225 protein-coding genes, 3 tRNA genes and 2 pseudogenes (2 of these 230 only partly in view) are annotated in these 230,686 nt (G+C 64.1%); 116 read left to right on the top strand and 114 right to left on the bottom strand.

All coding sequences use genetic code 11. The annotated features are described in order from the left end of the window. Positions 1-579, bottom strand: partial view of an acetoacetate--CoA ligase gene (locus tag BKG76_RS11435; RefSeq protein WP_070937746.1) — the 5' portion only. It extends 1,395 nt beyond the left edge of the window; the window shows 579 of its 1,974 coding nt (coding positions 1-579); its start codon is at positions 577-579; its stop codon lies beyond the left edge, outside the window. Between the two features lie 92 nt (positions 580-671). Next, positions 672-1,292 carry a TetR/AcrR family transcriptional regulator gene (locus BKG76_RS11430; protein WP_070937745.1) on the bottom strand — a complete coding sequence of 207 codons (621 nt, stop codon included), beginning with the start codon at positions 1,290-1,292 and terminating at the stop codon, positions 672-674. Positions 1,293-1,400: 108 nt separating this feature from the next. Between BKG76_RS11430 and BKG76_RS11425 the strand changes: the two genes are divergently transcribed. From BKG76_RS11425 to BKG76_RS11415, 3 genes are all read left to right on the top strand, one after another. Further along, entirely contained in the window at positions 1,401-2,771 is a 1,371-nt protein-coding gene (locus BKG76_RS11425) for an amidohydrolase family protein (protein ID WP_070937744.1), read from the top strand. A gap of 31 nt (positions 2,772-2,802) precedes the next feature. Further along, positions 2,803-3,537, top strand: coding sequence for an SDR family NAD(P)-dependent oxidoreductase (locus BKG76_RS11420; protein ID WP_070937743.1), 735 nt, complete (start codon positions 2,803-2,805; stop codon positions 3,535-3,537). A 116-nt stretch (positions 3,538-3,653) separates the two neighbouring features. Then, positions 3,654-4,727: an alpha/beta fold hydrolase gene (locus BKG76_RS11415; protein ID WP_070937742.1), complete on the top strand. Its 1,074-nt coding sequence runs from the start codon at positions 3,654-3,656 to the stop codon at positions 4,725-4,727. 67 nt (positions 4,728-4,794) lie between these two features. Here the strand turns inward: BKG76_RS11415 and BKG76_RS11410 are convergent, their stop codons facing one another. Continuing rightward, positions 4,795-5,253 carry a MarR family winged helix-turn-helix transcriptional regulator gene (locus BKG76_RS11410; RefSeq protein ID WP_070937741.1) on the bottom strand — a complete coding sequence of 153 codons (459 nt, stop codon included), beginning with the start codon at positions 5,251-5,253 and terminating at the stop codon, positions 4,795-4,797. Between the two features lie 126 nt (positions 5,254-5,379). Here BKG76_RS11410 and BKG76_RS11405 point away from each other — a divergent pair, with 126 nt between their 5' ends. Beyond that, positions 5,380-6,372: an aldo/keto reductase gene (locus tag BKG76_RS11405; protein ID WP_070937740.1), complete on the top strand. Its 993-nt coding sequence runs from the start codon at positions 5,380-5,382 to the stop codon at positions 6,370-6,372. Positions 6,373-6,384: 12 nt separating this feature from the next. Here the strand turns inward: BKG76_RS11405 and BKG76_RS11400 are convergent, their stop codons facing one another. After that, entirely contained in the window at positions 6,385-7,371 is a 987-nt protein-coding gene (locus BKG76_RS11400) for a cyclase family protein (RefSeq protein ID WP_070937739.1), read from the bottom strand. Between the two features lie 36 nt (positions 7,372-7,407). Then, positions 7,408-7,929 (bottom strand): carboxymuconolactone decarboxylase family protein, encoded by a 522-nt coding sequence (locus BKG76_RS11395; RefSeq protein ID WP_070937738.1) that lies wholly within the window; start codon positions 7,927-7,929, stop codon positions 7,408-7,410. A 251-nt stretch (positions 7,930-8,180) separates the two neighbouring features. Between BKG76_RS11395 and BKG76_RS11390 the strand changes: the two genes are divergently transcribed. The 3 genes from BKG76_RS11390 (at position 8,181) to BKG76_RS11380 (ending at position 11,466) form a co-directional block, all read left to right on the top strand. After that, on the top strand, positions 8,181-9,653 hold the full coding sequence (locus BKG76_RS11390) for a serine hydrolase domain-containing protein (RefSeq protein ID WP_070939141.1): 1,473 nt from the start codon (positions 8,181-8,183) through the stop codon (positions 9,651-9,653). Between the two features lie 128 nt (positions 9,654-9,781). After that, a complete protein-coding gene (locus tag BKG76_RS11385; protein WP_070937737.1) occupies positions 9,782-10,594 on the top strand; it encodes a DUF1906 domain-containing protein in 813 nt (270 codons plus the stop codon). A gap of 77 nt (positions 10,595-10,671) precedes the next feature. After that, positions 10,672-11,466 carry an alpha/beta fold hydrolase gene (locus BKG76_RS11380; protein ID WP_070937736.1) on the top strand — a complete coding sequence of 265 codons (795 nt, stop codon included), beginning with the start codon at positions 10,672-10,674 and terminating at the stop codon, positions 11,464-11,466. Between the two features lie 246 nt (positions 11,467-11,712). Here BKG76_RS11380 and mug read toward each other — a convergent pair whose 3' ends face one another. Further along, positions 11,713-12,219 (bottom strand): G/U mismatch-specific DNA glycosylase, encoded by a 507-nt coding sequence (gene mug / locus BKG76_RS11375; RefSeq protein WP_070937735.1) that lies wholly within the window; start codon positions 12,217-12,219, stop codon positions 11,713-11,715. Positions 12,220-12,551: 332 nt separating this feature from the next. Between mug and BKG76_RS11370 the strand changes: the two genes are divergently transcribed. After that, positions 12,552-13,694 (top strand): glycoside hydrolase 5 family protein, encoded by a 1,143-nt coding sequence (locus BKG76_RS11370; protein ID WP_070937734.1) that lies wholly within the window; start codon positions 12,552-12,554, stop codon positions 13,692-13,694. Positions 13,695-14,214: 520 nt separating this feature from the next. On the opposite strand, the gene BKG76_RS11365 is transcribed toward BKG76_RS11370, so the two are convergent. Continuing rightward, the gene (locus BKG76_RS11365) at positions 14,215-14,874 is read right to left on the bottom strand and encodes a TetR/AcrR family transcriptional regulator (protein WP_236737561.1); all 660 of its coding nucleotides are present in this window, start codon (positions 14,872-14,874) and stop codon (positions 14,215-14,217) included. A gap of 230 nt (positions 14,875-15,104) precedes the next feature. Here BKG76_RS11365 and BKG76_RS11360 point away from each other — a divergent pair, with 230 nt between their 5' ends. The 9 genes from BKG76_RS11360 (at position 15,105) to BKG76_RS24410 (ending at position 24,631) form a co-directional block, all read left to right on the top strand. Further along, positions 15,105-15,932 carry an MlaE family ABC transporter permease gene (locus BKG76_RS11360; RefSeq protein ID WP_330220040.1) on the top strand — a complete coding sequence of 276 codons (828 nt, stop codon included), beginning with the start codon at positions 15,105-15,107 and terminating at the stop codon, positions 15,930-15,932. 1 nt (position 15,933) lies between these two features. Further along, on the top strand, positions 15,934-16,791 hold the full coding sequence (locus tag BKG76_RS11355) for an ABC transporter permease (RefSeq protein ID WP_070937731.1): 858 nt from the start codon (positions 15,934-15,936) through the stop codon (positions 16,789-16,791). A gap of 3 nt (positions 16,792-16,794) precedes the next feature. Beyond that, on the top strand, positions 16,795-18,318 hold the full coding sequence (locus BKG76_RS11350; RefSeq protein ID WP_070937730.1) for an MlaD family protein: 1,524 nt from the start codon (positions 16,795-16,797) through the stop codon (positions 18,316-18,318). Then, a complete protein-coding gene (locus BKG76_RS11345; protein ID WP_070937729.1) occupies positions 18,315-19,370 on the top strand; it encodes an MlaD family protein in 1,056 nt (351 codons plus the stop codon). The genes BKG76_RS11350 and BKG76_RS11345 overlap by 4 nt, the downstream gene beginning before the upstream one ends. Next, on the top strand, positions 19,363-20,409 hold the full coding sequence (locus tag BKG76_RS11340; protein WP_070937728.1) for an MCE family protein: 1,047 nt from the start codon (positions 19,363-19,365) through the stop codon (positions 20,407-20,409). The genes BKG76_RS11345 and BKG76_RS11340 overlap by 8 nt, the downstream gene beginning before the upstream one ends. Further along, on the top strand, positions 20,406-21,530 hold the full coding sequence (locus tag BKG76_RS11335; RefSeq protein ID WP_070937727.1) for an MlaD family protein: 1,125 nt from the start codon (positions 20,406-20,408) through the stop codon (positions 21,528-21,530). The genes BKG76_RS11340 and BKG76_RS11335 overlap by 4 nt, the downstream gene beginning before the upstream one ends. Beyond that, on the top strand, positions 21,530-22,747 hold the full coding sequence (locus tag BKG76_RS11330) for an MlaD family protein (protein ID WP_070937726.1): 1,218 nt from the start codon (positions 21,530-21,532) through the stop codon (positions 22,745-22,747). The genes BKG76_RS11335 and BKG76_RS11330 overlap by 1 nt, the downstream gene beginning before the upstream one ends. Positions 22,748-22,815: 68 nt before the next feature. Further along, positions 22,816-24,066, top strand: a complete 1,251-nt coding sequence (locus tag BKG76_RS11325; protein ID WP_109420829.1) for an MlaD family protein — start codon at positions 22,816-22,818, stop codon at positions 24,064-24,066. A gap of 199 nt (positions 24,067-24,265) precedes the next feature. Continuing rightward, positions 24,266-24,631, top strand: coding sequence for a hypothetical protein (locus BKG76_RS24410; protein WP_236737560.1), 366 nt, complete (start codon positions 24,266-24,268; stop codon positions 24,629-24,631). Here the strand turns inward: BKG76_RS24410 and BKG76_RS25530 are convergent. The 5 genes from BKG76_RS25530 to BKG76_RS11295 form a co-directional block, all read right to left on the bottom strand. Then, positions 24,540-25,013, bottom strand: coding sequence for an aldehyde dehydrogenase family protein (locus tag BKG76_RS25530; protein ID WP_070937725.1), 474 nt, complete (start codon positions 25,011-25,013; stop codon positions 24,540-24,542). The genes BKG76_RS24410 and BKG76_RS25530 overlap by 92 nt on opposite strands. Positions 25,014-25,045: 32 nt before the next feature. Continuing rightward, positions 25,046-25,957 carry an oxygenase MpaB family protein gene (locus BKG76_RS11315; protein WP_070937724.1) on the bottom strand — a complete coding sequence of 304 codons (912 nt, stop codon included), beginning with the start codon at positions 25,955-25,957 and terminating at the stop codon, positions 25,046-25,048. Positions 25,958-26,428: 471 nt separating this feature from the next. Next, positions 26,429-26,629 (bottom strand): hypothetical protein, encoded by a 201-nt coding sequence (locus tag BKG76_RS11310; RefSeq protein WP_083338010.1) that lies wholly within the window; start codon positions 26,627-26,629, stop codon positions 26,429-26,431. After that, the gene (locus tag BKG76_RS11305) at positions 26,617-26,841 is read right to left on the bottom strand and encodes a hypothetical protein (protein ID WP_070937723.1); all 225 of its coding nucleotides are present in this window, start codon (positions 26,839-26,841) and stop codon (positions 26,617-26,619) included. The genes BKG76_RS11310 and BKG76_RS11305 overlap by 13 nt, the downstream gene beginning before the upstream one ends. Before the next feature lie 545 nt (positions 26,842-27,386). Then, positions 27,387-28,127 carry a DJ-1/PfpI family protein gene (locus BKG76_RS11295; RefSeq protein ID WP_070937721.1) on the bottom strand — a complete coding sequence of 247 codons (741 nt, stop codon included), beginning with the start codon at positions 28,125-28,127 and terminating at the stop codon, positions 27,387-27,389. Positions 28,128-28,757: 630 nt separating this feature from the next. On the opposite strand from BKG76_RS11295, the gene BKG76_RS11290 reads away from it, so the two are divergent. Together BKG76_RS11290 and BKG76_RS11285 are read left to right on the top strand one after the other, a co-directional pair. Then, positions 28,758-29,516 carry an oxygenase MpaB family protein gene (locus BKG76_RS11290; RefSeq protein WP_236737559.1) on the top strand — a complete coding sequence of 253 codons (759 nt, stop codon included), beginning with the start codon at positions 28,758-28,760 and terminating at the stop codon, positions 29,514-29,516. Between the two features lie 47 nt (positions 29,517-29,563). After that, on the top strand, positions 29,564-30,841 hold the full coding sequence (locus BKG76_RS11285) for a TetR/AcrR family transcriptional regulator (RefSeq protein ID WP_070939137.1): 1,278 nt from the start codon (positions 29,564-29,566) through the stop codon (positions 30,839-30,841). 101 nt (positions 30,842-30,942) lie between these two features. On the opposite strand, the gene BKG76_RS11280 is transcribed toward BKG76_RS11285, so the two are convergent. Further along, positions 30,943-31,452 (bottom strand): hypothetical protein, encoded by a 510-nt coding sequence (locus BKG76_RS11280; RefSeq protein WP_131815812.1) that lies wholly within the window; start codon positions 31,450-31,452, stop codon positions 30,943-30,945. Positions 31,453-32,088: 636 nt separating this feature from the next. Between BKG76_RS11280 and BKG76_RS11275 the strand changes: the two genes are divergently transcribed. Next, positions 32,089-32,514 carry a hypothetical protein gene (locus tag BKG76_RS11275; RefSeq protein ID WP_070937719.1) on the top strand — a complete coding sequence of 142 codons (426 nt, stop codon included), beginning with the start codon at positions 32,089-32,091 and terminating at the stop codon, positions 32,512-32,514. A gap of 88 nt (positions 32,515-32,602) precedes the next feature. Beyond that, entirely contained in the window at positions 32,603-33,148 is a 546-nt protein-coding gene (locus tag BKG76_RS11270; protein ID WP_070937718.1) for a TetR/AcrR family transcriptional regulator, read from the top strand. Positions 33,149-33,387: 239 nt separating this feature from the next. Here BKG76_RS11270 and dnaB read toward each other — a convergent pair whose 3' ends face one another. The 8 genes from dnaB to BKG76_RS11230 form a co-directional block, all read right to left on the bottom strand. Continuing rightward, entirely contained in the window at positions 33,388-34,764 is a 1,377-nt protein-coding gene (gene dnaB, locus BKG76_RS11265; protein ID WP_070937717.1) for a replicative DNA helicase, read from the bottom strand. 450 nt (positions 34,765-35,214) lie between these two features. Further along, positions 35,215-35,670 (bottom strand): 50S ribosomal protein L9, encoded by a 456-nt coding sequence (rplI, locus tag BKG76_RS11260; protein WP_070937716.1) that lies wholly within the window; start codon positions 35,668-35,670, stop codon positions 35,215-35,217. 18 nt (positions 35,671-35,688) lie between these two features. After that, positions 35,689-35,943: a 30S ribosomal protein S18 gene (gene rpsR / locus BKG76_RS11255; RefSeq protein ID WP_005064619.1), complete on the bottom strand. Its 255-nt coding sequence runs from the start codon at positions 35,941-35,943 to the stop codon at positions 35,689-35,691. Between the two features lie 44 nt (positions 35,944-35,987). Then, the gene (locus tag BKG76_RS11250; protein ID WP_070937715.1) at positions 35,988-36,491 is read right to left on the bottom strand and encodes a single-stranded DNA-binding protein; all 504 of its coding nucleotides are present in this window, start codon (positions 36,489-36,491) and stop codon (positions 35,988-35,990) included. Positions 36,492-36,575: 84 nt separating this feature from the next. Beyond that, on the bottom strand, positions 36,576-36,866 hold the full coding sequence (gene rpsF / locus BKG76_RS11245; protein WP_070937714.1) for a 30S ribosomal protein S6: 291 nt from the start codon (positions 36,864-36,866) through the stop codon (positions 36,576-36,578). 242 nt (positions 36,867-37,108) lie between these two features. Then, positions 37,109-38,695: a glycosyltransferase family 87 protein gene (locus tag BKG76_RS11240; protein ID WP_070937713.1), complete on the bottom strand. Its 1,587-nt coding sequence runs from the start codon at positions 38,693-38,695 to the stop codon at positions 37,109-37,111. 85 nt (positions 38,696-38,780) lie between these two features. Beyond that, on the bottom strand, positions 38,781-41,162 hold the full coding sequence (locus tag BKG76_RS11235; protein ID WP_070937712.1) for a transglycosylase domain-containing protein: 2,382 nt from the start codon (positions 41,160-41,162) through the stop codon (positions 38,781-38,783). A gap of 19 nt (positions 41,163-41,181) precedes the next feature. Next, positions 41,182-41,604, bottom strand: coding sequence for a DUF5318 family protein (locus BKG76_RS11230; RefSeq protein ID WP_070937711.1), 423 nt, complete (start codon positions 41,602-41,604; stop codon positions 41,182-41,184). A 130-nt stretch (positions 41,605-41,734) separates the two neighbouring features. Between BKG76_RS11230 and BKG76_RS11225 the strand changes: the two genes are divergently transcribed. From BKG76_RS11225 to BKG76_RS11205, 5 genes are all read left to right on the top strand, one after another. Continuing rightward, a complete protein-coding gene (locus BKG76_RS11225) occupies positions 41,735-42,190 on the top strand; it encodes a hypothetical protein (RefSeq protein WP_070937710.1) in 456 nt (151 codons plus the stop codon). Between the two features lie 25 nt (positions 42,191-42,215). After that, complete coding sequence (locus BKG76_RS11220; protein ID WP_070937709.1) at positions 42,216-43,001, top strand: DUF1707 SHOCT-like domain-containing protein; 786 nt, start codon at positions 42,216-42,218, stop codon at positions 42,999-43,001. Between the two features lie 34 nt (positions 43,002-43,035). Continuing rightward, positions 43,036-43,902 carry a DUF1707 SHOCT-like domain-containing protein gene (locus tag BKG76_RS11215; protein WP_070937708.1) on the top strand — a complete coding sequence of 289 codons (867 nt, stop codon included), beginning with the start codon at positions 43,036-43,038 and terminating at the stop codon, positions 43,900-43,902. A 101-nt stretch (positions 43,903-44,003) separates the two neighbouring features. Next, a complete protein-coding gene (locus tag BKG76_RS11210) occupies positions 44,004-44,549 on the top strand; it encodes a PadR family transcriptional regulator (protein WP_070937707.1) in 546 nt (181 codons plus the stop codon). 29 nt (positions 44,550-44,578) lie between these two features. Beyond that, the gene (locus BKG76_RS11205) at positions 44,579-45,670 is read left to right on the top strand and encodes an inositol-3-phosphate synthase (protein WP_070939136.1); all 1,092 of its coding nucleotides are present in this window, start codon (positions 44,579-44,581) and stop codon (positions 45,668-45,670) included. A gap of 98 nt (positions 45,671-45,768) precedes the next feature. Here BKG76_RS11205 and BKG76_RS11200 read toward each other — a convergent pair whose 3' ends face one another. Then, positions 45,769-46,593 (bottom strand): TIGR03619 family F420-dependent LLM class oxidoreductase, encoded by an 825-nt coding sequence (locus BKG76_RS11200; RefSeq protein WP_070937706.1) that lies wholly within the window; start codon positions 46,591-46,593, stop codon positions 45,769-45,771. 103 nt (positions 46,594-46,696) lie between these two features. On the opposite strand from BKG76_RS11200, the gene BKG76_RS11195 reads away from it, so the two are divergent. After that, positions 46,697-48,085, top strand: a complete 1,389-nt coding sequence (locus BKG76_RS11195; RefSeq protein WP_083338009.1) for an amino acid permease — start codon at positions 46,697-46,699, stop codon at positions 48,083-48,085. On the opposite strand, the gene BKG76_RS11190 is transcribed toward BKG76_RS11195, so the two are convergent. From BKG76_RS11190 to pdhA, 8 genes are all read right to left on the bottom strand, one after another. Next, on the bottom strand, positions 48,075-49,124 hold the full coding sequence (locus tag BKG76_RS11190; protein ID WP_070937705.1) for a phosphotransferase family protein: 1,050 nt from the start codon (positions 49,122-49,124) through the stop codon (positions 48,075-48,077). The genes BKG76_RS11195 and BKG76_RS11190 overlap by 11 nt on opposite strands. Next, positions 49,124-50,413 (bottom strand): acyl-CoA dehydrogenase family protein, encoded by a 1,290-nt coding sequence (locus BKG76_RS11185; protein WP_070937704.1) that lies wholly within the window; start codon positions 50,411-50,413, stop codon positions 49,124-49,126. Before BKG76_RS11185 ends, BKG76_RS11190 begins: the two co-directional genes overlap by 1 nt. Position 50,414: 1 nt before the next feature. Continuing rightward, positions 50,415-51,062, bottom strand: a complete 648-nt coding sequence (locus tag BKG76_RS11180; RefSeq protein ID WP_070937703.1) for a TetR/AcrR family transcriptional regulator — start codon at positions 51,060-51,062, stop codon at positions 50,415-50,417. Further along, entirely contained in the window at positions 51,059-51,796 is a 738-nt protein-coding gene (locus tag BKG76_RS11175; protein WP_070937702.1) for an SDR family NAD(P)-dependent oxidoreductase, read from the bottom strand. The genes BKG76_RS11180 and BKG76_RS11175 overlap by 4 nt, the downstream gene beginning before the upstream one ends. Positions 51,797-51,874: 78 nt before the next feature. Continuing rightward, positions 51,875-52,555, bottom strand: a complete 681-nt coding sequence (locus BKG76_RS11170) for a sensor domain-containing protein (RefSeq protein WP_070937701.1) — start codon at positions 52,553-52,555, stop codon at positions 51,875-51,877. Between the two features lie 132 nt (positions 52,556-52,687). Beyond that, the gene (locus tag BKG76_RS11165) at positions 52,688-53,986 is read right to left on the bottom strand and encodes a dihydrolipoamide acetyltransferase family protein (RefSeq protein ID WP_070937700.1); all 1,299 of its coding nucleotides are present in this window, start codon (positions 53,984-53,986) and stop codon (positions 52,688-52,690) included. Between the two features lie 14 nt (positions 53,987-54,000). Next, positions 54,001-54,960 carry an alpha-ketoacid dehydrogenase subunit beta gene (locus BKG76_RS11160; RefSeq protein ID WP_207543782.1) on the bottom strand — a complete coding sequence of 320 codons (960 nt, stop codon included), beginning with the start codon at positions 54,958-54,960 and terminating at the stop codon, positions 54,001-54,003. An 11-nt stretch (positions 54,961-54,971) separates the two neighbouring features. Further along, on the bottom strand, positions 54,972-56,066 hold the full coding sequence (pdhA, locus tag BKG76_RS11155) for a pyruvate dehydrogenase (acetyl-transferring) E1 component subunit alpha (protein ID WP_070937698.1): 1,095 nt from the start codon (positions 56,064-56,066) through the stop codon (positions 54,972-54,974). Positions 56,067-56,231: 165 nt separating this feature from the next. On the opposite strand from pdhA, the gene BKG76_RS11150 reads away from it, so the two are divergent. Continuing rightward, positions 56,232-56,705 (top strand): Lrp/AsnC family transcriptional regulator, encoded by a 474-nt coding sequence (locus BKG76_RS11150; protein ID WP_070911577.1) that lies wholly within the window; start codon positions 56,232-56,234, stop codon positions 56,703-56,705. Positions 56,706-56,708: 3 nt separating this feature from the next. On the opposite strand, the gene ggh is transcribed toward BKG76_RS11150, so the two are convergent. Continuing rightward, positions 56,709-58,049 carry a glucosylglycerate hydrolase gene (ggh, locus tag BKG76_RS11145; RefSeq protein WP_070937697.1) on the bottom strand — a complete coding sequence of 447 codons (1,341 nt, stop codon included), beginning with the start codon at positions 58,047-58,049 and terminating at the stop codon, positions 56,709-56,711. A 120-nt stretch (positions 58,050-58,169) separates the two neighbouring features. On the opposite strand from ggh, the gene BKG76_RS11140 reads away from it, so the two are divergent. Continuing rightward, positions 58,170-58,835: an SDR family oxidoreductase gene (locus BKG76_RS11140; RefSeq protein WP_070937696.1), complete on the top strand. Its 666-nt coding sequence runs from the start codon at positions 58,170-58,172 to the stop codon at positions 58,833-58,835. Here BKG76_RS11140 and leuS read toward each other — a convergent pair. Then, positions 58,832-61,651 carry a leucine--tRNA ligase gene (leuS, locus tag BKG76_RS11135; protein ID WP_236737591.1) on the bottom strand — a complete coding sequence of 940 codons (2,820 nt, stop codon included), beginning with the start codon at positions 61,649-61,651 and terminating at the stop codon, positions 58,832-58,834. The two genes, BKG76_RS11140 and leuS, sit on opposite strands and share 4 nt — an antisense overlap. Positions 61,652-61,942: 291 nt before the next feature. On the opposite strand from leuS, the gene BKG76_RS11130 reads away from it, so the two are divergent. The 4 genes from BKG76_RS11130 to BKG76_RS11115 all read left to right on the top strand — a co-directional run bounded on the left by BKG76_RS11130 (position 61,943) and on the right by BKG76_RS11115 (position 65,685). Then, positions 61,943-62,908: an LpqN/LpqT family lipoprotein gene (locus BKG76_RS11130; RefSeq protein ID WP_070937694.1), complete on the top strand. Its 966-nt coding sequence runs from the start codon at positions 61,943-61,945 to the stop codon at positions 62,906-62,908. Positions 62,909-62,948: 40 nt separating this feature from the next. Continuing rightward, positions 62,949-63,311: a hypothetical protein gene (locus tag BKG76_RS11125; RefSeq protein ID WP_070937693.1), complete on the top strand. Its 363-nt coding sequence runs from the start codon at positions 62,949-62,951 to the stop codon at positions 63,309-63,311. Between the two features lie 127 nt (positions 63,312-63,438). Further along, complete coding sequence (locus BKG76_RS11120) at positions 63,439-64,815, top strand: hypothetical protein (RefSeq protein WP_070939134.1); 1,377 nt, start codon at positions 63,439-63,441, stop codon at positions 64,813-64,815. 36 nt (positions 64,816-64,851) lie between these two features. After that, positions 64,852-65,685 (top strand): DUF4393 domain-containing protein, encoded by an 834-nt coding sequence (locus BKG76_RS11115; RefSeq protein ID WP_070937692.1) that lies wholly within the window; start codon positions 64,852-64,854, stop codon positions 65,683-65,685. Between the two features lie 2 nt (positions 65,686-65,687). On the opposite strand, the gene BKG76_RS11110 is transcribed toward BKG76_RS11115, so the two are convergent. Then, a complete protein-coding gene (locus BKG76_RS11110; RefSeq protein WP_070937691.1) occupies positions 65,688-66,314 on the bottom strand; it encodes a YqgE/AlgH family protein in 627 nt (208 codons plus the stop codon). A gap of 128 nt (positions 66,315-66,442) precedes the next feature. On the opposite strand from BKG76_RS11110, the gene BKG76_RS11105 reads away from it, so the two are divergent. The 3 genes from BKG76_RS11105 to BKG76_RS11095 are packed head-to-tail and all read left to right on the top strand — an operon-like array spanning position 66,443 to position 69,739. Then, entirely contained in the window at positions 66,443-67,780 is a 1,338-nt protein-coding gene (locus BKG76_RS11105; protein WP_070937690.1) for an MFS transporter, read from the top strand. Then, complete coding sequence (locus BKG76_RS11100) at positions 67,764-68,543, top strand: TIGR03084 family metal-binding protein (RefSeq protein WP_070937689.1); 780 nt, start codon at positions 67,764-67,766, stop codon at positions 68,541-68,543. Before BKG76_RS11105 ends, BKG76_RS11100 begins: the two co-directional genes overlap by 17 nt. Before the next feature lie 41 nt (positions 68,544-68,584). Then, positions 68,585-69,739 carry a phthiocerol/phthiodiolone dimycocerosyl transferase family protein gene (locus tag BKG76_RS11095; protein ID WP_070939133.1) on the top strand — a complete coding sequence of 385 codons (1,155 nt, stop codon included), beginning with the start codon at positions 68,585-68,587 and terminating at the stop codon, positions 69,737-69,739. Here the strand turns inward: BKG76_RS11095 and BKG76_RS11090 are convergent. Continuing rightward, positions 69,707-70,255, bottom strand: coding sequence for a pullulanase (locus BKG76_RS11090; RefSeq protein WP_070937688.1), 549 nt, complete (start codon positions 70,253-70,255; stop codon positions 69,707-69,709). The two genes, BKG76_RS11095 and BKG76_RS11090, sit on opposite strands and share 33 nt — an antisense overlap. Positions 70,256-70,422: 167 nt before the next feature. On the opposite strand from BKG76_RS11090, the gene BKG76_RS11085 reads away from it, so the two are divergent. Beyond that, positions 70,423-71,169, top strand: coding sequence for a TSUP family transporter (locus BKG76_RS11085; RefSeq protein ID WP_070939132.1), 747 nt, complete (start codon positions 70,423-70,425; stop codon positions 71,167-71,169). Positions 71,170-71,254: 85 nt separating this feature from the next. Here BKG76_RS11085 and BKG76_RS25020 read toward each other — a convergent pair whose 3' ends face one another. Next, positions 71,255-72,586, bottom strand: coding sequence for a hypothetical protein (locus BKG76_RS25020; protein WP_131815811.1), 1,332 nt, complete (start codon positions 72,584-72,586; stop codon positions 71,255-71,257). An 84-nt stretch (positions 72,587-72,670) separates the two neighbouring features. Next, the gene (locus tag BKG76_RS11075; RefSeq protein WP_070937686.1) at positions 72,671-74,107 is read right to left on the bottom strand and encodes a CCA tRNA nucleotidyltransferase; all 1,437 of its coding nucleotides are present in this window, start codon (positions 74,105-74,107) and stop codon (positions 72,671-72,673) included. A gap of 62 nt (positions 74,108-74,169) precedes the next feature. Here BKG76_RS11075 and BKG76_RS11070 point away from each other — a divergent pair, with 62 nt between their 5' ends. The 8 genes from BKG76_RS11070 (at position 74,170) to BKG76_RS11035 (ending at position 85,337) form a co-directional block, all read left to right on the top strand. Continuing rightward, positions 74,170-74,976 (top strand): NUDIX hydrolase, encoded by an 807-nt coding sequence (locus tag BKG76_RS11070; RefSeq protein ID WP_109420693.1) that lies wholly within the window; start codon positions 74,170-74,172, stop codon positions 74,974-74,976. Then, a complete protein-coding gene (locus BKG76_RS11065; RefSeq protein ID WP_070937684.1) occupies positions 74,973-77,288 on the top strand; it encodes a DUF6049 family protein in 2,316 nt (771 codons plus the stop codon). The genes BKG76_RS11070 and BKG76_RS11065 overlap by 4 nt, the downstream gene beginning before the upstream one ends. Continuing rightward, positions 77,276-80,710: a murein biosynthesis integral membrane protein MurJ gene (locus tag BKG76_RS11060; RefSeq protein WP_083338007.1), complete on the top strand. Its 3,435-nt coding sequence runs from the start codon at positions 77,276-77,278 to the stop codon at positions 80,708-80,710. Before BKG76_RS11065 ends, BKG76_RS11060 begins: the two co-directional genes overlap by 13 nt. Before the next feature lie 249 nt (positions 80,711-80,959). Then, complete coding sequence (sigM, locus tag BKG76_RS11055) at positions 80,960-81,544, top strand: RNA polymerase sigma factor SigM (RefSeq protein ID WP_070937683.1); 585 nt, start codon at positions 80,960-80,962, stop codon at positions 81,542-81,544. Positions 81,545-81,629: 85 nt separating this feature from the next. Continuing rightward, positions 81,630-82,529, top strand: coding sequence for a hypothetical protein (locus tag BKG76_RS11050; protein ID WP_070937682.1), 900 nt, complete (start codon positions 81,630-81,632; stop codon positions 82,527-82,529). A gap of 137 nt (positions 82,530-82,666) precedes the next feature. Next, a complete protein-coding gene (gene trxB, locus BKG76_RS11045; RefSeq protein ID WP_070937681.1) occupies positions 82,667-83,644 on the top strand; it encodes a thioredoxin-disulfide reductase in 978 nt (325 codons plus the stop codon). 28 nt (positions 83,645-83,672) lie between these two features. Further along, positions 83,673-84,002: a thioredoxin gene (gene trxA / locus BKG76_RS11040; RefSeq protein ID WP_070911559.1), complete on the top strand. Its 330-nt coding sequence runs from the start codon at positions 83,673-83,675 to the stop codon at positions 84,000-84,002. Between the two features lie 147 nt (positions 84,003-84,149). Then, positions 84,150-85,337: an N-acetylmuramoyl-L-alanine amidase gene (locus BKG76_RS11035; RefSeq protein ID WP_070937680.1), complete on the top strand. Its 1,188-nt coding sequence runs from the start codon at positions 84,150-84,152 to the stop codon at positions 85,335-85,337. Between the two features lie 33 nt (positions 85,338-85,370). Here BKG76_RS11035 and BKG76_RS11030 read toward each other — a convergent pair whose 3' ends face one another. The 3 genes from BKG76_RS11030 to BKG76_RS11020 are packed head-to-tail and all read right to left on the bottom strand — an operon-like array spanning position 85,371 to position 88,044. Further along, the gene (locus BKG76_RS11030) at positions 85,371-85,595 is read right to left on the bottom strand and encodes a ferredoxin (RefSeq protein WP_083338006.1); all 225 of its coding nucleotides are present in this window, start codon (positions 85,593-85,595) and stop codon (positions 85,371-85,373) included. Further along, positions 85,592-87,205, bottom strand: a complete 1,614-nt coding sequence (locus BKG76_RS11025; RefSeq protein WP_083338005.1) for a cytochrome P450 — start codon at positions 87,203-87,205, stop codon at positions 85,592-85,594. Before BKG76_RS11025 ends, BKG76_RS11030 begins: the two co-directional genes overlap by 4 nt. After that, entirely contained in the window at positions 87,202-88,044 is an 843-nt protein-coding gene (locus BKG76_RS11020; protein ID WP_070937679.1) for a hypothetical protein, read from the bottom strand. The genes BKG76_RS11025 and BKG76_RS11020 overlap by 4 nt, the downstream gene beginning before the upstream one ends. A 142-nt stretch (positions 88,045-88,186) precedes the next feature. Between BKG76_RS11020 and BKG76_RS11015 the strand changes: the two genes are divergently transcribed. Both BKG76_RS11015 and BKG76_RS11010 read left to right on the top strand, forming a co-directional pair. Continuing rightward, positions 88,187-88,846: a TetR/AcrR family transcriptional regulator gene (locus tag BKG76_RS11015; RefSeq protein ID WP_070937678.1), complete on the top strand. Its 660-nt coding sequence runs from the start codon at positions 88,187-88,189 to the stop codon at positions 88,844-88,846. Beyond that, a complete protein-coding gene (locus BKG76_RS11010) occupies positions 88,807-89,778 on the top strand; it encodes an MBL fold metallo-hydrolase (protein WP_083338004.1) in 972 nt (323 codons plus the stop codon). Before BKG76_RS11015 ends, BKG76_RS11010 begins: the two co-directional genes overlap by 40 nt. Before the next feature lie 25 nt (positions 89,779-89,803). Here the strand turns inward: BKG76_RS11010 and BKG76_RS11005 are convergent, their stop codons facing one another. The 10 genes from BKG76_RS11005 to rpmH form a co-directional block, all read right to left on the bottom strand. Beyond that, on the bottom strand, positions 89,804-90,520 hold the full coding sequence (locus tag BKG76_RS11005) for an acetyltransferase (RefSeq protein WP_070937676.1): 717 nt from the start codon (positions 90,518-90,520) through the stop codon (positions 89,804-89,806). Between the two features lie 254 nt (positions 90,521-90,774). Further along, positions 90,775-91,764 (bottom strand): ParB/RepB/Spo0J family partition protein, encoded by a 990-nt coding sequence (locus tag BKG76_RS11000; RefSeq protein ID WP_070937675.1) that lies wholly within the window; start codon positions 91,762-91,764, stop codon positions 90,775-90,777. Positions 91,765-91,828: 64 nt separating this feature from the next. Beyond that, positions 91,829-92,704, bottom strand: coding sequence for a ParA family protein (locus tag BKG76_RS10995; protein ID WP_272818824.1), 876 nt, complete (start codon positions 92,702-92,704; stop codon positions 91,829-91,831). A 91-nt stretch (positions 92,705-92,795) separates the two neighbouring features. Next, a complete protein-coding gene (rsmG, locus tag BKG76_RS10990; protein WP_070937673.1) occupies positions 92,796-93,509 on the bottom strand; it encodes a 16S rRNA (guanine(527)-N(7))-methyltransferase RsmG in 714 nt (237 codons plus the stop codon). A 48-nt stretch (positions 93,510-93,557) separates the two neighbouring features. After that, a complete protein-coding gene (locus BKG76_RS10985) occupies positions 93,558-94,103 on the bottom strand; it encodes a Jag family protein (protein ID WP_070937672.1) in 546 nt (181 codons plus the stop codon). 42 nt (positions 94,104-94,145) lie between these two features. After that, positions 94,146-95,231 (bottom strand): membrane protein insertase YidC, encoded by a 1,086-nt coding sequence (yidC, locus tag BKG76_RS10980; RefSeq protein ID WP_070937671.1) that lies wholly within the window; start codon positions 95,229-95,231, stop codon positions 94,146-94,148. After that, positions 95,224-95,490, bottom strand: coding sequence for a membrane protein insertion efficiency factor YidD (yidD, locus tag BKG76_RS24400; protein ID WP_236737590.1), 267 nt, complete (start codon positions 95,488-95,490; stop codon positions 95,224-95,226). Before yidD ends, yidC begins: the two co-directional genes overlap by 8 nt. After that, positions 95,420-95,575 (bottom strand): hypothetical protein, encoded by a 156-nt coding sequence (locus tag BKG76_RS25295; RefSeq protein WP_236737612.1) that lies wholly within the window; start codon positions 95,573-95,575, stop codon positions 95,420-95,422. The genes yidD and BKG76_RS25295 overlap by 71 nt, the downstream gene beginning before the upstream one ends. After that, positions 95,520-95,903, bottom strand: coding sequence for a ribonuclease P protein component (rnpA, locus tag BKG76_RS24395; RefSeq protein ID WP_083338002.1), 384 nt, complete (start codon positions 95,901-95,903; stop codon positions 95,520-95,522). The genes BKG76_RS25295 and rnpA overlap by 56 nt, the downstream gene beginning before the upstream one ends. A gap of 23 nt (positions 95,904-95,926) precedes the next feature. After that, positions 95,927-96,070: a 50S ribosomal protein L34 gene (gene rpmH / locus BKG76_RS24390; protein WP_030097696.1), complete on the bottom strand. Its 144-nt coding sequence runs from the start codon at positions 96,068-96,070 to the stop codon at positions 95,927-95,929. A gap of 73 nt (positions 96,071-96,143) precedes the next feature. On the opposite strand from rpmH, the gene BKG76_RS24385 reads away from it, so the two are divergent. From BKG76_RS24385 to BKG76_RS24375, 10 genes and pseudogenes are all read left to right on the top strand, one after another. Further along, positions 96,144-96,548, top strand: a complete 405-nt coding sequence (locus BKG76_RS24385) for a hypothetical protein (protein ID WP_083338001.1) — start codon at positions 96,144-96,146, stop codon at positions 96,546-96,548. Between the two features lie 122 nt (positions 96,549-96,670). Then, positions 96,671-98,146 carry a chromosomal replication initiator protein DnaA gene (gene dnaA / locus BKG76_RS10970; protein ID WP_070937669.1) on the top strand — a complete coding sequence of 492 codons (1,476 nt, stop codon included), beginning with the start codon at positions 96,671-96,673 and terminating at the stop codon, positions 98,144-98,146. Between the two features lie 689 nt (positions 98,147-98,835). Beyond that, the gene (gene dnaN / locus BKG76_RS10965; RefSeq protein WP_070937668.1) at positions 98,836-100,035 is read left to right on the top strand and encodes a DNA polymerase III subunit beta; all 1,200 of its coding nucleotides are present in this window, start codon (positions 98,836-98,838) and stop codon (positions 100,033-100,035) included. A gap of 33 nt (positions 100,036-100,068) precedes the next feature. Next, positions 100,069-100,977 (top strand): annotated as a pseudogene (gene gnd / locus BKG76_RS10960) (phosphogluconate dehydrogenase (NAD(+)-dependent, decarboxylating)); the annotation flags it as partial. A 19-nt stretch (positions 100,978-100,996) separates the two neighbouring features. Then, the gene (gene recF / locus BKG76_RS10955) at positions 100,997-102,145 is read left to right on the top strand and encodes a DNA replication/repair protein RecF (protein WP_070939128.1); all 1,149 of its coding nucleotides are present in this window, start codon (positions 100,997-100,999) and stop codon (positions 102,143-102,145) included. Continuing rightward, on the top strand, positions 102,138-102,689 hold the full coding sequence (locus BKG76_RS10950; protein WP_070937666.1) for a DUF721 family protein: 552 nt from the start codon (positions 102,138-102,140) through the stop codon (positions 102,687-102,689). The genes recF and BKG76_RS10950 overlap by 8 nt, the downstream gene beginning before the upstream one ends. 224 nt (positions 102,690-102,913) lie before the next feature. Further along, positions 102,914-104,941, top strand: coding sequence for a DNA topoisomerase (ATP-hydrolyzing) subunit B (gene gyrB / locus BKG76_RS10945; protein WP_070937665.1), 2,028 nt, complete (start codon positions 102,914-102,916; stop codon positions 104,939-104,941). Positions 104,942-105,070: 129 nt separating this feature from the next. After that, positions 105,071-106,282 (top strand): hypothetical protein, encoded by a 1,212-nt coding sequence (locus tag BKG76_RS10940; protein WP_070937664.1) that lies wholly within the window; start codon positions 105,071-105,073, stop codon positions 106,280-106,282. Beyond that, positions 106,282-106,521 (top strand): hypothetical protein, encoded by a 240-nt coding sequence (locus BKG76_RS10935; RefSeq protein WP_070939127.1) that lies wholly within the window; start codon positions 106,282-106,284, stop codon positions 106,519-106,521. Before BKG76_RS10940 ends, BKG76_RS10935 begins: the two co-directional genes overlap by 1 nt. Before the next feature lie 2 nt (positions 106,522-106,523). Next, positions 106,524-107,114: a DUF3558 family protein gene (locus BKG76_RS24375; RefSeq protein WP_083338000.1), complete on the top strand. Its 591-nt coding sequence runs from the start codon at positions 106,524-106,526 to the stop codon at positions 107,112-107,114. A gap of 48 nt (positions 107,115-107,162) precedes the next feature. On the opposite strand, the gene BKG76_RS10925 is transcribed toward BKG76_RS24375, so the two are convergent. The 7 genes from BKG76_RS10925 to BKG76_RS10895 form a co-directional block, all read right to left on the bottom strand. Continuing rightward, complete coding sequence (locus BKG76_RS10925; RefSeq protein ID WP_070937663.1) at positions 107,163-107,459, bottom strand: hypothetical protein; 297 nt, start codon at positions 107,457-107,459, stop codon at positions 107,163-107,165. Positions 107,460-107,535: 76 nt separating this feature from the next. Further along, positions 107,536-108,465 (bottom strand): lipoprotein LpqH, encoded by a 930-nt coding sequence (locus tag BKG76_RS10920; protein WP_070937662.1) that lies wholly within the window; start codon positions 108,463-108,465, stop codon positions 107,536-107,538. Positions 108,466-108,524: 59 nt separating this feature from the next. Then, positions 108,525-109,304 (bottom strand): RsiV family protein, encoded by a 780-nt coding sequence (locus BKG76_RS10915; RefSeq protein WP_083337999.1) that lies wholly within the window; start codon positions 109,302-109,304, stop codon positions 108,525-108,527. Positions 109,305-109,320: 16 nt separating this feature from the next. After that, complete coding sequence (locus BKG76_RS10910) at positions 109,321-110,718, bottom strand: glycoside hydrolase family 19 protein (RefSeq protein ID WP_070937661.1); 1,398 nt, start codon at positions 110,716-110,718, stop codon at positions 109,321-109,323. Positions 110,719-110,730: 12 nt separating this feature from the next. Beyond that, positions 110,731-111,012 carry a hypothetical protein gene (locus tag BKG76_RS10905; protein WP_070937660.1) on the bottom strand — a complete coding sequence of 94 codons (282 nt, stop codon included), beginning with the start codon at positions 111,010-111,012 and terminating at the stop codon, positions 110,731-110,733. A gap of 217 nt (positions 111,013-111,229) precedes the next feature. After that, entirely contained in the window at positions 111,230-111,934 is a 705-nt protein-coding gene (locus BKG76_RS10900) for a methyltransferase family protein (protein WP_070937659.1), read from the bottom strand. Between the two features lie 9 nt (positions 111,935-111,943). Beyond that, complete coding sequence (locus BKG76_RS10895; RefSeq protein WP_070937658.1) at positions 111,944-112,780, bottom strand: arylamine N-acetyltransferase family protein; 837 nt, start codon at positions 112,778-112,780, stop codon at positions 111,944-111,946. Between the two features lie 208 nt (positions 112,781-112,988). Between BKG76_RS10895 and BKG76_RS24370 the strand changes: the two are divergent. Together BKG76_RS24370 and BKG76_RS10890 are read left to right on the top strand one after the other, a co-directional pair. Next, positions 112,989-113,285: pseudogene (locus BKG76_RS24370) on the top strand (hypothetical protein); the annotation flags it as partial. Between the two features lie 546 nt (positions 113,286-113,831). After that, on the top strand, positions 113,832-114,404 hold the full coding sequence (locus BKG76_RS10890) for a YdeI/OmpD-associated family protein (protein ID WP_070937657.1): 573 nt from the start codon (positions 113,832-113,834) through the stop codon (positions 114,402-114,404). 6 nt (positions 114,405-114,410) lie between these two features. On the opposite strand, the gene BKG76_RS10885 is transcribed toward BKG76_RS10890, so the two are convergent. After that, entirely contained in the window at positions 114,411-115,331 is a 921-nt protein-coding gene (locus BKG76_RS10885; RefSeq protein WP_070937656.1) for an SAM-dependent methyltransferase, read from the bottom strand. A gap of 199 nt (positions 115,332-115,530) precedes the next feature. Here BKG76_RS10885 and gyrA point away from each other — a divergent pair, with 199 nt between their 5' ends. From gyrA to BKG76_RS10865, 4 genes are all read left to right on the top strand, one after another. Then, complete coding sequence (gene gyrA, locus BKG76_RS10880; RefSeq protein WP_070939124.1) at positions 115,531-118,044, top strand: DNA gyrase subunit A; 2,514 nt, start codon at positions 115,531-115,533, stop codon at positions 118,042-118,044. Positions 118,045-118,054: 10 nt separating this feature from the next. Then, on the top strand, positions 118,055-118,990 hold the full coding sequence (locus BKG76_RS10875; protein WP_070937655.1) for a DUF3566 domain-containing protein: 936 nt from the start codon (positions 118,055-118,057) through the stop codon (positions 118,988-118,990). A 48-nt stretch (positions 118,991-119,038) separates the two neighbouring features. Further along, positions 119,039-119,115, top strand: a tRNA-Ile gene (locus BKG76_RS10870). A 126-nt stretch (positions 119,116-119,241) separates the two neighbouring features. After that, positions 119,242-119,314, top strand: a tRNA-Ala gene (locus BKG76_RS10865). Positions 119,315-119,417: 103 nt separating this feature from the next. Here BKG76_RS10865 and BKG76_RS10860 read toward each other — a convergent pair. Then, positions 119,418-119,945 (bottom strand): hypothetical protein, encoded by a 528-nt coding sequence (locus tag BKG76_RS10860; RefSeq protein WP_070937654.1) that lies wholly within the window; start codon positions 119,943-119,945, stop codon positions 119,418-119,420. Between the two features lie 446 nt (positions 119,946-120,391). Next, positions 120,392-120,796, bottom strand: a complete 405-nt coding sequence (gene cwsA, locus BKG76_RS10855; protein ID WP_070937653.1) for a cell wall synthesis protein CwsA — start codon at positions 120,794-120,796, stop codon at positions 120,392-120,394. Positions 120,797-120,900: 104 nt separating this feature from the next. On the opposite strand from cwsA, the gene BKG76_RS10850 reads away from it, so the two are divergent. Both BKG76_RS10850 and BKG76_RS10845 read left to right on the top strand, forming a co-directional pair. Then, positions 120,901-121,485 (top strand): peptidylprolyl isomerase, encoded by a 585-nt coding sequence (locus tag BKG76_RS10850; protein WP_236737557.1) that lies wholly within the window; start codon positions 120,901-120,903, stop codon positions 121,483-121,485. A gap of 6 nt (positions 121,486-121,491) precedes the next feature. Continuing rightward, positions 121,492-122,364 carry a rhomboid family intramembrane serine protease gene (locus BKG76_RS10845; protein WP_109420688.1) on the top strand — a complete coding sequence of 291 codons (873 nt, stop codon included), beginning with the start codon at positions 121,492-121,494 and terminating at the stop codon, positions 122,362-122,364. A 1-nt stretch (position 122,365) separates the two neighbouring features. On the opposite strand, the gene BKG76_RS10840 is transcribed toward BKG76_RS10845, so the two are convergent. The 4 genes from BKG76_RS10840 to crgA form a co-directional block, all read right to left on the bottom strand. Then, on the bottom strand, positions 122,366-123,247 hold the full coding sequence (locus BKG76_RS10840; RefSeq protein WP_070939122.1) for an SAM-dependent methyltransferase: 882 nt from the start codon (positions 123,245-123,247) through the stop codon (positions 122,366-122,368). 198 nt (positions 123,248-123,445) lie between these two features. Beyond that, complete coding sequence (locus tag BKG76_RS10830) at positions 123,446-124,345, bottom strand: class I SAM-dependent methyltransferase (protein ID WP_070937650.1); 900 nt, start codon at positions 124,343-124,345, stop codon at positions 123,446-123,448. A 59-nt stretch (positions 124,346-124,404) separates the two neighbouring features. Beyond that, positions 124,405-124,830, bottom strand: coding sequence for a PH domain-containing protein (locus tag BKG76_RS10825; RefSeq protein WP_070937649.1), 426 nt, complete (start codon positions 124,828-124,830; stop codon positions 124,405-124,407). A 121-nt stretch (positions 124,831-124,951) separates the two neighbouring features. Further along, positions 124,952-125,215 (bottom strand): cell division protein CrgA, encoded by a 264-nt coding sequence (gene crgA, locus BKG76_RS10820; RefSeq protein ID WP_070937648.1) that lies wholly within the window; start codon positions 125,213-125,215, stop codon positions 124,952-124,954. A gap of 178 nt (positions 125,216-125,393) precedes the next feature. On the opposite strand from crgA, the gene BKG76_RS10815 reads away from it, so the two are divergent. Together BKG76_RS10815 and BKG76_RS10810 are read left to right on the top strand one after the other, a co-directional pair. Next, a complete protein-coding gene (locus tag BKG76_RS10815; protein ID WP_070939121.1) occupies positions 125,394-126,110 on the top strand; it encodes a DUF881 domain-containing protein in 717 nt (238 codons plus the stop codon). 56 nt (positions 126,111-126,166) lie between these two features. Continuing rightward, positions 126,167-126,841, top strand: a complete 675-nt coding sequence (locus BKG76_RS10810; protein WP_070937647.1) for an aminodeoxychorismate/anthranilate synthase component II — start codon at positions 126,167-126,169, stop codon at positions 126,839-126,841. An 8-nt stretch (positions 126,842-126,849) separates the two neighbouring features. Here BKG76_RS10810 and pknB read toward each other — a convergent pair whose 3' ends face one another. From pknB to BKG76_RS10775, 7 genes are all read right to left on the bottom strand, one after another. After that, the gene (pknB, locus tag BKG76_RS10805; protein WP_070937646.1) at positions 126,850-128,736 is read right to left on the bottom strand and encodes a Stk1 family PASTA domain-containing Ser/Thr kinase; all 1,887 of its coding nucleotides are present in this window, start codon (positions 128,734-128,736) and stop codon (positions 126,850-126,852) included. Next, the gene (locus tag BKG76_RS10800; RefSeq protein WP_070937645.1) at positions 128,736-129,998 is read right to left on the bottom strand and encodes a serine/threonine-protein kinase; all 1,263 of its coding nucleotides are present in this window, start codon (positions 129,996-129,998) and stop codon (positions 128,736-128,738) included. Before BKG76_RS10800 ends, pknB begins: the two co-directional genes overlap by 1 nt. Next, a complete protein-coding gene (gene pbpA, locus BKG76_RS10795) occupies positions 129,995-131,509 on the bottom strand; it encodes a D,D-transpeptidase PbpA (protein WP_070937644.1) in 1,515 nt (504 codons plus the stop codon). The genes BKG76_RS10800 and pbpA overlap by 4 nt, the downstream gene beginning before the upstream one ends. Beyond that, positions 131,506-132,951, bottom strand: coding sequence for an FtsW/RodA/SpoVE family cell cycle protein (locus BKG76_RS10790; RefSeq protein WP_070937643.1), 1,446 nt, complete (start codon positions 132,949-132,951; stop codon positions 131,506-131,508). Before BKG76_RS10790 ends, pbpA begins: the two co-directional genes overlap by 4 nt. Beyond that, positions 132,948-134,459 carry a PP2C family protein-serine/threonine phosphatase gene (locus BKG76_RS10785; protein ID WP_070937642.1) on the bottom strand — a complete coding sequence of 504 codons (1,512 nt, stop codon included), beginning with the start codon at positions 134,457-134,459 and terminating at the stop codon, positions 132,948-132,950. Before BKG76_RS10785 ends, BKG76_RS10790 begins: the two co-directional genes overlap by 4 nt. Continuing rightward, on the bottom strand, positions 134,456-134,920 hold the full coding sequence (locus tag BKG76_RS10780) for an FHA domain-containing protein FhaB/FipA (RefSeq protein WP_043078240.1): 465 nt from the start codon (positions 134,918-134,920) through the stop codon (positions 134,456-134,458). Before BKG76_RS10780 ends, BKG76_RS10785 begins: the two co-directional genes overlap by 4 nt. A 169-nt stretch (positions 134,921-135,089) precedes the next feature. Beyond that, positions 135,090-136,469, bottom strand: coding sequence for a DUF3662 and FHA domain-containing protein (locus BKG76_RS10775; protein ID WP_070937641.1), 1,380 nt, complete (start codon positions 136,467-136,469; stop codon positions 135,090-135,092). A gap of 256 nt (positions 136,470-136,725) precedes the next feature. Between BKG76_RS10775 and BKG76_RS10770 the strand changes: the two genes are divergently transcribed. From BKG76_RS10770 to BKG76_RS10750, 5 genes are all read left to right on the top strand, one after another. After that, positions 136,726-136,808: transfer RNA gene (locus BKG76_RS10770), tRNA-Leu, on the top strand. A gap of 357 nt (positions 136,809-137,165) precedes the next feature. After that, positions 137,166-140,414: a methyl-accepting chemotaxis protein gene (locus tag BKG76_RS10765; RefSeq protein WP_407937657.1), complete on the top strand. Its 3,249-nt coding sequence runs from the start codon at positions 137,166-137,168 to the stop codon at positions 140,412-140,414. A gap of 850 nt (positions 140,415-141,264) precedes the next feature. Continuing rightward, positions 141,265-141,813: a hypothetical protein gene (locus BKG76_RS10760; RefSeq protein WP_083338105.1), complete on the top strand. Its 549-nt coding sequence runs from the start codon at positions 141,265-141,267 to the stop codon at positions 141,811-141,813. After that, entirely contained in the window at positions 141,813-142,979 is a 1,167-nt protein-coding gene (locus BKG76_RS10755) for a glutathionylspermidine synthase family protein (RefSeq protein ID WP_070937640.1), read from the top strand. Before BKG76_RS10760 ends, BKG76_RS10755 begins: the two co-directional genes overlap by 1 nt. 34 nt (positions 142,980-143,013) lie before the next feature. Then, positions 143,014-143,451, top strand: coding sequence for a DUF350 domain-containing protein (locus BKG76_RS10750; protein WP_070937639.1), 438 nt, complete (start codon positions 143,014-143,016; stop codon positions 143,449-143,451). Positions 143,452-143,470: 19 nt separating this feature from the next. Here BKG76_RS10750 and BKG76_RS10745 read toward each other — a convergent pair whose 3' ends face one another. Both BKG76_RS10745 and BKG76_RS10740 read right to left on the bottom strand, forming a co-directional pair. Further along, on the bottom strand, positions 143,471-144,541 hold the full coding sequence (locus BKG76_RS10745) for a DUF6670 family protein (RefSeq protein WP_070937638.1): 1,071 nt from the start codon (positions 144,539-144,541) through the stop codon (positions 143,471-143,473). Next, entirely contained in the window at positions 144,538-146,031 is a 1,494-nt protein-coding gene (locus BKG76_RS10740) for a flavin-containing monooxygenase (RefSeq protein ID WP_070937637.1), read from the bottom strand. Before BKG76_RS10740 ends, BKG76_RS10745 begins: the two co-directional genes overlap by 4 nt. A gap of 168 nt (positions 146,032-146,199) precedes the next feature. Here BKG76_RS10740 and BKG76_RS10735 point away from each other — a divergent pair, with 168 nt between their 5' ends. The 5 genes from BKG76_RS10735 to BKG76_RS10715 all read left to right on the top strand — a co-directional run bounded on the left by BKG76_RS10735 (position 146,200) and on the right by BKG76_RS10715 (position 149,714). Then, positions 146,200-146,787, top strand: coding sequence for a TetR/AcrR family transcriptional regulator (locus BKG76_RS10735; RefSeq protein WP_070939119.1), 588 nt, complete (start codon positions 146,200-146,202; stop codon positions 146,785-146,787). Between the two features lie 425 nt (positions 146,788-147,212). Next, the gene (locus tag BKG76_RS10730; RefSeq protein ID WP_070936996.1) at positions 147,213-147,521 is read left to right on the top strand and encodes a PE family protein; all 309 of its coding nucleotides are present in this window, start codon (positions 147,213-147,215) and stop codon (positions 147,519-147,521) included. Between the two features lie 5 nt (positions 147,522-147,526). Continuing rightward, positions 147,527-149,044: a PPE family protein gene (locus BKG76_RS10725; RefSeq protein ID WP_070937636.1), complete on the top strand. Its 1,518-nt coding sequence runs from the start codon at positions 147,527-147,529 to the stop codon at positions 149,042-149,044. 61 nt (positions 149,045-149,105) lie between these two features. Then, complete coding sequence (locus BKG76_RS10720) at positions 149,106-149,399, top strand: type VII secretion protein EsxS (RefSeq protein ID WP_070937635.1); 294 nt, start codon at positions 149,106-149,108, stop codon at positions 149,397-149,399. 24 nt (positions 149,400-149,423) lie between these two features. Beyond that, positions 149,424-149,714 carry a WXG100 family type VII secretion target gene (locus tag BKG76_RS10715; protein ID WP_070937634.1) on the top strand — a complete coding sequence of 97 codons (291 nt, stop codon included), beginning with the start codon at positions 149,424-149,426 and terminating at the stop codon, positions 149,712-149,714. 73 nt (positions 149,715-149,787) lie between these two features. Here the strand turns inward: BKG76_RS10715 and BKG76_RS10710 are convergent, their stop codons facing one another. The 4 genes from BKG76_RS10710 to hrpA form a co-directional block, all read right to left on the bottom strand. Next, positions 149,788-150,285, bottom strand: coding sequence for a nucleoside deaminase (locus BKG76_RS10710; protein ID WP_070937633.1), 498 nt, complete (start codon positions 150,283-150,285; stop codon positions 149,788-149,790). Positions 150,286-150,323: 38 nt separating this feature from the next. Beyond that, entirely contained in the window at positions 150,324-150,794 is a 471-nt protein-coding gene (cynS, locus tag BKG76_RS10705) for a cyanase (RefSeq protein ID WP_070937632.1), read from the bottom strand. A 153-nt stretch (positions 150,795-150,947) separates the two neighbouring features. Further along, positions 150,948-151,832: a transcriptional regulator CynR gene (gene cynR, locus BKG76_RS10700; RefSeq protein WP_070937631.1), complete on the bottom strand. Its 885-nt coding sequence runs from the start codon at positions 151,830-151,832 to the stop codon at positions 150,948-150,950. A 138-nt stretch (positions 151,833-151,970) separates the two neighbouring features. Further along, positions 151,971-155,876 (bottom strand): ATP-dependent RNA helicase HrpA, encoded by a 3,906-nt coding sequence (gene hrpA, locus BKG76_RS10695; protein WP_070937630.1) that lies wholly within the window; start codon positions 155,874-155,876, stop codon positions 151,971-151,973. Between the two features lie 36 nt (positions 155,877-155,912). Here hrpA and BKG76_RS10690 point away from each other — a divergent pair, with 36 nt between their 5' ends. Continuing rightward, on the top strand, positions 155,913-156,650 hold the full coding sequence (locus tag BKG76_RS10690; RefSeq protein ID WP_070937629.1) for an SDR family oxidoreductase: 738 nt from the start codon (positions 155,913-155,915) through the stop codon (positions 156,648-156,650). Here BKG76_RS10690 and BKG76_RS10685 read toward each other — a convergent pair. Beyond that, positions 156,647-157,867: a MinD/ParA family ATP-binding protein gene (locus BKG76_RS10685; protein WP_070937628.1), complete on the bottom strand. Its 1,221-nt coding sequence runs from the start codon at positions 157,865-157,867 to the stop codon at positions 156,647-156,649. The genes BKG76_RS10690 and BKG76_RS10685 overlap by 4 nt on opposite strands. A gap of 205 nt (positions 157,868-158,072) precedes the next feature. Further along, entirely contained in the window at positions 158,073-158,387 is a 315-nt protein-coding gene (locus BKG76_RS10680) for a hypothetical protein (protein ID WP_070937627.1), read from the bottom strand. A gap of 172 nt (positions 158,388-158,559) precedes the next feature. On the opposite strand from BKG76_RS10680, the gene BKG76_RS10675 reads away from it, so the two are divergent. Genes BKG76_RS10675 through BKG76_RS10665 form a run of 3 tightly spaced genes read left to right on the top strand, consistent with a single transcriptional unit; the run spans position 158,560 to position 161,853 of the window. Continuing rightward, positions 158,560-159,207, top strand: a complete 648-nt coding sequence (locus BKG76_RS10675; RefSeq protein ID WP_070939118.1) for a response regulator — start codon at positions 158,560-158,562, stop codon at positions 159,205-159,207. 5 nt (positions 159,208-159,212) lie between these two features. Next, the gene (locus BKG76_RS10670) at positions 159,213-160,400 is read left to right on the top strand and encodes a sensor histidine kinase (RefSeq protein ID WP_070937626.1); all 1,188 of its coding nucleotides are present in this window, start codon (positions 159,213-159,215) and stop codon (positions 160,398-160,400) included. Between the two features lie 49 nt (positions 160,401-160,449). Beyond that, positions 160,450-161,853, top strand: coding sequence for a mycothione reductase (locus BKG76_RS10665; protein ID WP_070937625.1), 1,404 nt, complete (start codon positions 160,450-160,452; stop codon positions 161,851-161,853). A 1-nt stretch (position 161,854) separates the two neighbouring features. Here the strand turns inward: BKG76_RS10665 and BKG76_RS10660 are convergent, their stop codons facing one another. The 3 genes from BKG76_RS10660 to BKG76_RS10650 form a co-directional block, all read right to left on the bottom strand. After that, positions 161,855-162,247 (bottom strand): hemophore-related protein, encoded by a 393-nt coding sequence (locus tag BKG76_RS10660; protein WP_070937624.1) that lies wholly within the window; start codon positions 162,245-162,247, stop codon positions 161,855-161,857. A gap of 86 nt (positions 162,248-162,333) precedes the next feature. Beyond that, on the bottom strand, positions 162,334-163,602 hold the full coding sequence (lipE, locus tag BKG76_RS10655) for a lipase LipE (RefSeq protein ID WP_070937623.1): 1,269 nt from the start codon (positions 163,600-163,602) through the stop codon (positions 162,334-162,336). A 33-nt stretch (positions 163,603-163,635) separates the two neighbouring features. Continuing rightward, entirely contained in the window at positions 163,636-164,781 is a 1,146-nt protein-coding gene (locus BKG76_RS10650) for an acyl-CoA dehydrogenase family protein (RefSeq protein ID WP_070937622.1), read from the bottom strand. A gap of 276 nt (positions 164,782-165,057) precedes the next feature. On the opposite strand from BKG76_RS10650, the gene BKG76_RS10645 reads away from it, so the two are divergent. Genes BKG76_RS10645 through BKG76_RS10635 form a run of 3 tightly spaced genes read left to right on the top strand, consistent with a single transcriptional unit; the run spans position 165,058 to position 167,358 of the window. Further along, the gene (locus tag BKG76_RS10645) at positions 165,058-165,696 is read left to right on the top strand and encodes a GntR family transcriptional regulator (RefSeq protein ID WP_070937621.1); all 639 of its coding nucleotides are present in this window, start codon (positions 165,058-165,060) and stop codon (positions 165,694-165,696) included. Then, positions 165,689-166,945, top strand: a complete 1,257-nt coding sequence (locus BKG76_RS10640) for an MFS transporter (protein ID WP_456237968.1) — start codon at positions 165,689-165,691, stop codon at positions 166,943-166,945. Before BKG76_RS10645 ends, BKG76_RS10640 begins: the two co-directional genes overlap by 8 nt. A gap of 26 nt (positions 166,946-166,971) precedes the next feature. Next, the gene (locus tag BKG76_RS10635) at positions 166,972-167,358 is read left to right on the top strand and encodes a DUF1304 domain-containing protein (RefSeq protein ID WP_070937619.1); all 387 of its coding nucleotides are present in this window, start codon (positions 166,972-166,974) and stop codon (positions 167,356-167,358) included. Here the strand turns inward: BKG76_RS10635 and BKG76_RS10630 are convergent. From BKG76_RS10630 to BKG76_RS10615, 4 genes are read right to left on the bottom strand one after another with little or no spacing between them, the layout of a single operon-like run. Continuing rightward, on the bottom strand, positions 167,355-168,191 hold the full coding sequence (locus BKG76_RS10630) for a sulfurtransferase (protein WP_070937618.1): 837 nt from the start codon (positions 168,189-168,191) through the stop codon (positions 167,355-167,357). The genes BKG76_RS10635 and BKG76_RS10630 overlap by 4 nt on opposite strands. A 26-nt stretch (positions 168,192-168,217) precedes the next feature. Continuing rightward, positions 168,218-169,048: a mycofactocin-coupled SDR family oxidoreductase gene (locus BKG76_RS10625; protein WP_070937617.1), complete on the bottom strand. Its 831-nt coding sequence runs from the start codon at positions 169,046-169,048 to the stop codon at positions 168,218-168,220. 34 nt (positions 169,049-169,082) lie between these two features. Further along, the gene (locus tag BKG76_RS10620) at positions 169,083-169,877 is read right to left on the bottom strand and encodes a mycofactocin-coupled SDR family oxidoreductase (protein WP_070937616.1); all 795 of its coding nucleotides are present in this window, start codon (positions 169,875-169,877) and stop codon (positions 169,083-169,085) included. Next, positions 169,874-171,487, bottom strand: coding sequence for a flavin-containing monooxygenase (locus tag BKG76_RS10615; RefSeq protein WP_070937615.1), 1,614 nt, complete (start codon positions 171,485-171,487; stop codon positions 169,874-169,876). The genes BKG76_RS10620 and BKG76_RS10615 overlap by 4 nt, the downstream gene beginning before the upstream one ends. A gap of 131 nt (positions 171,488-171,618) precedes the next feature. Here BKG76_RS10615 and BKG76_RS10610 point away from each other — a divergent pair, with 131 nt between their 5' ends. The 4 genes from BKG76_RS10610 (at position 171,619) to BKG76_RS10595 (ending at position 175,687) form a co-directional block, all read left to right on the top strand. Continuing rightward, positions 171,619-172,800, top strand: a complete 1,182-nt coding sequence (locus BKG76_RS10610; RefSeq protein WP_070937614.1) for an acyl-CoA dehydrogenase family protein — start codon at positions 171,619-171,621, stop codon at positions 172,798-172,800. Then, positions 172,800-173,699 (top strand): biphenyl-2,3-diol 1,2-dioxygenase, encoded by a 900-nt coding sequence (gene bphC, locus BKG76_RS10605; protein ID WP_070937613.1) that lies wholly within the window; start codon positions 172,800-172,802, stop codon positions 173,697-173,699. Before BKG76_RS10610 ends, bphC begins: the two co-directional genes overlap by 1 nt. 183 nt (positions 173,700-173,882) lie before the next feature. Further along, the gene (locus BKG76_RS10600; protein WP_070939117.1) at positions 173,883-174,770 is read left to right on the top strand and encodes an IclR family transcriptional regulator; all 888 of its coding nucleotides are present in this window, start codon (positions 173,883-173,885) and stop codon (positions 174,768-174,770) included. Further along, positions 174,767-175,687 (top strand): alpha/beta hydrolase, encoded by a 921-nt coding sequence (locus BKG76_RS10595; protein ID WP_070937612.1) that lies wholly within the window; start codon positions 174,767-174,769, stop codon positions 175,685-175,687. The genes BKG76_RS10600 and BKG76_RS10595 overlap by 4 nt, the downstream gene beginning before the upstream one ends. On the opposite strand, the gene BKG76_RS10590 is transcribed toward BKG76_RS10595, so the two are convergent. Together BKG76_RS10590 and BKG76_RS10585 are read right to left on the bottom strand one after the other, a co-directional pair. Beyond that, positions 175,684-175,941: a ferredoxin gene (locus tag BKG76_RS10590; protein ID WP_078282129.1), complete on the bottom strand. Its 258-nt coding sequence runs from the start codon at positions 175,939-175,941 to the stop codon at positions 175,684-175,686. The two genes, BKG76_RS10595 and BKG76_RS10590, sit on opposite strands and share 4 nt — an antisense overlap. Further along, complete coding sequence (locus BKG76_RS10585; protein WP_070937611.1) at positions 175,938-177,095, bottom strand: Rieske 2Fe-2S domain-containing protein; 1,158 nt, start codon at positions 177,093-177,095, stop codon at positions 175,938-175,940. The genes BKG76_RS10590 and BKG76_RS10585 overlap by 4 nt, the downstream gene beginning before the upstream one ends. Before the next feature lie 172 nt (positions 177,096-177,267). Between BKG76_RS10585 and BKG76_RS10580 the strand changes: the two genes are divergently transcribed. Beyond that, positions 177,268-178,974, top strand: coding sequence for a 3-ketosteroid-delta-1-dehydrogenase (locus BKG76_RS10580; protein ID WP_070937610.1), 1,707 nt, complete (start codon positions 177,268-177,270; stop codon positions 178,972-178,974). Here BKG76_RS10580 and BKG76_RS10575 read toward each other — a convergent pair whose 3' ends face one another. Then, complete coding sequence (locus BKG76_RS10575) at positions 178,975-179,658, bottom strand: PadR family transcriptional regulator (RefSeq protein ID WP_070937609.1); 684 nt, start codon at positions 179,656-179,658, stop codon at positions 178,975-178,977. Between the two features lie 86 nt (positions 179,659-179,744). On the opposite strand from BKG76_RS10575, the gene BKG76_RS10570 reads away from it, so the two are divergent. Beyond that, positions 179,745-180,179, top strand: coding sequence for a MarR family winged helix-turn-helix transcriptional regulator (locus tag BKG76_RS10570; protein WP_070939115.1), 435 nt, complete (start codon positions 179,745-179,747; stop codon positions 180,177-180,179). Between the two features lie 40 nt (positions 180,180-180,219). Further along, positions 180,220-181,299, top strand: coding sequence for a DUF1254 domain-containing protein (locus tag BKG76_RS10565; RefSeq protein WP_083337997.1), 1,080 nt, complete (start codon positions 180,220-180,222; stop codon positions 181,297-181,299). 6 nt (positions 181,300-181,305) lie between these two features. Here the strand turns inward: BKG76_RS10565 and BKG76_RS10560 are convergent, their stop codons facing one another. Further along, complete coding sequence (locus tag BKG76_RS10560) at positions 181,306-181,866, bottom strand: TetR/AcrR family transcriptional regulator (protein ID WP_070937608.1); 561 nt, start codon at positions 181,864-181,866, stop codon at positions 181,306-181,308. 71 nt (positions 181,867-181,937) lie between these two features. Here BKG76_RS10560 and BKG76_RS10555 point away from each other — a divergent pair, with 71 nt between their 5' ends. Then, a complete protein-coding gene (locus tag BKG76_RS10555) occupies positions 181,938-182,870 on the top strand; it encodes a TauD/TfdA dioxygenase family protein (protein ID WP_070937607.1) in 933 nt (310 codons plus the stop codon). 21 nt (positions 182,871-182,891) lie between these two features. On the opposite strand, the gene phoA is transcribed toward BKG76_RS10555, so the two are convergent. The 5 genes from phoA to BKG76_RS10535 form a co-directional block, all read right to left on the bottom strand. Beyond that, complete coding sequence (gene phoA / locus BKG76_RS10550; RefSeq protein ID WP_070937606.1) at positions 182,892-184,451, bottom strand: alkaline phosphatase; 1,560 nt, start codon at positions 184,449-184,451, stop codon at positions 182,892-182,894. A 72-nt stretch (positions 184,452-184,523) separates the two neighbouring features. After that, positions 184,524-184,655, bottom strand: a complete 132-nt coding sequence (locus tag BKG76_RS25410) for a hypothetical protein (RefSeq protein ID WP_269085935.1) — start codon at positions 184,653-184,655, stop codon at positions 184,524-184,526. Between the two features lie 21 nt (positions 184,656-184,676). Then, positions 184,677-185,816 carry a PDR/VanB family oxidoreductase gene (locus tag BKG76_RS10545; RefSeq protein WP_070937605.1) on the bottom strand — a complete coding sequence of 380 codons (1,140 nt, stop codon included), beginning with the start codon at positions 185,814-185,816 and terminating at the stop codon, positions 184,677-184,679. After that, a complete protein-coding gene (locus BKG76_RS10540) occupies positions 185,816-186,733 on the bottom strand; it encodes a metal-dependent hydrolase (RefSeq protein WP_070937604.1) in 918 nt (305 codons plus the stop codon). Before BKG76_RS10540 ends, BKG76_RS10545 begins: the two co-directional genes overlap by 1 nt. A gap of 9 nt (positions 186,734-186,742) precedes the next feature. Beyond that, positions 186,743-187,579, bottom strand: a complete 837-nt coding sequence (locus BKG76_RS10535; protein ID WP_070937603.1) for an SDR family NAD(P)-dependent oxidoreductase — start codon at positions 187,577-187,579, stop codon at positions 186,743-186,745. Positions 187,580-188,036: 457 nt separating this feature from the next. Here BKG76_RS10535 and gltB point away from each other — a divergent pair, with 457 nt between their 5' ends. From gltB to BKG76_RS25140, 3 genes are all read left to right on the top strand, one after another. Next, complete coding sequence (gltB, locus tag BKG76_RS10530; RefSeq protein WP_070937602.1) at positions 188,037-192,641, top strand: glutamate synthase large subunit; 4,605 nt, start codon at positions 188,037-188,039, stop codon at positions 192,639-192,641. Then, positions 192,634-194,100, top strand: coding sequence for a glutamate synthase subunit beta (locus tag BKG76_RS10525; RefSeq protein WP_070937601.1), 1,467 nt, complete (start codon positions 192,634-192,636; stop codon positions 194,098-194,100). Before gltB ends, BKG76_RS10525 begins: the two co-directional genes overlap by 8 nt. 251 nt (positions 194,101-194,351) lie before the next feature. Next, positions 194,352-194,492 carry a hypothetical protein gene (locus tag BKG76_RS25140; RefSeq protein ID WP_165611514.1) on the top strand — a complete coding sequence of 47 codons (141 nt, stop codon included), beginning with the start codon at positions 194,352-194,354 and terminating at the stop codon, positions 194,490-194,492. Between the two features lie 124 nt (positions 194,493-194,616). On the opposite strand, the gene map is transcribed toward BKG76_RS25140, so the two are convergent. Beyond that, positions 194,617-195,384 carry a type I methionyl aminopeptidase gene (gene map / locus BKG76_RS10520; RefSeq protein ID WP_070937600.1) on the bottom strand — a complete coding sequence of 256 codons (768 nt, stop codon included), beginning with the start codon at positions 195,382-195,384 and terminating at the stop codon, positions 194,617-194,619. 75 nt (positions 195,385-195,459) lie between these two features. On the opposite strand from map, the gene BKG76_RS10515 reads away from it, so the two are divergent. The 10 genes from BKG76_RS10515 (at position 195,460) to BKG76_RS10470 (ending at position 205,933) form a co-directional block, all read left to right on the top strand. Then, positions 195,460-195,726, top strand: a complete 267-nt coding sequence (locus BKG76_RS10515; protein ID WP_070939113.1) for a helix-turn-helix domain-containing protein — start codon at positions 195,460-195,462, stop codon at positions 195,724-195,726. A 25-nt stretch (positions 195,727-195,751) separates the two neighbouring features. Next, positions 195,752-197,083, top strand: coding sequence for a glycosyltransferase 87 family protein (locus tag BKG76_RS10510; protein WP_070937599.1), 1,332 nt, complete (start codon positions 195,752-195,754; stop codon positions 197,081-197,083). Then, the gene (locus BKG76_RS10505) at positions 197,083-198,450 is read left to right on the top strand and encodes a hypothetical protein (protein ID WP_070937598.1); all 1,368 of its coding nucleotides are present in this window, start codon (positions 197,083-197,085) and stop codon (positions 198,448-198,450) included. The genes BKG76_RS10510 and BKG76_RS10505 overlap by 1 nt, the downstream gene beginning before the upstream one ends. 9 nt (positions 198,451-198,459) lie before the next feature. Continuing rightward, a complete protein-coding gene (locus BKG76_RS10500) occupies positions 198,460-199,470 on the top strand; it encodes a PHP domain-containing protein (RefSeq protein ID WP_070937597.1) in 1,011 nt (336 codons plus the stop codon). 44 nt (positions 199,471-199,514) lie between these two features. Then, positions 199,515-200,108 carry a TetR/AcrR family transcriptional regulator gene (locus BKG76_RS10495; RefSeq protein ID WP_070937596.1) on the top strand — a complete coding sequence of 198 codons (594 nt, stop codon included), beginning with the start codon at positions 199,515-199,517 and terminating at the stop codon, positions 200,106-200,108. Then, positions 200,105-201,667 (top strand): flavin-containing monooxygenase, encoded by a 1,563-nt coding sequence (locus BKG76_RS10490; protein WP_070937595.1) that lies wholly within the window; start codon positions 200,105-200,107, stop codon positions 201,665-201,667. Before BKG76_RS10495 ends, BKG76_RS10490 begins: the two co-directional genes overlap by 4 nt. After that, complete coding sequence (locus BKG76_RS10485; protein WP_070937594.1) at positions 201,651-202,481, top strand: mycofactocin-coupled SDR family oxidoreductase; 831 nt, start codon at positions 201,651-201,653, stop codon at positions 202,479-202,481. Before BKG76_RS10490 ends, BKG76_RS10485 begins: the two co-directional genes overlap by 17 nt. Next, positions 202,478-203,713: a cytochrome P450 gene (locus BKG76_RS10480; protein WP_070937593.1), complete on the top strand. Its 1,236-nt coding sequence runs from the start codon at positions 202,478-202,480 to the stop codon at positions 203,711-203,713. Before BKG76_RS10485 ends, BKG76_RS10480 begins: the two co-directional genes overlap by 4 nt. A 7-nt stretch (positions 203,714-203,720) precedes the next feature. Next, the gene (locus BKG76_RS10475) at positions 203,721-204,332 is read left to right on the top strand and encodes a class I SAM-dependent methyltransferase (protein ID WP_070939112.1); all 612 of its coding nucleotides are present in this window, start codon (positions 203,721-203,723) and stop codon (positions 204,330-204,332) included. 110 nt (positions 204,333-204,442) lie between these two features. Beyond that, positions 204,443-205,933: a flavin-containing monooxygenase gene (locus BKG76_RS10470; RefSeq protein WP_070937592.1), complete on the top strand. Its 1,491-nt coding sequence runs from the start codon at positions 204,443-204,445 to the stop codon at positions 205,931-205,933. A gap of 108 nt (positions 205,934-206,041) precedes the next feature. Here BKG76_RS10470 and BKG76_RS10465 read toward each other — a convergent pair whose 3' ends face one another. After that, on the bottom strand, positions 206,042-206,695 hold the full coding sequence (locus tag BKG76_RS10465; RefSeq protein ID WP_165611513.1) for a TetR/AcrR family transcriptional regulator: 654 nt from the start codon (positions 206,693-206,695) through the stop codon (positions 206,042-206,044). Between the two features lie 84 nt (positions 206,696-206,779). Between BKG76_RS10465 and BKG76_RS10460 the strand changes: the two genes are divergently transcribed. Next, positions 206,780-207,562, top strand: coding sequence for an enoyl-CoA hydratase/isomerase family protein (locus BKG76_RS10460; protein ID WP_070939111.1), 783 nt, complete (start codon positions 206,780-206,782; stop codon positions 207,560-207,562). A 102-nt stretch (positions 207,563-207,664) separates the two neighbouring features. Then, a complete protein-coding gene (locus BKG76_RS25135) occupies positions 207,665-207,829 on the top strand; it encodes a hypothetical protein (RefSeq protein WP_165611512.1) in 165 nt (54 codons plus the stop codon). On the opposite strand, the gene BKG76_RS10450 is transcribed toward BKG76_RS25135, so the two are convergent. From BKG76_RS10450 to BKG76_RS10420, 7 genes are all read right to left on the bottom strand, one after another. Next, positions 207,819-209,105 carry a D-arabinono-1,4-lactone oxidase gene (locus BKG76_RS10450; protein ID WP_070937589.1) on the bottom strand — a complete coding sequence of 429 codons (1,287 nt, stop codon included), beginning with the start codon at positions 209,103-209,105 and terminating at the stop codon, positions 207,819-207,821. The two genes, BKG76_RS25135 and BKG76_RS10450, sit on opposite strands and share 11 nt — an antisense overlap. Continuing rightward, a complete protein-coding gene (locus BKG76_RS10445) occupies positions 209,102-210,289 on the bottom strand; it encodes an amino acid deaminase/aldolase (RefSeq protein WP_070937588.1) in 1,188 nt (395 codons plus the stop codon). Before BKG76_RS10445 ends, BKG76_RS10450 begins: the two co-directional genes overlap by 4 nt. Further along, positions 210,289-210,777 carry a ribonuclease E activity regulator RraA gene (gene rraA / locus BKG76_RS10440; protein WP_070937587.1) on the bottom strand — a complete coding sequence of 163 codons (489 nt, stop codon included), beginning with the start codon at positions 210,775-210,777 and terminating at the stop codon, positions 210,289-210,291. Before rraA ends, BKG76_RS10445 begins: the two co-directional genes overlap by 1 nt. Positions 210,778-210,814: 37 nt before the next feature. Next, on the bottom strand, positions 210,815-211,486 hold the full coding sequence (locus BKG76_RS10435) for a hypothetical protein (RefSeq protein WP_070937586.1): 672 nt from the start codon (positions 211,484-211,486) through the stop codon (positions 210,815-210,817). Positions 211,487-211,634: 148 nt separating this feature from the next. After that, positions 211,635-212,201, bottom strand: coding sequence for a copper resistance CopC family protein (locus tag BKG76_RS10430; RefSeq protein ID WP_070937585.1), 567 nt, complete (start codon positions 212,199-212,201; stop codon positions 211,635-211,637). Next, positions 212,201-212,866, bottom strand: a complete 666-nt coding sequence (locus BKG76_RS10425; RefSeq protein ID WP_070937584.1) for a YcnI family copper-binding membrane protein — start codon at positions 212,864-212,866, stop codon at positions 212,201-212,203. Before BKG76_RS10425 ends, BKG76_RS10430 begins: the two co-directional genes overlap by 1 nt. A 3-nt stretch (positions 212,867-212,869) precedes the next feature. Beyond that, on the bottom strand, positions 212,870-213,526 hold the full coding sequence (locus tag BKG76_RS10420; protein WP_070937583.1) for a DUF6474 family protein: 657 nt from the start codon (positions 213,524-213,526) through the stop codon (positions 212,870-212,872). A 316-nt stretch (positions 213,527-213,842) separates the two neighbouring features. Between BKG76_RS10420 and BKG76_RS10415 the strand changes: the two genes are divergently transcribed. The 3 genes from BKG76_RS10415 to BKG76_RS10405 all read left to right on the top strand — a co-directional run bounded on the left by BKG76_RS10415 (position 213,843) and on the right by BKG76_RS10405 (position 216,945). Continuing rightward, the gene (locus tag BKG76_RS10415) at positions 213,843-215,276 is read left to right on the top strand and encodes a hypothetical protein (RefSeq protein ID WP_070939110.1); all 1,434 of its coding nucleotides are present in this window, start codon (positions 213,843-213,845) and stop codon (positions 215,274-215,276) included. A gap of 65 nt (positions 215,277-215,341) precedes the next feature. After that, entirely contained in the window at positions 215,342-215,833 is a 492-nt protein-coding gene (locus tag BKG76_RS10410) for a M48 family metalloprotease (protein WP_043077437.1), read from the top strand. Further along, complete coding sequence (locus BKG76_RS10405) at positions 215,830-216,945, top strand: hypothetical protein (protein ID WP_070937582.1); 1,116 nt, start codon at positions 215,830-215,832, stop codon at positions 216,943-216,945. The genes BKG76_RS10410 and BKG76_RS10405 overlap by 4 nt, the downstream gene beginning before the upstream one ends. A gap of 105 nt (positions 216,946-217,050) precedes the next feature. On the opposite strand, the gene BKG76_RS10400 is transcribed toward BKG76_RS10405, so the two are convergent. From BKG76_RS10400 to BKG76_RS24835, 5 genes are all read right to left on the bottom strand, one after another. Then, on the bottom strand, positions 217,051-217,449 hold the full coding sequence (locus BKG76_RS10400; RefSeq protein WP_005062824.1) for a secretion protein EspR: 399 nt from the start codon (positions 217,447-217,449) through the stop codon (positions 217,051-217,053). A 538-nt stretch (positions 217,450-217,987) separates the two neighbouring features. After that, complete coding sequence (locus tag BKG76_RS10395; protein ID WP_070937581.1) at positions 217,988-218,443, bottom strand: hypothetical protein; 456 nt, start codon at positions 218,441-218,443, stop codon at positions 217,988-217,990. Positions 218,444-218,570: 127 nt separating this feature from the next. Beyond that, on the bottom strand, positions 218,571-219,104 hold the full coding sequence (locus BKG76_RS10390; protein ID WP_070939109.1) for a peptidase: 534 nt from the start codon (positions 219,102-219,104) through the stop codon (positions 218,571-218,573). A gap of 154 nt (positions 219,105-219,258) precedes the next feature. Beyond that, entirely contained in the window at positions 219,259-219,882 is a 624-nt protein-coding gene (locus BKG76_RS10385) for a superoxide dismutase (protein WP_070937580.1), read from the bottom strand. A 218-nt stretch (positions 219,883-220,100) separates the two neighbouring features. Further along, a complete protein-coding gene (locus tag BKG76_RS24835) occupies positions 220,101-220,256 on the bottom strand; it encodes a hypothetical protein (RefSeq protein WP_109420686.1) in 156 nt (51 codons plus the stop codon). Between the two features lie 187 nt (positions 220,257-220,443). Here BKG76_RS24835 and msrA point away from each other — a divergent pair, with 187 nt between their 5' ends. The 4 genes from msrA to BKG76_RS10365 all read left to right on the top strand — a co-directional run bounded on the left by msrA (position 220,444) and on the right by BKG76_RS10365 (position 223,856). After that, complete coding sequence (gene msrA, locus BKG76_RS10380; RefSeq protein ID WP_070939108.1) at positions 220,444-221,178, top strand: peptide-methionine (S)-S-oxide reductase MsrA; 735 nt, start codon at positions 220,444-220,446, stop codon at positions 221,176-221,178. A 244-nt stretch (positions 221,179-221,422) separates the two neighbouring features. Next, the gene (locus BKG76_RS10375) at positions 221,423-221,749 is read left to right on the top strand and encodes a rhodanese-like domain-containing protein (RefSeq protein ID WP_070937579.1); all 327 of its coding nucleotides are present in this window, start codon (positions 221,423-221,425) and stop codon (positions 221,747-221,749) included. A gap of 81 nt (positions 221,750-221,830) precedes the next feature. Further along, complete coding sequence (locus BKG76_RS25215; RefSeq protein WP_109420684.1) at positions 221,831-222,994, top strand: DUF4328 domain-containing protein; 1,164 nt, start codon at positions 221,831-221,833, stop codon at positions 222,992-222,994. Then, the gene (locus tag BKG76_RS10365; RefSeq protein WP_207543764.1) at positions 222,969-223,856 is read left to right on the top strand and encodes a glycerophosphodiester phosphodiesterase; all 888 of its coding nucleotides are present in this window, start codon (positions 222,969-222,971) and stop codon (positions 223,854-223,856) included. Before BKG76_RS25215 ends, BKG76_RS10365 begins: the two co-directional genes overlap by 26 nt. A 103-nt stretch (positions 223,857-223,959) precedes the next feature. On the opposite strand, the gene BKG76_RS10360 is transcribed toward BKG76_RS10365, so the two are convergent. The 5 genes from BKG76_RS10360 to BKG76_RS10340 form a co-directional block, all read right to left on the bottom strand. Then, on the bottom strand, positions 223,960-224,877 hold the full coding sequence (locus BKG76_RS10360; RefSeq protein WP_070937578.1) for an SAM-dependent methyltransferase: 918 nt from the start codon (positions 224,875-224,877) through the stop codon (positions 223,960-223,962). 133 nt (positions 224,878-225,010) lie between these two features. Then, positions 225,011-225,556 carry a ferritin gene (locus tag BKG76_RS10355; RefSeq protein WP_070939105.1) on the bottom strand — a complete coding sequence of 182 codons (546 nt, stop codon included), beginning with the start codon at positions 225,554-225,556 and terminating at the stop codon, positions 225,011-225,013. 171 nt (positions 225,557-225,727) lie between these two features. After that, positions 225,728-226,285 carry a ferritin gene (locus tag BKG76_RS10350; RefSeq protein ID WP_070937577.1) on the bottom strand — a complete coding sequence of 186 codons (558 nt, stop codon included), beginning with the start codon at positions 226,283-226,285 and terminating at the stop codon, positions 225,728-225,730. A gap of 18 nt (positions 226,286-226,303) precedes the next feature. Then, positions 226,304-227,245: an LCP family protein gene (locus tag BKG76_RS10345; RefSeq protein WP_070937576.1), complete on the bottom strand. Its 942-nt coding sequence runs from the start codon at positions 227,243-227,245 to the stop codon at positions 226,304-226,306. 305 nt (positions 227,246-227,550) lie between these two features. Continuing rightward, positions 227,551-228,312, bottom strand: coding sequence for a CPBP family intramembrane glutamic endopeptidase (locus tag BKG76_RS10340; protein ID WP_070937575.1), 762 nt, complete (start codon positions 228,310-228,312; stop codon positions 227,551-227,553). 22 nt (positions 228,313-228,334) lie between these two features. Here BKG76_RS10340 and BKG76_RS10335 point away from each other — a divergent pair, with 22 nt between their 5' ends. Continuing rightward, complete coding sequence (locus BKG76_RS10335) at positions 228,335-229,024, top strand: alpha/beta fold hydrolase (RefSeq protein ID WP_070937574.1); 690 nt, start codon at positions 228,335-228,337, stop codon at positions 229,022-229,024. Here the strand turns inward: BKG76_RS10335 and BKG76_RS10330 are convergent. After that, a complete protein-coding gene (locus tag BKG76_RS10330; RefSeq protein ID WP_070937573.1) occupies positions 229,021-229,806 on the bottom strand; it encodes a DUF2470 domain-containing protein in 786 nt (261 codons plus the stop codon). The two genes, BKG76_RS10335 and BKG76_RS10330, sit on opposite strands and share 4 nt — an antisense overlap. Before the next feature lie 137 nt (positions 229,807-229,943). Here BKG76_RS10330 and pheA point away from each other — a divergent pair, with 137 nt between their 5' ends. Next, a protein-coding gene (gene pheA / locus BKG76_RS10325) for a prephenate dehydratase (protein WP_070937572.1) crosses the window boundary here: on the top strand, positions 229,944-230,686 show its 5' portion. 184 nt of this gene lie beyond the right edge of the window; only the first 743 of its 927 coding nucleotides appear in the window; its start codon is at positions 229,944-229,946; the stop codon falls past the right edge of the window.

Below are 230,686 nucleotides of genomic sequence, written 5' to 3'. Positions count from 1 at the left end.
CAGGAGCACTGTCGGTTCGATCTGACCCAATCGCTCTATGACGGCCCGCGTCCCGAATTCGGGCGGGCAACAGGACCACACCGCGCCGAGGCTTGCCGCGGCAAGGAACGCGACCACAGCCTCGGGAATGTTTGGCAGGTAGGCCGCCACCCGGTCGCCGGGCCGTACCCCAAGTCTGCGAAACCCCGCACGAGCGCGGGCAACTTGTTCACGCAGCTGGTCGTAGGTGAGTGTCTTTGGATCACACTCTGATTCATTGTGTGCGACCACGGCGGGCGCACCGGGAGGCCGCCCATTGCGCAGAGCGTGTTCGGCGTAGTTGAGCCGGACATCCGGGAACCAACGCGCCCCAGGCATGGTGCGATCCGCGAGCACCGGAGTCGCTACACCGTCTGCTTGAATGTCGAAAAACTGCCAGATCGAAGCCCAAAATCGATCTGCGTCGCCGGTGGACCATTCCCACAAACTCCGATAATCGCCGAACGTTTCGCTGATATATCCACGCCGACAAAGCCATTCGATGTAACGAACAATTTGTGTATCTGCGACATCGTGCGGTTCCCACAACACCACCGACATAACGACTCCTTGACCTACGGTCCGTCCAACGCAAGGGGTATGCGTGAGATGGACTGTAGCGCCGCCTTAGCTTTTAACGCAATGGCGCTGCGTTAGCCGCGAGGGGAGCTTCCTCCCGGTCCGGACATGCCACGCAGGAGTACCTCGACCATCTGCTCGATGGTGTCGTCGTCGATGGGTTGTCGGGTAAGCAGCACCCGCGTATGCAGTGGAGCAACAAGCAGTTCGAGTGCGAGACGGGCATCGATGCCCGCGGGCAGTTCGCCGCGTGCAATGGCGCGGTCGAAAATCACGCTGGCTGCTTCGATTCTGGACTGCCAGTACTGGGCGCGACTATCGGCCAAGGCCGGGTCGTCGTCGGCCACAGCCATCGCTCGCACCAGCGCCGTACCAAGCGGTTTCGCGAGCTGGGCCCGAATTCGCCGCGCAAGTGCTATCAGGTCGCTGCGCACCGCGCCGGTGTCGGAGGCCGGAAGTTCCGACTGGCTGTAGTCCAGCAGCGCGTCGAGTATCAAGTTCTCCGCCGAACCCCATCGACGCAAAATCGACGAGGCATGCACACCAGCACCTCGCGCGATCTCATTGATCGTCAGTCCGGCGGGACCGCGTACGGCGATGGTTTTCAGCGTCGCCTCCAACACGGCGGAGCGAACTCGCGCAGAACGGCCGCCGGTACGGCGCTTGACCTGCGCCTGGGTTCCGCCGCTGCTCATACCGGACATATTAATGCACCACTATTGCGTTACCGGACCAGGCGGCCTAAGTTCACCACTAATGCAAAAACCATGCATTAAAGGCGAAGAGTGAGAGGGCCACGCGATATGACCAAGACACTGTTCACGAACGGCGCCATTTTGAGCATGGACCCCACCGTCGGTGACTTCCGCCGTGGCGACGTACTCGTCGAAGACGGCGTAATCACCCACGTCGGGGGTTCGGTGAGTGCCGGCGACTGCGATGTCGTCGATGCATCCGATGCGATCGTGCTGCCAGGTCTGATCGACGCCCACCGCCATCTGTGGTACTCCGGCGTCCGCGGTACCGGCATGGACGAGGCCGCCGGCGACGCGATCGCCGCGTGGAGCAAACTCGGCCCAGCATTCACTCCAGATGTGTTGTACGCCTTCACCCGTGCGGGCATCGCGAATGCGCTGGAGTCTGGAGTGACCACCGTGTTCGACTGGTGTCACGTCATCAACTCGCCGGAGCTTGCCGAGGCCGCCATCCAAGCCCATCTCGACATGCCGATGCGCGCGGTCTTCGCCTACGGCGCGTCCATGCGGCAAAAACTCGACGAGTTCGCCGGCGAGTTCGGCTCGGCGTCTTGGGACCACGCAGCACAGGTACAACGCCGGCACTTCTCCTCCGCCGACAGGCGGCTCACGTTCGCGCTCGCACTACAGGGGCTCGACTTCACGACTCTGGAAATCACCCGCGCCGACATCGCCGCCGCCCGCGCGATGGGAGTCCCCATGAGCTTTCACAACGGTGTCGAGCTGGGGCCGCCGAAGGAGTCGATCAAACGGCTCGCCGACGCGGGTCTACTCGGTTCCGATATGAGCTTCGTGCACTGTTGCAACACAACCGACGAGGAGTTCCGCCTGCTCGCCGATCATGGCGGTCGGGCAATTTCCTGCCCCGCCGTCGATGCGGCAGTCAACCTCGGCGCATCACCATCGGGTCGCATGCGCAAAAACGGCCTGTCTCCGTGCTTCGGGGCAGACGCGCTGGCAACCGCCAGCGGCGACCTGTTCGAGGAAGCACGCGTCGGGCTGTTCCTCGAACGCAATGACTACGGGCATGTCCAGCATGCCGGCGGAGGTGTAGTGATGACGCACGGCGACCGTATCTCCGCACGTGAGGCGTTGGCGGCGGTCACATCGGTCGCTGCCAAGAACTGCTGGCTCGAAGGCGACGTGGGTTCTCTCACTCCGGGAAAGCGTGCCGACCTCATCCTGCTGCGCGCTTCGGACTCCAATCTTTGGCCGCTGGGGAATCTGCTGGGCACCGTGGTCAGCGCCGCCAACCGCGGCAACGTGGACGCCGTCATGGTCGATGGCAAGTTCGTCAAACGCGATGGCCGACTCGTCCAGATCGATACCGACGGTATCCGTGCCGATCTCATTAGCGCGCGCGACAGCCTTTATGCCGCAAGCGGTTACGACGACATCGAGCCGAAACTCATCGGCTAGCCGTACCACAGACACCGGGAAGGGACAGCACATGAAGGGCCTCGACAAAAGGGTCGCCCTGGTCACCGGGGGTGCACATGGCATTGGACGGGCAACCGCATCGCGGCTCGCCTCCGAAGGTGCCCGCGTCGCGATCGTCGATGTCGACGGCGAGAAAGCAGCGGAGGCTGCGGACATGATCGGCTGTGGAACAATCGGTTTGGGTGGCGACGTGTCCTCCGAGGCCGACGTTCAACGTTACTTCGGCGAGGTCGTACGGCACTTCGGCCACGTCGATGCGCTGTACAACAACGCGGGCATCGGCCCCTACAGCCTGCTCGTCGACCAGGACCTCGTCGCCTTCCAGCGTCTGATCGCCGTCAACTACGTGGGCGTTTTCCTGAACTTACGGGAGATGCTGCGTATCTCTCGCACTGCCGGCGTGCCGGTGAACATCGTCAACACCACGTCGCTGACCGTCGAGAGACCCACCCCGATGCTGGGCGCGTACGGCTCGACCAAGGCAGCAGTAATCAGCCTGACCCGCAGCGCCGCGATCGAAACCGCTTGGACAGGAACACGTGTCAACGCAGTCATGCCCGGCCCCATCGACACCCCGATGATGCAGCAGCTCGATGAGGCTGGCCGCAACGCCATGTCATCCGCGCTGCCGATCGGGCGCCTCGGCCGACCCGAGGAAGTCGCGGCAATGGTCGCATTTCTGCTGAGCGACGAGGTTCCGTACGCCACCGGCGGCGTGTATCCCGTTGCCGGAGGCGGCTCCTGATGTGAACAGCACCTGTACGCGATATTTAAAGCAGTGGTATTGCGTTAACCGCCGGTGCGAGGTACGGTCACTAAAGCAGCGGTAATGCTTTAGTGAATGAAGGTTAGGGAGTCGTCATGTCTTATCAATGGCCAGTGGACGTACACGCACTGTTCGGTGAGCGGTATGCGCAGATGATCAACACTGGGCTGCCCGCGGCCGATGTCGACGTCGTACGTGCCGCAATCACCGACATGTGGCCGGATTCTGCCGGCGGCTGGGTCCACGAATGGTCGAAACAGGCCGCGGCCTACGCCGACGCGGGCGCGCATCAGGCCGCCGCGCTGGCCTATGGGTGGGCCAAGTTTCCCACCCTGGCCGATGAGGCCAAGCGTGTCGCGCTGGCCAATCAGCTTGAACAGTACGAACTTGCGGCCCCAGGCTTCGGGGTGCAGTTCGAACGTCACGTGTTGGAGCTGCCCTACCGCGGTAACACCACAAAGGTTCCGGTACATGTGTATGCCCCGTTCGACCTGCCTGCCGATCGGCCGGTGATTATCGCCAGCGGCGGCGTCGACAGCTGGAAGATGGACGTGCACGGACTGCTGGTGCTGCTCGCAACCCAGTTGCACGCCCGGGTGGTGGCATTCGATATCGCGGGAACCGGTGAGTCCGAGGTGCCGATGTCCAGTTCGGGCGGCGCGGAAATCGTCCGCGGTCTAGTCGAATACGCCCGACCTCTCGGCAACGGTGTTGTAGGGCATATCGGCATCTCGATGGGCGGACATTTCTCGGCGTGGTCGGGTCTAGCAGGCGCGGTAGACGCTGCCGTAGTACTGGGCGGCCCGGTGGAAGCGGCCTTCCGCAGCGAGCGGGGCCAGGCCGCGTTCGGTATGGATGGAATCGTCGGCAACGCACTGGGATTCGACACACCGCCCAGTTTCGACGAGCTGACCTCACGCCTGACGGAGTTCTCGTTGCGTCCGCTGCTCGATCAGGATCACAACGCCCCGATGTTGGTGGTGAACGGCGCCGATGACGTCCACGTCCCACAGGCGGACACCCTGGTGTTTCAGGGCCGCCGCGATACCGTGGTCGATCTCGTTGCCGATACCGGACACTGCGCGGTCTCCAAACTCCCCGAGGTGTTCCCCACCATCCTCGCCTGGCTCGGCCGCACCCTTGAGGCCGTCACGCTAACCAGCAAGTAGCTTGTCCGGCGGCATGTGCCCCAAGCCCGGCCATGTCCAGTTGTTTCGGCGGGGCGATCACGATTGCCTACGTCGGAAGCGTGTAACCCCGGGAGGCATCGCCGAGGGTGCGCAGTGTGTCGACCAGTTCTCGCGCCTTGACCTCACCGAGTACCTCGCTGATCCACTCGTGGGTCTTAGTGACCTGGGCGTACGCCCGGGTGAGCTGCTGTTGTCCGGTCGCGGTGATGGAGATCCGCCGTCTGCGCCGGTTGGTCGGGTCGATGGTCTTGCTGATGAGATCGCGGCCCTCCAGCCGGTCCAGCAGCGGCGTCAGGGTCGAGGCATCGAGTGAGATGAGCGCGCCGAGCTCGGTCTGCGACAGCTCTTCGTGTTCGGCAAGAGTGAACAAGACGGCGAATTGCGGTGGTGTCAGCTCGGGCAGCTGCAGTTGCCAAATCGCCGACAGTGCCTGGCTCGCGCGACGCAGCTGATGCACGGCGCTGTCGGACAGTTTCCCCCGTTGGGGCTTCGTTGCCTTCGCCATCTCGCGACTATAGTTTGCGCAAGGTCAATTTGTGCACGTATATTACGTGCACGTATCTTTGTATCGTGGTTAGAACCGCGGTCGCACTGATGCACCCGTCGCGCACGAGCGGAGGATCGGTTCGGTATGGAATACACGCGGCTCGGCAATTCCGGGCTACACGTCAGTAGCATCGCACTGGGGTGCATGAGTTTCGGCCGGCCCGGCGCCGGCCGTGATTGGGCGCTAGACGAGGACCAGGCCGCAGCGATCTTCCGAGCGGCGGTCGATCTGGGTATCACGTTCTGGGATACCGCCAATGTGTACAGCGCGGGTACCAGCGAAGAGATCACCGGCGCCGCGATCGATACCTACACTCGCCGCGACGCGCTCGTGCTCGCCACCAAAGTCTGGGGCCACATGGGCGATGGCCCTGGCGGACAGGGTTTGTCGCGCCGGGCCATCTTCGAGCAAGTTGACGCCTCCCTGCGTCGCCTCGGCACCGACTACATCGACCTCTATCAAATCCACCGTTTCGACCCGCACACACCGGTCGGGGAGACGATGGAGGCGCTTCACGATGTCGTCAAGGCAGGCAAGGCCCGCTATCTCGGCGCATCATCAATGTGGGCATGGCAATTCGCCAAGATGCAACACACCGCGCAACAGCACGGATGGACACCGTTCATCTCCATGCAGAGCCAATACCACCTCTTGCAGCGAGAAGAGGAACGCGAGATGTTCCCGCTGCTGGCCGACCAACAGGTCGGTTCCATTCCATGGAGCCCGCTGGGTGGCGGATTCCTCACGCGCCCATGGGGAGACGATCGCAATACCGCGCGCGGGGCGGAAGCCGAACAGCGCCGCCGTGACATGTACGGCAACCCAACGGTATTGGACGAAGACAAGAAGGTTGTGGACGCAGTCGAGCGCATTGCCCGGGACCGTAATGTCTCGATGGCGCAAGTAGCGATGGCCTGGGTGCTGAAGAATCCTGTCGTGGATGCCCCTATCGTCGGGGCGACGAAGACCGATCACCTTGTGGATGCCGCCGCGGCAGTCGATCTGTCACTCACCGTCGACGAAATCAAAGTATTAGAACAGCATTACGCCATCCGGCGACCCACCTACTATCAATAAACCCCACGAGGCCTATTTCAGCGCGAGCGCACCAACCGGGGTGCCGGATGCACCCGTGATCGGGAGGTGCGGGGCAACCAGCATGAATTCGTACACGCCATCTCGCGCGCAATCGTCGGCGAGAGCCTCGAGGTCGAACATCTCGCCGAGGGCCAACCCGCCGTGCACCAGAAGCACCACATGCAGGGGCTGGTAGTAACCGATTTCATTGGGGCGCACCTCAACACCCCACGTATCGACCACCAGCGCGGCGATGTCCTTTCGATGGATCCACGGCGCCGCATGCAGCGAGACTCCCGGCGCGGCACCACCCGCGTAATCGCCCCAGTTGCCGCGACGCGCCTGCAAGAAGCCTGTGCGCACGAGAAGGGCATCACCGGGGAGCACCTGGATCCCCTTGCTGTCCAGCGCGCCTTCGATGTCCTCGCTGGTAATCGCATACCCGGGATCGAGCGAGTCAACACCTTTGTAGCGGGCGATATCGGCCAACACACCTCGCGCGATACCCTTGTCTGCGACATGTTCGACGGCGTTATGCGCAGAACCGGTGGCGGAGATATCGGACGCGGGACGGTTGTTGTACATCCTCCCTTCCCAAAAGACATGGTTCAGGCAGTCCCACTGCGTGCCGGCCTGTGTCGGCATGATCACGACGTGGTCGGAAAATCCGACACCGGGACGCGGCGAAAGCCCCAGGGCGACAAGGTCTTGCTGACCGGTGGCGACGTCAGTCCCCGTCAGCGACGAGTACAGAATTGGGTTGAAGCGGCCATACTGTCCCGTCTGCGGGCCACTCTGGTCGTAGGGCATCGAGAGCGGAATCGCCTTACCCTGCCTCACCAGCGAGGCAGCGTGGGTGAGCTGTTCGGGGCCCACGAGATTCCAGGTCCCTATCTGGTCATCGTCGCCCCACCTGCCCCAGTTGGAGCATTCAGCGATGTAGCGCCGGATCGTCGTCTCGTCCTGATCTGTCGGATTTTGGTTGTCGGTTTCGGTCATGAGTTCCTCGCATGCGTAGGGATGTCGGCTGCTGACTTATCGCGGTACGTCGCCCCACGCGGCAGGTTGAGCGTCCAGGGGCACGTCGAGCGATTTCAGGAAGATAGATGTCATTACGTAATGACCTGTGAGAAGTGCGATCTCGGCGATCTGCCGATCACTGAAGTCGGAGGCGAGCACCTCAACTATCTCCGGTACCACGGAATTGTGCACCGCCGCATCGACGTACGCCACGAGCCGGGCGATTTTGGGGCTGTCAAAATCGGTGGCCTTGGTGAGTAGTTTTTCCACGACGGTCGCCTCGAGGCCGAGGGATAGCGCGATGCCCTTGTGCTGCATCGCTTCATAAGGATTATCGAGGAGGCCGCCGACTCGCAGGATAACGGTCTCGCGGTCTTGTGGCGCAAGGGTCGAATACCTGAAGGACTTCCCGAGGTCCAGGTACGGCTCCGCGGAGGCTTCGGCGAGCACGAGATAGCGCGTGATGTTGGTGGGAAAGCGTTCGTAAATCGCCTTCTGCGCTGGAGTCAGCACATCCAGTTCAGGTGCGACAGGCATTGTGGCCTTCTTTCCGCGGTGCGTTGTCAGGGCGTGGCAGCGAGTGATCGACGGTTGGGCGGCGCTGCCCAACGTCCTGCTTAATGCAAGATCACTGCTTTTATGTCAGGGTAGCGACCGACGGCTATTATTGCAATAACGCCGCGTTAGTCGGCGCTGGTGAGCCGCGGCGTAGTCGGCGTCTATTCGCCGCATTCATCGAAAGAGGCAACCGTGGCCCTCGATCCATCACGTCCTCAACTACCGTCGACCTGGTGAAGGTATCGGGATCGCGCGTCACCCGGGCCGGTGCCGTCGTAGCAGTCCTACTTGCCCTCGCGGGGGTGTCCTCGTGCGGACATTCAGTGCCTCCGATCACCGCACCGAGCGTGGTTCCCACCGGTCCATTTGCACCCGTCACCCGGCTGGTGAACGACGCGGTCGCCGCACCGCGACTGCCCGGTGCGGTGGTTCACATCGGACACGGCGGCAAGATCGTCTTCCGACAGGCGTTCGGATGGCGCAAGCTCCCCGATGAACCGGGCCTGGACGGGTCGCCCGCACCCGCCGAACCGATGACCGAAGACACGATTTTCGATATCGCCTCGTTGACCAAACCCCTTGCGACGAGCGTGGCCTTCCTGCAGCTGTACGAGAAGGGCCTGGTTCACCTCGACGAACCCGTGCAGACCTACCTGCCGGATTTCAACCCCGCCGACGATCCGCGGCGCGCGCGGGTGACGCTTCGCATGCTGCTCACGCACACCTCGGGCATCGGAGGCGACCTGAGTCATCAGGGCCCGTGGGGGCTGACGCAGGCGGACAAGGCCGACGGCATACACCGCGCACTTACCGCACCGTTGGCATTCGACCCCGGCCAGACGTTCCACTACTCCGATATCAATTTCATCATCCTCGGCGCACTGATCGAAAAGATCACCGACGTGCCGCTGGATATTTACGTGCAGGACAACGTCTTTGCGCCACTAGGCATGGCCGACACACGCTACCTGCCGGCTACTCGGGCGTGCGGCCGGTACCAAATCATCGGTACAGCAATTGCTTTCGATGAGAATGCGCATGCTGCCACGCCGTGCCCGTCGGGCACCTGGAACACCGATCTGTTGACACGCATCGCGCCGACTGCTCATGACGAAGACACCCCCGACATCAACCCCAACTACGACCATCTGATTCGCGGCACCGTGCACGACCCCACCGCACGCCGGATGGGCGGGGTGGCCGGCAGCGCCGGCGTCTTCGCGACCGCCGATGATGTCGGCAGATATTGCCAAGCGCTTCTCGATCGTCTCGCCGGGCGCCCGAGCCTGTTCCCGCTGAAGCAATCGACGCTGCAATTGATGACGACTCCGCAGCAGCCCGGGCATACCGCCGCGCAAGTTGAGGCCGCCAACAACGCGACCCACCACGCCATCGAAAAGACGCCCAACCCAACAGATCCCCTGCTCGCGCCGAACTATCCGGCTATCGCGGGGCAGAATCTACGCGGCCTCGGCTGGGATATCGATACGGAGCTGTCCAAACCGCGCGGAATGCTCTTTCCCATCGGCAGCTTCGGCCACTCGGGCTTCACCGGCGTGTCAGTGTGGATGGATCCTGGTTCCGATATGTATGTCATCGTCCTGGCGAACGTCATCCATCAGCGCGGCGGTCCACCTATTGTGAGGCTGAGCGGCGATATCGCCACAACAGCTGCGCACGCTCTACATCTCTACAGCAACTAGTCGGACCAACCGTCGAGAACGACTGCGCCCGTATCGATCACGAAATCCTTCGCCTTGATACAAGAACGTTATCGGGCGTCCCGGCGGGGCTACATCTTTCACAGCAGTCACATTGTTAACTTGCAGCGATGCAAGACTCGTCGGGGACCAACGACTCTCAGCGCTCCTCACGTCCGGTAACCCGACGTGACGCACTGCGCTACGCCACAGCCGTGTCGGCACTGGCCGGGCTGGGGGCGGCATCTCTTGGTGCCGGCATACCCACGGCATCGGCTGCCGCGCCCACATTGATCGACTTCGCCATGCGCCAGATTCCGGCAGACCAGATCAAGGCTGCCGGGCACGCGGGAGTGATCAACTACGTCTCGACATCACGTCCCGGCTCATCGATGGGCGCCAAGCCGATCACCCGGCCCTACGCCCAGGCGCTCACCGCGGCCGGGCTGGTGATCGTCAGCAACTTCCAATACGGAAAGCCCGGCGGGACAGCACCTTCAGACTTCACGCGCGGCTTTGACGGCGGTGTCGAAGACGCCCGCACCGCGTGGCAGCTGCATACCGCGGCCGGCGGCGGCCAGAGTGCGCCGGTCTTCTTCTCCGTCGACGACGACATCAACCGCGGCACCTGGAATGCTGTTGCCCTGCAGTGGTTCCGGGGTATCAATTCGGTGCTGGGGGTGCAGCGCACCGGCATCTACGGCGGCGTCAATCCGTGCCAATGGGCCGCCGCCGATGGCGTGATCGGCAACTCGCGCTCACCTGGCCACGTGTGGGCCTGGCAGACAAGGTCCTGGTCTCGCGGTCAGGTCTTCCCCGGCGCGGTTCTCTACCAACGCATTGTGAGCACCGCGTCCAACCCAGGCCCGGTTGTCGGCGGCCTCGAAGTCGACGTCAGCGACGCCCTGGCCCAGGATGTCGGCCAGTGGAACTTTCATCAGTGACGTCGTAGACCACTGACCTGACGGGCACGGAGCGCCGAGCCGAAGGCCACCCGATGCGTTTGTCGTAGGCTCGTGGCATGCCCGCCATCGAGCTCGATGGTCAGCGCATCTTCTACACCGATACCGGCGAGCAGGACCTTCCCGTAGTGCTGGGAACCCACGCAACACCGATGGACACGGTGTCACTCGAGCCCCTGACCGCATCCATCGCAGCCGCCGGGTACCGGGTGGTGGCCTTCGATCTGCGCGGCCACGGCCAAACCGTCTACGACAAGACGCCTTACATGATCGAAGACATGGCCGCCGATGCGCTGGGCTTGATGCATCACCTTGGAGTGCAGTCATTCACCTTCCTCGGTGAAGGACAGGGTGCCGTACTGGCACTTCGCACCGCGTTGGCCGCACCCGACAGAGTCGAACGGCTGGTGTTGATCGGGACGACCGCCGCAGCACCCGATGCCGCCGAGAACGGCGCGTTGCACGCGGCAATGGAGATCTGGTGCACTCAAGGACCTGACCCGACTGTCTACCGTCTGGTGGCCGAGTTCGCCACAGGCACACCCGAAGACGCCGAAGCCTTATTCGGGCGGTGGCAGCGTTCTGCGTGGACCGATTACCGCGAGTCATCCAACGCATTGGCGAATCGAACCGACTTCGTCGACCTACTGGGCAAGATTGAGTGCCCCGCGTTGATTCTGCACGGCACCACGGACTTCTTTGCGCCCCGGGAGCTGGGCGAAACTGTCGCTCGCAACCTCGGTGGCCCCACCGCATTCGAGCCCATTGAGGGTGAACGGCAATCGATCAGTATCGCGTTTGATCCCCGTGTGGCACAGCACGTTACAACATGGCTAGCGGGAACCCACACCTAGCAGCAACGATCCGCTGGACTGCGGGTTGTGCCACGTGCGCATATCCAGAATCTGGACCGTTCCACCAGAGTCGTTGATGACCCATGCCCGCGTGTCGGGGTCGATCGGTATGGGCTGCTGCCACTGACGTTGGAACACCGATATTGGCATGAGCGAATTGATGATTCGTGTGAGCGCCGGATCGTTGGGGTTTGCCGCCAGGGATCATCCCGGGGAGGCTGACAATCCGAAGAGACCGGGCAGGCGCTAGCTCAGGGACATACGGAGTTCGGCATATGCGTCGACAAGTGCGTCGAGCGTGAACCGCCTATTGAGCCCGCTTGGATTAGGTAGCACCCATGTCGTCACGCCCGCGAAGCTGAACGGCTGTAGTCCGAACGCGATATGTGGATCTTCGAGCATGCCCACCACCGCTCGCTTTCCGAGAAAGGCCAATGCACGAGGCCTCAAGCGGCGGATCTTGTTCTCGAAATCTGGCCGAGCGGCACGGAATTCGCTAACTCCGATGTCGTCCGCCCGCGGCGTTGCACGACTCACCGCAGCAGTGATGCCACACCTATACGTCAGTAGTTGACGCTCGTCCTCCGGGCGTAGCCGAATGTCGGTGAACCCGGCCCGGTAGAGCACTTCCCAGAAACGATTACTCCGGTTCGAGAAGTTATGTCCGTCGGCCACCGCGGTAGAGGCAGGGTTGATCCCACAGAAAACGACATCGAGCCCAGGAGCGAGAATGTCGGGAGAGTACTGGCCCACAACAGTAGGTTCTCATTGCGACCTGGCAGTCGCGCCTGGCTGATGTGCTTGATGCGTTGATGCAAGTGCAAGCCGGGGCCTCTACATCAAGGACAACCTTCGTCCCTGGTTGTAAAAGTCCTCGATGATTCGTAGCGGCTTTGACCCGCTCTGTTTTGACTTGAGCGCACGACGCGTCTCGTCCACTACAGATGGTGGCCAAAGAACCCGCTAATCCACGGCGTAGACCACCAGACCCGGGCCCTTCAGGTTGATAACGATATGAAACCTCAGTGGTTGCATTGCGACACGTGGAGCCCTGAGTACTTGCTGGGCGCCCTTATGGTCACTAAGTGCACCGTCGAACGGCCCTCAAGATTCCGCTGGTATTGGCAGCGGCGACTCTCCCTCAGGTACTGGCTCCTCTTTCGGTGATCCCGCGGGCGACTGCCGCGTCAGGACAATGGCCTGTTGAACGCGCCAATGCGTGGTACCAGGCGCAGGGTTGGTTGGTCGGCACCAACTTCATCACCTCGAACGCAATCAACCAGCTCGAGATGTTCGCGCCGGGCACCTACGACGCGCGGCGTATCGATAGCGAGTTGGGGGCGTGCCGGTTGTTGGGGTTCAACACCGTACGGGTGTTCTTGCACGATCTGCTATGGGCCCACGACCGGGCCGGATTCCAAGATCGGCTGTCGCAATTCGTCGGGATCGCCGCGCGCCAGGGCATCAAGCCGCTGTTCGTCTTCTTCGACTCGTGCTGGGATCCAAATCCTCAGCTAGGAGCTCAGCGGGCGCCGACGCCCGGCGTGCACAACTCGGGCTGGGTACAAAGCCCGGGGGCGCACCGCATCGACGACCCGCGCTATCGCGGGGTGCTGAGCGATTACGTGGTGGGCGTGATGAGCCAGTTCCGCAATGACAACCGAGTCCTGGGCTGGGACCTGTGGAATGAGCCGGACAACCCGGCCAAGCAGTACCGCAAGGTAGAGCGCAACGACAAGATCGACGCCGTCAGTGGGCTGCTGCCGCAGGTATTCAACTGGGCACGTTCAGTCAATCCCGTGCAGCCGTTGACCAGTGGCGTGTGGCAGGGCAGCTGGGATCGCGGAAGCCGCAGTGAGATGGCCGGTTTCCAACTCGACAACTCCGACATCATCTCGTTCCACTCGTATGCGGGCCCGACCGAATTCGAGGCCCGCATCAACGAGCTCGCACCGCTAGGCCGACCGATCCTGTGCACCGAATATTTGGCCCGCGACCAGGGCAGCACAATCGAGGGCGTGCTCCCAGTTGCCAAGCGGCACAACGTTGGTGCGTACAGCTGGGGGCTGGTGGCCGGTAAGACCCAGACCTACTTTCCGTGGGATTCCTGGGACAGGCCCTACACCAAGGCCCCGAACGTGTGGTTCAGCGATCTACTACAGCCAGACGGGCGGCCGTATCGCGACGCTGAGTATCAGACGCTGCGGAAGCTGACTACGCGCGTCTAAAAGCATGTCGACCAACCTTGTTCACGAAGTGTTCCAGCCTGTTAAACAATCCCCATCCCGTTGCTAATCTTCGCTGCATCTCGACAGCCGATGTAGATTCTCAAATTCCGCGTCATGCTGCAATGTTCCGAACTGCGGTGATGCAGTTTGTCTCACATCCGGTCATTGGGTTTCGTCTCAAGTTCGAGTCATTTCTTCAGTAGCGCCGCCTAAGTAATAGCGACGAAGAGGACCGGTCTGCCTGTGATGCTCGCAGCCCGCAGACTGCTGGCAATGGCTCCGCGCCGGCACCTGCGTGGCTCTTGAATTTCACCTTCCCTGCCGAATGCAAAGCGCGCCTGCCGCCAAGGATTGTCCAGCGCCTCGTTGTGTCGGACCAGGCGGCACTGGCTCCACAATCCGCACCCGCGGCCTGGCCTCTGGAATCATTCGGCAACGGTCTCTGTGTGCTCCAGCGACGCATTATTTCGCGATCAATGTCTCCGGGGCAGCTCAGCGATGATGGAGTCGTCCACGAGCTTCAGAGTCTGCCTCGCGGGCCGCTCCCGTCGTTACCGCATTCACTTGGGATGAGTAGCCGCACAAGGATGGTCTCGCAGCGGCTCTCGAAATCTAAAAGACTACAGTCCATTTCGTCATTCATGTAGCTCATGAACAACGTGCGCAGTGAGCCCCACACCGAGCGCACGATCATTGTCCTAGCCAGTGGGTCCTCAACGTCATCCAGCACACGCAACGCGAGCAGCTCGGCATCGGCTCGCTGACGCAGCGCAGGTTCCTTGAGGACGGACTCGGTGTCTGGCGCCTGCAGGATCGTGCGGACGACGTCAGGTTGGTTCGCGATAACTTTGGTCCAGCTCCTGACGGCCGCTTTGATGATTTGCTTCTTGTCTGTCAGCTCAGCCACGTTGCGAACTGCACTGCTACGCACAATCTCCCACGCCCGTCGATAGGAAGCCTCCACGAACGAGTCATAGTCCTGGAAACTTTCGTAGAAGTAGCGCTGCGTGAGCTTAGATTCCCGACACACCGCACGGGTTGTCACTGAGGGGCCATTTGGGTGCCCCAACAGTGCAATACCTGCCATCAGCAACGCCTCGCGCCGGGCCGCGCGCCGCTCATCGGGGGTGTCGCCAGCCCAGGTGCGCGGCCCACCAACCCGCCGCTCGGGCTCGCTCACTTCCGCGTGTGTAGCCACATCGCTACCGTACGCCCAGTCTCTGAGCTACCAACAGGGTTTCCCTCCAGACTATTGACCTCACATGATGTCAATGCTTAGATTATGCACGACGTGAGGCCTTAACAGCGCCTTCGGCACTGATGCCGCCTTCACGCGAGTAGAAGGTCGGGGAACGTTCTGTGAGAAGTAGCAAACACCCGTTTGCCGTGGATAGTGGGCAGGCCGCGCCTGTGAGCAGTGTCTCAGTGATCGAGAACTGGGGTGTCGGCTACATCACGCGGCATCCCCTGGCTGCGGTCACCACCGTCGGGGAACAGTTCGTGCTGGCCGTGCACACGATGCAGTACTTCTTCATCGACTTGATCTCTGGTCGGTTCCAGTGGCGTGAGTTTATCCGCCAGGGAGCATTCATGGCCTCGACGGCAGTACTGCCCACAGTCCTGATCGCGCTCCCCCTCGGAGTGACGCTCTCAATCCAATTCGCGCTGCTAGCAGCACAAGTCGGCGCGACGTCGCTGGCCGGTGCCGCGAGCGGCCTGGCTGTCATCCGCCAGGCGGCTCCGCTGGTCGCCGCAATGTTGATGGCCACAGCCGTCGGTTCGGCGATCACCGCCGACTTGGGTTCTCGCACCATGCGCGAGGAAACCGATGCCATGGAGGTCATGGGAGTTTCTGTCATCCGCCGTCTGGTAGTCCCTCGGTTCGCAGCCGCCATCCTGGTAGCACTGCTGCTCACCGGCGGAACCTCCTTCGTGGGATTTCTGGCGGCCTACCTATTCAACGTTTTCGCTTTGGACGGTGCTCCAGGAAGTTTCGTGGCGACCTTCGCCTCCTTCGCCACCACAGGCGACATGATGATCGCCCTACTCAAAGCAGTCATCTTCGGCGCACTGGTCGCAGTCATCGCCTGCCAGAAAGGACTGTCCACTCAAGGCGGCCCCACCGGGGTGGCCAACTCCGTGAATGCCGCTGTCGTCGAATCGATTCTGATTCTCATGACAGTGAACGTCGCCATCAGTCAGATGTACGTCATGCTGGTTCCCCGGACAGGTCTCTGACATGACAGTGTCATCTCACCTTCCCAAGCCGCTGCGCCCCCTAATCCGCATGCGAGATACCGGCTCGACACCGGTCATGCAACTCGGGCACATGCTCACCTTCTTCGGCGAGGCACTCGCCGGCATCCCCTTTGCCTTGCGGCACTATCGCAAGGAGTTCGCGCGCCTGCTCTCGGATATCTCCTGGGGCAACGGGTCAATCGTCGTCGGCGGCGGCACCGCCGGTGTCGCGGTCGGATTGGGTGTACTGGCGGGTGCACTGATCGCTATCGAGGGATATGCCTTCCTGGACCTGCTGGGCCTGGGTCCCGCAACGGGTTTCATCTCTTCGCTAGTCAATACCCGCGAGCTGGCGCCCTTAATGGCCTCGCTCGCGTTCGCAGTACAGGCCGGGTGCCGCTTCACCGCACAACTAGGTTCCATGCGCATCGCTGAGGAGATCGACGCACTGAGCGCTCTCGCGATCCGGCCCATCCCCTATCTGGTCACCACCCGCTTGATGGCATCGGTGGTGGCCATACTCCCGCTCTACGTGGTCTGCCTAGCCACCAGCTATCTGTCGTGCCAGCTCATGGTGATGTTCCTAGGCAACACCTCCACCGGCTCCTACTTGCACTACTTCACCATGATGCTCAGCGTCCAGGACGTCATCTATTCGGTGATCAAGTGCATCATCTTCGGCTGGATCGCCTCAACAGTCCAGTGCTACTACGGTTTCTACGCCAGCGGAGGACCTGAAGGTGTGGGAGTCGCTGCAGGCCACGCAATTCGGTCCACCATTACGGCCGTCGTCATCGTCAACATGCTGCTCACCATGGCCTTGTGGGGCGTCGATGCCGGCGCCAGGTTCGGGGGCTGAACCGTGCGCAACCCATTCGAGTTCGAGGGCCGAGGCCCGAACCCGGCGCAACTGTTACGTCGTGGCGCAGTCGTCATTCTCGCAATGACAGTGGCTGTGGCGCTGCTGCTCATGAAATCAACCGGTCGCCTTGACGACTATGTCAACGTGGTCGCCGAACTCAACAATGTCGGCGACGGTCTACCCAAGAAGTCCGATGTCAAGTACCGCGGTGTGCTGGTCGGCGCCGTCAACGACGTCACCCCGGCTGTTGACGGCAAACCAAACTACGTCCGGATCCGGATAAAAGCTCTGTACGCCAAGAACATTCCCTCGACCGTTACTGCACGAGTGGTACCCAGCAATGTATTCGCGGTCTCCTCGGTGCAACTGGTGCAGAACGGGAATGCCTCCGGGATCCGTTCCGGCGCACGCATCCAGCAAGACACCACGCTGCCGACAGTGCTGTTCCAAACAACTATCAGCAAACTGCGTGACGTGCTGGCCGCGACCGGCCGGGACCGCAACGACAACAGCATCGGCATACTGGCTGCCATCGGTGCTGCCACAGATAACCGCCGGGTCAAACTTCTCACCGGTGGCGCCCAATTGAACCGGCTCATCGCCCAACTTGACAGCATCGTGACCACCGATCCCGGTCCGTCAACTGTCTCGGCTCTGGTCGACGCGGCGGCCGGGCTACAACAAACAGCCCCCGACCTGGTTGACGCGCTGCATCAGGCGGTCAAGCCGATGCAGACATTCGCCGAAAAACGTGCCCAGCTCGCCTCGATGGTCACCGGAGCTATCCACACGTTCGGCACCGCACGTGAAGCCATCGACAACCACGTCGACCAGCTCATCCAGATTTCCGCAGAGCTCGGCCCCGCCCTTGGTGTCATCGCAAAGAACAGAAAACACTTCGTCCCGATCGCGATCCGAACGAAGACGTTTGCCAACAAGTTCATCGAGGAAGCCTGGAACCCGGAGACTGACACTGCGACCCTGCGCGGGATCCTGTCCTTCACCCCGACGTACACCTACACACGTGCGGATTGCCCCCAGTATGGTGAGTTGAAGGGCCCTAGTTGCTTCACCGCACCCGAAATCGCGGTACGCCCTGATCTACCGGAAGTTCTTCTCCCGCAGAACTATCAGCCGCCTAAAGATCTAGCGCCCCCGCCAGGGACGGTACTCGGACCTAATGGGAACCTCGTCGCGGTGGGGCCGCCATTGATCAATCGCAACCCCAGTCTGGTCGATCCCAATCCGCCGCTGCCGTGGTGGACCGGGCCAGCGCCGCGCGTACCCGGAACCGCGGACCCGGCCGACGCGCCACCGCCCCTGCCTTCGCCGGACCCGTCAGTCCCCGGCGCTGCCCCTGCTTCCTACGGCGGAAATGTGGGCCCGGTAGGCGGGGCTGAGGAGCGCGCGCAGCTCAGCCTACTCACTGGCGAACCAGCCAGCGCCGCAACGCAACTACTACTCGGGCCCGTCGCACGAGGAACCACGGTATCCCTGGCTCAACCAGAGAGGAACCGGCCATGAAGATACGCGGAGCGTTTATTGGCCTCGCTCTCTTTACGACCATATGCCTCGGTCTGACCTGGCTGGTCTATGTCACCCTGCGTCGTGACGTCTCCGGGTCCACGACGCCGTACCACGCTATGGTCTCCGACGTATTCGGTTTACGTGAGGGCGACGACGTCCGCATCGCCGGAGTTCGAGTGGGCCGTATCGAACAGGTAGAACTCGTGGGCGATATCGCAAAGGTTTCCTTTGTCGTCCAGAACGACCAACACGTCTTCGGAAACACCGTCGCCTCGGTGACCTACCAGAACATCATCGGGCAGCGCTACCTCGGTCTGTCCATCGGCAACAAGGGCAGTATCGATCCGTTACCCGCCGACAGCACCATCCCGCTGGAACGCACCGAACCCTCGTTCGACGTCGGCAGACTCCTACACGGGTATGCCCCGCTATTCAGCACGCTGGATCCCAAACAACTCGACAACCTCACCAACGGAGTCGTCGCCTCCCTGCAGGGAAACCAAGCGGCGATACCCACATTGGTGAACCAAACCACCAGCCTCACAAAAATTATCGCCGGGAAGGACGAGTCTTTAGACCAGGTTGTCACCAACCTCGACGCGGTATCCGGCATCCTTTCCGAGCAAGACGCCAGCCTGGATCAGATCCTGACCCAGACCCGCCAGATGATGTCCTCCTTCAACGACAAGCGACCCGAGTTGGTGGACTCGCTGGGCGCGTTCAGGCATGTTGCCCAACGACTTTCGACGATCAGCGAGACAATTGACCCCCCGCTCCAAGATCTCATCAACCGCCAGCCCGGCGTAGCCAGGCACATGGTAGGCATCGAAAACCAAACAGCATTCCTCGGGAGCAATCTCCCAACGCTCCTCAAGGGAGTTGCACGAGTGACCCAAAGCGGCTCGTACGTCAACATTTACGCGTGCGACCTCAACGCCCTCGGCTTCTTTCCCGGGCTGAACGTCGTGATCCCGACCATCGTGGATGCCGCCACACCGGGGAACAAGGCCCAGCACACATCCAAATGCAGGAGCATGGCCAATGGTTAAGAAGCCTCGGTGGCAGAGGATTACCCGGCGTCCTATCGACTCATACAACAAGACCTGGATCGGACTCATCGCAATCGGCCTAGTTGCCGCGCTAATCGGCGGACTTGTGCTGGTCAAGCTCGCAGGCATCGGATACCGCCACTACACCGCACAATTCGCGCAAGCCGCCGCCCTGCATACCGGCAATATCGTCACTGTCGCGGGCATCCCGGTCGGCGAGGTCACCAGCATGCGGCTCGCCGGTGACTACGTGGAGACCGGGCTGCGCGTGCGTGACGACGTTGCACTGGGTGCAGACACCAGAGCGATCATGAAGGTCACCACCATCTTGGGCTCGCGCTACCTCGAGCTGCGGCCAGGCTCCACAGGAAAATTGGCAGGCGGAGTCATCGATCTGGCCCATACCGAAGTCCCCTACGACCTGCAGGACACCTTGGCCGATGTCACCACCACATTCGGCGAGACCGATACCGACCAGATCGCCGCCTCGCTCGGCACATTGGGCAAGCAACTTGAGGGCCTACCTCCAGTCATCCCCCAGGCCATGGACGACCTGCATCGTCTCTCCACTATTGTCGCCAACCGAAGAACCCAAATCGGTTCTCTCCTGGCCAATATCGACACCGTCAGCAGCACCTTGCGGCGCCAGCAGTCGGGCGTGGGAACCCTTATCCGGCAAGGCCAAGATCTGTTGAGCGAATTCGTCGCACGACGCACCGCCTTTCACGCACTGACCCAATCAACCACAAAGCTGGTCGATTTCCTTAGCAAGGTCGTAGTAAACGATCAGGCCAGCATCAACGACCTGATCCGGGATCTGAACCACCTACTCGGCCTGCTATCCGACCACGACGACCTGGTGCGCAGCATCCTGCAGACCGCACCGGTCACAGCGCGCAACGTCACCAACGCCTTCGGATACGGCAACGCCTGGGAGGCCCAAGTCACCAACGGGCTACTGGTCGACTCATGGATGTGCGCAATCAGTGGCCGTGCAAAGCAATTCGGGCTGCTCGAGTACTACAAGGACTGCAAATGAGAAGAATTCCTCGATCGGCAATCATCGCAGTCCTCGTGACTGGGCTTACTGTAGCCGCCGCTATCGGCGTCATCGGCTGGCGTTACATCAGGCCATACATCAACACCATCACGGTGACCGCACAGTTCGAAAGCGTCTCAGGGCTATACGTCAACAACCCCGTATCCGTACTTGGCATGCCCGTGGGCCGAGTGGCCGCCATAAACCTCAAGGGCAGCTACGCCGAAGTAGAACTGGCGATCGACAAGAGCGTCAAGATTCCCGTCAATGCACAAGCTGTCACCGTGTCGACTTCCATCCTTACCGACAGACACATAGAACTCACGCCTCCCTACCGCGGCGGACCCACCTTGAACGAACACGACACCATCGGGTTATCGAATACTCGATCACCGATCGAATTCGACCGTGTGCTCGGTATTCTGGACAAACTTTCCGGGTCACTGCGCGGAAACGGCAAGGGCCAGGGCCCCGTCGCGGACCTGGTGAACAACAGCGCCGCCATAGCCGACGGCAACGGTGAGCAGATGAAATCAGCAGCCGATGCGCTCTCGAAAGCACTGCGCATCAGTTCCGCCGACGGCGGTGCACTCACCCGCGAACAGCTGACCACCATCATCACCAACACCAGCTCCCTGTTCGAGGCCGCCGCTAAAAACGACCAGACACTACGCGACTTTGGTTCCAGCGTCCGGCAACTCAGTCAGATCGTCGCTGATGAGAACTTGGGTTCCGGCTCGACCGGGCACACCCTCAACACCATCATCGAGAAGGCTGGAACGATCGTGGAAAAGAACCGCGACAACTTCAAGCAGAGCATTCAGCACGGAAACAGTGCACTGCAGTCCCTCACCGACTATCAGCGCGAAGCATCAGAGCTTTTCGACGTGCTACCGCTGATGTCCGACAACCTCTACAACGCGATCGACCAGAACAACGGCAGCATCAGGGCGCACATCCTGGTCGACAAGATCATCTTCGATAGTCAATTCGGCAAGGAGATCTGCAATCTTATGGGGCTGCGTCAGCTCGGCTGCAGCACCGGAACTCTGCAGGACTACGGGCCCGATTTCGGGTTGACCTACATGCTCGACGGCCTCGCCGCGATGGGACAGAAGTAATGAAAAGAACTGCGGCCCTGAGCGTGCTCCTCACCGGCGCTCTCCTGTCCGGATGCGCCACCAACGGACTGTCCAGCCTCCCGCTGCCCGCGCCACGCGCCGGCAGCGGCGGATACACGCTGACCGCCCTGTTCACCAACGCTCTCAATCTTCCCGACAAGGCCAAAGTGAAACTGGCCGGCGCCGATGTCGGCCGCGTCGAGTCGATGGTTACCCGAAACTACGTCGCTGTCATTACGCTGCGCATCATGGACGGGGTGCAGCTCCCTTCCGGGACCACCGCCCAACTGCGCTCCGCCACACCACTAGGCGACGTATTCGTCTCCGTCGCCCCGCCACCCGATAGCCGGTCAACCGGGCCGCTGCTCCAAGAAGGGGACACCATCGGGCTGGAATCAACGGCGGCCGCCTCCACGGTCGAATCGGTGATGAGCTCGGCAGCCCTGCTCATCAACGGAGGCGCCGTGAGGAATCTGACCAACATCGTCAATGGCCTCGGGAAAGCAACCGGGGATCAAGGCCACGCCTTCGGAAACCTGATCAACGATTCCAATCGGCTTCTGGGAAAGATCGACGCGCGCTCAACACAACTGGATGCCGCCATAACCAATGTTTCACAGCTTTCCGCCCGACTGGAAACCAAGCGCACAGCGCTGGCCGACATGATGAAAGCCGCCGGCCCCGCCACACAGACCGTCTCAGAGAACACCGACGGGATCATCGACCTGGCACGCCAGGTCGGGGGCATGTCTCGGCAGCTGGCCAAGTTCCCCTCGATCGCAGGCACCGATCAGGGAACGCGCAGCGTCGTCGCGGATCTCAACGATGTTGCCGGGGCACTCAACGATGTCGTGGTCAGTCCCGACACAAAACTTTCCGACGTGAGCCGGTTACTTCCCATCCTCGTGAAGATGACCTCGGGCGACTCCATTCCGCTCAATGCACAGATCGATAAAATCGCGCTCGGCTCTCTCCCCGATATCGGATTCCAGGGCGATCCCGGCTTCCACGGCCCGAAGCGATACGACTGGGCCAAGCTGGTCGGCTCAATGAAATACACACTGTGGCGGCTACAAGAACGCGTAGTCGGGCAAGGACCAGATAGCTCCATGGGCGGCGCTGGCACCCCGCCTCCCCCCAACATCCCGGCTCCGATACCGAATAGCCCAGTTCCAGCATCGATCTCGCCGACACACGAACAGGGCGCTCCCCGATGACCACCGACATCGCCGAATACGAAGACACCGAAGCGGGTTCTCTTCCATTAAAGCCCGGCATCGCCGGGCTGACTGAAACCGCTGCCGACATGGTGCTCCAGGTCGTGCGCTTCTACCACCGGCGTCGTCTGTGGCTTTCCAGCCTTGCCTTGGCCTTCGCCTTCATTGTGGGCTCCACCTACATCCTGATCGGCGGCCTGCGAATCAGCCCGTTTACACCGACATACCGGGTCACCGTGCAACTGGCCGAATCCGGCGGGCTACTCCCCCAGCAGGACGTGATGTTCCAAGGCGCCCCAGTGGGGCGTGTTGAATCGGTCAATGTCACCCAAGACAGCGTTAACGCCATCGTCAGCATCAACTCCCCTGCCAAGATTCCTACCTCCAGCACAGTGCGGGTGTCAGGGCTCTCTCCGGCCGGCGAGCAGTACATCGGCTTCTCGTCGCGCTCTGACACCGGGCCGTTTCTCACCGACGGCGCCGTGATCGAGCTCGGAAAAGCCACCACCCCAGTCACACTCGCGCAGCTGCTCGCCGACGCGGACGGCGCCTTGGCTCAGATCGACCCGCACAAACTTGACATCATCCGTAAGGAACTCAGTCTGAGCAAGGACGGCCCCCGCAAGCTCACCGAAATTATCGACGGCGGCACCTTCTTGTTATCCACCCTCGACTCGGTGCTACCCGAGACCGTGAGCCTGCTGCGTAGCAGCCGAATCGTGTTCACCGCGGCCGCCGACGTCAACAACGGAATCGCTGTTACTTCACGCAATCTCAACAAGGTGCTGAACGGCGTCAACCGCATGGAAGGCGGGTACCGCACACTCGTCGATACCGGACAACAGCGGTTCAACCAGATCGACTCGCTGTTCTCCGACAACTCCGACACCATGGTGCAACTGCTGGGAAATCTCACGACAGTCTCACACCTGACATACATGCGAGTGCCGGCTCTTAACGCGCTGTTCCCTGACTATCGCGGTTCGATGCTCGAGGCGCTCACCACCATCCTGCATGACGGTGGCGGGTGGGCCACCGCCGACATCTATCCCCGCTACACATGTGACTACGGAACCCCGCGCATGCCACCATCATCGGCTGAATACCCCGAGCCGTTCCTCAACACCTTCTGCCGCGACGACGATCCCGCCGTACTGATCCGAGGCGCCAAGAACGCCCCGCGCCCAGCCGGAGACGACACGGCCGGACCACGACAGGGAGCCGATCTCGGTGCGACAACAGATCCAACCCTTAAGGGCCACTTCAGTATTCCCACCTCGAGCGGCGGACCGACACTGCCCATGGAGCCGCCAAGTTAGCCATCGGCAGCACTAAACACTCTCCTGTGGCGCGAAACAGGCTGTCCTGCTCGCATTGCGTGTTCTGTTAGTCAGAACAAGCCCCCGCTGTGACCGGGTAGTGACATCACGGTGAACCATAGTCTTGCTGCCGCGACAGCGGCCATTTAACGTGCGCGCATAGCAATCGCGACGAGTACACGTGAATGGTCGGGAGTGAATGAAGTTGCACGAGAATGTCATTGGCATAACCTCTCGAGGTCGACAGGGCGACCTACGTCAAGCCCAGTACTACCAGGCACTGCTTGATGAACTACGCACTCACACAAGCCTTGAGCTGACAGGCTTTCGGCTTGCGCTAGAGCGCCGCCGCAAGAACGGGGCATTGAACACCACGCGGCTACAACAGCTCATCGCCGCCAAACAAGCGGAATTGATCACGCTCGACCGCTTGATCGATGCCCTCAGCGAACGATTCCCCACTTCAATGGACCTCATTGCAGACGATGATGATGCCCAATCGAGTAACCCGGCCGATATCCAACACCCACACCACCCAAACTTATCCCGTGCAGGTGGCGGCTGATTTGTTGCAAAGCCACCGTGACGCCCACGCGGGCCTTGCGGGGCCGCAGTACACGTTCAGCATTCCTAGCCGCCCAGTCTAGGTATTCAACCGTCAAAATCGTCTCTAGCCGCGCGTCGGAATCCGGCTTGCCCGTCTCCTGAGAGATCGCGCCGGCAAATGAATCTAGCTCTCGGGCAATAGTTTTCTTGATCGTCAAAAGTACCTCGCGACGATACCGGAAAGACTGCAGGCCCCACCAGGCACTCGCTGTCCGTGCGACAGCGACTACGTCAGCGACCTCAGCCGTGCTCTGGGCCTGATAGCGCCCGACGACCCTACCGGTCCGGGGGTCACGGACAACGACTTGTTCATCGGCGCATGGTTCTGACACCGCCGTCATGGCTACTCCCGCAGTTAGATTGGTGTATCGGGTCAAATAAGCGGGCGCCCGGTGCGCAGGCGCCAGCGCAGATCCGCCATCAGATAGCTGTAGTTCATAGTGCGCAGAAAGCGCGGAATGAACCGGTTGACGAAGGAAACGAACAAGAACAGATGCTCGAAACGCCGCCGATCATCCTCGGTCCACTCTAGGCCGATCTGCTCCCGGAAAATGGGAGCCAAGAAGCCGATCGTCAAGAACTTCAGCAGCGGCGCCAAGAGCTTACGCATCGGCCAGTTGATCATCTTCAAATCAATGAGCCGCATCGCAAAATCCCGGACGAAATCGTCCAGCTGGATACGCTCGCACGCTGTGTTCCAGTAGATGTCGAAGGCGGCCCGAGTGGCTGGCCACTGATCCTCTGTCACTTGCAAAGTCGTACCGATCGGCATCGCCTTACGGTAGAAATTGTCGGCTTGCTCGTCGGTCATCTTGCCGTGGATGAGCTGATAGGTGTCCTCATAGAAGATGAACAGACAGGCCGCAACCCACATCTGCAGTTCCCGGTTGAATGCGTTGTACTTAACCGGGCTCTCTGGCGTTGATCTGACCTGACGGTGAGCTACGTTGACAGCATCACGGTAGGCGTCGCGTTCCTGCTGCGTGCCCAGAACCGCGACCGCCATGTACTGCGCGGTGGTGCGGAGCCTCTTCCAGGGATGTTTCATCAAACTACCTGACTCGACCCGGCTTTCGGCCACTCCGTAGCCAACTTCTGGCCATGACATCTGCATGACGACGTTGGCGGCCGAACCCGCGGCCGACCAGAAATCTAGCGCGCTTGTGGGATCGACCTTCTTCTTCTTGTTCCATCGAGGCGTGTACTGAGTGATCTGGATGCGTGTCTGCGCGGTGGTCAGGCGCGGTGTCACATCGGGGTCGATCTGAACGTATTGCGTTGACATGAAGTACCTTTCCGGATCAGTCAGTCTGTGCAGAGCGGGTGCCGCATGCGGGCCCGTGTCGTCAACCTCATCCAACGCCTCCGGCCGCCCGACGGTGGTAGTTGTTCCTCTAGGGATGCCCCTGTTATTCCCGCTACGACGTCATCGGGCCACAGCACATCGCGCGCGGTGCTCACCGTCGCCAACCCATGCGCATCACCTTTGCCTCCCGGCCGCTGGCGCACCCCCGGAGCCGCGAGCGTGAGTTACACGGCATCCGGGGGCTTGTGTGAAGTGTGCCATAGTCGCGGTCAGCTTCGCAAGCATTATGTGAATGGTTATTCTGGCGTCGAGCGCATCTCAGCATCAAGCCACTATTTCGTTAAAGTGTTATTTACCAATGGATTTCGATACGCATATGCGAGACACTCGTGAGGCTTATGCGTATAACTAATCGCATTGAGTGATTGGGGTTGACACGGGTGCACGAAGTCAGTGCAGGGTGTTGAGCCACATGTTCAGAAGGACCAGCAGTCCCACCATCGCTGCGACCGCAGCTGCCACGAGGCAGACAAAGGAGACCCACAGGCCGATCCTCAACACCGGGTTCACCTTGCGTCGGCCCCCCATGATCTGAACGATGATCACCAAGACGTCAATGATCCATACCAGGGCAATCATCACGTCATGCACACATTCGAGAACGTCAGCACCGGCCAGCACACAATCGAACCGAGAAATGAGATCACCAGGTCGATGCCGTGCAACTCTTTAAGATGTGAGGTGTGGGTGAGAGTCCACACAATGCCGATCAGGCCGTAGGGAATCCCGATGATGATGAGTGTTCCGAGGAACTCGGAGACCTTCATCTCGTAGTTGAGCAATCGATTGAGCTTGGTTAACAAGGTCCGCCCATCCTTTCGATTACCGGAGCGTGACCCTGCCGGGTTCTACGCGCCGCACTGTCCATTCTTGGTTCGTCAGATTGGGCTCTCGCCCTTACATATTCGAGGATTTCAATACCCATCGTCCGACCGACCCTAGGACCTTCCGTCGCGGTGACCGGGCGGCGATGGGGCGTGGGGGCCGCCCCCGACCGGCGGCCCCCACTGGCGGGTAAAGCTGATAACAGCGTCGCCCCGGCGCGGTGAGTCATTCTCAATCCGGTGCCGAACTGCCTGGCGCTGAACGTGTTCGCCAGATAGCGCGATGCGCGTCGCATCGTGAAGAATCGGGAATCGCTGATGCAGCCTGCTGATGAGGCGTTTAGCCTCGTGTAAGTCCCGGCGCAACGAGGCCGCCTTCTGACGGTAGCGCAGCACACCCGCTGCGCGAGGGCCAAGCCGCTGGACGTGGCGTTCAGCAGATGCGATGGACTGCTGCAGCTCGCTCGTATAGCCGCGGAGCGCCATCACCAATGACCGCGCTTGAGCAATGGAGACATCGTCCTTCATGCACGAACCCAGCCACGTTTTTGCGCGCGTTGGCGAACACTGCCAAGCGCTTGCCTCCACAGCAGCGCTGTGATTGCGCGTATCTGCGGGCCATTTACGCTTTCGCGAGCCAAGAGCGCCCTTGCTGTTGTCTTAGCTTCCAGCGACGCCTTGTTGAAATGACCTGAATCCAACGGCGGCATCGGGTCGTACTCGATCGCCAGCTGGATTGCTTCAGCCCTGTTTGATCCGCCGACCTCTCTGGCAATCCACAATGCGAGATCGATGCCGGCTGAAACACCGGCACAGGTAACGATATTGCCCTCGTGCACGATACGTTCGTTGTCTATCGGAATGGCCCCGAACGGACGCAGCAGTTGAAGCCCCTGCCAATGCGAAGTGGCCCTGCAGCCTTCAAGCAGCCCCGCCGCGGCCAATATCAAAGACCCCCCGCATACCGAGGTGGTCCACGTCGCCTGGCTGTTGGCGGACCTTAGCCACGACAGGAGTACCTCGTCTCGAGCGTGGACGGCCACCGACGTGTTGCCTCCAGGCACCACCACGATGTCCGGGCACTGCGTTTCCTCGAAAGTATGCGTGGCTCCCAGTACTAAGGCCCCCGAGTCTGCCGTGATCGGGCCAACCTCATGCCACACGAACCGCACCTCAGCTTCCGGCAAGAACCGGAGCACCTCATATGGGCCAACTAAATCCAGGGCCGTGAATCCCGGGAAGAGCACTAATGCGATCTGCGTCAATCCCAAACTCCTTCTCGGACAAATGTTCACCGTTGAACCGTCCAGAACCCGCCCTCGGCCGCCTGAGGCCGCCTCGGCAAGAAGACGGACGATTGTCCCTTGGAAAGGATCTAGCACGAACGCGCGTTGCGCAAGTACTATGTTAATAGTAATTCCGAATCTTGTTTCCCGACGACCGATCGCGATGGTGCGTTATGATCACGCCCGGCAACTAACAAATGCCCTGTTAACAGGAATATTTTGTTCGAGGAACGAGGGGGGCGCTATGGAGTCCCATCTAGAAGTGAACATCTGTTCTCGGCGTATTCACCTGACGGTGCAGTCCTTGCCGCGACCGGCACGGGGTGTCATACACGTGCGCGACCACCTCGCGGGCTCCAAGCCTGCGCGAGCACGCCGCCGCTTGAAGCTGGCCGAGCGGGATCTCGAAGGCGCAGCAGTTCAACGGAATTCGCGTCTCACTCGTTTGGTGACGCATGTTGTCATTGCCGTGGTTGATCCAGCTCTCCGCAGAGTGCTGACTTGTTCGTGGCGCCTGCGCGGCGACCGCCATTGACCCCTACCTCGATACGTATGCGGCAGAACCCTAGGAGCACTGGACAAATGGGCGCGACACCCAGACTCGGGCCTGTGATCTCGAGCAGCACTCCGCTGCTCGACAAGTACCTGGGAGACAGACGCTTTCTTCTGACACTGCCGCGGGCCGTCACCCTGCAGGTCCTGCATCCCGCTATCGCCGCTGCACTGGCGCAGCACGTGCATAATCGCCTCTGGGACCACAAGCGGCGGGCGGTGTCGCAGATGATCTACATGGCATACGGGAAGAGCGATCCCAGTCCAGTCATCAGGTTCGGACACGAACACGTCAAGGGCGTGACGTCAACGGGTCGTCGATACCACGCGCTCAAGCCCGATATCTTCTTTTTTCAGCACGCCACCTACGTCGACACTCTGGTCACCGCGATCAACACCTTTAGCGAACCTCTCACGCAGTACGGACACGAACGTCTCTACGATGAATGTTGCCTGTGGTACGCGCGTTACGGCGTCTCAACTCGACCCATGCCCGCAACGTGGGCCGATTTCACTGCGTACTTCACCGAGGCGTGCGCCTCACAGCTCGCCCTCACCGAACACTGCTCGCAGCTGCTCTCTCAGGCGCTTCGGCCAAGCACGTGGGTTCCGTCCCGGTTACCCGGCCTCGGGGTACGCGGAGTGCAACATCCCAGAGCATGCGAACTGCTCGATATCCGGCAAAATTCCTGGGAAAGAACGGCTTTCGCTATCTACGCTCGAGCAATACGCAGTCAGTTCGCAATGACGCCGCACCGTGCTCGCTATGTATCACAAGCGCGTCGGCGATCGGACCTGACTAGTTCAAAGGGCTGATCGTCACCATGCACGTAAATTTGGACACGGCACGCTACCGTGATGAGATGCCAGTCCCCCACCGGCCGCATGAAGCCGACACGGTGAAGCGTCGTCCCAAGGACAGGAAGATGCAGATTGCCAAGGCGTCGACCGAGGCCTTCAGCGAGTCCGGCTACCACGCTGCCAGCATGGAACAAATAGCAGCACGCGTCGGCATCTCGGCCACGGGGCTGTATCGGCACTCCGCAAGCAAGTACGAATTGTTCCGCGACGCGGTACTCGCGCTGGGTAACGGCCTTGTTGAAGCGACTGATCTTGCCGACCACGAAGATGCCGACACCGATCCCCGAAGCGCGCTACGCGCCTTAATCAACGGCCTCATCGAGACCACCCTCGCCAACCGCGCAGCCGGCGGTCTATTCCGCTGGGAAGGCCGGTACCTCAACGAGGACGATCAGCACGAACTGGCCGCGCAGATCAAGCTCGTCAACCGCAGGCTTCAGCAGCCGCTTATGGCGATACGGCCCGCGCTGACCTCGCGTGAACGCTGGACGCTATCTTCGGCGGCGCTGAGCGTCATCGGCAGCATCACCGATCATCGGGCCGCATTGCCGGGCGCCGAAATCCGCGCCATCCTTGTCGAACTGGCCGAGTCGGTACTGTTCGCCGACCTACCTGCAAGTCCCCGATCAGACAAGCCATTGCCCGAAGCACCAGCGGTGACGGCCGCCGCGGGGATCTACGAAATGCTGCTGTATGAATCGATGCTGCTATTCAACGCGCGCGGCTATCGCCAGACAAGCATGGAAGACATCGCTGCAGCGCTCGGAATTCAAGCCTCGGGTATCTATCGGTACTTCCCCGGGAAGGCGGATATCCTCGCCTGCTCGTTCCGACGCGCTGCCGACCGCATATCGGCCAGCCTGTCACGTGTACTGGCCGAGACAACGGAGCCTGTTCCCGCCCTCAGAGCGCTCATATCGGACTACGTGACACGTTCATTTGAGTGTCCCGAACTGGCCTATCTCTACTACAGCGAACGCAACAGTCTCACATCGCAGGACCGCACTACGCTACGGCACATCCAGCGCTCCACGGTCCAATCATGGTCCGCATTAGTGCTTTCCGCGCGCCCAGACATCACGCCAGGACACGCCCGGTTCGCAGTTCAAGCCGCCTTCGCCCTAGCCGTCGACCTCGTTCGCCTGGCCAACCGACACAACACCGAGCACGCCCAAGCGAGCGCCCGGTACCTGATGGAGGCCGCACTTCTCGGAAAGCCGGCCACACGCACCCGCGAGCGTAAATCTGCTTCTGGGAGTGGGCGATCCGGCCAACGATAACTCGCACTGCGGCGAACTGTTTACTACACGGCGTAAAACTTGGGCGCAGTAGTCGGTAGATGCGGTGCGAGTATTAGCAAGCAGCGGCCCACGCTCGCGGACTATCTCAACTCCGGCACCGAACGGTCGAGCAGCCTGGCGATAGCGTCAAGAGGGGAGGGCTTGCCATCCAACTCACGCTCGATGAATTGGATAATCGCAACTTCGTGATCAACAACGTACTCAAAGAAGTCCTGATACGGCGTGCCACGGAAGTCCTCCGAAAGACGCTGAAATACCGGGAGATAACGTCGAGTCGCCAACCTCAACGAACGTAGCTGAACGTTCCATGGCCAGTACACCGATGGAGGAGCCGCAATACGGCCGACTTTGGCCGCGACTCGATTTGAGGAATTGACTTCAATTCCACTGTGTTGAAGGAACTTCCGTGTTTCCTCGTTGGTCTGTGCCTCAAGGGCGTGAATCGACGCCCAGGCACTGGCCTGTCGCTCCTCCCGCGCATGCGACGCGGCGGTGAGCGCAAACGACTCACCGAGTTCCTCGGACTCGACTAGCTTGGCCAGGCCCCGACGGACGCTCCCGTCAACCGGGTACGAGTTGCGAGCTTCCACAGTAACCACCTTCTTTGCTGAACTTGTGGATGATTCTCAACTACATCGCCGCCAAAGGCGACACCATCTCTCTTGCAAAGAGACTCGCCTTAACCGGCGCTCCTCATTTCTGCGAACAAGCGTTCGCAGAAATTTCTACACGACGTGCTGCGGTCAAGTCAAGGGTGATTTGTTTTCACCAGCACCGGCGGGTTTCAGCAACGCCACTGCGCGGTGAAGTCGTGCGTGCGCACCCGCGCGCACGCCCAGGACCGGCACCTTCGCTCGCCGTCGCGAACCGTCCCAGCCATGAGGAAGCTCCACTTTTCAAGCTGTGGCGTTACGCATCAGCTTGAAACAGGCGGCGGCTGGGCGGCGCTTGGATACCGACGACTCCAAGACGTTCTCAAACAACCTCAGCCATGTTAATGTCCATTCTCCAAGTGCACGAATGCAATACAGCGTTGCGCTACAAGCGGTCCAAAGGACGTGAGCCGCAATGGACAACCCCGCCATACAGAACCGACAACAAGGAGGCATCCGACAACCTGAAAGCACTTGAAACAGAACGAACTCAAGTCGTGCCGTGGTGGCGGATAACCACAGACGCAACGACCGTGGCCTGCGCCCAAGTTCCCTGAGCCACAACTGTACTCAATGGAGAGGACTGATCTTATCTTTCATCGCATTGGCTTGGCCATACTGACTGCTTCGGGTGCGTTTGTTGGGCTTTGGGCCTATCTCGCTCCCGTTCACTGGTACAACACTTTCCCCGGCCTGGGAATGCGGTGGCTGCCCGCATTCGGCCCGTACAACGAGCACTTCGCCAAAGATGTTGGTGCGATGTACCTGGCGCTGACGGTAGTGGGCGCCCTGGCCTACATCTACAGGTCTAACAGGACGCTGGTGGTGGTTGCAGCGGCGGGCTGGACCGTCTTCAATCTGCTCCATTTGATCTACCACCTGACCATGCTGCACATGTACGGTCCCCGCGACGCCATTGTCAGCGTGACGTTGCTGAGCGTGCTTCTGGTCTGCTCGGCGGCATTGGCTGTTCCTGGCCGCGAGAACACCCGCAGTTAGGCCCGTTAAGACGAAGGAGATCGCTTCCGGCCCAATCAGGTTTCCGGGTTTCTCGACGTCGAGTTTCCGGCAATAGTCGGACCCCGTCATAATTCTCGATGTCGCCGCTGCCCTGTTCGACGAACGGGGCATCCAGGCCGTGGGAATGCAGCAAATCATTGACAGCGCAGGCTGCGGCAAAGCCGTTCTCTACCGCGAGTTTCCGACTAAAGACGACCTCGTCACAGCCTATCTCGAGCGCTACACCACAACCTGGGACAAGGTTCGCGAGCGTGTGGCGCAGGAACACCCCGGCGATCCCGGCGCTCAACTCGTCGCGGTTGTGAGATGGACCGCCGAGCAGGCGGTCATGCCGTCCTACCGTGGCTGCCCCGTCCACAACACTCACGCCGAATTTCCCGACCCCAGCCACCCCGCACACGTCATGGCGCTGCGCTACGCCCAACGTATCCGCAATGCCATGACAGAAATCGCTCGTGAAGCCGGCGCCTCCGATCCGGAGAAACTCGCCGACCGGCTAGTACTGGTGATCGACGGCGTGAGCGTCAGTGGAGCCACCCTCGGCGACAAAGGTCCTGCGCAGGCCGCGGTGGCATTCGCCGAGGACCTGGTACGAGCCGCAACCCACCTATGAGGCCACATAACGTCCGGCGGCGCACACTCTTACGTGCTCCGTATGAGCCCTGGATCCGATGTGCAAAGTGAGCAATCCGTCCAGGAGACCAGGTGGGCGAACGTCCGTACAGATCGCTCGGTACTACAGCTCGGCAATGTATAGCGCTCACGTCTCAAATTCCTTTCGTATATGAAATTCCAGACGAAATTCATTTTGAGACGACGAAACCGAATTTGAGAACCTACAGCAGCTTTCGGCTACCTCGCCATATTCGTGAAGCGCGACAGATGTAGCTGGTGCGCCACGGTAATCGTCGCCGTTGGGCCGTTACGGTGCTTGCCGAGGATCAAGTCGGCTTCACCGCCGCGCGGGTCGTCTCGCTCGAACGCATCCGGGCGGTGCAACAGGATGACCATGTCGGCATCCTGCTCCAGCGAGCCCGATTCACGCAGGTCGGAGACCTGCGGCCGCTTGTCGGTGCGCTGTTCGGGACCACGGTTCAGCTGACTGATCGCGATCACCGGAACCTCGAGCTCCTTGGCCAACAGCTTCAGATTTCGGGAGAACTCCGAGACTTCCTGCTGACGGGATTCGTGCTTCTTACCGGAGGTCATCAGCTGCAGGTAGTCGACGACCACCAGCTTGAGCCCGGCCTTCTGGTTGAGCCGCCGTGCCTTGGCACGGATTTCCATCATGGTCAGGTTCGGGGAGTCGTCGATGTAGAGCGGCGCCTCGCTGATCTCGCTCATCCGCCGCGCCAGCCGCGTCCAGTCGTCATCGCTCATCCGGCCCGAGCGCATATCGCCCAGTTTGATCTTCGCCTCTGCCGAGAGCAGTCGCATGACGATCTCGGTCTTGCTCATTTCCAGCGAAAAAATCACGCTGGGCAGCTGGTGCTTGATGGAGCACGACCGCATGAAATCCAAACCAAGAGTCGACTTACCCACACCGGGTCGCGCCGCCACGATGATCATCTGTCCCGGGTGCAGCCCATTGGTGATCTCATCCAGGTCGGTGAACCCCGTTGGCACACCCTTGGAGATACCGCCGGCCGACGCGATCGCGTCGATCTCATCCATCGTGGGCTGCAGCAGCTCTTCCAGCGGCACGTAATCTTCCGACATCCGCCGGTCGGTGACGTCGTACACCTCGGCCTGCGCCCGATCCACCACCTCGGCCACATCGGCGCCCTCGGCTCCGGCGTACCCGTACTGCACCACTCGGGTGCCGGCCTCCACGAGCCGGCGCAACAGCGCCTTCTCGGCCACGATGCCCGCGTAATACCCCGCGTTGGCGGCGGTCGGCACCGTGGAGATCAGCGTGTGCAGATAGGGCGCACCGCCCACCCTGCGCAGCTGCCCGCGCCGGTCCAGCTCGGCAGCCACGGTCACCGCATCGGCCGGCTCTCCCCTGCCGTACAGGTCCAGGACGGCCTCGTACACGCTCTGGTGGTTGGGTCGATAGAAGTCGTGTGGCCGCAGCTTCTCCAGAACGTCAGCGATGGCGTCCTTGGACAGCAGCATCCCACCCAGTACGGACTGTTCGGCGGCCACATCCTGCGGTGGTTGGCGGCCGAACTCCTCCTCCGGAGGGGCAACCGGACCGGACTGGCCCAGATCGTCGACTATCGCCACGGCGCGCGGTCCTCCTATTCACATCAAGTCGAACACATGATCGCGTCAAGGTCCGACATGTACGGTTCACCCTGCGCGCCGCGGTAGACGTTAGATGTTGCTGGGCACCCTGCCAAGCCGCCCTGTGGATGAGCCTGGGCATGGGGTGTGGACTACTGTCCAACGCGGTGTTAGGGGGTTGGGGAAAACCTGGGGATAGCTACCTACAGTCCTGCACTTTTCCCTGTTGAAAGCCCGTGAACTACTTGACAGGACTGTGGATGGGAATCCATCCGGCGTGTCGCCGCAGGTTGCGTGTTCGGGCGTGTTCTGTTACCCCGATCAACCCTCTAGGTGAACTAGAGGTAGCTTCGCTGGACTGGCACACGCGTACAATACATTCGCCAGTAGATACGGCAACGGCGCCGCGGAAATCCGCGACGCCGTTGACCCGGCAGTATTTCGGATCGATCAGCCTTCGGCGACTACATCCACAGTGACCTTGGTTGCCACACCGGTGTGCAGGTGCACGTCCAGCGCGTACGAACCGACCTTCTTGATGTGTGCCTTCGGCAGGGTGACGGTCCGCTTGTCCAGGTTCGGGCCACCGGCGGCCTTGATGGCGCCCACCACGTCAGCGGCGGTCACCGAACCGAACAGCTTGCCTTCGCCTGCGGTCCGCACCGTCAGCTTGACGGCGCCCAACCCCTCGATGGCCTGCTTGATCTCGTGAGCGTGCTCGACGCCACGGATCTCCTTGGCCTCACGGGCACGACGGATATCCGTCGCCTGGCGCTCGGCACCACGGGTGGCGACAATCGCCAGTCCGCGCGGCAGCAGGTAGTTACGTCCGTAACCGTCCTTGACCTCGACGGTGTCACCGGCAGTGCCGAGGTGCTCGACCTCGGTCGTCAGAATCAGCTTCATCAGATATCCCTCCGGTCCCTACCGCGTCGCCGAGCTGAACGGCAGCAGGGCAACCTCGCGGGCGTTCTTCACCGCGATCGCGATGTCGCGCTGGTGCTGAACGCAGTTACCGGTGACCCGGCGGGCACGAATCTTGCCGCGCTCACTGATGTACGTGCGCAGCAGGTTGGTGTCCTTGTAGTCGATATTCAGCGCCTTCTTGGTGCAGAAGGCGCACTTGCGCGTCTTGACCGGCTTTTCCGGGGCAGGACGGCGCTTAGTCGTCTTGGCCATGGTGAATCTCTTTCTTTCTAGCTAGATAAGTTGTGTCGCCCAGATCAGAAGGGCGGTTCGTCGTCGGCAGCCGTAGTGGAACCGGAGGCCGGGGCACTGCCCCACGGATCGTCGGCAGGCTCGCTGGAGCGGGAAGCCCCGCCGCCACCGCCACCGCCGCCGAAACCGCCGCCGCCTCCACCACGTGAGGCCTTATTGACCTTGGCGGTCGCGTACCGCAGAGACGGGCCGATCTCGTCGACCTCGACCTCCATCACGGTGCGCTTCTCGCCCTCGCGGGTTTCGAAGGAGCGCTGCTTGAGACGGCCGGTCACGATGACGCGGGAACCACGAGTAAGGCTTTCGGCCACATTCTCGGCGGCCTCACGCCAGATATTGCACCGCAGGAACAGCGCCTCACCGTCTTTCCACTCCGAACTCTGTCGGTCGAAGATGCGGGGAGTCGACGCCACAGTGAAGTTGGCGACGGCAGCCCCGGACGGTGTGAATCGCAGTTCCGGATCGGCGGTCAAGTTTCCGACGACCGTGATGGTGGTGTCACCTGCCACGGTTCCTCCTCGTAGATGTCAGCGGCTTAGTTAACCGGCAGCCTACGGAAGTCCACTGACTCCCGTAGGACCTCCCGGAGATCGTCAGCGGGCTCCGGTACGCAGGACCTTGGTCCGCAACACGGACTCGTTCAGGCCAAGCTGACGATCCAGCTCGGACACGGTGGCCGGAGCAGCGACCACGTCGATCACCGCGTAGATGCCCTCGGTGTGCTTAGCGATCTCGTAAGCAAGACGGCGCTTGCCCCAAACCTCCACCTTCGAGACGGTTCCGCCGTCACCGCGGATGACGTTCAGGAACGTATCCAGGGACGGAGCTACGGTGCGCTCGTCAAGGGTGGGGTCGAGAATGACCATGATTTCGTACTGACGCATGAGAAACTCATCACCTCCTATGGTCTTGTGCGGCCACGGCGTATCCGTGGCAGGAGAGTCGCCTGCGTCGGCAACCGGCCAAGGCTACCGCACAGCCCCCTGACCGGCGAAATCGTGCTTACCGGCTAGATCCACCGACGTCCGCCTGCCCATCCCGCGACACACCCGCTCGTGGTGAGAACACGCCGCGCAAATCCGCCTGAACACGGCGTGTCGGCATGGAGCAAGGTCGTGGTGCGGGGCTACGCGCGAACGATATGCGGCGCGGGCTTACGCGGGCGCAACCAGGCAGGCAGCCATTCGGGAGGGGCGTCGGGCGCCCCGTCGCACGGCCCGCCCGCCGGATCGTCAGTGTGGTCACCGTGGGCGCGCACCAAGTCCTCGCTGGGGTGATAGATCTGGCGCAGCACCAGCACACACAGCCCGATCACCGCGATATCGCGCACCAAGACCGTGCCGGTGAACCACTGTTCGGGCAGCCCCTTGTTCTCCACACCCAGCAGGTAGTACATCCGCGGTATCCACACCAGCGCATCGACGGTCATCCAGGCCAACAGAATTCGGCGATGCGGCAGCGCCACCACCGCCAGCGGCACCAGCCACAGGGAGAACTGCGGGCTCCACACCTTGTTGGTCAACAGGAAGACGGCCACAACCAGGAAGGCCAACTGCGCTACCCGCGGGCGCCGCGGCGCCGTCAGCGCCACATATCCGATGCCCAGACAACAGAGCCCGAACAGCACTGCCGATACCGCGTTGAGAATGACCGGCGGCTCCCAGAAGCCCAGCGGACCGTCGAAGCCCTGCCACCCGGTGAAGGACTTGAAGACGTTGTAGAGCGAGTCCATATCGTCGCCGCGGCGGGTGTTGAGCCGGAAGAACTCTCCCCAACCGCGTGGGAACAGCATCGCCACCGGCGCGTTCACCACAACCCAACTGGCCGCCGCTGCCGCCGCGGTCTTGGTGAACTCGTGCATTTTGCCGCTGCGCAGGCTCACCAACAGCAGCGGGAGCAACAGCAGCATCGGATAGAGCTTGGCGGCCACGCCCAGCCCGATCAGCACACCCGCGAGCCACGGCTTCTTGCGTGCCCACGCCCATAGCGCCGTCATGCTGAAAGCCGTTGCGAGGGCATCGAAATTCGTGAAGATCTGGAATATCACGATCGGTGACGCGGCGATCATCACCACATCCCACGGACGGGTGCGCGGGCTCAATCCTGCACTGGCCCAAATGGTTACCAGCCAGGCCAACGCCAGCCCAAAGGCCACGATGTCGAAGAACATCACCACCTCGGCCACAATGGGCAGCCCGAGTAGATCGCTGGCCTGCGTGTAGGTCTTGGCCAGCGCCATCGCGGTGTACTGGTACACCCCGGTGACCACCGGGTACTCCATGTACCGGACCGCTGGGGTGCCGTCGTACTGGATCTTCTGGTGCCCGCCCGAATCGGTTTCCAGCCAACTCGACTTGTACGGGAAGCGGCCCTGGTTCAGCAGTTCTGCGCCATACAGCGGCACGGTGTCCGAATAACACAGCTGGTAGTAGGCGCGGTTGTTGTCCCAATTGGCCACGCGCGCAGCGCCGTTGCCGGTCCCGCTCTGCTGCAGACAGGGCGCCTTGCTGGTCCATCCCAAGATGAGGAACCCCAGCGCGATGATGAACACCACCCGCAGCGGCGTCCAGAACGGCTGCCTGCCGACCAGTGCATGCCGCCCCAATGGTCCGCCCACGACCTCGGACAGCTCAACACCCATCGCGTCGGTGCGACTGGGGAAATCGCGATCGTCGGCGCTGCGCAGATCATCCGCCAGCTCCTCGGGCGACACCGTCGCACGCTCAAGCTCGTCGGCTACGCGGCTCTCAGACTGAACGTCGCCGGCTACGCGGCTCCGAGACTCTGTCGGCACCTGCCTACTGCCCCGGCGGTGGTGCGTCACCCGCCGGTGGCGCTGCCGGACCAACCGGAACCGTCGTCGGCGGCCCCACCGGAATGGTGATACCGGGCGCGATTTCGATGGTGGGCTGGATGACCGTCACTTCCCCGCCGCCTGCCGGCGCAGGCACCGGCGGACCGTTGGGCACCGGTGGCGGCGGCACGTATGTGGGCACACCGGCGTAACCGCCGATCGGTCCTGGCTTCGGGAAGGTCTCCTTGGGGGTGCCGTCCAGGGCGCCGTTCATGGTCTTCTGCCAGATATCCGACGGCAGGCCGGAGCCGTAAATCGGCCCGCCCCAACTGGTCTTGATCGGCTTGCCATCGTCGGTGCCGACCCATACCGCCGTCGAGAGCGACGGGGTGAAACCGACCATCCAGGCGTCCTTGTTGTCCTTGGTGTCGCCCAGCTGCGCGGTACCCGTCTTGGCGGCCGACTCCCGTCCACCGGCCAACGCGTGTCCACGCGAGTAGGCGGCAATCGGCTTCATCGCCGAGATGGCGTTGTTGGCAACGTCATCGGAGATGCGCTTCTCACCCGTGTTATCGGAAGAGCCGGCGTCGAACAGCACCTGACCGTCGGCGTTCACCACCTTCTGGATGAAATGCGGCTTGCGGTAGGTACCGGAAGCCGCCAGGGTCGCGTACGCCGAGGCCATGTCGAGCACCCGGGTCTGGTACTGGCCCAGCACCACACCGTTATTGGGCGGACCACCCTGCCCGTCTTCGGACAAGGTGTGCGCGACGCCGGGGAAGTTCTCCGCGATACCGGCGTTGTGCGCGGCGGCGGCCACATCGTCGGGCCCGTTCTTCAGCTTCAGCATCAGCCGGTAGAAGCTGGTGTTCAGCGAGCGCTTGAGCGCCTCGGCCACCGAACATGTTCCGCACGAAGCGTCTTCACTGTTCTTGATGGTGATGCCCTGATAGGTCAGCTCCGAGCTGTCCAGCTGGTAGCCCAGGCCGATCCCCTGCTGCAACGCCGCCACCAAGGCGAACACCTTGAATGAGGAACCCGTCTGCAGGCCCTGCTGTGCGTAGTCCAGACCCTGTGCGTTGGAGCCGCCGTAGTACGCCTTGACCGCACCCGAACGCGGGTCGATGGACACCACCGCCGTGCGCAGATCCGGGTTCTCACTCTGCAAGGTGTTGTTGACCGCATTCTCGGCGGCCTGTTGCGCCTTGGTGTCGATGGTCGTGGTGATCTGCAAACCCTCGGTGTTCAACGTCTGCTCGTCGATGTTGAACAGATCGGTGAGCTCCGCCATCACTTGACGTTTGATGAGGCCGTTGGGACCCGTGGTCGCGTTCTGTGCCGCGGCCTGCTCGGGCGGCACCGTGGCCGGGTACACCTGACCGGCGCGATCCTGAGCGGACAGTGCGCCGATCGTGACCATGCCGTCGAGCACCCAGTTCCAGCGATTCGTCGACTCCGGCAGATCCACCGCGGGATCCAGCCGCGAAGGCCGCTGGATCAGCGCCGCCAGCAGCGCACCCTCAGACACCGTCAGCTGCTCGACCGGCTTGTCGAAGTAAGCCTTCGACGCCGCCGAGATGCCGTACGCACCGCGCCCGAAGTAGATGATGTTGAGGTACGCCTCCATCACCTGATCCTTGGACCAGGACTGCGACATCTTGGTGGAGATCACGATCTCCTTGGCCTTACGGGTCAGACCGCCCAGGCCGGCACGCTGCGAACCCACCATCGCGTTCTTCACGTACTGCTGGGTGATGGTCGACCCACCCTGGGTGTCACCGCCGAACATGTTGTTCTTCACCGCGCGCAGCAGGCCCGAGAAGGAGAAGCCCGGGTTGCCGTAGAAATCGCGGTCCTCGGCGGCCATCACTGCCGCACGCACGTGTTGGGGTACCTGGTCGATCTTGATATCGACCCGGTTGCCTTCCGGCGGAACGACTTTGGCGATCTCGGTGGTGCCGTCGCTCGCCAGGATGGTGGACACCTGGCTGGTGCGGATGTCACCCGGCTTGGGAATGTCCACCACCGAGTACGCCAGCGCAAACGTCGCCAACGGAATCACGATCGCCAGCAGCACCAGCGCGATCATCACATTGCGGACGGTCTTCCAGCCGTAGCTCTTTCGCTTACGACGGCGCCGCGGCGGGCGCGCCGAACCACCCGTCGTGCCGGGCAGGCCCGGAGGAGGCGGCGGCTCATGCCCCATGCCCTCGTCGTCATCACGTTCCAGCGCCGCACGTGCCGCGGCCACCGCGTCGTCGTCGCGCCGGTACAGCGGCAAATCCTCGACCGGGTCCAGGATCGAGGTCGGGCGATCGTCCATGCTGGGGGTGCGCGGTGAATCCTGGCCGTCGTGGGGAGCTACCGGATTCTGCTCGTCAACCACGCCGCCGTCACCTATCTGCCTATTCACTGGCCGTCCGGGCCCGAGTTGTTCGCTGACGTGGGGTGGTCCCCTTCGGCGCCGGCAGGGCGCCCATGACATACGACTTCACCAAATGATTCCAACTGCAGGTCCGACACACCTCGACAACATGCACAGCGAACTCCGAGTACTTCGTCGCGAGCATCACCAGCTCCTCGGCCGAACGAGCCGATCCGGATACCGCGCCCAAATGTTCGCCGAAAACCCACGACACCAGTGTCAGTTGCTCCTTGCGGCAGATGGGGCACATCACGGAGCTGGGCTTGCCATGAAATTTAGCCGCACGGAGCAGGTAAGGGTTCGCGTCGCAGACTTCAGTCACCCCGGTACGCCCGGAATAGACCTCTGCCAGCAGGGATCGCCGCTTGAGCGCGTAATCCACCACCTGTCTCTGCAATCGCACGGTAACCAGAGTACGTCCGATTACGCGCCGACAGAGCGTGGGCCGCACAGACAGGCTGTCCTTTGCAAACCCGAACTCTGCCCGCGTTCGACTCGTTACGATTGAACGACTGTCATTCCGAGGGGGCAACGTGACATCTCGTCATCTATCACCGGCGCTTGCCGGCTTCGCGATCATCGCCGTCGCCGCAGCCGGATGCGGCAAGTCCGCTGACACTCCGGCTACCGACACATCCACCTCGACGACCACGTCATCGGCACGCACCGTCCCGAGCGCTGCTCCCGCCGTCACCCCGTCGGCGCCGGTCGGCGTAACGGGCACCGGCAAGGTTGTCGGGAACGCGGTGCTGAAGGTGCTCGGCAACGGGACCGCCACCGTCACCTGGAAAGAGAACGGCGGCCCCGCGCACCTCGAAAAGAATGTGTCGCTGCCCTGGGAGCACACCATCGACGTTGTCGAAGAGGCCAACTCCGAAGTCCGCGCCGACGGTTCTGGCGCCAGCGGCTGCACGATCACGATGGGCGACATGCTGGTGTCCTTCAAGAACGAGCCGAACCCGGTCTGCGAATTCGCGTACTGGGGCTGATCCCGGCCGCTCTACGATTCCTCGCATGGCGACCCGTGCCAAGGACTCTGACCGTGACGTCACCTGCAAGGCGCTCGACGCCGCCTTCGGCGATGGCCAAATTTCCTCGGAGGAACACTGTCAGCGGATTGCGGTAGCGACGCGCGCACAAACCCTTGGCGAGCTCAACGGCGTCGTCTCCGATCTGCAGATCTCTCCCTTGCCGATCGAGGCGCCCTCCCCGCAACCGCCGCGCCGCCGTTGGCCGGCGATCGTTGTCACCGCCGTCGTCGCGGCCGCCATCGGAGCCGGGGTCGGCGGTTATGCGATGCGGCAGATGCCGCCGGACCCGGGTGCCGCGGCCGATGGCGTCCCGCCGGTAGTGATCGCACCGACGAAACTGTTCTCCGTGCCCGGTCTGGCCGGGCTGTTGGATCAGATGCGGGTCAAGTTCGGCGACACGGTCGGCATCGAACTGACGGTGCGCGCCAACAATGCGTCGTTGGTCCGTATCGAAGCCTCCGATCCGAACCTGCCCATCACGTATCCGTATCAGGGCGGGTTCCGCGACGGCGGCGCGATGCCGGGCACCTGGCGCAACGTGCACATCGGAGATCTGGGCAGGTTCGATCCGGCCAAGATTGTCGGCGTTCTGCGCGGTGCACCCGAATCCCTGAACGTGCCCACCGCAGGTGACGGTGGCACCGTCATGGTGATCAAACCCAACGACGAGGGCGTCGACGTCACCATCACCGTCTCGGACAAGGACCGCACCGGGCGGATTGTCGTCGCGGGCAACGGAGAGCCCAAAGAGGTCGCGCCCGCACCCTGACCGCCAGGATCGCCGCCGCTCTACGATTCCTCGCATGGCGACGCGACCTTCAGCCCAGACCCGCGCCAAGGATTCCGACCGTGACGCGACCTGCCAAGCTCTCGACACCGCGCTGGGCGATGGCCAGCTGTCCATGGAGGAACACCGTGAACGGGTTGCCGCGGCGACCAGCGCGAAATCCCTTGGCGATCTCTCCGCGCTGGTGGCAGATCTGCAGCTGAACACCCCGCCCGTCGCGCTCCCCCATGAGCGGAAACCTTCGGCTTGGCGTCAGCGCGCACCATTTCTTGCCATCGCGGCATTCACTGCGGCCGTGGTTGTCCTGGGTATCGGGCTGCTGGTGCGGGAATCGGGAACTCCCGACACGCCACACCCTGCGGGTACGCCCGGCGCCGTCCGTCCCGGTGCGGCTCCGGTTGACGACGGGATTGCTCCCACAGTGATCCCTCGACCGGCGCCCGCCGAGAAGAACATCTTCAGCGCCCCCGGGCTGTCCACGCTGATCGACCGTATCCATCAGAAGTTCGGTGACTCAACGGGATATGAGCTGGACCTTTACCCGGAGTACGCGATCATTGAACGTGCTGACCCCGATGAACCCAAGGGGCTGATTTCGTACCTCTACCGGGAGGGCGATTTCAACGATCCCGATCGCCGACCGCGCTCGTTCGACAATCTCGGCGACGTCGGCGCATTCGACCAGGCTGCGATCCTCGGCATCATCCGGGGAGCCGCGCAGACCCTGGGGATCGACAAGGGCGAACCGAGTCACGTGATCATCCGGCCCACCGCAGAGGGCGGTCTGAAGATCAACATCTACGCCTCCCGTGGAAACTACGAATCCGGCTACATCTCCGTCGACGCCCAGGGGCTCAATCCCAAGCTCTACCCGCCGTCCTAACCCGCCCCCGTGTGGCGCCCGCATATATCGCGGCGATAGTATGACTCGATCGGTGCACGAGAGATGCTCCGGCGTCATATCTGGTCTAGGGAGGTGACTTCATGCTTGAACTGGCCATCCTGGGCTTGCTGCTTGAATCACCCATGCACGGCTACGAGCTGCGCAAGCGTCTGACCGGATTGCTCGGGGCGTTCCGGGCCTTCTCGTACGGCTCGCTGTATCCCGCTCTGCGCCGGATGCAGGCCGACGGGCTCATCGAAGAGGACTCCGCGCCCGCGGGCGCCACGGTGCTGCTTCGCGGCAAGCGGGTCTACCAGATGACGGCCGCCGGCCGCGCTCGCTTCAGCGAGCTGGTAGCGGACACCGGTCCTCAGAACTACACCGACGACGGCTTCGGTGTGCACCTGGCATTCTTCAACCGCACCCCGGCCGAGGCCCGGATGCGAATCCTCGAAGGCCGCCGCCGTCAGGTGGAGGAACGCCGGGAGGGTCTGCGCGAGGCCATCACCCGGGCAAGCAGTTCGTTCGACCGATACACGAAGCAGTTACACCAGCTTGGCCTGGAATCCAGTGAACGAGAAGTGAAGTGGCTCAACGACTTGATCGCCGCCGAGCGCACCGCGCAGGCACGGGTCGAGGAGCGTTAAGTATGTCCATCGGTAAAGGAGAACCGTCCATGTCCAACAACACATCTGAGGTGCGCGTCGCCATCGTCGGCGTCGGTAACTGCGCGTCCTCGCTGGTCCAGGGTGTGCAGTATTACCAGGACGCGGACGAGAACTCCAATGTTCCCGGCCTGATGCACGTCAAGTTCGGCCAGTATCACGTGCGCGACGTGAAATTCGTCGCCGCGTTCGATGTGGATGCCAAGAAGGTCGGCTTCGATCTCTCCGAGGCGATCCTGGCTTCGGAGAACAACACCATCAAGATCGCCGACGTGCCGCCCACCGATGTGATCGTGCAGCGCGGACCGACCCTGGACGGCATCGGTAAGTACTACGCCGACACCATCGAGGTCTCTGACTCCGAGCCCGTCGACGTCGTGAAGGTATTGAAGGACAACAACGTTGACGTCCTGGTGTCCTACCTGCCGGTGGGATCGGAAGAGGCCGACAAGTTCTACGCCCAGTGCGCCATCGACGCCAAGGTGGCCTTCGTCAACGCACTGCCGGTGTTCATCGCCTCGGATCCCGTGTGGGCCAAGAAGTTCGAGGATGCCGGTGTACCGATCGTGGGCGACGACATCAAGAGCCAGGTGGGCGCCACCATCACCCACCGCGTGATGGCCAAGCTGTTCGAGGACCGCGGTGTCACCCTGGACCGCACCTACCAGCTCAACGTCGGCGGCAACATGGACTTCAAGAACATGCTCGAGCGTGAGCGCCTGGAGTCCAAGAAGGTGTCCAAGACCCAGGCCGTGACGTCGAACCTCAACGGCTCGCTGGCCGACAAGGTGTACGACAAGAACGTGCACATCGGCCCGTCCGACTATGTCGCGTGGCTCGACGACCGCAAGTGGGCTTATGTCCGCTTGGAAGGCCGCGCCTTCGGTGACGTGCCGCTGAACCTGGAATACAAGCTTGAGGTCTGGGACTCCCCCAACTCGGCGGGCATCATCATCGACGCGGTGCGTGCGGCGAAGATCGCCCTCGACCGTGGACTCGGTGGCCCGATCCTGCCGGCCTCGGCCTACCTGATGAAGAGCCCGCCCAAGCAGCTCGCCGACGATGTCGCGCGCGTTCAGCTGGAGCAGTTCATCGAGGGCTGAGCGCCTACGCGCAGACCATCGAACCGGGCTAGTCACCCGGAAGTCGTTCCCGCCGAGGGCATACCAAACGCACGACTGCGTACGGTATGCCCTCGGTGCTATCTCAGGTGTTCGGCGAGCCCCGCCAGCCGGTCCAGCTCGCGGACTACCTCGTCCTCCGGTCCCGGATCGAGATGAAAAAGCACCCGTCCCGCACCGGCACCCCGATATTCGACGGCGAGCTTCTGATCCCCCGGCACCCCGCTCACGGTGACCGGCAGATCAGCGCGCCCCTGCTCGGCGAACCAGTCGCGCGCCCGACGCACATCCTCGGGTGTGGACGTCCCCGCGTACGGCAGCCAACCCTCCCCTACCCGCACCGCACGCGACTGCGCCGCCCGGCTGGGTCCACCGATGTGGAGCGGAATCGGCACAGCCGGGCGCGGACGCGCGACGACGGGACCGAAATCAACATGCTTGCCGTGGAATTCGGCCACTTCTTCACCCCAGAGCAGTCCCAGGGCAGCCAACTGCTCGTCCAGTACGGCACCCCGCGTCGACGGGTCGACGCCATGGTTGCGCACCTCATCCAGATTCCACCCGACACCCACGCCGAGCACCACCCGATCGTGTGACAGCGTGGCTAGGGTCGCAACGGCTTTCGCGGTGTGCAGCACATCGCGCTGCGGCAGCAGGGCAACACCGGACCCGACCACGAGTCGCTGCGTGGCGGACAACGCGTATGCCAACACCACCGGCAAGTCGCGGATCAACGGCAGCCGCGCCCGAAACTCGGCGTCGATCTCATCAGGTGTGTCCACCGGGAAGTAGGAGTGGTCGTCGAAGAGCAGCCATTCGAATCCACGTTCCTCGACCGCACGGGCGAGCACATCCGGCGCGACATATCCGTCAGCAGATGTGGTGGCAATCCCGAATCCCGTCATGACCTCCAGGAACCCGCAGTGCGCCCACGAAATTCCGGGCAACGCGCTGCACGATCTGGTTACGGGGTGCAACATCGACCTACCCGGCTGAAAGAGGCATCGCATGGCCAACACGGCAGCGCCCAGCGAAGGAGGCCTGCAGCACTCGTTGCAGAAGCGCCACCTGACGATGATCGCGATCGGCGGCGTCATCGGCGCCGGCCTGTTCGTCGGGTCCGGTGCGACCATCCAGGCCGCCGGACCCGCAGCGTTTCTCACCTACGCCATTACCGGCGTGCTCATCGTCTTGGTGATGCGGATGCTCGGCGAGATGGCCGTCGCCAACCCGTCCACCGGTTCCTTCGCCGACTACAGCCGCCGCGCCCTCGGGGACTGGGCAGGGTTCTCGGTTGGCTGGCTCTACTGGTACTTCTGGGTGATCGTCGTCGGGTTCGAGGCGGTGGCCGGCGGCAAGCTCATTCAGGACTGGCTACCGCGAGCTCCGCTGTGGCTGGTGGCGCTGCTCCTGATGCTGGCCATGACGGCCACCAACCTGTTCTCGGTCCGCTCCTATGGCGAGTTCGAGTACTGGTTCGCCAGCGTGAAAGTTGCTGCGATCGTGGCATTTCTGGCTGCGGGCACGTGCTATGCCTTCGGCCTGTGGCCGGGTAAGCGGATGGACTTTTCCAACCTCACCGCCCATCACGGCTTCATGCCGCACGGGCCCGGAGCAATCTTCTCCTCGATCGTCATCGTGATCTTCTCCATGGTGGGTGCAGAGATCGCCACCATAGCCGCTGCCGAATCCAAGGACCCCGCCAAAGCCATCAGCCAGGCCACCAATTCGGTGATCTACCGGGTGGCGATCTTCTTCGTCGGATCGATTTTTCTGATCGTGGTCATCGTGCCCTGGGACAGCCCGGAATTGGGGACCTCGCCGTACGTCACCGCCTTCAAAACGATGGGGATCCCGGCCGCCGATCACATCATGCGATTCGTGGTGCTCACCGCGGTGCTGTCGTGTTTGAACTCGGCGATGTACACCGCGTCCCGCATGCTGTTCGTGCTGGCTGGCCGCGGCGAGGCGCCCCGCAGCTGGCTCAAGGTCAGCAATCGCGGCGTTCCCGTGCAGGCGATTCTGGCGTCCTCGTTCGTGGGCTTCGTCTGCGTCATCCTGGCGTACTTCTTCGAGCACACCGTATTCCTGTTCCTGCTCAACTCCTCGGGCGCGGTAATCCTGTTCGTGTACTTGATGATTGCCATCTCGCAGTTCATCCTGCGACGTCGAACTCCCGAGGAGAAGCTGATCGTCAAGATGTGGGGCTTCCCGGTGCTGACGATCCTCACCGCGATCGGAATCGTCGCCATCCTGGTGGCCATGGGCTTCCAGGACGAGACCCGCACGCAGCTGTGGACCAGCCTGCTGTCGTGGGGTGTGATCCTCCTGCTCTTCGGGGTGCTGCGGCTCACGCAGCGGCGCCAGCCGCAGCCCGAGGAACCGGCTACCCGGTAATCGCCACGGCCCGCTTGAACAGCTGCAGCGTCATGCCGTGCAGGTAATCCCCCACCACCACAGGTGCTTTCCCCGCGAATGCGCGGGCATGCGTACCCTCCAGGATGATCCCCAGCTTGAAGCAGGCCAGCACCGTGTACCAGTCCATCGCGCTCAGATCCCGGTCAGTGCGTTCCGCGTAGTGTGCGACGAGCTCCTGCGGCGTGGGCAGGTTTCCGGCCTGAACCAGCGCGCCACCCAACGATGCGTCATCGGCCTCCGACGGCCAGGTAGCCAGCAGCCAACCCAAATCCAGCAGCGGGTCACCGATCGTCGACATCTCCCAGTCCACGATGGCCGCCAACTGAGGGCCGTCATGACGGAACATCATGTTGGCCAGGTGGAAATCACCGTGCATGATTCCCGGCTTCCACTGCGAAGGCCGGTGCTGCTCAAGCCAATCCGCCACGGATTGCAGCCCCGGAATGTCGGGTCCGGGGTAACCGTCGTGCTTGGCGTACGTGTCGAGTTCCTTGAGCCAGCGCGGCACCTGGCGTTCCAGGAAACCGTCCGGATTTCCGTAGCCGTCAAGTCCCAGCGTCTGATAGTCCAGCGCACCGAGGGCGGCGATACCGCTGACCGCCTCCAGCCCCATCTGATGGCGGATCTGCGCACTGCCGGCGTGTAATTCCGGCAGTGTGACCGAGGCATTGAATCCGTCGACGGGCTCCATCAGGTAGAAGACCGCGCCGCCGAGCACCGCCTCATCGGCGCAGGCCGCGATGAGTTCCGGCGCCGGAACACCTTGCCCCCGTATCGCTCCCAGCAGCCTTGCCTCCCGACGGATCACATTGTTACTGGCCTCGCGCAGATGCTTCGGGGGCCGACGGAGCACGTACTCGCGCCCACCACGGCTGAACCGCACCATGATGTTCTGGGTGCCGCCGGATATCGGGGACACTCCATCGACGTCCCCCTGAGGAAGCCCCTGCTCGTCCATCCAGCGCGAAACAACCTCGAAATCCACACTCTTCGGATCCACATGCTCCGGCGCGGCCATCACAGATTGCCCACCCGGTGCTCGAGCCGCGCTGCCACATGGGCCCGCGCCTTTTCGGTCAGCGCCGGAATGTGGCTCGGCGGGAACAGCCCCTCGTACGGGGTGTAGTCCTTGAGCACCTCCTTGGCGATGGTGACCTTGTGCACCTCGGTCGGTCCGTCCACCAGACCCATCACCTCGGAGTACAGGAACATCTTGGCCAGCGGCATCTCCTCGGACACCCCCAGCGAGCCGTGGAGATGCAGTGCGCGCTGCGCCACATCGTGCATCACCTTCGGCATCGCGGCCTTGATCGCCGAAATGTCCTTGCGCACCTTCAGGTAATCCTGGTGCTTATCGATCAACCAGGCCGTGCGCAGTACCAGCAGCCGGAAGGATTCCATCTCGATCCAGCTGTCGGCGATGCGTTCCTGTGTCATCTGCAGTTTGGCGATGGTGCCCCCGCGAGCCTCCCGGCTGATGACACGCTCACACATCATGTCGAACGCCTTGCGCACCTGGGCCACCGTGCGCATGGCGTGGTGTACGCGGCCACCACCGAGACGGGTCTGCGCGATGGCGAACGCACCGCCCTCGGCGCCCAACATGTTCTCGGCGGGAATCCGAGCGTTAGTGAAGCGGGTGTAGGCCTCGTCCTCACTGAACCCGTGCACCGTGATGTTCCGGACGATCTCGACACCGGGGGCACTCGGGTCGACGATGAACATCGACATTCCTTGATACGGGCTGACGTCGGTATTGGTGACCGCCATGACGATCCAGAACGAGGCGTGCCGCGCCTCGGAATTGAACCACTTCTCCCCGTTGAGGATCCACTCGTCGCCGTCGCGTACGGCGGTGGTCTTGAACAGCGTCGGGTCCGATCCGCCCTGCGGCTCGGTCATGACGTAACAGGAGCCGATATCGCCGTCCATCAACGGCTGCAGATACTTGGCCTTCTGCGCTTCGGTGCCATAGTGCGCGAGAATCTCGGCGTTGCCGGTGTCGGGCGCCTGGCATCCGAATATCGAAGGAGCCCAGGACGACCGGCCAAGAATCTCATTGAGCAGCGCCAGTTTGAGCTGGCCGAAGCCCGGACCGCCCAGCTCGGGCCCGAGGTGGCACGCCCACAAACCGCGGCGCTTGACCTCCTCCTTCAACGGGCGCACGTAGTCCATGGCTTCTTTGTCGGACTTGTCGTACGGGTTGGGGAACACGTAATCGAGGGGCTCGACCTCCGTGCGGACGAACTCATCGGCCCAGTCCAGTAGCTCCTGGTACTCGGGGTCGGTCTCGAAATCCCATGCCATGTCAGTCACTTCCTGTCGGTTCGTGTGGACTGTTCGTTTGGACACCGTCTAAAACCATGTCGGCGATGCGCTTGGCGATCTGTGCCGGGCTCTTGCCGTCGGCGCGGTACCAGACCGCCACCATGTTCAGCATTCCCAGCACCGCGTTGGTGACCACGTGATCGGCCGTGCGAAACGTCCCGGCCTCGTGTCCCTCATCGAAAACTCGCTGCCAGCAGCGCTGCAGCTCGTCGCGCAAACCCTGCAGCTCCGCGGCGCGCCCGCCGGTCAGTGCGGAACCATCACGCACCTGGATGGAAACCTGCTTGCGATACCTGACGATGAGGATGACGTAGGAGCCGATCAGCGTGCGCAGACGCTTGGCTGGCTCGGTGTTCATGTTGGCGATATGCACGGCTTCGGTGAGCATCTCGTCGATATAGCTACGCAGGATCTCCCAGAGAAGTTCTTCCTTGGATCCGATGTGGTAGTACAGCGCGCCGCCGCGCACCCCGGCCGCCGAACCTATTTCGGCCACCCCCGTGGCGTGAAACCCCTTCTCCGCGAATAGCTCCGTCGCCACGTCCATAATCCGACGGCGGGTCGCCGCGGCGTCACCGTCGGATGCGGGCGGGCGCCCACGGCGCGGTTTGGCGCCGGCCTCCGTCACAGGATGCCGCCGTCCAAACGGATCGTCGTTCCCGTGCAGTAGGCCGATGCCTCGCTCGCGAGATACAGCGCCGCACCCACGATGTCCTCAGGCTCACCGACGCGCCGCAGCGGAATACTCGGAATCAACGCCTCCGCGAATCCCTCCGGCCAGGCCGCGGCGATATCGGTGTTGAACAGTCCACACTGAATTGTGTTGGCGCGCACGGTCGGACCAAACGTGTGTGACAGACCGAGGGTCAGCGCGTTCAAACCCGCCTTGGCCGCCGCATAGGGCAACGCCGTCGCATCGGGTCGCACCGCTTCGATGGAGCTGATATTGATGATCGAACCACCGGCTCCTGCGGCCATCTTCGTGGCGATCGATGCCGACAGCCGGAACGGACCCTTCAGATTGACCCCGATGACCTTGTCGAACAACGCCTCCGACACCTGGTCCAGGCTGGGGTACAGCGGGGACAGCCCGGCGTTGTTCACCAACACGTCCACGCGGCCGAACTCGCGGTACACGGTGTCGACCAACTCGTCGCACTGCTCCCACGAGCTGACATTGCACGCGACCGGGAGCGCACGGCGCCCGTGCTCGGCCTCCACCTTGGCGGCCAACTCATGACACGAATCAATCTTGCGGCTGGCGATCACCACGTCCGCGCCATGGGCCGCGAACGCCTGCACCATCGCCCGTCCCAATCCGCGGCTTCCACCGGTGACGACGACGACCTTGTCCTGCAGCATTCGATGCCTCCTCAATTAATGTGGCGATCGATACATTAAAGACCGTACGCCGATGACGCAAGAGGCTGGTGCTGTTGTTCAGTGAGCGAGCTTGTCCAGCAGCAGGCTGAACATCGCGTCGGTCTTGTCCTCATTCGGGTCGACACGACAGAACATCACCGAGGCGACGTAGTTGGCGCGTTGCCGTGCCATCAGACGGCATGACCACGGCGAATGGTCGGTGGTGCGCGTCCAGTTCACCTCGTCCTTACCGCTGTGCACGATCTTGAGCGCCCAGCCCTCCTTGGCACCACCGACCGAAGTCACCCCACGCACCCCATCGCAGCGGGACATGCGCTGAGCGAATTGTTCGAACTGCCGACCAGCCGAGTCGGCGGTCTCGAACACGACGAGTGCGGTGCCGACGGTGTGCTTACGAACCTTTTCCACCGACTGGGAGTACGCCTGGATACGCGCCGCGCTAAAGCTCAGATACTGCTGACGCGTGGCCAATGAATACCCGTACGCACAATCGGACACGGTGTTGGCCGTCGACAGCACTGTCTCCACCGCGGGGATCGTCTTGACCTCCGTGAGACCCGCCGCCGCACGAACATCCGGCGCCGAGAGCAATCGCTCTTCGAGGTCTGCCTGTCTGGGAGGCAACATCGGGTAAAGCTTCTCCGTCTTGGCGGGGGCTGTCGCGTCGCCCGCGATCGCCTGCGTGCAGGAGGTCAACAGCATGGCCGCGCTGAGCAAAATCACTGGTGCCCAACGCATTACCGCGGCCCCGACGGCTTCTGCATCAAAAGGTCCAGCACCTCGCCCGCCTTGTTGTCGGAACCATGGGCGCAGAATATCGGCGATATCCCCTGTCCCGGCAACCCCGATCGGGATGTGCTCAATGTGAAGCTACACCACCAGGGCCATGCGCGGATCGGTGACCATCGCACCCAAATCGGCCAGGAACTTCGAGCCCTGCTCGCCGTCGACCAGTCGATGGTCGAAGGACAAAGCCAACGTGGTGACATCGCGGACCGCCAGCTCCCCGGCCACCACCCAGGGACGCTTGGCCACTGAGCCCAGGGCCAGGATCGCCGCCTCCCCCGGGTTGATGATCGGTGTGCCGGCATCGACACCGAAGACACCGATATTGGTGAGGGTGAACGTGCCACCGGCCATATCGGCGGGCATGGTCTTGCCGTCGCGCGCGGTGCCGACCAGTTGCGCAACCGCGGTCGCCAGCTCGGGCAGCGACATCGTGTTCGCGCTCTTGACATTCGGCACCACCAGTCCCCGGTCGGTGGCCGCCGCGATACCCAGATTCACATAGTGCTTCACGACGATCTCGCCGGCTTGTTCATCCCAGGTGGAGTTCAGCGACGGATGCGACCGCAGCGCCAGCAGCACCATCCGGGCCACCAGCGTCATCGGGGTGAACCTGAGATCGGGATACTTCGCCCTCAACTCTGCCAGCAGGCCCATCGTCTCGGTCATGTCCACGGTGAGGAACTCGGTGACATGCGGTGCGGTGAAGGCGCTGCGCACCATGGCGGCGGCGGTGTGCTTGCGCACCCCCGCGATCGGAATACGTGTCTCGCCGCCCACGACCGGAGTCGCGGCGCCGACGACATCCGGCTCCGCTTGTGGCGCGCGGGCGGTGAGGCTCCGCGTGTAGGCCTCCACATCCTGTCGGGTGATACTGCCGCCGATGCCGGTTCCGCTGATCAGTTCGAGGGTCACGCCCAGTTCGGCAGCGAGCTTACGGACCGACGGCTTGGCAGGGGCCCTCTCCGGTACCGGCTGTGCCTTCGCCGCGGGCTCAACAACTTCGGGCTCCGGTTCCGCTGCCTCTTCCACCAACGCAAGCGCGGCCGCTCCGGCCCCCGCACGGCGCCGACGACGGGTGTGGCTGGTCGTTTCCGACGGGCCATAACCCACCAGATTGGCCGGAGCGTCCGGCTCGGCGCCGGCCACCTCGATCGAAATCAGCGGCGCACCGACCGCGACGGTGGAGTTCTCCGCCGCCTGCAAGGCCACCACCGTGCCCTCGAAGGGAGACGGCAGCTCGACCATCGCCTTGGCGGTCTCCACATCGGCGAGCACCTGGTTGAGCTTCACCTCATCGCCAACCTTCACCTTCCAGGCGATCAGGTCGGCTTCGGTGAGTCCCTCGCCGAGGTCGGGGAGCAGAAACTGTTTGACTGCCATGGATTTCGGCCCTTCTACGCGGCGATGGCGCGGTCGACGGCGTCCATCACCCGCTCTGCATCGGGCAGGTAGTGATGTTCCACCTTGTTGGCCGGGTACGGAAGTGCGAAGCCGCCGACCCGCAGTACGGGAGCCTCCAGGTGATAGAAACACCGCTCGGTGATGCGCGCAGCGATCTCGGCGCCCAATCCCATGAACACCGAGGCCTCGTGGACTACCACCAGCCGTCCGGTCTTACGTACCGACGCCTCCAGGGTGTCGAAGTCGACGGGCGAGAGGGAACGCAGGTCTACCACCTCGATGGACATACCCTCTGCGGCAGCCATTTCCGCCGCCGCTTTGGCGACGGCCACCATCGGTCCGTAGGCGGCGACGGTGGCCGCGGTGCCGGCTCGGACAATACGTGCCGTACCCAGCGGGAGCGGGGTGAGCGCGGTATCGACCTCATCCTTCTCCCAGTAACGCCGCTTGGGCTCGAAGAAGACCACCGGGTCATCGCACGCGACCGATTGGCGGATCATGTCGTAGGCATCCTGCGGTGAGCTGCACGACACCACGCGCAGCCCGGCGGTATGCGCGAAGTACGCCTCCGGCGACTCCGAATGGTGCTCTACCGCACCGATTCCACCGCCGAACGGGATCCGGATGGTCAGCGGCATCCCCACCGCACCCTTGGTGCGGTAGTGCAGCTTGGCCACCTGACTGACGATCTGATCAAAGGCCGGGTACACGAATCCGTCGAACTGGATCTCGCAGACCGGGCGGTATCCACGCATGGCCAAACCGACAGCGGTTCCGATGATTCCGGACTCGGCAAGCGGAGTGTCGATGACCCGGTGGTCACCGAAATCCTTCTGCAGCCCGTCGGTGACCCGGAAGACGCCGCCGAGCTTGCCGACATCCTCGCCCATGACGATCACCTTGTCGTCGTCCTCCAATGCCGCACGCAAGCCCGCGTTCAGGGCACCGGACATGGTCATTCTGGTCATGATGCGTAGGTCCCTTCGCTCTCAAAACTGGCCAGGTATTCCAAGTAGTCGCGCCGCTCCGCGGCGACAAGCGAATGTGGTTCTGCGTACACATGGTTGAACATGTCCGCGGCGGTCGGCTCGATCGTGCCGAGGCATCCGGCGCGCAGCTCGGCGGCCACCTCGTCTGCCTTCGCGGCAATGCGCTCCTTCTCCGATTCGCTCAACCCTCCGCGGCTCTCCAGGTACTTTTCGACCCGGGTCAGCGGATCCCTGGCCCGCCATTCATCGAGTTCTGCGGCATTGCGGTACTTGGTCGGGTCATCCGAGGTGGTGTGCGGCCCCATCCGGTAGGTGACGGCCTCGATGAGGGTCGGGCCACTGCCCTCACGGGCGCGCCGCAGCGCCCAGCGGGTCGCGGCCATCACGGCAAGCACATCGTTGCCGTCGACCTGAATTCCCGGGACGCCGAATCCGGTGCCGCGGGCAGCCAGCGGCAGATGGCTCTGCACCCGGACGGGCTCGCTGATGGCCCACTGATTGTTCTGACAGAAGAAGACAACGGGTGCACCGAAACTCGACGCAAAGGCGAAGGCCTCGGAGACATCCCCTTGGCTGGTGGCGCCATCGCCGAAGTAGGCGATGACCGCGGTGTCCGATCCGTCGAACTTCACGCCCATCGCGTATCCGGTGGCATGCAGGGTCTGCGCGCCGACGATGATCGCGGGCGCGGTGATGTTGTGCTCTCGCGGATTCCAGCCGGATTGCGTTGAACCGCGCCAGAACTGGAGCATCGCGGTGGGCTCGACGCCGCGACAGTAGGCGACGCCGTGCTCGCGGAAGCTGGTGAACGCAAAGTCGTCGTGCTCCAGCGCGCGGGCCGACCCGACCTGCGCGGCCTCCTGGCCCAGCAGCGGGGCCCAGAGCGCGAGCTCGCCCTGACGCTGCAGGGCCGTGGCCTCGTTATCGATGCGGCGGACCACCACCATGTCCTGGTACAGCGCCCTCAGAGCAGCCAGGTCTTCCTCGTCGAGGATGTCGCTGACCAGCGGCGCGTACTCGGAATTCTCGATCCGGTTGCCGTCCGGATCAAGGAGCTGGATGGTCTCCATAACCTGCCCTCGCTAACGATGGGTTGCACCGCATGTCCATGACCGTCACCTTGTGGGTGTGTCATGATTCACAGTGCAACAGATAGTCATACTGCGCAACTGATGCGTGTCGGATTGAGCATTCTGCCCATATTTTGGGTCGCACTCTGTGCGATACTGCGCGCTATGACCACTCTGGATGCCACCGATGCGAAGTTGTTATTGGCCCTCACGCAAACCCCCCGCGCATCCGGCGTGGAGCTGGCGCAGCGACTGAATCTGTCCCGCAACACCGTGCAGGCGCGGCTCACCCGCTGGGATCAGCACGAGGCGCTGGCCGGGATCGACCATCAAATCGTGCCGCGCGCGATGGGCTATCCGATGACGGCGTACGTCACCGCGCGTATCGACCAACACCAGCTGGCAGCCATCGGGGTGGCACTGGCCGACGTGCCGGAGGTGGTACAGGTCCACGGCCTGGCGGGCGCCGACGACCTGATGATCAAGGTGGTCGCCGTCGACAGCGACGACCTCTACCGGATCGCCGGGAACATTCTCGATATCCCCGGCATTACCCGTACCTCGATTGCCATTGCCATGCACGAGCTGGTGGCGTTCCGGATGACGCCGCTGCTGCGACGCCTCGCCGGGCAGGAGTGAGGCCTAGCCCAACCAGTCCAAAACCGCTGCGGCCGTCCAGGATTGCTGCATGCTCCCCAAGGGCTCACCGGTAAACGGCTCGTAGTACTCCGCGAACGAACCGTCCCCCGCCTGCCGTAATCCCTCCTGCCGCAACAAGAATGCGCGCTCACTCCAGCCGCGTCGCTCGAAGGCCCAACAGAACAGCCAGGTGAGCACCGGCCAGACCGGACCCCGCCAGTATTCGCGCGGACGAAAGTCCCGCGAGACCGGCGATGTCGAGGGCACCAGCGCGTATCGCAGATCGGGATGGCCGCAGAATCGCGGCCCCTCCAACAGCCTCAGCAGCGCCAGCTCCTGCGGCCGCGGCAGACCGCCGGACAGCAATGGCGCGAACACCGCCACCGTGTCGGTGGCAACCCACTTACCGGTCTTGACATCGAAATCTCTTGCCGCACCGCTGCGTTCCTCGGTGGTATCGAGCACGCCCTGCCGGAAGCGTTCAGCCCAGCCGTGTAGTTCACGCACGTCGGCACGCGGGCGGGCATGCTCCTCACCGATGGTGGCCAGCACCTCGCAGGCCACCGAGAAGATCGCCGAAACGAAGACATCCTCCATCGCGAAGCTCATCGCGTCGGGTAGCCGCGCATCGTCATAGCGCACCGATTTCATCTCTTCCAGCAGCCACAGATACACGTCATACTCGGCATCCTTGGGTCGCTGCGAAGGATCGGTCACGATGGTCGTGTCCTCGCGCGTATAGGCCGGAAGGACCCCCGGTACAACGTTGGCGTAGGCCGCGTCCCAACGCGGCGAATTGTCCATGCCCGATTCCCACCCGTGGTACAGGGTGATTCGGCCGTGCTGGTTCTGGTCCCGAGTCTCGGCCAACCAGCGGTGCCAACGCATCAAATCGGCCCAGCGCCGATCAAGGAACGCCTCGGCGACACCCCGGGCGCTACGGCCCCGGCGATGTGCGTGATCGAGGATGCGTTGCACCGCGATCGCATGCACGGGCGGCTGGGTGATACCCGACGTCTGATGCCCCGACGGCGCATTCACTGCCAGCTCGGAGGTCTGCCAGCGGGCAGGCCCCGGGAAATATCCGTCGACCCCGTTGGCGAAGACAATGTGCGGGATCATCCCGTTGGCCCATTGGGCCGAGAGCAGAGTGTCCAGCTCGGTGACGGCCCGTTCGACGCTCAGTGGCGCCAGCCCCACCGCGACGAATGCCGCGTCCCAGCTCCACATGTGCGGGTAAAGCTTGGGTGCGGCACTGGTCATGGTTCCCCGGTCATTTCCCCTGAGCAGGTACGCCGCGCGCGCGGCCAGCTGCGTGGGGGTGAACATCGGGTGGGACGGCATCCGTCCATTGTGCGGTGTGCCTGGCCATTCCCTCTCGCCGAAAGTCGACTTTTGGTGCGAAAGTGCGAGTAAAGGCCACCAAAAGTCGACTTTCGGCGCACGGGAGCTAACGTGACGCACATGCCGCACGCTCTCATCACCGGTGCCGCCGGAGGTCTTGGTTCCGCCATTGCCCGCGCTCTCGCCCCCACCCACAGCCTGCTGCTGGGCGGTCGGCCATCCGCGCGGCTGGATACGCTGGCCTCCGAGTTGGGCGCCACCGCATGGCCGGTGGACCTGAGCGACGAGAGCGCGGTGCTCGCGGCCGTCGCCAACATCGACACGCTCGACGTACTGGTCCACAACGCCGGCGTCTCCTACCCCGCGACGATCGCCGACTCCAGCCTGTCCGATTGGCGAAAGACCTTCGATGTCAACGTGTTGGCCCCCGTCGCGCTGACCCAAGCCCTGCTTCCCGCGCTGCGGGCCGCACAGGGTGACGTGGTGTTCATCAACTCCGGCGCGGGGATCAACGCGCACCCGGGCATCGGCTCGTACTCAGCGAGCAAGTTCGCGCTGCGCGGATTCGCCGACGTCCTGCGCGCCGAGGAACCGACGCTCCGGGTGACCTCGGTACATCCCGGCAGGATCAGCACACCGATGCAGCAGGAACTCACCGAACATGAAGGGCGCGAGTACAACCCGAACGAGTACATGCGCCCCGAGTCCGTCGCACAGCTGGTCGCCGACGCCGTGAAGCTGCCGCGCGACGCACGGGTGCACCACATCGTGGTGCGGCAGAACTAGACGACCAGATTCACCATGCGGCCCGGCACCACGATGACCTTCTTCGGGGTCGCACCCGCCAGGAACTCCAGCACCTTCTCCTCGGCAAGCGCCGCGGCCTCGATATCGCCCTTCGGCGCATCGACGGCCACCGTGATGCGGCCACGCACCTTGCCGTTGACCTGAATCGGGTACTCCACCGTGTCGGACACCAGCCAGCGCTCATCGGACTCCGGGAAGGGTCCGTGGGCCAGCGACACCTCGCCGCCCAACTGGCTCCACAGCTCCTCGGCCAGGTGCGGTGCCAGCGGTGCCAGCATGAGCACCAGTGGCTCCACGGCGGCGCGCGGGGCGCCCTCGGGGTACTCCTTGGTCAGGTGATTCGTGTACTCGATCAGCTTGGCCGCTGCGGTGTTATTACGCAGAGCCGCATAGTCTTCGGTCACCCCGGCGATCGTCTTGTGCAACGCCCGCAGGGTGTCCTCGCTGGTCAGCTCGTCCGCGGTAACGCGGATCTTGCCGGTCTCCTCATCGACCACCGCCCGCCACGCCCGCTGCAGGAAGCGGTGCGCACCGACGACATCCTTGGTCGCCCAAGGCCGCGAAAGCTCCAGCGGACCCATCGACATTTCGTACACACGCAGGGTGTCGGCACCGTAGTTGTCGCAGATGTCGTCCGGTGAGATCGAGTTCTTGAGGCTCTTTCCGATCTTGCCGAACTCCTGTTTCACCTCCGCGCCCTGATAGAAGAACTTTCCGTCCTCCTCGACCACCTCAGCGGCGGGGACGTACATGCCGCGCGAGTCCGTATAGGCGTGGGCCTGGATGTACCCCTGGTTCAGCAGCCGCCGGTACGGCTCGCGGGAGCTGACATGCCCGAGGTCGTAGAGAACCTTGTGCCAGAACCTCGAGTACAGCAGGTGCAGCACGGCGTGCTCCATGCCGCCGACATACAGATCGACACCGCCCGGATCATTCGGACCGTGCTCGGCCGGACGCGGGCCCAACCAGTACGCCTCGTTCTCCTTGTCGCAGAAGGCTTCCGCGTTATCGGGATCCGCGTAACGCAGCTCGTACCAGGAGCTGCCCGCCCACTGCGGCATCACGTTGGTGTCGCGCGTGTAGTGCTTGAGCCCATCGCCCAGGTCCAGCTCGACGTTCACCCAGTCGGTGGCCTTGGACAACGGCGGCGACGGCTCGGATGACGCGTCCTCCGGATCGAAGGACACCGGTGCATAGTCCTCGACCTCGGGCAGTTCGACGGGCAACAGATTCTCGCCCAACGCGCGTGGTCGCCCGTCCTCGTCATAAACGATCGGGAAGGGCTCGCCCCAATACCGCTGGCGCGCAAAGAGCCAATCGCGCAGCTTGTATTCGATACGCGATTCGCCGCGCCCGTCCTCGACCAGCCGGCGCGTCACCTCGACCTTGGCGGCGTCGACATCGAGTCCGTCCAGGTAGTCGGAGTTCACCAACACGCCATCGCCCGTGTAGGCGGCCTCGGTGATATCGCCGCCGGAAATCACTTCCCGCACCGGCAAACCGAAGGCATTCGCGAAATCCCAGTCACGCGGGTCGTGCCCGGGCACCGCCATGATGGCACCGGTGCCGTAGCCCAGCAGCACGTAGTCCGCGATGAAGACCGGCACCTGACCACCGCTCACCGGGTTGGTGGCGTAGGCGCCGGTGAAGACGCCCGTCTTCTCTTTGTTCTCTTGACGTTCCAGGTCGCTCTTGGCGGCGATGGAACGGCGGTACTGCTCGATCGCCGCGCGCGGCGAGTCCTGTCCGCCCGTCCAGCGCGCATCGGTCCCCTCGGGCCAGGCGTCTGCCGCCAGCGCGTCCACCAGCGGATGCTCGGGAGCCAACACCATGTAGGTGGCGCCGAAGAGCGTGTCGGGCCGGGTGGTGAACACCTCGATATCGGCGGGGCCGCCCGCGCCGTCCACCGCAAACAACACGGACGCACCCTGCGAACGGCCAATCCAGTTGCGCTGCATGGTCTTGACCTTCTCGGGCCAGTCCAGGACATCCAGGTCGTCGATCAACCGGTCGGAGTACGCGGTGATACGCATCATCCACTGCCGCAATCGCTTACGGAACACCGGGAAGTTGCCGCGCTCACTGCGGCCGTCCGAGGTCACCTCCTCGTTGGCCAGCACGGTGCCCAACCCGGGACACCAGTTGACCACCGAGTCCGATTGGTAGACCAGGCGATACGAGTCAACGAGATCTGCGCGTGCGCCGGCAGTCAGCTGCGCCCACACCGTGCCGTCGGCGGGAGTGCGCGCACCGGATTCAAACTCGGCGACCAGCTCCTGGATGGGACGCGCGCGGTGAGCCTGCTCGTCGTACCAGGCGTTGTAGATCTGCAGGAAGATCCACTGCGTCCACTTGTAGAAGTCGACATCGGTGGTGGCGAAGCTGCGCCGCGAGTCGTGGCCCAGGCCCAGCCGTCCCAGCTGCCGTTTGTAGTTGACGATGTTGGCCTCAGTGCGCACCCGCGGATGCGTGCCGGTCTGCACCGCGTACTGCTCGGCAGGCAACCCGAACGCGTCGAACCCCAGCGCGTGCAGCACGTTCGCCCCGCGCATCCGGTGAAAGCGTGCGTAGACGTCCGTCGCGATGTATCCCAGCGGGTGACCCACGTGCAGTCCGTCGCCCGACGGGTACGGGAACATGTCCTGGACGAACATCTTGTCGACCGGAATCGGGGTGCCGTCCGTCGGCGCGAGCGATCCCACCGGGTTCGGCACATGGAACGTGCCCCGGTCGGTCCAGGCCTGCTGCCAACGGCTCTCGATCTGCCCGGCGAGCTGCGCGGTGTAGCGATGCATGGGGAATTCAGCGGCTTCCTCATTAGCTCTGCCGGCGTCCTGCTCGGTTTCAGTCACGCTTCCAGGGTAAAGGTGGCTGGTCAGCGAACAGAAATCGCCGCTTTGGCGACGAGAGTTAATCACTCTGGTCACAATCCGGCCACTTCCGGGGGTGTCCGGGGTGGTTTCTCAGCCACGCTCACTACCTTCAGGACCGCCACAACCGAGCGAACGTCTGTCGACCCGTCAGCGTTCTTCGTTGTCGCCACAACCTCACACGACGCACTGGACAGAGCCGGAAGGACATAGAAGGTGACGACCATACGGTATTCAGTCAGATTAGCGGCGGCCACGGCCTCCGTCGCGGCATTGCTCGCCGGGACTGCCGCCGTAGCAATGGCGGACCCGCAACCGGCACCCGCACCTCCGGTGCCGGCGGCCACCCCCAACGCCGCCGTCGCACCGGCCCCGAATGCCGCGCCGGCGCCCGCAGTGGCCCCCACGGCATCGACGAATCCCCTGCAGCCGTCCGCCCCGATCAGCGGGGTCGCGCCCGCCACCGACGGCACCCTCACCGAGTTCTTCGCCGCCAAGAACGTCAAGGTGGAGCCGCTCTCCAAGAGCAGCCACGGCGTACCGCGCATCAGCATCCCGATACCGAACAACTGGGCCAACGTGCCGGACCCCAATGTCCCCAACGCGTACCAAGTGATTGTCAGCAAGGCCAACGGCACCGGCATCTACCAATCCAACGCACAGGTCACCATGAGCAAGCTGGTCGGCGAGTTCGACACCAACGAGGCCGTCTCCCATGGCCCCGTCGAGGTCAAGGCGCTGCAGGGCTGGCAACCGACCGACGCGTCGGTGGTCACCTATCAGGGCTTCCCGTCCTCCATCGTGGAAGGCACTTTCCGTCAGGACGGCGAAACCCTCAACACCTCACGCCGCTCCGTGATCATCACGCAGGGCAAGGACCGCTTCCTGGTCCAGCTGGCCGTCACCACCACCGTCGGTAACGCCATCGCCGAAGCCCCCGCCACGGACCTGATCGTCAACGGACTGCGCTTCGGCGATGCCGCCCCGGTCACCGCCCCCGTCGCCGATCCGAATGCGCTCGCCGATCCCGACGCCGTGCCCGGCGCGCCCGTCACACCAGCTCCGGGGGCTCCCGCGCCCGCAGACCCCAACGCACCGGCTTCGCCGGCGCCCGGGATCCCGGGCCTGCCACCCCTGCCTACCTTGCCTCCGCTGGTGCCACCGGCGCCGCCCGCGGCATAACCCCTTCAAACACCGATCCGACACCCTTTAAACTGAGCGGGTGCTGATCGCCGCCATCGTGACCGTTGCCCTTGCCGGGTTGCTGGCTGCGCTGTCGGCGCTGGCGTTCCTGCGGGCGCCGCACGGTAGCCCCCAGCGGATGCTCGCACCCGCGCAGGCCGCGGCGGCGGTGATCCTGGTGCCGGGCGCCCTTGCGGCGCTATTCGGCCCTGCCACAATCGGTTTGGTGGGGCTGGTGGTGTGTGGCGTCGCGGCCGTCGTGACGGTGGGTGCGGCGGCTTGGCAGGTCGCCCAATACACCACGGCCGCACAACAGATGTCGTCCTCGGGCGGTTGCGGCAGTTCCTGTGGCGGATGCCCGAGCGCGGGCCGCAGAGACTCGTCGGTGTGCGCGCAACCCTGACATGTCCAATCTTTAGACACGGCGGCCGCGACCTCGTCGGAATGTGAGCCGTATTCGCCCATGTGGGCCCCTTTTTTGGTGTTATGTTTCCGGACACTCGTCAACGGGTGTGGTCAGAAAGGGAGCCGTGAAAGACACCAAGCAGATGGTGAAGTTCATCCTCGTTGGCGTCCTCACCGTCGTGTCCGGCATTGCCGCGTACATCTATCGCGACGATCAACTGATCGTCGATCTGCTCACCGTGCCACTGTTCACCGGCATCATCGGGTACATCACCAACTGGACCGGCGTGCTGATGCTGTTCGCGCCCTTGCGTTTCTACGGCTGGCGCATCCCCGGACTGCGCACGCTGTATGCGTTCCTGCCGCGGCGCGTGCAGGTGATCCCGGCGATCACCTCCGATGGCCGGTTCGGGTGGCAGGGCATCGTGCCCTCACGCGCGGAGAAGATGGCCAGCATCGCCGTCGACAAAAGCCTGGCCAAGCTGGGCAGTATCTCGGACTTCTACGAACAGCTCGAGCCCGATCTCATCGCCAATCACCTTGCGCTGATTGCCAAGTCGGAGATTCGCAGCGTCATCACCAAAATCATGGAGCGCGAGGACCCGCAGCTGTGGCACAACCTGCCCCCGGCGCTGCGGGAAATGATGTTCAAGCGCATCGAGAACCAGTTGCCGCAGATCGTCAAGAACATGACCGATCAGATCGGCGAGAACATCGGGCAGCTCGTCGACGCCAAGCTGATGATCATCCGGTATCTCACCGCACATCCCAAGCTGCTCAACGACATCTTCCGAACCATGGGACATAAAGAGCTGCAGTTCATGCAGAACTTCGGCTTCTACTTCGGCTATCCCATGGGTTTCGTGCTCGTGGCGATCCTGCATTCCGTTCCACATCATTGGTGGACACCGTGGATCGTGCTTCCGCTCGGCGGCGTCATCATCGGATACATCGTCAACTACCTCGGCATCACCATGATCTTCGAACCCGTGCACCCCAACAAGTGGGTGCCGTGGCGTCAGGGTCTGTTCATCAAGCGCAAGTCGGAGATCTCCGAGGAGTACGCACGCACCATCTCCGAGAACGTCATCACCCTGGAGAACATCGGCAACGAGATGCTCAACGGGCCGCGCTCTGATCGCACCCGGCAGATGCTGGCCGACGGGATCCGCCCGGCCCTGGAGCAGGCGCTCGGGCCCGCTCGTCGCGCCATTCGGGTAGCCGTCGGCCGGCGCCAATACGACCAGATCACCGAATCGGTCACCATCGAGGCAACCGGCTTTGCGCCCCTTGCATTTTCCGATCCGGAGTTCAACAAGCAGCGCCAGGGCAAGATCGGCGCCTTCGTCTCCACCCAGATGCACAAGCTCTCACTCGACGACTTCAACGAACTGCTGCGCTCCGCGGTCAAACAAGACGAGTGGTTGCTGTTCGTGCACGGCGCCGTTCTGGGTGCCGCCGGCGGCCTCGCGCACCTACTCATCTTCCCGCCAGCGGGCTGACACGTGCCCGGAACCGACCTGACAAGATGATGCCCGATGACCAATAACACGCCCGTCCCCGCGCACAACAATCGTGAGCTCCGGCCTGATCGCGTGGTCCAAGGGGTCGCCATGCTGGCGGCGAAGACCTGGTGGCGCGGCGTCAAGTGGTCGGCCGATATCGCCACCACCACGGGCACCAAGATCATCGACGACGTGCGGGCAGGCCGATCCGCCACCGACATCGCCCTCTCGGCGACCGAGCACGTCCTGGGCGCCGTTCGCGATGCACTGCAGCTGCCCAGTGACGCCTCAGGGCTGACGATCACCAAACCGCAAAAGCCCGTCCCCTCGCGCGTCACCATCGACATCACCGAATCGGGCAGCCTCGACGGAGATGAATTGCGCCGCCGCGGAGCGGAATTGCTGCGCCGGTCGGCCGACGTCACCGACGTCGAGGACACCCACCCGGCGTACGCCCGGATCATCAACCAGCTGGCTCCCGACGAGGCGCGCATCCTGCGGTTCCTGGCCGCGCACGGCGCGCAGCCGGTGGTGGATGTGCGCACCAGCCGTCCGTTCGACGTCGGCTCGGAGATGATTGCCGAAGGGCTGTCCATGGTCGCCGAGCGCTCCGGCTGCCGCTACACCGATCGCAACAACGCGTACACCAACAATCTGGTACGCCTCGGCCTGGTCCGGGCATCTCCGGAAGCGGTTGCGGCCGAACGCTATCAGGTACTCGAGGTGCAACCCGACGTGGTCGCGGCGTGCCGCCGTGCGGGCCGCGCACACAAGACGGTGCGCCGCAGCGTCCACTTGACGCCCTTCGGTGAGGACTTCTGCCGGGCCGTCATCCCCACCGATCCGTCGGTGGGCGACGACCTGTAGGTCTAGTTGCGGCTGACGTCGATGGGGTGCGTCGCCAACAGCGACAGCGGCAGCGGCTGCCGGCGCAGCACCTTGGCCCACAGATCCTGGCGCACGTCGGTGAGCACATCGGACGGCAGCGCCGACAGCACGATCCAATCGTCGCGCTCGACCTCTCCCTCGAGCTGACCGATGGTCCAGCCCGAGTAGCCCGCGAAGACCCTGACACCCTCCACCAGCGGGGCGATGTCCTCGGGCTCGGCATCCAGATCGACCATGGCCATTCGGCCCGCCACATGGCGCAGACCCTTGACGCCCTCGACGCTGACCCCGGCCCGCAGGGTCGCCAGGCACAGCGCGGCATCTCGTTTGACCGGCCCACCGATGAACATGGTCTTGGGCTTGCCGACGAGCTTGGCCCACTGCGGCAGCACGTTGTACACCGCGGTCTCACTGGGGCGGTTGAGCACCACGCCCAGGGTTCCACCGTCATTGTGTTCGATAATGAAGATCACGCTGCGCCGAAAAGTCGGTTCGAAGAGGTTGGTGTTGGCGACCAGCAGAGTGCCCGCCCGCAGGCGATGTGCGGGCGGTGCCATGTAGCCCTCGCTATATGCCTCGCCCTCATCAGGCTCGTCCCCGTGCGCCACCTCAACATCATGACACCGTTTGCCGTTTCATGACTTGTGCTCGACCAACCGCTACACATTTGTAGTGTGGGCGTTAAGTACTTCGCCTCCTTCCTGTAGCCCGTACTCGACATACGAAAGCGACTCCCATGACTGCGCGCCACTCGCCGCTGAGCCTGTGGCACGCGATTCAGGATCTGCCCGACTTCCGCCGGCTGGTGTGGGTGCGGCTCCTGACCCAATTCAGCGACGGCCTCTTCCAGGCCGGCCTGGCGGGCGCGCTGCTGTTCAACCCGGAACGTGAGGCGGAGCCGTGGGCCATCGCCGGAGCCTTCGCGGTGCTTTTCCTGCCGTACTCGGCGATCGGTCCGTTTGCCGGTGCGCTGCTGGACCGCTGGGACCGCCGCATGGTGCTGATCGCTGCCAATCTGATTCGAGTACTGCTGGTGGCCCTCGTCGGCATCGAACTGGCACTCGGCGCCGACGATGTGATGCTGCTGCTGGGTGCGCTGGTCGTCAACGGGGTTACCCGCTTCGTCACCTCGGGCCTGTCGGCGGCCCTGCCCCACGTGGTGCCGCGCGACCAGGTCGCCACCATGAACTCGGTGGCCACCGCGGTGGGCGCCTCGGCCACATTCATCGGCGCCAATTTCATGCTGATGCTGCGGGCGGTGTTCGGTGCCGGTGATTTGGGTTCCGCCACAGTCATTTTCCTGGTGATCGTGCCGACGACGGCTGCGGCGTGGGTCGCATCCGGGTTTCCCGGCGACCGGTTGGGCCCCGATGACAGCGTGCGCGCGGTACACGGTTCGGCCTTCTACGCCGTGGCGACCGGGTGGCTGCATGGCGCGCGCACCATCGTCGGCACACCATCGGTGTTCGACGCCCTCATCGGGCTGGCCGCGCATCGGATGGTGTTCGGCGTCAACACCCTGCTGGTCCTTGTGCTGGTGCGCAACACCGAGTCGCTGTTCGCCGGCATCGGCGCTGCGGCATTGTTCCTGGCCTGCACCGGCATCGGCTCGTTCCTGGGGACGGTCTCCACCCCGGCCCTGCTGCGGCGATTCGGTCGCGGACGCACTCTCGGGATGGCACTCGGCGGGGCGGTTGTCCTGCAATTGATTGCCTCCGGTTTGTACATTCCCATCCTGTTGGCCGCCGCGTTCGGTCTCGGGACGGCTGGGCAGGTCATCAAACTGTGCGCCGATGTCGGCATGCAGACCGACGTCGACGACGCCCTGCGTGGACACGTTTTCGCGGTGCAGGACTCACTGTTCTGGGTCACCTTCACCGGGGCGATGGCCGTCGGCGCCGCCTTCATCACCCACGCGCATTGGCTAGCCTTCTCCGGCGCGGTGATCTACTTGATCGGACTGATCGTGCACATGACGCGAACCCTCTGGCCCAGCCCGCCAGACACCGGTTCCCTGCCCACCCAGCCCAACCAGCCCGACCCGGAAGGACAACCCCGTGACCTCGACCGCTGACGCAGTCATCGACGACCTGCGTGACGAGAGCGATGGACTCGACGCCCTGGTGGCACCGCTGCCCGATGACGGCTGGTCCCGGGACACACCCGCGGCGGGCTGGACCATCGCCCACCAGATCGCCCATCTGCACTGGACCGACGCGCAGTCGCTGCTGGCGGTCACCGATCCCGAGGGCTTCGCCAATGAGCTGCCCAAGGCGATGGCCGACCCGTTCGGGTTCGTGGACAAGGCCGCCGAGGAGACCGCGCAGATTCCGCCCGCCGAGCTGCTCACCCGTTGGCGCGATACCCGCAACCAGCTGCATGCGGCACTGCGCGACGTACCCGACGGGGTCAAGATCCCCTGGTACGGGCCGCCCATGAGCTCGGCCTCCATGGGCACCGCCCGCTTGATGGAGACCTGGGCCCACGCACTCGACGTCGCCGACGCGCTCGGCGTGGTCCCCGCGCCCAGCGCACGCCTGAAATCCATTGCGCACCTGGGTGTTCGGACTAGGGACTATGCGTACACGGTGCATTCACTGACCCCTCCGGCCGAACCGTTCCGCGTCGAGCTGACCGGGCCCGACGGCGACACCTGGACCTGGGGGCCGGAAGACGCCGCCCAACGCGTCACCGGGTCGGCGCTCGACTTCTGCTACCTGGTGACCCAACGGCGCCCACGCGCCGAACTGGATCTGCGAGCCACCGGCGAGGACGCCCAGAAATGGCTGTCCATCGCGCAGGCATTCGCCGGCCCGCCCGGTGCCGGCCGGGGGTGAACACCGCGGCAATCGGCCGTGCACTCGATCCTTCGGAGGCGATGTTCGCGGGTAATCGCAGCACCGTGGCGTATTCGGTCTTCGGCACCGGCGTGCTCGATACCGATGCTGTGACAACGGCTTTCCGAGCACTGCTGACGAGTTACCCCGTGCTGTCCGCGCAGATCGTGCCCGCCGGGCACGGGTACGTGCTTGAACGCGTTCCCCACCCGCCCGCACTGCAGCTGGGTACGTGTACCGCCCTACCCCGGTCTGGCTTCACCATCGTCGACCCCACCGCGGTGTGCGCCGTCGATGCTGCCCAGGACGGCAATGACTTTCGCCTGACCTTGTTGACCCACCACAGCATCGCCGACGCGGGCGCCGCGCTGACGTACCTGGACGTTCTGTGCTCGCTCTACACCCGCGTGGTCGAGACGGGATCCGCCGGGACCGCCCGACCGCATCCCCTGGCGATGTCACTGGAGCAGTTCCTCGCCGCGCGCGGGTACGTCATACCCACGCCCAGCGCGCCCCCCGCGACACCAGCAGAGCCGACGGTCGACGCGACGGTTGTGATTCGGCACGGGCGCACCCGACTCGGCCGCGAGCAGACCACGCGCTTGTTCGACGCCGCCCGCGCCGCCGGCCTCACCGTGCACGGAGCCGTGTGTGCCGCGATCCTGCTGGCCGCTCAAGCGCTTTCACGATCGCAGGACCCGGTCACGTTCGGCCTGACGTCATCGGTGGACCTGCGCACACGAACCGGCGCACCCATTACCGCGGCGCAGGGAACGGTGATCCAAGGCGCCGACACCACGATTCTGGCCGTCACACCCGATGACGACCCGTTGCGCCTGGCTCGCGCGGTACTGGATTCCCTGGCGGGTGGCCTCGCGAATCGCAGTGTGCACCAAGCATTTCTACGCCATCAACCGCCACACCAGCAGTCCATCGAGAATCCGCTCATGGTCACGAACTGGGGCCGGATACCTCCGCTGCATCTGCCGGAGGGGCTGCGCATGCACGACTTCCGTGCCACCGTACGTGGCGGGCGCATCCGGTTGCGGGCCACCACACTCCCCCCGAGCTTCTTCATCACCACCTGCGATGGACGGCTCAGCCTTGATCACCCCACCTGGGTGGCCGACGAGTCCGATCCCACCCTCGCGTGGACAGCCGCGCTAGGGCGAGCCTTCGACCGGATTCTCCGCTGACATACGTGGCGAGCCCAGCGGCCGGGCCGCGTCCGCGACACCGTCGCCGTCAACATCGGTGAGCACGACGTCCCAACGACCGTCGCCGGTCGTGTCGACGTACACAGAGTTCCCTGAATCGATTGTGCTGAAAGCTCTTTCGGCACGGCCGTCGCCATCAGCATCCAGCAGTTGCTCGGGCTTCCCGTCCCCGTCGACATCGGCTGTGCCGCCGGGGTGTTCGGTGCCATCCAGACCGAACCAGCTGATCGATCCGCTTCGTTCCACGTGAAACGCCCACGTGCCCAGGCCATCATCGGTGAAGTAGGCCTCGGGCCTGCCGTCGTTGTCGACGTCCAGGACGGCGTGATCCGCCGATCCGTCGCCGTCGGCATCCCACATCATGTCGTCGAACAGCCCGTCACCGTCGAAGTCGAGGCGCACCGCATCCATGACCCCATCGCCGTCCAGGTCGGCGTTGGGCGGCGCATCCCACGCGGTGACGACTCCGTCTCCCGCACCGAAGCAGTAGTCCATACCCGATATGAGGCCCTGACGATCCCGGGAGTTCCGTCTTCTTGGGGCCTGTGGATAACCACGCAGACAGAACGTGCGCTGAGATCGGTTCATGTCTGTAGGAGGCGCACGGCGGCAATTCGGTTCCATCCGTAATCTCTGACCCCGTGGATGCCCCTACCCTCACCCTGCTGCTGGCCGCTGCCTCCGCCGCCGGCTGGGTCGACGCGGTGGTCGGCGGCGGCGGCCTCGTCCTCATCCCGGTGCTCATGCTCGTGTTTCCCGGAATGGTGCCCGCCACCGCGTTGGGAACCAACAAACTCACCGCACTGTCCGGCACTGCGTCGGCGGCCATTCGGCTCTTCCCCCGAACACCGCTGAACTGGCGTGCGCTGGCCGCAGCCTTCGTCGTCGCGGCGGCTTTCTCCAGTGCCGGCGCCTACACCGCCTCGCGACTACCGGTGTCCGTCTTCAAACCGGTGGTGCTGGTGCTGCTGGTGGCGGTGGGGGTGTTCGTCGCGACACGTCCCCAGTTCGGCACCGCCGAGCACAGCTCCACGCGCACGAGGGCCACCACGTTGACCGCGCTCGCCGTGGCCGCCGTCGTCATCGCCTTCTACGACGGCATCATGGGCCCGGGCACGGGGACCTTCATGATCATCACGTTGACCGCCGTCGCCGGGATGACGTTCCTGGAAAGCTCGGCCACCGCCAAGGTGCTCAACTCGGGCACCAACGTCGGGGCGCTCATCGTCTTCGCCTCGCAGGGCCATGTGTTGTGGCTGCTGGGCCTGGCCCTTGGCGTCGCGAACATCGTGGGCGCCCAGCTGGGCGCGCATATGGCGCTCGGACGCGGGGCGGGTTTCGTTCGCGTGGTGCTGCTGGCGGTCGTCGTGGTGATGGTGGGCAAGCTCGGCTACGACATGCTCGGCTGAGTAGCCGTTGCCGCTTCGTTCTGAACACCTACCTCATGAGTACCGACAGAGCCCGACTGCCGCGGATCCTGGTCGAGGCACTCAATCACCCCCCTAACTGTGCGTTTGTAATGACTTCAATCGCCAGTAGGCGGACAAGTTCGATATCCGGACGCAGCGCATATGCCTCCGCGCTCTCCGGCAGCAACACCCTTGCATCACCGAATTTCGGATCATCCTTCGCGTGGACAATACGGTTGCGGATTTTGTATATCCGATTAGCTGATTGCTCAACTAGACCGGTGTCGGGCTGTCGAAATGTCATGAAGTCCACGCCCGTAATTGGGCCTCGCCGACCAAAATGCTCTTGAATACCCGCCTCAGCGAAAAACTCTTCGATCCTACGCGGCCGTACCGACTCCTCCAGCAACATTGCGACCTGCCGAGCTTCTGACGGCTGCACTCCCGCCTCTACCACGCTTACGATCCCTAGGATGTCGGAATCCGTGCCTGTAAACGTGGGGTCATGCAGCTCCCGCCGAACTTTATTAATAGTATGTCGACGCGTTGCATACGGAAAGAAATACTCCAGAACCTGATAGTAGGACAGGAAAGCAAGCGGTGGGTTGTCTCTAGCTGAGTCGGCAAATGCAAATAGCTGCGCGGCCTCGCGGCCCACGACCGTGTCTGGAAATCGCACCTGATTGCAAGTTCCGTGCCTCTGGCCGCGCCACAAACCAGTGCCATACATTTCGCGGCGAATGAGCCTTAGACCAACTCCATTCCTGACGTCCATTTCGTAGAACAACCTGTCACAGAGGGCCGGCGCTGATTCCAGCAGAACCTTGCCGGCGACGGGTGCCCCGCCCAGTTGCAATTTGACGGTCGCGAATCCGCGGTATCCAGTAGCGCCCCCACTTGGGATACCGAATACGACACCGAGCGGAGATGCCCAAGAGAGTTCCATGCATATCCCCGTTGACGGGCTGGTGACATGCACAACCGGTACTTCGGGTTTTGGAATGGTCGTGCTCCGGGACGAATAAACCTCCGGGTCGAGCGTTGGCCATGGTGTAGCCAAGTGTTCACAATCAACTGGCGGACTAGGCGCGAGACGCCCCAGCATTGGTCGGTAGCGTCCTCCGATGCGTCCATTGTTATGGACGACTACAAACTCAGCGGCGCCAGTCGTGGGCGACAAATACCCAAAGTAATCCGGGGCTGCCTCTGGTCTGAGTGCAACCTGCTCGTCAAGAACCAGGCCTGCTGCTGTTGGGATCGCAAATCGTCCGCCCCTCGCCCCACTAGATCGAAACCATATCGAACCGGAGTCCTCACGATCGAAATCAATACCGTGCTCTTCCAAGTAGCTGAACGCGACCATGCTTGCCGACTCAACCGTCTCGCCAGGATCGTGTTCCACTTCAGAGCCATCCATCATCATCACCCCCCCCCCAAGATTCCATTTCCGCGGCGGTTCGAGTGTAGGTGCAAACATCCCGTCATTCAGCGCACTTTTGCCTCAGGAACGCCCCGCCCACCATTCCCGCAGCGCCTCGATCGCTTCGTCGTGATCGAGCGGCCCCCGCTCCAAGCGCAGTTCCTTCAAGAATCGCCAGGCCTGCCCGACGATCGGCCCGGCCGGCACGCCCAGCAGCTCCATGATCTCGTTACCGTCGAGATCGGGTCGGACCCGAGCCAGATCCTCCTTGGCCGCCAGCTCTGCGATGCGCTCTTCGAGCCCGTCATAGTTGGCCTGCAGCCGCGCCGCTCGCCGTTTGTTGCGCGTCGTGCAGTCCGCACGCACCAGCTTGTGCAGCCGCGGCAACAACGGCCCGGCATCGGTCACGTACCGGCGCACCGCCGAGTCGGTCCACGTCCCATCGCCATATCCATGGAATCGCAGATGCAGATACACCAGCTGCGATACGTCCTCGACCATCTGCTTGGAGTATTTGAGGGCACGCATGCGCTTGCGCACCATCTTGGCGCCGACGACCTCGTGGTGGTGGAAGCTCACCCCGCCGCCATCCTCGTGTCGACGGGTGGCCGGCTTACCGATGTCGTGCAATAGGGCAGCCCAGCGCAACACCAGATCGGGGCCGTCGTCCTCGAGATCGACCGCCTGCTCCAGCACCGTCAGCGAGTGCCGGTACACATCCTTGTGCTGATGATGTTCGTCGATGGTCAGCTGCATCTCGCCGACCTCGGGCAGCACCACCGCGCCCAGTCCGCTGTCCACCAGCAGATCGATTCCGGCGACCGGATGCGCACCGAGGATCAACTTGTCCAGCTCGGCCTGCACGCGTTCGGCGGTGATGCGGCCCAGCTGCTCGGACATCGCATGCAACGCCTCGAGCACCCGCGGTGCCACCGTGAAACCCAGCTGGGAAACGAAACGAGCTGCCCGCAGCATGCGCAGCGGATCATCGCCGAACGAGATCTCCGGAGCCGACGGGGTATCCAGTACCCCGGCGCGCAGCGCTTCCAGGCCGTTCAGCGGGTCACAGAACTCACCGGGTCCCTCCGGACCGATCTTGACCGCCATCGCGTTCACGGTGAAGTCCCGGCGCACCAGATCGCCCTCGAGGCTGTCGCCGAACACCACCTCGGGGTTACGCGACTGCTGGTCATAGCTGTCACTGCGGAAGGTGGTGATCTCGACCCGCTGCCCCTTGCGGGACACCCCGATGGTGCCGAACGCGATACCGGTATCCCAGATGGCCTCGGCCCACCCGGTCACCAATTCCTGCACCTGTTCCGGGTGCGCGTCGGTGGTGAAATCCAGATCGGAGCCCAACTTGCCCAGCACGGCGTCGCGGACACTGCCGCCCACCAGATACAGGTTGAAGCCCGCGGAATCGAAGAGGGCGCCCAACTCTGCGAGCATCTTCTTGTGCCGGTTCAGGGTCACCACAGCGGTGACCAACAGTTCGGCGGTCGGTATCGATTCGGGCACGTCGGGCAGCCTACCGGCGCGTATCGCAAGGGCTCTCAGTAGCGGGAACTACTATCACATGGGTGTCTGACTCCTCCGGCGGTTCCCGCACGGGTGGGTCGTCGGACGAGCCCAACGGCTCAGCGCGCGGCAGGGGGTCGCGCCGCGGTCGGCGCAACCGATCGCAGGGTCGTGCACAGGGCCGGGCGCAAGGCGCCAATACTCCGGCGGCCTCCCCTGCCGCTGGGGCTCCCCATGCGACAAACGGGACCAATACCCCCAGCGGAAAGGGCCGCGGGCACGTCAAGGGCCGTGCCGCGAGCGCCTCACTGCGTACCGTGCGCGAGACCTCGGCCGGCGGCCTGGTCATTGCCGGAATCGATGGGCCCAAGGACGGTCAGGTGGCGGCCCTCATCGGGCGGACCGACCGGCGCGGGCGGATGTTGTGGTCGCTCCCCAAGGGCCATATCGAACAGGGCGAAACCGCCGAGCAGACGGCCATCCGCGAGGTGGCCGAGGAGACCGGCATCCGCGGCAGCGTGCTCGCCGCACTCGGCAGCATCGACTACTGGTTCGTCACCGAGGGCAGGCGCGTGCACAAGACCGTGCACCACTACCTGATGCGCTCGCTGGGTGGTGAGCTGTCCGATGACGACGTCGAAGTCACCGAGGTGGCCTGGGTTCCGCTCGACGAGCTGCCCACCCGCCTGGCCTACGCCGACGAACGACGACTGGCCGAGGTGGCCGGTGACCTCATCGACAAGCTGCATGCAGGCGGACCTACCGCTCTACCTCCATTGCCTCCCTCCACGCCACGACGCCGTCCTCAAACGCACTCCAGCACGCATAGGACACCGGGCCGGCGATCCGGGCGCGGACAGCAGCAATGACCCCACCCACGCATCGCAACGCGACGCGTGTGGCGGCAGTACTTGCCGTCCTCGCGCTTGTCCTGCTCATCGCGCCGTGGTCCGCACCGCGCGCCCAGGCCTACCGCGACGGACAATTCCTCAAGGTCGTCATCGACGAGGTCAATCCGCAAACAGTGACCACCGTCGACTCGACGGTGACCGTGCGGGGCACGGTGGCCAATGTCGGCGACCGTCCCGTCACCGATGTTGTGGTGCGCCTGGAGCGGGCCGATGCCGTGACCGCCAGCGCCGAACTGCGCGCCAATCTGCATGGCCACCACGACCAGTACCGGCCCGTCGGGGAGTTCGTCACCGTTGCGGGCACCCTCGAACAGGGGCAGCAGCGACCCTTCACCCTCACCTTCCCGCTGCGCGGGGGTACCGGACCGAACTGGAACATCGACACACCCGGGGTGTATCCGGCCCTGGTGAACGTCAACGGCACCCCTGATTACGGGGCCGCCGCGCGGCTCGACGACGCCCGTTTCCTGCTCCCGGTGCTCGGGGTGCCGCCGCCGAGTGGCGCCGCCGCCGAACCCGAGGTCGCTCCCGACACCTCACGCCCGGTCGGTCTGACGCTGCTATGGCCCCTGGCCGATCGTCCGCGACTGGCACCCGGCCAGCCCGGTGGGCCGGCCCCGGTACGGCTGCTCGACGATCAGCTGGAACGCTCACTTTCTGCCGGCGGCCGGCTGGATGCGCTGCTGGGCGCCCTCGAATTCGCCACCGAGCCGGCCGTTGACCCCAAGGGCGATCTGGCACGCACGGTCTGCGTGGCGGTCGACCCCGATCTGCTGGTGACCGTCAACGAGATGACGCAGAACTACCAGGTTCTCGACAACGCCGCCGACCCCGCGGGCCCCGTGCATCCCGGCACCGGGCAGGGACTGGCCACCGCGTGGCTCGACCGGCTGCGTGCCATGGCCAAGCACACCTGTGTCACCCCGCTGCCCTACGCGCAGGCGAGTCTGGACGCGGTCGCCCAGATGGCCGACGACGGCCTGGCCCATCAAGCCACCACCGGAGCCGCCGATGTACTCGACCAGATTCTGGGAATCGCCAGCCTGCGGGGCGCCACCCTCCTCGGCGACAGCCACCTCTCGACGGCGGGCATCAACCTGCTCACCGCACAGGGCCCCACCGTCGCGGTGTCCCCCCTGCCGTCGGTTCAGGAAACACCCCCCGATTTCAATCCGCGCCGCGTATCCGACACCGTGGTCGCCGCACCCTTCGACCCCTCGGTGGGCGCCGCACTGAGCGCTGTCGGCCGATCACCCACCACCCCCGATTACGTGTCCCCCTCACTTCGCTTTGCCCTACAACATGATTCGCGGGTCGCACGCATGCAGGACGCGCTCGGGGCGATGGCCTGGCAGGCACTCACGCCCCAGCAGACTCCCCGTCAGACGATTCTTCTGCCGGATGCCACCTGGGATCTGTCCGACGGCGAAGCCCGCGCGATCCTGTCGACCACATCCACGCTTCTGCATGCTGGGCTTGCGATACCGCGCCCGCTGCCGACGGTCATCGGCGAGGCGCGCGCCGGTGCCCAGCCCAATCCGGTGGACTCCGCGTTCGGCGTAGATCCACAAGATTCCGTGGATGACTGGGTGTCTCAAGGGCTGGGTGATGAGGTTCGCCGACTGTGGGGGCTCACCGCGGCGTTGACGGTGGACGCCCGCACCGGCCTCACCGGTGCCCAATACACCGATCCGCTGCGCCAAGACACCCTGCGCGCGGTCAGCCAAAGCGTCCCGGCGGATGCCCGGGACGACACCGCACGCGAACGACTGGCCGCCATCCGGCACACGGTCGGTGATCTGTTCAATGCGGTCACCGTCGTCAATCCGGGTGGTTCCTACACCATGGCCACCGAACACAGCCCGCTACCGTTGGTGCTGCGCAACGAACTCCCGGTGCCGATCCGGGTCGCCCTGCGGGTCGAGACACCCGCCGGCATGAGCGCGACAGACGTTGGTGTACAAGAGATTCCACCCGGATTCCTACCGGTGAAGGTGCCCGTGGAGGTCAACGTGTCGCAGCGTATGGCGGTGGACGTCACGCTGCACACGCCCGACGGGCTGCCCCTGGGTGATCCGGTGCGTCTGTCCGTGCACTCCAACGCATACGGCAAGCCGCTGTTCTTCATCACCATCAGCGCGGCCACGGTGCTCTTCGCCTTGACCGGCCGGCGTCTATGGCATCGATTCCGCGGTCAGCCCGACCGTGCCGATCTGGACCGCGACGATGAACCACCCACGACCGGAAGAGGCCCGCAGTGGCAGCCGTGAGGAAGCCGCTGGATCCGTTACCCGATCCCGAGTTCGACGACACGATCGAGGAACTGTCCGACGCCGCCGTAGTCGCCCACTCCGGCTCGATGGCGGTGGCCACCCTGGTCAGCCGGATCACCGGCTTCATCAAGCTGCTGTTGATCACCGCGGCGCTCGGCGCCGCATCCGCGAGCGCGTTCTCCACGGCCAACCAGCTGCCCAACATCATTGCGGCGCTGGTGCTTGAGGCCACCTTCACCGCCATCTTCATCCCGGTACTCACCCGCGCGGAACGCGAGGACGCCGACGGCGGCCAGGCATTTGTGCGCAAGCTGCTGACCATCGCCGCCACCGTGCTGTTGGTGACGACGGTGCTCTCCGTGCTGGCTGCGCCCTTGTTGGCCGCGCTCATGCTCGGTGGCGATCCCAAGGTCAGCACGCCGCTCACCACCGCGCTGGCGTATCTGCTTCTCCCCCAGATCTTCTTCTACGGGTTGTCGTCGGTATTCATGGCGATTCTCAACACCCGCAATGTGTTTGGGCCGCCCGCGTGGGCCCCGGTGTGGAACAACGTTGTCGCGATCCTCACCCTGATTCTGTACTGGCTGATGCCCGGTGAACTCACCCTCAACCCGATACGGATGAGCGATCCGAAACTCCTGGTGCTGGGCATCGGCACCACCCTCGGCGTCGTGACCCAGGTCCTGGTGTTGGTCCCGGCGATCCGCCGTCAGCACATACCCATGCGCCCGCTGTGGGGACTTGACGACCGCCTCAAGCAGTTCGCCGGGATGGCGGCCGCGATGGTGGCGTACGTGACCATCAGCGACATCGGGTTCGTCGTGGTCAATCGGATCGCCGCCGGCGCAGCGGATTCCGGCCCCATCATCTACAACCAGACCTGGATGATCCTGCAGCTGCCCTACGGGGTCGTCGGGGTGACAATCCTCACCGCGATCATGCCCCGGCTCAGTCGCAACGCTGCCGCCGAAGACGTGCCCGCCGTGGTCGGCGATATATCCCTGGCCACCCGGCTGACGATGACCGTGCTCATTCCCGTGGTCGCGGTGATGACCGTCTGCGGGCCCGCGATGGGTCCCGCACTATTCGCTTACGGAAACTTCAGCCTCGCCTCGGCTCATTATCTGGGGCTTTCCATTTCACTCTCGTCCTTCACCCTCATCGCGTATGCCCTTGTGCTACTGCAACTTCGGGTGTTCTACGCGCGTCAGGAGGCGTGGACACCCACGTGGATCATCATCGTGATCACCACGGTGAAGATCATCGCCTCAGTCATCGCCCCACACCTGACCGACGATCCCGACCTGGTGGCCGGGTATCTGGGCGCCGCCAACGGTCTGGGATTCGTGGCGGGTGCCGTCTGCGGATATCTGTTGTTACGCCGCAGCCTGGGGCGTGGCGCCGGTCCCCTCATCGGTTCGGACGTGGCCCGCACGGTGCTGCTCACCCTGGCCGCCTCGGCGACTGCCGCCGCGGTCGGTCTGGGCGTCGACCGGGGCTTCGGTCTGGACCTACTCACCCAGCGCGGGGGTGGTCTTGGTTCGATTCTGCGGCTGGCCATCCTCGGCATCGTCATGCTGATGGTGACCTTCGCTGTCATGGTCGCCGTCAAACTCCCCGAAGCCCTCAGTGTGGTCTCCATGCTGCAGCGCCGTCTCGGCGGCCGCCTCGGGGTGGCCGCCCAAGATCACGCTTCGGTTATCGGCAACTCTCCCGGGCCATCCCTGCCGTACCCTGATTCGGGTGATCGAGTCGGCGGCAGCGATGCTGTGGACTCGACAACCGCAAACAAACCAGCGCTTGGGGGTAGTGCTGATACGAGAAAGGGCAGGGCTGTGACCGACACCCCGGGGTCATCGACGCGGCCTGTTCCCACCCGGTCCCCGTCCACGGGCCCAGTGCCCACCTCCGTGATGCCCGGCGCCAGCATCGCCAGCGGTCGTTACCGGCTGCTCACGTCGCACGGTGGCCCCGACGGACTGCAGTTCTGGCAGGCCACCGATACCGAACTCAATCGACCGGTGGCGCTCACCATCATCGACGGCGCCCTCTTCACCTCCGACCAGGTGCAGGACATCCTGTCGAACACCCTGCGGCTCAGCAAGATTGAGTCACCAGGCCTAGCCCGCGTGTTGGACGCCGTGCATGAGGGCTCCGGTGGCATTGTCGTCGCGCAATGGGTCCGCGGCGGTTCACTGCGCGAGGTCGCCGACACCGAACCTTCCGCCGTTGGCGCCGCTCGCGCGGTCCGCTCTCTGGCCGAGGCGGCTGACGCGGCGTTCGAGGCCGGCACCGCGCTGAGCATCGACCACCCCGATCGGGTGCGCATCAGCATCGACGGCGACGCGGTGCTCGCGTTCCCCGCCACCCTGACGTCGGCCAGCGCGGACGAGGACGTCAACGGTCTTGGTGCCGCCCTCTATGCGCTGACCACACGCCGCTGGCCGCTGGCCGAGACCGGTCAGCCGAGCGGGCTCGCCGCGGCCAATCGCGCTCCGGACGGACGGCCCGTCGAGGCCCGAGTCATCGCCCCCACGGTGCCCTCCGAGATCTCCGACGTGACCTCGCGCGCGCTGAGCGACGATCCTGGATCCGCCTCCGACCTACTCAACGGCCTGGAGTCGGCCATCGCGAGTGTGGATCACACCACCATGCTCGAACCGGCCGCTGCCGCGCCGACCCAGGCGCTCGATGTCGACCGTCGCCAGGGGTTTGCGGGCCCGAGAGCCGCTGCCGACGACGAGGACTACGACGACCTCGACGACGAAGATCCGGAGGAGGCCGCCCGCCACCGCAAGATCTTCCTGATAGGGCTGGGTGTGGTGGGCGTTCTCGTCATCTCGCTGTGCATCGCGCTGGGCGTCTGGGTCACGCGTATATTCGGCGACGTCGGGCCGCTCGACAAGATCAACATCGGCATCGGATTGCCCACCCAGTCCTCCAGCGGCGAGACGGCCAAGCCAGGTAGCCCAGCCAAGATCGTGCAGGCAACCGTGTTCCCTCCGGGTCCTGACGCGGATCAGCCTGGCAAGGCGAGTTTGGCGATAGATGGCAACCCTTCCACGTCGTGGACCACCGACACCTACACCGACGCCGATCCCTTCCCGGTGCTCTTCAAACCCGGTGTGGGTCTGCTCCTGGATCTGCAGTCCGCGAGTGCCCTGAGCAGCGTCACGATCGAATCGCACAGTGTCGGAACGCAAGTGCAGATCCGATCCGCCGACTCCGCCACACCGGGCTCGCTCAATGACACCAAGGAGATCTCGGCAACCGCCACGCTGCAGCCCGGCAAAACAACGATCCCCATCACCAGCAGCTCACAGGTCTCCCATGTGCTGGTGTGGATCAGCAAGCTGGGCTCCACCAACGGTGATCACCACGCGGAGATCGGCGAAATCACGGTCTCAACTGCTTCCTAGCTGCACGATCGTCTGCTAGGCGACGGGTTACCGAATGGGTTTCAGTACCGATCCACAGATTTGACCCTATATTTTTCGCGGTAGTTGAAACCCGATGGCAACCATAAATTGGGGCGTTGAACTGCGGTTCATGTTGTTCAGTTACGCATATCGCCGTTACTGATTGTTGAAAGTTGTATAACAGTTTGCTGTGGGGCCCTCCGTTGGTCGACGGCACCCCCCATTTTTGATTACTGTGCGCGTGTGGGCATGGTTCAGGGGGTTCTCGCCGCTCCTCAACACTCGGACGCCGAGCTGTTGGCTGCCCACGTCGCCGGCGACCCCTCCGCTTTCGAACAGCTGTTCCGCCGGCACCATCGTCGCCTCTACCGACTCGCCCGGGCCACCAGCCGCACCCCCGAGGATGCCGCCGATGCGCTCCAGGAAGCGATGCTGTCGGCCCACCGCGGAGCTGCCAATTTCCGCAACGACGCCGCCGTCACCAGCTGGCTGTACCGAATCGTCGTGAATGCCTGTTTGGACCGTATGCGTCGGAACAAGGCCCACAGCCCGATCGAGCTCGAAGAGGACGTCTACACCCTCGAAGACCCCTCGACCAATGTCGACACCTCGATCGTCATCCAGAAGGCCCTGCTCCGGCTGCCCGCCGAACAGCGTGCCGCGGTCATAGCGGTCGATATGCAGGGATATTCGGTGGCCGATGCCGCTGAGCTGCTCGGTGTGCCCGAGGGCACGGTGAAGAGCCGTTGTGCACGCGCACGTGCACGCCTGGCGGTCGCCCTGCATTACCTGGACAAGGCCGGCTCGGTCGAACCGGAAACAATCGATTACTAACCGTGTATCACCACGTCACGATCCGCCTACAAATTAGGCAACGGTCGTGGCGGGCGGTAGCTGGATACGGGAACAATGGACACAAATGGTCAGCAACCAGCCGGGCGGTTTCGATGACGAAGGTAACCTCGACAAGGTGAGCCTCGCCGAGGTGCCGCTTTCAGTCGAGGTCTTGGCCGACCTCCACGCCGACGTCTACGACGCCGGCGATTCCGGCGTGCTTCGGCAACGCGCAGACCAAGATCCGGACGCGCGTCAGACATTGGCGGCCCTCGATCGGGTACGTGCCGATCTGGTGGCCTGGCTGGACAGTCCGGCGCCCGAGGTACCCGAGTCCGTCGTCGACGACATCGTTGCCGCGTTGCGCGCGGAGTCGGCCCAGTCCACGTTGCCCGCAGTAGCTGCGAATGCCGTACGGCCCGCCGACGTCAGCCACAATCTGGTCACCGGTCCGGTCCCGCTCGACCATCGCCGACGCCCCGCGGCAAAGCGTCGCTGGCTCGCGTACTCCGGTGCAGGATTGGCGGCCGCCGCGTGCGTAGCCGTCGCCATCACCGTGGTGGCCCAGAACAATCGCCGCGCCGCGGACACCACCGCCACCGTGGCGGGTCCCTCGCTGTCCCAGCAGATCGCACCCCGCACGGCCGCGCCCGTGGCGCCGGAACTGCCCGCGCAGAGCGCACTCGGTCAAACCGCCTTCCCGCTCTCCGGGAATGAGATCACCGCACTCGTGGGCCGCACGCCCGCGTTCGGCGAGCTCGACAACGCTGCGCGGCGCGCCTCCTGCCTTACCGGTCTCGGCCTCTCCGCGTCCACGCCGGTCCTCGGCGCGCAGACTCTCGATATCGACGGCCCGGCCGTGCTGATGGTGCTCCCCGCCGGGCGCCCGGGTGAACTACTGGCCGTGGCGGTGCGCCCCGGCTGTAGCGAGTCCGATCCGCAGCGCGTGGCCCAGACCCGTATCGGCGCGACACCGAATCGATAGACGGCCGGTGGAACCCATCCGACCCTCGCTATCTCCCACCGCCCGCCCGGCGTGGAACATCCCGCTCTAGGCTGTTGTTTTAGCATTCGCATGGCCCTGTTCGATCAGGGAATCAGATCGCCTCAGAAGGGAAGCGCATGTCTCAGGCTCCGTCGACCGGGACCGAATCGGATGTCCACGAGCTCATCATCATCGGCTCCGGACCCGCTGGGTACACCGCGGCGGTCTACGCGGCCCGCGCACAACTCAAGCCGATCGTGTTCGAGGGCACACAGTTCGGCGGGGCTCTCATGACCACTACCGAGGTAGAGAACTACCCGGGTTTCCGCGAGGGAATCATGGGACCCGACCTCATGGACCAGATGCGCGAACAGGCTATCCGCTTCGGCGCGGACCTGCGCACCGAGGACGTTGACGAGGTGTCCCTGCAGGGCCCCGTGAAGACCGTCACCGCCGGTGGCGAGGTTTACCGTGCTCGGGCCGTCATCCTGGCCATGGGCGCCGCACCGCGGTACCTGGGGGTTCCCGGCGAGGACACCTTGCTGGGCCGCGGCGTCAGCTCCTGCGCCACGTGCGACGGATTCTTCTTCAAGGATCAGGACATCGCGGTCATCGGCGGCGGTGATTCCGCGATGGAAGAAGCGACATTCCTCACACGGTTTGCCCGTAGTGTCACACTCATCCATCGCCGCGACGAGTTCCGTGCCTCCAAGATCATGCTGGAGCGTGCGTACACCGACCCCAAGATCAAGGTCCTGACCAATACCAAGATCATCGGGGTCGAAGGCACCGACTCGGTGACCGGACTCAAGTTGGAGAACACCGTCACCGGTGAGGCCTCGCAGCTGCCCATCACGGGGATGTTCGTTGCCGTCGGCCATGACCCCCGTAGCGAACTCGTGAAGGATATCGTCGACGTCGATCCCGACGGCTACGTGCTGGTGCGCGATCGCAGCACCTACACCTCACTGGAAGGCGTCTTCGCCGCCGGGGACCTGGTGGACCGCACCTACCGTCAGGCCGTTACTGCTGCCGGAAGTGGTTGTGCAGCAGCCATCGACGCCGAGCGGTGGCTTGCCGAAACCGCGCATTCCCAGACCCTCATTGAGGCCTAGACTCAACTGCCACCATCAAAGGAGAATCATGAGCGATCACGCGACTGTTACCGTCACCGACGACTCGTTCCAGGATGACGTCGTTTCCAGCAACAAGCCGGTGCTGGTGGATTTCTGGGCGACCTGGTGCGGGCCCTGCAAGATGGTGGCCCCCGTACTCGAAGAAATCGCCAAGGATCACGGTGACGCCCTGACCATCGCCAAGCTCGATGTGGACGCCAATCCGGAGACCGCCCGTGCGTTCCAGGTGACCTCGATCCCTACCCTGATCCTGTTCCAGAACGGCGAGGCAACCAAGCGGATCGTCGGCGCCAAGAGCAAGTCGGCGTTGCTGCGTGAGCTCGACGGAGTCGTCTAACCGGCCCAACACCGGTCGGCTGACAGGGCCGAGAGTTTCGCTCATCGCGTAGGCATCTGAGACAATATTGCTGTCCGGACGACGGGCAGCAGCTGCCGGCGTCGGTAGCAGTGCGGATTCCTCACATACGGCTGCGAAAGGCGGAGTATGACGACAGGCGCGTCGAACATTCGCCACGGCGATCGAGGCCCGGCCGTCACCGAGGTGCGCGAGGTACTGACCGCGCTCGGGTTCCTGGAGGACCTCGACGAGATGTTGGCGACCGGTCGGCACGTCATGGTGGATCGCTTCGATGCGACGCTCCATGACGCCGTGCGGGCGTTTCAGCAGCGCCGAGGCCTCCTCGTAGATGGAGTCGTCGGCCCCGCGACCTACCGCACGCTCAAAGAGGCTTCCTACCGGCTCGGGGCGCGCACGCTCTTCCATCAGTTCTCCGCGCCGATGTACGGCGACGATGTGGCCACCTTGCAGAAGCGTCTGCAGGATCTCGGGTTCTACACCGGCCTGGTCGACGGAAACTTCGGCCTGCAGACCTACAACTCACTGATGTCGTACCAGCGGGAGTACGGACTCACCGCTGACGGCATCTGCGGACCGGAAACGCTGCGCTCCTTCCAATTATTGGGGCGCCACGTCACCGGCGGGTCCGCGCACGCCATCCGTGAGACCGAACACGTTCGCAATGCCGGCCCGCAGTTGTCGGGCAAGCGCATCGTCATCGACCCCGGCCTCGGCGGCGCCGACCGCGGACGCATTGTGCCGGGACGAGAAGGCCCCACTAGCGAGGCAGATATCTTGTGGGACTTGGCAAGTCGCCTCGAGGGACGCATGACCGCCATCGGGATGGACACCTACATCTCGCGCGCCATCCAGAACAACCCCACCGATATCGAGCGGGCCACCTACGCCAACAACGTGGGCGCCGATCTGATGATCAGTCTGCGCTTCGACTCGCAGCCCACCGTGGCAGCCAGCGGGGTCGCGTCCTATCACTTCGGCAATCTGCACGGCTCCGTGTCCACCATCGGCCACATGCTGGCCGACTTCATTCAGCGAGAAGTAGCTGCCCGCACCGGATTACGTGACTGTCGGGCGCATGGCCGCACGTGGGATCTGCTCCGTCTCACCCGGATGCCCACCGTGCAGGTGGATATCGGGTACATCACCTCCCCGAATGATGTCTCCATTCTCAGTGCCGCCCACTACCGCGACGTGATGGCGGAGTCGATTCTGGCCGCGGTCAAGCGCGTGTACCTGCTCGGCAAGAACGATCGGCCCACCGGAACCTTTACCTTTGACGAGCTTCTGGCGCACGAATTGTCGGCCGGAAGCTAGTTTTTCGGCGTCTCGCCGTTCGCGCCGCTTTCGTCACAGTGACGTGTGGTGTACCTCGATAGCGCCGGCCGGACAGATATGCGCGGCGGCGGCCGCTCCTTGTGCTTGCGCGTCGGTCAGCGTCGCCGCCATCAACGGCACCGCGGTACCGTCCGCATCCGCACCGAACAGATCTGGGTGTTGCACAACGCAGTACCCCGAACCCATGCAGAGGTCTTGATCGACAGTCACGATTGAACCGCCCTCCGGCGCGCTCACGATCGTGCCGTCGTCAATGTCACGGGCAGGCCGCCGTCGAGAGTCACCGAAAAATTGAAGTGGTGCTTTGGTTTCCAGCCCTCCGGTAGCGCCAAGCGATACCTCTGAAAGATGATCGCCAGGAGGAACTGTGCATTCATGTATGCCATACCGGTGCCGAGGCAGTGGTGCCTGCCCGAGCCAAAGGGCATGAACGCCAGCCGCGGACGATCTTTGGCCGCTGCCTCGTCCAGGAAACGGTTCGGGTCATACCTGTCGGGCTCGGGCCACCATCTGGGATCCCGATGCATCGAGTACAGCGAGGGCCCGACGATGGTGTACCGCGGAATGAAGTACCCGCCTATGACGTCGTCTTCCATCGCGAACCGCGGATTGAGCGGATGGCCCTGCAGCCTTTGGCCCTCATCGAAACATGCTCTTGCCCAGGCCAATTTAGGCAAGTCCTCCGGTGTGGGTATCGCACCGTGCAAGGAATCCACCTCCGCGTACAGCCGCCGGAGGTGCTCGGGGTGCGCAAGCAACAGCGCGAGTGTCCACGACAGTGAAGCCACCACCGTCTCGTACCCACCCGCCATCAGAATCATCAGCTCCATGCTGAGATCTCTTTCCGAGAGCCGACTTCCGTCGTCGTAGGTGGCCTCCAACAAGAGGCTCAACAGATCGGGTGTCTCGACCGGATTCGTACGTCTTTCCTTGATCAATCGCCGCGTCAATCGCCACAGCCTCCACATGGAGCGCGGTGCCGACTCCCGCCCGGGCAGCGGAATGAGGGCAGGCCGTGGACTCATCAGCGTCACCGATGCCATCAGGGACATGAAAGTCCTTAAATCGAGATCAGTTTCATGTATCTCGCGCTCTGTGATCGACGACGAGAACATCGCGCGCAAGAACGCCGGCAATGTCACCTGCGCGATGGCGTGCTGCATATCCACCACATGTCCGGTATCCGCCCACCGCGCCCATCCGTCGACTCGCCGCACGAACTCGTCGGCAATAACCTCGGCGACTCGCGCCAGGTGACGCCGGCCGAACATCGGCATCAGCATCCGGCGCCGCTGCCGGAACTTGTCACCCTCCAGCATCGGAATCGCCGCACCGATCATGCCCATCGCCGCCTGACCCGGCCCGATCATGCTGTACCGGCCCACCGGATCATCCATCACCTGGCTCGCGTAGTCCGGGTGGTTCACCACGACGATGCCGCCGCCAAGAGGGAACGGCACCCGATATACATCGCCGAATTCCCTTGCGCAGCGCCGAAAGAACTCGAACGGTTCACGCCGCATCTCCGGCACGCTGCCCACCATCGGATGACCGACCGGGCCGGGTGGGATGAGCGCCGGACTCCCGACGCCCCGGGCGATGCTGGAAGCCAGCGGAATCCCTCCGCGAGTAATCCACCACGGGTCTCGTCCCCGCGATTCGAATCTTCCGTGCGTTTTCGCAATCTCGTTGACCTCGTGCACGGTGGGGTTCATGGGCAACGGCCCCCATTTCCCTGCCAATAGCCGCGGTAAGCCGGCAACCACTGCAGAACTTTGAATTTCAGTGCTGGCTAGGGCACCAGCCGGACAGGTGCCCGTGGACTGTTTTCCTGGAAGACCGGTCATGCTGCGGTCACCGGCTGTCGGGCGGAGATCCGCACCGGACCCAATACCTTCGCTCCCACCTCGTCGCGGTATCGCTGACACGTCGGTGAATACGCGACGATACAGACAGCCAGCAGGTTCAGGCCCGTAGACAGGGCCGCCAGAATCCAGGCCGGTACCGGCGCAAGCCCGAGGTGAATCGCGAAGTAGTTCGGTAGCGTACACACGATGGTGTACGCCAGATAGGCACCGGGAGCGACGAATGGGATTGCAACCCACCGGTATCCGCGCATATGCGGGCGTATCACGACCAGTACCCACGCGATCATCACCAGGAATCCGCCGTTTTGCACCAGGCTCGGCAACGGCACCCCGAAGACCAGCGCGTTGTTGCTGTAGTACTTCATCAGGCCGAAGTGACTGTTGACCATCTCACCTATGCATTCGGCAATTCCGAATACCAATGCGAAGACGATGAGCGTCCAAGCGGCCCAACCCTTTTTGATCATTTCGTACACAATCAGCGCCGTCGGCGCGGTACCCACCCACACCAGGGGCACGAATATCGGCAACGGCCGGTCGGCGATGGTGACGTAAGGCAGGGCATTGGTCATGTATGTGGTGGCGCCGATGACATCGAGCCATGGTTCAACGAAGTACGGCAGGACTGTCACTCCGCCGAGCATGATGAGCCAATACATCAGCGCGTCCTCGTGCTTGCGGGCCGTCAACCAGCCCACCCATACCAGCGAAATCACCAGGCAGGCAACAAGTACCGCGACCACGGTCCAGGCCCACCAGGACTCCCCGTGAATCACCGGTGGTAGACCCCACTCCGCTCCTGCGCTCAACCGTGTCATCACCCGTGTCCTTTCGCCGTCGCGTGACGGTCTATGCGGACACTAATGTCTAGTTTGAGAATAAGTCAATCATTTCGAGACAAATCATTCCGCCAGGCGACGCATGTCGTCCCCGACGCCCGTGTCGACTATTCTCAGCCGCATGGACGACCCCTCGGGACCACCGATCCGGATGGTGGATCGGCAGCGGGCTCGGCGCAGTGAGCTAGTCAAAGAAGAGGTCGTTGACGCCGCCCTCGCTGAGTTCTCTGAGCGGGGCTATCACCAGACATCGATCGCACATATCGCCGAGCGCCTCGGCACCGGTCACTCGATGTTCTATCGATACTTCACCAACAAGCGCGACATCCTCGAACACGTGGTGCAGCACGCGACACAACGCACCATCGAAACGCTCAGCAGCACAGTGCCGGTTCACATCACATCCCTGGACGAATTCCATGATTTCGCAGTTAATCTCGGGCTCGCCTACATCGGATTGGTGGTCGACGACCCTCGGTTCTCACGCCTGTTGCTGCAACAGGGTGCCGCCGTGGATGCGGAGATGACGGCCCAGTTCTGCAGCGTATTCGACGCTGGCGCTTCGGTTCTCGCCGGTCTACTACGCGACGGCATCCAATCCGGTTACGTCCGAGCGGATATCGATATCGAGGCCGTTGCCGATTCGGTGGCCGGCATTCCGTTGGGCATCCTGGCGCGCTACGGACACGAACCCGATCGAGACATTCTGGCGGCCAGGGTCCGCGCCACCGCGGATCTCGTATGTCGGGGCATCGCCCCCTCAGGGGAATACACCCCTTAGGCCCGACGTTTTTGGCCGCTGTGAACACTTTCACCGTCGGCGAAGCGACCATCACTCAGCTCACCGAACTGGACGTGTGGCCCATCACGCCACGCCACTGGTATCCGGCTCTGACCGATGAGCAGCTCGCGGTGGCCCGGGCTGCGTACACGCCGTCCGCCGTGTCCGAAGACGGTGCCGAGCTCATCTTCGCGATACACAACTACGTCATCGAGCTCGGTGGCACGGTGGTGGTCGTCGATACCTGCTCGGGTAATCACAAGAACCGGCCGCTGTTTCCCGACCTGCACATGCTCGACACCGACTACCTGACTCGGCTCAAACAAGCCGGATACGCCCCCGGCGACGTCGACATCGTCGTCAACACTCATCTCCATCTGGACCACTGCGGATGGAACACCCGTCTGACCGATGGCACGTGGCAACCGACCTTCGCCAACGCCCGGTATCTCTTCCACTCCACCGAGCTCAATTACATTCGGGCCCAGTGGGAATCGGCCCCCATAGAGCAATGGCAAGGCAACGGTGGCTGGGTCTACCAAGACAGCATTCTGCCGGTCCTGGAATACGCGTCACACGAATTCCTCCAACCCGGGCAGCTGCTCCACTCCCACCGGTCCACACGCATCAGCGCGCTCGACGCGACCGGGCACACACCGGGGCATCTCGCTATCGAGGTCAGCGCACCGGACACCGGCGTGATCATCGCCGGTGATGCGCTCCATCACCCCATGCAGGCGCAGTTTCCGGAACTGCCCTTCTATGCCGACGCGGATCCCCTCGCTGCCACCACTACCCGTCGTGCCCTGCTTGAGCGCTGCGCCGACGAAAACCTGAAGCTCCTCACCGCGCACTTTCCGGCACATCGTCCGCTGGGTGTCCGCCGCAGTGGTACCGGATTTGCCTGGGATGGCCCGCTGGCGCTGGCATAAGCACACCAATTCCGTTGGCCCACCGCTAGAACGCGGCGCCCACCACCGGACCTGCCCCGGCCGGCTGCGGAATCTGCACGGATTCCAGGAGTCGCTCCAAGGCGGCCTCCACCTCGGCCTTCCAACCGAGCCCGCTATCAAGCTCCAACCGCAGTCGGGGGAAATGCTGGTGCGGCGCAACAACCGTGAAGCCAACATCCTTCAAGAAATTCACGTCGATCATGCACTGCTCGATCGTGCACTCCCCCAAGACGTCAGCCGCCTCAGAGTTCCTCGCCAACGACCCCTCGCACATTTCCAGCGCCTCGCTGGTCCGACCGAACGCCTCCAACGCCCGCACACCGCGACGCACCAACTCGGCGACCACATTGGCGACAATGCTGTGCGGCAGACCGTCTGACTCATGACCCGGCTCCACCCCTAGCGAGGTCAACAGAATCGCGTCGGCGCTCACTGGTCCCGTCGGGAACAGTCGCGCGCGCGGCACCACCCCGGGCGGGGCATACAACGCGTACCCCGCGGTGGTCGGCCGGGACTGTGGACCGGTCACCGCGACCTGACCGCATGACCCCCACTCGAGCATGACCATCGACAGCCACGCTTCCTTCTCGAATTCGGGATCCGACAGGTGCTGACTATCACCGACGGTGGCAGGGTCCACTTCCCAGAAGACACACCGCCGGGCATGCTTGGGCAACTGCTCGAAACCATCGAGCCGCAAAGGAACGATCCGAGCCGACACTGGTCTAGTACGCCTCCACGTCAGGTCAACATGGTGCGCGGTACGCCTCATGCGTCCGGCAACCCTTCAAGGATATGCGAAATTTCTGGTTTGGCACCCGGCAGCTGGGTCACGATCCCTCGAAACGGCCGTCGTCACCACAACCGCACCGACGCTTGCCCCGCAGAACCGAAAGTCCTTAGTTACCAACTGCTTTCATGACGACGGACGATTTCGCCGGGTTTCACGTCACAGTGACGTTTCTGCCCTGTGGGCTAGGACGTTGCCTCGCCGGACATCAAATCGACAATTCGCTGTAAATCGTCGACCGAGCCGAACTCGACAACGATCTTGCCCTTGCGCTTGCCCAGGCTCACCGTCACGCGGGTATCGAAGGTGCCCGACAGCCGCTCGGCGACATCCTGCAGACCGGGCATCTGGATCGGCTTGCGCCGCGGCGCCGGCTTCGGAGCGTCACTGCGGTTAGCGAGGGTCACTGCCTCCTCGGCAGCACGCACCGACATCCCCTCGGCGACGATCCGTGCGGCCAACTCTTCCTGTGCGCCCGCACCGCCCTCGAGAGCGAGCAGGGCGCGCGCATGGCCGGCCGACAGCACGCCCGCCGCGACCCGGCGCTGCACGGCGATTGGGAGCCGTAGCAGTCGGATCATGTTGGAGATCACCGGTCGCGACCGACCGATGCGGGTGGCCAGTTCCTCGTGGGTGACGTCGAACTCGTCGAGAAGCTGTTGGTAGGCGGCCGCCTCTTCCAGAGGATTCAGCTGTGCTCGATGGATGTTCTCCAGCAGGGCATCACGAAGCAGGTTGTCGTCCGCGGTCTCTCGCACGATCGCCGGGATGGTCTCGAGACCCGCCTCCTGGGTCGCGCGCCAACGCCGCTCCCCCATGACGAGCTGATAGTCGCCGCCGTCCACCATGCGCACCACGATCGGCTGCATCACGCCGAACTCGCGGATCGAATGAACCAGCTCGGCCAGTGCCTCTTCATCGAACACCTGGCGCGGCTGTTTAGGGTTCGGCTTGATGGCAGTCACCGGGATCTCGCGGTACACCGCACCGATATCAGCGGGCGGTGCGGCCACCGCCGCGGCCACGGGGCCGCCACCGATGACGACATCTGCCGCCGCGTCACCCAAACGTGGGCCCGAGGGTGCCGCCGAGCCGTCGACTGGAGCGGTCGGAATGAGCGATGCCAGCCCCCGCCCGAGGCCGCCCTTACGCCGTGATGATGGCGACTGACTCATCGGTTACTTCTCCCTTTTCGCATCCGCTCGGCACACGTGATCATTTTCCCGCAGCGCACCCGACTCATTGCGGATCACTCGCCGACGGGCTTGGCCGCTGCGCAAGTTCGCGGGCAGCGTCCAGATAGCTCAGCGCGCCACGTGAACCCGGGTCGTACTCCAGGACGCTGGTCCCGTATCCGGGCGCTTCGGAGACCTTGACGCTGCGCGGGATGACCGAGCCCAGCACCTTCGGGCCGAAGTGGCTACGCACCTCATCCGCCACCTGGTCGGCGAGCTTGGTCCTGCCGTCGTACATGGTCAGCAGAATCGTCGACACATGCAGGGCGGGATTCAGGTGAGCCTGGACGAGCTCGATGTTGCGTAGCAACTGCCCCACTCCCTCCAGTGCGTAGTACTCGCATTGGATGGGGATCAGTACTTCGTTGGCGGCGACGAGCGCGTTGACCGTCAGCAGACCTAGTGACGGTGGGCAATCAATGAAGACGAAATCGAAGGCGTCGGCCGGCAGCCCGGCGATCGCCGAGCGCAGCCGTCCTTCCCGGGCGACCATCGAGACCAACTCGATCTCGGCACCGGCGAGATCGATCGTCGCGGGGACACAGAACAGATGCTCGCTCTGCGGGCTGGACTGAATCGCGTCCTTGATCGGGATCTCACCGAGAAGTACCTCGTACGACGACGGGGTGCCCGCCCGGTGATCGGCACCCAGCGCGGTGCTTGCGTTGCCCTGCGGATCGAGGTCGATCACCAGAACGTTGAGCCCCTGCATCGCCATCGCCGCCGCCAGATTCACCGCGGTCGTGGTCTTGCCGACGCCACCCTTCTGGTTGGCGATCGTCAGCATCCGACGATGCGCTGGCTTGGGGAGTCGGACCGACCCCTGCTTTAGTTGGGTCGCGCGCTGAGCCGCCGCGCCGATCGGAGTCTCTGACTCCACGAAGTCCGTCGACGACCGGTGGCCGTCACTCGCCGCGCCGGTTTCACGTGAAACATCGTCGCTTCTCACTGTCGTCTCCTTGATCGGATGCTCATCGGCTCCGCCGTCGCGAACCGCCGCGGGAGCTTCCCCGCCGACGGTCTCCGTCGCATTCTTTCCGCCGCGCGACCACCACCGTGGTGGGCGAATCGAGGTACCGCGTGCCACACTGCACCACCCTCACGTCATCGGCGCCGAGCGGACCCAGCGCATTACCGTACTGCTGTACTTCCTCGTCAGCGCGATCACCTTTGATCGCCAACATCCGTCCGCCGATCCGCGTCAAGGGAAGGGACCAGCGGGCGATCTTGTCCAGTGCCGCGACTGCCCGGGACGTCACTGCGTCCGCTCCACCAACCTCGGCGATGACACCGGGCTCCTCGGCCCGGCCCCTCACCACCGATACGTTGGCCAGCCCCAGCCGCTCAATCATTTCACGAAGGAACTCGGTGCGACGGAGCATCGGCTCGACCAGAACGATATGGACGTCCGGGCGCGCGATGGCTAAGGGAATACCCGGCAGCCCCGCGCCGCTCCCGACATCGATGACTCGCTCCCCGGCGTCCAGTAGCTCGCCTAGGACAGCGCTGTTAAGAATGTGGCGCTCCCACAATCGGTCGGCTTCGCGGGGTCCGATCAGACCCCGCTCCACACCGATTGTGGCAAGCGCCTCGACATACTCGACCGCGATCGCGAGCCGCTCACCGAACACGTCGGCAGCGGCCTCCGGCACCGGGAGGGTCTCGTCGTGTTTCACGTGAAACATTCCTCCCGGAGCGCGGCCACAGAATTACATGGATGAGATTTGGAGTTGTCAGTCGTGCAGGACGACCACGCGACGCGACGGCTCCACGCCCTCGCTCTCGCTGTGCACGCCATCAACGGCCGCGACGGCGTCGTGCACGATCTTGCGCTCGAAGGGAGTCATCGGGGCGAGCTCCTCGCGCTCACCGGACTCCAGCACCTGCTTGGCGATCTTGGTACCCAACGCCGCGAGCTCGTCGCGACGACGGCCCCGCCAGTTGGCGATGTCCAGCATCAGCCGGCTGCGCTCACCGGACTTCTGCTGAACCGCGAGGCGGGTCAGCTCCTGCAGTGCATCGAGCACCTCGCCCTTACGGCCGACGAGCTTCGTCAGGTCGCCGCCGCCGTCGATGCTGACGATCGCGCGGTCGCCCTCGACGTCCAGGTCGATATCGCCGTCGAAGTCGAGGAGGTCCAGGAGCTCCTCGAGGTAGTCGCCGGCGATCTCGCCCTCGGCCACCAGACGCTCTTCGAGATCGGCCGTACGTGGCTCGGTCTCGGGTGCGGCGTCGGTCTCGGCCGTGGTCTCTTCGGCTTGAGTGTCCAGATCGGTCATCGTTCTTCTCCCTCTGTCACGCCCGTACAGAATCGCGGGCGGTTAGCGCTTGCGGCGACGATCGGGCCGCGCACCCGGCTTCGGGGTGCGGCTCGTCGTACCTGATCCATTTGTTGAGTCCGGGGAAGCCTGTCCCCCGGTGTCCTCGTCCATGCCATCGGACTCCACGACCTCGGTGCTGTCCGAGTCGTCTGTCTGTTTGGCGGGCTGGTTCTTCCCACTGCGAGTCGGCTTAGCTCCCGGCTTCGGCGCGTTGGCCGCTCGCCGCTCCAAGTCCGCCTGCTTCTTCTCTTCTTCTTCCTTGGCGATGTGGTTGAAGACGTAGTGCTGCTGCCCGAACGTCCAGATGTTGTTGGACACCCAGTACAGGATGATCGCGATCGGCAGGAACGGTCCACCGACGACCACGCCGAGCGGGAACACGTACAGCGCCAGTCGGTTCATGATCTGGGTCTGCGGGTTGGCTTGAGCCTCGGGGCTCTGACGCGCTATGGATGCCCGGCTGTTGAAGTAGGTGGCGATACCCGCGATCACCATCAGCGGAATGGACACACCGGCCACGGCCAGTCTGTTGAATTCGGTGAACGCGTCCAGACCTGTGGTCTGAACCATGGTGGCACCCAGGGGCGCGCCGAACAGGTTGGCGTCCAGGAAGTTGGCGACGTCGTTCGCGCTGAAGAAGTAGTTCCCCGTGGCGCGGTTCGCCTCCACCGTCATATGCACCTGGCCGAAACCACCGGTAGTTCGATTGAAGGACCGCAGCACATGGAACAGGCCTAGGAACACCGGGATCTGCGCCAGCATCGGCAGACAGCCGAGGATCGGGTTGAAGCCGTGTTCGCGCTGCAGCTTCTGCATTTCCAACGCCATGCGCTGGCGATCGTTCTTGTACTTCTTTTGCAGCGCCTTGATCTGTGGCTGCAGCTCCTGCATCTGCCGGGTGGTCCGGATCTGCCGGACGAAGGGCTTGTACAGAATCGCGCGCAGGGTGAACACCAGGAACATCACCGACAGTGCCCAGGCGAAGAAGTTCTTGGGACCCAGCAGGTACGCGAACAGCTTGTACCAAACCCACATGATCCCCGAGACCGGGTAATAGATGAACCCGAGGCTGAACCAATCAAACATCCGCTGTGCTCCTTCGCACGCTCACGCGCTCTTCGCCCCGACTATCTCGGTCCCCGTGGTTCGTATGGCGTTCAGGAATCGGGTCCCATCCACCGTGGTGCCATGGTCCACACTTCAGTAGCCGAATGGTGGCCAGCCAACCGCCGCGGAGCAGTCCGTGCACGCTCAACGCCTCGACCGCGTACTGGCTACATGTCGGCATAAACCGGCAACTGGGCAGCCGCATGGGTGAGATCCAGGTCTGGTACAGACGGATCAAGAAGATTACGGCGCGCGCCGGGCGGCTTTTCATCGCTGCCGCTCTGCTGCCGGTTCCTGCCGTCGCGCCGACCGATCGATTCCATCTCGCAGTTGCTGACGCAGGCTTGCCGACAGCGCGGTACTACTGCTGGGGAGGGCCCTGATCACCATGCGATCTACCGGCTCAAGTTTGGGGAGCAGCTCCGCGGCGACGTGCCTAAGCCGACGAGATACTCGATGGCGCACGACCGCACCGCCGACCGACTTTCCGACGATCAAACCGACCTTGGGCCCCTCCACCTGTCCACAGGAGGAGTCCACGCACCTCCGCTGGAGGTGAATCACCAAGTCCGCGTGGGCAGTTCGCACGCCACGCTTGACGGTCTGTCGGAATTCGGATGATTTGGTCATCCGGTGTCGAGTCGGCAACACCGACTACTACCAGCGCCCGAAACTCAGGCGGTCAGTTCCTTGCGGCCCTTACGACGCCGGACCGCGATGATTGCGCGCCCGGCGCGGGTGCGCATGCGCAACCGGAAACCGTGGGTACGCGCGCGACGCCGATTGTTTGGCTGGAAGGTCCGCTTGCCCTTTGCCACCGCTACTACTCCTTTATGTCCGTCACGTTCTCAACAGACATCACGCACGCCGCCAGTTCACGACGCATGCGATGTGCTGAGACGTATCAGTCCGTTGGTACTTCTCACTCGCCACCGGCGCGGTACCTACGGAATCCTGGGTTTCATCCCTGATGACGTGCGGGTCGCGGCCGTGCCGCCAACGTTCGGGCGACTGTTTGAGGGTACTGACCTGCTCGGCGCCGGTCAAACTGATCACAAACGTCACACGCGTATCCCCTCTCCACAGGAGTCTGTCACCTTCCGGAAAGTTGTCATCCATGTCTCCGGATCGGTTGGCGGGCGGATACAAAAACTGTTAGCTTCTGCGAATGCCGTTTCCACCGGGCGCATGCATCGGAACCATCCACACTGGCCGATGCCGATCGCGGTCGGACACCGACTAGCCGGTCCCCCGGAACAGGTGATCCAACTCGATCACCTGGTATGCGCACACTGACCACCATGGGGGTGGTCGGCTTTGTTGTCCACAGCTGTGGATAACCGTGTGGAAACCCACGACCGATCGTTGAAAAGGGGCTAGTGTCGACGTGACCCCACCAGCCAGAGAGATACTCGCCGTTGACTGATGAACTGAATTCCCAGTTCACGGCGGTATGGAATACCGTCGTCGCGGAACTCAACGGTGACGACAACCAATATCTCTCGAGTTTCCCGCCGTTGACGCCGCAGCAGCGCGCCTGGCTGACATTGGTCAAGCCACTCACGATGGCCGAGGGTTTCGCGCTACTTTCCGTACCCTCGAGCTTCGTCCAAAACGAGATCGAACGGCATCTGCGCGGGCCGATTGTCGAGGCACTCTCCCGAAGGCTGGGCGAGAACGTCGAGCTGGGTGTGCGTATCGCCGCGCCGGCTCCTGGCGAAGATCCAGACGTCGCCGGAGCCACCCCGGAACTCGAGCTCGACGAGGTCGATGAGACCACCGAGGCGCTTGCTAGCGCACACGAATCGTGGCCCTCGTACTTCATCAATCGACCGGGCGGCGCCGATAAGGCCGACACCCCCGATACAAGCCTCAACGCGCGCTACACCTTCGAATCATTCGTCATCGGCGCATCCAACAGGTTCTCCCATGCGGCGGCCGTGGCGGTCTCAGAAGCCCCCGCGCGGGCCTACAACCCGTTGTTCATCTGGGGTGAATCGGGGCTCGGCAAGACGCATCTGCTGCACGCCGCGGGGAACTATGCACAGCGTCTCTTTCCCGGTATGCGCGTCAAGTACGTGTCCACCGAAGAGTTCACCAACGACTTCATCAACTCTTTGCGCGATGACCGTCGGGTCGCGTTCAAGCGCAGCTACCGCGACATCGACGTTCTGCTGGTCGATGACATCCAGTTCATCGAGGGTAAGGAAGGCATCCAGGAAGAGTTCTTCCACACCTTCAACACCTTGCACAACGCCAACAAGCAGATCGTTATCTCCTCCGATCGGCCGCCGAAGGGCCTGGCCACCCTCGAAGACCGGCTACGGACCCGCTTCGAATGGGGTCTGATCACCGATGTTCAGCCTCCCGAACTCGAAACCCGCATCGCGATCCTTCGTAAGAAGGCACAGATGGATCGGCTCGACGTTCCAGACGACGTGCTGGAACTCATCGCCAGCCGTATCGAACGCAATATCCGCGAGCTCGAGGGTGCCCTCATCCGGGTGACGGCATTTGCCTCACTGAACAAGTCCCCCATCGAGCTGCCGCTGGCCGAAATCGTGCTGCGCGACCTCATCCCGGACTCCAATGCGATCCAGATCAGTGCCGCCACGATCATGGCCGTCACCGCGGAGTACTTCGACACCACCCTCGAAGAGCTCCGTGGGCCCGGTAAGACCCGCGCACTGGCTCAGGCACGTCAGATCGCCATGTACCTCTGTCGTGAGCTCACCGACCTCTCCCTGCCCAAGATCGGGCAGACGTTCGGCCGCGACCACACCACTGTCATGTATGCGGACAAGAAGGTCCGTGGCGAAATGGCGCAGCGGCGTGAGGTTTTCGATCACGTGAAGGAGCTCACCGCACGTATCCGCCAGCGCTCGCGCCATTGACCTCATTGCTCCCACCCGGCCCACCGCGGCCGGGTTTTTTGTGTCCCCGCGCCGCCACGCCGTCTCAACACACGCCTATTTCAAGACTTTTCGAGATTTTTCTCGACGATTTTTACTCGCCTCGTGTGGCTCACCCGCCACATCCACAACATCGGAGGTTGTGCACAGGGATGTGGACAGCTGTTGGTCAAACCTGCCATCGCTTGGGGGTTGCTGAACGAATGACACATGCTCCACATCCACAGGCCGTCGATCACATCAGAATCCACAAATTCCTGACAGCCCTACTGAGCCTCTACGGTGCGACAACACTTGTCTGTCCACAGCTTCCACAGCACCTACTACTACTGCTTAAATATCTATCTAATCTCTCCCTTTAAAAGCAGCTGTGTGGATGGAAACGTCAACATGGCCCGTCCGGCCGGTAACCCGGCGATGGACACAAGGGGTCTTACGAGAAACCGATCCGCTTTCCCGATGCGCCGAAAGCATCTACGGTTGTGCTTCGGAAGTCGCATGGCCTGATGGCTTCCAACCCGGTTGACGAGACTTGTGCACGGTGCTCCGGTAAATACCGGATGGCTGCCCGATGCGCTGTCGGTCTTGTCACTCGGACGTGCCACGATGGCCATCACTGATTTTTGTGTGGAGACAGTCCGACCTGGACAACGAGGAAGCGAAGGGTATTCATGGATCTCGCGAGCCCGACTGCCGCAGACACCAGCCTGAAGTTCAGGGTCGCGCGGGATGATTTCGCCGATTCGGTGGCGTGGGTTGCCCGTAGTCTGCCCTCCCGGCCGACAGTTCCGGTGCTGGCTGGTGTGCTGCTGACCGCGCATGACACGGGTTTGACGCTGTCGGGCTTCGACTACGAGGTTTCCGCGCAGGTGAAGGTTCCGGCTGAGGTTGCGGCTTCCGGTAGTGCGCTGGTGTCGGGCCGACTGCTTTCGGATATCACCCGGTCACTGCCGAACAAGCCGGTCGACGTCGCCTTAGAGGGCACCCGACTGTTGATCAGTTGTGGAAGTGCGAAGTTCTCACTGCCGAGCATGCCGGTGGAGGATTACCCGGCTCTGCCGTCGTTGCCGGAAGAAACGGGTGCGCTCAGTGCCGATGTGTTCTCCGAGGCCATCGGCCAGGTGGCAGTCGCTGCGGGTAAGGACGACACTCTGCCGATGCTGACCGGCGTTCGTGTCGAAATCAGCGGCGACACAGTGGTTTTGGCGGCAACGGACAGGTTCCGCCTGGCGGTGCGTGAGCTGAAGTGGACGTCGGGATCCGGCGACATCAACGCCGCGGTGTTGGTGCCTGCCAAGACGTTGTCGGAAGCCGCGAAGTCGGCATCGAGCGGGTCTGATGTGCAACTCGCGCTGGGTGCCGGTTCGGCGATCGGATCTGAGGGACTACTCGGCATCGTCAGTGACGGCAAGCGCAGCACCACCCGGCTACTGGACGCGGAGTTCCCCAAGTTCCGCCAGCTGTTGCCGACCGAGCACACCGCGTTGGCGACCGTCGCTATCTCGGAACTAGTGGAAGCCATCAAACGTGTTGCGCTGGTTGCCGATCGTGGTGCCCAGATACGCCTGGAGTTTGAGCCCGGACTGCTGCGGTTGTCGGCCGGTGCCGACGATGTGGGTCGTGCCGAGGAAGAGCTGGAGGTGGAGTTCGTCGGCGAGCCGCTCACCATTGCCTTCAACCCGACCTACCTGACGGACGGGCTGGGGTCGCTGCATTCGAGCCGGGTCACCTTCGGATTCACCACACCGAGTCGTCCGGCGGTCCTGCGTCCTGCGGATGACGATCAAAGCTCCCCGGACGGCTCCGGGCCGTTCACGGCAGCGCAAACTGAGTATGTCTATCTATTGATGCCGGTGCGTCTGCCCGGCTAGGACTCGCGTTCCTAACGGCAACGGACTGTTCATCGGAGGTTATGGGTCATGCAGCTGGGTTTGGTCGGACTGGGCAAGATGGGTTTCAACATGCGCGACCGGCTGCGCGCCGGTGGGCACGAGGTCATCGGATATGACCCCCGTCCCGAGGTCACCGACGTGCCGTCGCTGGAAGGATTGGCGGATGCGCTCGAGGCGCCCCGCGTCGTGTGGGTGATGGTGCCGTCGGGCCCGATCACACAGCAGACGATCGCCGAGCTTTCCGAAGAACTGTCCGAGGGCGACCTCGTGATCGACGGCGGTAATTCACGTTTCACGGAGGACAAAACGAACGCAGATCTGCTGGCTGCCAAGGGAATTGGCTACATTGACGCTGGAGTTTCCGGTGGCGTGTGGGGCAAGGACAATGGTTACGGGCTGATGGTCGGCGGCAGTGATGAGGATGTGGCGCGCGCGATGCCGATCTTCGACACGCTGCGTCCCGAGGGTGATCGCGCCGACGGATTTGTCCACGCGGGTCCCGTCGGTGCCGGTCACTACGCCAAGATGATTCACAACGGCATCGAATACGGGCTCATGCATGCCTATGCCGAGGGATACGAATTGCTGGCCGCTGAACCGCTGATCACCGATGTTCAGGCGGTGCTGCAAGCCTGGACCAAGGGCACGGTGGTGCGGTCCTGGCTGCTGGATCTGTTGGCGAAGGCATTGAAGGAAGATCCTGGCTTCGATGCGATCTCCGGATACACCGAGGACTCGGGTGAGGGCCGGTGGACCGTCGAAGAGGCCATCAATCATCGGGTTCCGGCTCCGGTCATCGCCGCCTCGCTGTTCGCCAGATTCGCTTCACGCCAAGAGGATTCGCCGGCAATGAAGGCCGTCTCGGCGCTGCGCAATCAGTTCGGTGGCCACGCGGTCAAGCGCGTCGGTCTTTCCGGCTGAGGGAGGCCCGCGGACCGAGGTGTACGTACGACAACTGGGATTACGGGACTTCCGGTCATGGGAGCGTGTCGACCTGGAGCTCGAGCCAGGTCGCACCGTATTCGTCGGGCCAAACGGTTATGGCAAGACGAATCTTGTTGAAGCGCTGTGGTATTCGTCGACATTAGGGTCGCACCGTGTTTCCACGGATGCACCCCTGATCCGTACCGGAGCCGAGCGGGCGGTCGTGTCGACCATCGTGGTCAACGATGGTCGCGAGTTGGCCATAGACCTCGAAATCGCTGCCGGGCGCGCCAATAAGGCCAGGATCAACCGGTCACCGGTGCGCAGCCCACGTGAGATTGTCGGGATTCTGCATGCGGTGCTGTTCGCTCCCGAAGACCTGTCCTTGGTGCGCGGTGATCCGTCGGACCGCCGCCGCTTCCTGGATGATCTGTTGATTCAGCGTAGGCCCCGGATGGCTGGGGTGCGCGCCGACTACGACAAGGTGCTTCGTCAACGGACCGCACTGCTCAAGACGGCGGGGGCGGCATTACGGCAACGCAACGACCAAAGCGTGCTGGACACCTTGGATGTGTGGGACGGCCATCTGGTGGCCCACGGTTCCGAATTACTCTCTGCACGTTTGGAATTGGTGAGCGAGTTGCGGCCGTTGGTGGAAAAGTCGTATCAGCTGCTGGCCCCCGCGTCGCGCTCCGCGGACATCGCCTACCGCAGTAGCGTCGACGGGGTGGATGCCGAGCTGTCGGTGGAGCACCTCGCGGATGCGTTGCAGGCGGGATTGGTGGCCAAACGATCAGCGGAGATTGAGCGGGGCGTCTGTTTGGTCGGACCACACCGTGATGACCTGGAACTGAGGCTCGGAGACGGACCTGCCAAGGGGTTCGCAAGCCACGGAGAGTCCTGGTCGTTCGCGTTGGCGCTGCGGTTGGCGGCCTTTGATCTGCTGCGCACCGACGGCACCGACCCGGTGTTGATGCTCGACGATGTCTTCGCTGAGCTGGATGGGGCTCGGCGACGGTGTTTGGCCACGGTTGCCGCTGATGTGGAGCAGGTCCTGGTGACGGCTGCCGTTCCTGATGATGTTCCCGAGGAATTGTCGGCGCGGACGGTTACCGTCGATGTGCAGGAAGACCCTGCGGGACGAAAGTCGGTGGCGCATGAGTGAGGAAGAGGCCTGGCCGCCCGAGCATTTGGCTGGGGTTAAGGGCATGGACCTGGTGCGCCGGGTACTCGAGGAGGCCCGCGGCGCGGCTAAACAGCAGGGTAAGGACATCGGTCGAGGGGGCAGATCTCCGGAGCAGCGTCGCCGGGTGGCCGGCGGACGCCGGACCTGGTCGGGCCCGGGTCCGGACGCGCGCGACCCCCAGTTGTTGGGCGGGGCCGCAGGCGATTTGGCGAGACGCCGGGGTTGGTCGTCCCGCGTTTCCGAAGGCGCGGTCTTTGGAAGATGGGAGGCGGTCGTTGGCGAGCAGATCGCCGCACATGCGACTCCGACCGCGCTCAACGAGGGCGTATTAACGGTGGCAGCGGAGTCCACGGCGTGGGCCACACAGCTTCGGCTGGTGCAGGCGCAGCTGCTGGCGAAGATCGCCGCAGCAGTCGGCGATGGTGTGGTGACCAGTTTGAAGATCTCCGGACCGACTGCACCGTCGTGGCGCAAGGGTCCCCGACATATCGCCGGACGCGGTCCGCGCGATACCTACGGCTGAGGGCTCATCGCGGCGTCGCGCGGCGGAACCGGCGTCCAGAGCGTCCAGACACAGGCCGATCCGAGATATGCGACGGACGGCGTAAATAGAGGGGACGAAACATGCCCTGAAACTAGGTGCCGTCGGTACAGACCAGTAGGATGGTCGTAAGACGGATCGCGGGGTCCTTGTTATCGAGCGGGCCCGCCAGAGTCGTTACTTCCAGACAGGAGACAAAGTCGATCGTGGCTGCGCCGAAGAAGAGTGCCAAGAGCGAATACAGTGCCGACTCGATCACCATCCTAGAGGGGCTTGAAGCGGTCCGGAAACGCCCCGGTATGTACATCGGGTCCACCGGCGAGCGCGGTCTGCACCACCTGATCTGGGAAGTTGTCGACAACTCCGTCGACGAGGCGATGGCCGGGTATGCCACCACCGTCGAGGTGACCATGCTGGAGGACGGCGGGATCCAGGTCAAGGACGACGGCCGCGGTATTCCGGTGGCGATGCATGCCTCCGGAATACCCACTGTTGATGTCGTCATGACCCAGCTGCACGCCGGTGGCAAGTTCGACTCCGATTCCTACGCGGTCTCCGGTGGTCTGCACGGTGTTGGCATCTCGGTGGTCAACGCGCTCTCCACAAAGGTTGAGTTGGAGATCCTGCGGGATGGCCATGAGTGGCGGCAGGTCTACACGGCGTCCGAGCCGGGAACACTGCAGCAGGGTGCGGCGACCAAGAAGACGGGCACCACGGTCCGATTCTGGGCGGATCCGACGATCTTCGAGACCACCACCTACGACTTCGAGACGGTCGCCCGGCGCCTGCAAGAGCAGGCCTTCCTGAACAAGGGCCTGACCATCAAACTCACCGATGAGCGGGTGAGCAACGCCGACGTGACGGACGAGGTGGTCAGCGATACGGCGGAGGCTCCCAAGACCGCCGAGGAACAGGCCGCCGAATCGGCTGCGCCGCACAAGGTTAAGAACCGCGTCTTCCACTACCCCGATGGCCTGGTCGACTTCGTCAAGCACATCAACCGCACCAAGTCGGCCATCCACTCCACCATCGTCGACTTCTCCGGCAAGGGCGAAGGCCACGAGGTGGAGATCGCGATGCAGTGGAATGCCGGCTACTCGGAGTCGGTGCACACCTTCGCCAACACCATCAACACGCACGAGGGCGGTACGCACGAAGAAGGATTCCGTGCCGCGCTCACGACGGTGGTCAACAAGTACGCCAAGGAGAAGAAGCTTCTCAAGGAGAAGGACACCAACCTTACGGGTGACGACATTCGTGAGGGCTTGGCCGCGGTGATCTCGGTGAAGGTCGGCGAGCCGCAGTTCGAGGGCCAGACGAAGACCAAGCTGGGCAACACCGAGGTCAAGTCGTTTGTGCAGAAGGTGTGTAACGAGCAGCTTCAGCATTGGTTCGACTCCAACCCCGCGGATGCGAAAACCGTTGTCAACAAAGCAGTTTCGTCTGCGCAGGCTCGAATCGCCGCGCGCAAGGCGCGCGAGCTGGTGCGGCGCAAGAGTGCTACCGACATCGGGGGGCTGCCCGGCAAGCTGGCCGACTGCCGCTCGACCGATCCGTCGAAGTCCGAACTGTATGTGGTGGAGGGTGACTCGGCCGGTGGTTCGGCCAAGAGTGGCCGCGACTCGATGTTCCAGGCGATCCTGCCGCTGCGAGGCAAGATCATCAACGTCGAAAAGGCGCGCATCGACCGGGTTTTGAAGAATACGGAAGTCCAGGCCATCATCACGGCGCTGGGCACCGGAATTCACGACGAGTTCGACCTGGCCAAGCTGCGCTATCACAAGATCGTGCTGATGGCGGACGCCGACGTTGACGGCCAGCACATTTCGACGCTGCTGTTGACGCTGCTGTTCCGGTTTATGCGCCCGCTCGTCGAGCACGGCCACATCTTCTTGGCGCAGCCGCCGCTGTACAAGCTCAAGTGGCAGCGCAGCCAGCCGGAGTTCGCCTACTCGGACCGCGAGCGCGACGGGTTGATGGAAGCCGGGCTCAAGGCCGGTAAGAAGATCAACAAGGACGACGGCATCCAGCGCTACAAGGGTCTGGGCGAGATGGACGCGAAGGAACTGTGGGAGACCACCATGGATCCGTCCGTCCGTGTGCTGCGCCAGGTGACTCTCGACGATGCCGCTGCGGCGGACGAGCTCTTTTCGATTCTGATGGGCGAGGACGTGGAGGCACGCCGCAGCTTCATCACCCGAAATGCCAGGGACGTGCGCTTCCTCGACGTGTAGTGGCCGCCGCCGCCCCCGCTGTAGTTGAAGATTCAATTTGATCTTGAATCTTTTCGTCCCGATGGAACCGAATCCGGAGATCGTGACGTCGTACGGAGAAGTACGACAGCAGCCGGAGGGATTGTGTAGATGGGTGAGAAGTTCAGCGTCAACGTCGAAGAGCTCGCGGGTTTCGGCGCGGGTGTCGAGGATCTAGCCGCGTATCTGGGCAAGGTGCGTGCTCTGGTGGATTCCGAGGGTGGCCCCAAGGACGGCTGGGACGGCCTCATGTCCCAGTTAAAGGGTCCCTTCGAGGCCGCCAAGACCAAGACCTCTGAGCGATATGACAAGCGCCAGACCGCGACGTATATGACCGGCAATGAGCTGATTTCTCTTGCCAACACCTACAAGGAACAAGAAAACAAGACCGGCGCCAGAATCAGGGCGGCCGCATCGCCACTGCCCGGACACGACTCACGGCGCGACGGTGACGCCACCACGGCGGCCAAGCACTACTCGACCGGGGATACTCCGGACCTGGCGGCGCCCAAGCACGAGGAAGCTGATGTGGTGTCCATCGTGCGAGACAAGGCCGCATGGGTGGCCGACGCCGATGAGGCGATCCAGAAGGTGTCCGGTTGGAGCCCGATCAACGACACGTTCGAGAAGCTGGTCGGCAACTGGGCCGAACTGACGCGTATCGGCAACGTGTACGAGAAGGCTGGCAAGGGCATGGAGGGGGCCGGCAAGTCGCTTGCCAGCATGACGGAGCAGTCGCGGTCACATTGGGATGGCAAGTCGGCCCAGGCTTTTGAGGGCTATTCCGAGGATCTGAGTAAGGGTCTTGAAGCCGAGGCGCCGTTGACCAAGGTCATCAAGGATTGCCTGGACGTGCTGGTGGAGCAGATCAAGAAACTGATCAAGACCATCGTCGACATGGTCGTCGAGAAGCTGAAGCAGGAAGTTCAGATCGACAGTTGGAAGGACGCCCTCAAGGTCCTGGCCAAGAAGATTCCCATTGCGGGAACTGCCTGGCAGGTGGAGCGCCTGGCGATGATCCTCAAGGAAGTCTTTCAGGAGGCACAAAAACTGGTCGACGAGGTTCAGAAGGCGGTGGACCTGGTGAAATCCGTCATCGAGTTCTTCGAGGACCCGGCGGCGTACCTGGAGAAGAAGGGCAAGGACTCTCTCAACAAGTCTGTGGATAACGCCCTCGGCAAGGCTGGCGTCAGCAGTGACGCTGGGAAACAGCTGGTGAAGGATCTGCCGGCCGCGGTGTTGGCGGCCCCGGATTTCCAGGCAGCTCCTGGTGACGGCTATTCCGGCGGCGCGGGTGGTGCGCCATGGGAGGATGGCAAGTGATGGAGGTTCCACTCGATCCGGCCCTGCAGGCGCTGGTGCGTAAGGTCACCGACGGCGTCGCGGAGATGGAGGCCGTTCGATTGCAGGGTGAACGCTACATCGATACCCCGATCGAACCGGTTTTCACTGAGCGCAAGCAGACCCCTCCGGTGCCCCAGACTCCTCCTACACCAACGGAGTTGGAAGAAGACGACTTCTATGCGTTCAAAGATCCATTCGGCACAAAAAAGTGGAAGTGAATATGAGTAAACGAGCATGGGTGGCGGCCGTGGCTGCGGTGGGACTTCTCGGAGTTGGATGCGGATCGCCCAAAACCGAGACCACCGGTGCGTCTTCTGCGGCCACATCGAGTTCGGCGGCGACATCAACCGCGCAAGCATCAGAGACGAAAACCTCTGGCTACCAGCCGTTTAGCCCCGCAACAGATCCCTGCAGCCTTGTCACACCCGAGCAGCTGGGCGCCCAGGGCGCGGCCCCGATCAATTCCCGGGCCAGGGAGTCAAACGGGATACAGCAGTGCACCTATCAAGACGCCGATCACAACAAGGTACTGAACCTGAAGTTGTTCAAGAACGCCGATGGTGCAACCAACTTCCGCGACATTCATGTCAGGATCCTGCAGGCCGATGGCGCCGAGATCTATGTCATGAAGGATGAGCAAAACGAATGCGGCGCTGCGCTTTTGGGGCCGGAAGACAATATCGTGCAATTCGACTTCGAGCCCGGGACAGCCGCGGTGTCTGCCGCGCAGGTACAGACCGGACAAACGTGGTGCGACTTCTCAGCGCCCGTCATCGCGGAGGCCAATAAAAAGCTTGGTTGGACCAAGTAGTACCGACGACTTTGGGTGACTAGCCGGGTCACCCAAAGTCGTTCGTGCTCATTCGTCGCCACTAAGCCGGGAGGCGGTCCGGGCATCACTGCCGGTAATGGCACTGCTGGTCATCCGCAACTTGTCGCGGTAGTCGTCGCAATGCGCGCCACCGGTGGTCATCAGTCCGGCGAGTCGCTCGATGGCCGGCGCGATATCGGCCATCTGCTCGGCGTAGTGGGCACCAAACGTCTCTGCCCGCAGCTCGCAGGACCGAACCTTGTCCCCCTGGGCACGCAGACCTTCGGCGGCACGACCCCACACGCCCGCCAACTTCTCCACACCGTCAGAGTCGATGTATGTCATGCGCGGAGCCTCCTTAACTTCAACTACCTATTGGGACGCCAGCTGACGGGATCCGGTTCCATGAATCTGAGACGGGCTAGAAGCCCGGGCAGGTGGCGGTGAGTTCGACGGCATGGGGTTCTTCGTAGGCCTGCTGTTGGTAGATCCGGTACAGATCGGCCTTGATGCGAAGAGCGTCGCCGTCCTTGATCACAGAAGCGTTCGAGGGAACGCGGGTTGTGTAGTTGAACAGTGCCCCGCCGACGTATCCGTGCAGTACCGCACCGTCTTTAACCTGAAAAGTAAGGTTGTTTCCAGGCTTGCCCAACGCTGGTTTCACCTCAACCTTCAACGAGCCGTCCGATTCGCGGCTGCAGTAGGCGGCATCGGTGCCATCGACGAAGACCCTGCCGTCGACCGTCGCGTCCACGCGGGGTCCTTTGGGATCGGGTGCCGGAGGGACAGGCGGCGTCTCCGGCTGCCGCGGGCTGGGGTACGCCGGGCAGGTCGCGGTGACAGTGAACGGAATCGGCTTCGGTTCACCGGGATCCAGATTCATAAACACCACGCCCGAGACGTTGTACGTCGCGCCGTGCACCGCGACCGTCGGTGGTGACGGCAGATGCGACCACGTCTTCCACAGGTACGTGCCTCGTCCTGGTACGCCGAGCTGGATCTCATTCACGGACGAGGTCGCGGTGTCTAGCCGCAAGGTCAGTGAATTTCCTTGCGGCGCGGTGCTAAAGCCGATCGTGGTTTCCTGACCGAATCCCAGACAGACCGGGTCACCAAAGGTCAACGGATTCCCGTCGAGGGTGGCGTCGATGGTGGCCGGGCTACGGGGAAAGTTTGGCGGTGCCGGGGCCGGAAGCGACGACGTCGTCGCCACGGCCGACATGGCGGAGGGCGCGGCGGCCGGCGGCGTCGGATCGCACCCCGCGACCGGTAGCGCGACGAGTGGCGCGAGGAGAATCCTCCAGCTCCGTCGCAGAGCGCGGTCGGTGATGAGTGTTGCGATCCGTAACATCGGATTCCCCTCAATTAATCTGTGTGCGTCTGTAATTCGGTGTCTCGACCGGCTCGGTCCTACGCCGCGCAGGTACCTCCACGCCGGATGGTTTCGAGCGCGGAGAGCGGAATATGAGGCTGCCATGCTCCGGCGTGGACCGGCCCTGCGCGCTCGGCAGGCATCACGAGAATGAGGCCGTCGCCGTCCAGGTACCAAGCTTTATAGTCGTCGCTGTAACCGCCATGGCCGGGCTGAGGCTCGAACTGACTGATGGTGAACTGAGAGTTCTTGTCCAGGGCAACAGCCTGTTCCACATACGGGCGGACCAGCGGCGGCAACGCGGTGAGCGGGTCTACACCCGGGCACAACAAGTCCCCGAGCGTGAGTTGCCGCTGGACTGTCTGGTCGAAGGTGAAGGTGACGATCGCATCGTTGGGATGAGGCGTACCGGTCACGAACCATTCTTCGGTGAAGACGACGGACAACGTGTTCGGGGCGTGTTTGTACGTCTTGTATCCGAGGCTCGCCGCGCTGTTTTGGGTGAGATTGTCATTCGGGTGACCGAATTTGGTGAAGAAGTCGGTCAGGAATTGTTGGAGTGCCGGGCCCGCGGTCGGGTCCTGCAGCAAGTCGGCCGGGTATGCGGCCTCAACCTTGGCGGTGATGTTCTTCGAGTTCGTGCCTGTCAGGGAGCAGCTTTCTTTGGAGCTATCCCATGTCCCACCAAGGTTGGTGCAAAAGTCTGTCGGCGGCGCTGCGGTTGCAGGACTTTGTACCGGACTGCCAGAGGAGCAGGCCACCAGTGAGAGGATAAGCGCGGCAAGAGGACGCAGTGTCCAGACGTTCGTTTTCCACATGTCGTTGTTCCTTCTGTCACCCGCCGAGGACGGACAGTGCTCGCTGGTAGACATCGCGCTTCTTGTCGCGGTTGCCGTCGTAGTAATTGACGATATCGGTCACCGCATCGATCCCCCCGCTGTCTGCGGCGGCGTTGATCCGGTGTGTGGTCCAGTACCACTCCGCTGCCGCAAAACCATATTCGGGCTGTTGAAGGAGTTCCGGTGTTTGTGTGAAATCCATTGGCGGATTGGGGTTGTAGCTCTGGTTGTACCAATCGGTGAAATGTTGGTAGTTGCTCCTCCCGGTGACCTGGATGGGTCCGCGGCCCATGAACCGCGCGCCGTCTCCCGGTTCGGTATTCCCGAGCTCTTGACCTTTGGCGGTTTGTGGGCCGTAGTGTGCGTTGAACCAGTCAGCGTCGGGTCCGCCGGGGTACGCGCCCTCGTACCACATGGTCAACTCTCCAGATTCGATTGCACAGGTGGCGAGGAACGCGGCTTGTCTCTGCGGCGTGTTGATGCTCGCATGTTCCATCATCGCGTTGAGCTGGTCCAGAATTCGTTGTTGCTGCTCCGGGGGCAGGCTCGCGAAGTTCCCCTGATTGAAGACGTCCTGCAACTGCTCCATCGTCACCTTTTTGAAAGAGCTGTCCTCCGGCCCGTTTTCGCCGATGTTGAGTGCTTCGCGCAGGATGGTGTAGTTGTCGGTGACGAATTGGTCCATGCTGGCGTTGGCGTCGTTGAAGGCGGCGATGGCGGTGGCGAATGCGCCGATGACGCTGGTGCGTAGGTCGTCTTTGACTTGTCGCGCAGGCCAATTGACTCCGGGGCTGCCGTGCCAGGCGTAGAGGTGTTTCTCGGAGTCCTCAAGGCCTTTGTTGTCGGCGATGATCGCGGCGGCACCGGTGCTGAGCCGGTTGGCGAAATCTGCCGGGTTGTTTTGGATCGTGCCTTCGATCATCAACGTGATCGCCGCGGTGTACTCGTCTTGCTTTTTGTTCAGCCCGAAGTACAAGTTGTCGTCGACACCCTTGATCGCTTCCTGGGCGTCTTTCAATTTTTGGAGGTTGGTCTGCAACTGTTCGGTGTTGGTCTTGTATTTTTCCCAGGCCGCATCGGCGGCGTTGCCTTTCAAATACTGTGAGAGGCGCTCGGTTTCACCGATCAAACCCACCTGCTCGGTGCCGCCGACCACCGCGTCTTGAAGGTGATCTCCGGACTCGCGGATCACCTTCAAATTGATATCGGCCTCCTTGTAATAGGCCGAGTCGAAATCAGCGGCGCTACGGTCCATCGGCAGACCTGAGAAGTCCACCCCCGCCTGACTCAGCTCGCCTTGATGGCTCTTCAGAATTTCCCAGTACCCACAAAAATCCCGGATCTTGGCACCGTCATCGAGCACCTGCCGACCCGTGTCATACACCACCACCACAAACCCCCAGACCTAGAACTTCAGCCGGTTTCCGCGAAATTCCCAGAAGCTGTCCTCGTCGTCCCAACCTGGTGGGGCCGACGGGGCCCGTTTGGTTGGGCCGTCTTTCGCGCGGGCAGGGGCCACCGTGGCCGACGGTGCGGTATTGGTGGCTTGCCAGGCGGCTCGTTCCCGGGCCTGGCGCGTCTGCTCGGCGTGTATCTCTTGGAACCGCTGCGTGGTCGCACGCTTTCGATTCTCGGAGCTTCGCCCGAACTCCAGTTGCAGGGCGTACAGCCGGTCCGCGTACCCCATGGTCCCGTGTCCTTTCACAGCTCGGAAATGCCCAGATTCCACCTCTAAATACTTGTGACGCTCGTATGCCGGATTCGGTTCCATCGAATTTGCGGATGTGGACAGCCAGGGTGGCCCCTGCGGATCAGCGTGTCGCCGATCAAGATCCAGGCAGTGGCAGTCGGGGGGGACGAAGTGTGTAGAAGGAGTGCCGATTGAGCGTGGGTTGCTGGGGGTATCACCAGACTCCAGGCACCAACCGGTACCGCACGCGCGTCGCGTACTCGGGGTAACCGTCAAGTTCCCGGGTGAGCAACCGCTCCTCCCCTACTGCCCGAAATCCCAGCGCGACAACGGTTACGGCTGACCCGATGAGTCCGTACCAGGAGTCGAGCAGCAGCGGCATGCCGATCAAGAACGGGATTGCCCCTGAGTACATCGGATGTCGGACGTATGCGTACGGTCCGGTGTCGGCGATCGAATGTCCGCGCTCGGCTTGAACTTTCACAACGGGTGCGGCGAAACTATTGGCGCGGAACACAGAGATCATCGACAACAACGACACGGCAATCAGTACCGCACCAACCACCTGAACCCAGATGGGAACGGTGGACCAGCCCCAACGACGGTCGAACCCCGGCAGTACGAACCAAAGGGGCATTCCGATAATCGCGAAGACCATGAAGACCTTGTCCCAGGCCGTTTGGTTCGGCTGGCGTGGCGACCCGAGGCGCTCGGCCAGCAAGGCAGGGTTCTCGTTCAATAACCACAGGTGTACCCCGAGATTGATCACGGTGACCTCGATGCCCAGGATCCACAGTTGGGGCCAGTGCCAGGTGCCGGCGGCGAGTACCAACAGTCCGCCCAAGGCAGCCGTCGCCACGATGTTGGTGACGAGCAGTTTGACCAGTAGCCGTGTTTGGGAAGGTACAGACTCAGCCATGTGTCGACGTTACTGCTCGGCCAGCCTCTGCAACAGCAAAGCGGAATCATCAACGCCAAGCTCGATACCGAAGATGTCTCGGAGCGCGATCAGCACGTGGTCTGGCGCCAGTTGCTGGGTGGTTCGTCCAACACCGGGCTCGATGTCATGTAGCTCGCGGTGATCCAAGATATACGCGTGATCTGGCCCGATCTTCTGCACGAAAAGCCTTGTGCTGAACGGTGAATGAGAGCTTGATGCGACGAAGTAGCTCGCGGCGCGATAGTCGATGGGGTACTGCGGCTCCAGCACGAACGTGTACCGACTCATCCACCCCGGTTCGGTCCCGTCGCCCGCGGCTTCCGAGAGGGTCCAGCCGTCGGCACCGGGAGTTACCTCGCCGCGCAGCAGCTGGTAGGTCCATGATCCGTCGGCGACGACGGCCTCGTCGGCGAGGTGTATCGGGATAAGAGGACTGGTACCGAATCCGACATCGCACAGCCATCGTTCTCCGTCAAGTCGAACGACGAGCATGCCGTGTGTCGCCGGTCGAATTGCCGTGGCGCCCATCTGCACCCGGCCCTGTATGCCGAAGAAATCGAACCCGAGGCGCTCCAGAACGGCACCAAACAGTGCGACATGCTCATAGCAGTAGCCGCCGCGGGGCCTGCGCAACAGTTTGGCCTGGACGGTCGGAATATCCAAGGCGACGTGCCTGTGCAGCACCGCGTCAAGGTTCTCCCACTTGATGTTCAGGACGTGTCCGCGTTGCAAACGACGCAGGGTGTCCAGGGACGGCGACCGATCGCCGTCGAAGCCGATGAAGGCCAGGTATTCCTCAAGTTCGAGGTCGTCACCGTTCCACATGGTGTGGACAACGTACTTGTTACCTGTGGACGGCCTGTAGCGCCGTGAACCGAATCTGGCAGAAGGGTACAACCGAACGGCAGTTCGTCGCGTCAGAGCACAGTAGAAGGCGAGTTCTGTTTGCGACCGGGAAGGTGAGGGCCATGAGCGACGAAAAGGAGCTACAGCGCGAGCTCGACCTGATCCGAAGTGTCGCAGATCGCAGTGCCGCGACATGGCAGTCGGTGCGATCACCGCGGCAACCCCCTAGGGGCTGTTGCAGACTCGGCCAGTCACCGACCTGCTACCTGCGGGGCGCACTCCGTGGGCCGGTGGCGCGCCATATACGGCACTTCCGACGGGTGTCCATTGGGATCCAGCGCTTCGCGCCGATGTCGTAGATACCCGCGTCAGTGTTTGGCGGGATATTCCCGGTTTCCCAGGTGCATATCCTCCAGTCACGTATCGAACGTCGGTGCCGATGTTTCAACCGAACTCTGTGCCGATGTTTCAACCGAACTCTTAGGAGAGTCATGATGGTGATGGGGCGACTGACGGCGGGTCTCGTCATCGGGGTGTCTGTGATCGCATGCCAAGCGATCCCAGCGCCGGAAGCTGCGGGCCAACCGCCGCAGGGTTTTCCGGATTTAGGTGAGTTCAGGGCTGTCGACTCGAAGCCATTTCGGCATCAGTCCCGCGGCGGTCTGTATTCAAGCTTTGTGACGGCTGACGGGTTGATTAGCTGCACTATGGCCAGCGGTTCGAGTTCTGGGTGTAGAGGGGATCTTCCAGGTGTTCCAGGATCCGAGGGCAGTGGGAGTGGAGCAGGATGCGCCGCGGTAGGAGGCTGGGATCAGTACAGCTTTTCAAGTACAACCGTCCACTGCCCCCCATACTCCGGCGAGAAGCTGAATCAAAACGAAAAACTGGTAGACGGTGATATGACTTGCGCGGTAGGCGAGGATCGCCTCGTTGCGTGCATTAACACCAGAGGAAACCACGGCTTCGTCTTGCGCCCCGGAGGCAGCTGGGCCTTCTAACCGCTGTCACCACCCACCCCTAGAGTGAGCACATGGCCGTTGAGCGCCCCACCATCTACTTTGCCTCCCAACAGGACTGGGAAGCGTGGCTGGAAGACAACCACGAGGACTCCCCCGGTGTCTGGATCAAAATGGCCAAGAAGGCCAGCGGCATCCCCAGTGTCAACCACAAAGAAGCCCTGGAGGAAGCGCTCTGCTTCGGGTGGATCGACGGACAAGCCAAATCGCTCGACGAGCAGTACACCCTGCGCATGTTCACTCCGCGGCGCACCCGCAGCACCTGGTCGAAGATCAACGTCGGCCACATCGAGCGGCTCACCGGTGAAGGCCGTCTCAGACCCGCCGGCCAGCGAGAGGTCGACGCCGCCAAGGCCGATGGCCGTTGGGATGCCGCCTACAGTTCGCAGGCCACCATCGAGGTGCCCGAGGATTTCGCGCGGGCGCTCAAAGCCAAGCCGGAAGCCCAGCAGTTCTTCGACTCCCTCACCAAGACGGCGCGCTGGCCGTTCTTGTTTCGGCTCGCCACCATCAAGAAGCCAGACACCCGGGCCCGGCGCATCGTTCAGTATGTCGAGTTACTGGCCGTAGGGAAGACGTTGCACTAGGGCGCTTTACGCCTTGTGTGCCACCGCCACGATGTAGTCCGAATGCAGAGAGAACAGCCGCATACCCACCGAGTTGAACTGGGCTCGCAACAACGGATTGACGTGCTTCATATCCGGCTGACGCAGGCGCTTGGCCAGGAACTTGGACAACGGCGGATAGACATCGTTGGCAATCGACCAGGTCTCGGACCGCGCGAACCCCGTGTCGAGCAGCAGATCACGGTAGCCCTGCACATCGACGGCCCACGGCACCGCGCTCGCCGGGGCACCCTGCCAACCGCGCCGTGCCACCTGATTGCGCGGGATTGCGGTGAGCGCGGTACGGCGCGGAACAATGTCCGCCGTCACCAAGCGTCCGCCGGGTTTGAGCACCCGGAGCGCCTCACGGAAGAAGTCGATGCGTGACGGGAAGTGGAACGCCGATTCCAGCGCCACCACCTTGGTGCACGACTCGTTTTCAAACGGCAGATCGGTCGCGGAGGCCTTGACGTAGGAGACGGTGTCGGACAAGCCCGCCGCGGCGACGCGTTCGGTCGATATCGCGATCTGCTCTTCGGCGATGTTCACTCCGGTGATTTTCTTTACCTTGAACTCGTTGGCCCACAGAATGTCCTGATCGCCGTACCCGCAACCGCAGTCCACCACCACATCCGAGGCGGTGAATCCGGCACTCGAGGCCACCAAACGCGCCAGGTCGCGACTGGCCTCGTCCAGGGTCGTCGGGTGATCGCGCCAGTACCCGAAGTTGATGAAAAGCGATTCCTCACCGAACAGGTTCTGTGGCCCGACGATGTCGTACACCATCCCGGTCTTGGGGCCGTCGGAGTTGGATACCGCGACGGCCGCCATGCGCCGCCACTCGTCGGCCCAGCGCCGCAGGCGCTCGCCGGTTGATTCATCGGTGAAATCGGCAGTCAGAGTGGTCATGGTCGGCAGCTCCGTTTCGGTTTTGGCCGCCCCGTTGCGGCTCGCGCATGCGTAACAAACAGTACCGGATACTTAGAATATCGGCATCTAAAGCCGCTCAGAACGACGCACGGGGCTGCATACGAGAAACCCGCAGACGAAGTGACTAGGCTGGTGGGGTTGCCCGGCTTTCGTCGGGCGGAGCATGAACGAGGAGCACATGACCGACACAACGCTGCCCCCCGGCGGTGATGACGCCGTCGACCGAATCGAACCGGTAGACATCCAGCAGGAGATGCAGCGCAGCTACATCGATTACGCCATGAGCGTGATCGTGGGCCGCGCCCTCCCCGAAGTTCGCGACGGCCTCAAGCCGGTGCACCGCCGCGTCCTATACGCGATGTACGACTCCGGCTTCCGCCCCGATCGCAGCCACGCCAAGTCGGCGCGTTCGGTCGCCGAGACCATGGGTAACTACCACCCACACGGCGACTCCTCTATCTACGACACTTTGGTCCGCATGGCCCAGCCCTGGTCGTTGCGCTATCCGTTGGTGGACGGACAGGGCAACTTCGGTTCGCCGGGTAACGACCCCGCCGCCGCCATGCGTTACACCGAGGCCCGGCTCACCCCACTGGCCATGGAGATGCTGCGTGAAATCGACGAGGAGACAGTCGATTTCAGCCCCAACTACGACGGCCGTGTCATGGAGCCGACCGTGCTGCCCAGCCGGTTCCCGAACCTGCTGGCCAACGGCTCGGGCGGTATCGCCGTCGGTATGGCCACGAATATGCCACCGCATAACCTGCGTGAGTTGGCCGAGGCGGTCTACTGGGCGCTGGACAATCACGAGGCCGACGAGGAGACCACCCTCAAGGCGGTCTGCGAAAAGATCAGCGGTCCCGACTTTCCGACATCCGGATTGATCGTTGGGACACAAGGGATTCACGACGCGTACACCACGGGTCGTGGTTCGATCCGCATGCGCGGTGTGGCCGAGATCGAGGAAGATTCCAAGGGCAGAACGTCTTTGGTGATCACCGAGTTGCCGTACCAGGTCAACCACGACAACTTCATCACCTCGATCGCCGAGCAGGTGCGCGACGGAAAGATCGCCGGCATCTCGGCCATCGAAGACCAGAGCTCCGACCGTGTCGGCCTGCGAATCGTGGTGGTGCTCAAGCGCGATGCCGTCGCCAAGGTGGTGCTGAACAACCTCTACAAGCACTCCCAGCTGCAGACCAGCTTCGGCGCCAACATGCTGTCGATCGTCGATGGCGTGCCGCGCACGCTGCGTCTGGATCAGCTGATCCGGCACTATGTCAATCATCAGTTGGACGTCGTCATCCGGCGTACCCGCTACCGGTTGCGCAAGGCGAACGAGCGTGCGCACATCTTGCGCGGTTTGGTCAAAGCCCTTGACGCCCTTGATGAAGTGATCGCGTTGATCCGCGCGTCGCAGACCGTCGACATTGCCCGCCAGGGCCTTATCGAGTTGCTCGACGTCGATGAGATCCAGGCACAGGCCATTCTCGATATGCAGCTGCGCCGCCTGGCGGCCCTGGAGCGGCAGCGGATTGTCGAGGACCTCGCCAAGATCGAAGCCGAGATCGCCGACCTCGAGGACATCCTGGCCAAGCCGGAGCGTCAGCGCGCCATCGTGCGCGACGAACTGAGCGAACTCGTCGAGCGCTATGGCGACGACCGCCGCACCCGGATCATCGCGGCGGACGGCGATGTCGCTGACGAGGACCTCATCGCGCGCGAGGACGTCGTCGTCACGATCACCGAGACCGGGTACGCCAAGCGCACCAAGACCGATCTGTACCGCAGCCAGAAGCGCGGCGGCAAGGGCGTACAGGGTGCCGGCCTGAAGCAGGACGACATCGTCAAGCACTTCTTCGTGTGCTCGACGCATGACTGGATCCTGTTCTTCACCACCAAGGGCCGCGTCTACCGCGCGAAGGCGTACGACCTGCCGGAGGCGGCCCGCACCGCGCGCGGTCAGCACGTCGCCAACCTGCTGGCCTTCCAGCCGGAGGAACGCATCGCGCAGGTTATCCAGATCAAGAGCTACGAGGACGCGCCATACCTCGTGCTCGCGACCAAGAACGGTCTGGTCAAGAAGTCCAAGCTCACCGAGTTCGACTCCAACCGCAGCGGTGGCCTGGTGGCCGTCAACCTGCGCGACGGCGACGAACTGGTCGGCGCGGTGCTGTGCTCCTCCGAGGACGATCTGCTGCTGGTGTCGGCACATGGCCAGTCCATCCGGTTCAGCGCCACCGACGACGCGCTGCGGCCCATGGGCCGTGCCACCTCGGGTGTGCAGGGCATGCGCTTCAACGGCGAGGACGACCTGCTGTCGCTCAACGTGGTCAGCGAGGGCACGTACCTGCTGGTGGCGACCTCGGGCGGCTACTCCAAGCGCACCGCGATCGAGGAGTACCCGGTGCAGGGACGTGGCGGTAAGGGTGTGCTGACGGTTCAGTACGACCCGCGCCGCGGCTCTCTGGTGGGCGCGCTCGTCGTGGACGAGGAATCCGAGCTGTACGCCATCACGTCCGGCGGCGGCGTCATCCGCACCATCGCAAAACAGGTCCGTAAGGCCGGCCGCCAGACCAAGGGCGTGCGGTTGATGAACCTCGGCGAGGGCGACACCCTGTTGGCGATCGCGCATAATGCCGATGAGGGTGATGCTGAGCCCGACGACGACACAGTCGGCGCGAGCGAGTAAGGAGCTGTAGGTGAGTTCACCGAACGATCCGGGGGAGTCTGGCTCAAACGAACGCCCCGTGGACCAGGCGGACTTGCCTCCCTGGCAGCGGGCGGAGCGGCGGCGTGGCTCACACGCCGCCGCTACCGGCCCGCAGCGGATTCCCAGCCGGGAGCCGCGCCCCGGCGGCGCACCGACGGAGATCATCCCGATCGTGGACGACGCCTCGGCCCCGCCCACGGCCCCGACATCGGCGCCACGACCCGCCAGCCGCCCGTCCGCGGGACTGGATGCGCGGCTCAGCAGATTCATCTCCGGGACGGCGGCACCGGCTGGATTCAACACTCCGGCGACGCGGCCCGACCCCGAGCCGGAAGCCGAACCGGAGCCTTACGACGAAGTGCCGGAACGCCCCGAACGACCCGAGCGTGTCGAACGGCCCGAGCCGCCGCGCTCGGGCACCCCGTGGGGAGAGTCCAGCGCACAGGAACCGGTGCGCGCCCCCAAGAACAACGACCTGCCGGATCTGTCCGGACCGGTCCCCCGTCCGCCGCGCAGAACTGATGCGCCACAAGGCGGTTCGGCCGTCACCGTGGGCCCGTCGCGGCGCGGGCCGCTGCGCGCGGCCATGCAGATCCGGCGCATCGACCCGTGGGCGACCCTCAAGGTGTCGCTGGTGCTGTCGGTGGTGTTCTTCTTCGTCTGGATGATCGCCGTCGCCATGCTGTACCTGGTGCTCGGCGCGATGGGCGTGTGGTCGAAGCTCAACGAGAACGTCGGCGAGCTCATCACCAACAGCGGCGGCGGCGAGCTGGTGTCCAGCGGAACCATCTTCGGTACCGCCCTGCTCATCGGATTGGTGAACATCGTGCTGATGACGGCGGCTGCCACCATCAGCGCATTCATCTACAACCTGACCACCGATCTTGTCGGCGGTATCGAGATCACACTGGCTGATCGCGACTAACGGTTTGGGATGCACCGCATCCGTGCGGTAATCTCTGGCTTCGGCTCAGGGGCTATAGCTCAGGTGGTTAGAGCGCTTCGCTGATAACGAAGAGGTCGGAGGTTCGAGTCCTCCTAGCCCCACCACACTTGTTGGGAGGTCCACCACGTGAGAGTGCTGCTGCTGGTACTCGCACTGTTGGGCGTGGCCTACGCGGCAGCACTCACCGTGGCCCGCAACAACATGGAAGTGTGGCACACAGCAGCAGGTGAGGGGCCTTAGCTCAGTTGGTAGAGCGCTACCTTTGCAAGGTAGATGTCAGGAGTTCGATTCTCCTAGGCTCCACTCAAGTTTCCGTTGTGGATCCACACTTCGGGCCCGCGGTGGAGCGGGTCCTTTCCAGGGCTCAGATCGGGCCCGATTCCCCGTGGCTGCGCCAACCAATCTTTTAAAACGTCGAGCTGTCGTTCGGGCCGAGCACGAACCCGTGCGGAGTCCTTGAGGTTGACTCGTCAGGCCCGGGGACGGTGTCGACAACACAGGCGGTCATCGCCTGGTCTACCGCGCACGTGCCCGTCCATATCCCACGGGTAAAAACGACCTTGCTACCAGCCGGCAACAGTTTCGCCGGTCCGGGACTGGACGAGGTGTCGCCGAACTTGCCGGCTTCCATATAGCTCGCGGCCACGCTGGTGTGGCTACTCCCCGGAATCGGCCCGGTACACGTCGCGGTGTCCCACTCACCCCGAACATTGATCACCACACTGCAGTTCTGGCCGGCAGGGGTGCTGAACTGCACGCTGCTCACGGCACCGTTATAGCCGCTGGTCGGGATGGCGACCGTATAGTCGGACGTCTTCACCGCGGTATAACGGTCCAGATCCGGTAATTGCGGTTCAGCGCCGGCTGACGGCGCGAACGACAGGCCGGCGGCCGCCAGCGCTCCGATACATCCCAAAGCCCGAGACGGCGCCATTTCACCACGTTAACAGCACGCGCCACCACCAGACCTGGTCCGCTGGAAAGGCCAAGCGCTCATCAACGCGCGATCGCTGAAGGGCTGACCGCCGTCAACCTGAACCTGTAGATAACGCGACCACGACGGAACCATGACCCAACAACCGAACACGGACCTGAACGTCGGCTACATGCCTGCACCACATGGAGATAACGATTCGCCGAGGCACCACAAGTGCGGCGAGCGAGCGAGTACTCGTCGCGAACCATGCCGGCGGTTTCGGTGTGCGTGAGCTGAGGCGGGCGGCGCAGATTCTCCAACACGACGCGGGCTCCTCGTCTCAAGGCATCCGTCCGGCCGGGCGGTCGTTGGCGTGTTCGCAACGTACCCACTCACGCGGGCGAAACGAGACGAGTTGCGCACGTGTCTGTGACGCACTCCAGGTTTGGTTGGGCAGCCCCCCGCTACGGCTGAGGCTGCCGATCCACACTCGGCGCCAGCGGTGACGGCTCGGGCTGGCCCGAGCGGCGCAGCACACTGAACGCGACAGCCCCGGCACCCAGCAGGCCCACAATCGCCAGACCCGTCAGTGCGCGCGGCAGCTTGCGCTTGCGGGCACTGCTGACCACCTCAGGCAAGGTGTCCACCACATCGGCGACGGCGTCCTGTACCTCCGATGACACCACCTTGCCGCGCCGCAGCAGCTTGCCTGCGGTGCTCGTCGCCGATTTCGCCAGCCCGAAGCCGAGCCCGGCGGTGCCGCGTGACACGTCGATCGGGGCAAGGGCCGCCTCCTTGAGTCCCCGGGCAAGACGTTGTCCGGAAGTCAGCTTGACGACAGGTTCATCGGACTTTGTCAGCAGGCTCATCGTCAGGGGATCCCTTCATTGGGCGGTGGTTCCAGACTGGTACTTCAGATTGCCATCTTTGCGCATCGACAGCCATGCCTCGGGGGAAAAGACTTGTGCGCCGCATGGCTGTTGCGAAACATCCGCATGAATGTCTTTTCGGCGCGGATAAGGTGGTCGTCGTGACTTCACCAATCCAGACACAGACCGCCACACTGCACACCAACCACGGCGACGTCGTCATCGCGCTCTTCGGCAATCATGCCCCGAAGACCGTCGCCAACTTCGTCGGCCTCGCCGACGGCAGCAAGGACTACTCCACGAAGAACGCCAAGGGCGAGGCCGCCGGCCCGTTCTACGACGGCGCCGTCTTCCACCGCGTGATCAACGGGTTCATGATCCAGGGCGGCGACCCCACCGGCACCGGCCGTGGTGGCCCCGGGTACCAGTTCGCCGACGAGTTCCACCCCGAGCTGCAGTTCGACAAGCCGTACCTGTTGGCCATGGCCAACGCCGGACCGGGTACCAACGGCTCGCAGTTCTTCATCACCGTGGGCAAGACCCCGCACCTGAACCGTCGCCACACCATCTTCGGTGAGGTTGTGAACCCCGCCTCGCAGAAGGTTGTCGACGCCATCGCCTCCACCGCCGTGGATCGCGGCGACCGTCCCACCGAGGACGTCGTGATCAACTCCATCACCATCAGCTAGGTCTCAGTGGCTCATCCCGGACAGGTCCCGGTCTACGGGTGCGCGTGGCACCCGGACCGGGCCACCGCGGTGCGCTGCGTGCGGTGTGGGCGCCCCGTGTGCCCGCAGTGCATGCGGTCGGCGCCGGTCGGTCAGCAGTGCGTCGAATGCGTCCAGCAGGGCGCCAAGTCGGTGCGTCAGGTCAAACCCTTGCGGCAGGCGCGGGCCTGGGTCACCTGGGCCCTGATCGCCGTCAACGTGCTCGTATACGCAGCGGTGGTCGGAACCTCGACCACCGACGAGACGATGAGCGCCACCAGCAGCCCGCTGTTCCGGGATCTGGTGCTGTATCTGCCGTGGGTGGCACAGGGTGAGCTGTGGCGCACCGTCACTGCCGGCTTCCTGCATTTCGGACTGATGCATATCGGGGTCAACATGCTGTCGCTGGCCTTGATCGGGCCCGGTCTGGAGCATGCCTTCGGCCGGCAGCGATACGCCACGATCTACGGCACCGCATTGCTCGGCAGTAGCGCCATTGCGATGTGGTTGAGTCCGGGTTCATTGGTGGCCGGAGCATCAGGTGCCATCTACGGTCTGCTGGGTGCGGCGCTGGTGCTGTATCTACGCGAGCGGCTGAACCCGCAGACCATCATCATCGTGCTGGTGCTCAACATCGGGCTGAGCATCTCGCTGCCGGGTATCTCGCTCGCTGGGCACATGGGCGGACTGCTGTTCGGTGTACTGAGCGCAGGAGCGCTGCTGTACTACCGCGAGGTGTGCCGTGGGGTCGGAATGCCCGACCTCGTGCAGAAGCCGTCGACGCCATGGGTGCTTGCGGCCGTGGTGACCGCGCTATCTATCGCCCTCATCCTGGCGCGAGTGCTCACCTACACCGGCTGAATTAGGGCAGTCTGGCGGTCAGGAACTGCAGATTGGCGTGCTGGGCAAGCAGATCCCAGTCGAACATTCGCCCGTAGCGGGCGGCGATCTCGGCGACGGTGATGGTGGACGTGGACCAGCCGTGCCCGGCAAGCCATTCTCCGGGGCGCATCCGCGCGTCGGGATAGGCCAGCATCCAGATGTTGGCAGCCTTGACCTGATCGGGCGCCAGGGGCTCGACCGCCGCATCCCATCGGTCCACCGACGGTACGAAATGGTCGGCATCGCAGTTGACGACACTGCCGGGGGCCGACATCTCGATGATCCGCTCGAAGAGCACATCTTGATCGGAGCCGGCGAGGCCGGCCATGATGGCCGGCGAGATGAGCCACGCCGTAGGCCGATCCGGATCGAACCCGGCCGAGCACATGTCCTCGCCCCACGGGTGCGTCATCGATGCCGCGGCGACCTGCCGACGCGTCACTCGGGGGAAGGCGCCGTGCTCCTTGAGAACGCTGCTGCCGAATTCCAGAGTGTGGGGATAGTCCACCTCGTAGACGGTCGTTCCGTCCGGCCAATCGAGACGGTAGACCCGGGTATCGAGCCCGGTGGCGAAGAGCACGACCTGTCGGGTACCTCGCGCAATTTCGTTGAGCAGGAAGTCATCTCCGTATCGAGCCATCAGTCCGGCCGCGCTGAGCAGCATGAAGATCCGTGCGCCATCGTCGGTGGCGGTATCGGGGAAACCGGCGGCAAGAAGGGCGCTGCTCAGCGGCTCGTTCGCGGCTTCGACGAGTAGTGCCGAGAGAGGATCGTCTATCAGGGGGTGCCCGCGCTTGCTCTCGAGGGCGCGCAGGGCGGCATAGAAGAGGTCGAATTGAAGCTTGTGTGACGGTGTGGACACCGTGCTCTTCTTCTTGCCGTCCAATGGATCACCCGCTTTCCTGGCTCGCGCATGCGCTCGATGAATGCCAGGTTAGCCACGACACGGCAACAGGGTGGCAGGACGCAGAAAGCTACCGCGTGATGTCAGCTCTGGAACACACCTCGCGGGCGGGCGGGTACGGGGACGTGCTGGTGAACGCCGCCCTGAGCGCGATGGTCAGCGTGTCGCGGTGATGAAGTACGCGTCGGACCACAGCGCGGTGACGTCGCTGTGTTCGCTGGGAGCCGGTCGCCCATAGGCGGCGGCCTGCTCTAGCCGGTTGGCGGTGTCGACGCGCCAACCGTGCTCACCGAGCCACTCGATGGGGTCCTTGCGCTCGTCGTCGTAGATGAGATCACCGATGCTGATGTCCTTGGCGAAGTCCGGCCGCAGCTTGTTGACGGCGTCTTGCCACTGGCCGGCGGTCGCTACCCGGGGACGCCATTCGGTGGACAGGTAACTGCCGGGGGCCGAATGCGCGGTGATGGTCTCGAACAGGGCGTCCTGGGCCGCTCCGGGTAGGTACGCGAGCAGGCCCTCGGCGAGCCAGGCGGTGGGCTTGGCCGCATCGAAACCGGCCGTCTGCAGGGCCGCGATCCAATCGTCGCGAAGATCGACGGCGACCTCGCGCCGCTCGGCAAGCGGTACCGCGTTCTCTTCTTGCAGCACGTGGTCCTTGAACTCAAGAACCTTCGGTTGATCCAGCTCGTAGACGACGGTGCCGTCCGGCCAGGGCAGCCGGTAGACCCGCGCGTCTAGGCCGGCGGCCAGGATCACGACCTGGCGTATGCCGGAATCTGTTGCAGCCGCGAAGAATTCATCGAAGTATTTGGTACGAACGGCGAGGTGGTTAACCAGGTAGACGGTGGCGGCGTCCCACTCGGACTCGGGTTTACGTGCCGCCAGTGCCTCGGTGAGATGGGGCTCGCCCGAGGCCTCGACGAAGGCGCGGGCGTACTCGTCACGGATGAGCGGTTCGGACCGGGTGGTCTCGAGCGCGCGGAACGACGAGACCATCAAGGCCGTGAAACCCACGCTGCTGACAATGTCCCACTGATCGCCGTCGGTCCGTGTCATGTGTCCGCCTCTTTACCTAGGACTAATTACCTAAGGCAACGATACGCGGATTGTGGCGACTATGTCGGGTAGCGCGCGGCGCGCAGCGCTTCGTGCACGTCGCGGGGGTCGGTGCCCAAATCCCAGCGGTTCAGCACGATCAGACGATCGCCGGATTCGATCTCCAACAACCGGGTACGCCGGCCCAGACGGCGGAACTCGGTCACTTTCACCGAATCCACCGAGGTGCGCGGCAGCAGTGTGCTGCGGGATAGGCCCTGCATCTCCAGACCCTCATCCGCGATGCGCAACTTGGGTCGGCAGCGCCAGGACACCGCGGCGAATATCAGCAGGCCGAGCGCGGCCACCGAGGCCAGTAGTCGACCCGGGGCATCGGCGACGAACAACGCGGCGGCGATCCCCAACGCGACACCGACGAGTGCGACGGCGAGAATCCCGGCGGGTTTGGGGCCCCATTCGACGGGAGATGCGGTCGAGTTATCCACAGGCGTTATCCACAGTGGGGATAAATCACATCGTTGTGATTGGGTGTCTCGCGGGTGGACTCGACGGAAACGGGTGCTAACCGGACTGGCAACGGCAACACGGGATCCGTCAGGTGTTTTGTCACCGCCACCGCATGGTCAGTAGCAGCCCGGTGATCATGAAGGCAAACGCGATGGCGTAGTTCCACGGCCCGAGATCGAGCATCCACGTGATGTGCTGCGCGGCGAGCTGGAACACCATCAACCAGGCCAGGCCGATGAGCATGAGGGTGAGGAAGAACGCGACGAACCAGACGCTCGACGGGCCGGCCTTCACCTTGACCGGGGTACGGCTAACCGTGGTGGTGGTGAACGCGGACTTCTTACGGACCTTGGACTTGGGCATCGACTACCTCGGAAGCATCTCGGATATGGCGGCACGGCGAGTCATCGTCGCGGCCGAGTAGTAATGGGTTCTTACGCAGGCTACAGCGCAGTGCTGCGACAATGCTCCGGTGACCTCCGATGAGCAGTTTGCGCCACGAGGTTCCGGTGCGCGCGGCGGCCTCTTCTGGCGGATCGGCGTGCCCTTGGTCTGTGCCCTCGCCGGCTTCCTACTGGCCGCGACACATACGGTCTCGGGCGGAAACGAGATCCGCCGGGGTGACTCCCCGTCGCCCCGGCTGGTGGATTTGGTGCGTGAGACCCAAAAGTCGGTCGACAAGCTCAGTGCCACCCGCGACGGCCTGGCCAACGAGGTCGCCGCCGCGCGCGACCAGTCGGCGGGCGGAGACAGTCAGGTCGCGGCGGCTCTGGCCGCGACCGGTGCGGTGGCCGATGCCGCCGGCGTGCAGCCGGTCACCGGTCCCGGTCTGGTGGTGACGCTGACCGATGCCAAGCGCGATGCGTACGGCCGGTTCCCCAGGGACGCGTCGCCCGATGACCTGGTGGTGCATCAGCAGGATGTGGAGGGCGTGCTCAACGCCTTGTGGAGCGCGGGTGCCGAGGCCATTCAGATGCAGGATGACCAGCGCCTGGTCGCCAGCTCGGTACCCCGATGTGTGGGTAACACCCTGCTGCTGCACGGCCGCACTTACAGCCCGCCCTACGTGATCACGGCGATCGGTGATGCCGATGCCATGCAGGCAGCCCTTGACGCGGCCCCGCTGGTGAGCCTGTACCGGCAGTACGTCGCGAGATTTGGTTTGGGGTACACCGTGACGCGGGGACACCACCTCGAGGTGGCCGGATACCGCGACGCGGTAGGGCCCGGCCGCGCGGTCCCGTTGGAAGGCCGCTAAGCCCCCGCCGGTAAACCGGCTGGGAAAGCGTTGGCGCGGGTCCGTACCCTTGACCTGTGCGCATCCTGGTCGTCGACAATTACGACAGCTTCGTGTTCAACCTGGTCCAGTACCTGGGTCAGCTCGGCGTGGACGCGACGGTGTGGCGTAACGACGACCCACGGCTGGCAGACACCGACGCGGTGGCCGCCGATTTCGACGGCGTACTGATCAGTCCCGGCCCCGGTACGCCCGAGAGCGCGGGCGCGTCCATCGCGATGGTGCATTCCTGTGCGAAGACGGGCACTCCCCTGCTCGGGGTCTGCCTGGGGCATCAGGCGATCGGGGTGGCGTTCGGCGGCACCGTCGACCGCGCACCGGAGCTGTTGCACGGCAAGACCAGTACGGTCGAACACGAGGATGCCGGTGTGCTGCGCGGGCTACCAAACCCGTTCACGGCCACCAGGTATCACTCGTTGACGATCCTTCCCGACACGGTGCCCGAAGGGCTTCGGGTGATCGCCCGTACCGCCAGCGGGGTGATCATGGGTGTCATGCACACCGAGCATCCGATCCATGGGGTGCAGTTCCACCCGGAGTCGATCCTCACCGAGGGTGGGCATCGGATGCTCGCCAACTGGCTCACCTATTGCGGTGCGCCCCTTGACGAATCGTTGGTGCGCCGCCTCGAGACAGAGGTCGCCGCGGCCCTGAACGGGGTCACCGGACGCGTCGCCGCTCTCGGCGGCTAGAGGCCGGTCTAGCCGGCGCCGAAGCGCAGCTTGATCGGGCCGTTGTATCCGACTCCGGCGCCCGCGGGCGGATCCTGGAATACCACCCGGGCCCGGTTGTTGCCGTCGGACGGCACGTCCTCGGTGCTCAGTCCTCCGCCTTGCCAGCCGGCTTGGTACAGCATCGGCTCGGCGTCGGTCCAGAACTTGCCCATGATGTTCGGCATGCGGAACTGCCCGCCGGCTGACACCCGGATCTCGATGACCCCGTCCTCCGCGAACGGAGTGTTCGCGGGCGGGTTCGTACTCAGGATCTGTCCCTTGGGTTCCGGGCTGGGCACTGGGATCACGGTGGGGGGTGCGGTGAATCCGTAAGTGGGCAGGTTCTTGGTCGCAACATCGATGTTCTGGCCGACTAGATCGGGTGCGGGCTTCTCCCCTGGACCCTTGCCGACGACGATGGTGATGTTGTTGGTGACGGCCGAATACTGCCCGGCCGGCGGGTTGGTGGCCATGACCTTGCCCTTGTCCTCGGGCAGCGACTTGGTCTCGCTCTGGGTGAAGATGCCCTTGAAACCGGCGGCCTGCAGCTTCTTGACCGCATCGCCGAAGCTGAGGCCGTGGCAGTCGGGTACCTGCTGGCTCTCCGGTCCGATGGATACGTTGAGGGTTACCTCCGAGCCCGCGGAAACGGTCGAGCCCTTGACCGGATCGGTGTCGATGACCTTGTCGGGGGCGATCTTTGAGCTGGTGTTCTTCTGGATCTTGGTCTTGAATCCGAGGTTCTGCAGCGCGGCCACGGCGTCGGACTGAGACCTGCCGCTGACATCGGGAACCTGCACATCGCGCGAGGGCCCACTGCCCCAGATGATCGCGAAGGTGACGACCACGGTGAGCACCACCAGGGCGGCCAGACCAACAAGCCAGCGGCTCAGTGGATTCCGGCGCGGCTCCTCGTACTGGTTTGGCAGCGGACCGGTTTGCGGTCCCGAGGCGGGGAAGGCCCGGGTGTTGGGAGGTGTGCTGAGCATCGTGCTGCGCTCGGCGTCGGTGAGAACCTTCGGTGCTTCCGGTTGCTCGCCCTGATACACCCGCATCAGGTCGGTGCGCATCTCGGCGGCGTTCTGGTAGCGGTTATCGGGGTTCTTCGAAAGAGCTTTGAGAACAACGGAATCCAGCCCAGGCGGGATCTCCGGGTTGTGCTTGGACGGCGCGACCGGGTCTTCCCGCACATGCTGGTAGGCCACCGCAACGGGCGAGTCGCCTACGAAAGGCGGTTCACCGGTGAGCAATTCGTACAGGACGCAGCCCAGCGAGTAGACATCGGAGCGTGCGTCGACGGTCTCGCCGCGGGCCTGCTCCGGCGAAAGATATTGTGCGGTACCGATTACCGCGGCGGTCTGCGTGACGCTGATGCCGGCGTCAGAGACGGCGCGCGCGATTCCGAAGTCCATCACCTTTACCGCGCCGGTCTTGCTGATCATGATGTTGGCGGGCTTGACGTCGCGGTGGATGATGCCGTGCTGATGGCTGAAGTTGAGCGCCTGGCAGGAATCGGCGATGACCTCGATCGCCCGGCGGATCGGCATGGGGCCGTCCTCCTTGACGATGTCACGCAGGGTGATGCCGTCGACGTACTCCATCACGATGTACGGCAGTGGTCCCGTGGGTGTCTCTGCCTCACCGGTGTCATACACCGCAACGATCGCGGGATGGTTGAGCGCGGCGGCGTTCTGCGCCTCCCTGCGGAAACGCAGATAGAAGCTGGGGTCCCGGGCCAGGTCAGCACGCAGCACCTTGATCGCGACGTCGCGGTTCAACCGCAGGTCGCGTGCCAGGTGTACCTCGGACATGCCGCCATAGCCGAGGATCTCCCCCAGTTCATAGCGGTCCGAGAGGTGCTGCGGAGTGGTCATTAGGGTGATTTCGTCCCAGGGATCGGGTCCGGTCCGGCGTCCGGAAGCAGAGCCACGATATTAGCTGGCGCGAGCGCTCCTGGCGAAGCTGAACCTGGACTTGAGGGTGCCTCACTACCGGAAACCGTTGCCGGGGTGCTCGGCGACTGATTCTTCTTCTCGCTCGCCTGCAACAGGATGAGCGCCGCGATGATGATCGCGAAGATGCCCAGCACGGCGGCAGCCCACATCAGGGCCTTCTGCCCCGGTGAGAAGGTGCCACGCCGGGGTGGAGGCGGCCGGTGCGTACCCGTCGGTGGGCGGCTACGGGAGGTGGGCGGGGCGACGCGGCTCGGTGCCCCCACGGCGGGCCGGACCGTCGTGGCGGGCGGGATGGCAGCCGGGGTGGCCCTGCTGATGGTGGGTGCCTGATTGGGCCGTGGTGGACGCCGTCCGGCGCGCACGGCGGCCACCGCATCAGCGAACGGCCCGCCACTGGTGTACCGGTTCTGGGGGTTCTTCACGAGCGTGATCTCGATGAGCTCGCGCACATTCGGTGGCAGATCGGCCGGCAGCGGCGACGGGGTTTCCTTGATGTGCTTCATCGCAACCGTCAGCGCGCCGTCGCCAGAGAACGGGCGCTTTCCCGAAACTGCTTCGTAGCCAACGACTCCCAAGGCATAGACGTCACTGGCCGGGGTCGCGTCATGGCCCAGCGCCTGTTCGGGGGCGATGTACTGGGCGGTGCCCATCACCATGCCGGTCTGTGTGACCGGTGCCGCGTCCACGGCCTTGGCGATGCCGAAGTCGGTGAGCTTCACCTGGCCGGTGGGTGTGATCAGGATGTTGCCCGGTTTGACGTCGCGGTGCACCAGGCCCGCCGCGTGCGCGACCTGAAGCGCGCGGCCGGTCTGCTCCAGCATGTCCAGTGAGTGACGCAGCGACAGGCGCCCGGTGCGCTTGAGCACCGAGTTCAGTGGCTCGCCGTGCACCAGTTCCATCACCAGATACGCTGTGCGGCCCTCACTGTCCATATCGGTCTCGCCGTAGTCATACACGCTGGCAATACCGGGGTGGTTGAGCATGGCGACCGTGCGTGCCTCGGCGCGGAACCGCTCGATGAACTCCGGGTCCGAGGAGAACTCGGCCTTGAGCACCTTCACGGCCACCTTGCGGCCCAGTCGGCTGTCGGTGCCTTCCCACACCTGGCCCATACCGCCGGTGGCGATGAGCCGCTGCAAGCGGTAGCGACCCGAAAGCGTTTCTCCCACACGTACCGTCATGAGGCTCCCTGTAGTGCTGCGGCGATGACCTGTCGCCCGATGGGTGCGGCGACGGAGCCGCCGGTGGCCGCAAGTGCGCGGTCTCCGCCGTCTTCGACGAGAACCGCGATGGCCACCTTGGGCGTGACCGCTGTGGCCTGAGGATCGGCTGTCGTGCTCTGCGCCGGTGCGAAGGCGATGTACCACGCGTGCGGCGGAGTATTGCGTGGATCGGTGCCGTGCTCGGCGGTGCCGGTCTTGGAAGCGATCTGTACGCCGGGGAGGGCACCGGTCTGTGCGGTGCGCTGTTCTGAGGCAATCATGAGTTCGGTGAGTGTGTTCGCGATAGCGGGTGTCACGGCTTGGCCGATGTCATCCGGGGTGGTGGTGGACAGATTCGAAAGGTCTGGGCCCTTAAGGCTATCGACTAAGTGCGGCTGCATCAGCACGCCCTTGTTGGCGACGGCTGCGGCAACCATCGCGTTCTGCAGCGGTGTCATGGCGACATCCTTTTGCCCGATGCTCGACATGGCGACGGCGGCATCGTCGGACATGGGTCCGACGGTGGAGGTAGCCACTTGGAGCGGGATGGAGTCGAGTTCGCGGTCGAGACCGAAGGCCTGCGCGGCCTTGACCAGCTTGTCGCGCTTGAGTTGTTCGGAGCCCAACTTGGCGAAGGCGGTGTTGCAGGAGCGTGCGAACGCCTCCTTCAACGAGGTGGTATCGCCCCCTCCGCAGGAGGCCCGGTTGTAGTTCTCCAAGGTTGCGTTGCTCCCCGGCAGGAAGATCGTCGGCGACGCGGTCACCTCGGTGTCGACCGTCTTGCCGTCGGCCAGCGCCGCGGCGGTGGTGATCACCTTGAAGGTCGAACCCGGCGGGTAGGTCTGTGCGATGGCGCGATTCAGCATCGGTTGCGCCGGGTCTTCCGTCAGCTGCCGCCAGGCCCCGTTCTCCTTCTCGGCGTCCTGGCTGGCGAGCAGATTGGGATCATAGGAGGGCGTCGAGACCATCGCGAGGATCTTTCCGGTGGAGGGCTCCAGCGCCACCACCGACCCGCGGCAGCCGTTCTTGCAGCCACGGTGCATGGCGTCGTAGGCGGCCTGCTGCACATCGGGCCGGATGGTGGTCACCACGCTGCCGCCGCGAGGGTCGCGGCCCGTGAAGAAGTCCGCGAGTCGTCGTCCGAACAGCCGGGGATCGGACCCGTTGAGCATGGTGTCCTCGGCGCGCTCCAGGCCGGTGCTCGAGTAGTTGAGTGAGTAGAAGCCGGTGACCGGTGCGTACACCTCGGGGTCCGCGTACTGCCGCAGGAAGCGGAATCGGCTGTCGGTGGCCACCGAGGAGGCCAGCAGTTGTCCACTGGCCGAGATCTGCCCCCGCTGGCGCGAGTACTCATCGAGCAGGATGCGCTGATTGCGAGGATCGGCGCGCAGTCCGGGTGCCGTAAACACTTGTGTCAGCGTGGCATTCGCCAACAGCAGTACGACCAGACCCATGACGGCCAGCGAGACTCGGCGGATCGACGTGTTCATACGCGATCGATCAGTTCCGTGCTGGCGTCCGCGAGGGGGGCAGCGGGCGATGAGGAGGCGTGGGGGCTCAGCGGCCGGCGCGCGATGTGTGAAATGCGCAGCAGGATGGCGAGCAGCACGTAATTCGCGACGAGCGAAGACCCGCCATAGGACATCCACGGAGTGGTCAGTCCGGTCTGCGGGATGAGCTTGGTGACACCCCCGACGACGATGAACAGCTGCATGGCCAACGCGGCCGACAAGCCCACCGCGAGCAGCTTGCCGAAGCTGTCGCGCACCGCGAGTGCCGTGCGGAAGCCGCGGATGATCACGATGGTGTAGAGCATCAGCACCCCGGCCAGGCCTACCAGACCGAGTTCCTCACCCACCGCGGCGATGATGAAATCCGTTGAGGCGGCGGGCACAGTACCCGGCTGGCCATTGCCCAGACCGGTGCCGAAGATGCCGCCGGTGGCGAAGCTGAACAGTGATTGGACCATCTGGTAGCCCGCACCGTCGGGATCGGTGAACGGATCCCACCAGTTCTGCACGCGTACCCGCACATGCCCGAACAAGAAGTAGGCGATCACGCTGCCGACCGTGAAGAGCGCCAAACCGATGAGCACCCAACTGATTCGGGCGGTGGCCACGTAGAGCACGATGAGAAACGAGGCGTAGAAAAGCAGCGAGGCGCCGAGGTCCTTCTCAAAGACCATGACGCCCACGGAGATTGCCCAGATGGCAAGCAATGGGCCGAGATCACGGGGGCGGGGCAGCTCGATGCCCATGTAGTTGCGCCCGGCGGTGCGAAACAGCGTCCGTTTGGTCATCAGGAAAGCCGCGAAGAAGATCAGTAGCAGGATTTTGGCGGCCTCTGCGGGCTGAATCGACAAGAACGGCAACTCGATCCAGATCTTGGCGCCGTACTGCTCGGACATCGACGTGGGCAGCAGCGCGGGGATGGCCAGCAGCACGCAACCGACGATGCCGAAGGTATAGCCGTACCGGGCCAGTACCCGGTGGTCCTTGAGGGTGGCGAGCACGGCCGCGAGCGCGATGAGGCCCACCATTGTCCACAACATCTGCTGCGCGGCGTTGTTGTCACCGACTCGATCGGCATCGCCGTCGTTGTAGGAATGCACGAGATCGAGCCGGTGGATCATCACCAGACCCAGCCCGTTGAGTAGAGCGACGCAAGGCAGCAACAGTGGATCCGCATACGGTGCCCAGCGGCGAACTGCCATGTGCGCCAAGGCGAAAAGCGCGAGGTAGGCCAGGCCGTAAGCCACCAGGTCCCAGGACAGTCCGCGTTCGAGATTGGCCTCGACGAGGATCAGGGCGACGGTGGTGATGGCGGCCGCAAAGCCGAGGAGCCCCAACTCCGCGCTACGTCGTGTGGATTGAGTGGGTGGCGCGGTGCCCGCCCCACGGGTCACGACAGCGGTTTGGGGCGCCGTCGTCATGACACGGTCCGGCAGGTAACGCCCGGCTCTTGTGGTGGCGCCGGCAACGGGGCCGGCGCAGCAGTGGATGGTGTGGTCGGTGTGGTGCTGGCGCCCGGCGTCGTGGAAAGTGTCGGCGACGGCTTGGCCGACGTGGTCGGCGTGGTGGTGGCGGCGCCCGATGTGGTCGACGGGGTGCGGCCGGCTGTGGTCGGAGCCGGCGGCGGAGTCTTGGGTGCGGGCGGCGGGCACGGGGGCAAGGCGTTCTTGGTGAGCTGCCGCAGCTGGCTGATCGCCTCATCGAGGGTGCCGCCGGGCAGACCGGTCTCAACCTGCTGACGCTCGGACGGCCGTAGGTCGGACACCTTGAAGTACTTGCACGACAGGCTGGATGCGGGTTCCCCGTAGCTCACCAGCGACAGATCACTACGGCTATCGAGGCAACCGACGAGGTCGGGCCGCTGCAACCGGTAGCCCAGAAGCGAGCCCTGCACACCCTGCATGATGGAGACGTTGCCCTCGTAGGCGCTCACGTAATAGTTGTTGAGCACCACCCGGCGAGCGATCGCCAGTCCGGCCACGGCGATGAGTACCACGAGGACCGCCGCGATGAGCCACCGCAGCCGACGCTTTTTGGGTTTGGCGGCATCGGATTCGGCTGTCTCGCTATCGGATTCGTCTTCTACGGGCTCGGGTTCCTTCAGCGCGCGCTGAATGGCCGCGGCGCGCCCGGCGGCAGTGTTCGGCGGGGGGGTATCGGTGTCGGCGTCGGTGGACACCGCGCCCGCCACGATGGGCCGGGTCTGTCCGTAATCCAGTTCCACGACGTCGGCGACGACCACGGTGACGTTGTCGGGTCCCCCACTGCGCAACGCGAGTTCGATGAGCCGGTCGGCCGCGGCGGAGACGTCGGGGATCTCCAACGCCTCGGCGATGGTCTCGTGACTGACCGGATCGGAAAGGCCGTCCGAACAGAGCAGGTACCTATCCCCCGCGTGCGCCTCCCGCATGATCAGCGTGGGCTCGACCGGTGCGCCGGTGAGAGCGCGCATGATGAGCGAGCGCTGCGGATGGTTGTGTGCCTGCTCCGGCGTGATGCGCCCCTCGTCGACGAGGGTCTGCACGAAGGTGTCGTCCTTGGAAATCTGGGCGAGCTCGCCGTCGCGCATCAGATACGCGCGCGAATCACCGATATGCACCATGCCGAGCCGCTTTCCTGCGAACAGGAAGGCGGTCAGGGTGGTGCCCATGCCATCCAGCTCGGGTTCGGCGCGCACGTGATCGGCGATTGCCCCGTTGCCGGAGTACACCGCCTCGGCAAGGGCGTCCAGCAGGTCTCCGCCGGGCTCGTCGTCGTCGAGCGGCGCTAGGGCCGCGATGACCAGCTGAGAGGCGACCTCACCGGCGGCATGGCCGCCCATTCCGTCGGCCAATGCCAAGAGGCGGGCGCCGGCATAGACCGAGTCCTCGTTGTTCGACCGCACAAGTCCGCGGTCGCTACGCGCGGCGTAGCGAAGTACCAGTGTCACGAGCGCAGCTCGATCACTGTCTTACCGATACGTACCGGCGTCCCCTGGGGAACCCGCAGCGCCGTCGTCACCTTCTCCCTATCCAGATATGTGCCGTTGGTCGATCCTAGATCCTCGACGTACCAATCCGACCCGCGTGGCGATAGCCGCGCGTGCCGCGTCGACGAGTAATCGTCGGTGAGGACCAGTGTGGAGTCGTCCGCACGCCCGATCAAAATGGGCTGGGTGCCGAGCGTGATTCGTGTCCCGGCCAGGGCGCCCTCGGTCACGAGCAGGTATTGCATCTGTCGCCTGCTGGTCTTCGCGGGACGGATGGAGCGCAGGTTCAGACCGCGATTGGCCATCAACTGACCGGTCGGCGCGTAGATATCGGTACGCAAGATACGCAACACCGACCAGATGAACACCCACAGCAGCAACAGGAACCCACCGCGGGTGAGCTGGAGCACCAGTCCCTGCATCCGGTTGTCGTTCCTCTCGCTGGTCCATCGCGCCTCGGCGAGGGTGTCCGGCAAGACCGGACATATTCGGCAGGGCAAACGATACTTGTCCGGCCTACCGGCCGGGGCCCGATACGTGCAGCCTGTGTCGAACGGGGTGTTGCTGATTCGGTCGGTGTTCCTCTGTTCTCTACTGGACCCGAACGATGATCTCCGAGTGTCCCAGCCGGATGATGTCGCCGTCGGCCAACTGCCACTCGGTGACCGGCGCGTTGTTGACGGTGGTGCCGTTGGTCGAGTTCAGATCCGACAGCAGCGCGGCGTGTCCGTCGAAGCGCACCTCGAGGTGACGGCGCGAAACGCCGGTGTCCGGCAGCCGGAACTGAGCGTCCTGGCCACGGCCGATCACGTTGGTGCCCTCACGCAGCTGGTAGGTGCGGCCGCTGCCGTCGTCCAGCTGCAAGGTGACCGTGGTGCGACCGCCGCCCGGGCCACCGGTGGGGGCGCCATAGTCGGGGCTGCTCTGGTAACCGCCCTGCTCGTACTCGCCGTACTCAGGCTCGCCGTAACCACCCTGCGGTGATCCATAGCCACCCTGCTGCGGCGGGGCACCGTATCCGCCCTGCTGCGGGTAGGCCGGGGGACGGTTGTAATCCTGGCCCGCGGGGGGACCCTGCTGGCCGCCGTATCCACCGCCCTGCGGCGAGGAACCGTACCCACCGCCCTGCTCGTACTCGCCGTAGTTGGGGCGCGGAGGCTCGCCGTATCCGCCCTGTGGCGGGGCACCGTAGCCGCCGCCCTGCTGCGGAGGTGCGGGGGGACGGCCGTACTCGCCGCCGCCTTGCGGAGCGCCGCCGTAGCCACCTTGGTCGTAGCCACCCTGCTGCGGGGGACGCTGCTGGTAGCCGCCCTGGTCGTAACCGGCCGGCGGCCGGCCGTAGTCCTGGCCATACTGCTGACCCTGCCCGTAGCCGCCACCTTCATAGCCACCCTGGCGTGGGGGGTATCCCTGGCCACCCTGCGGCTGCTGGCCGCGTGGGTCCTGATCGGGACGTCCGTACCGGTCGTCCTCCCGGCCGTACTCTTCGCCGGGACGTCCCTGCTGGGGACCTGGGTTGTCAGTCATGGATGCTCCTGGTTGTGGATCCGGGGTCGGAGGGGCAGTCGTCACGGCGCCGTGCGTACGGTCCCGCTTGCTATCGGGATTGACCACACCGCGCGTACGAAACTGACCGGTGTGCAAGTTCGGTGATTGTTCGAATCGGACAACAACTTCACCATACGTTTGCCACCCCTGATCGCGAATATATTCGCGCAGGAGTTCGGCGAACGTGTCTGGGTCGAGCTCGCGGTCGTCGGCCGCCTTCTCGTGATCTGCGGTGCTGAGGAGGACAAAGAACTCGTTGGGAGCCAAAAGTCGCCCCTGGCCCGCGGACCTGACTCCATCAGCGGCCTCGCGGCGCAGCGATGCCTGCACTTCCTGCGGGACGATGCTGCCGCCGAACACGCGGGCGAAGGCATCGCCGACCACGTCTTCAAGCTTGCGCTCAAAGCGCTGGACAATTCCCATGCCTCCTCCTTTCGGCGATCGCGCGGGAGGTACTGCGCGCATGACACAGTGCACCGCCGCGAGCGGATCTCGAGTAGATGGTATCGGTTTGATGATCGTCGGCACCCACTCCTCTATTACGAGACGACATCGGCTTGGCACCAAGAGGCCTTCTATGCATGAGTTTTATGACGGTTACAGTGTGTTGAGGAGCTTTCGCCGGCCGTCCGCGGTTCGGAGATGGGGTTCTGATCGTGATAAGCTGCCGCGGTCGTTGGGGCGAGTGGCGGAATGGCAGACGCGCTGGCTTCAGGTGCCAGTGTCCTTCGGGACGTGGGGGTTCAAGTCCCCCTTCGCCCACAAGTTAAGTGGGCTGGGAAGCCCAACGACAAAGGGTCAGGAACTCGAACAGGGTTCCTGACCCTTTCTCATTCTCAAGGCACGTGGAGAGGTGCTCTGTGGTGCGCCGCCGTCACCCGGGCGGTTCCTACAGCTGACCGTTGGTTCGCCAGTGAGGCGAGCGCCCGGTTTCTAGGAGGGGTCCGATAGCGGCGGTGTCTACGTCACCGAATCACGGAGGGCGTAGATCGCTAAAGTTTGCTCCATGGGTGGACGACTGTCGGTAACAGTCTGTACCGTTATCTCTAGAGTCTTTGCCTTCACGTGATGGAGATGATTGTGGCAGGGTATGAACTACCGACAGAACGCCTGACGAATATGGCAGAAAGCCGTGGTGGGGACACTCCGGGTGCAGTACCCAAGAAGTTTTCTGGCGGTGATTCCGAAACCCTGCAATCCTCCGGAGTGGCCGGAGGTCGGCATCTCGCGGCATTCGCTACGGGTCTCGCCCTGGTGATGGTCGGGGTGGCTGGTTTGCATCACCTATACCGCGGTGGGGATAGTGCCGGGGACTGGATCGTGTGGGTCGCGGTGTTGCTGGCCTGGCTGACCGCACTCGGCGGCGGAGTCAAGTTGGCCACCTGGGGCATCAAACCGGTTATTGATGCGGTATCCGAGGCCGCTCAGGAGCGATTCTCCGAAGCTGTGCAAGCAACGGTCGCGGCGCTCGGGGTCGTCTTTGGCGCGGTGGGCTTGTGGTGCGCGCTGCGCGGCGGATACGCCCAATGGTGGCAGTCGATTTCCGGTGAGCCGGGGTGGTCGCTGACGATGGGCGTCGGCCAAATGCTGGTCGCAGTGCTGGCGGGGGCGGCACTGTTCACCGGCGGTAAGTATCTGGCCGGTTTGACCGGGCAAGTTCTTGCCGATGCTGGGCTCATCAGAACCGAAAACACTGCCGCGCACCGCAATCCAACCGACGATGGAGCAGGTGCTGAGTCGCATCCAGTGCTGGTCGCGGCGCTGGCCGCCGGTGGACTGGCGCTGGTGGCGATGACGGTGTGGCTGACCCCGAAACTCGCTCCCACCGTCATCGGTACTAACACCGTTGCCGCGGCCGGAGCGATCGCGGCACTGTTGTTGTGGGGTGTGGGGGCAAACCTGGGCTGGTGGAAAGGCCTAGAAGGGCTGTACACCTGGGCCACTGCGGCGTCTGAAAAGACAGCCGCTGTCGCCGGTGTCGTTGCGGTGCTGATGTTTTCGGCCGGTGGACTTGGTTTGGGCTGGTTCACCCCAGCGACGGTGCCGCAGGCGCACGCCCAATGCCCACCCGATTGCGGCGGCGGCTCCAACGGCTCCAACTCCTACGGCCCGGATGCCTCCCAGTTTCAGCCGCCGCAGATGCCCAACCAGATGCCGGACTACCAGGGCGGTAACTACGGCTCCAACCAAGCCCCGCTAGATCAAAATTCGGGAATCTCGATCTACAACACCCAAGCGCCCTCGGTGAGTCAAAGCACCAGTGGTCAAAGCGCACAGCAGTCGCTGCAGGGCTCGCAGACACCCCAACACGGCAGCCAAATACCGGATTACCAATCCGCGACCCCCTACACGCAAGGGCCCGGTGCCCCGAACCCGGATTACAATGGTGGGCAAGCCAATCCGGGCACGAATACGGGATCGCAAGGCGGGCAAGCCAATCAGGGTGCTCCGCAGCAGCAGACGCCTCAACAGCCGCCAGCCAATCAAGACCAAGGTCAGCAGCCACCGCAACAGTCCGATCAGCAGAAGATCGATGACCTGACCAAGCAGCTGCAGAACCAGCAGCAGCAGTCGACGCAGGATCGTCAACGCATCAACGACATGACTAAGCAGCTGCAACAGCAGAAGGGGCAGCAGAAGCAGAACGGCAATCAGAAGCTGCCCAAGGCGCCGAGCAAGGACAAGAAGAAGGACGATCAGCAGGATCGCGATAAGCAGTCCGGTGACAACGATCTGACCGCACTGTTGTTGGGTGCCGCCTCCACACGGCGCCGTAAGCAAGGCGAACAAGACCAGCCCGAACAAGGCCAGCAGCAGGCTCAAGGCCCCGATACACAGGCGCTGACCCAAGATGGTGCGCAGATGGGTCAGTCGCTGCCCGGCGATATCACCAACACCGTCTCTGACAGCGTGAATTTGGGCCAGTCCGCAGGATCGGCGGCGCAGAATTTCGGGTCAGCGGCCCAGGCCGGGGCGTCGATCGCTTCCAGCGCACAGTCCGGGGCAGTCAACCCCATGGACGCGGTTGCGTTGGTGCAGGGCATCTCCGGAGGTGTCAGCGATACCGCCGACGCGGTGAACTCGGGCACCTCGATCGCCTCGACCTGGCTCAATGAGGCTGGCCAGGGTGCGCAGCTGGCGGCCGACGCCAACCCGCAACTTAAACCCCAGGCTCAGCAGGTGGAGCAACTGACCAAGACCGCCGGACAAGTTTCTGATCTGACCGGTCAGGTCGCCAGCGGCGTCTCCCAAGCCTCCGGGCTCGTCAACACCGCATCTAGCTTGGGTGCCTCCGGCATGCCGGATACCAGCGGCACCGCTGAGGCCATGTCAGGTCCGGCGGACAGCGTCACCAACGCTGCCGCCGACGCACAACCCGTCGAACTGATGAGCGGCCCTGTGCCCCAAGACGTACCTGGCGGGGACGCACCCGCTCCTTCTGAGCCCCCGCCTCCGCCGCCGGACCCGACGATCAACGGGCCGGCGAGTGCACCCACAATTGAACATGTAGGTGACGATTTGGAATCGAGTCTTCCAAATACCGGGCGCAATGCTGCCGGCGATCCGACGGTGAAACCGTTCTATCCGACACTGGATGGCAACAAGAACCCTCTGCAGTTCCCCAAGGCCGATATGGGATTGGATGGTGCTAGACCACTACCCACTGGATTGGCCACCGGACCGAATGGCAAGCAATACGCTTTCTACAGCACACCGATGTATAAGAACCCCGATGGGTCGACGAATCTTGACTACGTGACCCCCAACTCAGCCATCGTCGATCTCGCTAATCCCAAGAAAATCATTGGGAACTCGCCGGTAGCCCAGACTAGCGGTGTGTACGACCCGGCCAGTAACACCATGTTCCTCGCGGGCAACCCTGGTGACGGTCATGGGTACACCCGACAACTATTCCAATCAGACCCTATCGATCCTCAAAATCCCAACAGCTGGACGACAGGCACCATGCACTACCTCGGAGATATTCTCCAAGGCAACCGGGAAAGTCAGCTGGTCCCGCTTGAAGGCGGCGGATACCTCTTCGTTGGATCAACAGATGGGGGACCTATCGAGGCCGTTGCGGCCTCCACGCCCCAAGGGCTAGTGGGAAAAACTGGAGTAGCACTTGTACCGGGGAGTGCTGGTGCCGGGGGCGTTGATGGTGTCTATGGTCCGACAATTCTTAAAGATGCCTTCAACCCCTCGACCGGTGTTCACACGCTCACGATGAGAGTCAGCCAATTCTGGGACCCCCAACACATGTATAACGAAAAAGGTGAAATCCTGTACGACCCCCGTACCTACACCACCATATTTACCGTTACACAACCCCCTGCCCCGGCGTCTGCTGCCGCGCCCAAGCAATAAGAGAAAGAACGACGCATGAGAATGAAATCGTTATCCCGACTATTGATTGGCCTTGGTACCGCTACCGCCGCGGCACTAGTTGCATCCGCCACGGCAACGGCCGAGCCTTCCGGGTTCCCAGACCTCAATACCTTCACCGAGACTCCCGCAGCCAACTACATCAAAGTATGGCCCCGTGGAGGAAAGACAGTCAGCTTTTCAACCGCAGAAGGGTTGAACTGCAGATTCGGAGCGCGCGAACAAGGTTCTGAAGAAGATCGCGGATTGAGTTGTGACGGCCCTATGCCAGGACTGGAGGGCATTCCCGTATACGGCAGTGAACAGGGCGAGTGCGATTATGGAAACATATCTCGGGCCGGCGGCGCGTACGGAATCACTCACACTAAACAGAAATGCATTGGTGCTCACCCGGCCGGGAATATTCTGGCACCTGGGCAAAAGGTTTCATACGGGAACGTGACCTGTGCAGCCGGTGCGGATAAATTGCTCGCCTGTATTAATCGAGTCGATGGTGAGCACGGGTTTGTGTTGTCGCCCGCGGGTGCCTGGAGCTTTTAGCCGGAGACGTTTTGCAATAGCACCGGCTTTTAGTCAGGACAGGGGTTCCTGGAGATTTTGACGGCACGCCTGCGCCAGACGGTCAGCTGAAGCACCGCGCTGACGGCCGCCCCGTCTTCGCAACGCCCGACTCCGGCGGTTGCCTCACGCCCGGGTGTCGGTTCGGCTACCGCTGTACGGTCGGCAGCGGTGGGTTTTCTATGATTCGGGCAATAAGGGGGAAGACATGCCCGATCCATCCGTAGGCGATGACGACGCAGGCCAGCATGAGCCGCAGCCGGGCCGGGGTGCTGTGCGGTGGCAGGAGCCCGGTGTCACGAAGCCGCGACCGCCTACGGTCGCTGAGGCGCGAGCCAGGGATAAGGCGCGCCGGGCTCGTGAAGCCGAGCAGAGGCTGGCCGAGGTGCAGGCGGAGAAGGCCGAGGAACGCCGCCGGACCCGCAAGAACGTCCTGATGGGGTCCGCGGTCGTGGCCGGCATCGCGGCGGTGGTGGCGGTGGGCTACGCCGTGATTGACCGTGATGACGATGTCGAGGCCACCTGCGTACAACAGGGCTCCAACGTCGTAGCCCCCGAGGAGTACTGCGAGCGCGGCACCGCGTCGTCGGGCGGCATGTTCATCTATGCGGGGTCGGCGTACCAGTACTACTACGGTGGGCACAACCGTGGCATCGGCACGACCGCCACCGGCGGGAGTTTGGAGCTCCCGAGAGGTACCACCGCCAAGACCAGCTCGGGCACCCGAATCTCCAAATCCGATGGCTCGGGCAGTGTTTCACGATCCCCATCGGTATCGCGCGGCGGCTTTGGGTCCAGCAGCTCGGGAAGTTCGGGGAGCTGATGCGCCGCGAACATGCGAGGCCCCGCCCCGGCTGGGAGCAGACCGTTGCTTCCCAAGGAATGTGTTACGGCACACCGGCACGGTTGGCCGACGGTAGCGATCGCCCGTACTGGGACGAGTCGGTTCATTACGTCTTCGATATGGACGAGGTGCTTTCCCTCGAAGCCACCGTGGAGGTACTGCACTCCATGTGCCTGGAAGCCGTCGAGCAGGTGGTTCTGCTGGGCCGCTACCGCGATTTCGGTCTGCCCGAATGGGCGTGGGAACACGTCGAAAAATCCTGGCGCAGAAACGATCCGCATCTATACGGGCGCTTTGATCTCCGATACGACGGACAGCGGCCTCCGGTTCTGCTGGAGTACAACGCCGATACCCCCACCTCGTTGTTGGAAGCGTCTATCTTGCAATGGTATTGGAAGACAGAGGTGTTTCCCGAGGATGATCAATGGAACTCCCTGCATGAACAGCTGGTGGCTCGCTGGAAGCAGATCGGCGGCCAACTCCCCGGCACGGAAACACATTTCACCTGGTCGTCGGCGGATCAGACCGGCGAAGATCATGTGACCCTGGCCTATTTGCAGGAGTGCGCGGCCGAAGCCGGGCTCAACACCGTTGGCCTACCCATCGAGGAGATCGGCTGGGACCGCGACCTCAACCGCCTCGTCGATCTGGAAGAGGCACCGATCGAATCGATCTTCAAGCTCTATCCGTGGGAGTGGATGCTCGACGACGACTTCGGCCGCCATGCCGTGGATCTGCTGCCCGAGACTCTCTGGATCGAACCGCTGTGGAAGTCGCTGCTGAGCAACAAGGCGATTCTGGCGGTTCTGTGGGAGATGTACCCCGGCCACCCGAATCTGTTACCGGCCTATCTCGACAGCCCGCATGAGTTGACCGAGTACGTCCGCAAGCCGAAGCTCGGTCGTGAAGGTGCCAACATCACGGTGGTGGGTGCGGGATACGAGACGGCTACCGGCGGTGTTTACGGCGAAGAGGGCTACGTCTACCAGCTGCTCGACCCGCTGCCACAGTTCGATGAGATGAGACCCGTTCTCGGCGCGTGGATTGTCGGCGACGAATCGGCAGGCCTGGGGATCAGAGAGACGGCCGGGCTGATCACCGACGACGGAGCGGCATTCGTTCCGCACCGGATACCACCTCAATAAGCGATATCAAGCACAGAGAGATGGGATGACTGCAATGAATGCAGCGGGATACTGGTCGATCATCGCTCACGGCGCGGCGGCCATTTGGCTTTACGCGGCAGTGGGTTTCGTGCTGATGACCATTGGGTTCTTTGTGCTGGACTGGACCACTCCGGGCCCGCTGCGTCAGATGGTCCGGGTGGGTCTGCCCAATGCCGCGGTCATTTCCGCCGCAGGGCTTTTGTCGCAGGCGTTCGTGATTGTGCTGGCCATCTACACCGCTTCGGGGAACATTGCCGAAGGCTTGTTACGTACCCTGGTATTCGGTCTGATCGGCATTGCGGCCCAGACGATCTGCATGAGGCTGATCGAGTGGGTGCTGGGTATCGATGTCGGGGAGCTGCTGGCACAGCGGAAGTTCGCGCCGACAACACTCGTCGTGGCCGCGGCCTACGTCGCGGTCGGGCTGGTCATCGCCACGGCGATCCTGTAGCCAGGGCGCGGCACGAGACCTAGCGCCTTGTGTCTACCCACTCCATGTAGGCCGAACCGCCCACGGGATTCCCTTGGTATTCACCGGTGTAGCTGTAGGCACCCACGTAGCCGCGGCCGTGCCCATAGCGGAGGGTGGAGTCGACGAGCCCGTCCACCGCAAGCACAAGGTGGCCGTGATCGTCGCGGACTGTCCAACTGAGACGATGCGGGATGCGCATGGAGCGACCCTCCTCGTCGACCAACGGATTGTCGTGGTACTCACCGACATCCATCCGGACGTCGGTGTACACCTCGGTGGACTTGCCGAGGACCCGCACATGCGCCAGCCGGCAGGCTACCGCGCCACGCGCGCGAACGTCGGTGAGCAGTACCTGGGCTCCGTTGCCGAGATCGATGATCTGGTAGGTGAAGAAGTCGATCGGCAGCTTCACTGGGTTCGGTAGCGGCCGCCGGGTGAGGGACTGATGACTGAGGAGCCGTGCGTACTCGAAGGTGCCCAGACCGCTGATCGCCATGGCGCCCGCGGCGTCGGCGATCACACCCGTGTACTCGGCGAGCAGGCTCAGGTGGTCGTAGACCGGAGTCTTGACGAAGTAGGACACCTGATCGGTGACGGTCAGCTCGATATCGGCTGAAAAGTGTTGGTACCGACCGCGAACGGTGACGTGCGGATACTCGACCTGGATCTGCAGGTCATCTCCCCAACGCAAGACACTGCCGTCCTTGGCGAAGTGGCAGTCGTGAGCCGAATCGTAGGCGCGGTAATGGTGGTGATCGCCGGCCGCGGTCGAGGAAAGAACCGTGGCGGTGTGCCGGGCGTCCGCCGCGGTCAGGTAGTCGTTGTCGAACAACTCGGCGCCGGTCGCCCCGATCAGGGTCATGGTGTTCAGATACCGGTGTGGTGAATCCAGGTCGGGAAGGAAGACGCCGTAGTGCGTCGCCGCCCAAGGGCCGTCGTCGGCATGCGGCCGCAGGATGCCCGGGTTGGTGAAAGGCTGTCGTGAGGCTTCGAGACGACGATCGATCCGGGGTAAGAGTCTGTCCACGATGAGACGTGACAGGGCGCGGGAGATGTTTTGGCCGGTCATCGGGTTCCTCCGTCGGTCATCGCAGCGTGTCGAGCCGGCCCGGTGGGTTCGGGCAGTAGGACGCGGTAGTCAGAGATCGAGAATTCTTTGGTGCGGCGCCGGTATTCGCGCACCAGGCCCGGCCAGTTGGTCGTCACGCGCCCGTCGGGACCCACGTACCAACTGTCGCAGCGTGACCACACGCCGGCGGTGAGTCGGGCCTGCAGCCCCCCGTCGTACACCTTCTCGGTGCTGGGGTCGACGTCGATCGCGGTACCGCGACTGACGGCGTTGACGGCCTGGCGGATGTATGCGGCCTGGCATTCGAGCATCGCCACAATCGAACCAGATCCCAGGTTGGTGTTCGGTCCGTACATGAGGAACATGTTGGGAAAGCCGGGCACCGCCATGCCGAGATAGGCCCGCGCCCCCTGACTCCAGTGTTCCCGCAACGTCGCGCCGTCGAGTCCGGTGATGGTCACATGATCGAGAAAACCACCCGCGGCGAAGCCTGTTCCGTAGAGGATGACATCCGCGTCGTGATGTTCTCCGGTGTCGGACAGCACCCCGTTGGGGGTGATCTCGGCGATGGAATCCGTGACGAGAGTGGCGTTTTCGCGCCGCAGGGCCGGTAGGTACGTATTGGAGAAGAGCACACGCTTGCACCCCAGCGGGTAGTCGGGCCAGACCTTCTCGAAAAGTTCCGCGTCACCACGCGTTTGGTATCGCATGAATCCACGGGAGAGACCAGTGATGGCACGGGACAGCAGTGGCGAATAGTGCAGCACCCCGGTGAAGCCCTCGGTGAGTACCAACCAGGTAAGACGTTGTGCACGCAAGGTTGCGGGCAGCCGGGAGGCCAGTAGGTGATGCAGCCGCGTAAGCCGTGAGTCGGGGCGCGGCATGATGTGCGGCGCTGAACGCTGAAAGACGGTGACCGATTCGACGATTGGAGCGATTTCGGGCACCAGCTGGATGGAGCTGGCGCCGGTACCGATAACTGCGACGCGCTTGCCGAACAGGGACACACTGCCGTCCCATTGCGCGGAGTGGAACGATGGCCCGGCGAAGCAATCGCGCCCAGGGATAGCGGGGACTGCGGGCTGCGACAGCTGCCCGACGGCAGGTACCAGGACATCGGCCCAAAACTGGTCACCCTGGGAGGTCTCGAGACACCACCGGTTGGTGCCGGTATCGAAGGATGCGGCGACGACCGAGGTGTGGAAGCGAATACGTTGGCGCACACCGTACTTGTCGGCAGCCGCGCGCAAGTAGTCAAGGATCTCCGGTTGTGGGGCGTACCTGCGTGACCAGCGGGGGTTGGGGTCAAAGGAGAAGCAGTAGTACGCCGAGGGCACGTCGCACGCCGCGCCCGGATAGGTGTTCTCACGCCAGACACCGCCGACGTCGTGCGACCGCTCGTAGATGGTGACATCGTGTCCGGCCGCGATGAGTTGGACGGCGGCTGCCATCCCTGAAAAACCTGCGCCGATGATCGCCACGGAAGTCATGGAGCCACCTCTCTACGAATTGACCGCTCGGTAATATATGCTGAAGTGACCGTGCGGTCAATCCCCGGGCGAGTGAAAAATGCCAGCACCGAGTGCACGAGCGATTGTCCGCCGGTGGGCTCCGCTACCGTCATACGTGTGCAACCCCTCCGGACCGGCAGCAAGGGAATGCCTCGTCAGGAACGGGAGCAATGGATTTTGACCGCCGCCGCCGATGAGTTCGGGGAATCGACTTTCGCGGCGTCAAGCATGAACGGAGTTGCCGCGCGCGCCGAGGTGTCCAAGGCCCTCGTGCTGGCCTACTTCGGGTCCAAAGAGGACCTCTACGTGGCGTGTGTCGAACGTGCCGGGGAGCGCCTGGCCACCGCGATTGGCGAGGCTTTATCGGGATCGTTGACGCGTGCCGAGGTCGCCGCGGCGGTGCTCACGGCAATCTTCACCACCCTTGAGAATCGACGCAGCGACTGGCCGGTTCTCTATGACAGGACAGTGCCTATCGGGCGGGCACGGGACGCCGCCCGGCGACAGCGGACCATCCTGCGAGAGCAGTCTGCCGCGGCGGTGACGAGAACGCTTGGGGCCGTGGGCCTCAGCGGTGACGATGACCTCTCGGCGGCGACCCTGGTCTGGGAGAACATGGTTTCGGCGTTGGTCGAATGGTGGCGGCACCACCCTGAACGTTCGGCGGATGAGATGGCAGGACGCGCCCGTAGGGTCCTCACCGCATTGTCGGACCGCAGCGTCGACGAACTCTGACCGCTTGAATCTCTGTGTTGCTGGTGACCTGTGCCACATCCATATTCGGCAGGGCGGGTCTCTCATCAATGGCACACAGTGCGGACTTCCCTGAAGCTGGGTGCAACAACGCGCAGGTCACGCCCTCTTCGTTTCCGGACTGCGTGCTGCGGCCATGTGTCTAGCAACCTGACATTCACAACTTAGAACAGGTCATCGGCTATGGAGTAATTCACGGCGAACTATCGACAGCCGTATTAGGTGATGCTAACTTGCCTTCATGCGGTCGCAGATTCGCGAGGTCGGATGGTCACCAATGGCCATCGCAGCTACTTCCCGCTGTAGGTCTGATGGGGCGCATCTCTGTGTCGGCGCCCCCCCGGTTGGCCACGGACCGTGCATTCGCTCGCTAGTGAACATGCTGCTCAGGGAAGGGAGTACCCACGATGAATCTCAACGTCGTTCCAGAAGGTCTGACCGCCACCAGTGCGGCCGTGGAGGCGCTGACCGCGCGTCTGGCTGCCGCGCATGCCGCGGCCGCCCCGGTGATCGGGGCCGTGGTGCCGCCGGCTGCTGACCCGGTCTCGTTGGAGACCGCGGCCGGTTTCAGTGCCCGCGGTATCGAACACACCGGTGTGGCCGCCCAGGCCGTCGAGGAACTGGGCCGGGCCGGGCTGGGTGTTTCGGAGTCCGCGGCCAGCTACACCACCGGGGATATGCAGGCCGCGGCCACCTACATGATCGCGCGGGGCTAGCGCCGGTGTCGGCTCCGATTTGGATGGCTTCGCCCCCCGAGGTGCACTCGGCGCTGCTCAGCGCCGGGCCCGGGCCGGGCGCACTACTGGCCGCTGCCGCACAATGGCAAGCGTTATCTGCCCAATATGCGACGGCTGCAACGGAATTAACAGAGCTGCTGGGGAGTACCGCCGCAGGCTCTTGGCAGGGGCCCAGCGCCGCCCAGTACGTCGCCAGTCATGCGCCGTATCTGGCGTGGCTGACCCAGCAGAGCGCCACAAGCGCCACCAACGCGACTCTGCAGGAGACGGCCGCAGCCGGCTACACCGCGGCATTGGCCGCCATGCCGACCCTGGCCGAACTGGCCGCCAACCACATGATCCACGGTGTGCTGCTGGCCACCAACTTCCTTGGTATCAATACGATTCCGATCGCATTGAACGAGGCCGACTATGTCCGGATGTGGGTGCAAGCGGCCACCACGATGAGCGTGTATGAGGGTGTCTCGGGCATGGCGCTGGCCGCGACCACGCCGACGCAACCGTCACCGATGATCATGGCCCCCGGCGGCGAGATGTCTCGGATGTCGGCGGATATGACCTCGATGGCTGCGCAGCCGCAAGCCTTGGAATCCGGTACCGCGCTGGACAGCAGCAACAACATCATCGATCAGCTCATGCGGTTCATGACCAATCCGCTCGGCACGCTGCAGGACATGATCCAAGACTTCATGAAGAACCCGGTCGCCGCGTTCTTCGCGTGGTTCCCGTTGCTGTTCTTCATCGCCTACGAGGCGTTCTTCATCCCGTTCGGGTTCACCTTCTGGGGCGTCTTGCTTTCGGCGCCCGCCTGGCTGCCGATCGTGCTGGGGCTGGCGCTGTCAGCCCTGGTTCCGCCCGCCGCAGTAGAGGAGCCCGCCCACGACGATGAGCCCGGTCGCGAACCGGCGCGAATCGAGCGCAGAAATCCGCAACAAGATCTGCAGCTCGCTCATGTCCCGTCGACACCGTCGATGCCGGGAGGTTCTTCTTCGGCTCCAACGGTTCCCAGCAGTCCGGCGTCGTCGCCAGCGGTTCCTGCCACCGCAACACCGGCGTACATGGTCTACGCCGTGCAGGAGGATCCGCCGGCTGCTCGGTTTGGTCCGACGCTGAATGAAGGTGCCGGCGCCAAGGCTCCCGCAGCCGGAATCTCCGCCGCCGCCGCGGCCGCGGCTTCGGCCCGTTCCCGGGCACGCCGCAAGCGCGCCGCACGGATCAAAGATCCCGCCCCGCAGTTCATGGACATGAATTCGACAGTGGAGCCGGATTTTTCGGGCGCGGCCGCACGGCAACCGGCCGGTGTCGGAGCCTCAGGTCGCGGGGCGGATCAGCTCGGTTTCGTCGGAGCCGCTCCCAACAGAGCCTCGTCGACCAGCCCGGCGGGGCTCGTCGAACGCGAATCCGCGACGGAGGCGATGGATGGAATCCGCACCATGCCCATGCTCCCCGCTACCTGGGGTACAGACCTCGACGCACCCGCCGATGGGGGGTCCAGCAGCTGACCGCCCGCCACTTCTGTGACCATTCGAATAACAGACAGCACAACATGATTCAGGAGGAAAAATGAGTTTGCTTGATGCGCATATTCCGGCTTTGGTGGCTGCGGAGGGCACTTTTGGTGCTAAGACCGCGTTGATGCGTTCGACGATTTCGCAGGCCGAGCAGGCCGCGATGTCGGCCCAGGCGTTCCATGTCGGGGAATCCTCGGTGGCATTTCAGGCCGCGCACGCTCGTTTCGTGGAGGTCGCCGCCAAGGTCAACGCATTGCTCGATATCGCCCAGGTCAACCTCGGTGATGCCGCCGCGTCCTACGTCGCCGAAGATGCCGCCGCCGCCAGCCGCTACGTCGGCGTCTAACGCCACCGAAAGGAAAAGACCCCAATGTCGCAGATCACGTTCAACTACCCCGCGATGCTGGCCCATGCCGGCGAGATGAACACCTACTCCGGTGTGCTCACCGCCCTGGGCGCCGACCTGGCCGCCCAGCAGGCCTCCCTGCAGGCCGCCTGGCACGGTGATACCTCCATGAGCCAAGCCGCCTGGCAGGCCCAGTGGAACACCGCCATGGAAGAACTCATCCGCGCCTACCGCGCCATGGGCACCACCCACGAAACCAACACCCTCTCCATGAACGCCCGCGACATGGCCGAAGGAGCCAAGTGGGGCGGATAAACGATCACTAGCGTTTCAATACATAAGGGCCAGAGACCCTAAAGGTCTCTGGCCCTTATGTATTGAGTGATCCTCAAGCGGTGAGTGCTCCGGCGACGCGCCGGTTGCCGCCGTTGCGTTCCTGCCATAAGCGGTAGACGTCCACGGCGTCATCGCGGGATTCATGACGCATGGGTAGCCGCCGCTGGTCCCAGGGCTTGGCGAATTCGTCGTAGAAGGTGTTGAGCTCGAAGTACTTTCGATCGTCAACATAGTGCGGTTCATAGGCGTCCCGAGTGGTCAGGAAGATGACTTCGTCGGGTGAGCAGTAGTAGAGCGCCCCCAGGCACATGGGGCACGGTAGGGCCAGGATGTAGATGGTGCTCCCGGCCAGATGCTCGGTGCCCAGCGTGGTGCAGGCGTCCCGGATGGCCAGGATCTCCGCATGTGCGGTGGGGTCATTGGTCTGCGCAACCTTGTTCGGGCTTTCGGCGAGGATCGCGCCGTCCTTCACGATGACGGTGGCGAACGGACGTCCACCCTCGTCGACGTTGCGGCGCGCGAGGTCAATGGTTCGTTGTGCGAAGTCCATCGGGATTCCTTCTGGGGTAATTGAAGATTGGGGCACAATCAGAACGGCACGGTCGGCAGGTACTTGCCATCCAGGGTGATGACCGCGCGGTGTCCGCCATCGGGATCGGGAACCTTCTGCACGTCGAGCTTGAAGTTGATGGCACTGATGATTCCGTCTCCGAACTGCTCGTGGATCAGTGCCTTGAGGGTGGTGCCGTACACCTGGAGCATCTCGTAGAAACGGTAGATCGTCGGATCGGTGGGCACCCCGCCGGGAATCGAGCCACGGGTGGGAATGGTCTGCAACGCGGCCGCCGCGTCGCCGCCGAGGCCGAGGAGGTCGGCGACGGCTTCGGCGGCCTGTTTCGGCAGGGGGTGCTGACCGAGTACGGCGGCGGTGACGAAGGCGGGCGAGTATCCGGCGGCGTCGGCGATCTGCTGCCAGCCGAGGTCCTTGGCGATCTTGGCTTCAACTGCTGCGATGGCCAATTCCTCGCGGCTGGTGGGATCGAATTGCGCGTGGACCATGGTGCGTCATTCCTCTCGGGGACGGGACGTAGGCGGCGAGTCCGGTGTGGACGCGGGTGCCCGTCGGCAATTCCAGAGTGCGCTACCTGGCGCTATAGAGTCCAATACTTGTATTCAATAACGACGATTGGTCCAGTGAATAGTGGTTGAACTTCAATGCTCTTGGGCGGCCACACGAACGACCTCCGCGAACGCGCGCGCCGCCGCCGAGTGATAGGCGGTGTTGCGGCGTAACAACTCCACGGTTCGGGTGGGCAGCGGCGGTGACAGCGGTACCAGGTGCAGATCGGCGTGCTCATGCGCGATCGCATCGGGAAGCACCGTGGCCAGGGAGCCGCGCCGGACGAATTCCAGCAGCGCGCTGATCGAATTGGCCTCGACGGCAATGTGAGGCGCGACCCCAAGGCCGGCGAAGTAGGCGTCGATGTCCTGTCGCGTCGCGAAGTCCGGGCTGAGCAGACCCAGCGCCTCACGAGAGAGCTGGCGTACGGGTAGCGATCCGCGTCGTGCCGCCAAGGGGTGATCCGAGCCGACCACCAGTCGCAGCGTCTCCGTGAACAGTGCACGGTGATCGATGCCCACGGGATGCGCACCCGCGAAGGCGATGCCGAGATCCAGCCGATCGGCCAGCAGGTCGGCTTCGATGCGTTCCTGGGTGCTCTCCCGCACGGTAAGCGTGATGCCCGGGTGAGCGGTGCGAAACCGATGCACCAGTGGGCCAATGAAATACGTGGTAAAGGTCGGTGTCATCGCGATGCGCAGATGCCCGCGTGATAGGTCCTGCACGTCGTGGACGGCACGTTCGCCGGCATCTAAGTCGCGCAGGGCCAGGCGGGCGTGCTGTGCGTACGCCTCACCGGCGTCGGTCAACCGGACCGTGCGTCCGGAGCGGTCGAGCAAGATGACCCCGAGCGTGCGTTCGAGCTGCTTGATCTGCTGGGACAGCGTCGGCTGGGAAATGTGCAGAGACTCGGCCGCGCGGGTGAAATTCGCATGATCGGCCACCGCGAGCAGGTATCGAATATGGCGCAGCTCCATCGATACCACTATAAGCCGCCATAGACAATCTCAATCGCAGTGATGGAAAGTATGTCGTGGACACTATGGGCATCCGTGACTGTCGTGGGTACTTCCTGGCGGCCCTGTGGTCGCCGGGTCTGGCGAGTAGCCGCGCGGTCAGCGAGCGGCGTTGATGGCCTTCAGGATTCGCTGCTCGCTGACGGCCCGCGGGGTACCGAGCTGTTGGGCCCACAGGCTCACCCGTAACTCCTCGATGAACCACGCGATATCGCGGAGATCGGGATCGTCGGCCCGCCCGGCGGGCAGGTCGCGCAATAGATCGTCGTAGGCGTCCTCGACGGTGTGGACGCGTTGCATCCGTTCGCGGTCGGCTTCGACACCCTGAGGCAGGCGTTCCAGCCGCTTGCCGATGGCGGTGACGTAACGCGCCAGATCCGTCAGCCGTGCCGCCCCCGTCACCGCAACGAACCCTGTCTCCAGCAGCCTGTCGAGCTGATCGCGCATATCGTCGACGGCATCGGACTGCGCCGCAGGCGCTTTGGTGGGCAACGACACCTGCACCTCACTCCAGGCGGCCACCACTTTCTCGGCGCGGCGCACGATGTCGAGAGTGGTCGCCGCCAGACTCTGCGCGGCGCGGTCCCGTAGTGCGGCAAACTCCGTGTGGGTCCAGACCGGTGCGGGTGCCAGCAGATCGGTGGCTGCATCGGCGCAGTCCTCGAGTAGCGCCGACAGCGAGCCGTCTGGATTTGACGAGAGCAGCAGCCGGGAGCGTGGATCGAGGCCCCGCTCCACGGTTTTCATGGGCGAGGGAATCGACAACCGCAGTAGACGCCGGGTGCCGGCGGCCATGGCGGCCCGCTGCTCGGCGGCGGTGGCGAACACGTGGATATCGACCGTGGCGCCTGAGTCGACCAAAGCCGGGTATCCGCGAACGGTGTGCCCGCCGCTGACTTGCTCTACGGTGCGGGGCAATTCGGCGATGTCCTCGGGCCAGCCGCGTAGACCGCTACGCTCCCACTCCCCTGCCACCGCGGCGGCCACAGCCTGACGGGTGGAACCCGCGAGCCGCTGCTGCAGCGCGTCAAGGTTTTTGTCGCGTGCCACCTCCGCGCCATCGGAGGATTCGACGACGAAGGTGACGCGCAGGTGCGGGGGTACCTTGTCCAGGTCGAACGCATCGGTGGGCACGCGAATGCCGGTGATTCGATGCAGTTCTCGGCCCAGGGCATACACCAGCGGCTCGGTTCCGGGCTGGAGGTTCGCCAGCACCGCACGCGCCGTGTCGGGGGCGGGAACGAAGTTACGGCGCAGGTCCTTGGGCAGTGACCGGATCAGCGCGGTAATCAGCTCTTCACGTAAAGCCGGTACATGCCAGGCGAATTCATCACCACCCAGTCGGGCGAGAACTTCCACCGGAATGTGCACGGACACACCGTCGTCAGCCGCGCCCGGTTCGAATCGATAACTCACCGGGAGCGCGACATCACCCGAGCGCCAGGTGTCGGGCATATCCGCGGCAGCGTCCTCGGTGCGCAGCAGATCATCACGGGTGAACGTCAACAGCTCCGGTGTCTGATGCCGCTGCTTGCGCCACCAGGCGTCAAAATGCCGTGCCGACACCGCATCTTCCGGGATGCGCGCCGCGTAGAGGGCGTAGATCTCGTCGTCCCCCACCAACAGATCGCGCCGGCGGGCCTTGTCCTCCAGCTCGGACAGCTCCTGCAGCAGCCGTGCATTGTCACGCAAAAAGTGATGCTTGCTCTGCCAGTCCCCCTCCACGAGGGCATGCCGGATGAACAACTCGCGTGCCAGCTCGGGGTCGACCTGTGCGTAACCGACCCGCCGGCGCGGCACCAGCGGCAGTCCGTAGAGGGTTACTCGCTCGAAGGCCATGACGGCTCCGCGCTCGGCGTCCCAGTGCGGCTCGCTATACGTGCGCTGCACGAGATCTCCAGCGATACGTTCTACCGATTGCGGCTCGACGCGCGCGGCGATCCGGCCGAACAGCCGACTGGTCTCCACCAGATCGGCGACGACGACCCAGCGCGGTGGCTTCTTGGTGAGCACCGAACCGGGGGCCAGGACGAACTTGGTATTGCGCGCTCCGGAGTAGTCACGGGTATCGCCCTCGCGTAATCCGATGTGGGAGAGCAGACCAGCGATGAGCGCGGCATGGACGAGCCCAGGATCGGCGCTCTCCCCCGACTCCCGGATACCGAGGTCGCGCGCGATGCTGCGCAGTTGACCCACCAGGTCCTGCCACTCCCGGATACGAAGGTAGTGCAGGAACTCCTCACGGCACATGCGCCGAAAAGCACTGCCGGAGAGCTGGCTGCGCTGGTCCTGGATGTAGCGCCAAAGATTCAGATAGGCAATGAAATCGGAATGGTCATCGGCGAACCGGGCATGCTTTTGGCGCGCGGCCTCCTCGCGGTCTGCCGGGCGCTCCCGTGGGTCGGGAATCGACAGGGCCGCGGCGAGCACCAGGATCTCTCCGACGCACCCTTCGGCGTCTGCCTGCAGGATCATCCGTCCGATGCGCGGGTCCAGCGGCAGCCGCGCCAGCCGTCGCCCTAGCTCGGTGATGGCGCCGTCGGCGCCGAATGCGCCCAGCTCCTGTAGCAGCTGTACACCGTCGCGCACACTGCGCTTGTCGGGCGGATCCAGAAATGGGAAGTTCTCGATATCGCCCAACTGCAACGCCGCCATGTGCAGGATGACGGCGGCAAGGTTGGTGCGCAGAATCTCCGGATCGGTGTAACGGGGCCGGGCCTCGAAGTCTTGCTCGGAGTACAGCCGGATGCAGATACCGGGTGCGGTCCGCCCTGATCGGCCGGACCGCTGAGCGGCCGATGCCTGGGAGATGGGTTCGATGGGCAGGCGCTGCACCTTGGTGCGCCGGCTGTACCGGGAAATGCGCGCGGTGCCGGGGTCGACGACGTACCGGATGCCGGGCACCGTCAGTGACGTCTCGGCGACGTTGGTGGCCAATACCACGCGTCTGCCGGTATGCGGCTGGAAAACCTTGTGCTGCTCGGCAGTTGGCAGCCGGGCATATAACGGAAGCACCTCGGTACCAGCGCGGAGAATGTCCCTCAGTGCTTCAGAGGTATCGCGGATCTCACGCTCACCGGACAGGAACACCAGCACGTCCCCGGGCGGCTCGCTTTCCAACTCGCGTACCGCGTCGGCGATGGCCTCGGTCTGGTCACGTATTTCGGTACGGACAATCTCATGATCGGGGTCGTCCGGCTCGTCGTCGGTACGTGTGCCGGAAGCGCCGGACACGGGGATTTCCAGTGGCCGATACCGGATCTCAACCGGGTAGGTTCGGCCCGAGACCTCGACGATGGGCGCATCGCCGAAATGCGCCGAAAAACGCTGCGGCTCAATGGTAGCCGACGTGACGATGACCTTCAGATCGGGCCGTCGCGGTAGTAGCTCGCGCAGATAGCCGAGTAGGAAGTCGATGTTGAGGCTGCGCTCATGTGCCTCGTCGAGGATGAGCGTGTCGTACCGCAGCAGCCGCCGGTCCCGCTGGATCTCCGCCAGCAGGATGCCGTCGGTCATCAGCTTGACGAGGGTGCGGTCGCTGGCCTGATCGGTGAATCTGACCGTGTAGCCGACGGTTTCGCCGAGCGGCGTGCCGAGCTCTTCGGCGATGCGTTCGGCGACGGTGCGTGCCGCGAGTCGTCGTGGTTGGGTGTGGCCGATGGTGCCGCGAATTCCGCGCCCCAGCTCCAGGCAGATCTTGGGCAGCTGTGTGGTCTTTCCCGAACCCGTCGCGCCCGCGACGACCACGACCTGATGCGCGGAGATCGCCCGGGCGAGTTCATCGCGGTGCGCGCTGACCGGCAGGTCCGGATACGTGATCGTCGGAACCGCCGCGGTCCGTGTCGCGACGAGGGCCTCGGCCGCGGCGATCTGCTCGGCGAGTTTTGTCAGCGCATCGGGATTTGTGTCACGTTGATTCTTCAGGCGACGTCCGAGCCGGGATGCGTCACGAATGGTCACACCGTCGAGGCGCGCGCGCAGCTCGGGACGGGACAGTTCGGACACTCCAGGAAGGATAGGCGGTCGGGTAGCTTCGCCCACGTGACAGGGTTCTTGTCGGCAACCGCCTTTACCGATCGCACCGTCGTCCTGATCGGTGGGGGTACCGGCATCGGTCTGAGTGTGGCGCGCGTGGTGACCGCGGCGGGCGGCGACGTCGTGCTGGGCGGCCGCACCGCGACAGCCCTGGAAGCGGCCGCGCACGAGCTGGGGGACAGGGCGCGTTGGCATCCGGTGGATACGTCGCGGCAGGCGAGCATCGACGGGTTCTTCGCCCAGATCGAGGTGGTCCATGGGCTGTTCACCACCGCCGCGACCTATGTGACCGGTTCGATCGCGGAGCTGTCCGTCGAGGAGGCGGCCACGCCGTTCGAGTCGAAGTTTTGGGGTCAGTACCGCGTGGTGAAGTCGGCATTGCCGAAGCTTGCCGCCGATGCCTCAGTGGTGTTGATGTCGGGAGCGGCCAGTGTCCGGCCCGCCGGAAACGCGCCGGCCTATGTCGCCGCGAACGCGGCCATCGAAGGCCTGGCTCGCGGGCTTGCGCATGAACTCGCACCCGTCCGGGTCAACGCGCTCTCGCCCGGCACGGTCGATGGGCACCTGTGGAACCAGCGGGCGCCCGAGGTGCGTCGGCAGGCTTTCGAGCACATCGCCGCAGCGGCCACCCTGAGCCGACCCGTCACGGAAGATGAAGTGGCTCAAGCCGCCGTGTACTTGCTGCTGAACACCGGAACGACCGGTTCGACGCTGTATACCGATGGGGGCTACGCGCTGCGTTAGACGCTCCAGGCGCTGGCCAGGCCGGCCGAGACCGAGGCCGCCGCGGTGACCAGTCCATGCCAGGTCTCCGGTTGCAGCTGTTGGATATCCAGCGGGCCCGCCGTCGCGATATGCGGGTCGTACGGGACGGCCACGATGTGGTTGGGCGAGATCCAGCGGTGGAAGCGGGCGACCATCGCCGCCACCAGACGTTCGGAATTCCTGCGGTCTTCACGGTTGTCATACCCGCGAACGTGGTTGATCACCACCACCATTCGCGGGATCAGATAGTCGTAGCCCTCGGAAATCATCCATTCGATCGCGCGGACCGCACCCTCGGCGCCGACCGGGGTGGCGGCCGCCACCAGCACCACACCGTTGGCGCATCGCAGCACACCCGGCATCACCGGATGCCAGAAGTCCACCCCGGTGTCGGTGATGAGCAGGCTGTAGAGGCGTTGCAAGCGGTTGTGCGCCTCGGTGTAGATCTCCGCGTTGAGTTCTCCGCGGCGACGCACCGAATGTGAATTGGCGGCAAGGACATCGAGGCCGGTCTCGGAGTTCTGTCCGACGAAGAAGCGCAGATCGAAGTTGCGTTCCGGCTCGTTCTGCGCCACCACATCAGCGAACGTGGACGACGCCGACGGGTCGATCCACGAGGCCAGATTGGCCGATTGGCCCGGATCGGCGTCGGTGGCCAGCACCATGTCCTTACGGCGCAGTTCGGACAGCACGGACCCGAGCGCGGCGGTCATCATCGTCTTGCCGACGCCACCGTTGCCGCCCAGCACGGCCAGTGAGTGGATACCCCGCCAGGGGCTGCGCACCACGGCCGTGAGCTCGCGAAGCTCGGCCTCCTCCCGGGATTCGCCCGGATTGATGACGCCAAAGCTGCCGCGGTACACCCACTTACGCCAACCCACGGACGCCGGCCGGCGGGGCGCAGGCAGGATCTCCGAACGCAGCTGGGCCCCCAACGCGTCGCCCATGGCGGGTAGGGGATCGACAAGCGGGTCATGGGGCGGTACCGCATTGACGATGGACAGGGGTCCGCGGGGCGGCAGTTGAGACGGCACGTGGTCTTGCTGAGGCGACTGCTCCGGTTGGTGTTGTTGCGCGGCGGCTTCAGCGCGTTGCCGTTTGGCGTGTGCGCCCAGCCTGATGGGGATGATGGGACCGGTCCGGTCGAGGATCTCGTCCTCGGAGCCGTCCGCCGAGGAATCGTTGGGCGCACTCACGGAATCTCCTCCTCCACCAGAAGCCGTTTGGCCCCAGCGCTCCGACAGTTTCGTCTTGCATCGCGGGCAGCAAGAGACCCGTCGCATACGAAGTCTCATATGGGCGTTGCGCGGTTGGCGAGGGCCGTTACCCACCCGTGTCTGAATCGGCATCAAATGGGATGAGGTTGGTGCGCACTTGATATCAGCCACCACCGCCTGCTAATCAGCAGGTCACGTCGACGTACATGGTCTTGGTGGTTGTGGTGGTGGTGAAGACACCCGGACGCTTGTTGCTTGGCAGGCCGTAGTCGGAGCGCACGGTGGTCTGCCCGGGACGGACGCTGCTGGCGGTGCACTGGTTGAGGGCCTTGGAACCGGTCTTGCTGACGATCACGTTGTAACCCTGGGACTGCAACTCCCTGACGGTCTGCTGGGCGTTGGAGCCGTCGGACTGCGCGGCCGCGGTACCGAGGGCGAAGCCGAGAGGTGCCAGTGCGAGAGCGGCGGCGGCGGTTCCGGCGATGATGTACTTCTTCATGATTTCTCCTGTGCCAGTGGGACTTTAAGTTGGTTCACCGGGTTCTTGGTGATGCTTCAACGATGCGGCCGCCGGGCCGGAAAGTCTGTCGGGCGACTGGCGGATAGGGGGATGATCCTGATGTCCCCCAATTGGGGGACATGTGCCGATTTGGCGTGCCAAGCTTGCGTTCATGCAGGTGAGCGGCGAGCTCGTGCGGGTGGTCGTCGGTGACGACCACCCGCTCTTTCGTGAGGGCGTGGTGCGCGCGCTCACCAGCAGCGGCCAGATCACGGTGGTGGCGGAGGCCGAGAACGGTTCCCGAGCGCTGGAACTGATCAGGGAGCACCTGCCCGATGTCGCGCTGGTGGACTACCGCATGCCGGAGCTGGACGGCACCCAGGTCGCGGCCGCCGTACGCCGCGACGAACTGCCCACCCGGGTGCTGCTGCTCTCAGCGCACGATGACGCGGCGATCGTGTATCACGCGTTGGAGGAGGGGGCCGCCGGATTCCTGTCGAAGGAATCCACTCGTGCCGAGCTGGTCAGTGCGGTGCTGGACTGCGCGCGGGGCCGTGATGTGGTGACGGCCAGCCTGACGGCAGGGCTGGCCGGCGAGATTCGTAAGCGTGCACAACCCGCGGGCCCGTCGCTCAGCACACGCGAACGTGAGGTGCTCAGGATGATCGCCGCCGGGCAGACCGTGCCGGCCATGGCCAAGGAGCTGTTCCTGGCCCCGTCCACGGTGAAGACCCATGTGCAGCGGTTGTACGAGAAACTCGGCGTCGGCGACCGTGCGGCGGCGGTGGCGGAGGCCATGCGGCGCGGATTGCTGGAATAGCGGCGATGAGCCGGCTGGACAGGATCGCCGACCACTTCGCCGCCGAACCCATGCGGGTATCGGCCTGGCTTCGGCTGCCGCTGATCGGGTTGATCGTGCTGCTGGGCTCGGACCCGAACATCAAAATGTGGCATACCGGCGTGTACTACGGGGTGCTGGCCGTGTACACGGCGTCGGCTGTCGTGTGGGTGGCGATCGCGGTGCGGGGTCAGGTTCCCGATTGGGTGGCCCCCGCCGCCACGACGGTAGACATCGCCGCCGTGGTGATGTTGTGCCTGGCATCCGGTGCCGGCAATACCGAGCTGCTCCCGGTGTTCTTTCTGCTACCGGTCTCGGTGGCGTTCCAGGAACGACCAGTGGTGACTGCAGTCCTCGGAACCATAACGGCCGTAGCGTATTTCGGCATTCTGGTGTACTACATCGCCGACGGCAACTGGGACAGCATTCCCGGTGACGAGTACGTCACCTGGGCGGCGCTGCTGTGGCTGACCGTCTTCACCACCGGTATGTGCTTTGTCCTCAAACGTCGCTCCGAGCGCGTGGGCCAGTTGCTGCACACCCGGGAGCAGCTGATCGTGGAAGCGATGCGCGCCGATGAACGTCATAACCGTGAGGTGGCCGAGCGGCTACACGACGGGCCGCTGCAAAACCTGCTGGCGGCGCGCCTGCAGATCGAGGAAGTACTTGAACGCCAGCCGGATCCGGTGCTGCAGGCCGTGCACTCGTCGCTGCGCGAGACCGCCGGCGAGTTACGTGGCGCGGTGTCCTCACTGCATCCGCAGGTGCTGGCCGAGCTGGGATTGACAGCGGCAATCCGGGAGCTCGGACGACAACATGCGGCACGGGGCACCGTCGACGTCATCACCGAGCTGGACGATGTGGGCAGCCCCCCGGTGCAACCGCTGGTATACCGCGCGGCCAAGGAACTGTTGACCAACGCGGTGAAACACGGCCGTGCCTCCAGCATTCGGGTTGAGCTCACCCGAGACGGGGACCACCTGACCCTGGTCGTCGCGGACGACGGCAGGGGCTTCGATCCACGCGATCTCGTGATCTCGGTCGCCGACGGGCATATCGGGCTGGCCTCGCTGACGGTTCCCATCGAGGCCGCTGGTGGAGAGGTCGCGATCGACTCGGCGCCCGGTGCGGGCACCAGGGTCTCCGTCACCGTGCCTGTTGATATGGCAGCGTAGGGGAGGCCGCTCGGCATCACGGGCCCCGCCTTCACGAGAGGGAGAACAGATGTACGACCTCGTCATCATTGGCTCCGGCAGTGCAAACTCCTTGCCGGACGACCGGTTTGCGGATCAGAAGATCGCGATTGTCGATCGTGGCGTGTACGGGGGCGCCTATGGCGGCACCTGCCTGAATGTCGGTTGTATACCCACCAAGATGTTCGTCTATCCGGCGGATCTGGCTGACGAGGCGCGTGACGGCGCCCGGCTGGGTGTGGACAGCTCGGTGAGTGGAACCCGTTGGGCCGATATCCGGGACCGGGTGTTCGGCCGGATCGATGCCATTGCGGCGGCCGGATTGCGCTACCGCGTTGAGGACTGCCCGAACATCACCGTCTTTCAGCAGGAAGCGCGGTTCATCGCGCCGGAAACCGATGCCGAGGGCGATCCGGTGCATCGTGTGCAACTGGCCGACGGGACGATCCTGCAGGCGAGGCAGCTGGTGATCGCGGCGGGTTCACGTCCGTTCATCCCGCCGCTGATCGCTGACAGTGGCGTGCCGTTCCATACCAATGACGACATCATGCGGTTGCCGGAGCTGCCGGGGCGCGTGGTGATTGTGGGTAGCGGCTTCATTGCCGCCGAGTTCGCGCATGTGTTCAGCGGTTTGGGTTCGGCGGTTACGGTCATTGCGCGCGGGCCGCTGTTGCTGCGCGCTCAGGATGAGACCATCGCGCAGCGTTTCACCGATATCGTGTCGGCGCGGTGGGATGTCCGGCTGAACACCGAGGTGGTCGATCTCCGTGAGATCGGCGGCGGCGGTGTCGAAGTGGACCTCAGCGATGGATCGACGGTGACCGGTGATGTGCTGCTGGTCGCGACCGGACGCACGCCCAACGGTGATCAACTGGAGATCGCCGAGGCGGGATTGACGCTCGACGACAAGGGCCGCGTCCCAGTGGATCAGTACCAGCGCACACCGGTACGGGGCATCTACGCGCTCGGTGACGTGAGTTCGCACTATCTGCTCAAGCATGTGGCCAACCACGAAGCCCGTGTGGTGCAGGCGAATCTGCTTTCCGGATGGGACTCGCCGACCACCGCCAGCGACCACCGGTTCGTGCCAGGTGCGGTGTTCACCCGTCCGCAGGTGGCGTCGGTGGGACTGTCGGAGGAGCAGGCGCGTCAACGCGGAATCGACATCGCGGTCAAGGTGCAGACCTACGGCGACATTGCTTACGGATGGGCCATGGAGGACACCGAGGGTCTGTGCAAGCTGATCGCCGATCGCTCGACAGGACTGTTGGTGGGTGCGCACATCGTCGGCTACCAGGCGTCGGCGCTCATCCAGTCGTTGATCACCGCGATGAGCTTCGCCATCCCGGTACGCGAGATGGCGCGCGGACAGTACTGGATCCATCCGGCGCTGCCCGAGCTGGTCGAGAACGCGCTACTGGGACTTGAGCTTTAGCTCAGCCCGCCATGAACTCGTCGTAGGCAGAGGCGAGGCCGGCGGGCAGCACCGTGACATTGCATTCGCGCTGAGCGTTGCCGATCGGTGCCAAAATGCCGCGTAACTCGTGGTATTCCGTGGGATGAGCGGTGAAGTACGTGCGGATGTTGGCGGCTGCCTCGGGCCGGGACTGATCGGGCGCGGCATCGAACACCGCGCGTGCACCGGGGTGGCCGTCGAGGTAGCTGCGTGTCGCCGACGTGGTGGTGGCGACGGTGTCGGACAGTCTCTCTTGGCTGCAGTCCGGTGCTGTGAGTGCGGTGGGAGCCGTGACGACGGCGGCGAGCCCTCCGAAGAGGCTGATCGCGCCGGCGAGGGCTGTTTGGCGTATGCGTACGTTGTGGAGCTTCATGGCATCTTTCTTTGGGTCAGTCGTGCACTGATCCCCGACCTTGTTCCCCGACCCTTGTTTACACAGTACGCTTGACCGCCGCGAGGTCAACCGACCAGCGGAATCTCCGCGGCGATCAGGTCTAGCAGGGCCGGATACCGCTTGGCTTCCTTGTGGTTACCCGGCTTACCGCTGCTGACCACGCCCACCGACAGGGCGCGCGCGGGGTCGGCCCACACGGCGATGTCGACCAGGCCGGTGTGTCCGAACGCAGCGGGGGAGTTGCGGCCGAATGGACCGAACCGCTTGGAGCCCAACATGTATCCCGTTCCCCAACGCATCGGCATGCCGCCGGTCGCCATATCGGGCCGCAGGCGCCGTGCGGGCGCGGCCGCGGCGCGGATCGTCTCGGGTGACATGATCCGTACCCCATCGAGTTCGCCACCGCGGCACAGGATCTCGGCAAACCGGGACAGCTCGTTGGCAGTGGAGACGGTGTTGGATGAGGGCACCACGCCGGTGAGGAAGAACGGCTGGTTCGACATCGGGATGATCTCGTGCATGGTGCCGCCGACCACCGCCCGGAAGGCCGCGCGCATGGGCGCGGGCAGCGGCTTACCGGTGGGATGGCTCGGCGCCACCAGCGGTACGTCCTCCGGTGCCACGCCGTAGTTGGTCCACCGGAACCCAAGGGGGTCAAGGATTTCCGTGGCAAGAATGTCCCGGATGCCCTTGCCGGTGGCACCCAGCACGATCTCGCGCACCAACGGGCCCCAGGTCAACGCGTGATACATGTGCACCAGGCCGGGCCGGTACAGCGGGCGCAGCTGCCCGAGCTGCTCGCGGGTGTACTCGCTGTCATCCATCCGGGTGACATCGGGCCGCGGGCCGGTGGGTATCGGGATGCCCGCGCTGTGCGTCATCACGTGTCGGATGGTGATGCGGTCTTTGCCGCGGCTGGTGAAGGTGGGCAGGTACTCGCAGACCCGATCATCCAGCGATAGCGCGCCACGTTCGACCAGCAGATGAACCACCGTTGTCGAGATGGCCTTGGCGGCCGAGTACACGCAGAACGGTGTATTGGTGGTGACGGGGATCTTCTCGGCGTCGGCGGGATCGGTGGGTGCGTTGCCCCAACCGTGCCCGATGGCACGGTTGAGGATCACCTTGCCCTTGTGCCGCAGACACACCTGGATCGCCGGGTGCATACCCGCCTGGTACCAGTACCGCGCGGCTTGCCAGATTCGCTCGACGGCGGCCGGATCGATCTCGGAATGGTCCTCGGCCTGATCGCCGCCGCCGATATCCGTCACCGAGTCCAGGTCGGCCGGAACGTGAATACGGCCGGCTCGTTCGGCTTCGTCGCTGACGGTCATGGATTCCTTCCTACCCGACCCACCTGAGCGTTCTCAGAAGCCCAGGTCGCGGCCGATGAGCTCCTTCATGATCTCGTTGGAGCCCGCCCAGATCTTGGTGACACGGGCATCCATCCAGGCCCGCGCGACCCGGTACTCCTTCATGTACCCGTAGCCGCCGTGCAGCTGCACGCAGGCGTCGATGACCTCGTTCTGCACCTGCGAGGACCACCACTTGGCCTTGGCGGCGTCGATGGCGGTGAGTTCGCGCTTGCTGTGCGCCAGCACGGCCTGGTCGACGTACACCTGCGCCGCCTCGAGCTTGGTGACGAGCTCGGCGATGAGGAACTTGTTGTATTGCAGGCTGCCGATCTGCTGGCCGAATGCCTTGCGCTCCTTCGCGTATTCGATGGTCTCTTCGAGCACGCCCGCCGCGTGGGCGATGTTGGCGACGGCGCAGCCCATCCGCTCCTGGGGGAGGCGCTGCATCATCGAGATGAATCCCTGGTTGACCTCGCCGATGACGTTTTCGGCGGGTACCCGTACGTCGGTGAAGAACAGCTCGGCGGTATCGGCCTCGGGCTGTCCCACCTTGTCGAGCTTGCGGCCGCGCTCGAACCCGGGCATGCCCTCCTCGACCGCGAACAGAGTGATGCCCTTGGCCTTCAGCTCCGGTGCGGTGCGCGCGGCGACGACGACGAGATCGGCACGTGCGCCATTGGTGATGAACGTCTTGGAGCCGTTGATGACCCAGTCGTCACCGTCCTTGATTGCGGTCGTCTTGAGGGCAGCCAGATCGGAGCCGCCGGAGGGCTCGGTCATGCCGATCGCGGTGATCAGCTCGCCGCTACAGAACTTGGGTAGCCAGCGTTGCTTCTGCTCGTCGGTGGTCAGCTCGACCAGATAGGGGGCCACGATGTCGAAATGGATGGACATCGAGGAGGCCAGCGCGGCACTTGAGCGGGCCAGCTCTTCCTGCAGAACCGCGTTGTAGCGGTAGTCCCCGGCGCTGCTGCCGCCGTACGCCTCGGGCACGTCGAGCCCCAGGTAGCCCTGCTTACCGGCCTCTTCCCAGAGTTCGCGGTCGATGTAGCGCTGCTCGATGAACGTCTCGGCACGCGGGTCGACGTGGCGCTGCACAAACGCCTTCACGGACTCGCGGAATGCCTCGTGGTCCTCGGTGTAGATGGTCCGTTGCATGGTGTTATCGAAGCACGCGTCTAAATCCGCCCGCCGGGGTGATCGGGCTGGGAACCGGAGGCTGCCGACCGCCGCCGCGTGTGAAGAACCGTGGCTCCGTTGCCCGCGTCTATGCGACAGCCGGGCCATGAGCGTCGATCGTCACGGTCTTTGTCGCACAGAGGTGGGCACAGTCGTATATCCGCCCCGACCCCAACGTGACGCTGAACACCCTGTGAGGTGCGTCTTTCAGCTTGCGAGGGCACTCTGGCGTCAGCTTAGATACATCTTGTGTCTATGATTCGCACGGTGACCATCTCCGCAAGTGAAGAGGCTTATCGCTCCGTCAAGGAGAGCATCCTCAACGGCGACATCCCGGGCGGGGAGCTGCTGAGCGAAGGGGAGATCTCGGCGCGGATGGGGTGCAGTCGCACCCCGGTGCGCGAGGCGTTCCTGCGGCTCGAAACCGAAGGCTGGCTGCGGCTCTATCCCAAGCGTGGGGCTCTGGTGGTACCCATCACTCCCGAAGAGCGCCGGCATGTGGTCGACGCGCGCCGGGTCATCGAGGGGGCTGCGGCGGCACGTATCGCCGAGCGGGGTGCGTCCCAGGCACTGCTGTCCGACCTCTCGGCACTCATCGACGTGCAATTGGGACGCGCCGCACAGGGCGATGCCGCCGGCTTCGCCGCGGCCGACGTGGACTTCCACCGCGCGATTGTGGCCAAGCTGGGCAACCCGCTGCTGGAGAACTTCTACGACAGCCTGCGCGAGCGTCAGCGCCGCATGTCCGCCGCGGCCATCGGAGTGGATCCGGTGCGGGTCGCGCGGTCGGTCGCCGGGCACCGTGCGTTGGTGGACGCGCTGGCGGCAGGCGATGCGCCCCGCTTCAGCACTGAACTGGTCGAGCACATGAAAGTGGTGACGGAAATTGACTAGCCGGCTGCTGCCGCGTTTGGCACCTTGGCAGCGCGTGAGCCTCGCGATGTTCGGAATCGCCTGGGGTGGTAATGAATTCACACCACTGCTGGTGATGTACCGGCAGGCCGGTCAGTCTGCGGCGTCCGTGGACACCCTGCTGTTCGCCTATGTGCTGGGCATCATCCCGGCGCTGTTCCTGGGCGGGCCGCTCTCGGATCGTTACGGCCGCCGCGCGGTGATGCTGCCCGCCCCCTTCATCTCGATGGCCGGGTCGCTGGTGCTCGCCCTGGGCGCACAGCATTTCGCGCTTTTGTTCACCGGCCGCGTGCTGTCCGGTATCGCGCTGGGCCTGGCCATGGCCGCGGGCAGCTCGTGGGTCAAGGAGCTGTCGGCGCCGCCGTTCGATCGTCCCGGTGCCGGCGCACGGCGTGGGGCGATGAGCCTGACGGCCGGATTCGCACTCGGTGCGGCCGTGGCCGGGGCGTTGGCACAGTGGGGACCCTGGCCGCAGCACCTGGCCTTCCTGGTGAACATCGTGATCACGATTCCCGGTGCGGTGCTGGCACTCTCGGTGCCGGAATCGGCCGCCCAGCGTGCACCGGGACGGCTGATCGACGACCTCAAAATTCCGGCCGCGCGCCGCCGGCGCTTCCTGTTCGTCGTGATGCCCTTGGCGCCGTGGGTGTTCGGATCGGCTGCGGTGGCGTACGCGGTGCTGCCGACCCTGATCGCGCCGACGCTTCCGGGTGAGCGCATCGCATTCTCCGCGCTGTGCTGCTTGGTCTGCCTGGGCTGTGGTTTCGCCGCGCAGATGGTGGCGCCCAGACTCGATCGGGCGGGCACCGCGCGGCTCGGCATCGTCGGGTTGGTCCTGGTCGCCGTGGGGATGGCGTTGGCCGCCGTCGCCGCCCATCAGCTCACGATTCCACTGGTCCTGATCGCCGCGCTGGTCCTGGGTGCTGGGTATGGAACAGCACTGGTCAGCGGGCTGCAGGAGGTCAACCGGATCGCCGGGCCGACGGACCTGGCGGGGCTGACCGCCGTCTTCTACGGACTGACGTACCTGGGCTTCGGGGTGCCGATGATGCTGACGATGCTCAGCAACGCGATACCGGCACTGACGCATCCGGTGCTGCTGGCGGGCGGCGCGATACTGGCGACGGTGTGCTTGGTGGTGCTGGCGATGAACTCACGTACCGATATCGGTGAGGAGCACGACGCCGAGGTGGTGCCGGCCGAAGAAACGCGTGAGCCGGTGTTGCGTTAGCCGGACCGCGATTAGGCTTTCGCAGCATGATCATCGCAGGGCTGGTACTCACGGGAATCGCCGCGCTCATCCACGTGTACATCTTCTATCTGGAGTCGATCGCGTGGACCAGCGAGAAGACCCGCAAGGTGTTCGGCGTCCGCAGCGCCGAGGAAGCCGAGATCACCAAGCCGCTGGCCTTCAACCAGGGTTTCTACAACCTGTTCCTGGCCATTGCCATCGCCGTGGGCACGGTGCTGTGGGTGCGAGGCTGCACCTCGGTGGGTGCGACGCTGGTGTTCACCGGCGCCGGGTCGATGGTCGCCGCAGGGCTGGTGTTGCTGATCTCTTCGCCGGATAAGGCATCGGCAGCTCTGAAGCAGTTGGTGCCGCCGCTGTTGGGAATCGTCGCTTTGGCAGTCGGACTGCTCTAGGCCGGATCCGACCCCGTGGCGACCGGGCGTTGTGGGTCGCTGGACCACTCGGACCAGGAGCCCGGGTACAGCGTCGCGTCGTATCCGGCGATGGCCAGCGCGGCGATCTGATGCGTCGCGGTGACACCCGAACCGCAGTACACGGTCACGGGGGCACTGCCCGCGCCCAGCTTGTCGAAGCGTTCGCGTAACTCGGCTGCCGGGCGGAAGGTGCCCTCCGGGGTCAGGTTCTCGGCGGTAGGAGCAGAAACGGCCCCGGGGATGTGTCCGGCACGTGGGTCCAGGGGCTCCTCGTCGCCGCGATAGCGCGCCGCAGCGCGGGCGTCGAAGACCAGGTTGTCCGGTGAATCAGCGCGTTCGGCAACAGCATTGGCGTCGACGGAGGCGAGGCCGTCGAGTGCGGCGATGGTGATATCACCGGGTGCGGGGACAACCTCTCCCGTCTCGACTGGTCCACCGGACCGCTGCCAGGCAGCCCACCCACCATCCAGAATCCGAACGTCGGAGACCCCGGCCGCGCGCAGCAGCCACCAGGCGCGCGAGGCCGCCTGCCCATTCCAATCGTCGTAGACGACCACGGCATCACCGTCGTGTAGGCCCCAGCGGCGGGCACTGGCCTGAAAAGCCTCCGGCGCCGGCAGCGGATGACGCCCCCGGCCGGTGGCGGAGTGATCGGCAAGCTCCGCGTCGAGATCGACGAATACCGCAGCGGGCAGGTGCCCCTGCAGATAGGCCGGGTGGCCGTCGGGCGCCATGACGGTCCATCGCACGTCCAGCAGCCGGACTTCGGAGAGTCGTTCAGCGAGTTCGGTGGCCGAGATGAGCACGTCCATACCCCAGACGGTACCGCTGTTCGGTGCTATCGCTGCGTGCTGCCCGCGTCGACGGGAAGGCTCACCGACGTGATGTACCGCGCCTCATCCGAGGCCAGGAACAGTGAGGCATTGGCGATATCGAGCGGCTCCACCCACGGTAGATCGAGCATGTTCATGGTCTTGGCCGCCGCCCCGAAGTCCTCGCGGGTCGGTTCTTCGAGGTCGGGCCGGAACATTGCGCGAACGTGCTCGTTCTGGATCATCGGGGTATCGACGTTGGTGGGGTGCACCGTGTTGACCCGAATCTTGTGTGGCGCAAGCTCGATCGCTAGCGAGCGCATCAGGCCCACCACACCGTGCTTGGCCGCCACGTAATGCGAGACCCCGACCAGTCCACGCAGCCCCGCGATGGAACTAACCAGCACCATGGCGCCGCCGCCGCGGGCGATCAGGTGCGGTGTGGCCACGCGGGTGGTGTGCCAAACACCCGTCAAGTTGACGTCAAGCATTGTCTGCCAGTCACTTTCAGGCATATCCAGCACCATGCCGCTTGACGTGATGCCCGCGGTGGCGCACACGATATCGAGCCCGCCGAACTCGGTGACGGCATCGTTGCAGAAGGTCTCCATATCCCGCAGGTTGCGCACGTCCACCACTCCGGGGATGATCCGGCGCCCGGCCGACTCGACCAACTCCGCGGTCTTGTCGAGATCGGCGCGGGTGGCGGGCGGGGTGATGGTGGTGTGCATGGGCGCGCAGATATCGAGTGCGACGATGTCGGCGCCCTCCTGGGCGAAGCGCACCGCCTGCGCGCGTCCGATACCTCGTGCGGCACCGGTCACCAAGGCAACCTTGCCCGCCAGTCGTCCAGTCACGTCGGGCCTCCATATTCTTCGCGCAAGCGGCTCATCACGTCTTCTGTGTCAGTCCGGCGTCGACCACCAGCTGGGTGCCGGTGATGTAGCGCGCTTCATCGGAGGCCAGGAAGACCACCGCATTGCTGATATCCACCGGTTCAACCCAGGGCACCGGGAGCAGAGTGCGCGCCGCCAGCGCCTCGGCGGCATCCTCCACTGTCGGGTTCTCCAGATCGGGACGCAACCGCGCGATGACTCCGGGATTGAGGATCATCCCGGTGCTCACCGCACCGGGGTGCACGGTGTTGACCCGGATTCCTTGAGGCCCCAGCTCATTGGCCGCTGTGCGGGCCAGGCCCACGACGGCGTGTTTGCTTGCGGTGTAGTGCGCCGTATTGGCGGTGCCCTTGAGACCGTTGGTGGAGCTGATGATGATCACCGAACCACCGGCCGCAAGGTGTGCGGCACCGGCCTTGACGGTGTGCCAGGCGCCGGTGAGGTTCACGTCCAGCGCGCGCCGCCACGTGTCCTCGCTAAGCTCGGAGGACGGAGCCATGCCCTCGTAGACCCCGGCATTGGCGACGACGATGTCCAACCGGCCGAGCACTCGCACGCCCACGTCGATGGCCTGCGTCAGCGACTCGCCGTCACGAACATCGGCGAATGCCGGAACACACCGACGGCCGTGCTGCTCGACGGCGGCGACGGTCTCGGCCAGCTCATCGCAGCCGGGCAGGTCGATGGCGATGACGTCGGCGCCCTCCTCGGCCAGACGCTCACAATGTGTGCGCCCCATACCCTTTCCTGCTCCGGTCACGACGGCGACCCGTCCGTTCAGGCGTGTCATGCGGTGCTCCCGACCAGTGTGAAACCCTTGTATCCGCTGGCCGCAACATCAGCACAGATGGCGCCGTACACGCCGAATCCCCCGATGAACGGCATGAAAACCCTTGGCTTGCCCGGGATGTTTGCGCCCAGATACCAGGAATTGGCTTGTGGGAACATGGTGGCGGCGGCGCGCTCATTGCATTCGGCCACCCAGTCGGCAACGGCCTGAGGCTCCGCCTCCACGGTCGAAAACCCGTGTTCTGCCATGTGGTTGAGCAGATCACCGATCCAATCGACATGCTGCTCGGCGCCCAGCACCATATTGGCAAGCACCGAAGGGCTACCCGGGCCGGTCACGATGAACAGGTTGGGGTATCCGTCCACGCCCAGGCCCAGATAGGTGCGGGGACCCGCCTGCCAGGCGTCTTTCAGTGGTCGGCCGGCGCGGCCGCGGATGTCGATGCGATTCAACGCGCCGGTCATGGCATCGAAGCCGGTGGCAAAGACGATCATGTCCAAGTCGTAATGCTGTGCGGTGGTGGTGATCCCGCGCTCGTCGATCGACTCGATGGGTGCTGACCGTAGATCGACCGCGTGCACGTTGCCGCGATTGTAGGTCTGAAAATAGTTGGTGTCCGTGCAGATTCGCTTCGTGCCGATGGGATGGTCGGTGGGGATGAGGACATCGGCGACAGCGGGATCCTCGATGACGCCGCGCACCTTCTCCTCGAAGAAGGCGCGGGCCTCGTCGTTGGCCCGCATATCGGTGGTCTGGTCCGGGAAGGTCTTTCCGAACAGGACACCACCGAGGTCCCAGCGCTTCTCGAACGCGGCACGACGTTCTGCCGCCGAGATTTCCAGGGTGTTCTTGGGGTGGGCCTGGTGCGGGGAACCGCCGCCACTGTTCCGGGACTGCCGTCGCCGTTCGGTGTAGGTGGCCTTGACCTCGGCGCGCCGCTCGGGGGTGATGACGGTATTACCAGCGGGCACACTATAATTGGCGGTGCGCTGGAAAACGAAGAGTTCCCGGGCGGTCTGGGCGGCGACCGGTACCAGCTGGATGCCCGAGGATCCGGTTCCGATGATCCCGACCCGCTTGCCGGTGAAATCCACACCGGCGGCCGGCCAGTGTCCGGTGTGGTACAGCTCGCCGCTGAACGCGTCGCGCCCCGGGATGTGGGGCATGTTCGCGGTGGATAGCGCGCCGGTGGCCATCACGCAGAACCGGCCGGTCACCTCGTCGTCCCGGTCGGTCCGCACCGTCCACAGCATCTGCTCTTCGTCGAGAACCGCGGAGGTGACGCGGGTGCTGCAGCGGATATCGCGCCGTAGGTCGAACCGGTCGGCGACGTGGTTGATGTAACGCAGGATTTCCTCTTGGGTGGCGTACTTCTCGGTCCAATCCCAATCCTGTTGTAACTCATCGGAGAACGAATACGAGTAGTCGATGCTTTCCACATCGCAACGCGCGCCCGGGTAGCGATTGAAGAACCAGGTGCCGCCCACATCCGAGCCGGCCTCGAAGACGATGACCGACAGACCCTGCGACCGCAGCCGCTGCAAGGCATACAACCCGGCGAAGCCGGCGCCGATCACCACGACATCGAAGTTCTTTACGTGGGCTTTCACGATGGGCCACGCTAGGGCGACATCGGTTCTGGTCGGCCTCCCGTTCCCAGTGACCGGTCAATCGGATCCAACGGACCGCTGATCGGGAAAGCGCCCGATGGCGGCAACGCGGCGGGCGCACTATCGAGCGCATGACCGAACGCGTAATAGATCGCATCACCGATCTCGCTGACCAGCTGCGTGAGCAGGCATGGGAGGCGGAGAAGCTGGGCAAGCTGCCCGACGAGAGCGCCAAGATGCTCAAGGCAGCCGGACCCATCCGGCTGCTCCAGCCCAAAAAGTACGGTGGCTACGAGGTGCATCCCCGTGAGTTCGCCGAAACGGTTATGGCCACCGCCGCATTGGATCCCGCCTCCGGCTGGATCTGCGGCGTCGTGGGTGTGCATCCATGGCAGATTGCCTTCGCCGACCCGAAGGTCGCCGAGGAGATGTGGGGCCAGGACCAGGACATCTGGATGGCCTCCCCGTACGCGCCAACGGGTGTGGCCACGCCGGTGGACGGTGGCTACGTATTCAACGGGCGCTGGCAGTTCAGTTCCGGCACCGACCATTGCGACTGGATCATCTTGGGCGCCATGCGCGGCGATGCCGACGGCAAGCCCATCATGCCGCCCAAGATGCTGCACATGATTCTGCCGCGCACGGACTACCAGATTGTCGAGGATTCCTGGAATGTGGTGGGGCTGCGCGGCACCGGCTCCAAGGACATCATCGTCAAGGACGCATTCGTGCCGTCGTACCGCGTGATGGACGGCGACGAGGTGATCGACGGCACCGCGCAGCGCAACGCCGGGATGACCGACACCCTGTACCGGATGCCATGGTCGACGATGTTCCCGCTGGGTATCAGCTCGGCGGTGATCGGCATCGCGGAGGGTGCACTGGCCGCGCATCTGGACTACCAGCGCGAGCGTGTCGGGGCACAGGGCACCGCGGTCAAGGACGATCCGTACGTGCTCTTCGCGATCGGTGAGGCCGCGGCGGATATCAATGCCGCGCGTCAGGAGATCCTCGCGAACGTCGACAAGATCTGGGAAGTAGTCGATTCCGGCAAGGAGGTGTCCTTCGCGGAGAGGGCCGCGGGCCGGCGCACCCAGGTGCGTGCCGCGTGGCGGGCCGTAATGGCCGTCGACCAGATCTTCTCCCGCTCGGGCGGCAATGCGATGCGATTGGACAAACCGTTGCAACGGTATTGGCGCGACGCCCACACCGGGCTCGCGCACGCGATTCACGTGCCCAGCACCGTGTTTCACGCGTCGGCGCTCAGCTCGCTGGGCATCGAGCCGCAGGGCCCGCTGAGGTCGATGATCTGATGCTGAAAAGTTTGGGATACATCACCATCGCGACCCGGGACATGGACCGGTGGCGCCATTTCGCCCTGCGGGTGCTCGGCTTTGCCGAGGGCAGCGGACCTGATCCCGATGCCCTGTACCTGCGCATGGATGAACGTGCGGCGCGCGTCGTGGTGGTGCCGGGGGAGACGGATCAGGTTGTCACGGTCGGTTGGGAGGTGCGCGACGGCGCGGCGTTACGGGATGTCGTACGGGCAGTGGAAGGTGCCGGCATCGGCGTGAAATCCCTGCCCGTCGGGGAGGCCGACGCCCGTCGGGTCGAGGAGGTGGTGACCTTCACCGATCCCGTCGGCACCACCGTCGAGGTGTTCCACGGTCCGGTGCTGGACCACAGCCCGGTGGTGACGCCCTACGGCGCACGATTCGTGACGGGCCCCCAGGGGCTGGGACACGTGGTACTGCCGGTCACCGATCCGACCAGCGCCTTCACCTTCTATACCGAGGTGTTGGGATTCCGGCCACGGGGAGCTTTCCGCATTCCGGCGCCACCGGAGTTCGGTCCGATGCGCGTGCGGTTCCTGGGCATCAACGAGCGCCACCACAGCCTGGCGCTGTGCCCCGCACCGCACGCGGGGGCGCCCGGGCTGGTGCATGTGATGGTCGAGGTGGACAGCCTCGATGCCGTCGGGCAGGCCCTGGATCGCGTACTCAAGGATGAGTACTCGCTCTCGTCCACACTGGGACGGCACACCAACGACAAGATGGTGTCCTTCTATGTACGGGCGCCCGGCGGGTGGGATATCGAGTTCGGCACGGACGGTATGCGCGTCGACGAAACGTGTTACACCGCGGAGGAAATCACCGCGGACAGCTATTGGGGCCACGACTGGTCCGGTAGCGAGCCGCTGGCCGCCATGTAGTCCTCACACCCCCTCCCGTCACACAGACGCTTGTTGCACGCGAATCGCAGGCCGCGTGTGCAACAAGCGTCTGTTCGCGTATGGGGGTCACCGGGGTTGTGTCGGCGGACACACCCATGGTACAAACAGCTATATGACTAATAGTCATATGTGACCGAGACCCCAAAGCCGTGGGAGGGCACCATGACCGACGATCTTCGCGCGAGCGGCTCATCCATGACCACCATCACCGCCGATTCGGCCACCCCGAGCGCTGTCATCGATCGGGTGTCTCTGCTGCTGGACGCCTTCGACGGCCCGGGTCGGCTGACGCTGGCGCAGCTGGTGCGCCGTACCGGTCTGCCCCGCTCGTCCGTGCATCGCATGCTGGAGCGCCTGGTGCAGCTGCGCTGGCTGCGACGCGATGGCCGCGACTACGAGCTCGGCACGCGGTTGGTGGAGCTGGGGTCGCTGGCGGTGCATCAGGACCGGCTACACGCTGCCGCCCTGCCGATGCTGCATGAGTTGCATCGCGCCACCGGCCTGGTGGTCCACCTGTCCATCCTCGACGGCACGGACGTCGTGTATCTCGAGAAAATCGGTGCGGGGATGGGTGCCGCTATCGCCACCCGCATCGGGGGCCGTCAGCCGGCGCACTGTACGGCGTCCGGCAAGGCAATCTTGGCGTACCGCGTTGAGACACTTGACGAGTTCACCGCGCCGGCCCGCAAGACCCGTTACTCCATCGGCTCTGCCGCGCAACTGCGCCCGGAGCTCGACAAGGTTCGTGGTCACGGTGTGGCCTTCGACCGCGAGGAGCTGCAGCAGGGCATTGGCTGCGTGGCCGCCCCGATCGGAAGCATCGGCGATGCCGTCGCCGCGGTGTCGGTATGCGGGCCGATGCCGCGCATGACATTCGATCAGCGGCTGGTGGCCCCGGTGCGGATGACGGCCATGGGGATCTGGCGCAATGTCGAGAATGGCCCCACCCGGGTGGCCCCGACGCTGCAACCGATCCGGCCGCTGCGCGGTGCTCCCTCGGCCGCCACCGCTCGGCGCGAGACGAGCCCGCGGACACTGCAGTACGCGTGACCCTCGATCCTCAGATCGCCGCACTGCTTCCGATGCTGAACGAGGGTTTCCCGCGCGTCGAGAAGATGACCGGAGCGCAGGCGCGTGCCGCGATCCGCGCCCGATACGTTGCGCCCGCCGAGCCGCTGCCCATGAAGTCGGTGACCGACGAGTATGCCTCCGGGCCCAACGGTGAGATACCTATCCGGGTGTACCGCCCCGACGCGGTGGGCACGTTGCCCACCATCGTCTTCGCCCACGGAGGCGGATTCGTGTTCTGCGACTTGGACTCTCACGACGGGTTGTGCCGTCGACTGGCCGACGAGATGCCGGCTGTGGTGGTATCGGTCGACTACCGGCGTGCCCCGGAACACCGGTGGCCCACGGCGGCGCAGGACATGTTTTTGGCGACGTGTTGGTCGGTGCGCAATGCCCGCACTCTGGGTGGTGATCCCGCCCGGCTGCTGGTCTGCGGTGACAGCGCAGGAGGGAATCTGGCGGCGGTGACCGCGTTGATGGCCCGCGACCTGGGCGGGCCCGCGCTGGCAGGTCAGATCCTGATCTACCCGGTACTGGACGCGGACTTCGACACCCGGTCCTACCGGCAATATGCGAACGGCTACTACAACACGCGCGGCGCGATGCAGTGGTACTGGGATCAGTACTTACCCGATCGCGCCCTGCGCACCCACCCGTATGCCGCGCCGCTGCGGGCGGATCTGAGCGGGTTACCGCCCGCGGTGGTGGTGACGGCCCGCTATGACCCACCATGCAGCGAGGGCGAGGCCTATGCGGCAGCGCTGAGAGAGGCGGCGATCCCGGTTCGGTATCGGCGCTACGACAACGCAATTCACGGGTTCATGACCATGCCCACCGTGGAGCTGGCCAACGCGGCGATCGAACGGCTATGCCGCGACGTCGACGAGCTGCTCGCCTAGACGCCGTACTCCTCGGCGAGCACGGGTAGCCGTCCGCTACGCGCGGCATCAAGGATGGAGCCGCGCAATTCCGGGCACACCAGGAAGAGCCCGGTGCACTCCCGTCGCTGCGGGCATCGCGACTCGGCCTCGGCATTCCACTGCACACTGGTCTGCTGCCAGCTGCTCTTGCGCGCCAAAACCTCGGCGCCGCAACGCTGACAGCCCACTGGAACCATCGGCGAATCGGCCAGGCGGTTGTCCGCACGGATCACGATGATGCGCCTGCGGCCATCGCTGCGAGGTTCTCCTCGATCTGGGTCTTCCAGACCTCGCCGGGGCGGGAGGTATCCACCTCGTACTCGAACCGATCGGTCATTTCGGGGGTGACGTCCGCGGTGTCCACATAGAACTGTTCGTACCAGCGACGCAGCTGGTACACGGGGCCGTCTTCCTCGCATAGCAGCGGATTGTCGATGCGCGCCTTGTTCTTCCAGATCTGCACGTCCTGCTCGAAGCCGGCCTTGATCCAGTCGCCCAGCGTGATGGCGGCGGCCAGCGCGTCGCCGTCGGAGAGTCCCGCCGACTTCTTCACGATGATTCCGTACTGCAACACGAAGGAATTGGCATCGATCGGGTAATGGCAATTGATCAGGATCGAATTCGAGTCGTACCCGACGAAGTGGTACGTCAGATCGTCGATCATGAAAGACGGGCCGTAATAGGACGCGACGGACGTCTGCCCGGTCATCTGCACACCCTCGGGAATGGGCAGATCGGCGCGCGGTTCGCCGGTGTTCATGTACTGCGTGGCGATGTGTCCCTCGAAGATGTTCTTGAAGTACGTGGGCACTGCGCCGTGTACGTAGAAGAAGTGCGCCATGTCCACCACATTGTCGATGATCTCGCGGCAGTTGGTGTTGACAACCGTTGTGTACCAGTGCCAATCGGTCCATTCATCGCTGGTGGCGCCCTCGATGCGGGGGATCGTGACACCTTCGGGCGGCGGATTGCCCTGGGGGTCGTTCCAGATGAACAACATGCCGTCCTGTTCCAGGCTGGTCCAGGTGGCGGTCCGGGCCAGTTTGGGGGTGCGTCGGCTGTAGGGCACCTTCTTGCAGCGGCCGTCGCCGCCCCAACGCCAGTCATGGAACGGGCAGGCGACCTCGTCGCCCTTGACCTCGCCCTGGCTGAGGTCGCCGCCCATGTGCCGGCAGTAGGCGTCCAACACACTGACCGTGCCGTCTCCCGAGCGGAAGACTACGAGCTTCTGGCCGAAGGCATTGACGGCGTGCGGCTTTCCATCCCCGAAGTCTTTGATGAGACCGAGGCAATACCAGCCGCGGGCGAACCGGGCCGGTGCCGCGTCCGCCTCGATGCTCCGAACTTTCATGAGATCGGATTCGGTGTCTGACTGGGCTGTCGTCATGGACCCGTTCTAACAGCCAATTCCTAGCCGGAGCAGTGGGTTGGTCCGCTCACCGGACATCGTTTCCGCCGTATGCGTGCCGCCTCCCGCTGGGAGGGAAACACGGGCGCAGCGTGGGGTTTGTCGGCCTAGCCTCGCTGCGGTCCACGCGAATTCACGGAGGTATGCACACATGGCGTCAGCACCCCACGGGCTGATCCCGGACGGGACCGTCGCGGATGACATCGAGGTCGATCTGCTGGTCGTTGGTGCCGGGACCGGTATGGCCGCCGCGCTGGCTGCCAGTGAGCTCGGCATGTCGGTGCTGATCGTCGAGAAATCGCACTATGTGGGTGGGTCTACCGCCCGCTCCGGAGGAGCCCTATGGCTGCCGGCCAGTCCCGTGCTGCGGGTAGCCGGAACGGGTGACACCCTGGAGCGGGCGCGTACCTACCTGCGTGCGGTGGTCGCGGGAAGTGCGCCGGACGCGCGCAGTGACGGCTTCCTGGAGCACGAGTCGGCGACCGTCGACATGCTGACGCGTGCGACCCCGATGCGCTTCACCTGGTGCCGCGACTATGCGGACTATCACCCCGAGGAGCCCGGTGGCAGCCCCGCCGGGCGCACCTGTGAATGCCGCCCGTTCGATGCGTCGGTGTTGGGCAAGTACCGCAACAGGCTGCAGCCCGGTGTCATGAAACCGCCGGCCGTGCCGATGCCCGTCACCAGCGCCGACTATCGGTGGATGAATCTGATGGCGCGACTTCCCCGTAAGGCGTTGCCGCTCATCGTGAAAAGAGTCGCACAGGGGGTCGGCGGGGCAGTGCTGGGCCGGCGTTACCTGGCGGGCGGTCAGGCGCTGGCCGCGGGACTGTTCGCCGGGGTGCTGCGCGCGGGCGTCCCCATCTGGACCGATACCACGCTGGCGCGTCTCATCGTCGAGGGACAGCGCATCACCGGCGCGGTGGTCACCCATGAGGGGCGCGAGATCACGGTGACGGCGAATCGCGGCGTGGTGCTGGCCGCCGGCGGCTTTGACCACGACATGGAGATGCGACACAAATTCCAGTCTGCGAGGCTGGGAAAGAACATGAGTCTGGGCGCCGAAACCAATACCGGCGATGCGCTGCGAATCGGCCAAGACTTCGGTGCGGCAATCGATTCCATGAACCAGGCCTGGTGGTTCCCGGCGGTGGCGCCGCTGCCCGGTGGTGCCCCGAAGGTGATGCTGGCGGAGCGATCGCTGCCGGGATCGTTCATCGTCGACCACACCGGTAAACGCTTCATCAACGAGGCCACCGACTACATGTCGTTCGGACAGCGGGTGTTGGAGCGGGAGCGCTCCGGTGACCCAGTGGAATCGATGTGGATCATTTTCGACCAGCAGTACCGCGACAGTTACGTTTTCGCAGGCCAGCTGTATCCCCGCATGCCGATCCCCGACGGCTGGTTTGACGCCGGGATCGCGCATCGTGCGGAGAGTTTGGCGGCGCTGGCTCCGATGATGGGTGTACCGCAGGATGAGTTCCTGGCCACGGTGCAGCGGTTCGACGAATCGACAGCGGCCGGTGACGATATCGATTTCCAGCGTGGCCGCAGTGTGTACGACCGCTACTACGGCGATCCGACGGTAACCCCGAACCCGAATCTACGGCCGCTGCGCAAGGGGCCGTTCTACGCGGTGCGCATGGTGCTCAGCGACCTGGGCACCTGCGGTGGCTTGCGCGCCGACGACCGAGCTCGGGTGCTGCGCGAAGACGGTAGCGTCATGGAGGGCCTGTATGCGATCGGCAATACCGCCGCCAATGCCTTTGGCGCCACCTACCCGGGCGCCGGGGCGACGATTGCTCAGGGGTTGGTGTACGGCTACATCGCGGCGCATGACGCGGCCGCACGATGATTACGTGCCCGAGTCCTGGGGCGTCGAGCCCTTAACGGCCTCAACATCTTTCTCCACCTTGCGCCAGTAGCCAGGGATGAGCTTGGGGGTTCCGGACTCCGCGTCGTCGAACACGGCGGCGGCCTCGTCCAGGTCCTCGAGCATCTTCAGGGTCAGATTCCGCTCCGACTCGTAGTACCGCTCAGCCCATTTCAGCGCGAGATGGGAATAGGCCCAACCGGGCTGAGCGCGGGCCCCTTCGGCGTCAATAGCGGCCTGGCTGTGCATTTCCTCGGCGTAGGAGAGATGCTCGGTGAGTAGTTCCTTCAGCCGCGCGGGGTCGGCAAGGTGTCCGTTCATGACGCGCAGCACCACACTGTGCTTGAGGACGGGTGGATCTGCGGGAGCCTCGTTCACCCATTGAGTGAGCGCGTCCATGCCTTGTTGCGTGATCTGGTAAAGCCGACGACTGCGGGCACCGTTCTCGAGGTCCAGCCGGGATGTCGCCAGCCCGAGTTTCTCGAGTTTGCGTAGTTCCGAATAGATTTGGCTGAACGACGGGCTCCAGTAGAAGTAGCGAATACTCCAGTCCGCCCACTTCTTGATGTCGTAGCCGGAGACTTCCTCTTTATAGGACAGCATGCCGAGGATCGTCCAGCTGGTGGCAGCAAGGTTTGGCTCGCCGGGCGAACTGGTTGCTGCCATCGGTCAAGGGTAGCAACGTGAGATATCGCTGCGGGTTGGCCCGGGCCGCTCAGCGGGACGACGGCAACTGTGTCAACATCACTGATATGGATGAGCAGGAATGGCAGCCGCTCGGCGCGTTGATGCATCGCGTGTCGGCGGCCTTGCGATCCGAGATTGCGGCGGCGCTGGCACCGCTGAATCTGCCATTCCCCCAGTACGTCTGCATGCGGGTGCTGTTCAAAAACCCGGGCTGGTCCAACGCGGATCTGGCCCGCGCGATCGACGTGACCCCGCAATCGATGAACACCGTTCTGCAGGCGCTGCAGGACGCCGGTTTGGTGTCCCGGCCGGACACGGTGGACTCGGGCCGCGCACGTCCGGCGCAGTTGAGCCGATCCGGCGCCGCCTTGCTCAAGCAGGCAGATGTGTTGGCCCGGGGCGCCGAAGAGCGTCTGCTGTCGGGTATCTCGGCACGGCAGCGGGGCGACTTCTTCCAGACTCTGCGTGATATCACGGGCGAGGATGCCGCCAACCCCTAAAGCGCATATCGGGCGGCGAGAGCCGGGTACGTTCAACGCTATGAAGTGGCTCACGACGGGTGTGGTGGTAGCAGTTTCGGCCGTGATCGTCGGGTGCTCGGCGCACACACCCCCGGCCGACAGGGGCGCCACCGCGAGCCCACAGATCCCTGACCGACGTACAACCGAAGGGGCGATCATCGTCACCCCGGACAACTTCGTGCGGGCGGAGACCGACCTGTACTTCGGGAACATCGTGAAGGATGGCGGTTTCGGCGCCTTCCATCACATCCGCGAATTGTCGCCGCTGGACAAGCAGCTGGTAATCCGGCAGAACCGCGACACGCTGTATTCCTCGGCGGTGTTCGACCTCGATGCGGGACCGGTCACCGTCTCGATGCCTGACCCGGGGCAGCGGTTCATGTCGCTGCAGCTCATCACCGAAGACCACTACGTGCCGGATGTCTTCTACGGCAAGGGCGAGCACACGATCACCAAAGAGCAGGCGGGTACCCGATACCTCGCAGCCGCGGTGCGCACCCTGGTCAACCCGGGCGATCCGGCGGACCTCGCGCAGGTCCATACCCTGCAGGACGGTGTCTCGGCGCGGCAAGAGCATCGGGGAAGCTTCGATGTCCCCAAGTGGGACAGCGTAAGTCAAAAGAAGGTGCGCGACGGACTGTTAGCGCTGGCCGCGACGGTCCCCGATACCAAGGCGATGTTCGGAACAAGGGATACGACCGACCCTGTGCGCCACCTGATCGGCACCGCGTCGGCCTGGGGCGGGAACCCGGAAAAGGATGCGCTCTATCTCACGGTGAGCCCCGCCACGAACGATGGCGTCACGGTGTACCGGCTCACCGTGGGGGAGGTGCCGGTGGACGGATTCTGGTCGGTCACCGTCTACAACAAGGACGGATATTTCACCCCGAACGCCCGGAATGCCTACTCACTCAACAACATCACCGCGCTGCGTGATGCCGCCGGAATCACTGCCGTGCAATTCGGGGGATGCGCCGACGGCGTGGTGAATTGCCTGCCCATCACACCGGGCTGGAACTACGTGGTCAGGCTGTACCGCGCGCAGCCACAGATTCTGGATGGCCGGTGGGTGTTCCCGGAGGCGCAGCCCGTCGGGTAGTCGAACCTATTGCGGTGTAACAATTTTCGCGATCTGTCGATCGACCTCGGATCTGATGTGGGCGTCGGACATGTCATCGAGGCCGAATCCCGCACGCAGGCTGGGCCCCATCAGCCGCCAGCCAAGCTGTAGCGCTATCGCGTGTGCGCCGGCGAGCCGCGCTTCGCGGTCGTCGGCGTGACCGGGGCGAATCTGTTCCAGCAGCCATTCCATCCCCGGCTTGCGTTCCTGGAGTTCCTCGATGGGAAAACCGTCGAGGGTGGAACGAACCATCACGCGTAGTTGCAGGTCGTGTGCGGCCTCGAGCTCTTCGATGGGTGCGGCCGCCTCACGCACAGCCGCCGCGGCATCGGCCAGGTGCTGCAAGGTGGCGGCCAGCAGCTGACGCTTGCTTCCAAAATGGCGGTGGACCAGGCCGTGATTCACGCCCGCACGGGTGGCGACCTCACGGATCGATGTCGCCGTAGGTCCTTTCTCGGCGAAGAGCTCAGAGGCCGCGGTCAGTACGGCCTCGACGACTTCTTCCTTGCCGACGGGCCGGGTATCCGTTGCCTCCGGTGTAGTCATGTGTGTACAGTAGCGGATGACCGGATGTAGTCAGTTGACTACACCGAATATCGGACAGAAGGAACGGGTCAATGAGCAGCGATTTGCGTGTAGTGAAGCTGGGCGAGAACATCGGCGCCCGTATCGACGGAGTGCGCCTCGGTGAGGTGGATGCCCAGACCGCGCGTGCCATCAACGAGGCGATGCTGGAGCACAAGGTGGTCTTCTTTCGTGGCCAGCACCACCTGGACGACGAGGCCCAGTTCGCGTTCGCGCGATGCATGGGCGTGCCGACCTCGCCGCACCCGACGCTGAAATTCGATGGCGAGCGCGTGATGCGACTCGACTCGGAGGAAGGCGGACGTGCCAATCAGTGGCACACCGACGTGACCTTCGTGGACCGGATTCCGAAGGCCTCCATCCTGCGGGCGGTAGAGCTTCCGCCGTATGGCGGAACCACCACCTGGACCTCGACGGTCGCCGCCTACCGCCAGCTGCCCAAGGCCTTGCAAGAGCTGGCCGACAATCTGTGGGCCATGCACAACAACCAATTCGATTACGCCCAAGTCGATCCCGCCAAGGTTGCGGAGTTGTTGGCCAAGGCCGGCTCAGGATCGAAGTACGTACGCGAATTCGGTGCGACCCATTTCGAGGCACACCACCCGGTGGTGCGGGTGCATCCGGAGACGGGTGAGAAGGCGCTGCTGCTGGGTAACTTCGTCAAGCGGATCTTGGATGTGAGCGGCAGCGAATCGCAAGCGTTGTTCCGGATGTTCCAGGACCGGATCACCTGGCTGGAGAACACGATTCGATGGAGCTGGGAGCTTGGCGACGTCGCGATGTGGGACAACCGCGCCACCCAGCATTACGCCATCTCCGACTACGGCGATCAGCGCCGCCGCATGCACCGCGTGACGCTTGCCGGTGACGTACCCGTGGGCGTCGACGGTGAGAGCAGCCGGGTGATCGCCGGGGACGCCAGCGACTACTCGGTGATAGACAACCCAAAGCGGTTGGTGGCGTAGCGGGTACCCTGCGCGGGAGGGCTAGGTCTGGCGCTTACCCAGCACGAACGCGGCCGCTGCGCCGAGGAGGGCGGCGATCAGCGCGAGGCCGCCGGCCAACCACCAGGACGGACCGCTCGACGCGTCGGGGCTCTTGGGCCCGAGCAGCGCGCCCACGATCGTGTTGAAGTTGTCGGTCTGATCGGTGAGGCCAGAGACGTTCGCGGCGCCCGGACCGTACGCGGCGATGCGCACCTGAGTTCCGGTGTGCGTCTGGGATTCGCCTTCCGGTGCAGTGGGATACATGATCCGCATGGTGGCGCCGTCGGCCGTCTTCACCGCGACCGACAGGCTTGACGGATTGTTGAAGTCCTCGGGAACGATGAGTGAGGAGTGCCCGTGATCGGCGGTCACGATCACCAGCGTGTTGCGGTCCTGGCGGGCGAAGTCCACGGCGGCCGAGACGGCCTCATCGAGGGCGATGGTCTCACCGATCTGACCACAAATGTTGGCCGCGTGATCCTGCTTATCGATCGATGCGGACTCGACCTGCAAGAAGAAGCCCTTGTCCTTTCCCTTCTTCGAGTTCACCAGGAGATCGATGGCTTTGGTGGTCATCGCGGACAGCTGGGGTTGATCCGTGGGCAGCTCGGGGTTCTGTCGGCAGGTGGTCGCGGACAGCTTGCCGCCGTTGGGCACCGCGGCGGGCACCTTGTCCCACTGCACCGGCAGGTTGCCCTTGCTGAAGACGCCCAGCACCGGATTGTCCAGGCTACTCAGCTTGTTCAGATCGCCTGCGGTGGTTAGCAACTGATATCCGGCAGCCTTGGCGACCTCCCACGAGGTCTCGCCCTTGTGCTCGCCGCCGGTGATGGTTTCGTCGAAATACTTGCCACCGCCGCCGAGGCTGATGTCGGCGCGGGTGTTCACCAGCTGCTCGGAGATGGAGCCCTTGCCGCCGTTGTCGACGGCGTTACCGGCGCACTTCTGCAGGGTCTCCTTGGGGCCCTTGCAGTCCCGATCGGTGACGTGCGCGGTGAGCACTGCCGGCGTAGCGTCCTGCAGTTCGGCGGTGGTGACATTCCCCGTCGCGAAACCCTGCTTCTGCACGATCTCCAGAATCGTGTCCAACGGCTGGCCGTCCAGATCCACCGAGATCGCGCCGTTGTAGGTCTTGGTCCCGGTGGCCCACCCGGTACCGGAGGCCGCCGAGTCGGTCACGTAGTCCGGCTTTCCCTTCTCCGGCCCGTCCTTGGTCAACGCGAACGTGGTGTATTCGCCGGTGATCGGCAGCGCGTCGAGCCCGGGAAGCGTCCCAGCGGCGCCGTACTGGTAGTTGCGCGCCGAGGTGATCTCCGAGGTGCCCATGCCATCACCGATCAGCAGGATGACGTTCTTGGCGTTGCGGCCCTGCACCGAATCCCGCAGATCCGCCGCCTTATCGCCGTCGCGTCCGCCCTTGGTGCGGTTGGCGCCGCCGGTCTTGGCGATATCGCCGACGGGCACCTCGGGTGAATCCGAGGGCGGCGCGGCAGCGGCAGAGGGGGCCAGCGCCAGTACTAGCGCCGCGGATGCGGCCAGTGCGATTCTGCGGGGGCTCATGCTGCCAGCTTGCTGTGAACCGGCGTCCGGGCGCCAGCCCTACGGTGAACGCCGGATGAACCCGGGCGTTGATTAGGCGCCGGAGTCGAGGTCCGCGGTCACCGAATACGCCACCAACAGCGCTGCCGAGGCGGCCTCGGCGGTCATCGCGACCGGGACTATTCCGGCGGGCCGGCGGTGAGCCAGCCACCGAAGGCCAGGCACCGTCGCCGCAGCATCACGGGCCTACTCGGCGGGCAGGTCCAAAACCAGGCGTCCTTCGCCACGCGAGACGCAGGTCAGGATCTGCCCCTCTTCGCGCTGGGACTCGGTGAGGATCTGATCGCGGTGGTCGGCGGTGCCGGCGAGCACGTTCACCCGGCAGGTGCCGCAGAAACCCTGCTGGCACGAGTAGGCCACATGCGGCAGCCGTTCCTTGATGACGTCCAGCGCGGTGCGATCGGCGGGTACCTCCAGCACCGGCCCACCGGGGCCCAACTGCACCTCGAAGGGATGACCATCCACCACGGGTGCGGCCGCGAATCGCTCGAAATGCAGTTCTACGGAAGGCATCTCGAGGAGGCGCCGCTGTAGGACGGCAAGCATCGGGGCGGGACCGCAGCAGTACACGGCGTCGTTCTCGCCCACGCCGGGCAGCAGGTCGTCGGCGGTCGGCAGACCGGACTGATCGTCGGTCCGAATGATGACCCGATCGCCAAACCGCTTGAGCTCGTTCAGGAAGGGGAGCGAATCGCGGTGCCGTCCGGTGTACACCATGGTCCATGGCTTCCCCAGTTGCTCGGCGAAGGCGATCATGGACAAGATGGGCGTGATGCCGATGCCGCCGGCCACGAAGTGCAGCTTGCGCGGCCCGGGCTGGGTCATGGCCAGCGGGAACGCATTACGTGGCCCGAGGATCTGCACCGTGGCACCGATCTGGAGCGCATCGTGCACCTCGATGGAGCCGCCGCCGCCATTGGGGATACGGCGCACGGCGATGCGGTAGTGGAACGGATCGGAGACGTCACCGCACAGCGAGTACTGCCGCATCCGGCCGGAGGGCAGCAACAGATCCAGGTGGGCACCGGGATGCCATGGCGGGAGCCGCTCCCCGTCGGGCGCGGCCAACACCAGGCTTGCGACATCCTGGTCCTTGGCCTCGATCCAGCGGTCCTTGACCACCAGTGTCAACGTCCGGTCGACGTGGTTCTCGGGTGGCTTCTTGAGAATCAGCAGGGCGCCGATGGCCCGGACGGCGACCGGGAACAGCACGGTGCCCAGCGCGATGGTGGGTGAAACCGGCAGGGTGCCGTACAGCGTCGGCGGCAGCGACGGCCGCTTGCGCTGGGTCGTGGGCTGAGTCTTGCGGCGGAAGCGATCGAACATCAGTAACCGGCCGCAGCCTTCGCGGCGGGCGACGTGCTCAGGTATGCCACCGCCTGCGCCGTGCTCCCCACCTGGTCGGGTGAGAAGCCCGGACGCATGAATTCCAGAGCCGACTTGGCCAGCTCGCGCCAGCGCAGGAAAGCTCCGCGCTTCATGGCCTTGTTCATCTGCCGCAGCACGCCGAAGACGCCGTAGTTGGGCAGCGAGGGGTCCTGCCGCACCAAGAACTTGGTGTAGCGCAGCATCACCCCGACGAGCAGCAGGGTCGCCAACACAAAGGTCAGCATCATGTGCCCGCGGCGGATCTGGAAGTACCGGGCGACGTCGTAGGCGACGCTGCGATGTTCGACCTCCTCGGCGCCATGCCAGCGGAAGAGGTCCACCATCTCCGCATCGGCGTTGAACTTCTCGAAGGGGTGGTTCAGCACCCAGTCGCCGAGCACGGCGGTGAAGTGTTCAATACCCGCGATGAGGGCCAGCTTCTCCACCATGACCCGGTACCGGAGCTTTTCGCTGCGCAGCTCGTTGGTCCGCTCCAGCATGTGGGTGATGTATTCGATCTGCTCAAGGGCGGGGCGGACATTGATCCCGTTCTTCTCCAGGAAGTCGCCGAGCACCTTGCTGTGAGTCTCCGCGTGTACGGCCTCTTGCCCCATGAAGCCGATCATGGCCTCCCGGATCTTGTCGTCCTTCACGTACGGCAGCGCGCGGGTGAAAGTGTCGACGAAGGCCCGTTCCCCTTCCGGCAGAAGCAGATTAAAGGCGGAAATGAAGTGCGAGACGATGGGCTCGTTGGGAATCCAGTGCAGCGGGGTGTGGCTGGTGTCGAACTGGACATTGCGGGGCCGCAGCACGACCTCGCCGGGCTCGGTCGGTACGACGTGCAGGCCGGTGGCCTCAGTTGTGTTGCGCGCCATGATGTCCTCCTACTTGTTGAGCTTATTGCCGAGGGTGCCCCAGAAGAACCGGTTCAGCGCCGGGGCCAGGCGGCTGAGGTGGTACTGCATATGTGCTTCCGGGGTGACCGGGACGACCGACTTGCCTTTGGTGACGGCGTTGACGATCTCCTTGGCCACCTTTTCCGGGCCGTATCCGCGTTTGGCGTACAGCCCCGCACCTTGCTGCTGTCGCTGGGCCTCGTCGGCAGCCGAGAGGCCGGAAAACTGGGTGGTGCGAATGATGTTCGTGTTGACGATGCCCGGGCAGATGGTGCTCACCTTGACCTTGTCGCGTGCGAGCTCGCCCCGCAGCACGTCGGAGAACATGAACACGGCCGCCTTGCTGGTGGCGTAGGCGCCCATCTCCGGGATCGGCGTGTATGCGGCGGCACTGGAGATGTTGACGATGTGACCGCTTTTACGTTCGGCCATCCGTGGCCCGAAGGCGCGGCAGCCGTAGACGACTCCGCCCAAGTTGATATTGAGCACCCGCTGGAAGTCAGCGGACGGGGTGTCGAAGAATCGTCCGGCTTGGCCGATCCCGGCGTTGTTGATCAAAACATCCGGCACGCCGTGGGTGCCGCATACCTCGTCGGCGAAGGCGGTGACGGCGCCCTCGTCGGAGACATCCAGGGCATAGGGGTGGGCGGTGCCACCCTGCTTCTCGATGAGCCCGACCGTCTCGTTGGCGGTGTCCAGGTTGATATCGGCGGCGACGATGCGGGCCCCCTGGCCGGCGAAGGCCAAGGCGGTTTCCCGGCCGATACCGCTTCCGGCGCCGGTCACCACCACCAGGCTGTTGCGCTGGGCACTGCCGGATGTCATGCATCCTCCGAATCCTGCGCACCGCTGCGCTTACGTGATGGAGGAGATTGTAAATCACTGCGAGTGCAGTGAAAAAGGCGTGATGTTCAATACGGCGTTCATCGACGTTTGTCGAGGAAACGGGCGTTGACCTACGCGTTGAGAGAATGACGCCGCAAGGTGTCGCGCCATCTAACCACCCGAGTTGGCGTCTACCGGGGTTCCTGACATATCGTTTTGATTACTTGTCGCGTCGGGGCACGAGATCCGCTGGTCAACGGTGTCCGGTGGGTGCCTCATCGTCACCGCGAGCACACCCAGCAGACGGCCGAGAAGGACGCTACGGACAAGGGCCAACGGGCCAGCCCCGGGGTACAGCACCACCCCGTGCCGGTCTGTGTGGCACCTTCGAGGAGGGCACGACGGGAGCATCCAAGCGATGCGCTCGGCCAGGCCCTGGAGACGAGACGAGCAGCCCATGCCACACCCCGCGACCGGGCTTTACAACCCGGCATACGAGCACGATTCGTGCGGTGTCGCCATGGTCGTGGATATGCACGGCCGGCGCAGCCGCGACATCGTGGACAAGGCCATCACCGCACTGCTGAACCTGGAACACCGTGGTGCCGCGGGAGCCGAACCGAACAGCGGTGACGGCGCCGGAATCATGCTGCAGATCCCGGACAAGTTCTTCCGTGCTGTCGTAGCCGAACAAGGAACTTTCGAGCTGCCCGCTGAGGGCAGCTACGCCTCCGGTATCGCCTTCCTGCCGCAGGGATCCAAGGACGCCGCGGCCGCCTGCGAGGCCGTCGAGAAGATCGTCGAGGCAGAGGGTTTGACCGTCCTGGGTTGGCGTGAGGTTCCTCACGACGATTCTTCGCTGGGCGCCCTGGCCCGCGACGCCATGCCCACCTTCCGGCAGCTGTTCATCTCCGGCGCCTCCGGCATCGACTTGGAGCGGCGCGTCTACGTGGTGCGCAAGCGCATCGAGCACGAGCTGGGTAACCAGGGATCCGGCCGGGGCAGCCTCGGCGAGGAAACCGTCTACTTCCCAAGTCTTTCCGGTCGCACCTTCGTCTACAAGGGCATGTTGACCACCCCGCAGCTGCGGGCGTTCTACCTGGATCTGCAGGACGAGCGGGTCGAGAGCGCGCTGGGCATCGTGCACTCGCGTTTCTCCACCAACACCTTCCCGTCCTGGCCGCTGGCGCACCCCTACCGCCGGGTGGCACACAACGGTGAGATCAACACCGTCGCAGGCAATGAGAACTGGATGCGGGCCCGCGAGGCGCTCATCAAGACCGATGTCTTCGGTGAGCCTGCACAGCTCGAGAAGATCTTCCCGATCTGTACGCGCGGTGCCTCGGACACGGCGCGGTTCGACGAGGCACTGGAACTGCTGCACCTGGGTGGCCGCCCCCTGCACCACGCGGTGCTGATGATGATTCCCGAGGCGTGGGAGCGGCACGAGTCCATGGACCCGGAGCGCCGCGCCTTCTACGAGTACCACTCCTCCCTCATGGAGCCCTGGGATGGACCGGCCTCGGTCTGCTTCACCGACGGCACCATCGTCGGGGCGGTGCTCGACCGCAACGGCCTACGGCCCTCCCGTGTTTGGGTGACCAGCGACGGACTCGTCGTGATGGCCTCCGAGGCCGGCGTGCTGGATCTGGATCCGTCCACCGTCGTGCAGCGCACCCGCCTGCAGCCCGGTCGCATGTTCCTGGTGGACACCACCCAGGGCCGCATCGTCTCCGACGAAGAGGTCAAGGCCGAGCTCGCCGCCGCCCAGCCGTACAAGCAGTGGCTCGACGAGGGATTGGTGCGGCTGGAGCAGCTGCCCGACCGTCCGCACCAGCACATGCCGCATGACCGAATTGTGTTGCGCCAGCAGGTATTCGGCTACACCTACGAAGAGATCAATCTTTTGGTGGCGCCGATGGCCCGCACCGGTGCCGAGGCTCTCGGCTCGATGGGTACCGACACCCCGATCGCGGTGCTGTCCAACCGCTCCCGGATGCTGTTCGACTACTTCCAGCAGCTCTTCGCGCAGGTCACCAACCCGCCGCTGGACGCCATCCGCGAGGAGGTCGTCACCAGCCTGGGTGGTGTAATCGGACCCGAGGGCGACCTGTTGCACCCGACTGCCGAGTCGTGCCACCAGATCCTGTTGCCGCAGCCGGTGCTGCACAACGACGAGCTGGACAAGCTGATCCACCTGGACCCCGCCGATCAGGTCGGCGGGCGCCCGCATGGCTTCTCCAGCCGGGTGATCCGCTGCCTGTACCCCGTCGCCGAGGGTGGTGCCGGACTGCGGACGGCCCTCGAGTCGGTGCGCGCCGAGGTATCGGCGGCCATTGCCGACGGCGCCCAGGTGATCATCCTGTCCGACCGTGAGTCGGACGACCAGATGGCGCCCATCCCTTCACTTCTGGCGGTCGCCGCGGTGCATCACCACCTGGTGCGGGAGAAGTCGCGCACCAAGGTCGGCCTTGTGGTCGAAGCCGGTGACGCGCGCGAGGTGCACCACGTCGCGGCGCTGGTCGGTTTCGGTGCCGCGGCCGTCAACCCGTACATGGCGTTCGAGTCGATCGAGGATCTGATCGACCGCGGCGTGATCTCGGGTGTGGAGCGCGACAAGGCGATTCGCAACTACATCAAGGCCGCCGGCAAGGGTGTGCTGAAGGTGATGTCCAAGATGGGCATCTCCACGCTGGCCTCCTACACCGGCGCGCAGCTGTTCCAGGCCATCGGCCTGTCGCAGGACATGCTCGATGAGTACTTCACCGGATTGGCTTGCCCCACAGGCGGTATCGGTCTCGACGAAATTGCCGCCGATGTGGCCTCGCGCCACCACCTGGCGTTCCTGGAGCGCCCCGAGGAGTGGGCGCACCGGGAGCTGGAAGTTGGTGGCGAGTACCAGTGGCGGCGTGAGGGTGAGTACCACCTGTTCAACCCCGACACCGTGTTCAAGCTGCAGCACTCCACGCGCACGGGCCAGTACTCGGTGTTCAAGGAGTACACCCAGCTGGTCGACGACCAGAGCGAGCGGATGGCTTCGCTGCGCGGCCTGCTGAAGTTCAAGAGCCCCGAGGACGGTGGACGCCCGCCGGTCCCGCTGGATGAGGTGGAGCCCGCGAGCGAGATCGTCAAGCGCTTCTCGACCGGAGCGATGAGCTTCGGCTCGATCTCCGCCGAGGCGCACGAGACGCTGGCGATCGCGATGAACCGTCTGGGCGGCCGCTCCAACTCCGGTGAGGGCGGCGAGGATCCACGCCGGTTCACCCCCGACGAGAACGGTGACTGGCGCCGCAGCGCCATCAAGCAGGTGGCCTCCGGCCGGTTCGGGGTCACCTCGCACTACCTGAGCAACTGCACCGATATCCAGATCAAGATGGCGCAGGGCGCCAAGCCCGGTGAAGGTGGCCAGCTGCCGGCGCACAAGGTGTACCCGTGGGTGGCCGAGGTGCGGCACTCCACGCCCGGCGTGGGACTGATTTCCCCGCCGCCGCACCATGACATCTACTCGATCGAGGATCTGGCGCAGCTGATCCACGATCTGAAGAACTCGAACCCGCAGGCGCGTATCCACGTGAAGCTGGTGTCGGAGAACGGTGTCGGCACGGTCGCCACGGGTGTCTCGAAGGCGCACGCCGACGTGGTGCTCATCTCCGGGCACGATGGCGGAACGGGTGCCACCCCGCTGACCTCCATGAAGCACGCGGGTGCGCCGTGGGAGCTGGGTCTGGCCGAGACCCAGCAGACGCTGCTGCTCAACGGCCTGCGTGACCGCATCGTGGTGCAGGTGGACGGCCAGCTCAAGACCGGCCGCGACGTGATGATCGCCATGCTCTTGGGCGGCGAGGAGTTCGGTTTCGCGACCGCTCCGCTGGTGGTGTCGGGCTGCATCATGATGCGCGTGTGCCACCTGGACACCTGCCCGGTGGGTGTGGCCACCCAGAACCCGGTGCTGCGCCAGCGCTTCAACGGCAAGCCGGAGTTCGTGGAGAACTTCTTCCTGTTCATCGCCGAAGAGGTGCGTGAACTCATGGCCGAGCTCGGCTTCCGCACCGTCAACGAGGCCGTGGGGCAGGTCGGCGCGCTGGATACCGAGAAGGCGATTGCGCACTGGAAGGCCAGCAAGATCGACCTGACCCCGGTGCTGACCGAGCCGGAGTCGGCGTTCATGAACCAGGACCTGTACTGCAGCGGTTCGCAGGATCACGGCCTGGAGAAGGCGCTGGATCAGCAGCTCATCGTGATGAGCCGCGAGGCGCTGGATCACGGCACCCCGGTGAAGTTCGAGACGCTGATCACCAACGTCAACCGGACCGTCGGCACCATGCTCGGTCACGAGGTGACCAAGGCCTATGGCGGCGAAGGTCTCCCGGACGACACCATCGACATCACCTTCACCGGCTCGGCGGGCAACAGCTTCGGTGCCTTCGTGCCGCGCGGCATCACGCTGCGGTTGTTCGGTGACGCCAACGACTACGTGGGCAAGGGCCTCTCCGGTGGACACCTCGCGGTGCGCCCGTCCCGTGAGGCACCCGCCGGCTTTGAGGCCGAGAAGAACATCATCGGCGGAAACGTCATCCTGTTCGGCGCTACGAGCGGTGAGGCCTTCCTCAACGGCCTGGTGGGCGAGCGGTTCGCGGTACGCAACTCGGGAGCATCCGCTGTCGTGGAGGGCGTGGGCGATCACGGGTGCGAGTACATGACCGGTGGAACCGTGGTGGTACTCGGCCCGACCGGACGTAACTTCGCCGCGGGTATGTCCGGCGGTGTGGCCTACGTCTACGACCCGGTCAAGCAGCTGGTGGACAACCTCAACGACGAGATGGTCGATGTGGATGCGCTCGACCCCGACGATGAGCAGGTGCTGCGCAGCTTGATCGAGAAGCATGTGGCGGCGACCGACTCTGCTGTCGGACAACGCATTCTGGCCGACTGGAGCGGCCAAAGTGACTCCTTCGTCAAGGTGATGCCGCGCGACTACCGTCGCGTGCTGGAGGCAATCGCCGACGCGGAGCTGACCGGAGGCGATGTGAACGAAGCGATCATGGCGGCTGCTCGTGGGTGACCCAAGCGGCTTTCTGACCCACACCACCCGCGAACTGCCCAAGCGGCGCCCTGTGCCGCTGCGGCTGCTCGACTGGAAAGAGGTCTACGAAGACTTCGAGCACACGGCCCTGCAGACGCAGGCGTCGCGCTGCATGGACTGCGGAATCCCGTTCTGCCACAAGGGCTGTCCGCTGGGCAACCTGATTCCCGAGTGGAACGACATGGTGTACCGCGGAAACTGGCGCGAGGCCATCGAGCGGCTGCACGCCACCAACAACTTCCCCGAGTTCACCGGTCGGCTCTGCCCCGCGCCGTGTGAGGCCTCGTGTGTGCTGGGCATCAACCAGGACCCGGTGACCATCAAGCAGGTCGAGGTCGAGCTGATCGACAACGCCTTCGAGAATGACTGGGTCAAGCCCATTCCGTCTGAGGTGAAGACCGGCAAGAAGGTCGCGGTAGTGGGTTCCGGACCGGCGGGATTGGCTGCGGCACAGCAGCTCACTCGCGCCGGACACGACGTCACCGTGTACGAGCGGGCCGACCGCATCGGCGGTCTGCTGCGTTACGGCATCCCCGAGTTCAAGATGGAAAAGCGCCACATCGACCGGCGTCTGGACCAGATGCGGGCCGAGGGAACGGTTTTCGAGGCTGGTGTGAACGTTGGTGTCGACATAACCGCCGACGACCTCCGCACCAACTTCGATGCCGTGGTTCTTGCCGGCGGGGCAACCGCCTGGCGCGATCTGCCGGTTCCGGGCCGCGAGCTCGAGGGCATCTACCAGGCCATGGAATACCTGCCGTGGGCCAACAAGGTGCAGCTGGGCGATGACGTCGTGGACGCCGACGGCCAGCCGCCGATCACGGCAAAGGGCAAGCGCGTCATCATCATTGGTGGTGGCGACACCGGCGCCGACTGCCTGGGCACCGCCCACCGGCAGGGTGCGGCGAGCATCCAGCAGTTCGAGATCATGCCCAAGCCGCCGGAGCTGCGTTCCGAGCGCGACCCGTGGCCTACCTACCCGACACTGTTCCGGGTGGCCTCCGCGCACGAAGAGGGCGGCGAGCGGATCTACGCCGTGAACACCGAGCGGTTCCTCGGCGAGGACGGCAAGGTGACCGGCCTGCGCGCCCACGAGGTCGTCTTCAACGCCGGTAAGTTCGAGAAGGTCGAGGGCTCGGACTTCGAGCTGGAGGCCGATATCGTCTTCCTGGCAATGGGATTCGTTGGGCCGGAGAAGCCGGGACTGCTCGAGAATCTGGGTGTGGAGCTCACCGATCGCGGGAATGTGGCGCGCAACGACGCGTACGCGACCTCGGTCGACGGTGTGTTCGTGGCCGGAGACATGGGCCGCGGTCAGTCGCTGATCGTATGGGCGATTGCCGAGGGCCGTTCCGCTGCTGCCGCGGTGGACGCGTACCTCACCGGTGAGACGGCGCTACCCGCGCCGATCAAGCCGACCGCCGCACCCCAGCGCTAGTCGCTCCTGTCGAGAAGGCGCTCCGCGCGCGTTTCTCGTGCGTACCTCGTGTCGATTCCGTGCGCAGAAGCCTGCTCGCAGTGGTGTGAGCAGGAATGTTGCCGGGACACCCCGGGTCGGTAGCTCGCGAAGAGTTCGTTGGCCGCTACCAGATAGGTTTGCTTGTCGCGGGTGTGACACGTGAGATCGGCAGGAATTTGCGTTATGCTACTGACCGGTTCTGAAAGCTTGCCGACGCAGGAGATGTTCTCGTGCCCAACACACCCGTTACCAAGACATGGGTTGGCCGAATTACCTGGTCACTGCTCCGTCATCCCATGAAGAGTCATAGTTTCCCGGAGAAGAACGAGCGGCTCATCACCCGCGAAGAGCTCCTGCGCTTCAGCCACTGAGCGTTGCTCGCGGGAGTAGTCGGCGTGTCGAAGTGCGGACACGCGCATCGTGTCGAGATCGTTATAGACCTGTAACCAGTCAGAGTGTCGGCGGTAGCGGATAACGCCCCACCGACGGTTGCCCCTAACCCCGCACAGTCAGCACCTGCGGCCCGTCTGCGGTGATGGCGATGGTGTGTTCGGAGTGTGCGCCCCGCGACCCGTCGGCCATCCGTAGCGTCCACCCGTCCGGATCCACGATGAGCCGGTGGGTTCCGCGCCCGAACCACGGCTCCAATGCCAGCGTGAGGCCCGGCTCGAGCTTCAACCCCCGTCCCGCCGTCCCCTTGTTCGGTACGTGGGGATCCTCATGCATGGTCCGGCCCAGGCCGTGTCCACCGAAATCGGTGTTGATCCGGTAGCCGGCGCCTTCGGCGACCGTGGCCACCGCCGCGGAGATATCGCCGAGCCGATTACCCGGCCGTGCCGCCGCGATGGCTGCGTCCAGGGCCATCCGAGTGGTGTCGATCAGCCGGACATCCTCGGGGTCCGGGGTCCCGACGATGACGCTCACCGCCGAGTCGGCCACCCAGCCGTCGATACTCACCGCGAAGTCCATGCTGAGCAGATCTCCGTCGGCGAGTACGTAGTCATGGGGGAGTCCATGCAGCACAGCATCATTGACTGACAGGCAGATGACATTGCGGAATGGTCCGCGTCCAAACGAGGGGGAGTAGTCCCAGTAGCAGGACACGGCGCCGCGTTCGGTGACCATGTCACGTGCCCGCTGTTCCAGCGATAGCAGGTTGACACCCGGTGCGGCCAATGACGACAACTCCGCCAGTACCGAGGCCACGAACTCGCCGGTCACGCGCATGCGCCCGATCTCCGTGGGCGACTTCAACTCGATCACGCGTACCTCCTTGACGGTATTTAAATACCACCTTAGGGCTTTCGGTATTTAAATACCAAGACTAAAGTCGTGAACATGGTTCGTCAGCCGCTCACCGCCGAACAACTGGCCGCGGGTAAGCGTTTGGGCCGACTGCTGCGCGCCGCGCGTGCCGACCGGCCGCTCGACGATGTCGCCCGCGCTTCGGGGATCTCACCGGAGACGCTGCGGAAGATAGAAACCGGACGGCTCCCGACGCCCGCATTCGGCGCCGTCGTCCAACTCGCCGGAACCCTGTGCCTCGATCTCAACGACGTGGCGGCCGTATGGCAGGAAGAGACCAAGATCGGCGCCGCGTCCTAACCACCGCGGCCGTAAAATCGGCCGGGTGCACAGCTGGGGTGGGGAGAGGCGGCTGCCGCGTCGCGTCGTGATGAGCGCGCTGGTCATGGCGGTACTGGCAATGGTGGTACACCACCGCCTGGTCCCCTTCGACATCCGTTTCTTCGGGCTGACCGAGAACGGCTACGACCTGGATACCTATCGGGCCGCGGTCCGCGGGCTCTGGGACGGCAAGAGACTGTATGAGGCGCCGGCACTCAACCAGGCCTGGTTCGTCTACCCACCGTTCGCGACGCTGGTTCTCGCGCCGCTCGCGTGGGCCTCATTCGAGGTCGCGAAGTGGATGCTGCTGTTTCTTTCCCTTTCTGTGCTGGCACTGATCGCGTGGCGCATCCTGCGGTTGGCCGGGATTCGTGGCGACGGCCGGCTGGTTGTGGTCAGTGCCGCGCTGGCCGTCATCGTCATCGACGTCGAACCGGTGCAGGCCACCCTCTGGTGGGGTCAGATCAATGTCCTACTCATGGCGGCAGTGCTTCTCGACCTGCTGGCCCCCGCGCAGGCCCGATGGCGAGGAATAGGGCTCGGTCTGGCCGCGGGTATCAAACTCACCCCGCTGATCTTCCTGCCGTACCTGCTGCTCACCCGCCAATGGCGCGCCTCGGCGATCGCCACGGGAACCTTCGCCGCCACCGTGGCATTGACGTGGCCATTGCTGCCGCGTGACAGCGGCTGGTTCTGGAGCCATCTGGGCGATACCGCACACATCAGCCGAATCGATCACCTGGCCAACCAGTCGATCAACGGATTCCTCGCCAGGTACTTCTTCCCGCAGCCGCGCCCCGAATGGCTGTGGATCGGACTGAGCCTGGTAGTTCTTGCCGCGGGCCTCGCGGTGGCGGTGTGGGCGCACCGCAGAGGCGAACGAACTTTGGCCGTGGTCTTGGTCGGCCTCACCGGATGTGCGGTATCGCCGTTCAGTTGGGCCGCCCACTGGGTGTGGTTCGCGCCGGCGATCATTTGGCTGGTCGCGAAAGCATGTACTACACAACGGCCTTGGTCGCGTGGTTGGGCTTATCGTGCCGCGGCACTATTCGCGATGGTCTTCATGTGGACCCTGCACCGGCCAGGCCGCGGGCACACCACCATCTATTTCAGCGGGGTGTACTGGAACTTCCTGGACCTGCGGCCCTTCTGGGTGGGCCAACTGATGAGCGGTTGGTACCCGCTGGTGTTCCTGTGCTTCACGATCGGCGCCTGCGCCTGGCTGCGTCTGAGCACCGCCACGGCCGACGATCCGGCTGAGTTGGCGATGCTGACGACGGACATCGAGGACTTCGTCCCTGATGATCTGGATGAGCCGATGAGGGCGCGCGCCTAATGTCCGACGCGCCGCCGACAGCCAGGCGATGGGCTGTGTTGGCCGGTGCGGCCGTCCTGGTGGCGGCATTGATCATCACTTCGGTACTGATCACCAAGAAGCGCGGTACGGAGCGCCTGCCCGTCGAGAACGCGCCGGCTGCGCCTACCGCTTACCTGCCCACACCCGTACCGGAACATCCACTGCTGCCGTATCTTCCGACACTGGCCAATGCGCCCGGCTGGTTGGATATCAACTATTGGGCGCCTCACGGCGATGACGACTACGCCACGTCGAGGCGGGCGCGGTGTGGTTTTGCTCCGGAGCCCGGCGACCCCAACGGGCCCATGCTGATTGGTGCCTATTACAAGAGCCCGAATCGCAGCGGCCCGAGCCTTCGTGTGCAGCTGTGGAAAGCCTGGCCCGGCCGCGATGTCGTGGGCGACATGGTCGCGTGGGGCAACCACTGCGCGCGGTATGTCGATGAGTTCCACAACACCCATATCATTCGGATGATTCGCGACAGTCCGGTAATGCCCAGTGACGCTATCCAATTCGAGCACCGAAACATCACTCCTCCGATCGTTCCGGACCCGAACTACGCCGACCCCAACAATCGTGCCGTGGTGATTGCCCGCAACGGGATGGTGCTGCGCGCCGAGACCTTCCCCACCCGTGAGAACTCCGGGGAAGGTGATCTTGCGCAGACGGTGCGGGCATTCGTCGCGCAAACGGCGGAGAAACCCACCACCGTGATCTCGACCTCCAGCATCGCCCAGTGGCCTCCTGCGCGGATAGCGACACCGGCCATGGCGCAGCCCTCTGTGGAGTCTGATGTGCAGATCAGGCCACCCGACTTCCCGCCGCCTCCTGTCACTCCGGATACGCAGCCGTGCGAAAACGATCCACTCGCGTCCAGGGGAAGCAGCAGCGAAGATGCATGGCGGACGTCGCCGCCGGGAGGCGATCTGCAGGTTGTGGCGAACGGCATGAAGGTGCTGCGGGAACGCCCGGGTGTGGACGGGCTGGCACTACTCGACCGGTGGGTTCAACAATGCCGGGAACACCTCGACACCCCGAAAGTCTGTGTCGGCACCGGTTGGAGTCCGTCATTGACGGCCCTGCCGCCCATCAGAATTCACGACGAGTTGGTCACCGGCTATGAGCGGGTGGTGTTGACTCTGGGCCACACCAAAGGCGGAAATGCCACCTGCGAGGTGGCGCGCACGGTGGCACAGACAGTTCGGGTGCGCGGAGTCGTTCTCTACCAGGCGTCACCGTACGGTTCCGTATCCGGTGTGAACAAGGCCTGGCCGGAATCTGAGCAGGCGCTGCGCGAGCAACGCGATCAGCTGGCGTACGTGATCGATCGCATCCACCACGCCTAAGGTCTGACTATGGACCCGGTTAGCGCGTTACGCGAGATCGCGTACTACAAGGAGCTCGCCCGCGAGGAATCCCGCCGGGTGATGGCCTACCGCAAGGCCGCCGAGGTCATCGCCGCGCTCAGTCCCGAAGAACGAGAACGTCATGGCGACAACAAGACCTGGAAAAGCCTGACGGGTCTGGGGCCCAAGACGGCGACGGTCGCCGCCGAGGCCTGGGCCGGCAAGGTCCCGGCGACCCTCGAACAACTACGCGTCAACGCCAAGGGCACCGGTGGTGGCACGATGCGGGAAGCGCTCAAGGGGGACCTGCATCTGCACTCCAACTGGTCCGATGGATCGGTGCCCATCGATGAAATGATGAGCGCGGCCAAGGCGCTCGGCCACGAATACTGTGCGCTTACCGACCATTCGCCCCGCCTGCGGGTGGCCAACGGGCTATCGGCGGACCGGCTACGGGCGCAGCTGAAAGTCATCGATGGTTTGCGAGATCAGATGGCGCCCATGCGAATTCTGACCGGCATCGAGGTCGATATTCTCGACGACGGTGATCTGGATCAGGACCCAGAACTTCTCGATCAGCTCGACATCGTGGTGGCAAGCGTGCATTCCAAGCTTGCGATGGATTCCGCCGCCATGACGCGGCGCATGATCGCCGCCGTCACCAACCCGCGTGTGGATGTGCTGGGCCACTGCACGGGACGGCTGGTGGAGGGGGAGCGCGGCACCCGTGGTGAGTCGAAATTCGATGCCGCAGAGGTGTTCCGGGCCTGTCGCGACTCGGGCACGGCCGTCGAGATCAACTCGCGACCGGAGCGCAGGGATCCGCCGCGCCGGTTGCTCGACCTGGCGCTGAACATCGGCTGTGACTTCTCCATCGATACCGATGCGCACGCGCCCGGGCAGCTGGAGTTCTCCGGGTACGGCTGCGAACGCGCGCTCGACGCGGGGGTCCCGGAGGAACGAGTGATCAACACCTGGCCCGTCGAGCAGCTGCTGGCCCGGACCACACGGGACCGGTAGTCGCCTATTGACACTTTGAACACATTCGCGCAAAGTGTTCAAACGTGAAGCTCGTGAAGACGACGGGCCCGCGCGGTGAGGTACCTGAACCGATCGTTGCGGCCGTCGCACAGACCCTGGTCAGATCCGGAATTCAGCGATTCAGCCTTTCGGCCGCCGCCGACGAGGCGGGTGTTTCACGTGGCACCATCTACAACTGGTTCGGCGGCAAGAAGGAGGCCATCGATGTGGCCGTGGGCTTCATCGCGGGCGCCTTCATCGAGCTGTTCGCCGGGGCGGTAAGTGCCAAGACCACCCTGACCGATCAGGTCGGTGAGGCCGCGGTGCGCATCAGTGACCACCGCGCCTGGTCCGATCGCCTGGATCCGACCCTGCACGTGTCGAACGTGTTGGAGCTGGTGCTCGACGAGTGCGGTGACGACCTGATGCGCCGGTCGGTCGAGTTTTGGGTACCGCAGGTCGAGGCCGCCAAGGAACGCGGCGAGATCGGCAGGGACGTCGACGCCACCGAGGCGGCCGAATGGATCATGCGAACCCTGATGAGCATCGAGGTGCTGCCCGCCATCTCCGTCGACCTGAAGGATCCGGACCGGGTGCGCGACTACTTCTCCCGATTCATCCTGCGCGGACTGGCATGACAAATCTCGACTTTCAGGTCGCGATCATCGGGGCCGGCCCGGGTGGCATCGCCGCCGCCCACTACCTGCGTCGCCAGGGCATCGACGATTTCGTCATCCTGGACCGCGCCGACGACTTCGGCGGCACCTGGCGCGACAACACCTATCCGGGCCTCGCCGTCGACATCCCAATCTTGTTTTACCAACTGAGTTTTGCGCGAACCGGGCGGTGGAACAAGCTGTTCGCCGACGGCGCCGATATCCAGCGCTACCACTTGTCGGTGGTGGCCGAACTGGGGCTGCGTAAGCATTTCCAGGGCGGCAGTGACGTGATCGCGGAACGCTGGAATGAGGACGGCGACCACTGGGAACTCACCATCGCGGGGCAGCGGCCCATCCGCGCGCGATACGTCATCAGCGCGGTGGGCGGATACATCGACACCAAACCGGGACCGGACATCCCCGGTATCAACAGTTTTCGTGGCAGAGTCATGCGACCCAACGCCTGGGATCACTCCTACGACCACGCCGGCAAGCGTGTCGCGGTGATCGGCACCGGCTCCAGCGGCATCCAGATCGCCCCCGCCGTCGCCAGGACTGCCGCGTCGGTCACGACCTTCCAGCGCACTCCCGCATGGATCATTCCCAAACCCAACCCAGACCTTTCACCGCGCGCCCAGCAGATACTGAACGCGCCATTTGTGCTGACGATCATCAACGCGCTGATCGTTGCGTCGATGGACATCGCGGAGGCCGTGCTGTTCCACCTGCTGCCGCTGCTTCCGGAATCTGTACTGCGCCTGCTGATTCCCCGGTACGACAACATGGCGAGACGGTGGTACCGCAATCTGCTGGGGGACATCGTCAGGGACCCGAAACTGCGGGATGCCCTGATGCCCAGCTACGGCATACTCGCGCGGCGCACCATCTTGTCGAACGACTTCCTGCAGGCGGTGGATGCCGGTGCAGTTCGACTGATCACCGAGCCCATCGCACGTGTCACCGAAACCGGCATCGAGACGGCCGACGGTACCCAGCACGATGTCGACCTTCTGGTTTTGGCGACCGGCTACGAGATATACACCGATCCGGAGCATTACAAGCCGGGAGTGGTGCAGGGCCGCAACGGATTCGATATCGGTGTGTACTACCGCGACAACGAGATGCGGACCTACGGTGGGTCGGCACTGCCCGGCCTGCCCAATCGATGGATGCTGGTGGGTCCCGAGGGCAACCAGGGACAGGGCTGGCACGCGATGGTGGAGGCCAACGCGCGCCATGCGGCCCGAATCATCGGCGAATCGAGCCGGTGCCATCGTGAAGTGGCAGAGGTCAGCCGGCGGGCGTTCGACAAGTGGGTGCGCAAGATGGCTCACCAGAGCAAGGCGATCCGGCTGTATGCGACCGACTGCCAACCGCCGTTGAGCACCTACTTTGTCAATTCCAAGGGCGAGACGCGGTACTACCGTCCACAGACGGTGAGCGAAATGAATTGGTTCTCAAGGTGTTCCCCGCTCTCCGACTACGCGTTCCGCCCCGTGTCCATCGAAGCAAAGGTGCATCATGACCAGTCAGCCTGACAAACCACTTGCCGGACGCGTCGCGTACATCACCGGAGCGGGACGCGGCCAGGGGTGTGCGCACGCGATTCGGCTGGCCGCCGACGGCGCCGATATCGTGGCCATCGACACCTGTGACAAACCATCGCCCTACAACGAATACCCGTCGACCACACCGCAAGAGTTCGACGAGACCGTAGCCGCGGTAAGGGATCTGGGACGCGACATCATTGCTGAACGCGTCGACGTGCGCGATCTTGCCGGACAGCAGAAGGTGATCGACGAGGCGATTACCCGATTTGGTCGCCTGGACATCGTGGTGGCCAACGCGGGGATCGCCAGTTGGGCCCGGCTATGGGAGATCGAAGCCGACCAATGGCGTGATGTCATCGACGTCAATCTGACCGGAGTGTGGAACACCATCAAGGCGGCGGTCCCCGCAATGATCGAAGCCGGTAACGGCGGATCCATCATCACGGTGAGCTCGTCGGCCGGAATCAAGGCCATGCCGGGCTGCGGGCACTACGTGGCGGCGAAGTTCGGTGTAGTGGGCCTGACAAACTCTTTGGCAGTCGAATTGGGGGAGTATGGGATTCGCGTCAACTCCATTCATCCCTACGGAACCAACACGCCATTGGCGGCTGACCAGTCGGTGTTGAGGATGTTCGAGAAACACCCCGCATATCTGCAGAGCTTCAGTCAGACACTGGTGGACAACGATCGGCTCGTCGAACCCGCCGAGATCGCCGAGGTGGTGGCCTGGCTCGCCGGTGATGCGTCCGGTGTCATGACCGGCGCCCAAATTCCGGTCGACAAGGGGTACCTGAAGCGATGACCACCTGTCCGTTCGCGCCGGGATTCGACTTCACCGATCCGGATCTGATTCAGCAGCGCATCCCCGCCGAGGAATTCGCATACCTGCGAAAGACCGAGCCCATCTGGTGGAACGCGCAGCCCAGGGGAGTGGCGGGCTTCGATGACGACGGTTACTGGGTGGTGACCAAACACGCTGATGTCAAAGAGATATCGCGTCTCAGCGAGGTCTTCTCCAACAGTGCGAACACCACGGTGGTGCGCTACAACGAGGACATCACCCCCGAGCAGCTCGAGGTCCAGCGCGAGAACCTGCTGATCGACATGGACGAACCCAAGCACCGCGTGCTGCGGCGCATCGTCTCACCGCTCTTCACGCCCAAGGCCGTCAACGGCTTGCACGCTCGGCTTGTCGAGCGCGCCGGCGGCATCGTGGAGGCGGCCGCCGAAAAGGCCAGTGGCAATTTTGTTTCCGATATCGCCTCGGTGCTGCCGATGCACGCCATCGCGGACCTCGTGGGCATTCCGGAATCGGACCGGCAGCAGGTGCTGGACTGGACCAACCAGATGTTCGCCTACGACGACCCGGCCATCGGCAAGGACACCGCCACCACCGCGACGGTTTCGATGCTGGGCTACGCCTACGCGATGGCCGAAGAGCGCCAGCTGAATCCGCGTGACGACATACTGACCGGGCTGGTGCAAGGCGCCTACGACGACCGGCCGCTGACCCCACTGGAGTTCGCCTACTTTGTCATTCAGCTGATGGTCGCGGGCAACGAGACCTCGCGCAACGCGATCACGCACGGGGTACTGGCCTTCGCCGACAATCCCGCGCAGTGGGAGCTGTACCGCGAGCACCGCCCGCCGACAGCCGCCGACGAGATCATCCGATGGGCCAGCCCTATCATCGCCTTCCAACGCACCGCTCTGCAGGACGTCGAACTTGGCGGCGTGCAGATCGGCGCGGGCCAGCGCGTCGGCATGTTCTATGCCTCTGCCAACTTCGACGAGGACGTGTTCGACGAACCGTTCACCTTCAATATCGAGCGCGACCCCAACCCTCATCTCGCGTTCGGCGGCCACGGGATTCACTATTGCCTTGGCGCGAATCTCGCGCGGCTGGAAATCGGCATCATGTTCGACGCGTTGGCAGACAGGCTGCCGGACCTGACCCCGACCGGGGAGCCCACCCGCTTCCGGTCGGGGTGGATCAACGGCGTGGTGGCATTGCCCGCGAACTACATCGGATGAGGTCGTGGTGTTCGACAGGTCGAGCGGATATGAGGGCGTCGCCGCGGAGTTTGTCCGTGTTCGATCGACCACCGTCGGGGTGGACAGGGTCCGCGACTGGGCCAAAGCGTTGCCCTGTGGAGCCGCCGTTGTCGATCTGGGTTGCGGGCCCGGCGTTCCCCTTACCGAGGTGCTGGTAGCGGAGGGACTTCGGGTCTACGGTATTGATGCCGCACCGTCCTTCGTCCAAGCATTTCGGCGCAACCTCCCCAACACGCCGGTTGCCTGCGAATCCGTCCACGATTCGACATTTTTTGGCCGGACTTTCGATGGTGTCTTGGTCTGGGGGCTGATGTTCTTGCTTTCTGCCGAGGATCAGCGGCACCTGATCCAGCGGATTGCCGACATATTGGCGCCGGGCGGCAGGCTGCTGTTCACCTCCGCCGCGCGGATTGGGTCTGGCAAGGATGTGCTGACGGGGTTGGAGTCACGGTCCCTTGGGGCCGAGGAGTACCGCCGGCAGCTGGCAGCGGTTGGGATTTCAGTCGTCGGTGAATACGAAGATGAGGGCCACAATCACTACTTCGATGCCGTCAAGGAAATGAAGACGATTCGGCCCACATCGCCGACCGCCGAGTGAGCACACACTCTGACCTGTGCCATTACCGCAGACCTCGTGCACAGTGTGATCGGGATCGCAAGGGTCTAACTTTACTTTTCTCACCGAACCGTAAGCGGTAGCATCGCGGCATGTCCGAACACTTTGACGTGCTCATTGTCGGCGCAGGCATCTCCGGGATCAGTGCCGCGTGGCACATCCAGGATCGCTGCCCGTCCAAGACCTACGCGGTGCTTGAGGCCCGCGACGACATGGGTGGCACCTGGAACCTGTTCAAGTACCCGGGTATTCGGTCCGACTCGGACATGTACACGCTGGGTTTCCGGTTCTCCCCGTGGAATGACAGCCGCACTCTGGCCGACGGCCCGTCGATCCTCGACTACGTACACAAGACCGCAGCCAACGCCGGAATCGACGGGCACGTCCGGTACCGCCAGAAGGTCGTCGGTGCCGCCTGGAACACCGAAACCCAGCAGTGGACCGTCCAGGTGGACCACGACGGTAAGACCATCGAGTACACCTGTTCCTTCCTGTTCTGCTGCAGTGGTTACTACGACTACGACCAGGGCTACTCGCCGGAGTTCCCCGGGTTGGCGGACTTCAAGGGCACCGTGGTGCACCCGCAGCACTGGCCCGAGGACCTTGACTACAAGGGCAAGAAGGTCGTGGTGATCGGCTCGGGTGCCACCGCCGTGACGCTGGTTCCGGCGATGGCACCCGACACCGGCCACATCACCATGCTGCAGCGCTCACCCACGTACATTCTGTCGCTGCCCAACGAGAACCCGATCATCAACGGGCTGCGAAAGGTGCTGCCGGCCAAGGTGGCTTACCCCGTCGCACGCTGGATCAACATCGGCCAGCTGATCTTCAGCTACCAGGCCAGCCGCAAGTTCCCGCGTGCTGCGCGCCGGATCATCATGGCGCAGGCCAAGCTTCAGCTGCCCAAGGGATACGACTACAAGACCCACTTCGGCCCCAAGTACAACCCGTGGGACGAGCGTCTCTGTGTGGTGCCCAACGGCGACCTGTACAAAGCCGTCCGCAAGGGCAAGGCCGATATCGTCACCGACCACATCGAGACGTTCGACGAAACCGGCATCAAGCTGAAGTCGGGCAAGCACCTCGACGCTGACATTGTCATTACCGCAACGGGTTTGAACCTGAAATTCTTCAGCGGCGTCATCCCGACGGTCGACGGCGAGCCGGTGGACCTCCCCTCGCAGACCGTCTACAAGGGCGCGATGCTCACCGGCGTCCCGAACATGGCGTTCACCATCGGCTACACCAATGCCTCGTGGACGCTCAAGGCCGACCTGGTGTCGGAGTACGTGGGCCGACTGCTGAACTACATGGACGAGAACGGCTATGTGACAGCGGTTCCCGAGCTTGCCGACGAGACCCTCGAGAAGCAGCCCTTCATGGACTTCACCCCCGGGTACGTGCTGCGTGCGCTGGAGGAGCTGCCCAAGCAGGGTGACAAGCATCCGTGGCGTTTGAAGCAGAACTACGCCTACGACATCGGCATGATGCGGCGCAGCCGTGTCACCGAGGGCATGCGCTTCGGCAGGAAGAAGGCGGCAGTGGCTCCGGCCGCCGAGCGCGCAGCCGTCAACAGCTGAGGATTTCTTCAGAACGGCCGGGTGTCACGAGGTGACACCCGGCCGTTTCGCTTGTCGGACCCACGTTTTCGGCGCGCGTCCCGGTGAGCGTGTTCGCCTGGGAAGGGGCTACTTCTGTTCTGGTGGGGCAAGATTCGTGCTGGCAGAGATCAAGGCGGGCAGCATCGGCCGCATGGGCAGCAATCGCCGTACCGCAGCCAGGACTCGTGCGGTCCAGTCGGTGGTCGAGGAGGGGTCCTTGATGCTGTCGATGGCCACCCCCTGACCCATCGCGACGCACAGGCGAGCAAGGTCTTGCACGCTTTCCGTGGGAAGTCCGAGATCGTGGTAGAGCTCGGTGATCACACCGGCAACGTGGTTCAGCATGGTCCTGTCGCGGGCCGCGAGCTCGTCGTTGAGCGTCGAATTGTGCCGGGCGACCAAGGCGAGCTCTATTTTCAGCAGAGCCCAGCCGGTATCGCTGAGCGATTGCTCAATCCAGACCTGAAACCTTTCCAGGCGATCCTCTGAGGAACCTTCGGCGAGCGATTGGCGATAGCTCTCGATCACTTGCTCGGTGTGGCGATCGATGACCTCCAACGCCAGGGCCTCTTTACTCGGAAAATTCGAATACACGGCGCCCCGGCTGTAGCCAGCGTCTTCGGCCACCTGCTCATTCGACGTCGCCGCAAAACCTTGCCGTAGGTAGAGCTGGGTCGCGGACTCCACGAGTCGGGCCTTGGTCTGAGCCTGAGCCTCAGAGCGAGTCAATCGTTTGGCCACGACCGATGAGTCTATGCGGTGGGCTTCGATCATCAGAAGAACCGCGAGGTACGGTCGGTCGATGATCCGGTGTGGGATGTCGGGGTGACCGAGCTCCTGGCCGACGTCGCGGAGGGAGTGGCGACTCTCACCCTGCACGGTCCGGCGACACGTAACGCGTTCACCGCCGAGCTGGGGCGTGAACTGGGCGCCGCCTACCGGCGTCTCGACGAGGACCCAGGCGTTCGCGTCATTGTGCTTACCGGCACTGCGCCGGCGTTTTGTAGTGGTGCACAGATCTCGATGGGCGCGGAAACCTTTGCCGCCCCGGATAATCCGGATTTCTCGGCCTCGCCGGTGCAACCCGCGGCATTCGAGCTCAGTACCCCCGTCATCGCGGCGGTGAACGGGCACGCGATCGGCATTGGGATGACGCTGGCGTTGCACGCCGACATCCGGATCCTCGCCGAGGGGGCCCGCTACGCGATACCGCAGGTGCGATTCGGGGTGGCGCCGGATGCCATGGCGCACTGGACGCTACCGCGGTTGGTCGGCACGGCGGTGGCGGCAGAACTGCTGCTCACTGGCGCGAATTTCTCGGCGCGGCGGGCCGTCGAGACAGGTTTGGCCAACCGTTGTCTGCCCGCTGATGAGGTACTGGGTGCCGCGTTGGAGCTGGCTCGCGATATCGCGATAAACGTGGCGCCCGAGTCCGCGGCGCTGACCAAGCGGCTGCTGTGGGATGCGCAGATGACAGGGATGACGCCAGTCGAGGTCGCGACACGGGAGACGGCCGATCACCTGCGTCTTATGGGTTCACGGGACGCCACGGAGGGGCCGCGCGCATTCATGGAAGATCGCACCCCACGTTGGCGCGACCAGGGATGACGTCGTGCGCAGGGGTTGAATCATGACTGCGCGCCACCTCCTCTATATTTGGGTACTGAACGTATCCAGATAATCGCCGCGGCGACGAAGAAGGAGCTCACCATGGGACGACACCGCCTTGTCTCTGCCGGGGACGACGAGGCGGAAACGGACCCGCAGCTGTTTCACCGGGACTGGACGAATGCCGAAAACGCCGGGATGCCTCAGGCGGTCATCGATCCGAATCCGGATGTCGCCCCGGCGGCGCCGCCCTGGTTCAGGGGCTGACCGGACCCAATAGTCGGTTCAGGTAGCCGCCGCTGAACGTACCCTCGGGGTCCAGTCGGGCGCGGATCTCTTGGAATGTTTGCCATTCGGGATACCGCTCACCCAACTGCTCGGCAGTCAACGTGTGTCGCTTGCCCCAATGTGGGCGGCCGCCCAACCCGACCAGGATGGGCTCAAGGTCGCGGAAGTAGGGCTCCCATTGGCCGTGAATCGTTTGGTGCACTGCCAGATACACGCTCTCGCGACCGTAGGCGGGGGCCAGCAGTGCGTCATCGGCCTGGGTAAAGCGGACCTCCAGGGGGAACGCCACCTGATGCCGATTTCGTTCGATGGTGGCCAGCGCGGTCTCGATCGCCTCGCCGGCGTTGGTCAGCGGAAGTGAATACTCCATCTCGGTGAACTTCACCTTGCGCGGGCTGGCGAAAACCGCCGCGCTCTCATCCTGAGACTCATTGGAACCCGCAAGGGCCGCAACAAATCTAGATATCGATGGGGCTGCAGCGGGAAAGCGACCGGCCGTCCACATCAGGGCCCCGAGCGCGCCGTTTTCCACCAGATCGCGTTCCACCCAATGCTTGACGGGATTGCGCGGCCAGGGGGCCTCGTCGGTGCGTGTCGACTGCAGCAGCAAGACTCGTCGCGTATGCGGAAATAGGTACAGCTCAAGATGATCGGTATCGGCCAGCAGTGTGGGCAGCTCGGCCAATACGGTGTCCAGATCGTGCACGGACTGACGACGGTGCAGCCGGAAGGCGGGAACGCATTGCAGGGTGAACTCGGTGACCACCCCCAGCGCACCCAGCGAGATGCGCGCGGCACGTAGCTCGTCGCCGCCGTCGATCTCGTGAATGGTGCCATCGGCAGCCATGATTCGCATCGACTCGATGGTCTGAGAGATATTGCCGAATTTCAGGCCCGTCCCGTGCGTGCCGGTCGCCGCGGCCCCGGCGAGCGTCTGGACGTCGATATCGCCGAGGTTGGGCAGCGCGAGCCCATGGCGCAGCAACGTGCGGTTCAGTTCGTGCAGCGTGATTCCGGCTTGCACGCGCACCCGGTCTTGATTGTCCACCGAGACGAGCTGTCGCAGTTCGGAGATATCGATCTGCACGTCGTCGGTGACGCACAGTTGGGTGAAGGAATGCGAAGAGCCGATCGGCCGCACGGTTCGCCCCGATGAGCGCTTCAAGGCGAAGGCGAGCTCTTCCTCGGACCTTGGGCGAGCCACTAGTGCTGGGGCACAGGATGTTTGACCGCTCCAGTTGCGCCATTCACTCACAGGAACATCATTCCCTCACCGCGATAGGTGGCAACCGAACCGGCATGTTGACCGTCCTCGACGAGCTGTAGTTCGGTGAAATGTTCGCAGAGCTCGCCGGCCTTGGCGTGCCGGAACCACACCACATCGCCGAGCCGCAGCTCCCGTGCCCCACGCAATGGGGTCTGTACTTCCCCGGCGCCCTCAGAGGCCTCTAAAGACAAACCTGTGGGCCAGGACGGGACCGGAACCCGGCTGGGGCCTGCCGGCCCACTGGCGATATACCCGCCGCCGAGCACGGTGGCCAGCTCAGGAGCGGGTTTACGCACTACCGGCAGCGTGAACGCGGCGGCCGGATCCAGGTGCAGGCTGCGGTAGTGGTCGAACAGCGCGGGCGCGAAGAAGCCCGACCCGGCGGCCAGTTCGGTGGCGAAGCCCAACCCTGCGATGCGGGCAAGGCTGCCGGTGCCGCCGGAGTTCACCAGCTCCAGCGGAGCGGCCCCATTGGCGCGTAGCCGGGCGCTCACCGCGTCCAGGACACGGGGAAGGCGCTCGCCGAGTTCGCGTAGTGACGAGGCCTGCATCCCGCGAACAGCCAACTGGTACCAAGGATTTCCCGGAACGATATCGCCCACGCCGGCGATCTGACCGTCATAGGCCATCAGCGCTGCCAGCCGGAGCCCCGGTGTTGCGCACACTAGATCGGTGAGGGCCGCTGCCTGCTCGGGGGTGCGCACCGGTGAGCGCTTGGGCCCCAGATGCACCGGGCCGCCCAGTGGCCGCCAGCCTGCATCGATATCGAGGCATACCGGGATGGGAGCGTTCGTCTCGTGCGCGACATCTGCCAGCAGGCGGACATGGTCGGCCGAATCGATCAGGGGACGGATGACGGAGCGATGCCGCGCCGCTGTGGCCAGGGCCCCGCGATCGACACTGGGATAGGCAATCAGCAGATCATCGACACCGGCGTCGGCCAGATGCACGGCCTCTGCCGGGGTAAAGGCGAGCACCCCGTGAAAACCCGGTATCTCCAGGAACTTTCGAATCAGTGCGGTGCTGCGTATCGACTTACTGGCCACCCTGATCGGTAACCCGGAGGCGGCACCGACCAGCGTCGCGGCATTGGCCCGCGCCGCATCCATATCGACCGCGGCTAGCGGCACGGGTGCCCCCCGCAGCGCCTCGGCCAGCCGGCGCACCGACATCAGGCAGGGACCACGACAACGCCGTCATGGTCGGCGTAACAGATCGCCCCCGGTGTGAAGTCGATGCCGCCGAAGCTGACGACGACATCGCGTTCCCCAGCGCCGGTCTTGTGGCCCTTCCGCGGGTTGGTGCCGAGGGCCTTGATGCCGATGTCCATGGTCGCCAACTCGGCGCTGTCCCGGACAACGCCGTTGATGACCAGACCGGACCAGCCGCTGTCCACGGCGATCCCGGCGATGATGTCGCCAACGAGTGCGCAGTGCAGCGAGCCGCCGCCGTCAATGACCAGCACTCCGCCTGAACTAGGCTCGGACAGAATGGATTTCAGCAGGGCGTTGTCATGGTGGCAGCGCACCGTGGTGATGACCCCGGCGAAGACCGGGCGCGCACCGTACTGACCAAGCTGAAGATCGCAGCTGGCCATGTCGATGCCGAGCTCGTCTCCCAGGTCGGCGGTCGGTCGGGGTGTGATCGGTGCGGTCGTCATGCTTCGAGTTTATGGCCCGACACGTTCGGCGGACCGATCAGTCCGATTCGACGGAGTCCTCGCTGCGACGCCGACGACGCAACAGCAGCAGGGCAAGAATCGCGATCGCGGCGCCGACCGCGATCTTCAGGTTCGGGGCGGCCTGCCGCCCCTGTTCGGGTGCGGGACCGGGAATCGGCGGCGGGGCCGAGTCGACAGTCGACTTGGCCTGCGCGGCGGCCTCCTTGGCTGCGGCGGCGAGATCCGGCTGGGCAGGCTCGGGTGCGGGCGCCGGCTTGGGAGCTTCCGGCTTGGGCGCCGGTGCGACGGGCTTGGGTGCCGGAGCCTCGGCCGCTGGCGCGGGGGCAGGTGCGACCTCGGGTGCGGGCTTGGGCGCCGCCGGTGCGGACTCCGCGGCCGGGCCAGCGGCCGGTGGCGTGGGTTTGGGAGCTTCGACGGGTTTCGGAGCCTGCGCCGCCGGCGCCTTGGCGGGCTTCGGTGCCGCGGGCGGCTTCGGAGCCGGTTCGGCGCTGGATGCAGGTGTGGCCTTGGGCCCGGTCTTCGGTGGCGCCGATGAGCCGGCGGGTCGCTTGGCGGGAGCGCGCTTGGCGGCCGGACGCTTCGCGGCCTTCGCGGGCCGGGCCGGCGCCGCGGGCTTCGGTGCCTCGCCGCCGGCGGCCTTCTCCGGTGTCTGGTTGGGCTCGTTCGCCGAATTGTCCTGGTCCGCCATGCGCCTGCTCCTTCGCAAGTTTCGGTCGTCCTGGGTGTTCGTGGCTCGCTCTCGGCCACGATGGGCGGCTCACACCCGAATCTCTGCCGCCCCGCCGTTGTCCATCATGCCGTTACGACGCAAAAAGGCCAGTCGAGGCCCCAGCTGCTTACGACTGACGGCGCTGAGTCCAGAACAGCGCGGCACCCACCGAGACCACCACAGCCACCACAAACGGCCACATGGGTAGGTCGCCGTCGGTGGGATTGGCAGACGACGCCGGGGCCGAGGAAGGTGTTCCCGACGGCTGCTGCGAAACCGCAGGTGCGCCCGCTGACGCCGGGGTACCCGATCCCGTGATGGTGAATGGCCACGAGCCGTCGACCGGATGCCCGTCCTCCGAGATCACCCGATAGTTCACCGTGTACTTCCCGGCGGGGGCATCGGGCTTCATCCCGACAGAAATCGATGCGCCCGAGATGACGGGGTCGCCTGACTGCCACTGGTCGGTCTTGCCCTCCGGGCCGATGACCGTCATCGCGGAAAAGCGCTTCTGCAGCGGCTCGTTGAAAGTGGCGCTGACCTGAACGGGAGGCCCGGACAGCACGGCGTTCTCGGCCGGATCCGAGGACACCTTGACCGCGTGCGCCGAGGCCACACCGGGTAACGCCAGGCTCAGCGTCAACGCGATGAACGCCGACAAGAACACCGATACCGACTTCCGTGAAACTGCCATCACTGTTGTCTCCGCCTATTCGTCACAGCAAGCACGAGGGCGACGGCACCGAGGATCAACCCGATCCCGCCGAACCAGCGTGCCGTCTTGTCGGGGCGAGCGTCGCTGTCCCCGGATTCATGGGTAGCCGATACCTGCGGCGCGTGCGCCGAGTGGCCGTCATGGTCGGCCTTGCCCTGCGTCAGGTCCAGGGCGGGCGCAGGGTACTCCGGCTCGGAGCCGCCCGGCTGCGCCTGCTGATCCCACTTGACCACTTGGCCGTCGGCATAGGTCTGTGTCGCCGGGAAGGTCACCGAATCCGTATCCGGGAGCTTGACGCGCACCCGGAACACCGCGAACTGATCGGGCCCAATCCCATTGCCGGTCACGGCTTTCCATGTCACCGACTTGACCGTGCCCTTGGCGGCATCGCGGTCGACCGCGCTGGTCCAGCCGGGCAGCAGCTCGGTGCTCGCCGAGCCGACATTTGGCAACTGCACGGTCAGCTCGGTGGTCAGCGCCTTGGTCTCGGATTCGTTGGGAACCGAGAACTCCAATGTCGCGTAGCCGCCGCGAGCGGTGTTGTCGGTGGTCACACGCACGTGCGCGGACGCCGGAACGGCAAGCGCCACGAGAGCGGCGGCCGTAGCGGTGGAGACCGCGAGTAGCCGGGGAAACACGCGCATCGCTTACCTCACCCCAAGTCGTGCGAGCAGATCCGCGTCGATGCCGTCGAGCTCACGGGCAATGGCGGCATGCGCCGCGCGACGACGGGTCGGTGGCATATGTTCCGAAGCCCCGACGGCGGTACCCAACTCCTCCAGCCGCGCACGGACGGTCGCGGTGAATTTCTTGGTCTCGGCATCCTTGGGCGCGCGGTCCAACACGGCCTGGAGCGACTGCTCGGCACCGGCGATACGGGCTGAAAGCTCCGCGCCGAACCCTGAGTACTGGCCGAGTTCGGCGAGCGGTATGCCGAGCCGATCGGCGCGGCGTTGATCCAAGACACCGCGGACCGCTATCGCCCCCTTGTACAGCAGCGGCAACAGCACCGGGGCCAGCAGCCGCACCACCGTCAGCGTGCGTTTGATGCGGGTGGGTGAGAGCAGCTTGCCTTCGCGAACCGCCTTGAGCTGGTCTTGGGCGATCAACCGCTGGGCCTTCAGCGTCGCCAGCTCGGTCTTGCGCGAGTCGCGCCTGGCGGCCGATTCCGATCGGGCTTGCATGTGCATCCGCCGCCGGTCGTTACGCGCCGCCAACCTGGCTTCGAGCTTGGCCTTCGCCTTCAGTGCCCGCGCCTCAGCGCGTTTCGTCGAGCGGCTCTTGCGGCTGGTGAGAAAACCCATCCCAGCGGCCTCCGTTCATCGCGTTGCGAGTGTGGCGCTAACCCTAGCGCGCCGATCCTCGTCGGCCCCGTGCGGATAGGACCTCGTATTCAGGTTGTCGTGATGTGCACTGCAAAGGTTCCCGGTAGCCCTCAGCGAAGTCCCGGCGGCCACGATTTGGGCTGTACTGGGGGAACAAGAGGTGAAAGGGCCCACATTTTGTGATAGATATTTGACCTCCGAGCAAATTCCCGGCATGCTGTTCGCCGTGGGGCGACATCGAGCAAATTCGAGCAGGAGAAGCCAGCAGCTGAAGCGTGCCTCCGCGCGCGCGGCTGTGGTGACCCTGCTCAGCTCCGGGACGCTCATGGGGGGATTCGGCGTTTTCGCCATCACGACACCGGCTGCGGACGCAAAGCCCGGCGGCGGATCGGGCGGCGATCATGACAACGACCATGGTCTAGGTGGCGCAATCCACAAGATCACCGGCGGATTACTGGGCGGCGGTTCCGGTGGCGGCGGTGGCCCGGGCAGCGGTGGGACTCGCAACGCACCGTCGTCCCCGAGCTTCGGCAAGAGCCTGCACGGCGGCTCCGGATCGGAAGCCGCCGCGGGTGGCGGCAGCAATGACTCCGCCAAGGGCGAGAAGGACAAAGACAAAGACAAGGGCCCCGGGGCAAACGTCCCGAAGCCGGGATCTGTCGGTTCCAACGGCAAGACATCCGATAGCGCGGCGGGTAGCGCCGGTTCGGGAACCAGTACACCCAGTACTCCGAGTGGCACTTCCGGTGGGGGAATCGGCGGTATTGGGGTAACCCTGCCGCACTCGGGTGGCGCCGCAGGTGTCCACACTCCGACCGCTGAAGGTGCCGCCACGGAAAGCTCCAGTGGCACAGGGACTCACACCGAAGAGCGGCCCGGTCTCAAGGGCGCCCTCGGCTCGGTGGCCGGGGCGTTGTCGCCCAAGACTGAGACGGCCACGACGCCTAAGACCGAGACGGCGACCTCACCCCACACGTCGACCGCGCCGGGCGCGACCGCCGAAACGCCCGCCGCCGGTTCCACGCACACCGAGCATGAGACGTCCTCCGAGGAGCCCAAGGTTCCCGGTGTCACCGTCAACATGGGTGGGCGCACCATCATCATCTGGAAGAAGAAGCCGAGCACCTCGACGCATACTCCGGGCGCCGGCAGCGGAACCACCCCCGAGCATGAATCCGACGGCGATCACGATCACGTGATCGGCCTGCCGGGATTCCCCAACATCGGTGGCGTCCCCAGCCCGAACGCTCCGTCCGGTGGTGCCGCCGGAACGCGGACTCCCGGAGGAAACCCCGGCATCCACACCGGTCCCATCGCTCCGCCCTCCCTACCCACGCCGAAGTCTCCCGCCGTTGCGATCGCGACGCCGCCCGCGCCGCCGGTCATCGCGCCGCTGGCGCCGGTCGTGCCTCCGACACCACCTGTGGTCACCATCAAGCAGGCCGAGGGCGGCCGCGGGGGCGACGCCGTGGTTACCGCGGGGGGCACCAAGCAGCCCGAGGCCGTCACCAAGCCGATCCAGCAGTTTGTCGCGGCCGACACCATCGCACCGCGCACCGGGTACACCGACTACCTCCGTCTGACGAAGACGTCCGAGATCGCCGCGGTGGCCATTCCGGGTGCCGCGGGCATCGCGATGATGACCTTCGTGGGAGCGGCCCTGGGATACCGGCAAGCCAAGGCCGGTCATACGGTGCGTGCATCCGCTGCCGCCCGCTTCCTGGAGTAAGGAAGAATCGATACGGCACCCCGTGAGGGGTCTGTCCGGGAAGCACACCGTGAGGGGAGAGGCACATGGGCGCAGGCCGTCGTGTGACCGATGCCGTCAACGCTGTGCTCGACCTGGCTCCGCGTAAGGGTGAGGTGACGCTGACCGCCCTGGTCGAGGCCGTTGGTCGCGATCGGGACCGGTCCATCGAGATCATCTCCGCGGATCTGCCACCCGGTGTGTGCGGCCAATGGCGCCAATACGAGAACGAAGACATCTTCATCATCCAGCGCGGCTTGCCCACCTGGGATCGCACGCTCGCTCATGAACTCGGCCACGTGGTGCTGCGCCATGAAGGCATTTCGGTAGTCGAAATGGCCAGGGATGAAGCAGAATTCGCCAGTGATGACCTGATCGCCTACATGCTCTCGCAGCGCACCGGATGCATGGGTGCCGCCGGCATGGAGGCCGAACAGGAAGCCGAGGACTTCGCGGCGCTGCTGCTGTACCGGCTGGGGCGACTGCCCTCCGATCGTGCGTCCATTGTTCAGGTGAGGCTCGGGGAGGCCTTTGGGTGATCGCCTGGGTGATTGCCGGGCTGCTGGGTATGGCGACGGGATTGCGCATCGGGTGGGTGCTCGTCCATAAGCAATCCCCGGTGAGCACCGGAATGATCGTTGCGCTGGGAAGCCTGGCGCTGGTGTCGGCGCTGAACTGGGAACCGCTCACGATTCTGGTGGACAGCTCGCTGGGCTGGCCCAACATCTCGGTGGCGCTGAGCCAAGCGGCATTGACGGCTTGTGCGGCAGGCAGCTGCGTGATGATCACCAGCATGTCCGCCAGCCGTACTGCGGCAGCCAACAAACGGTGGGCACGCTGGCAGTACCTCGGGGCGGCGGCGATCGGCGGCGCCAGCCTGGCGGTGTTCTTCTCGCGCGGTCGGCTGCCCGAGATGACCCCGCGTGAATTCCTGAGGCGTGACCTTGGTGGATTCGCATCCGGCACGGCCTGGTTGGTGCCGATGCTGTACGTCGCGGTGGCGTTGTCGGTGGTGTTGTGGGCCGGAATGGCCTACTCGAACCGCACCCGCCGGGGCCGCGCGCTGTTCCTTTTCACCGTCGGTATCAGTCTGCTGGTGCTGGCCGTATTGGTGGTCGCCGGTGTGGCGGTGGCCAACTCCGAGTACGTGACCATCGGCACCGCGGCCACACTGATCGGCTGCGCGATGGCGATGGTGGCGGTGGGGTCGCTGCTGCCAACCTTTGAGACCTGGCTGGTCGCTCGCCGCGAGATGTTCGTGCTGGCGCCCTTGTACCGGGACCTCAAGAAGCGTCAGCCGGACGCTGCGATCGGAGTACGGCCCCGGGGACCACTGGCCTTCCAAGTGGCAGATCGCATGGCCTATATATCCGATGCGCTCTTCTTGGAGGCGATGCATGCGCAGGGACTGGACCCCGAATCGGAGGGCGAGGGCGATATCGAGCTCGGTGTGGAACCGGTGAAGCTCGAAGTGCTGCCGGCAGCTCAGGCTCACGCGGTAGTGAAATGGGTTCTCACTGAGGGAGATCCGAAGGAGAACTTCCCGGGCCCAGAATGGCTGCACCAGCCTGAGGGATACTCCGATCGCGAGTGGATTCTCGAGATCGCTACCGAGTACCGCAGGCTGGTGCGCGCTGAACGTCGTTCTTAAGTTGTAAAGCCCCGTCCCCGTACGCGTTCCCCGCCGGCTCGACGAGCGGTTAACGCCAAACTGACCGGTCCTTCCCCGAAGTGGACCGGTCAGACAAGCGGTGGACTAGCTGTCGAGACCCTCTTTACGACGGTATTCGTCGACGGTCTGCGTAATGCGATCCTGCGCTTCGACAGACAGCCCCACGGTGCGGGCCGCGATCCGGCGGACGCCTTCATCGCGCATGTTCGCAAGCCAGGTCAGCTCCTGGTCGAGCTTCTCGTAGTACTCGTCGTCGGTGAAGTACGCCGGCTTGATCCGGAAAAAGTTCGCGAGCGCCTTCATGGTCGCCGACGAAGGGTTGGTGCGGTTACCTGAGCGCAGCTGCGACAGGTACGGCGCGGACATCGTGATGCCCTCGGAACGCAGGGCCGCGATCACCTCGGCAGAGGTGTGGGGGCCGCGTCCGGGCGGATACACGGTGTCGAACAACCGATTCAGACGTGCGGTGAACGTGGTGCTCATCGAGCCTTACCTCCACAAACAGATAAAGTTGCTAATTCGGGGGACGTATTTGCTGCCCATCGTAACCTTAGTTTTGCCTGCAGCCAAGCGCAACCGTCAAGTTTGGCTACGGTGGACACGGTGTTCGGTTATCCAAACCTGCTAGCTCAGGTACATCTGTGCAGCGTCCAATATTCAGGACGATCTGGGAATCTTCGTTCTCAGGCAAATGATTGATAAATCCCCAGCGCGATGACGCGGGGGCTGCCGCGCGGGCCTCGCTGAGAGATCGCATTCGTTTCCTAAGTCTGTTGTGTCCAGTACTCGGCTGTATAACCTGCTCAGTTGCTACTCGCACCAAGACCACGCGTTCTGCGCGCACGCCTCGCTGACCTGGCAGGATGTCACGCCCGTGACGATAACGGCAGCTAGCGATTCTGGCGTGAATCGCCGCGCATGGGTAACGTTTTAATAATGGAACGGTGACCGCAAGTGTGGCCTCCAGCAGGGCATCACCTCTGACCAGCGGTAAATCGGCACCAATGGACTGTGAGGAAGATCACAGCAACCACCAAGCATCGAGAGCGGCCACTGCCATCCGCGGCCGCGCGGGTGCGCCGATCAAGATCATCCAGAATCCGACGATCGCGGTAAGCCCCGGCGATGTTCTGCGGCAGATGTGACGCAAGAGGCCCGTGCGGCGACGGTCGTCAAGAACGGCGGCCGCGTCAGCGCACACGGCGAGCGTGATCGGGTCCGATGATGCGGGGTTCTGCCGATGGTCGCTGGTGAGCGCCCCCGTGACCGGCCGCGTCCTACCCCCTTGGCAGATCGAGATCGACGAAGAAATGATCGCCAGGAGGAAAAAACGACTGGTGCGGGCGGTCGCTGGTTTCCCGTCGTCGTTTGCGTCGCTCCTACCCCATAGGCGGCTTGCGATGGCAAGCGTGCGGCCGTGCTCGAGCACGGTGGCATCGGCGAAATGTCCGATGGCGCCGGCCGGGCGACGGACCATAGGGCGAAGACGGTGCGGGCCCTACGAGAAATACGATGCCGAGACTCGTGGCGGCTGGTTGCGCCAGGAACTTCTGGGCGCTGCCGAGAGCTAGTGTCTGGGGCGTTGCTGGAGGGTACCGAATCCGTTACGCGGCAAGCAGCATCGCCAGCACCGCGGTATCGGGATCGCTGATGGGATCGATGCCTACCCGACTCACCACCGAAGTGACGGTTCCGTCTGACTCGGCCTCTACCCACGCGGCCCGATGCTCAAGACCGAGGTGTGGCAACCCGGGCAGGAGGAGGCAACCCGACGCCGCGCCAAGACATTCCGGCAGTGTGGGGTTGGTCTCCGAGGGCGGATGGAGCATCAGTAGCGCCGGTGGTTGATGTTCTGCGAAATGGCCAGGCGCGACAGCGGATTCGCCAAGGACCGTGCCTTCGGCGATGACCAGCCCGACCATGCCGGGTGCCGGGTCATCGGGCAGGTCCTCGCGTGCACCAAAAATCGTTGTGGTGGAAAGCAATCCGGGCAATGTGGCGATGCGCACCGTCACGATCAGCAGCTGCATCCATTCTTTGGTGGAGTCGGGCCAGCGGCCGCACACCACAAACCCCCGGAGCGATCCGCCCGCATGAAAGGGCGCGATCTCGATCGGCCGATCGGAACTGGTCGCCATATCTGCCTCCGCGACATCACAATCCATATTGCGCGACGCTGCTGATTCCAGAATTACCATGCGCGGAAGCACCCCGCAATCGCTAGCGGACACGCCGAAAACACACTTGGGCCCCGGATTCGTAACGAACCCGGGGCCCAAAGCGAAAGCGAGATCAGCCGAAGATGAGACCCGACGTCTTGGTGGTGGCCGCGGCGTAGCGGTCCTGCACGTCGGCCCAGTTGACCACGTTCCAGAACGCCTTGACGTAATCCGCCTTGACGTTCTTGTACTGCAGGTAGAAGGCGTGCTCCCACATGTCCACCTGGAGCAGCGGGATGATGCCCAGCGGAACATTGGCCTGCTGGTCATACAGCTGGAAGGTCAGCAGCTTCTGTCCGAGGCTGTCGTAGCCGAGCACGGCCCAGCCCGATCCCTGCAGGCCGTTGGCTGCGGCGGTGAACTGCGCCTGGAACTTGTCGAACGAGCCGAACTGATCGTCGATGGCGGCGGCCAGATCGCCGGTGGGCTTGTCGCCACCGTTGGGGGACAGGTTCTTCCACCAGATCGAGTGGTTCACGTGCCCGCCAAGGTGGAACGCCAGGTTCTTCTCGTTGAGGAAGATCGCCGCGTGGTCACCCTTTTCGCGAGCCTCTTCCAGCTTGGCGACCGCGGAATTGACGCCCGCCACGTAGGCCGCGTGGTGCTTACTGTGGTGCAGCTCGTTGATCTGTCCCGAGATATGGGGCTCCAGCGCTCCGTAGTCGTAGTCCAAATCGGGCAGTGTGTACTCAGCCACGAGATTCCTTTCCGCTTGCGTCGTAATCGCTCGTATCTGCGTTGTGTGCAGAACTATCCAACAGAAGGCGCGGCTAAACCTGTTCCCACCGGAGTGCCGGCCTACCGATTCAACCCTGCTCTATTGCGCCCTGGGCCGCAAGGACTGGGGAAGGGCACGCACACCTCGAATGCGGCTACCTAATGGGTGAGCAGCAGGTGTGTGTGGTCGACCGTCGGTCAGACGAGGATGAGAAACGCGAGGCCGGCCGCAAGGATCAGAGCGATGATGAGGGCGCGGAACGCGGCGACACGGTACGAGGTGTTGTAGCAGCGGGGAGTCAACTGCCAGCCGGAAGTGGACATCGGTTCTTGTCCTGCCGACTGTGCTGTCATCGCCGCCCTCCTGCCATTCATTGCAAGTACCGTCACGGTGAGATGAGTCACAGCATCACTCGTGTGGCGGTCATCATAACTCCAAATCGTGGTGCGCGAAAATTCACCCAGCGTGTACCTGGAAACCCCAGCTAGACCAGCAAATTGAGGGCACCCGGCGGCGTATCATCAGGGCATGGCTTCTTGGGTGGATAACGTTCGCGATCAGATCCTGGGACGACTCGAAGACGGGGGCAAGCCGGGAAAGTCGGCAATCGTGGAGGAGGGCGCGGCCTTGCCTGGCCGTGCCACCCCCATTCGGATATCCGGCACGCATTTCGTCAACGGTCACACCACGGTGCCGCCGTTCCCCGAGGGGCTCGATCTCGCGGTGTTTGGGGAAGGTTGCTTCTGGGGCGCCGAACGCGGCTTCTGGAAGCTCCCGGGCGTCTATTCCACCGCAGTGGGATATGCCGGGGGATACACGCCCAACCCCACGTATGAAGAGGTGTGCTCGGGACGGACCGGCCATGCCGAGGTCGTGCTGGTGGCGTTCAACCCCCGTGAAGTGACCTACGAGCAACTGCTGGTGCAGTTCTGGGAGAGCCACGACCCGACCCAGGGCATGCGACAGGGCAACGACCGTGGATCCCAGTACCGCTCGGTCATCTACACCACTGGCGAGGGTCAGGCGGCGCAAGCCGCGGAGAGCGCCGCACGGTACGCGGTCGCCTTGGCCGGCGCCGGGTACGGGGCGGTCACCACTGAGATTGCTCCGCTGGACGGGCCAGTCGGGCATGCGTCGCGGACCTTTTTCTATGCCGAGGAGTATCACCAGCAGTACCTGGCCAAGAACCCGAACGGGTACTGCGGACTTGGTGGAACTTCGGTTTCCTGCCCCATCGGCCTGGATGTGCCACCCGGCGGTGCGGCACAGGCGTGAGCTATCCCACGGACGCGTTAATGAATTCGCTAACTCTGCACAGGCAGTGCTACGGTTCCCCGTCGCGAGCCCCGCTGAGCCTCTTGAAGAAGTCCTGGCCAGCGCAAATGCAAATGAGCAACCTGTGGTTTGTGGATCAACCTGTGGATAGTGTGGATAAGCCGACATTGCTGTGGTGTGCGTCACACTGCGAAAAGTTGCGGGCGCCTCAGCTGTCATACCAATCGAGCGGCAGGAGTGAACGATGAGCTTCCCTTCGGGCGATGAGGTTCCACAGGTCGGCGTCGACGAGATCTCGGCGGCACTGGACCTTGGTGTCAAGTTGCTTGACGTTCGTGAAGACGACGAGTGGGCGGCCGGACACATCGAGGGCGCGCAACATATACCGCTCGGTGATGTGCCGTCCCGGATGGACGAGCTCGATCCCGACGCGCCGCTGTGGGTGATCTGCCACGCGGGCGGACGTTCTCAGCGCGCCGCGGCGTACCTGAACCGCAATGGTTTCGACGTCAGCAACGTCTCCGGTGGCATGCTGGCCTGGGTTCAGGCTGGTAAGCCGACCATCAGCTGAGGTCCTGGCGACCGACCTCGCCGGTTGGTGTCGGCGCCCCACTCGCTGCGAGGTGCCCCCTCAGGCCGTTACGCTGGACGAATGATCCAGGTGTGCTCCCGCTGCGGTACTCAGTGGAACGTGCGTGAGCAGCGTCGATACTGGTGCCCACGGTGCCGGGGCACTCTGCTGGAGCCGGGCATGACCGCCCCGCTGCGCCCCGCCGCGCCGATGCCGCGCCCAGCCGTCGGGGCCCCGCCCTCCGGAGGCAAGTACTGGGTTCCGCCAACGCAGCAGGGGCCTGTGGCAACTCCTGCGGGGCGTCCTGCGGCCCGTCCGACACGGCTCCCCGCGGGATATCGATGGATTGCCGTGCGCCCCGGCTCGCCCCCGAAAACGGCTCGCCGCCCGCGGCCGCTCGGTCCGACGCCGCGCTACGCGTACATCCCTCGGTGGGGTCTGGTCGACCACATCGACCCGTCGGGATCGTCACGCCAAGGGATAGCCGGGGGCGGTGTCCCCAGCCGGGTGCTCGAACGGCTCCTGCTCGCCACAATCATCACCCTGGCAATCACTTCGTGTGCACATTTTCTTCGATATGCGTTGATGGTTTATAACCGCGGAGCCCTGATTCCGAGGTTCGTCGCCAGCACGTCGAATGGGCTAGTGCTCGTCAGCGTCGCGCTCGCCTTCGCCGTCATGGTGGCCACCGCATGGTTCCTTACCGAATGGATGATCGCGCGACGCGCCGAAACCTACCGTGACCTGGGATTCGAGGACCCGCGCGCCCGGTGGGAGATTCGGCTGGGCTGCCTGCTTCCCATCGCGAACATCGTGGGCGTGCCGCTGCTGCTCCTGGAACTCGCCAAGATCGAGAACCGGTGGTACCGGCAGTACCGAAACATCCTGTGGTGGTCGGGCCTCTGGGCCGCGACATGGCTGTTGGTCCTGGTGACGTGGGTGTCTCGAGATGCGGTGACGGTGCAAGGCGTAGCGGACAACGCGCTGTTCACGGCCATCGACTACGCGGCCGCGGCGGCCGCGGCCTGGTCGTTGCGCCGGGTGTACGAAGGCTTCACCGCGCCCGAAGGACATCGCCGCGCGGTGCGCTGGTTGGCGGTGGAATCTCTGCAGGGTCCGGTGCCCGTCGACGCCGACCGCCCGGATGTTCCGCCGACACGCGACAACAATTCCGCTGCTGCGGTTGAACCGGTGGGCCAGGAACCGGCAGCATTGGAGCGTGACCGAGTCGTCGGAGCCTGGTGATGGTGAGGCCAATGCGTGGGGAGCCGACGATATAGACGGCACAAGCGAGGTCCCCGCCTCCGGGCGGGACCCACAGCATCCGTTCGTGGTCGCGCACCGGGGCGCGTCGGCGGACCGGCCCGAGCACACCCTTGCCGCGTACGAGCTCGCTCTCGAAGAGGGCGCCGATGGGGTGGAATGCGATGTCCGCCTGACTCGGGACGGACAACTGGTCTGCGTTCACGATCGCCGCGTGGATCGCACCTCGAACGGAACCGGGCTGGTCAGTGAGATGACACTGAGCCAGCTGCGCGCCCTGGATTTCGGCAGCTGGCATCCCGGCGGTGCGGAGGCGTCATCGGGCACAGGACTGCTGACGCTCGAGGAACTGGTTTCGCTCGTACTTGACTGGAACCGGCCGGTGAAACTGTTCATCGAAACCAAGCATCCGGTCAGGTACGGATCGCTGGTCGAAAACAAAGTGCTCGCGCTGCTACACCGGTTCGGGATTGCCGCCCCCGCGTCCGCCGACATGTCGCGCGCGGTGGTCATGTCGTTCTCGGCTGCCGCGGTGTGGCGCATCCGCCGGGCCGCACCCATGCTGCCGACAGTGCTGCTGGGCGAGACCTCCCGATACCTCGGCGGCAGTGCGGCGACCACTGTCGGGGCCACCGCAGTGGGACCGTCCATCGCGACCCTGCGTGAGCATCCGGAACTGGTGGACAGAGCGGCTGCTCAGGGACGGGCGACATACTGCTGGACCGTCGACCACTACGAGGATGTCGAGTTCTGCCGGAGCATCGGCGTCGCCTGGATCGCCACCAACCACCCCGGCCGAACCAAATCCTGGCTGCAGCGGGGGCTCACCGGCACCACGTTGTAGCCGAATCTCTCGTGCAATCGCAGTAGTGGCGGGATCTCCGGCGCGCCGATGATGTGCTCTACGCGGCAAAACGCGATCACCGCAACGGTTTCCGCGCTGCCGCTCAGCTCAGGTACGTGACGGGAAGCGTTGCGGTGAGGAATCTGCGGGCATCGAACTCGTCGACATAGGCAGCCAGTGCTCCGTTCGTCCGCAAACCATAGCGATCTGCTAGTTCCCGGCCTGTGGTGGTCTGTGCCAGCCAACCGTGCCCCGACAGCCATTCGCTGGATCGTGTCCGCTCCTCATAGCCACGGGTCAGCTCCGAAGCGTTGAACGCCTCGGCGGCGAGGGCGTCACGTACATCCGCCCAGGACTGGCCCGACGGGGAGATCCCGTCGGTGTCGGTCGCGATGGTGCTGCCCAGAGCCGACATCTCGATGATCCGCTCAAAGAGCGCGTCATGACTCGGGCCGGGCAGGTGGGAGATGAGCGCCTCCGCGAGCCAGGCGGTGGGCAGGTCGGGATCGAAACCTGCCGCCGTCAAGTCCGACTGCCACGGCCCACTGAGGAACGTGGCGACCTGCCGTCGTTCGGTGTGGGGTATCGCCCCCACCGACGCGAGCACACTGGCCTTGAACTCGAGCAATTCCGGGTAATCGATCTCGAAGACCGTGATGCCGTCGGGCCAATCCAGTCGGTAGGCGCGGGTATCCAGTCCGCCGGCCAGGAGCACCACCTGGGTGGCACCGGATTGGGCCGCGGCGAGCAGGGCATCGTCGTAGTGGCGTGTCATCACCGCCCGGCACCGGGCGAGGAAGAGTGTGCGTTCGGTCGCGGCACCGGTGGGGGGATGCGCCCGGGCCGTCTCCAGCAGCGCAAGCGCATAGGGATCATCAGACTTCAGCACCAAGCCTTCGGCGAAGGTGTCGATGAACAGCGGTTCGGTGCGATCCGACTCGATCGCCCGGGACGCTGTCAACGTCAGTTGAATTTGCCTACCGCGGAACAACCTTTGCACCGCCTTTCGCCGCGCCGTCACCGAGCGATGTTCTCTGCATCCCATGAAAGATTATCGGAAAGCAACCGGGCAAACGTGTGGGTTCACGGCCGGAAATGCAAGATGTCCCTCACCCCGTCGATGAGCCGAGGTGAGGGACATCTTGATGAGGTGCTTAGAGCGCGCCGCCCGCGGCCGGAGGTGCGGTGGGGTCGCTTGATTCAACCGAGATCTCGCGGGCCACGAACTCTTCGAGGTCGAAGTAGTTGTCGCCCGCACGCTCGGCAACAGTGAGCAGCGTGTCCATGAGTGCGACCTCTTCCACCTGCTCCTTGAGGAACCACTGCATGAACTGCTCACCGATGTAGTCGCCCTCGTCCCGGGCGGTACGCGCGAGCTCGGTGACCTGCTCGGTGACCGTCTGCTCCTGCGCCAGCGCCAGGGCCAGCGGCTCGCGCGGTGCCGTGAACCCGTTGGTCACCGCGCCCACGGGAGGAATCTCGACGGAGACGCGTCGGTCGATGAGGTAGCGCACGATCATCATCGCGTGGTTCCGTTCCTCGACCGCCTGCTTGTAGAAGTGTGCGGCGAGCTGAGGAAGGTCGGCGTCGTCGAAATACGCGGCAATTGCAATGTATTGCTGAGACGCGGTGAACTCGTGGCCGATCTGATCGTGGAGGAGCGCGTTGAATTTCGTCTTGGGAGTGTCGGTCGCGGACATGAAATCGACAATAGGCCAGGTCAGGGGCATTGTCACCCAAGGTCAACCTTAATGAGGTTATCTTCACCTAAGTAAATGGCGCATATTACGTAAGCTAATTGGCCAATTCTTAACTTAGCCAAAGTTAATTCATCCGCGTTGGCAATTGAGAATCGTCATGCGCAGAATTGATTAGGGTGCTTCCCCGGCTGCCCGCGGCGCCGTCGGATCCTGGCCGACGGGACGATTGAGCTCGCGCTCCACAAAGTTCTCCAGATCGAACAGGTCATGATCGGCGCGGTCGACGACCGTCAACAGCGTGTCCATGGTGGCGACCTCTTCCACCTGTTCCTTGAGGAACCATTGCATGAACTGCTCGCCGTAGTAGTCGCCCGATGAACGCGCCGCGCGCGCGAGCGCGGTGATCTGATCGGTGACGCGCTTCTCTTGTTCGAGGGCAAGGGCGATGGGTTCGCGTGCATCGGCGAACCCGTTGATGACTGGATCGACTCCGGGGATGGTGACCGCGACGTTCTTGTCGATGAGATACCGGATGATCATCATCGCGTGAGTGCGCTCCTCGACCGCCTGCGCGTAGAACCGTTTGGCCAGCTGCGGCAGATCGGCATCGTCGTAGTAGACGGCGATCGCGATGTACTGCTGGGACGCCGTGAACTCGTTGCGGATCTGGTCGTGCAACAGTTCGAGGAACGGTGAAGACGCGCGCGCATGCGGATCGGTGGTAGCCACACCGAAAAGCCTAGTGCGTCAGGGAGTCGTTGTGGCCGGCTCGGGTAAGAGGTCTGCGGGAACTTGTTGGCCGGAGCGCAGGGCCTCGAAAAGCCGGGCCGAGGCGTCCTGATCCCAGGTGACGATGTCGCCCGCCCAGTTCGAGGAGAACGACCCGATGGGCATTGTCATATTCTGCACGGAACCCGCTAGGGCCCAGCCTAATTGGGCCAGATTCCAGCTGTGGTCACCTTCGGCGATGGTGATCGCGTCGGCTGTGGACGTGGCGAGGGGATACCAGCGGAATGGGTTGGCCCACACCGCTGGACTACTCATCCGGTGGAACAGCGCGGTCATGAAGGCGCGTTGATGTGTCATGCGATCCAGATCTGCGCGCGGCGTGGCTCGGCTGCGTACGTAGCCAAGTGCGCTGGGCCCGTTGAGTATCTGGCATCCCGACGCCAAATCGACACCGGCCAGGGGATCGTCGATGGGCTCGTCGAGGCACAGGGAGACGCCGCCGATCGCATCGACGACGGAGGCGAACCCGCTGAACCCGATTTCCGCGTAGTGATCTATGCGTAGGCCTGTGGCCTGCTCGACGGTCTGGGTGAGCAGTGCCGCACCGCCCACTGAGAACGCGGCATTGAGTTTATTGCTGCCGTTTCCGGGGATGGGGATGTACGAGTCGCGGGGAAGCGACACCATGGTGGCCGCCCCACCGTCGTAGAACGCGGGTATGTGCACCAACAGGATGGTGTCCGTACGGCCGTCACCGATATCTCCGCCGGTAGCCAGCTCGGCTTCCTGATCCGGAGTGAGGCCCTGACGGCTGTCCGAGCCGACGAGCAGCCAGTTGGTCCCGCTGCCTACCGGGGGGCGATCCGGGTAGTCGTTGAGTGCGTTGACGTGATGTAACCGCCCGTCGAGCCAGAAAGCGGTGCCGATGATGGTGCAAAACCCGAGCAGGACAAGGGTCATCGCGAAGACGAAGGTGCGCCGTATCCACGCGCCCCAGCGCCGCTTACGCGCGGGGCGCGTGGGCGGCGGGGGTGCGGGCGGCGCAGCAGGTCGGCGCGGTCGCGGGTCACGTGAAGACGGTCGCGGCGGTGGCGGCTGTGCGCGGCGGGGTGGTGGGGGACCTGGCCGCCGCGGTGGATTACCGGGTGGCGGGGGTGGAGGTTGAGGATGCCGGCGGATGACTTGGCTGTCCTCCCGTCGGTCGGGGCGCCGACCACGGAAGGGAATGGTGGGCTCGGTCATCGTGCGCGTCCCATGAGATGAGGCTAACGGAGCCAGCCAAGGTGATCCCGGAGCAACGCGAACCCGACGAAGGCCACGGTGTCGATGACGCCATGGGCGACGACCAGGGGCCATAGCCTTCCGGTGCGGTGCCACACGTATCCGAAGACCAGACCCATCACCAGGTTTCCGATACCGGCCGAGACTCCCTGATAAAGGTGGTAGCAACCACGCAGCAGCGCAGAGGACGCGATGGCGGCCGCCGTTCCGTAACCCAGCTGGCGCAGGCGGGTCTGTAGGTAGGCGACGACCACCACCTCCTCGGCCCAGCCATTCGCGAACGCGGACAGCACCAGCACCGGTATGCGCCACCAGGTGTCATCGAGGGAGACGGGAATGACCTGGGCGCTCATGCCCATCCAGCGCGCGCCCACGTACAGGGCCAGGCCGGGAAGCCCGATGAGCGCGGCCAACCCGAGCGCGCCCAGGCCGTCGGCCCGCCAGCGCCAGCGGCCGAGCCCGATCGAGGAGGGGCCGAATCCACTGCGCCACAACAGGTAGACCGCAAGTGCTCCCCATGCGACCAGCCGCGTGATCGATACCAGGTTCAATCCCAGGTCGATCAGACTGAGCTCAGCGCGGCGAGGATTCAGGGCGACGGTTTGGCCGGACAATCCCGTCAGGACGGCCGAGGTGAACTGCAGGATGGCGCTGAGTGCGCTCATCCCGAAGCTGATGGCGAGCACAATTCCGATCTCGATACGGATTGTGCGCGCTGACATGTCCGATTCCGCCACGGCGCTCATTCTGGCTGGTATTGGTGGAAGAGTGTCCGATGTGGTGAGCACTCTGCGCTATGTGGCATCGCCCGATGGCGTCCGGTTGAGCCTGACCGTGTCCGGGGAAGGGCCGCCGCTCGTGATGGTGCACGGCGCGATGGATTCGGGGGCGAGCTGGTCCGATGTCGCCGCAGAGCTGCGGCACGATTTCACCTGTTTTCTCGTCGACCGGCGGGGTCACGGCGCCAGTACTGACGCGCAGGAACACAGCCTGGCGCGAGAGGCGGACGACGTGATCGCGGTCGCCGCGGAGGTCGGTCCCAATGCGGTGATACTCGGCCATTCCTTCGGTGCGGTTGTCGTCCTGGAGGCGTTGCGTCGCGGACTCGATGTGGCAGCTGTCGTGCTGTACGAGCCGCCACTGCCGGTTTCGGACTCCGTAGCGGCAGCGAATCGGAGTGGAAGTGAGGCGGTCAGGGCGCGTTCGGCGACAGTGTCGCGCGAGTTCGAGGCGCTGGATCGTTGTGTAGAGCTCCTCGGGGAGTACGCCCGCTCGGTCATCCCGATGCTGCTGCTCGAGGGGGCGAACTCGCCGCCGCAGTTCCGGGAGCCGGTGGGTTATCTGGCTCGTCGCGTGCCTGGCGTGCGGGTGAAAGAGCTTGACGGACAGGATCATTTCGCACACCGCGACGCTCCGGCGATGTTCGCGCGGGTGCTCCGCGAGCTGTTGCTCGGTTAGATCTTGCGGGCGCGCAACCCGTTGAGGAATGGGCAGCCGGCCAGGATACGCAGCGCCTGGCTCAGCCCCGCGGTGTCGTTGACGGGCTCGTTGAACGGCAGCCGTACGTCGTGGTCGCCCTCGTTGCCTTCCACTCGCAGCTGGATGCCGTAACGGTCGATGCCGAGCAGACGTACCTCGCCGTGCTGCAGATTCAGGGGCAGACGACGGGCCAAGCGTTCGACGAGATCCCGGTGGTCGTGGTCGATATGCGACAGCCACCCGGCCTCGAGTGCACAGAAGGGGTCGGGGCGCGCGCCGAGCAGCGCCGAGACGTCGACCGATTCGGCTCCCGTGGAATCGGCGACGACGACGGACTCCACCGCCAGGCACAGCAGTATTGAGCCCGGCTGCGTGCGCAGCCGCATATCGGTGCGGATATCCAGGAGCGCCGGGTTGGGTATCCGGCTGGCGATGACATCGACAATGCCGCGCGCCTCCCGATCGGAGGCGGCCACCACGTTGCCGCGCACCCAGACCAGAGACCTGACCGGCTCACGCAACGGAAGGGGCGCCTGATCGGTCAGCTCCAGCAGCGCGGGCATTCCGGATGAGCCGGCCGCGACCACCGTGGCCGCGATGGCGCTATCCGAGGGGACCGCAACGGCGAAGGTGCCGTCGTCGAACAAATGGTGCAGCGAGGTGCCGACTACATCTGCTCCGGCGATGGCCAGGGTCGAGCTGGCGGCCCGTGCGCAAGCCGATCGCACGCGCTCGGCGGTGGTAGGCGGTGCTGCGGTCATGGCGACCCTCTTCCTGACGAACCTAGCGAACTGAGGTAAGCCTAAGTTAACAACGGACCGTGGAGAGTGCAAGGGACACCCGTGCCATCGCCTGTGTCGAGGGTTCGCCCAGTGGCCGAGCGCCTAAGGTTTGAAGTGTGCAGCGCATCACGTATCTGGGGCCGCAAGGCACGTTCTCCGAGGCCGCACTGATCAAGCTGCGCGCGACGGGACGCATCCCCGGCTCACCGGACGTGGAGCCGGTCTCGGTCGCCAGCGCGCGAGACGCATTGGTGCAGGTACAAGGTGGGGACGCCACCTACGCGTGCGTCCCGATCGAGAGTTCACTGGAAGGTCCGGTGGTGCCGACGCTGGACACCCTGGCGGTCGGTACGCCGCTGCAGATTTTCGCCGAGACGGTGTTGCCGGTGTCGTTCACCATTGCGGTGCGACCGGGCACCACCGCCGGGGAGGTGAAGACCGTTGCCGGCTTCCCGATTGCCGCCGCACAGGTGCGGGAATGGTTGGCCGAGAACTTGCCGAACGCGGAGCTGGTGGCCGCGAACTCGAATGCGGCGGCAGCCGAGGATGTGAAGGCCGAGCGGGCCGATGCCGGGGTGTGCACGCAATGGGCCGCCGAACGTCTGGGGCTGCATGCCCTGGCCAGCGGCGTGGTAGACGAAGCCCATGCGCACACACGTTTTGTGCTGGTGGGGCGGCCAGGGCCGCCACCGGCCGCTACCGGCTCAGATCGCACCTCGGTGGTCCTGGGGCTCGGCAATGTGCCCGGTGCACTGGCCACCGCCATGAACGAGTTCGCGATCCGGGACATCGACCTGACGCGCATTGAGTCCCGCCCTACTCGCACGGGCCTGGGTACCTACCGGTTTTTTCTGGACTG

The organism is Mycobacteroides franklinii (genome assembly GCF_001853795.1).
Lineage (GTDB): Bacteria > Actinomycetota > Actinomycetes > Mycobacteriales > Mycobacteriaceae > Mycobacterium > Mycobacterium franklinii.
This window is presented reverse-complemented; position numbering and strand designations above follow the sequence as displayed.

Coding starts and splice junctions, on each gene's coding strand:
- BKG76_RS11430 (WP_070937745.1), bottom strand. CDS start 1,292: ATGAGCAGCGGCGGAACCCAGGCGCAGGTCAAGCGCCGTACCGGCGGC.
- BKG76_RS11425 (WP_070937744.1), top strand. CDS start 1,401: ATGACCAAGACACTGTTCACGAACGGCGCCATTTTGAGCATGGACCCC.
- BKG76_RS11420 (WP_070937743.1), top strand. CDS start 2,803: ATGAAGGGCCTCGACAAAAGGGTCGCCCTGGTCACCGGGGGTGCACAT.
- BKG76_RS11415 (WP_070937742.1), top strand. CDS start 3,654: ATGTCTTATCAATGGCCAGTGGACGTACACGCACTGTTCGGTGAGCGG.
- BKG76_RS11410 (WP_070937741.1), bottom strand. CDS start 5,253: ATGGCGAAGGCAACGAAGCCCCAACGGGGGAAACTGTCCGACAGCGCC.
- BKG76_RS11405 (WP_070937740.1), top strand. CDS start 5,380: ATGGAATACACGCGGCTCGGCAATTCCGGGCTACACGTCAGTAGCATC.
- BKG76_RS11400 (WP_070937739.1), bottom strand. CDS start 7,371: ATGACCGAAACCGACAACCAAAATCCGACAGATCAGGACGAGACGACG.
- BKG76_RS11395 (WP_070937738.1), bottom strand. CDS start 7,929: ATGCCTGTCGCACCTGAACTGGATGTGCTGACTCCAGCGCAGAAGGCG.
- BKG76_RS11385 (WP_070937737.1), top strand. CDS start 9,782: ATGCAAGACTCGTCGGGGACCAACGACTCTCAGCGCTCCTCACGTCCG.
- BKG76_RS11380 (WP_070937736.1), top strand. CDS start 10,672: ATGCCCGCCATCGAGCTCGATGGTCAGCGCATCTTCTACACCGATACC.
- BKG76_RS11355 (WP_070937731.1), top strand. CDS start 15,934: ATGACAGTGTCATCTCACCTTCCCAAGCCGCTGCGCCCCCTAATCCGC.
- BKG76_RS11345 (WP_070937729.1), top strand. CDS start 18,315: ATGAAGATACGCGGAGCGTTTATTGGCCTCGCTCTCTTTACGACCATA.
- BKG76_RS11340 (WP_070937728.1), top strand. CDS start 19,363: ATGGTTAAGAAGCCTCGGTGGCAGAGGATTACCCGGCGTCCTATCGAC.
- BKG76_RS11335 (WP_070937727.1), top strand. CDS start 20,406: ATGAGAAGAATTCCTCGATCGGCAATCATCGCAGTCCTCGTGACTGGG.
- BKG76_RS11330 (WP_070937726.1), top strand. CDS start 21,530: ATGAAAAGAACTGCGGCCCTGAGCGTGCTCCTCACCGGCGCTCTCCTG.
- BKG76_RS24410 (WP_236737560.1), top strand. CDS start 24,266: ATGAAGTTGCACGAGAATGTCATTGGCATAACCTCTCGAGGTCGACAG.
- BKG76_RS25530 (WP_070937725.1), bottom strand. CDS start 25,013: ATGACGGCGGTGTCAGAACCATGCGCCGATGAACAAGTCGTTGTCCGT.
- BKG76_RS11315 (WP_070937724.1), bottom strand. CDS start 25,957: ATGTCAACGCAATACGTTCAGATCGACCCCGATGTGACACCGCGCCTG.
- BKG76_RS11285 (WP_070939137.1), top strand. CDS start 29,564: ATGCCAGTCCCCCACCGGCCGCATGAAGCCGACACGGTGAAGCGTCGT.
- BKG76_RS11275 (WP_070937719.1), top strand. CDS start 32,089: ATGGAGAGGACTGATCTTATCTTTCATCGCATTGGCTTGGCCATACTG.
- rplI (WP_070937716.1), bottom strand. CDS start 35,670: ATGAAGCTGATTCTGACGACCGAGGTCGAGCACCTCGGCACTGCCGGT.
- rpsR (WP_005064619.1), bottom strand. CDS start 35,943: ATGGCCAAGACGACTAAGCGCCGTCCTGCCCCGGAAAAGCCGGTCAAG.
- rpsF (WP_070937714.1), bottom strand. CDS start 36,866: ATGCGTCAGTACGAAATCATGGTCATTCTCGACCCCACCCTTGACGAG.
- BKG76_RS11220 (WP_070937709.1), top strand. CDS start 42,216: ATGGCGACCCGTGCCAAGGACTCTGACCGTGACGTCACCTGCAAGGCG.
- BKG76_RS11215 (WP_070937708.1), top strand. CDS start 43,036: ATGGCGACGCGACCTTCAGCCCAGACCCGCGCCAAGGATTCCGACCGT.
- BKG76_RS11210 (WP_070937707.1), top strand. CDS start 44,004: ATGCTTGAACTGGCCATCCTGGGCTTGCTGCTTGAATCACCCATGCAC.
- BKG76_RS11205 (WP_070939136.1), top strand. CDS start 44,579: ATGTCCAACAACACATCTGAGGTGCGCGTCGCCATCGTCGGCGTCGGT.
- BKG76_RS11200 (WP_070937706.1), bottom strand. CDS start 46,593: ATGACGGGATTCGGGATTGCCACCACATCTGCTGACGGATATGTCGCG.
- BKG76_RS11195 (WP_083338009.1), top strand. CDS start 46,697: ATGGCCAACACGGCAGCGCCCAGCGAAGGAGGCCTGCAGCACTCGTTG.
- BKG76_RS11190 (WP_070937705.1), bottom strand. CDS start 49,124: ATGGCCGCGCCGGAGCATGTGGATCCGAAGAGTGTGGATTTCGAGGTT.
- BKG76_RS11185 (WP_070937704.1), bottom strand. CDS start 50,413: ATGGCATGGGATTTCGAGACCGACCCCGAGTACCAGGAGCTACTGGAC.
- BKG76_RS11175 (WP_070937702.1), bottom strand. CDS start 51,796: ATGCTGCAGGACAAGGTCGTCGTCGTCACCGGTGGAAGCCGCGGATTG.
- BKG76_RS11170 (WP_070937701.1), bottom strand. CDS start 52,555: ATGCGTTGGGCACCAGTGATTTTGCTCAGCGCGGCCATGCTGTTGACC.
- BKG76_RS11165 (WP_070937700.1), bottom strand. CDS start 53,986: ATGGCAGTCAAACAGTTTCTGCTCCCCGACCTCGGCGAGGGACTCACC.
- BKG76_RS11160 (WP_207543782.1), bottom strand. CDS start 54,960: ATGTCCGGTGCCCTGAACGCGGGCTTGCGTGCGGCATTGGAGGACGAC.
- pdhA (WP_070937698.1), bottom strand. CDS start 56,066: ATGGAGACCATCCAGCTCCTTGATCCGGACGGCAACCGGATCGAGAAT.
- BKG76_RS11150 (WP_070911577.1), top strand. CDS start 56,232: ATGACCACTCTGGATGCCACCGATGCGAAGTTGTTATTGGCCCTCACG.
- ggh (WP_070937697.1), bottom strand. CDS start 58,049: ATGCCGTCCCACCCGATGTTCACCCCCACGCAGCTGGCCGCGCGCGCG.
- BKG76_RS11140 (WP_070937696.1), top strand. CDS start 58,170: ATGCCGCACGCTCTCATCACCGGTGCCGCCGGAGGTCTTGGTTCCGCC.
- leuS (WP_236737591.1), bottom strand. CDS start 61,651: ATGCATCGCTACACCGCGCAGCTCGCCGGGCAGATCGAGAGCCGTTGG.
- BKG76_RS11115 (WP_070937692.1), top strand. CDS start 64,852: ATGACCAATAACACGCCCGTCCCCGCGCACAACAATCGTGAGCTCCGG.
- BKG76_RS11105 (WP_070937690.1), top strand. CDS start 66,443: ATGACTGCGCGCCACTCGCCGCTGAGCCTGTGGCACGCGATTCAGGAT.
- BKG76_RS11095 (WP_070939133.1), top strand. CDS start 68,585: ATGTTCGCGGGTAATCGCAGCACCGTGGCGTATTCGGTCTTCGGCACC.
- BKG76_RS11090 (WP_070937688.1), bottom strand. CDS start 70,255: ATGGACTACTGCTTCGGTGCGGGAGACGGAGTCGTCACCGCGTGGGAT.
- BKG76_RS25020 (WP_131815811.1), bottom strand. CDS start 72,586: ATGGATGGCTCTGAAGTGGAACACGATCCTGGCGAGACGGTTGAGTCG.
- BKG76_RS11065 (WP_070937684.1), top strand. CDS start 74,973: ATGACCCCACCCACGCATCGCAACGCGACGCGTGTGGCGGCAGTACTT.
- sigM (WP_070937683.1), top strand. CDS start 80,960: ATGGTTCAGGGGGTTCTCGCCGCTCCTCAACACTCGGACGCCGAGCTG.
- BKG76_RS11050 (WP_070937682.1), top strand. CDS start 81,630: ATGGTCAGCAACCAGCCGGGCGGTTTCGATGACGAAGGTAACCTCGAC.
- trxB (WP_070937681.1), top strand. CDS start 82,667: ATGTCTCAGGCTCCGTCGACCGGGACCGAATCGGATGTCCACGAGCTC.
- trxA (WP_070911559.1), top strand. CDS start 83,673: ATGAGCGATCACGCGACTGTTACCGTCACCGACGACTCGTTCCAGGAT.
- BKG76_RS11035 (WP_070937680.1), top strand. CDS start 84,150: ATGACGACAGGCGCGTCGAACATTCGCCACGGCGATCGAGGCCCGGCC.
- BKG76_RS11025 (WP_083338005.1), bottom strand. CDS start 87,205: ATGACCGGTCTTCCAGGAAAACAGTCCACGGGCACCTGTCCGGCTGGT.
- BKG76_RS11020 (WP_070937679.1), bottom strand. CDS start 88,044: ATGACACGGTTGAGCGCAGGAGCGGAGTGGGGTCTACCACCGGTGATT.
- BKG76_RS11015 (WP_070937678.1), top strand. CDS start 88,187: ATGGACGACCCCTCGGGACCACCGATCCGGATGGTGGATCGGCAGCGG.
- BKG76_RS11010 (WP_083338004.1), top strand. CDS start 88,807: ATGTCGGGGCATCGCCCCCTCAGGGGAATACACCCCTTAGGCCCGACG.
- BKG76_RS11000 (WP_070937675.1), bottom strand. CDS start 91,764: ATGAGTCAGTCGCCATCATCACGGCGTAAGGGCGGCCTCGGGCGGGGG.
- rsmG (WP_070937673.1), bottom strand. CDS start 93,509: ATGTTTCACGTGAAACACGACGAGACCCTCCCGGTGCCGGAGGCCGCT.
- BKG76_RS10985 (WP_070937672.1), bottom strand. CDS start 94,103: ATGACCGATCTGGACACTCAAGCCGAAGAGACCACGGCCGAGACCGAC.
- yidC (WP_070937671.1), bottom strand. CDS start 95,231: ATGTTTGATTGGTTCAGCCTCGGGTTCATCTATTACCCGGTCTCGGGG.
- BKG76_RS25295 (WP_236737612.1), bottom strand. CDS start 95,575: ATGGAATCGATCGGTCGGCGCGACGGCAGGAACCGGCAGCAGAGCGGC.
- dnaN (WP_070937668.1), top strand. CDS start 98,836: ATGGATCTCGCGAGCCCGACTGCCGCAGACACCAGCCTGAAGTTCAGG.
- BKG76_RS10950 (WP_070937666.1), top strand. CDS start 102,138: ATGAGTGAGGAAGAGGCCTGGCCGCCCGAGCATTTGGCTGGGGTTAAG.
- BKG76_RS10940 (WP_070937664.1), top strand. CDS start 105,071: ATGGGTGAGAAGTTCAGCGTCAACGTCGAAGAGCTCGCGGGTTTCGGC.
- BKG76_RS10935 (WP_070939127.1), top strand. CDS start 106,282: ATGGAGGTTCCACTCGATCCGGCCCTGCAGGCGCTGGTGCGTAAGGTC.
- BKG76_RS24375 (WP_083338000.1), top strand. CDS start 106,524: ATGAGTAAACGAGCATGGGTGGCGGCCGTGGCTGCGGTGGGACTTCTC.
- BKG76_RS10925 (WP_070937663.1), bottom strand. CDS start 107,459: ATGACATACATCGACTCTGACGGTGTGGAGAAGTTGGCGGGCGTGTGG.
- BKG76_RS10920 (WP_070937662.1), bottom strand. CDS start 108,465: ATGTTACGGATCGCAACACTCATCACCGACCGCGCTCTGCGACGGAGC.
- BKG76_RS10915 (WP_083337999.1), bottom strand. CDS start 109,304: ATGTGGAAAACGAACGTCTGGACACTGCGTCCTCTTGCCGCGCTTATC.
- BKG76_RS10905 (WP_070937660.1), bottom strand. CDS start 111,012: ATGGGGTACGCGGACCGGCTGTACGCCCTGCAACTGGAGTTCGGGCGA.
- BKG76_RS10900 (WP_070937659.1), bottom strand. CDS start 111,934: ATGGCTGAGTCTGTACCTTCCCAAACACGGCTACTGGTCAAACTGCTC.
- BKG76_RS10895 (WP_070937658.1), bottom strand. CDS start 112,780: ATGTGGAACGGTGACGACCTCGAACTTGAGGAATACCTGGCCTTCATC.
- BKG76_RS10890 (WP_070937657.1), top strand. CDS start 113,832: ATGGCCGTTGAGCGCCCCACCATCTACTTTGCCTCCCAACAGGACTGG.
- BKG76_RS10885 (WP_070937656.1), bottom strand. CDS start 115,331: ATGACCACTCTGACTGCCGATTTCACCGATGAATCAACCGGCGAGCGC.
- gyrA (WP_070939124.1), top strand. CDS start 115,531: ATGACCGACACAACGCTGCCCCCCGGCGGTGATGACGCCGTCGACCGA.
- BKG76_RS10860 (WP_070937654.1), bottom strand. CDS start 119,945: ATGGCGCCGTCTCGGGCTTTGGGATGTATCGGAGCGCTGGCGGCCGCC.
- cwsA (WP_070937653.1), bottom strand. CDS start 120,796: ATGAGCCTGCTGACAAAGTCCGATGAACCTGTCGTCAAGCTGACTTCC.
- BKG76_RS10850 (WP_236737557.1), top strand. CDS start 120,901: ATGGCTGTTGCGAAACATCCGCATGAATGTCTTTTCGGCGCGGATAAG.
- BKG76_RS10830 (WP_070937650.1), bottom strand. CDS start 124,345: ATGACACGGACCGACGGCGATCAGTGGGACATTGTCAGCAGCGTGGGT.
- crgA (WP_070937648.1), bottom strand. CDS start 125,215: ATGCCCAAGTCCAAGGTCCGTAAGAAGTCCGCGTTCACCACCACCACG.
- pknB (WP_070937646.1), bottom strand. CDS start 128,736: ATGACCACTCCGCAGCACCTCTCGGACCGCTATGAACTGGGGGAGATC.
- BKG76_RS10800 (WP_070937645.1), bottom strand. CDS start 129,998: ATGACGGTACGTGTGGGAGAAACGCTTTCGGGTCGCTACCGCTTGCAG.
- pbpA (WP_070937644.1), bottom strand. CDS start 131,509: ATGAACACGTCGATCCGCCGAGTCTCGCTGGCCGTCATGGGTCTGGTC.
- BKG76_RS10790 (WP_070937643.1), bottom strand. CDS start 132,951: ATGACGACGGCGCCCCAAACCGCTGTCGTGACCCGTGGGGCGGGCACC.
- BKG76_RS10780 (WP_043078240.1), bottom strand. CDS start 134,920: ATGCAGGGACTGGTGCTCCAGCTCACCCGCGGTGGGTTCCTGTTGCTG.
- BKG76_RS10775 (WP_070937641.1), bottom strand. CDS start 136,469: ATGGGAATTGTCCAGCGCTTTGAGCGCAAGCTTGAAGACGTGGTCGGC.
- BKG76_RS10765 (WP_407937657.1), top strand. CDS start 137,166: ATGGCAGAAAGCCGTGGTGGGGACACTCCGGGTGCAGTACCCAAGAAG.
- BKG76_RS10755 (WP_070937640.1), top strand. CDS start 141,813: ATGCGCCGCGAACATGCGAGGCCCCGCCCCGGCTGGGAGCAGACCGTT.
- BKG76_RS10750 (WP_070937639.1), top strand. CDS start 143,014: ATGAATGCAGCGGGATACTGGTCGATCATCGCTCACGGCGCGGCGGCC.
- BKG76_RS10745 (WP_070937638.1), bottom strand. CDS start 144,541: ATGACCGGCCAAAACATCTCCCGCGCCCTGTCACGTCTCATCGTGGAC.
- BKG76_RS10740 (WP_070937637.1), bottom strand. CDS start 146,031: ATGACTTCCGTGGCGATCATCGGCGCAGGTTTTTCAGGGATGGCAGCC.
- BKG76_RS10735 (WP_070939119.1), top strand. CDS start 146,200: ATGCCTCGTCAGGAACGGGAGCAATGGATTTTGACCGCCGCCGCCGAT.
- BKG76_RS10730 (WP_070936996.1), top strand. CDS start 147,213: ATGAATCTCAACGTCGTTCCAGAAGGTCTGACCGCCACCAGTGCGGCC.
- BKG76_RS10720 (WP_070937635.1), top strand. CDS start 149,106: ATGAGTTTGCTTGATGCGCATATTCCGGCTTTGGTGGCTGCGGAGGGC.
- BKG76_RS10715 (WP_070937634.1), top strand. CDS start 149,424: ATGTCGCAGATCACGTTCAACTACCCCGCGATGCTGGCCCATGCCGGC.
- BKG76_RS10710 (WP_070937633.1), bottom strand. CDS start 150,285: ATGGACTTCGCACAACGAACCATTGACCTCGCGCGCCGCAACGTCGAC.
- cynS (WP_070937632.1), bottom strand. CDS start 150,794: ATGGTCCACGCGCAATTCGATCCCACCAGCCGCGAGGAATTGGCCATC.
- cynR (WP_070937631.1), bottom strand. CDS start 151,832: ATGGAGCTGCGCCATATTCGATACCTGCTCGCGGTGGCCGATCATGCG.
- BKG76_RS10680 (WP_070937627.1), bottom strand. CDS start 158,387: ATGAAGAAGTACATCATCGCCGGAACCGCCGCCGCCGCTCTCGCACTG.
- BKG76_RS10675 (WP_070939118.1), top strand. CDS start 158,560: ATGCAGGTGAGCGGCGAGCTCGTGCGGGTGGTCGTCGGTGACGACCAC.
- BKG76_RS10670 (WP_070937626.1), top strand. CDS start 159,213: ATGAGCCGGCTGGACAGGATCGCCGACCACTTCGCCGCCGAACCCATG.
- BKG76_RS10665 (WP_070937625.1), top strand. CDS start 160,450: ATGTACGACCTCGTCATCATTGGCTCCGGCAGTGCAAACTCCTTGCCG.
- BKG76_RS10660 (WP_070937624.1), bottom strand. CDS start 162,247: ATGAAGCTCCACAACGTACGCATACGCCAAACAGCCCTCGCCGGCGCG.
- lipE (WP_070937623.1), bottom strand. CDS start 163,602: ATGACCGTCAGCGACGAAGCCGAACGAGCCGGCCGTATTCACGTTCCG.
- BKG76_RS10650 (WP_070937622.1), bottom strand. CDS start 164,781: ATGCAACGGACCATCTACACCGAGGACCACGAGGCATTCCGCGAGTCC.
- BKG76_RS10645 (WP_070937621.1), top strand. CDS start 165,058: ATGATTCGCACGGTGACCATCTCCGCAAGTGAAGAGGCTTATCGCTCC.
- BKG76_RS10635 (WP_070937619.1), top strand. CDS start 166,972: ATGATCATCGCAGGGCTGGTACTCACGGGAATCGCCGCGCTCATCCAC.
- BKG76_RS10630 (WP_070937618.1), bottom strand. CDS start 168,191: ATGGACGTGCTCATCTCGGCCACCGAACTCGCTGAACGACTCTCCGAA.
- BKG76_RS10620 (WP_070937616.1), bottom strand. CDS start 169,877: ATGACACGCCTGAACGGACGGGTCGCCGTCGTGACCGGAGCAGGAAAG.
- BKG76_RS10610 (WP_070937614.1), top strand. CDS start 171,619: ATGACCGAACGCGTAATAGATCGCATCACCGATCTCGCTGACCAGCTG.
- bphC (WP_070937613.1), top strand. CDS start 172,800: ATGCTGAAAAGTTTGGGATACATCACCATCGCGACCCGGGACATGGAC.
- BKG76_RS10600 (WP_070939117.1), top strand. CDS start 173,883: ATGACCGACGATCTTCGCGCGAGCGGCTCATCCATGACCACCATCACC.
- BKG76_RS10585 (WP_070937611.1), bottom strand. CDS start 177,095: ATGACGACAGCCCAGTCAGACACCGAATCCGATCTCATGAAAGTTCGG.
- BKG76_RS10580 (WP_070937610.1), top strand. CDS start 177,268: ATGGCGTCAGCACCCCACGGGCTGATCCCGGACGGGACCGTCGCGGAT.
- BKG76_RS10575 (WP_070937609.1), bottom strand. CDS start 179,658: ATGGCAGCAACCAGTTCGCCCGGCGAGCCAAACCTTGCTGCCACCAGC.
- BKG76_RS10570 (WP_070939115.1), top strand. CDS start 179,745: ATGGATGAGCAGGAATGGCAGCCGCTCGGCGCGTTGATGCATCGCGTG.
- BKG76_RS10565 (WP_083337997.1), top strand. CDS start 180,220: ATGAAGTGGCTCACGACGGGTGTGGTGGTAGCAGTTTCGGCCGTGATC.
- BKG76_RS10560 (WP_070937608.1), bottom strand. CDS start 181,866: ATGACTACACCGGAGGCAACGGATACCCGGCCCGTCGGCAAGGAAGAA.
- BKG76_RS10555 (WP_070937607.1), top strand. CDS start 181,938: ATGAGCAGCGATTTGCGTGTAGTGAAGCTGGGCGAGAACATCGGCGCC.
- phoA (WP_070937606.1), bottom strand. CDS start 184,451: ATGAGCCCCCGCAGAATCGCACTGGCCGCATCCGCGGCGCTAGTACTG.
- BKG76_RS10545 (WP_070937605.1), bottom strand. CDS start 185,816: ATGTTCGATCGCTTCCGCCGCAAGACTCAGCCCACGACCCAGCGCAAG.
- BKG76_RS10540 (WP_070937604.1), bottom strand. CDS start 186,733: ATGGCGCGCAACACAACTGAGGCCACCGGCCTGCACGTCGTACCGACC.
- BKG76_RS10535 (WP_070937603.1), bottom strand. CDS start 187,579: ATGACATCCGGCAGTGCCCAGCGCAACAGCCTGGTGGTGGTGACCGGC.
- gltB (WP_070937602.1), top strand. CDS start 188,037: ATGCCACACCCCGCGACCGGGCTTTACAACCCGGCATACGAGCACGAT.
- BKG76_RS10515 (WP_070939113.1), top strand. CDS start 195,460: ATGGTTCGTCAGCCGCTCACCGCCGAACAACTGGCCGCGGGTAAGCGT.
- BKG76_RS10505 (WP_070937598.1), top strand. CDS start 197,083: ATGTCCGACGCGCCGCCGACAGCCAGGCGATGGGCTGTGTTGGCCGGT.
- BKG76_RS10500 (WP_070937597.1), top strand. CDS start 198,460: ATGGACCCGGTTAGCGCGTTACGCGAGATCGCGTACTACAAGGAGCTC.
- BKG76_RS10490 (WP_070937595.1), top strand. CDS start 200,105: ATGACAAATCTCGACTTTCAGGTCGCGATCATCGGGGCCGGCCCGGGT.
- BKG76_RS10485 (WP_070937594.1), top strand. CDS start 201,651: ATGACCAGTCAGCCTGACAAACCACTTGCCGGACGCGTCGCGTACATC.
- BKG76_RS10480 (WP_070937593.1), top strand. CDS start 202,478: ATGACCACCTGTCCGTTCGCGCCGGGATTCGACTTCACCGATCCGGAT.
- BKG76_RS10470 (WP_070937592.1), top strand. CDS start 204,443: ATGTCCGAACACTTTGACGTGCTCATTGTCGGCGCAGGCATCTCCGGG.
- BKG76_RS25135 (WP_165611512.1), top strand. CDS start 207,665: ATGGGACGACACCGCCTTGTCTCTGCCGGGGACGACGAGGCGGAAACG.
- BKG76_RS10445 (WP_070937588.1), bottom strand. CDS start 210,289: ATGTCGGTGCGCCGGCTGGCCGAGGCGCTGCGGGGGGCACCCGTGCCG.
- rraA (WP_070937587.1), bottom strand. CDS start 210,777: ATGACGACCGCACCGATCACACCCCGACCGACCGCCGACCTGGGAGAC.
- BKG76_RS10435 (WP_070937586.1), bottom strand. CDS start 211,486: ATGGCGGACCAGGACAATTCGGCGAACGAGCCCAACCAGACACCGGAG.
- BKG76_RS10430 (WP_070937585.1), bottom strand. CDS start 212,201: ATGGCAGTTTCACGGAAGTCGGTATCGGTGTTCTTGTCGGCGTTCATC.
- BKG76_RS10425 (WP_070937584.1), bottom strand. CDS start 212,866: ATGCGCGTGTTTCCCCGGCTACTCGCGGTCTCCACCGCTACGGCCGCC.
- BKG76_RS10420 (WP_070937583.1), bottom strand. CDS start 213,526: ATGGGTTTTCTCACCAGCCGCAAGAGCCGCTCGACGAAACGCGCTGAG.
- BKG76_RS10410 (WP_043077437.1), top strand. CDS start 215,342: ATGGGCGCAGGCCGTCGTGTGACCGATGCCGTCAACGCTGTGCTCGAC.
- BKG76_RS10400 (WP_005062824.1), bottom strand. CDS start 217,449: ATGAGCACCACGTTCACCGCACGTCTGAATCGGTTGTTCGACACCGTG.
- BKG76_RS10395 (WP_070937581.1), bottom strand. CDS start 218,443: ATGGTCCGTCGCCCGGCCGGCGCCATCGGACATTTCGCCGATGCCACC.
- BKG76_RS10390 (WP_070939109.1), bottom strand. CDS start 219,104: ATGGCGACCAGTTCCGATCGGCCGATCGAGATCGCGCCCTTTCATGCG.
- BKG76_RS24835 (WP_109420686.1), bottom strand. CDS start 220,256: ATGACAGCACAGTCGGCAGGACAAGAACCGATGTCCACTTCCGGCTGG.
- BKG76_RS10375 (WP_070937579.1), top strand. CDS start 221,423: ATGAGCTTCCCTTCGGGCGATGAGGTTCCACAGGTCGGCGTCGACGAG.
- BKG76_RS25215 (WP_109420684.1), top strand. CDS start 221,831: ATGATCCAGGTGTGCTCCCGCTGCGGTACTCAGTGGAACGTGCGTGAG.
- BKG76_RS10355 (WP_070939105.1), bottom strand. CDS start 225,556: ATGTCCGCGACCGACACTCCCAAGACGAAATTCAACGCGCTCCTCCAC.
- BKG76_RS10345 (WP_070937576.1), bottom strand. CDS start 227,245: ATGACCCTTGTCCTGCTCGGGTTTTGCACCATCATCGGCACCGCTTTC.
- BKG76_RS10340 (WP_070937575.1), bottom strand. CDS start 228,312: ATGAGCGCCGTGGCGGAATCGGACATGTCAGCGCGCACAATCCGTATC.
- BKG76_RS10330 (WP_070937573.1), bottom strand. CDS start 229,806: ATGACCGCAGCACCGCCTACCACCGCCGAGCGCGTGCGATCGGCTTGC.